Below are 230686 nucleotides of genomic sequence, written 5' to 3' on the forward strand. Positions count from 1 at the left end.
AGCCACCGTGGAACACGAGGTCGAACGGGTTGGCCTTGCCGATCTCGTCACCGACGGCCTTCTGGATGTCCGCGAGGATCGACGGGCGCAGCTTGACGGCACCCGGCTTGTACACGCCGTGCACGTTGCCGAAGGTCAGGGCCGTCAGGTAGCGGCCCTTCTCGCCGGCGCCGAGGGCGCGGACGGTCGCGAGGCCGTCCTCGGCCGTCGTGTAGAGCTTCTCGTTGATCTCCGCGACGTGGCCGTCCTCCTCGCCACCGACGACGCCGACCTCGATCTCGAGGATGGTGCGCGCGGCCTGCGAGAGCTCGAGCAGCTCGGCGGCGATGACGAGGTTCTCCTCCAGCGGGATGTCCGAGCCGTCGAACATGTGCGACTGGAACGTGGGGGCGAGGCCCTTCTTGACCTGCTCGGCCTCGAGCGCCAGGAGCGGGCGGACCCACGAGTCCAGGTTCTTCTTGACGCAGTGGTCGGTGTGGAGCGCGATGTTCACCGAGTAGTTCTTGGCAACCTCGGCTGCGTATGCGGCCAGGGCGAGCGAACCGGTGATGCGGTCCTTGATGGTCGAACCCGACGCGTACTCGGCGCCGCCCACGGAGACCTGGATGATGCCGTCCGACTCGGCCTCCGCGAAGCCCTGGATGGCGGCAGTGACGGTCGAGGACGACGTGATGTTGACCGCAGGGTAGGCGAACTTGCCAGCCTTCGCCCGGTCGATCATCTCGGCGTAGACCTCAGGGGTTGCGATGGGCATCGTTGATACTCCAAGCAGACAGTTGGGGATGTTCCCCGGCATCCTCCCACGCATGTGGCCTGACCGTCATGCGGACGGCCGCGCGCAACCGCTGCAACGTCGCTGCAGGGACTGCCCCGCCGTCTGGTCGTCGGTTCGTGGTCTGGTCGTCGGACAGATGCGACGACCAGACCACGAACCGACGACCAGACCGCCGAGGTCTTGGTCAGCGCGGGCCTTGGTCAGCGCGGGGGGTGGTGGTGGGACCAGGCGTACATCGCGATCGCGGCGGCCGCGCCCGCGTTCAGCGAGCGGGTCGAACCGTACTGCGTGATGTGCACGACGACGTCGCACGCAGCCTGCATCGCGGGCGTCAGGCCGGTCGACTCCTGGCCCAGCACCAGCACGCAGCGCGGCGGCAGCGCATACCCCTCGACGGGCCGCGAACCCGGCACGTTGTCGACCCCGACCAGCGGAAGGCCCTCGGCCTCGGCCCACGCCGCGAGCGCCGCGGCGTCGGAGTGATGGTGGACGTGCAGGTAGCGGTCGGTCACCATCGCGCCGCGGCGGTTCCACCGTCGTCGGCCGACGATGTGGACCCCGGCGACGTTGTACGCGTTGGCGGTGCGCACCACCGAGCCGATGTTGAAGTCGTGCGCCCAGTTCTCGATCGCGACGTGCAGCACACGGGCGGGGTCGCGGCGGGCGTCGAGCTCCGCGGCGATCGCCGCGACCGACCAGTACCGGAACTCGTCGACGACGTTGCGCCGGTCGCCGTGCTCCAGCAGCTCGGGGTCCCACTGCGGCCCGTCGGGCCACTCCCCGAGCCACGGCCCGACGCCGACGGACTCGTCGTGCCCGCGCGAGTCCGTCGCGGCGGCGGAGGCGGGCTCAGACAAGGTCGACCCGCAGCGCCTGCGCGGCCTCGCGGGCCCGGGCGCGCGCCTGCTCGACGTCGGCGCCGCGAGCCAGCGTCACCGCGACCCGGCGGCGGCCGTCCACGCGCGGCTTGCCGAAGAGCCGCACCTGCGCCGTCGGGACGGCGAGCGCGTCGTCCACGCCGTGGAACACGGGCACCCCGCTGCCGTCGGCGAGCACCGCGCACGACGCGGCGGCCTGGTCCGCCCCGCCCACGGGCGACGGCGACGCGACGGGAAGCCCGAGCACGGCGCGCGCGTGCAGCGCGAACTCGCTGACGTCCTGGCCGGCGAGCGTGACCAGCCCCGTGTCGTGCGGGCGCGGGGACACCTCGGAGAACAGCACGTCGTCCCCGACGACGAACAGCTCGACGCCGAACAGCCCCAGCCGTCGAGAGCCTCGGTGACGCGGCCCGCGACGTGCTGCGCCCGCGCCAGCGCCTGCTCGCTCAGGGGCGCGGGCTGCCACGACTCGCGGTAGTCGCCGTCGACCTGGACGTGGCCCACGGGCGGGCAGAACGTGGTGACGGTCGTGCCGGTGGCGCGCGAGCGCACCGTGAGCAGGGTGATCTCGGAGTCGAAGTCGACGAACCCTTCGACGATGACGCGCACCGCGGCGCCCTCGGCGGCCGTCGCGCGCCCGCCGGTCTGCGCGTAGGTCCAGGCCCGCTCGACGTCGCCGGGGGTGCGCAGCACGGACTGGCCCTTGCCGGAGGACGACATGACGGGCTTGACCACGCACGGCAGGCCGACGGCGTCGACGGCGGTGCGCAGGTCGTCGAGCGTGTCGACGAACCGGTAGGGCGAGGTCGGCAGCCCGAGCTCCTCGGCGGCCAGGCGCCGGATGCCCTCACGGTCCATGGTCAGGCGGGTGGCACGCGCCGTCGGGACGACGCGCACGCCGTCGGCCTCGACGTCGGCCAGGACGTGCGTCGCGATCGCCTCGATCTCGGGGACGACGACGTCGGGCCGCTCGGCGTCGAGCACCTCGCGCAGGGCGGCGGCGTCGAGCATGTCGACGACGTGGCTGCGGTGCGCGACCTGCATCGCGGGCGCGTCGGGGTAGCGGTCGACGGCGACGACCTCGGCGCCCAGGCGCTGGAGCTCGATCGCGACCTCCTTGCCGAGCTCGCCCGCGCCGAGCAGCAGCACGCGCGTGGCGTGCGGGGACAACGGGGTTCCGAGGGTGCCGGGTGAGGACTTCGTGGAGGCCGGGCCGGGTCGGGTGAAACTCGTGCTCATAGGCGCATCCTTGCGCACTACCCTCGTCAGCATGCTGACGACCGCCCTCGTTGATGCGCTGCCCGCGCTCGGGCCGAGCTGGATGGACCCCTCGACACTCATCAACGGGTTCCTCGCCGACTACGGGAGCTGGGCCGTCCTCGCGATCGCCTGCGTGATCTTCATCGAGACGGGGCTGCTGTTCCCCATCCTGCCCGGCGACTCGCTGCTGTTCATGGCCGGTGCGTTCACCGCGCAGCACGCCATGACGCTGCCGCTGCCGGTGGTGATGCTGGTGCTGTTCGGCGCGGCCATGCTGGGCAACTCGACCGGGTACACGCTCGGGCGCGTGTTCGGCGCGAAGCTGTTCGACCGGCCCGACTCGCGCATCTTCAAACGCCGCTACATCGACCAGACGCAGCGGTACTTCGACACCTACGGCGGGCGCACCATCACGATCGCCCAGTTCGTTCCCATCGTGCGCACCTACGCGCCGGTCGCCTCGGGCATCGGGCGGATGCCGTTCCGGCACTTCATCTCGTTCAACGCGCTGGGTGCCGCGCTGTGGGCGGCGGGGATCACGCTGGTCGGGTACCTGCTGGGCAACATCGCGTTCGTCAAGGACCACGTCGAGGCGCTGGTGCTGCTCATCGTGCTCGTGTCGGTGGTGCCGATGGTCGTCGAGGTGCTGCGCGAGCGCCGCAAGCAGCTGCGGGTCGCCGACTCGATGGCCGCGGGTGCAGCGCGGGCGGCGTCGGCGGATGCGGCGCGGGCGACTGGGACCGCCGGAGGCGAGCCGGCGAGCGCCTCGGCCACGAGGAACCCCTGACTGGCAGGTACCTTCGACGACGACGCCGTGCCGCGGCGCGCACGCTGATCTGCGAGATGCTGGAGGACTCCGATGACCCGTCCGATCGAGTCGTGGCTCACCGACATGGACGGCGTCCTGGTCCACGAGGGCCACGCCATCCCGGGAGCCCCCGAGTTCATCACCGCGCTGCGTGACGCCGGACGCCCGTTCCTGGTGCTCACCAACAACTCGATCTTCACCGCGCGCGACCTGCGGGCGCGCCTGGCGACGGGCGGGATCGACCTGCCCGAGGAGTCGATCTGGACGTCGGCGCTGGCCACCGCCCAGTTCCTGCACGACCAGGTGCCGGGCGGCTCGGCGTACGCCATCGGCGAGGCCGGGCTGACGACGGCGCTGTACGAGGTGGGGTACACGCTCACCGAGTCCGACCCCGACTACGTGGTGCTGGGCGAGACGCGCACCTACTCGTTCGAGGCCATCACCAAGGCGATCCGGCTCATCCAGGGCGGGGCCCGGTTCATCGCCACCAACCCGGACACCACGGGTCCGTCGCTCGACGGCCCGCTGCCGGCCACGGGCGCCGTCGCCGCGCTCATCACGGCCGCCACGGGACGCTCCCCGTACTACGTGGGAAAACCGAACCCGGTGTTGTTCCGCTCCGCGCTCAACCGCATCGGCGCGCACTCCGAGACGACGGCGATGGTCGGCGACCGGATGGACACCGACGTCGTGGGCGGTCTGGAGGCCGGGCTGGAGACGTTCCTCGTCCTGACGGGCTCGACCACCCCGGACGAGGTGGAGACCTACCCGTTCCGCCCGTCCAGGGTGGTCAACTCGATCGCGGACCTGATCGCGCTGGCCTGACGCGGGCGTACCGGACGGTACTCACCAGCCCCGCTTGCCGCCGCGCGAGCCCCAGCACCGCCGACGACAAAGGTTCAGCCCCACCGCCCCACACCACGCCCGTGAGGGCGCCGCGCACCCATCCACAACCCAGGGCGGGAACGCGGTCGGCGGTACGGGTTTGTACAGGAGATGAGTCAGAACCTGTACGAACCCGTACCGCCGATCGGGTGTGTCACGCGAGGCCGACGTCAGCCAGCGAGAACAGCGGGTGGTAGGGGACGCCCAGGGCTTCGATCTTCTCGCCCGCTCCCGTGGCGCGGTCGACGATCGTCGCGACCGCCACGACCTCCGCGCCCGCCGCGCGGCACGCCTCGATCGCCGTGATGGGGCTGCCGCCCGTCGTCGTCGTGTCCTCGACGACGACGACGCGGCGGCCCGCGACGTCCGGGCCCTCGATCTGCCGCTGCATGCCGTGCGCCTTGGCCTCCTTGCGGACCACGAACGCGTCGAGGTCCTGCCCGCGCGAGGCCGCCGCGTGCAAGAGCGCGTCCGCGATGGGGTCGGCGCCGAGCGTCAGGCCACCCACGGCGTCGATCTCCGCGGTGCCGAAGCCGAGCTCCTCCAGGTGGTCGAGCATGACGTGGCCCACCAGCGGGGCCGCACGGTGGTGCAGGGTGATGCGGCGCAGGTCCACGTAGTAGTCGGCCTCCTTGCCGGAGGACAGCGTCACCTTGCCGTGGACGATCGCGAGCTCCTTGATGAGCTCCAGGAGCTGCTCGCGGGGGTTCGGAGAGAAGTCAGCGTTGGTCACGAGCACCAGGGTAAGCGCGGGTCATGATGACCTCGTGAGCATCACCGACAACGCGGTGTACGTCGACGGTCTCCGGGTCGGCAACCCGCCCAGCCTCGAGCAGACCCTGGAGACCATGCAGGCCTGCGGCGGCATCGGCTGGATCGACCTCCTGAGTCCCTCGCCCGACGAGATCCGCGCCGTGGCCGACGAGCTGAACCTGCACGAGCTCGCCGTCGACGACGCCGTCAACGCCCACCAGCGCAGCAAGCTCGAACGGTACGACGACGTGCTGTTCCTCGTGATGCACCCGGCCCGCTACCTGGACGGGCCCGAGCAGGTCGAGTTCGGGGAGCTGCACGTGTTCGTGGGGCCCACGTTCGTCGTGTCGGTGCGCCGCTCGCAGCTCCCGCGCGTCAGCCCCGTGCGCCAGGCGCTCGAGGCGCGGCCCGACCGGTTGCGGCTGGGCCCGCTCGCGATCCTGCACGCGCTGCTCGACCACGTCGTCGACGAGTACGGGCCCGTGGTCGCCGGGCTGGAGAACGACATCGACGAGATCGAGGACCAGCTCTTCAGCCGCGAACCCGACGTCTCACGGCGCATCTACGAGCTGTCGCGCGAGGTCATCGCGCTCCAGCGGGCCACGCGGCCGCTCGTGCAGATCGTCCGCACGCTGGAGACCGGGCGGGTGTTCGAGGAGACGCCCGGCTCGGGTGCCACCCCGCGGACGGCGCCGTCGACGTCGAGCTGCAGCGCGCGCTGCGTGACGTGCTCGACCACGCCATCCGGTACGCGAGCCGCGCCGACGAGTTCCGCGCCCTGCTCGACAACGCCCTCACCGTCCACGCGACCCTCGTGGCGCAGGAGCAGAACGACGAGATGCGGCGCATGTCGCAGGCGTCGCTCCAGCAGGCCGAGGCGGCGAAGAAGATCTCGTCGTGGGCCGCGATCTTCTTCGCCCCCACGCTCATCGCCGGGATCTACGGCATGAACTTCCACCACATGCCCGAGCTGGGGTGGCTGTTCGGCTACCCGTTCGCGCTCGCGCTCATGGTGGGGGCGGCGTTCGCCCTGTACCGCGTGTTCAGGCGCGTCGACTGGCTGTAGGCGGGCGGCCTCAGCGGTACTTGCCCACGGCGCGCACCACACCGCGCGGGGCGACGCGCAGCAGCGCCGACGCCGCCTTGTAGCGCAGCGACGGCGTCGACAGCACGACGCCGCGGCGCACGTCCGCGAGCGCGTCCGCGACCACGCGCGGCGCGTCGAGCCACGCGATCTCGGGCACCCCCGACATGTCGGCGTGCGCCCGCGCGTGGAACTCGGTGTGGGTGAGCCCCGGGGAGAGCACCGTCGCGGTCACGCCCGTGCCGCGCAGCTCGGACGCCAGGCCCTCGGTGAAGGACCGCACCCACGCCTTCGCCGCCGCGTAGGTGCCGCTCGCGGTGAGCGCCGCGACCGACCCGACGTTGAGGATCGCGCCCCGCCCGCGGTGCGTCATCTGCCCTGCGGCGGCGTGCGACAGCACCAGCACCGCCCGCACCATGAGGTCGAGGGCCTGGACCTCGACGTCCAGGTCGCCGCCCACGAACCGCTGGCTCGTGCCGAACCCGGCGTTGTTGACCAGCAGGCCGACGGGCCGGCGCGTCTCGCCCTCCTCCTCGCCCGTGACGGCCAGGCGTGCGGCGACGCGCGCGACGTCGTCCGGCACGGTGAGGTCGGCGACGACGACCTCGACCTCGACGCCCGCAGCCGCCCGCACCTGCGCGGCCAGGCTCTCCAGGCGGGCCTCGTCGCGCGCGACGACCACCAGATGATGCCTGGCCGTGGCGAGCTGCCAGGCGAACTCCAGTCCGAGGCCGGCGGTGGCGCCGGTGACGAGCGCGGTTCCCATGGCCCCACCCTAGGTCGCGCGCGGGCCGTCGCGCGCCCACCTGACGGCAGCGCGACGCCGGGCGGTGCCGCACGGCGTCGCACGGCACCGCCCGGCGTCCACCCGGCGTCGTGCTCAGTCGGCCGGTTGCGGCTGCGGCGCCGGCTCCGCGGCCTCGGCGTCGGCGGCCAGGCGCGCCACCTCGGCCTCGAAGCGGCGCTCGCGGCGCCGCAGCCACAGTCCCGCGATCACGACGACGATGATCGCCCCGTAGGCGGCGGCGGCGAACGGGCGCGTCACCAGGTACGTCAGGTCGCCCTGGCTGATGGCGAGCGAACGGCGCAGCCGGTCCTCGGCCATCGGGCCGAGGATCATGCCGACGACCATGGGCGCCACGGGGTAGCCGAACCGCCGCATGGCGAACCCGACGATGCCGATGACCAGCAGCACCAGCACATCGACGGGCGCGAAGTTCAGCGCGTACGACCCGAGCGCACCGAACAGCAGGATGCCCGCGTACAGGTAGTGGCGCGGGATCTGCAGGATGCGTACCCACATGCCCACGAGCGGCAGGTTCAGCACCACGAGCATGACGTTGCCGATGTACAGGCTCGCGATGAGCGCCCACACCAGCGCCGACTGGTTCGTCAGCAGCAGCGGGCCCGGCTGGATCCCGTAGGACTGGAACGCCGCGATGATGATGGCGGCCGTCGCCGTCGTCGGCAGGCCGAGCGTCAGCAACGGGACGAGCACACCCGCCGCGGCCGCGTTGTTGGCGGCCTCGGGCCCGGCCACGCCCTCGATCGCGCCACGGCCGAACTGCGCCTTGCGCCGGCCGGCGAGCTTGCGCTCCGCGGCGTAGGACAGGAACGTCGCGACGTCGGCGCCGCCCGCGGGGATGGTGCCCACCGGGAAGCCGATGGCGGTACCGCGCAGCCACGGCTTCCACGACCGCCGCCAGTCCTCCCGGTTCATCCACGTGCGCCACCCCTTCGCGACCGGGATGACGCGCACCGGGCCGTGCCGCAGCCGCGAGGCGACGTAGAGCGCCTCCCCCACCGCGAACAGGCCCACGGCGATCACGACGACGTCGATGCCGTCGGCGAACTGCGGCACGCCGGCCGTGAACCGCTGCTGGCCGGTCAGCGTGTCGGTGCCGACCAGGCCGAGCAGCAGGCCGAGCCCGAGCGCGGCGATGCCACGTGCCGCGGACGAACCGAGCAGGGCGCCCACGGTGACGAACGCGACGACCATGAGGGCCAGGTAGTCGGGCTCGCCGAGCTGTACCGCCCACCGTGCCACGACGGGAGCGACGAACGTCAGCGCGGCCGTGGCGAGCGACCCGGCGAGGAACGAACCGATCGCGGCGGTCGCCAGCGCCGCGGCCCCGCGCCCGGCGAGGGCCATCTTGTGCCCCTCGAGCGCGGTGACGATCGAGGCGGACTCGCCGGGGGTGTTGAGCAGGATCGACGTCGTCGACCCCCCGTACATGCCGCCGTAGTAGATGCCGGCGAACACGATGATCGCCGCCGACGGTTCGAGCGAGTAGGTCAGCGGCAGCAGCAACGCGATCGTCATGGCCGGCCCGATGCCGGGCAGCACGCCGACCGCGGTGCCGACGAACACGCCGAACAGCGCGTACAGCAGGAACACCGGGTGCAGGACGGTCGAGAACCCGTCGAGCAGGGCCGAGATGTCACCCATGAAGGAAAGGCACCCCCCTCAGCAGCGGACCTGGCGGCAGGCTCAGCCCGAGCATCCCGCCGAACACGATCTGGATCACGAGGGCGAGCACGACGCCGCCCAGCACGGCCTTCCACCACGGCCGCGCCCCGAGAGCGACGGCAGACCCGGCGAACAGCAGCGCCGCGGACACCGGCCACCCGGCCGCGTTGATGGTGAGCACGTGCAGCACGAACACCCCGGCGAGGATCGCGACCGTGCGCCAGTCGGTCCGCACCGCGAGGTCGACGTCCTCGCCGCCCTCCTCCCGGCCCAGGTGCCCGCGCAGCACCTGCGCGAGCACGGCCACGCCCGAGACGAGCAGCACGCCGCCCACGATCGCGGGAAAGGCGCGCGGGCCGAGCGTGTTGACCGACCCCGGGACGGCGATCCTCCGCGACTCGAAGAGCACCAGCGCCCCGATGCCCACGACGACCACGGCGAACACGAGCTCGCCGAGCCGGCGCCCCCGCGGCACGCGCTGGGGCCCGGCCGACGTGGAGCCCCCGGAGGCGGGCGCAGCGCGGCCCGCCCCGAGGGTGCGTGAGGGCCGCTCATCCGACCAGCCCGATGTCGTGCAGCACGCCCTTGATCTCGGCGATGTTGCCCTGCAGGTAGGTGTCGAACGCGTCGCCCGCGAGGAACGCGTCGGACCAGCCCCGCTCCTCGAGCGTCTGCACCCAGGCGTCCGACTTCGTCAGGTCGGTGACCAGCGCGACCAGCCGCTCGCGCTGCGCGTCGTCGATCGAGCCGGGGGCCACGACGCCCCGCCAGTTGGTCAGCTCGACGTCGTACCCCGACTCGCTGAGGGTCGGCACGTCGGGCAGCAGCGCCTCCCGCTCGGCACCCGAGACGGCCAGCGCACGCAACGTGCCCGCCTTGACCTGCTCCGCGTACTCGCTGACGCCCGAGACGCCCGCGTCGACGTTGTGTCCCAGCAGCGCGGCGAGCGACTCGCCGCCGCCCGAGTAGGCGACGTAGTTGAGCGTGTCCCCGATGGCGTCGGGCGCCACCCCGGCCGCCTTGAGCAGCAGCGCGGCCAGGATGTGGTCGGTGCCGCCGGCGGAACCGCCCGTGATCGTGACCTCCTTGCCGTGGGTCCGCACGGCCTCGACCAGGTCGCCGATCGTCTCGTACGGCGAGTCGATCGGCACCGCGATGACCTCCTGCTCCTCGGTGAGGCGGGCGATCGGCGTGGTGTCCTCGATGCGCGCCTGCGACTGGTTGGTCTCGACGGCCCCGACCATGACCAGGCCCATGACCAGCAGCAGGTTCGGGTCGCTCGACGTCGCGATGTTCGCCAGGCCGACGGTGCCGCCCGCACCACCGACGTTCGTGACGGTCGCGCCGGGCACGAGCTTCTCGCCTTCCAGCACGGCCTGGATGGCACGACCCGTCTGGTCCCAGCCGCCGCCCGGGTCTGCGGGTACGACGATGCTGAGCCTCGAGGCCCCGCCGTCGCTCGACCCCCCCGACCTGCTCTGGTCGCCCGACGACAACGCCGAGCATCCGGCGAGCGTGGCTGCGGCGACGAACGCCGCGACGGTCCTTGCGTGGCGCATGGCTCCTCCGAAGGTCCCCGGCCGGGCACCGTTGCCTCGGCCGTACCGCGCACGCTAGGGACGGCCGCGCGACGTGCCACGCTTTCGTCCATAAGGGACGTTGCGGTCGTTTCGGTCCTGTTTCCCTCGCGGTGTGCCGTACGCCACACTGAGGACCATGGGCCGGGCAGTGTCGCTCCGTGTGCAGCTCCTCGTGCTGCAGGTGACGATCGTGCTCACCCTCGTCTGCACGACCGGCGTCGTCGCCTCCTGGGTCCAGGAACGCCAGCTCCGCGGCGCCTACCTCGACCGCATGACAGGGGTCGCGCAGTCCGTCGCCCGCCTGCCCGCCGTCGTCGAAGCGTTCGACGACGCCGACCCCGCCGCGACCATCCAGCCGATCGCCGAGCTCATCCGGCACGCCTCCGACGTCACCTACGTCGTCGTCGCCGACACCCACGGGACCCGCTACTCGCACCCCGACCCCCGGCGCATCGGCGAGACCGTCTCGACCGACCCCTCCCCCGCGCTCGCCGGGCAGGTGTGGACCGGGACGCAGACGGGCACGCTCGGCACGTCGTGGCGCGTCAAGGTCCCGATCTTCGGCGAGGCCGCCGACGACGCCACCCCCGCCCCCGTCATCGGCGTCGCCAGCGTCGGCATCCTCGAGTCCCAGCTTCACCACGACTGGCTCGCCGGCCTCGGGCACCTCTTCCTGGCGCTCGCAGCGGCCGCCGTCGTGGGCGTGCTCGCCGCGGTGTGGGTGACCCAGCTCGTGCGACGGCGGTTCCTGCGCCTCGAACCCGCCCAGGTGCAGGCGCTGGTGCGCGACCTGGACGGCGCACGCGACCTCACCGCGGCGCTGCGCGCGCAGTCGCACGAGTTCAGCAACACGCTGCACGTCATCTCGGGCCTGCTCGAGCTCGGCCGCGTCGACGACGCGGTGCGCTTCATCGCACGCGACGCGCACGACCAGGCCGAGCCCGCGCCGCCCGTGCCGCCCGGGGTGCGGGCGCCCGAGGTGGCCGCGCTGCTGCACGCCAAGGCCCGGGTCGCGGCCGCCCACGACATCCGGCTCGAGATCGACGACCGCTCGGCGCTGCCCGCACCCACGGGCGACGACGCGGACCGGCATGCCGACCTGCTGACGGTGCTCGGCAACCTCGTGGACAACGCCGCCGAGGCCGTCGGCCCCGGCGGGCACGTCCACGTCCACGTCGCCGAGGACGGCGTCACCGTCGACGACGACGGGCCGGGCATCCCGCGCGGCGCCCGCGCGGCGGTGCTCGAGGACGGCGTGAGCACCCGGCCGCCAGCACCCGGGCGGGCGCCCGGCGGCGTCGGGCTCGGGCTGGTACGCCGGGCCGCCGAACGCTGGGCCGGACGCGTACGGATCTCGACGTCCCCCTGGGCGGCGCACGCGTGCGCGTCACCCTGCCGCGCCCGGCCGCCGACGCGGCGCCCCCGGCAGGGACGAGAGGCCGTCCGTGACCGCCGGGCAGCCCCGGCCCGGCCCGCCACCGCTGCGCGTGCTGGTGGTCGAGGACGACCCCGCCGTCGCGGACCTGCACCGCGGGTACGTCGAGAGCCACCCGCGCTTCGTGGCCATCGCGACCGCGACCACGGGCGCCGAGGCGTTGCGGCTCGCGGCGGCCCTGCACCCCGACGTCGTGCTGCTCGACCTCCACCTGCCCGACGCCGACGGGCTTGACGTGCTGGCCCGGCTGCGGACCCTGCCCGGCCCGCCCGCCGACGTCGTCGCCGCGACCGCGGCACGCGAGGTCGAGGCGGTGCGCCGGGCGCGCGCCGGCGGCGTCGTGCACTACCTTGTCAAGCCCTTCACCGCGGCCGCGCTGCGCGAACGGCTCGACGCCACATGGGCCGCGCGCGAGACGTTGCGGCGCGCAGCACCCGAGCTCGGGCAGGACGACGTCGACCGGCTGCTCGCCGCTGCGAGCCGGCCCACCGCCCCGCCCAAAGGACTGTCGGCGCGGTCGCTGCGCAGCGTCGACGAGGTGCTGTGCGAGGCAGCGGACGACGGCCACCCGGGGCTGACGGCCTCACAGGTGGGCGCGGCCGTCGGCATGTCCCGCGTGAGCGCGCGGCGCTACCTGGAGCACCTGGTCGCCACGGGGCGGGCCGACGTGACGCCACGGTACGGGGGCAGGGGCGGCCCGAGAACGTGTACCGGGCGCGGTGAGGCGGCGGGGGCAGACGCGGCCAGGCGGGCAGCGTGAGGCGGGTCGAGGGACGAGCGCCCGACGCGCGGGACGCTACCCGCGCGCGAGCGTCGGGGTCGCCGCCTGGAGGCGGCGCGTGTACTCGTGCCGCGGGGCGTCCCACACCTGCGCGGTGGTGCCCTGCTCGACGATCTCGCCCGCGCGCATGACGGCGACGCGGTCGCACAGGTGGCGCACCACGGCCAGGTCGTGCGAGACCAGGACCAGCGTCAGCCCGCGCTCGTCCGCGAGCCGGGCGAGCAGGTCGAGCACCTGCGCCCGCACCGACACGTCGAGGGCGCTGACGGGCTCGTCGGCCACCAGCACCCGCGGACGGCACACGAGCGCCCGCGCGATCGAGATGCGCTGGCGCTGACCGCCGCTGAACTGGTGCGGGTAGCGATCGGCGGCGTCGGCGGGCAGGCCGACGGCGTCGAGCAGCTCACGCACCAGCGACCGGCGCCCCGCCCGCGTGGCCGCCTGCGGCAGCGAGCGCCGGTTGGCGGGGTTGAGGAGCGGCTCGGCCACGATGTCGGCGACCGTCATGCGCGGGTCGAGCGATCCCTGCGGGTCCTGGAACACGAGCTGCAGCTCGCTGCGTACGCGCGCGACGGCGCGCGACCCGGCGACGCCCCGGCGGCCGGCACCGGGCCCGGCGAGGGTGACGCCGGCGACCTCGACGGTGCCCGACGTCGGCGCGTCGAGCCCGGCGAGCAGCCGCAGGAGCGTCGTCTTGCCGGCGCCCGACTCGCCGACGATGCCGAAGCGCTCGCCGTCGGCGACCTCCAGGGACACGTCGCGCAGGGCGTCGACGGCGCCGCGCCGGCCGCGGCGGTAGCGCCGTGAGACGGCCTCGAGGCGGATGGCGGGGGCGGGCCGGGCGCGGGCGCGGGCGCGGCCTCGGGCTCGGGCTCGGCATTGGTCGCGTGCGCTGCGCGGCGGCGGGGCGTGAGGTCGGAGGCGTCGAGCAGGCGGCGCGTGTACTCGTGGCGCGGGCTGCGGAAGACGTCCTCGACCGTGCCCTGCTCGACGATCGTGCCGTCCTTCATGACGAGCACGCGCTCGCACACGCGCGAGACCACCGCCAGGTCGTGCGTGATGAACAGCAGCCCGGTGCCCCGCCGGGCCACGAGCTCGCCCATGAGGTCGAGAACCTGCGCCTGCACGGTGACGTCGAGCGCCGTCGTCGGCTCGTCGGCCACCAGCAGCGCGGGGTCGTTGGCGAGGGCCATCGCGATCATCACGCGCTGGCGCTGCCCGCCCGAGAGCTGGTGGGGGTAGGCGCGCGCAGCGGCCGCGGGGTCGGGCAGGCCGACCTCGGTGAGCAGCGCGACGGCACGGCGCCGGGCGGCGGCAGACCGCGCGCGGCCCACGCCGTCGTCGTGCAGCGTCACGACCTCCGCCACCTGGGCGCCGACGCGCACGAGCGGGTCGAGGGCCGTCATGGGCTCCTGGAAGATCATCGACACGAGCGAGCCGCGCAGCCGCGCGAGGCGCCGCTCGGGGCGGGCGAGCAGGTCGCGCTCGCCCGCGACGTCGACGGTGCCCGTCGCGGTGAGGTTGTCGGGCAGCAGGCCCAGCACCGAGAGCGCGGTCAAGGACTTGCCGCTGCCGGACTCGCCGATGAGGCCGACGCGCTCGCCCACGCCGACCGTCAGGCTCACGCCCTCGACCAGGGTCTGGTGGCGGGTGCGGACCGCGAGGTCCGCGACCCGCAGCGCGGTCATCGCAGCCCCTTGAGGCGCGGGTCGAGCACGTCGCGCAGGCCGTCGCCCAGCAGGTTGAAGCCCAGCACCGCGACGGCGATGGCGACGCCCGGCGCGATCGCCAGGTTGTCGTGCACCCCCAGGAACTGCTGCGACTCCTGGAGCATGCGCCCCCACGACGGCGTCGGGGGCGCGGTGCCGAGCCCGAGGAACGACAGCGCGGCCTCGGCGAGCACCGCGAGGCCGAAGTTGACCGAGCACTGCACCACGACGATCCCGGCGATGTTGGGCAGCACGTGCCGCCACGCGATCGCCCACGCCGGCCGGTTCGCGGCACGCGCCGCGAGCACGTAGTCGGTGCGCATGACCTGGAGGGTGCCCGATCGTGCGACGCGCGCGAACGCGGGGATCGCGCCGATGCCGAGGGCGACCATCGCCGTCGTCGTCCCGGACCCGAACGCGGCGCCCAGGACGATCGCGAGCAGCAGGCCGGGGAAGGCGAGCAGCACGTCCGAGGCACGCATGAGCAGCAGTCCGGGCACCCCCCGGCGCATGCCGGCCACGATGCCCACCGGCACGCCGACGACGGCCGCGATCCCGACGGCGACCACGCCGACGTACAGCGTGATGCGGGCGCCGGCCATGATCTGCGACAGCACGTCGCGGCCGAACCGGTCGGTGCCGAGCCAGTGCGCGGCGCTCGGGCCCTGGAGGCGGACGGCGGGCACGGCCCGCACCGGGTCGTACGGCGTCCACACGAGCGAGACGAGAGCGGTCACGACGACGACGGCCACCAGCGCGGCGCCGATGACGAGCTGCGGGTGGACGCCGGGACGGCGCGGCGGTCCGACGGCGGCGGTGTCGACGAGAGGGGTGCCGGGGGCAGGACGCTCATCGCGCCACCCGCAGCCGGGGGTCGAGCACCGTGTACAGCAGGTCGACGACGAAGTTGACCACCACGACGAGCGCCACGAGCACCACCACGATCGACTGGACGGCCTGCAGGTCCCGCTGCTGCACCGAGTCGACCAGCAGCGACCCGAGCCCCGGCACCACGAACACGCGCTCGACGACGACGGCACCCACGAGCATCGCCGCGAGCTGCACGCCCACGACCGTCACGACGGGCACGCCCGCGTTGCGCAGCCCGTGCCGCACGAGCGCCGACGTGCGCGTGTGGCCGGCGGCTCGCGCGGTGCGCAGGAAGTCCTCGCGCATGACCTCCAGCACGGCCGAGCGCACGTAGCGCGTCATGACGGCTGCCTGCACGGTGCCGAGCGACACCGCGGGGAGGATCGCGTGCCGCCAGAACCCGGCCGGATCGACCGCGGGCGGGGTCCATCCGCCGGCGGGCAGCCAGCCGACGTGCACCGCGACGAACGAGACGAGCAGCACGCCCACCAGGAAGTTCGGCACCGCCACACCCACCTGCGAGGCGCCCGCGATGACGGTGCCCCACGCCGAGCGGTGCGTCACGGCCGCGATCGTGCCGAGCGGGACCGCCACGAGCACCGCGAGCAGCATGCCCAGCCCCACGAGAATGAGGGTCACCTGGACGCGGTCGGCGATCAGCGTCGTCAGGTCGTGGCCCGTGACGAAGGACGTGCCGAAGTCCCCGCGCAGCAGGCCACCCATCCAGTCGCCGTACTGGGCCAGCAGCGGCCTGTCGGTGCCGTGCTCGGCACGCCACCGCGCGAGGGCCTCGGGGGTCGCGTTGACGCCGAGCGCGACGACGGCGGCGTCGCCGGGCAGCACGCGCAGCACGAGGAACACGAGGGCGCTGGCCAGCGCGAGCGTCGCGACGAACTGCCCCGCGAGCCAGCCGACCTGTCGCCTCACAGGGACCATCCTGCAACCGGGGCGGCGGTTCGCGCCCGCTTGGCGTGGGGAGCACCCGCGCGGCCCGGCGGGGTCAGGAGGTCCACGCCAGGGTGGTCAGGTCCATGGACTCCGTGACGGCGTTCGCCGCGATGCCCGTCAGCCCCTTGTCGGCGACGATGAGCGTCGGGGCCAGGTACAGCACGACGCCGCCCGCGTCGTCGACGATCTGGCGCGCCACCTGCTTCATGCCGGTGACGAACTCCTCGGGGGTGCCCGCGTCGGCTCGCGCGGCGATCGGGGCGATGACGGAGTCGTCGTAGCCGAGGTAGTAGTCGCGGTGGAAGACCGTCAGCATGTCGTTCGCCTCGGAGTGCTGGATGACCGACATCTGGAAGTCGTGGCGGGTGAACACCTTGTCGAGCCAGACGGCCGGGAACTCGAGCGTCGAGATGGTCGCGGTGACGCCCACCTCGGCGAGCTGGGACACGATGAGCTCGGCCGCCGTCGTCGCGTAGGCGAGGTTGGGCACGTCGAACGTGACGCGCAGGTTCTGCTGGCCCGCCTCGGCGAGCAGCGCGCGCGCCTTGTCCGGGTCGTAGGGGTGGACACCCGTGAGGTCCTCGTAGAACGGGTCCTGCGGTGTGACCATCGCGCCGACGAGCGTGCCGTACCCGGCCGAGGCGGTGTCCATGACGGCCTGGCGGTCGATGGCGTAGGCGAACGCCTGCCGCACGCGCACGTCGTCGAACGGGGCGGTGCGGTTGTTGAACGACAGCAGCACGTCACCCGTCGAGGTGCCCTCGACGACCTGGAAGGCGGCGTTGCCCGCGAGCTGGCGCACCTGGTCGCCCGTGGCCGAGTTGAACAGCATGTCGACGTCGCCCGCGCGCAGCGCGTTGACCGCGGCCGTCGTGTCGGTCAGGTAGCGGACCGTGACCGTCGTGAGGCGGGCCGGGCCGCCCCAGTAGTCGTCGCGGCCCGCCAGGACGATGCGGTCGCCCTGGCGCACCTGCGTGACCTCGTAGGGCCCCGTGCCGACCGCGGCCGTCTTGAGGTCGAAGTCGAGCGTCGCGGGGAAGATCGCGCCCACCGACGTGCCGAGGTTGAACAGCCACGCGTTCGACGGCTGCGACAGCGTCACGCGCACGGTCGCGTCGTCGACCTTCTCGGTGCTCGCGACGACGTCCATCTTGCCCTTGATCGCGTTGAGCCAGTCGGTGCGGACGCGGTCGAAGCTCGCCACGACGTCGTCGGCCGTGAACGGGCGGCCGTCGGAGAACGTCACGCCCTGGCGCAGGTGGAACGTGTACTGCGTGCGGTCGTCGGAGACGTCCCAGCTCGTCGCGAGCAGCGGCACGAGGCTGCCGTCCTGGTCGATCTTGACGAGCGTCTCGTAGACGTTGTTCATGAGGAGCTGCGGGATCGCGGCACCCGACGTCGTCGTGAAGTCGAGGTTGACCGGCTCCGCGCCGACGGCGATCGTGACGTCGGTGCGCGCCGCGCCCGGGCTCGCGCTCGGGTCCTGCGCGGTGCTGCCGGCCGTGCAGGCGGCGAGCGCGGCGACCATGAGAGCGGCGAGCGCGGCCCCGAAGGCATGGGGGCGGAGCCGGGCGCTGCGGCTGATGCTGCGCCGGGTTCCGCGCCGGGTTCCGTGCTGGGTTCCGTGCTGGACACGGTCAGGGGCGCTGGGGCTGGTGAGGCGCGAGGCGGGGCGTGCCATGGGGCTCCTTCGAGTGCGAGCGCTGGAACCGAGTATCACGCGCCCAGGTCAACGGCTGACGCTAGAGCGCCAGGAGCGGTGAGCGCAAGCGCCTGTCGCTGACCTGGGGAAACACCGCACCCATGACGCCCCCCGCTGCACCACCAGTCTGGGCCCGCGTCTCACAGCAGACGCGACTGCGTCTCACGCGCGGGGTGGCGCACCCGGTTGTCAGGTCGGCACTTAGTCGTCAGCTCGTGCGCCCGGGGCACGAGCTGACGACTAAGTGCCGACTCGGCAACCGGTCGCGGCGCCCGTGGCGGCCGCTCGGGCAGGTGTGTTGGCGGCGGCCTCTAGGGTGGCCGCGTGCGACTTGCCACCTGGAACGTGAACTCCGTCCGCGCCCGCGCCGACCGCGTCGTGGCCTTCCTCGAACGTTCGGGCACCGACGTGCTCGCGATCCAGGAGACCAAGTGCCGCGACGACCAGTTCCCCTACCTCGCGTTCGAGGCCGCCGGGTACGAGGTCGCGCACGTCGGGTTCTCGCAGTGGAACGGCGTCGCCGTGATCTCGCGCGTCGGGATCGACGACGTCGAGCTCGCCTTCGCGGGGCAGCCCGGGTTCGCCAAGGCCCCCGCGGTCGCCAGCGGCCCCGGCGTCGACGGCGGCGCGGGGCAGGCCCCCGCGGCCGAGGACGCCCCCGACCCGGTGCACGAGGCGCGCGCGCTCGGCGCGACGTGTGGCGGGGTGCGCGTGTGGTCGCTCTACGTGCCCAACGGGCGCGCGCTCGACGACCCGCACTACACGTACAAGCTGGCGTGGCTCGACGCGCTGCGCGCGCAGGCGACGCGCTGGCTCGGCGAGGACCCGGCCGCGCAGGTCGCGCTCGTCGGCGACTGGAACGTCGCCCCGCTCGACACCGACGTGTGGGACATGGCGCCGTTCGACGGCGCGACGCACGTCTCGGCGCCCGAGCGGGCCGCGTTCGCGGCGTTCGCGGACGCCGGCTACCGCGAGGTCTCGCGCGAGCACCTGCCGGCCGAGCACACCTACACGTTCTGGGACTACAAGCAGCTCGCGTTCCCGAAGAACAAGGGCATGCGGATCGACTTCGCGTGGGCGTCGCCCGCGCTCGCGGAGCGCGTGACGGGCGTGACGATCGACCGCGAGGAACGCAAGGGCAAGGGCGCCAGCGACCACGTCCCGGTCATCCTCGACCTCGACGGGGACTGACGCCCCTGCCCTGCGTCGCCGCTATGCCCGCGGGAAGAGCAGCACGGGCTTGATGGTCGCGCCCGACTCGGAGTCGGCGAAGGCACGGTTGATGTCGGCGAACTCGTACGTCGTGACGAGCTTGTCGAACGGGAACTTGCCGGCCTCGTACAGGCTGATCAGCCGGGGGATGAACTCGCGGGGGATCGAGTCTCCCTCCACGATCATCTTGATGGTGATGCCGCTGGTCAGCAGCGTGCCGATGTCGAAGGGCGCGTCCGTGCCGAGCGGCGCGGCCCCGACCAGCCCCCCGACACCCAGGAGGGCCAGCGATCTGGTCATCTGCGCGAACACCGCGGGGACGCCGGTCGTGTCGAGCGCGTAGCGCGCGCCGCCTCCGGTGATCTCCTTGATGCGCTCGACCGGGTCGGCCTCGGTGGAGTTGACGACGTGGGTGGCGCCGAGCTGGAGCGCGAGGTCCAGCCGGGACTGCACGATGTCCACCATGACGACGGTCGTCGCGCCGGCGGCGACCGCGGCGAGCATCGCCGCCATGCCGACGGCGCCGGTGCCGAAGATCGCGATCGAGTCGCCCGCGCCGGGGCGCAGCACGTTCAGGACGGATCCGGCGCCGGTCATGATCCCGCAGCCGAGCGGGCCGAGCAGTTCCAGCGGGACCGTGTCGCTCACGGTGACGGCGTTGCGGGCCTTGACGTTGACGTACTGCGAGAACGAGGACTGCCCGAAGAAGTTCGACGACACGGCCACGCCGTCGTCGGTGAACTGCGTCGAGCCGTCGGGCCGGGAGCCGCCGAAGTTGTAGGCGTAGAACTGCTCGCAGTACTGCGGGTGCCCGGCGATGCACTGCGTGCAGGCTCCGCACGACGCGGGAGCGAGCACCACCCTGTCCCCCGGCGAGAAGCCGGTCACGTCGGCGCCGACGGCCTCCACGACCCCCGACCCTTCGTGCCCCAGCACGGCGGGCAGCGGCGTCGGGTACCACTGGTCGCGGACGATCGCGTCGGTGTGGCACACACCGGAGGCGACCATCCGCACCCGCAGCTCGTCCGGGCGGCACTCGTCGAGCTCGAGCTCCGTGACGCTCAGGTCGGTCTTCGGAGCCGTCGCAACGGCAGCAAGAGTTCTCACAGCAGTCTCACCTTCCACCACGTCGGGGTGACCCATTCACGGCCGAGGGCGCGTCGTCGCCGACCGCAAGTCGTAGCCCGAAGCAACCCTCATCTCGCAGTGTGAGCGCCCTGCGGGCCGCGACCCGTCGCGCTGGCACGGGATGCGCGGCAGCGGCCGACGGCGTCGCGACCGCGCTGGTCCGTGCCCGGGCGCAGCCCGCGCGGGCCGGGTCAGACGACGAGCCGCAGCGCCGTCGGCGCGCGACCGACGCGGACCGTCTGGCCCCAGGTCAGGGTGAGCGCGTCGCTCTCGATGCCGTCGCCGAACGCGACCAGCCGGTCGGAGGCGACCGTCAGCGCGAGGTCGCTCCCGTCGAGCTCGCCCTCGGTCAGGCTGGCCCCCGTAGCGGGCGAGGGCCACGCCTCGCGCACGTACCAGACCAGCCGGCGCTCCGTCGGCGCGGGCAGTGCGAGCGGGCTGTGGCGTTCGCGGGCGACCGACCGGCACCAGCCCGTCGCGCCCGTCCCGGTCGCCACGAGCACGCCCGAGGACGCCTGCGCCTCGACCTGGTCGTGCGGCGTGCGCAGCTCGTACCGTGCGGTCTGGTGGCTCGGGTGCCCGACGAAGACCTCGTTGAGGGCGAGCAGCACCTGCCCGTCGTCGGCCGTCGCACGCACCATGGTGCGCTCGGTCACCTGGCCGACGGCGTGCAGCAGGTCGCCGAGGTCGCGCGGAGCGTGCGTGACGAGCACGCCGGCGTTGCGACCGGGCTCGGGGTCGATGCCGATCACCGGCTGCCCGTCGAGGTACTTGGCCACGTTGGCGACGAGGCCGTCCTGCCCGACCACGACGACGACGTCGTCGGGGGCGAACAGGAAGCGGGCGACGTCACTCCGCTCGACGCTCCCGCGGCGCCAGTCGACGGGGACGGCCGCGGCCGCTGCCGCGACCGCCTGCCGGGTGCGCTGGTCACGCTCTTCGAGCTCGGCGATGTCGCGCCCGCGGCCACGCAGGAAGAACGCGGCCTGGCCGCGGGTGCCGTGCGTCGCGATCAGCTCGTCGTACTCGGTGCGGCGGTGGACGACGACGACGCGAGGCGTCTGGCTCATGCCGCCGCCCCCGTTCCGAACCGGGCCAGCGCCTGGGTGACCAGGTCGGGGCTGAGCACCAGCGTGTCGATCTTCGGCAGGTTCGCGGCGAGCTCCCGGACGGCGAGCGCGAGCAGCACCGCCTCGGGCACGTCGCGGTAGGCGGCGACCCGTGCGGCCTCGGCCTCGCCCTGGGCCGCCCCGGCGAGGCGGGTTTCCTCGGCCCGCGCCTGGGCGGTCGTGACGGTCCGGTCGGCCGAGGCCTGCGCGACGATGGCGTCGGCGGCCGCGCTCTCCTCGGCCTCGCGGCGGGCGTTGGCGCCGCGCTGGCGCACGAGCTGTTCCTCGCGGCGTGCGAGCTCGATCTTCGTCTGCAGCTCGTTCTCGCCGATCGCCCGCTCGCGTTCGACGGCGACGGCGCGCCGTTCGAAGGTCGCCCGGTCGGCCTCCTGCTGGACGAGCTCGCGGGTCGGGGTCCGCAGCGCCTTCTCGACCTCGGGCTCGGGCCGCAGCGCGACCACGCGCACGCCGACGACGGTGAGGCCCGTCGCGGCCAGCCGTTCGTCGGAGCGCAGCCCTTCGGCGATGACGGCCCGGACGGGGCCGACGCCACCCGCGGTGGCTCCGGCGAGGTCGACGGCGGCCAGCAGGTCGATGGCGTACTGCTGGGCCGACTCGGTGAGCATGCCCGCCACCTGATCGAGCGGGGTGCTGCGCCACCTGCCCGACGTCGGGTCGATCGAGAAGTCGATGCGGCCGGCGGCGGTCGCGGGGTCGGTCACGCGGTAGGTCACGGTGGCCTGCACGGTGACGTCCTGGAAGTCGCTGGTGCGGGCGTGGAACAGCAGGGGCAGCTCGCGGTCGTCGACGGGCACCTCGTTCAGGACGGCGCTCAGCGGCCGGAACCAGAACGACGCCCCGACGCCGGAGCGGACCGTGCGGCCCTTGCTGATCAGCTCGACGTGCGTGGTGCTCGACCCGCGCAGGTGGCGGCGGATGGGGTAGCGCGTGATGTCGGCCATGGCCGGCTCCTCTCGTTGTTATCGTCAAACCGACAATAAGCCAGAACGGTCAATACCGTCAACCTGACGTTAAGCGGGTAGGCTCGCCCCATGCGGCGCGACAACCCCTACCCCCCGTCGCGGTCACGGTCGACCTCGTCGTCGTCACCGTGCGCGACGACCGGCTGCAAGCACTCACCATCCGGCGCGGCGAACCGCCCTTCGCGGGCCGGTGGGCGCTGCCCGGCGGGTTCCTGCGCCCCGACGAGGACCTGCCTGCGGCGGCGGCGCGCGAGCTGCTCGAGGAGACCGGGCTGCCCAGCGACCGGTTCCACCTCGAGCAGCTCGCCACCTACGGCGCCCCCGGCCGCGACCCCCGCATGCGAACCGTGACGGTCGCCTACATCGTGCTCGCAGCCGACCTGCCGTCCCCCACGGCCGGCACCGACGCCGCCGACGCACGCTGGCAGCCCGTCGACACGCTGCTCGCACGCGACGACACGCTCGCCTTCGACCACACGACCATCCTGCGCGACGGCGTCGAACGCGCCCGCGCCAAGCTCGAGTACACGCCCCTGGCCGCCGCGTTCTGCCCGAGCGGTTCACGATCAGCGAGCTGCGGCACGTGTACGAGGTGGTCTGGGGCACCACGCTCGACCCGCGCAACTTCCACCGCAAGGTCACCGGCACCGCGGGGTTCCTGCGCCCGACCGACCAGACCACCACCCGCGACGGCGGGCGCCCCGCCCGCCTCTACGAGGTCGGGACGGTGGCACACCTGCACCCGCCCCTGCTGCGGTGACCCGCGACGGCACCCCGCGCACGACCCTCGGCGGGCGGCCCGCGGCCTCGCAATCCCACCGTGCCCACAGCGCCCACAGCGCCCACAGCGCCCACAGCGCTCCGCGCCGGGTGCGTGCGGCGAGACGACCCTAGGGTGGCCGCCATGAGAGCAGCCCGCCTGCACGGCATCGGTGACCTGCGCGTCGGGCACGAGCCGCCGCCCTCCCCCGGCCCCGGAGAGGTGCTGGTGCGCGTCACCGCCGTCGGGCTGTGCGGCTCCGACCTGCACTGGTTCGCCGACGGCGGCATCGGCGACGCGACCCTCACCCGCCCCCTGGTGCTGGGGCACGAGCTCGGCGGCGTCATCGCCTCCGGGCCGCGCGCGGGCGAGCGCGTCGCCGTCGACCCAGCCGTGCCGTGCGGTCGCTGCGACCTGTGCGTCGAGGGCCACGGCAACCTGTGCCCGCAGGTGCGGTTCGCCGGCCACGGCGAGACCGACGGCGCGCTGCGCGAGCTCGTCGCCTGGCCCGAGGACCGGGTGCACGCCGTCCCGGACACGCTCGACGACGCCGACGTCGCCATGCTCGAACCGCTCGGCGTCGCCATCCACGCCGTCGACCTGTCGCACCCGCGCGTCGGCGGGACGGTCGTCGTCGTCGGCTGCGGGCCCATCGGGCTGTGCGCGCTCCAGGTCGCGCGGGCCGCCGGGGCGACGCGAGCCGTCGCCGTCGAACCGCTCGCGCACCGAAGGGCGGCCGCCGCCCGGTGGGCCGACGTCGTGCTCGACCCCGCCGCGGGCGGGTTCGCCGCCGCGCTGCACGACGCCGTCGGGCCCGGGGCGCACACCGTCATCGAGTGCGCCGGCAACGACGACGCCGTCGCGACCAGCGTCGCCGCCGCCCGGCCGGGTGCAACCGTCGTGCTCGCCGGCATCCCCGACGACGACCACACCGCGTTCCCCGCCGCGCACGCCCGCCGCAAGGGCCTCACGTTCCGCATGGCCCGGCGCATGAAGGAGGTCTACCCGCGCGCGATCGACCTGGTCACCAGCGGGCGGGTCGACGTGCGCTCCCTGGTCTCGCACACGTTCACGCTCGACGACGCCGCCCGCGCCTTCGAGGTCGCGGTGGCGCGCCAAGGGCTCAAGGTCGTGGTGGCGCCGTGAGCGGCGGCCCGCTCGTCGTCGCCGTCGACTGCTCGACGACGGCAGCCAAGGCGGTCGTCGCTGACGCGTCCGGGGCCGTCGTCGCGACGGGCGCCGCACCACTGACGACGGCGACACCCGCGCCCGGGTTCCACGAGCAGGACGCGACGGCATGGTTCGACGCGACGCTCGCCGCGGTCGGCTCCGCCGTCGGCGCCCTGACCGGCGCCGACCGGGCGCGCGTGACGGCGATGGCGATCACCCACCAGCGCGAGTCGTTCGTGCTGCTCGACGCCGACGGCGCACCGCTGCGGCCCGCGATCCTGTGGGTCGACTCACGCGCGTCGAAGCAGATCGCGCGGCTCGGGTCGCAACCCCTGCCCGGCGGTCGGTCGGTGCACGACGTCTCGGGCAAGCCGCCCGACACGACGCCCGCGATCTACAAGCTCGCCTGGCTCGCCGAGCACGAGCCCGGCGTCGTCGCCCGCGCCGCGTACCTCGCGGACGTGCAGGCGTACCTCGCGCTGCGGCTGACGGGCCGGCTGGCGACGAGCCACGCGTCGGCGGACACCCTCGGCCTGTTCGACCTGGAGCACCTGACCTGGTCCCCCGCGCTCCTGACGGCGGCCGGGCTCGATGCTGCCGGGCTCGATGCGGCCGGGCTCGATGCTGCTGCCGGGCGTCCCCGTGTGTCACGACGAGGCGTGTCACGGGGAGAGGCCGCGACCGCCACGTCCCAGGACGCCCGCCCGGGCGGCATCGGGCTGCCCACGCTCGTCGCGGGCGGCGAGGCCATCGGGGGCCTGCTTCCCGACGTCGCCGAGCGGCTCGGGCTCGAGCCGGGCGTGACACTCGTCGCCGGCATCGGCGACGGGCAGTCGGCCGGGATCGCGCTCGGCGTCGAGGAACCGGGCGTGGCCTACCTCAACCTGGGCACGTCCATGGTGTGCGGGGTCGCGGCCGGCACCTACCTGACCAGCCCCGCGTTCCGCACGCTCGCCGGGGTGCGACCCGGCACATACATCCTGGAGACGGTGCTCAACGCGGCCGCGTACGTCGCCGACTGGGCCGCCCGGTTCGCGGGCTCCGACGTGACCACGATGGAGACGGCCGCAGCAGCGGTCCCGCCCGGAGCCGAGGGGCTGCTCGTGCTGCCCTACTGGAACGCCGCGCAGACCCCGCACTGGGACCCGCTCGCGCGCGGCGCCGTCGTCGGGTGGCACGGGCGGCACACCCCGGCACACCTGTACCGGGCCGTGCTGGAGGGCGTCGCGTTCGAGCTGCGGCTCCAGCTCGGCCTGCTGGAGGCCGCCACGGGCACGTCGGCGCGCGAGCTGCGCGCCGTCGGCGGCGGGGCGCGGTCACCGCTGTGGGCACAGGTCGTCGCATCGGTCACCGGGCGTCGCGTCCGGGTGTGCGCGGACGGCGAGGTGAGCGCCGCGGGCGCGGCGATCCAGGCTCACGCCTGGATCGCCGGACCCGCCGACGCGGGGCCGAGCCCCGTGAACCGGTTCGTCGCCGCAGGGCACGACATCGTTCCCGAGCCGGGCGACGTCGCCGTGTACGACGGGCTCTACCCGGCGTACGCGACGCTCTACCCGGCCCTGCGGGAGACGTTCGCGCGACTGTCCGGGGCCTGACGCCGCTCAGCCCTCGCGGGTGCTCAGCGTCAGCCCCTCCACCTCCAGGTCGTCCGGCCGGTCGACCAGCACCGTGGCGCCGTCGTGCACCTCCCCGGCCAGGAGCAGCCGGGCCAGGCGGTCGCCGATCTCGCGCTGCACCAGGCGGCGCAGCGGGCGCGCCCCGTACGCGGGGTCGAACCCTTCGAGGGCCAGCCACTCGCGTGCGGCCGGCGTGACGTCGAGCTGGATGCGCCGGTCGGCGAGGCGGCCGGCGAAGGCGCGCACCTGCAGGTCGACGATCTTGCCCAGCTCGTCGAGCGACAGCGCGTCGAACACCACGACGTCGTCGAGCCGGTTGAGGAACTCGGGCTTGAACGACGCCCGGACGGTCGTCATCACGGCCTCGCGCTTGCCCTCGTCCGACAGCGTCGGGTCCACGAGGAACTGCGAGCCCAGGTTGCTCGTCAGCACGAGGATCACGTTGCGGAAGTCGACGGTGCGGCCCTGGCCGTCGGTCAGGCGGCCGTCGTCGAGCACCTGGAGCAGGATGTCGAAGACCTCGGGGTGGGCCTTCTCGACCTCGTCGAGCAGCACGACCGAGTACGGACGGCGGCGCACCGCCTCGGTGAGCTGACCTCCCTCCTCGTAGCCGACGTACCCGGGGGGCGCCCCGACCAGCCGGGCGACCGAGTGCTTCTCCCCGTACTCGGACATGTCGATGCGGACCATGGCGCGCTCGTCGTCGAACAGGAAGTCCGCGAGCGCCTTGGCCAGCTCGGTCTTGCCGACGCCGGTGGGCCCGAGGAACAGGAAGGACCCGGTGGGCCGGTCGGGGTCGGCGACCCCGGCGCGGGCGCGCCGGACGGCGTCGGACACGGCCTGCACGGCGGCGGCCTGCCCGATGAGCCGGGCCCCGATGACGGACTCCATGGACAGCAGCTTCTCGGTCTCCCCCTGAAGCAGCCGTCCGGCGGGGATCCCGGTCCACGCGGCCACGACCTCGGCCACCTCGTCGGCCCCGACCTTGTCGGCGATCATGGGCGCTTCCCGCTGGGGGTACGGGTTTGCCCCGGATCCGGCGTCGGTGGTGGACGAACCCGTACCGCCGTCGGGGGCGTGGCCGGACTCGGCGGACTCCGCCTCCACCAGCTCCTTCTCGACGGCCGGGATCTCGCCGTACTGGATGCGCGCGGCGCCCTCGAGGTCGCCGTCGCGCAGCTTGCGCTCGGCGTCGACGCGCAGCTCGTCGAGGCGGGCGCGCAGGTCGCCCACCCGGTTGTGGCCGGCCTTCTCGGCCTCCCAGCGGGCGGTGAGCCCGGCGAGGGCCTCGCGCTTGTCGGCGAGCTCGGCGCGCAGGCGGCCGAGACGCTCGACGGAGGCGGCGTCGGTCGACTCGCTCAGCACGACCTCCTCCATCTCCAGGCGCGTGACGGCGCGCTGCAGCTCGTCGATCTCGACGGGCGACGAGTCGAGCTCCATGCGCAGCCGCGAGGCGGCCTCGTCGACCAGGTCGATGGCCTTGTCGGGCAGCTGGCGGCCCGAGATGTAACGGTCGGACAGGGTTGCGGCCGCGACGAGCGCGGAGTCGGCGATGGTCACCTTGTGGTGGGCCTCGTACCGTTCCTTGAGCCCGCGCAGGATCGCGACCGTGTCCTCCACGGACGGCTCGCCCACGAAGACCTGCTGGAAGCGGCGCTCCAGGGCCGGGTCCTTCTCGATGTGCTCGCGGTACTCGTCGAGCGTCGTCGCTCCCACGAGGCGCAGCTCGCCGCGGGCCAGCATGGGCTTGAGCATGTTGCCCGCGTCCATGGCGCCCTCGCCGCCGGCGCCCGCGCCGACGACGGTGTGCAGCTCGTCGATGAACGTGACGACCTCGCCGTCGGAGGACTGGATCTCCTCCAGCACGGCCTTGAGCCGCTCCTCGAACTCGCCGCGGTACTTGGCACCCGCGACCATGCTGGCCAGGTCGAGCGCCACGAGCCGCTTGCCGCGCAGCGAGTCGGGCACGTCGCCCGCGACGATGCGCTGCGCGAGGCCTTCGACGACGGCCGTCTTCCCGACGCCGGGCTCGCCGATGAGCACGGGGTTGTTCTTGGTGCGCCGCGAGAGCACCTGGATGACGCGGCGGATCTCGGAGTCGCGCCCGATGACCGGGTCGAGCTTGCCGTCGCGGGCGCGCTGGGTGAGGTCGGTGCCGTACTGCTCCAGGGCCTTGTAGGTGCCCTCGGGGTTGGCGCTGGTCACGCGGGAAGAGCCGCGCACGGCGGGCAGCGCGGCCCGCAGCGCGTCGGGGGTCGCGCCGGCGGCGGTGAGCGCCTGCGCGGCGGGGCTCTGACCGGCGGCGATGCCGATCAGCAGGTGCTCTGTCGAGACGTACTCGTCGCCGAGCGCCTGCGCCTCCTTCTGGGCGGTCTCCAGCGCGACGGCGGTGGCGCGGCTCGCGCGCGGCTGCGCCGTCGTCGTGCCGCTGGCCTGGGGCAGCGCGACGAGCGCGGCGCGCACCTTGCGGCCGATCTCCTGCGTGTTCGCGCCGACGGCATCGAGCAGCCCGACGGCGACGCCGCCCTGCTGCGCGAGCAGCGACGCGAGCAGGTGAGCGGGTTCGAGCTGAGGGTTGCCGGCCGCGGACGCCGACTGGACGGCGTCGCCGAGGGCCTGCTGCGACATGGTCGTGAACTTGGTGTCCATACGTGCTCCGCGAGTGATCCGGGATGGGTGGCGGTTGCCTGCCGGGGCAACCATCGCAAAGTTGAGTCTATTCCGCTCAACTTTGAATGCCAACCGGGAACCCGCAGGCCAGGCCGACCTGGCAGCATGGACGCATGCACCGAGGCATGAGCGACGCACCCCGCTGGCAGCCCGACGTCCTGGGCGAGGAGTTCGAGCAGCGACCGCTCCCCTGCGCGACGGCGCGCAGGCCACGCTCGTGCGCCACACCCCGTCGGTCGACGGCGACGACGGCCCGCGCCCGGTCGCCGTGCTCTACGTCCACGGGTTCGTCGACTACTTCTTCCACCCGCACGTCGCACGCGCGCTCGCGGCCGCGGGCTACGCCTTCTACGCCGTCGACCTGCGCGGATACGGGCGGTCCCTGGCGGCGCACGCCGCCGCGGGCCACGACCCCAACCTGGTCCCGGACATCGCGCTGCACGCGCGCGACCTGGACGCCGCGGCCGGGGCCGTGCGCGCGGCCGGGCACACGACGCTCGTGGTCCTGGCCCACTCGATGGGCGGCCTGGTGACGTCGCTCTGGGCCGCGAGCCGGCCCGGACGCGTCGATGCCCTCGTGCTCAACAGCCCGTGGTTCGACCTCAACGAGAACTGGCTGCTGCGCGGGCCCGTGACGCGGCTGGTCGACGTCGTCGGACGCGTCGCGCCACGGCTCCCCCTCGGCGGGCTGGGCGAGCACTACGGGCGAGCGCTGCACGAGGCCTGGGGCTACGACCTCGCCTGGAAGCCGGTCGAGGGCTTCCCCGTGCGGGCCGGCTGGTTCCGGTCCGTGCGCGCGGCACAGCGGCGGCTCCGGCACGGACTCGACGTCGCGGTGCCGACGCTCGTGCTCGTCTCGGCACGGTCGGGGCCGCACCGGCACGCCCACGACGCGCTGCTGACCACCGACTCGGTGCTCGACGTCGCACACATCCGGCGCGGCGCACGGCACCTGGGGCGCGACGTGCAGCTCGTGACGGTCGAGGGCGGCGCGCACGACCTCGCACTGTCGCCGCCGCCCGCGCGCGAGGAGTACCTGCGGGCGGTCGTCGACTGGCTGGGAGCGCGCGTGCCCGCGTGAGGCACCGGCTCGCGCGGCGGCGTGGCGCGACACCTCACGCCGTCATGTCCGAATCCCGCTAGCCGCGACGAGCCGCGGCAGGTCACGATGGCCGCATGACCGCCACCGGGACCGACCTGTTCGCCGAGCGCTACCGCGCGATCGCCGCGCGCGACGCCCGGTTCGACGGGCAGTTCTTCACGGCCGTGCACACCACCCGGATCTACTGCAGGCCGTCGTGCCCGGCACGCACCCCGCGGCCCGAGAACGTCACGTTCTACCTCACGTCCGCCGCCGCCCACGAGGCCGGCTACCGCGCCTGCAAGCGCTGCCTGCCCGAGGCGGCACCCGGCACGCCCGCGTGGAACCTGCGCCGCGACCTCGCCGGGCGGGCCATGCGCCTGCTCGCGGACGGCGTCGTCGACCGCGAGGGCGTCGCCGGGCTCGCGGGGCGGCTCGGCTACAGCCCCCGGCACGTCCACCGGCTGCTCGTCGCCGAGCTCGGCGCCGGGCCGCTCGCGCTCGCCCGCGCGCAGCGGGCGCAGACGGCGCGGGCGCTGCTCGCCGGCACCGACCTGAGGCTCGCCGACGTCGCCTTCGCGGCCGGGTTCGGGTCGATCCGCCAGTTCAACGACACCGTGCAGGACGTCTTCGCCACGACGCCCGGAGCGCTGCGGGGGGCGGCCACGCGGGTCCGCGCAGGGCGGCGGGGCCAGGCGGCACACGACCGGGCGGCACACAACAGGGCGGCACACGACCGGGCGGCACACGACGAGGCGGCACACGACGAGGCGGCCCGCGCCCCGGTCCCCGCACCGAACCGCGGCCCCGCACGCGACCCAGGCCCCGCACGCGGCGAGGCTCCACGCGGTGCCGGTGCGGCCGAGAGCCTGCGCGGGGCCGACGGCGGCGACGGCCTGCGCGGCCCCGACGGCGCAGACGGCCTGCAGGGCGCCGACGGCCACGACCACGGCCCGGGCCATGCGCCGGCACGCCCGGCCGACGGCGAGCGTGCGCACCCCGCGCGAGTCCTGCCCCGCGCGGAAACCACCGTGCGCCTCGCGCTCCGCCTGCCCGTGCGCGCCCCGTTCGACGCGCCCGGCATCTTCGCCTTCCTCGCGGCGCGCGCCATGGACGGCGTCGAGTCCGCATCCCTCGACCCCTCAGCGCTGCGCTACGCCCGCACGCTGACCCTGCCGCACGGCCCCGCCGCGCTGGAGGTCACGGCCACCCCGACGGTGTCGCCGGAACCGGGCCCGCGGCGCGCCGGGTGCGCCGCGACGCGGCAGGCGTGGACCCTGCGGCTGCGCGTCGAGCTCACGTCCCTCGCCGACGTCGCCGCCGCCGTCGCGCGCGCACGGCGGCTGCTCGACCTCGACGCGGACCCGGTCGCCGTCGACACCGCCCTCGCCGTCGACGCCGCGCTCGCCCCGCTGGTCGCCGCGACGCCGGGCATCCGCGTCCCCGGGGCGGTCGACCCGCACGAGCTGGTGCTGCGCGCGATCGTCGGGCAGCAGATCTCCGTCGCGGCGGCGCGCACCCACCTGAGCCGGCTCGCGGCCCGTCTCGGCACGCCGTACGCCTCGGGGTTCGCCGGTCTCACGACGCTGTTCCCCTCGCCCGCGACGATCGCCGCGGGAGTCCCCGTCGCGGACCCCGGCAGCCCCGCGGCGTCCGACCCGGACCGGCCGCTGCGCCTGCCCGCGCGCGGCGTGTCCGCCGTCGTCGGCGCCGCACGCGCCCTCGCCGACGGCACCCTCGCGGTGGACGTCGGCGCGGACCCCGAGGCGTTGCGGGCTGCGCTCACCGCCCTGCCCGGCGTCGGCCCCTGGACGGCCGCGTACGTCGCGATGCGCGTGCTCGGCGACCCGGACGCGTGGCTCGACGGCGACGTCGCCCTGCTCGCCGGGGCCGCCGCGGCGGGCGTCGCGCCCCCTGCCGGCCTGCCCGCAGGGCGACGGCACCGCGACCTCGCCGCACGCGCCGCCGCCTGGGCGCCCTGGCGCTCGTACGCCGCCATGCACCTGTGGCGTGCCGCCACCACGCCGGACGCCGCCCCGGCGCCCAGACCCGAGAGGACCCCTCATGACCGCCCGCTCCGCCACCCTCGCCACGCCCGACGGACCCTTCACCGTCGTCGTCTGCGACGACGCCGTGCTCGCGTCCGGCTGGACCGACGACGTCGCGGCGCTCGTCGCGCTCGTCCACCCGTCGCTGCGGCCGCCGTCGGTCGTTCCCGACGCCGGCACGACGGTCGGCGCAGCGGTCGGCACAGCGGTCGGCGCAGCGGTCGGCACCACGGACGACGCTGCGGTCGGAACAGCGCACGCCACCACAGCCGACGCAACGGTCGGTACCACCGGCGGCGCAGCGGTCGGCACCACGGACGAGGCTGCGGTCGGAACAACGCACGCCACCACAGCCGACGCAACGGTCGGCACCACCGTCGGCACAGCGGTCGGCACCACGGACGACGCTGAGGTCGGAACAACGCACGCCACCACAGCCGACGCAACGGTCGGTACCACCGTCGGCCCAACGGTCGGCACCACCGTCGGCAGCACCGCCGCGAGCGCCGGCACCGACAGCCGACCCGCCCGCGACACGCTGGCCGACGCCGTCGCCGCCGTCGAGGCGTACTACGCGGGCGATCTCGCCGCGCCCGCGGCGGTCCCCGTGCGGCAGCGGTCGGGCGAGTTCCGGCAGCACGCGTGGGACGTGCTGCGCGGCGTCGAGCCGGGCGAGGTCGTCACGTACACGCAGTACGCGCAGCGGTCGGGCCGGCCGGCGGCCGTGCGCGCGGCGGCGGGGGCGTGCGCGATGAACGCGGCGGCGCTGTTCGTGCCGTGCCACCGCGTGCTGCGCACGGACGGGACCCTGGGCGGGTTCCGCTACGGGCCCGGGATCAAGAAGGCGCTGCTGGCGCGTGAGGCCGGGGCGGGCGTGTGAGGTCCGCGGGCGCGCCGGACGTGCGTCGGACGCGTATCGGCGCGTCGTGGAGTCCGATGCGCGTCGCGGGAGCCTGCCAGGAGCCGCAGCGGCCCGGCGCCCCGTCGAGGGTGCACCGGTTGCCGCGTGCGTCGCGGGCCCGGGTGCCGCTACCGCCCCGAGCCTGACAGGTCGTCCACGTCCAGGTCCTGCGAGCGCACCTTGCCGGTGCGGAACCCGGCGCGCCCCACCATGTGCGCGGCGACCGGGCTGGTCAGGAGCTGGAACACGACCACGAGGCCGAGCAGCGTCAGCGCCGCCCCGCTGCGCAGGCGCAGCGCGACACCGGCCAGGAGCAGGATCAGGCCCAGGACCTGCGGCTTGGTCACGGCGTGCATGCGTGCCAGCAGGTTCTCGAACCGCAGCACGCCCACCCCGGCGGAGAACGTCAGGAACGCCCCGAGCAGCAGGCAGACGGCCGCGACGACGTCGGCCACGCCCGTCCAGAACCCTGGCTCGACGTGCGTCATGGCTGTTCCTCCTCGGCGTTCTTCTTCAGCTCGGCGCTCTCGGCGCGCCGGCGTGCCGCGTCCCGGGCGTCGAGCGCGGCCTGCCGTGCGGCGTCCTCGGCGGCGACCTCCTCCGCGGTGCGGATGCGGCCTTCGCCCTCGGGCTCGACGGCGGCGAACCGGGCGATCGTCACCGACCCGACGAAGCCCACGAGCGAGAGCACCACGAGGATCGGGATCGACTCGGTGCGCCGCGACCACGCGGCCTCGACGGCGATGGCGCCGACGATCGTCGTCGTCAGCAGGTCGAAGGCGACGGTGCGGTCGAGCATCGACGGGCCTCGTTCGAGTCGCACGAGCGCGAGCACCGCCGCGGCGGCGATCATCGCCGTCGCGATCACCACGACGAGCATCATGGCTGCTCCTCCTCGGGCACGGTCGCGCCGGTGGCGGGCGCCGCCTCACGCTGCAGGAGGCCGGCGCGGGCGAGGGCCGGCCGGGAGGCGAAGGCGCGCAGCACGCGTTCCTCCAGGTGGAGGGTCTGCTGGCGTACGCCGTCCGCACCGCCCGCGGTGGCAAGGTCGAGCACGTGCAGGTAGAGCACGCAGCGCTCGGTGTCGGCCTCCACCACGAGCGACCCCGGGACCAGCGACGACAGCTCGGCCGTCATGGCGAAGAACACGTCGGGCGCCGGGCGCAGCGGCACGGCCACCACTCCCCCGCGCGGCGCCGGCCCGGGCCGCAGCGCCGTCCACGCGACCTGGAACGACGCGACCACGAGGTCGGTCGCGAACCGGAAGGCGAGCACCGCCGCCCGCCACGGGCGGATCGTCCCGCGCACGCCCACGGGCGGCAGCGGCAGCACCGCCACGACGACGGCGCCCAGCAGCACGCCCGCGACGAACGTCCCCCAGGTGATCGTGCCCCACAGCGCGACCCACAGGACGCCCAGCAGCAGCAGCGCGGGCCACTGTGCGGCGACGCGGCGCAGCCGCCGCCGACGTCCGGGTGGGGTGAGGTCCGGCATCAGTGCCCCACCTTCGCCGTCTTGGCCGTGGCGGTCGCGTCGTCGGACTCGCCCACGCCGCGGTCGCCCCCGCCGGGGAACACCGCGTCGATGTACGCGTGCCCGCCGGTCAACGCGTTCGCGGCCCGCTGCGCGTACCCGTAGACGGGCCCCGCGAAGACGGTCAGCGCGAGGCTGAACCCCACGAGGGCGGACGTCGCGGCGACCATGCCCCACGGGAGGCGGGCCTCGTCGCGCGCACCCGGCTCGGCGTCGTCGGGCGCCATCTGCCAGAACGCCTTGTTCCACGCCTTGACCAGCGCGTACAGGGTCAGCAGGGACGTCACGACGGACCCGACGACGAGCATCCACGCGAGCGGCGACCCGTCGCGCACACCCGCCTGGATGAGCCCGACCTTGCCCAGGAACCCCGACATGGGCGGGATGCCCGCGAGGTTCATCGCGGGCACGAAGAACAGCACCGCCAGCCCGGGCGCGACGCGTGCGAGCCCGCCCAGCCGGTCGAGCGACGTCGTCCCGCCCCGCCGCTCCACGAGCCCGACGACGAGGAACAGCGCCGTCTGGACGGTGATGTGGTGGACGACGTAGAACACCGCGGCGGCCGTGGACGCCGGCCCGGCGAGCGAGACGCCGAAGATCATGTAGCCGATGTGGCTGACGAGGGTGAACGACAGCAGTCGCTTGATGTCGTCCTGCGCGACGGCGCCCAGGATGCCCACGAGCATCGTCGCCAGCGCGAGCACCATGAGCACCTGGTCGACGCGTTCGGACCCGGCTCCGGCCGCCGGGAACAGCAGGGTCTGGGTGCGGATGATCGCGTAGACGCCCACCTTGGTGAGCAGGCCGGCGAACACCGCCGTCACGGGCGCGGGCGCGGTCGGGTAGGAGTCGGGCAGCCAGGCCGACAGCGGGAAGATGGCCGCCTTGATCCCGAACCCGAGCAGCAGCAGGAGCTGGATGCCCAGGCGCACCGCGGGGTCGACGTCGGGCAGGCGCTCGGCAAGCTGGGCGAGGTTGACGGTGCCCGTCGCCGAGTAGGCGAGGCCCACCGCCGTGAGGAACACGAGCGAGCTGACCAGCGCGACGACGACGTACACGCTGCCGACCCGGATGCGGTCGCCCGTGCCGCCGAGCGTCAGCAGCACGTACGACGCCGCGAGCAGTACCTCGAACCCGACGTACAGGTTGAACAGGTCACCCGCGAGGAACGCGTTGGCGACCCCGGCGGCGAGCACCAGGAACGTCGGGTGGTAGATGGCGACCGGCAGCAGGTCACGCCGGTCGGCCTCGTCGGGGTCGCCGTCGGTGCCCGCACCCACCACGCCGACGTCGTCGCCGCCGTCGGCGACGCCCTGCGCCATGGAGTACAGCAGCACGCACAGCAGGACGACGCCGCTGACCAGCAGCATGAGCGCGGCGAGCCGGTCGGCCACGAGGTCGATGCCCACGGGCACCGACCAGTCGCCGATGACGGCGACCACCGGCCCGCGGTCGGCGGCGGCGACGAGCGCTGCCGCGGTGGCGACGACGATGCCGAGCGCGACGACGGAGATGACGCGCTGGGCGCGCGGGCGCCGGTGCAGGGCGAGCGTGAGGCCAGCGGCGAAGAGCGGCACGAGCACCGGCAGCGGCAGGAGGCTGGCGACGGACCAGGTCATCGGGCGTCACCGTCCCGCGGGTCGTGCGGGGCGACGCCCGGGGCGTCGGCCGGGTCGGCGGGCGCGAAGCCCTCCTCGATGTCGTCGTGGATCTCGGCGGCCTCCTCGTCGAGCGTCTCGCCCGTCTCGGCGGCGTCGAAGTCCGCGTACGCGGCCTCGTTGCGTGCGGCGCGGCGGGCGATGCGCCGGTCCTCGTCGTCGTCCTGGACCTCGTCGTGGCCGTTGAGCTGCCACGAGCGGTAGGCCATCGCGAGCACGAACGCGGTCAGGGCGAGCGTGATGACGATCGACGTGAGAACCATCGCCTGCGCGAGCGGGTCGCTGAGCGCGATCGCCGGGTCGGCGTTGCCCACGATGGGTGCCGTGCCCGCGCGTCCGCCCGCGATGAGCAGCGCGAGGTTGGCGCCGTTGCCGACGAGCACGAACCCGAGCAGCACGCGCGTCAGCGACCTTTCGAGCAGCAGGTAGACGCCGACGGCGAACAGCACGCCCACGGCGAGCACCAGCGCGGCGGAGGGCACGTTGTCGAGGACGATCATGTGCTCACCGCCCCTCGAGCTCACGCTGGTGGTCGATCTCGGCGCCCAGCGACCGCAGGATGTCGAGCACGAGCCCGACGACGACGAGGAACACCCCGAGGTCGAAGAACAGCGACGTCACCAGGTGGACCTCGCCGAACAGCGGCAGGTGCAGGTCCACCAGGAAGCTCTCGAGCGCGTGCTGCCCGGCCAGCAGGGACACCAGCCCGACACCCGCGGACAGCACGAGGCCCGTGCCGAGCACGCGGCCGGGGTGGACGGGAGCGGCCTCGCCCAGCTCGTAGCGCCCGCCGGCCAGGTAGCGCACCGCGAGCGCCAGCCCCACGACGAGCCCGGCCGCGAACCCGCCGCCCGGGGCGTTGTGCCCGCGGAACAGCAGGAACAGGGCGAAAACGATCATCGCGTGGAAGACGACGCGCGTGACGACCTCGAACATGATGGAGCGCCGTTCGGGGGCGAGCGTGGGCCCGGCGACGATCCACGCGGTGCGCCGCGGCCGCGTCGCGACGCCCGGCTCGACGGCTGCCGCGGGGCGGGGGCGCGCGCCCGGCCCCTTGTCACGCACGCGTGGCACGCGCCCCGAGCGCTGCCGGAGGAACACGAGCGAGGCCACGCCGGTCGCCGCGACGAGCAGCACGGAGATCTCGCCCACGGTGTCCCATGCGCGCACGTCGACGAGCGTCACGTTGACGACGTTGCGCCCGCCGCCCCACATGACGGCCTCGTCGGGGAAGTCGACGGCGATGGGCAGGTGGGTGCGGGCGAGGGGTGCCGCGGTGACGAAGAGCATCATGACGAGCCCGACGCCGACGCCGATCGCCAGGCGCACCCAGCGGCTCGCGGCCAGCGGGCGGTCGGAGAAGTACGGGGGCAGGCGCCGCAGCACGAGCACCATGACGACGAGCGTGACGGTCTCGGTGAGCACCTGGGTGAGCGCGAGGTCGGGTGCGCCGTGCAGCAGGAACAGCACGGCGTTGCCGTACCCGGTGACCCCGACTAGGAACACGGCCTTGAGGCGGCGGCGGGCGCGGGCCGCGAGCACGGCTCCGGCGCCGATGACGAGCACGATGACGAGCTGCACGGCCCGGTCGAACGGCACGAGCGCCAGCGGCCCGATCTGGAACGCGCCGGCGCGCCCGGCCGCGTCGAGGGTGCCGGGCAGGGAGGCGCCGCGCAGGCCCCAGGCGAGCGCGAGCCCGGGCCCGGCGACGAGGACCAGCAGGATGACGCCGAGGTAGAACGGCAGCGAACCGCGCTGCGTGACGGCGGTGACGTCCGCGGCGAGGTCGTCGAGCCGCCGCATGGAGCGGCGGTAGACGAGGTCCGCGCCGAGCGGGGACCACAGCCGGTCCTGGAGGCGTTCGATGCGCGCGCGCTGCCAGAACGCGGCGGCCCCGAGCGCGAGCACGGCGAGCGTGACGGCGAGCGTCGGCGTGAAGCCCGCCCACAGCGTCAGGTGCCCGGTCTCGCCCTGCGGGTAGGTCGCGGCGTGCGGCGCGAGCAGGTGGTCGCCGACCTGCGGCAGCAGCGCGACGACGAGGCCCAGGACGGCGAGCACGAGCGGCGGCGCGACCAGCAGCACCGGGGGCCGCCGCACGACGCCCGACGCGGGCGCGGCCGTCGCGGTGCCCACGGTCACGGGGTGGGCCGCGCCCGCCGGCGTCGCCGCCGTCGCGGGCTTCGCCGCCGTCGCGGGCTTCGCGCCCGCGGGCGCGACGATCTCCATGACGGGCACGACGGTGGCCCGGCGCCCGAACGCGCCCCACGCGAACCGCAGCCCGTAGGCGACCGTGAGCACCGACCCCGCGGCGACGACGACGGTCAGCACCACGCCCATCGCGTCGTCGCCGTGCGCCCACGCCTCGAGCGCGGCCTCCTTGGCCACGTAGCCCGCGAACGGGGGCAGCCCGATCATCGACGCCGTCGCGAGCACGCCCGCGGCCGCCGTCAGCGGGAGCTGTCGCGCCAGGCCCGCCAGGCGCCGCAGGTCACGCGTGCCGGTCGCGGCGTCGACGACACCGACGACGAGGAACAGCGACGCCTTGAACATGGCGTGCGCGCCCAGCAGCGCAAGCCCCGCGAGCGCGGCCTCACGGGTGCCGTACCCCAGCAGCAGCACCAGCAGCCCGAGCTGGGAGACGGTGCCGAACGCGAGCACGAGCTTGAGGTCGTGCTGACGCAGCGCGCGGTAGCCGCCCAGCAGCAGCGTCGCCGATCCGAGCACGACGACGACCCACCGCCACGCGGCGAGGTGCGAGAACGCGGGCGCGAACCGCCCCACGAGGTACACGCCCGCCTTGACCATCGCGGCCGCGTGCAGGTACGCCGACACGGGTGTCGGGGCGGCCATGGCGGCCGGCAGCCAGAAGTGCGTCGGCACGAGCGCCGACTTGGTCGCGGCCCCGGCCAGCAGGCACAGCGCGGCGACGACGGCGGGTGTCCCCGTGGGCGGGTCGGCGAGCACCTGCGAGATCTGCCAGGTCCCGGTCGACACCCCCAGGACGACGATCCCCACGAGCATGGTCAGCCCGCCCGCCGTCGTGACGACGATGGCCTGCATGGCGGCGCGACGCGACGCCTTGCGCTCGGCGTGATGGCCGATGAGCAGGTAGGAGAAGACCGTCGTCAGCTCCCAGAACACGAACATCAGCAGCAGGTTGTCGGCGGTGACGAGGCCCGCCATCGCCCCGGCGAACGCGACCAGCACGGCCGCGAACTTCGTCATGCCGACGGCGCCGCGCGCGAAGTAGGCGGAGCAGTACAGCAGCACGAGCGCCCCGACCGCGCCCACCACGAGCAGCAGCAGCCACGAGAGCGTGTCGAGCCGGAAGTCGAGCGAGAGCCCCAGGGCCCGCACCCAGGCCACCCGCTCCACGGGCCCGTGCCCGCCGAGCACCGCGCCCGTCTGCGACAACGCGTACCCGGCGGCGGCCGCCGGCCCGGCGGCCAGCACCCAGAACGCACGGCGCCCGAGACGCGCGACCAGGACGGGCGCGGCCAGGGCCAGCAGCAGGTGGACGACGACGACGGTCAGCACGGGCGCCTACAGGTCGTCCGGGTCGACCAGGAAGTCCGACTCGTCGGCGATCTCGCCTCCCGCGGCCTCCCACAGTGCACGAGCCAGCCGAGCGACGAGCTCGGCCGAGCGCCTGCGCGCGACCAGATGACCGTGCGACGGCAGCTCACGGTTCGCGTCGACCAGGTCCGGCGGGTCCCAGTGGACGCGGTAGGCCACGCATCCCCGCGCACCCACGGCAGGTCACGCAGCAGCAAGGGCACGACGTCGTCGCCCGCGACCTCGACCGAGACGTAGCCGTCGACGCCGAGGTCGGCCACGACACCGAACCCGTCGAGCACCTGCGGCTGCTGGAGCGCGGCGATGTCGAACTCGTCGGCCGCGGCGTGCAGGTCGCGGCGCGCCTGCGGGTCGAGCTTCTCGCCCGGGTACAGCGGCAGGTCGGCGATCCCCGGCGGCGGCCCCTGGTAGGGCGCCCCCTCGGTGGCCAGCACCGCGCGCGGGTGGACGCCCTGGACCACGCGGTGGCACGCCTGCGGGTCGAGCCACACGTCCGAGTACAGCGTCAGGTCGACGGCGGCGCCGGGGTCGGGCGTCAGCACCACGCCCGTCCCGACCCGCGTGGCGGGCGCGCCCGGCCGGGCCACGTCCCACATGCCGCCGACGTCGACCCGCACCGACCCGCCGAGGCGGCGCGCCACCGCGACGAGCCACGTGACGACGCGTTCCTCCTCACGGTTGGGCAACCCCGCGGGGAAGGACCGTGCCAGGCCGTCCTTGTCGCCCCCCTCGGCAGGCGGCGCGTCGCCCCACCGCTCACGCGGGCACACGACGTCGAACACGAACGCGGTGCCGGGCGGCAGCCCGGCGTCGAAGCCCACGCCGACGGGCGCGTACGGCCCCGTCAGCACCGAGTGCCGGCTCACGCGCAGCACCCCCGGCTCCCCCTGCCCGGCCATGCGCCCCACCGGCACGTCGGCGCCCGGCATCTCGCGCGGCACCACGTCCCAGCGCGCGGCAGCGAACCGGGACAGGGCGAGCACCTCGATCTCGCCGACCTCCACGTCGGCGGGCAGCGCCAGCAGGTGCCGGGCCTCGTGGCCGCGCGTCACGGCGCGCGGCAGCACGGGGTATTCCGGCTGGTCCCCTGCGGTCTGACCCATTCGGCGCTGCTCCTTCCGGGAGGGAATGGGGGCACGACGCGTGCGCGCACCCCCGTGGCGCGACCGAGCGTATCGGTGCGCGGGCGCACCTCTCCCCGGGGTCTCGTCGCGGAGCCCCCCGCTCACACCGCCGTCCGGTGAAAGCTCTGCCACGAACGGCTGGCCGTCGGCCCCCGCTGGCCCTGGTAGCGCGAGCCGTACTGCGACGAGCCGTACGGGTGCTCGGCCGGGCTGGACAGGCGGAAGAAGCACGTCTGGCCGATCTTCATGCCCGGCCAGAGCATGATCGGCAGAGTCGCCACGTTGCTCAGCTCGAGCGTGACGTGACCGCTGAACCCCGGGTCGATGAACCCGGCCGTGCTGTGCGTCAGCAGCCCCAGCCGGCCCAGGCTGGACTTGCCCTCGAGCCGGGCCGCGACGTCGTCGGGCAGCGTGATCGACTCGAACGTCGACCCGAGCACGAACTCCCCCGGGTGCAGCACGAACGGCTCGTCCCCCGTGACCTCGACCAGGCGGGTCAGGTCCGGCTGCTCCTGCGACGGGTCGATGTACGGGTACTTGTGGTTGTCGAACAGGCGGAAGTAGCGGTCCAGGCGCACGTCGATGCTGGACGGCTGAAGCATGGCGGGCTCGTACGGATCGAGGACGACGCGCCCTTGGTCGAGCTCGGCCCTGATGTCACGATCGGAGAGCAGCACGGCCCCACCGTATCCGGCGCTCGCGGCCCGTGCCGTCGCACGGTCGCAGCGTGCGCCGCGCCACCTGCCGCCGGGCCGGTTCGGTGCCGCGGCCCGGTATGGGTATGATCGGGGCCGCACCCCGTCGGCGCGCGAGCGCTCGGAGGGGACTGCGCGGGTGTAGTTCAATGGTAGAACTTCAGCTTCCCAAGCTGACAGCGCGGGTTCGATTCCCGTCACCCGCTCCACCACGAGCAGGCGCCCCGGTCAGCGGGCGTGCCGCCACTGTCCGGTCACCACGTCGACCGACCCTCCCGTCGCCCGCGCCGGGCACCGCTTCATGTCGCGCTCGGCCTCGTGCGCGGCCGCAGCCGCACGTCGGGCAGCGTCGGCGCGCGCAGCGGACCGCCCGCGTAGCCCGCCACGTGCCCGAACCGCCGGTCGCCCGCGCCGGGCGTGTAGACGGTCGCGACGCCGTCGGCGGCGTCGCCCACCTGGGCCATCCAGTCCGCGCGGGCGCGGGCGACGTCGTCGTGCGTGCGGCCCACGAAGTTCCACCACATGACGATGTCCTCCTCGAAGGGGACGCCGCCGAGCAGCACCGCGCGTGCCGGGCCGCCCGGCCCGGCCTCGATCGTGAGCGAGTCCCCTCCGGGCGCGGCGTAGCCGAGCTGGTCGCGCGGCACGACGACGCCCTGGAATCGCACGTCACCGGCGTCGGCCAGGAGCGCGTGCTCGAACCTCTCGTCGGCCGCGACCTGGATGCGCGCTCCCGGGGCGAGGTCGACCTGGGCGCCGACGAGCGGCGTGTACGTGCGGGCCGGCGAGACGAGCGCCTGCCCGGCGACGGTCAGCGACCCCATGAAGACCTGCACGCGGCCGCCGTCGACGGCGACGGCGGGCAGGTCGGCATGGTGCTCGAAGTGCGGGTCGGTCCCCAGCGCGGCACCCGGCAGCGCGGTCCACAGCTGGACGCCGTGCAGCACGGGCGGGCGCCCGGCCGCGGGCGACTCCTCGGAGTGCGAGATGCCGACGCCGGCCGTCATGAGGTTGAGCTCGCCCGGGCGCACCGTCTCCAGCGAGCCGACCGAGTCGCGGTGCAGTATCTCGCCCTCGAACAGCCAGGTCACGGTCTGCAGGCCGGTGTGCGGGTGCGGCGGCACCTGCATGCCGGCCGAGCGCGTGACGTCGTCGGGCCCGTAGTGGTCGCAGAAGCACCACGCGCCGACCATCGAGCGGATCCGCTGGGGGATGGTGCGCCGCACGGTCATCGCGCGCGGGCCTCCCAGCGGCACGTCCCGCGCGGTGAGGAGCTGGACTCCGGCGTCGGCGCTCCCGGCCGAGCAGACCCGCTCGGCCGGACGGCTCTCGAGGTTGCTCACCCTCCGACCCTAGGGCCTGCGCAGCTCCCGCGGTGGGCCGGAGGGGAAGCCCTCGGCACGGGCGGCCCGTGAGCCAGACCCTGCGTGGTGCTGGCGCTGCCGGCTGCGACGACGGCCCCCGACCTCTCGCGTCAGGACCGGCGTCGCCGGATGCGCATGCCGACCAGCGTCAGCGCCCAGATGCCTACCACCACGGCGAGCAGCTTGTTGAGCTCGTGCGTGGTGGTGGCGGAGAGGAACCCGGCATTGACGAGCTCGATGACGACAGCCAGGACGAGAAGGCCGACGGGGCGGTTGCACCGAGTCGGCTGCGCGACGTTCATGACGCGTCCCGGTCGAAGCGGCGGCGCACCGGGCGCATGCGCAGCATGCCGGGGAACCGGGTGGTGGCGGGGGCGGCGACAGTCACAACGACTCCCATCTCCCGTGCGGCGTCAGTGCGCGCGGAACTCGACGATCTCAGGAACACCACTGCACGCCCACCCCTCGCCGGTGAAGGCCGGGCGATCTGTTCGGGCTGAGCGGCGAAAGCGTACCGCTCGAGGGTGTCGAACGCGGTCCCCGATGCGCACCATGCGAGAGCGACGCGTCTGGGGGCGCGGTCGGGGGGCTCCAGCGCCGCGCGCCGGGGGCTCGGAGGCCTCGGACTACACCGCGGACCCCTGGCTCGGGAGAAACCCTGAGCCAGGGGCGCCGCGCGTCGACGACACGGCCCCGGCGGCCCGCCGGGCCGGGGGTCTGTCCTCGCGAGGGACCCCCGGCCCGCTTCCACGGGCCTGCGGACGCGGGTGGTCTTCCGGCCCCGCTCGAGCACCTGCGTCGTCACCCGCAGCCCGCACCGCGGTACGGGGTGGCTCGTCGTTCTCCGGTCGACCGTGTCTCTGGGCGGCGGGCGGCGACCCGCTGCAGCGGGTCGCCGGTACGCCGTCGCGGAGACCAGTAGCCACGATTCAACCCCCCTCGCGGCGACCGTGCAAGGGATCCGGCGCGGTCGGCGGCGCTGAAGAATCACCCGCCCCGTCGTCCACAGAGAGTGCCGCGGAATCCCCACACCGTCCACAGCCCTGGGGACAAAAGATGTGGACGCCGGGTGAACGGCAGACGTCCTGCGAGCGTGAGTTTCGCGTCACCGGCCCGCCCCGCGCGGACGCGTCCGCGTCGAGACAGGCGCCGCGTGCCCGCTCTCCCCTGGCGGCGCCCGGCCCTGCCCGCGACGCACCGGACCGCTGCAACGCGTGCGCGAGCCGCGCGATCTCGCGGCTGGGGCGGGTCCTGGGCCCTGCTCCTCGCAGGGCGACGGCACGCAGACCCCACGGCCCGGTCGCGCCGGTCGCCCGGCCGGTTCCAGCCACGGTTCATGTCACGAACGAGGGGCTGAACCGTTTTCGCAGGTGAGGGCCTCTCACCCGTTCTGTCCACACAGGAGTGTGGACAGAAGCTGTGGAAAACTTCGGCTCGGGCTACGCACCGACGTCGTGCAGGTGATGCGCCACGTCGTGGAGGAAGTACTGCCCCAGCGTGCGGACGGTGAAGACCGACCCGTTGGAGCGGCGCCCCGGCCTGCCCAGGTCCCCCGGCCCGACGACGTCGAACCGGGTCGCGACCGACTCGCCCGCCTCCACCAGCTCGCGCGCGACGACACGCGGGTCCTGGTGGGCGTAGTCGGCGTCGAGCGCGGCGGCGTCCTGGTCCCAGTTGGCGAACAGGGGGTCGTCCGACGTGAGCATCGACGCCAGACGGCCGTCGAAGACGCGGAAGACGTCGCGCACGTGGGCGCCGTACTCGAGCGTGGACCACACGCCGGGCTCCGGGCGCACCCGCACGTCGGGGTGCGCGAGCGCCGCGACCCACCGCGGGAGCATCGCCCTGACCTGCGCGCCGACCGTGAGGGGATCGACGCTCGCGGCGTCGAAGCCGCACTCCGGGCACCTCCGCCCGAGCACCCAGGTCCAGTCCTTGGTGTCGGGGGTGACCCCGTCGTCGCGCATCCGCGCAGAGTACAGGAGGCGGTGTCCGGGTCCTGTGTACTGACAAGCTCGCCCTATGATGTCATCATGCCCAAGATCATCGGGAAGAGCCTGCACGAGCATCGCCAGATGACCCGGCAGCGACTCTTCACCGCACTGTCCGCACTCATGGCCGAGCGCGGGTTCGACACCATCACCCTCGCCGACATCGCCGCCGCCGCGGGAGTAGGCCGCACCGCGGTCTACAACCACTTCCCCGACAAGGAGGCGCTCCTCCTGGGCTTCATCACCCACGAGACCGAGGAGTACGCCCGCCGCCTCGAACGAGCGCTCGACGGCATCGACGACCCCGTCGAGCAGATGCGCACCTACATCCGCCAGCAGGCTCAGCTCTCGCGCATGTTCCACCTCGCACCCGGGCCCGACCTGCGCACCGTCCTGTCCCGGCCCACCCTGCAGCGGCTGCGCGAGCACGCCGAGATCGTCGAGATGATCCTGCGCCGCATCATCGCGGCCGGGATCACGTCGGGAGAGTTCCCCGAGCAGGACGTCGACCCGACGGTGCAGCTCGTCAACGCCTGCCTGTCGGGGCGACTGATCCCCGAGGAACCCGCCGCGCGCGACCGCGCCGTCCGGGCGACGGAGCAGTTCATCCTGCGCGCCGTCGGCGCCCGCGAGGTCGCCGCCTGACCCAGGTCGCCGGCCAGACGCTGACCGGTCGTGCCAACGCGGCCGGTCAGCTCGCCAGCTTGGAGCGCAGCTCCGACGGGGTCGCTCCCGTGGCGGACTGCACCGCGCGGCGCAGGGCCAGCGCGCTCCCGTAGCCGCACAGCTCCGCCACGTCCTCGAGCGTGACGTTCGCGTAGCGCGGGTCGTGCAGCCGCGACAGCGCGGAACGCAGCCGCTCGTGCGCGATCCACCCGCACACGGTGCGCTCCTCGCCCTCGAACAGCCGGTGCAGCGTGCGCGTCGAGACACCGAAGTGCTCGGCGATCACCGCCGGGGTGAGGTCGCGCTCGGCGTGATGCACGGCGATGTGCTGGATGACGCGCGAACGCTCCACCTGCTCGAGCAGCGCCGCCGAGCGGGTCTCCGGCCGGCATGTCGCGACGGCACCCACGAGCTGCTCGACGATGCGCACCGACTCCGCACGCACCTCCGGCACCACGCCGGGCTGGCACACCAGCTCACGCAGCGCCGACGCCGTCGCGCTCGGCAGCACCGTCTCGGGGCCCCACACCGTCAGCGGGGTGTCGTCGAACGTGCCACGCATCGCCGTGCGCTCCACGGCCACGTCCACCTCGACGAGCAGCGCGCCCGGCGACGAGACCTCCAGGGGCCGCCAGCCCACCGCGAGCGCCGCGGCGCGGGGCCCGAGCACCTCGATGGTGCCGGCCGTCTTGATGGTGACCTCGCCGTCGAGCACCACGACGAGCCGCACGGCACGCCACGGGTGACCGAAGTTGTCGCCCGGTACACGTGTCGTCATCGGCCCGAGCTGGACCAAGGAGACGAGGTACGCACCGAACCGTGCCGAACGTCGTCGCCCTGCTTGCACGGATGCCATGGCCGGACCTATCCCACCGTGACGATCGGCAGGCTGAGGACGACGGCGAGCAGCGATCCCACCAGGAGATCGCGCGCGACGACCCGTCCGATGGTCCAGCGGTACGTCGTCGCGTCCACGAATCCTCCCTGGTCTGTCGGCTGACCGGGGGCCTGGCCCGTGGCCCGGCACCCGATCTGAGGGGCGGTCGACGTCCGCGCGCACGGGGGATGTCGCGCGGACGTCGGCCCTTCGCGGCGTGACCGGCACGGACGACGAGGGGACGGTTGTCGCCCGGGCTTGGGGATCGCTCCCTGCCGCGGTTCTCCTACCTTTGTCGGCCCGTCCTCGCGCGAACGCAGATTGGCGCTGCCTGCGCGACCGCCTGGCACCGACTGTCATGCTGAGTCACGATGTGATTCATGACGCCGCATGGGACCCTGCACGGCCACGTGCGCGACGACGCAGTCAAACACCTGCTGACGGGGACGAGCGTCGATCTCCAGGGGCTTCCCGGCTCCGGCCGCAGCGTGCTGGCGCGTGCGATCGCGACCGAGCTGGAGGACGCCGGCTGGCAGGTGGTCCAGGCGCACGGCGTCCACGCGCTGCGCGACCGGCCCCTCGAGGCGCTCGCCGTCGCGGGGCTCATGGCCCGCCAGGGCAGCGGCCCGCAGGCCCCGGCGACGGCGGTGTCCGCCGCCGTCCAGGGCATCGCCGCGGCCACGCGCGGCGGGAGCACGCTGCTGGTGGTCGACGACGCCGACGACCTCGACGACCTCTCGGCCGGCGCGCTCACCGCAGCCCACGCGCAAGCCCCCTTCCCGCTGCTGACGACGTCGCGGCAGACGCCCCGCGCGCTGCGCGCCTCGACGCGTGCGTCGGCGACGATCCTGCCGGGCGTGACCCTCCAGGTCCCCCCGCTCGGGTACGTGGACACCCAGACGCTGCTCATCGAGGCGCTCGGCGGGCCCATCGAGTCCACGACCGTCAGCCGGGTGTTCTCCGGCTCGGGCGGCCTGCCGGCGCTGACGCTCGCGCTCGCCGAGAGCGCGCGGCTGCACGGCTCGCTGCGGCGGGTCGAGGGCCTGTGGGCGGCCGGGCCCGAGCTGTGGACGCCCGAGATGGTGCGCGCCGTCGACCCGCTGCTCCAGCACCTGAGCGCCGAGGGCCTCGACGGCCTGCACACCCTCGCGCTCGCGGGAACCATCGACGTCGCGATGGCTCGCCGCCTCATGCCGTGGGAGGTGCTCGAGGAGCTCGACGGGTACGCGTTGCTGCGGTTCGTGCCGCGCGACGACAAGATGCTGGTCAGCCTCTTCCCGCCGGCCATCGTCGAGTACTTCCGCAACCAGGGTGTCGGGGCGCGGCACCTGCGTGTCGACGAGGCCGTGACCAGCGCGTTCGGCGGGCTCGCGACCCAGCGGCCGCCGATCGTGCTCGCGCCGTGGCGGTTCGTGGGCCCCACCGACGCGGGCGGGCCGACGCGTGCCGCGCTCGGCGCGGCCGGCGAGGCCGACGTCATCGTCAACCGCCTCCTGCACGAGCACTGGCACCGCGAGCTGCTCGTGCGGCGCACCGAGTGGGAGGAGGCGCCGACGCCCCGCACGGCCGCGACGCTGCTGCGCACCATGCTCGTGACGGGCGCCGACGCCGAGTCGGTGCTCGCCGTGCGCGAGGCGACGCCACGCATCGGCGACCCGCGAGACCTCGTGGCCTTCGACGACTGGTACGCGCTGTTCCTCGGCGCCGTCGAGCACAACCTCGAGTGGGTGCACGCGGTGCTGGAGCAGGCGCGTGACGAGGCAGACGAGTGGGTCGACCTGGTCGACGGCATCGAGGCGTTCATCGTGCTGCTCGTCGACCACGCGCCCGACCCCGACCTGCTGCCGAGCGCCGAGGCGACCGCGGCCGCCCCCACCGACACGCGCGAGATCGTGGGCACCGTCCGCGCCGAGCTGCTGCTGGCGCGCGGCCGCTCCGCCGAGGCGCTCACCGTGATCGACGACCTTGCCCCGGTGACCTCGACGTTCGCGCTCGCACGGGTGACGTCCCGCCCGTGGGCGCTCATGCTCGAGGCGCGCCTGGACGAGGCCCTCGCCGAGGCGCAGGCCATGCTCACGGAGGCTCGCCGCGAGCACGACGTCGAGGGGATCGTGGGAGCCGCTTACGTCGCCGCGCAGGTGCTCACCATGCGCGGTCGTGTCGCGGAGCTGCGCAACCTGCTCGGCTCGGTGCTGTCGTCGGGGGTGCTGCCCGCGCTGGAGCGCCCGCAGCACGTCGCGCTGCTGTCGATGGCGGCCGGGCTCGCCGCCGACGAGGGGCGCGGCACGACGGCACGCACGCTGGCGCAGCAGGCCCTGGCGCTGCGCACAGGCCCCGGGCCGTTCCCGCTCGGTTCCCCGACGCTCGCGAGCGCCCGCCTCGACGGCGCCGACCTGCCGCCAGTGCAGGCGCGGACGCTGGCCGCCGAGCGCCTGTGGGCCGAGACCCAGACGCTGCTGGCCAGCGGCTACCTGGTGTCCGGGTACGTGTGCGGCATGCTCGCCGTCGTCGAGGAGCCGACGCCCGAGCGCGGGGCGGTGCTGGCGCGCGTCGCCGACGAGATGCCCGCGCCTCTGGTGCGGCAGTTCGACCGGTTCGTCCAGGCGTTGTGCGACGGCGACCCCGAGGTGCTCGTCGCGGTCGCCGACCGGCACGCGGACGCGGGCCTGGTGTGGACCGCGACGCGCGCCTACACCGCGGGGCTGTCGGCGCTGCGCGCGTCGGGATCGGCTGCCCGGGCCGCCGAGGTGCACGAGGAGGCGCGCCGGCGGCTCGAGGTGTGGGGCGCGGAAGCGGCGTCGGGCATGCGCTCGGCGGCCGAGGGCGCGGAGCTGACGGCACGCGAGGAGGAGATCGCCCGCCTGGCGGCGTCGGGCATGACCAACCAGGACATCGCGCGGCGCCTGCTGATCTCGGTGCGCACGGTGGAGAACCACCTGCACCGCGTGTTCCGCAAGCTGGGTGTGGACAACCGCACGGACATGTCCCGCGTCCTGACGGCCTGACCCCGGACGCGCCGCAGGCCCGCGAGCACGAGTGCTCGCGGGCCTGCGGTCACGCTGGAGGACGCGGGAGGACGCAGTGGGTCAGTTTGCCGCCCAGCCGGAGAGCGCCTCCTGGCGCAGGGCGGACGGCGTGCGGCCCGTGGCCGCCTGGACCGCCCGGCGCAGGGCGAGCGCCGAGCCGAAGCCCGTCAGCACGGCCAGCTCGTCGAGCGAGGTGCCGGCGTAGCGCGGGTCGCGCAGGCGCAGCAGCACCTGGTCGACGCGCTTGGCCTGGACGAGCTGCGAGACCGACATCTTCTCGCCCTCGAACAGGCGCTGGAGCGACCGCTTCGACATGCCGAGGTGCGCGGCCAGCGTCGTCGGGCCGAGCTGCGGGTCGGCGTAGTGCGTCGCGATGTAGCGCACGACGTGCATGCGCTGGCTGCGGCGGTTCCAGTCGCCACCCGAGGGGACGGCGAGCGTCGAGACCGTGCCCGAGTACAGCGACTCGAGCGAGTCGGTCACCTGGGCGCGCACGGCCGGGGTGAGCGTCTCCACGTCCTGGCGCAGCAGGTCGAGCGCGAACGCGGCGAGCGCGGACAGCAGCGCGGTCTCCGAGCCGCCGACGACGAACGGCGCCGTCTCGGGCAGGCCCACGAGGGCGTCGTGGTCGGCGGGCACGTCGACGACGACGACGCGCGCGGGCGTCGCGGCCGTGTAGGTCACCGGCGCCCAGCCGACGATGAGGGCACCGTCGCGCCGGCGCAGCGTGGCCTGCTCACCGTGGAGCGCGTCGCCCGTGCGGAGCACGATCTCGCCGTCGAGCACCACGACCATGCGCAGCGTCTTGACGTCGTGGCCGAAGTTGTCGGACGCGCCCTCGAAGCGCAGCGGGCCGTGCACCATGTAGGTGACGTCGAACGCACCGAAGCGCGCCGTGCGGGTCTGCACGTGGAAGGACTCGGGCCGCGCGGTCACCGCGACCAGTCCGGAGAGCTGAGCAAGCGCTTCCTCGCCCTTCCACTCGCGCACGCTCACGGCGGCGCCTGTCTCGGGCTCGAACGGGCACCCGGTCGTGGTACGTGCCGTGATGCGGGTGGGGCGGGCGGCGGGGGCGGCCATGGCCGTGCGACGGGTCATCGGGCGGGCCAGCGGGGCGGTCATCGTCATGGGGTCGTCCTCCTCGTGTCGACACGACCCTCCGTGCCGCGACGGGCACCCTGGCGCGCATCGTCGGCCACGTGAGTGGTCGCGGAGGCCGATGTGAGTACGTGTCGGACACGGTTCCGTGCATTTCGCGCCTGCCCCTGGGCCAAAGCGCCTTCCGGTGTCGTCACGTCAGCGCTGCCCGGACTCGCCGGAAGCCCCGACCGCCCACCGCAGGGCGCGCAGGAGGGAGTCGCGGGACGGGCACGTGCGGTCCGGGAGCCCGAAGGCGTAGACGATGTCGCCGAGCGTCATCCCGAGGGGCGAGGGGTCGGCGAGACCGGGCAGGTAGGTCGCCGGTCCCGACCGGAGCGTGGGCGTGACCTCGACCTCACGGACCTGCTCCCAGAGGTCCTGGGTCGGGTTGTCCAGCAGGGCGAAGAGCGCGGCGCGCAGAGCGCTCTCACCGTCGCCGTCCGCTCCGACGGCGGAGCGCGCGACGCAGACGGCGTCGAGGGTCTCGGCAATCTCGAGGAGGGTCGCGGGGCCGACTGCCACGACGCCTCCCCGTTGGCTGCGGTGCGTGTGGGTCATGCAGGCTCCAGGGTCCGCCCGGGCGTGCGCCGGGTACGGTCCACCGTCCGCCTGTGAGCGAGCGCACGCGCTGCCGAGGCGCTCATCGAACGTTGGCGTGGCGCTGGACTATCGCCCGTGACGGCGCGTCGCCCGTGGCGCGCTGGTACGGCGTCTCACGATGCGGACATCGTGGGTTCGCCGATCACCACGCGTCGGCCGGCAGATGGTGATGCTCGGCGGCCGGCGGCCGGTACGCCGTCGGCACAGGCGCCAGGTACGAGCGCGCAAACGTCAACGCCGCCTCGAGATCGCCGTGCCGCTCGTGCGCCGACCGGTCCCGGCGCGTCGAGATCTCGACCACCACGTCACCCCGCCACCCACGCCGCGCGAGCTCGACGAGCACGTCGGCACAGTCCATCGAGCCACGGCCCGGCACCAGGTGCTCGTCACGCGGGGCCCCCGTGCCGTCGGCAAGGTGCAGGTGCCGCAGCCGGTCCCCGAACGCCGCAACCAGCTCCAGCCCCGACTGGCGCGCCACCGCGGCGTGCGACAGGTCGAGCGTCACGCAGTCGTAGTCGTGCTCCGTCGCGTCCCAGCCCGGCAGATAGGCCACATAGTGCCGGTCGCTGCGACCCCGCGCCTTCCACGGGTACATGTTCTCGACCGCCAGCGTCACGCCCGACTCCGCCTGAAGCTCGCGCACCTGGTCCTGGAAACCGCGCGCGTAGCGGTACTGCCACCGGAACGGCGGGTGGACGACGACGGTGCCCGCGCCCAGCTCGAGCGCCATGTCGACGGTGCGCCGCAGCTTGGTCGCGGGGTCGCGGCCCCACACGCCCTGACTGACGAGCAGCGTCGGAGCATGCAGGCTGCGAACGCGCACGCCGTGGTGGGCGGCCAGGCGCGCCAGAACGGCCGGGTCCTGCGACGCCGGGTCCGACCACACCATGACCTCGACGCCGTCATACCCCAGCTCGGCAGCCGACTCGAACGCGTAGGCGGCCCGCCGCGGGTACACCGAGGCAGTCGAGAGGGTGACCGGGATCGCCGGGTCCATGGTGCGAACCATACGTGCCCGCGCCCGGTGACGACGGGCGGGCGGTACGGTCTGCTCGTCGCCACCCGGCACCGTCCGTTCGGGAGGACCATCCATGCTCGAACCGCTCACCGTCCGCTCCCCCGTCACCGGGAACGTTGTCGACGTCGCCGACGTCCCCGACCCGGTGTTCTCCGGCGCGCTCGTCGGCTGCGGCATCGCCGTCGTGCCCGACCCCGCGACGGGCGGGCGCGTCGTCGCCCCCGTCGACGGCACCGTGGCCAAGCTGCACCCGCACGCGTTCGTCGTCACCGCGGACGACGGCCCGGCGGTACTGGTCCACCTCGGGATCGACACCGTCGAGCTGCGCGGCGTCGGGTTCGTCACACACGTCACCGAAGGCGACCACGTCACGGCCGGACAGGTCGTCACGACGTGGGACCCCGAAACCGTCCGCGGCGGCGGCCGATCACCCGTGGTGCCCGTGATCGTGCTCGGCACGGCACCCGAGGCGCTCGCGGGACTGCCCCGCGTCGGTGCGCCCGTGACGACGTCCGACGTCCTGTTCACGATCCAGGGCACCGTCGAGCGCACCCCCGACCGCCCCCTGACCGGTTCATCGCCCGCGCCACGGCCAGCCGCGTAGGCTGCCGCCCATGGTGCGCGCGGTGGTGTTCGACGTCGGCGAGACACTCGTCGAGGAGACGCGCATCTGGACCGGCTGGGCCCGCAGGCTCGGCGTCCCGCCGCTCACGTTCCACGGCGTGCTGGGCGGCTGCGCGGCGCTCGACCTGCCCCACAGCGCCGCGTTCGAGATCGTCCGACCGGGCTGCGACCTGGAGGCCGAGGAGGCCGCCTGGGCCGCGGAGGACCCCGACGGGCTGCGCAACGGCTTCGATGCCGACGACCTGTACCCCGACGTCGTCCCCGCCCTCACCGCGCTGCGCGACGCCGGCCTGCGGCTCGTGATCGCGGGCAACCAGCCGCCGCGCGCGCTCACCGCACTGCGCGCGATGGACCTGCCGGTCCACGAGATCCGCAACTCCGCCGAGCTGGGCGTCGAGAAGCCCGACCCGGCGTTCTTCGCCGCCGTCGCCACCCTGGCCCAGGCCCCCGCACACGAGATCGCCTACGTCGGCGACCGCCTCGACAACGACGTGCTGCCCTCCGCCGCCGCGGGCATGGTCCCGGTGCTCATCCGGCGTGGCCCCTGGGGCTACCTGCACGCCCGCAGGCCCGAGGCGGCCCGCGCCCACGTGATCGACTCGCTGCTCGACCTGCCCGGCCTCCTCGCGCCCGACGACGCTCAGAACGCGTCGGCTCAGGGCGCTCCTGAGCGACACGGGGACGAACGCACAAGGCCGCCCACAGGCACCGCCGACGCGGGCGCGGCCTAGTCTGAGTGGCATGGCCGCACCGGTGCGCGTAGTCGACATCCACGTGGTCGCCGACTCGACCGGCGACACCGGGGCCCGTGTCGCCCGCGCGGTGCAGGCCCAGTACCCCACCCTCGAGGTCGTCGTCGTGCGCCACCCGCGCATCCACGACACCTCGGGGGTCGACGACGCGATCGCGCTGCTGCGTGAGTCGCCGGGCAACGCCGTCGTCTTCTGCACCATCGTCGACCTCGGCCTGCACGAGCGCATCGAGGCCGCGTGCCGCGAGCTGGGCGTCCCGTTCGCCGACCTCATGGCACCCGCGCTCGACGCCGTGTTCACCCGTGTCGGGCAGCACCCCTCACGCATCGTGCAACCCGTCGGGCTCGCGGCCGACTACTTCGAACGCATCCACGCCATGGAGTTCGCCGTCGCCAACGACGACGGCAACCTGTCCGACAGCCTCACCGAGGCCGAGATCGTCCTGGTGGGCGCCTCGCGCACCGGCAAGACGCCGTTGTCGATGTACCTCGGCTACCTCGGGTACCGGACGGCCAACGTGCCGCTCGTGACGGGCGTCGCCCCGCCGCCCGCGCTCTTCGAGGCCGCACCGTGGAAGGTCGTGGGGCTCACCATCGACCCCGAACGCCTGCTCGCGATCCGGCGCCGCCGCGTCGACCTCATGGGCGCGGGCGGCCTCCACGTGGCAGGGTCGGACGGCGGGCACCTCGGAGGCTACGCGGACCTCGGCCGCATCTACGACGAGCTCGACGAGGTCGCCCGCATCCAGCGGCGCCTCGGCTGCCCCGTGCTGGACACCACCTCCCTCGCACTGGAGGAGGCCGCCGGCCGGGTCATCGAGCTCGTCACCGCACGTCGTCGGGCGCACACCGCGTCCGTCGCCCCGTTCCCCAGCCAGCTCTCGGAAGGACCGGATCGATGACCACCTCGGCCACACCCACCGCCACCGGACACGACGCGGCACCGGACCGCCGCCACGTCTACGACTTCACCGAGGGCAACGCGCAGATGAAGTCCCTGCTCGGTGGCAAGGGCGCCGGGCTCGCGGAGATGACGCGCATCGGCGTCCCGGTGCCCGACGGCTTCACCGTCACCACGCAGGCGTGCGTCGCGGCGATGCAGGCAGGCGGCACCTGGCCGGACAACCTGTGGGCGCAGATCGAGGCGCACCTGGACGACCTCGAACGGCGCACGGGCCGCACGCTCGGCGGCTCCGAACGCCCCCTGCTGGTGTCGGTCCGCTCGGGCTCGGTGTTCTCGATGCCCGGCATGATGGACACCATCCTCAACCTCGGCATCAGCGACGACGCCGCCGCGGGCCTCGCCGCCGAGACCGGCAACGCGCGCTTCGCGTGGGACTCCTACCGCCGGTTCCTCCAGATGTACGGCGAGGTGGTCGAAGGCGTGCCCGCGCACGCGTTCGAGGACGAGCTGGCCGCGCTCAAGGGCCGCCGCGGCGTCACCCAGGACACCGACCTGACGGTCGAGGACCTTCAGGAGCTCGTCGCGACCTTCCGCCGCGTGGCGCGCGCCAACGGCGCCGACATCCCCACCGACCCGCGCGAGCAGCTGCGCCGCTCGGTCAACGCCGTCTTCGCCTCGTGGGACAACCCCCGCGCCCGGGTCTACCGCGGCCTCAACGCCATCCCCGACGACCTGGGCACGGCCGTCAACGTGCAGCAGATGGTGTTCGGCAACCGTGGCGAGTCCTCGGCCACCGGCGTCGCCTTCACCCGCAACCCGTCGACCGGCGCGAAGGAGCTCTACGGCGAGTTCCTCGTCAACGCCCAGGGCGAGGACGTCGTCGCCGGCATCCGCACCCCCCGCCCGCTGGCCGAGCTCGAGACCGTGCTCCCCGAGGCCTACCGCCAGTTCCTCGACACGATGACGCTCCTCGAGAGCCACTACGGGGACATGCAGGACATCGAGTTCACCATCGAGCAGAGCAAGCTCTACCTGCTGCAGACCCGCAACGGGAAGCGCACCGCCGCCGCCGCGCTCAAGGTCGCCCGCGACATGGTCGACGAGGGCGTCATCGACCGTGAGACGGCGCTGCGGCGCATCGAGCCCGAGCAGCTCGACCAGCTCCTGCACCCGGGCCTCGACCCGAAGCACACCGCCACCCCGGTGACGCGCGGCCTCAACGCCTCCCCGGGCGCCGCCGTCGGACGCCTCGTGTTCGACGCCGACACGGCCGCCGAGCGCGGCAAGGCCGGCGACGCCGTCGTGCTGGTGCGCTGGGAGACGACGCCCGACGACATCCACGGCGTCGTCGCCGCGCAGGGCGTGCTCACCGCCCACGGCGGCATGACGTCGCACGCGGCCGTCGTCGCGCGCGGCATGGGCAAGCCGTGCGTCGCCGGGGCCGGCGAGCTGCAGATCGACGTCGCGGCCAAGACCGTCACGATCGGCGGCACGGTGCTCACCGAGGACGACACCGTCACGCTCGACGGGTCCACCGGCAACGTGTACGTCGGCCCGATCGCCCTGGTGCCGCCGCAGATCACCGACGACTTCCGTGAGGTGCTCGGCTGGGCCGACGACGTGCGCCGCCTGGGCGTGCGCGCCAACGCCGACACCGGCCCCGACGCCGCCAAGGCGCGCGAGCTGGGCGCCGAGGGCATCGGCCTGTGCCGCACCGAGCACATGTTCATGGCGGCCGACCGGCTGCCCGTGGTGCAGCGCATGATCCTGGCCTCCGACGCCGACGCGCGCGGCGCAGCGCTCGCCGACCTGCTGCCCATGCAGCAGAGCGACTTCGACGAGATCTTCGAGGCCATGACCGGGCTGCCGGTCACCATCCGCCTCATCGACCCGCCGCTGCACGAGTTCCTGCCCGACCTCGTCGAGCAGTCGCTGCTGGTGCAGCGGCTTGAGATCGCCGGGGCCGGGGCACCGCCGTCGGACGAGCTGGTCGCGGCGCGCGACCTGCTCGCGCACGTCAAGCGGCTGCACGAGATGAACCCCATGCTCGGCACCCGAGGCGTGCGGCTGTCGCTGCTCTACCCGGAGATCTGCGTCATGCAGACGCGCGCGATCATCCGGGCCGCGATCGCCGTGCGGGCACGCGGGCTCGACCCGCGCGTGGAGATCATGGTGCCGCTCGTCGGGTTCGCCGAGGAGCTGCGGCGCATGCGCGAGGTCATCGTCGCCACGGCCGACGAGGAGCTCGCCGCCGCGGGCGTCGCGCTCGACTACACGGTCGGCACCATGATCGAGCTGCCGCGCGCGGCGCTCACGGCCGACAAGGTGGCCGAGCACGCCGACTTCTTCTCCTTCGGCACCAACGACCTCACGCAGACGGCCGTCGGCATCTCGCGCGACGACGCCGAGGGCTCGTTCCTCGCCTCCTACCTGGAGGCGGGCATCGTCCCGGCCAACCCGTTCGCGTCGATCGACGCCGACGGCGTGGCCGAGCTGGTGCGCATCGGCGTCACGAAGGGCCGCGAGACGAAGCCCGGCCTCAAGACGGGCGTGTGCGGCGAGCACGGCGGCGACCCGGCGAGCATCGCGATCTTCGACAAGATCGGCCTCGACTACGTCTCGTGCAGCCCCTACCGCGTCCCGCTGGCCCGCCTGGCCGCAGCCCGCACCACGCTGGACGGCTAACCCCGGGCTCGCTCGGCCGGGCGACCCCGCTCGGCTGGGCGACCCCCGTCCGGCTGGGCGACCGGCCCCTGCCCGTCCGGCAGGGCGACCGACCCGACCCCGTTCGGCCGAGCGACCGATCCCGGCCCGCTGGGCTGCCCACCACAGGCGCGTCCAGCCGGACGGACGCCAGCCCGCCGACCCCGACCCACCCGTACCCTCACCGACCACCACGAACCGCCCGAGCGAGACGGCACCCACCGCCGGTCTGGTCGTCGGTTTGGGGTCTGGTCGTCGGTCCGATCTGACGACCAGACCCCAAACCGACGACCAGACCGCTGGCCCCGCTGGCCCCGCTGGCCAACCGGTCAGCGGGCCCGCCGGTGCCGAGCGGGCGGCCAGGCGGCCGCCGGGCCGGGGTCGCCCGGCAGGGCGACCCGGCCCGGCAGGGCGACCCGGCCCGGCGGAGCGACCCCGGCCCGGCGGAGCGACCCCGGCCCGGCAGGGCGACCGACCGCACCCCGCCCGACCGGGCGACCGATCCGACCCCGTCCGGCCGAGCGACCGATCCCGGCCCGCTGGGCTGCCCCGCCACAGGCGCGTCCAGCCGGACGGACGCCAGCCCGCCGACCCCGACCCACCCGTACCCTCACCGACCACCACGAACCGCCCGAGCGAGACGGCACCCACCGCCGGTCTGGTCGTCGGTTTGGGGTCTGGTCGTCGGTTTGGGGTCTGGTCGTCGGTTTGGGGTCTGGTCGTCGGTTTGGGGTCTGGTCGTCGGTTTGGGGTCTGGTCGTCGGTCCGATCTGACGACCAGACCCCAAACCGACGACCAGACCGCTGGCCCCGCTGGCCCCGCTGGCCAACCGGTCAGCGGGCCCGCCGGTGCCGAGCGGGCGGCCAGGCGGCCGCCGGGCCGGGGTCGCCCGGCAGGGCGACCCGGCCCGGCAGGGCGACCCGGCCCGGCGGAGCGACCCCGGCCCGGCAGGGCGGCCGACCGCACCCCGCCCGACCGGGCGACCGATCCGACCCCGTTCGGCCGAGCGACCGATCCCGGCCCGCTGGGCTGCCCCGCCACGGGCGCGTCCAGCCGGGCGAACGCCAGCCCGCCGACCCCGACCCACCCGTACCCTCGCCCGCCACCACCAACCGCCCGAGCGAGACGGCGCCCACCGCCGGCCCCGCTGGCCAACCGGTCCGTGGGCCCGCCGGTGCCGGGCGGCAGGCGGTCGGGCGTCAGGGCGGCCGGGGCGGCCGGGGCGGCGGGTGGGTTCGGGTGTTAGCCGCGGAGGGGAGGGTGAGGGTGGTGGCGCCCTCGGGGGTGACGACGACGGGGACGCCCCAGTCCTGCTGGGCCAGGTGGCAGGCCGGGAACTCGCCCTCCGCGTCGCAGCTCGCCGCCTTGGCGGTGACGTGGAGAACGCCCTCCGGGATCGCCGGGTTGATCCGCAGGTCACGGACCAGGTCCGTCGCGTCGCCGGCCCCCGCCAGCAGCAGCTCCGGGGGTGTCGCGCTGACGTGCAGCGACGTCGACGGACCCCAGCGGTCGTCGAGCTTCTGGCCCGGTGCGGGCGTGAACGGGACGTCCAGGCGCAGCGACCCCGGCCCGACGGCGGTGGCCGGGCGCTGCGTGCGGCGCGCCCCGCCGTCGAGCACCTCGCCCGCGAGCGACGCCGGCAGGGCCACACGCGTCAGCCGGTGCGCAGCCGACTCGACCACCAGCAGCCGCACCGCGTCGCCGTCGACCTCGACGACGACGCCCGACGGTTCGGCAAGGCCCGTGGCGAGCGTGGTGACCTCGTCGGTGGCCGGGTCGACGCGGCGCAGCGCGCCGTTGTAGGTGTCGGCGACGACGACGGAACCGTCGGGCAGCACGGCCACGCCCAGCGGATGCTGGAGGAGCGCCTGCGCGGCGGCTCCGTCACGGTGCCCGAAGTCGAACAGCCCCTGGCCGACGGCGGTGGCGACCTCGACGTCACCCGGCGCGGCGTCCGGCCGCACCGTGACACGGCGCAGCGCCGACGTCTCGGAGTCGGCGACCCACAGCACGTCCGTCGTCGCGCCCGTGGCCGGGTCGGTCTCGCGGCGCACCGCCAGGCCGGAGGGCTGCGCGAACCACGACGCGAGCCCGGCGCCGTCCTCCAGGCCCTCGTTCATCGACCCCGCGATCTGCACGAGCGAGCCCTGTTCGCCGTCGAACGCCCACAGCGTGTGGTTGCCGGCCATGGCGACGACGAACGCGCCGAGATCCTGCACCCACGCGACGTCCCACGGGGACGAGAGCCGGACGTGCGTCGGCGCGTACGACGCTCCGGGCTCGTAGACTCCGGCGCCCCCGCCCGGCCCTCGTCGACGTTCTCCCGGCCCCCGACCATGAACTGCCGGCCCGTCCCGGCGACCGTGGTGACCGCGCCGTCGTCGAGCCGCACTCCGCGCAGCACGTGGTTCACGGTGTCGGCGACGAGCACGTCGTACCCGAGCGAGGGCCGCAGCTCCACGGGCACGAGGCACAGCCCGTTGGGCTCGGAGAACCGGGCGACCCCCGCAGGACCGTCGACCAGTCCGCGCTCGCCCGAGCCGATGCGCCGCACGAGCGTCTCGCCGTCGGGAGCCAGCTCGGCCAGCGAGTGGTGCCCGGCGTCGGCCACGAGCAGCGTCCCGCCTGGCAGGGTGATCGCCTTGGCCGGGAAGCGCAGCGTGCCCTCGCGCGGGGCGGGCGCGACGTACGGGCCCTCGCCGCGGCGCAGCGTGCCCTTCGCCTCGTGCTCCACCACGAGCTCGCGCACGAGGGCGGCCAGCGCCGACGCGTGCCCCTCGCCGGCCATCTGCGCGACGACGTACCCCTCGGGGTCGATGACGACGAGCGTCGGCCACGCCCGCGCCGTGTACGCACCCCAGGTGACCAGGTCGGGATCGTCGAGCACCGGGTGGGCGACCGCGTACCGCTCGACGGCGGCCGCGAGCGCCACCGGGTCGGCCTCGTGCTCGAACTTGGGCGAGTGCACGCCGACGATGACCAGGACGTCGCGGTGCTGCTCCTCGAGCTCGCGCAGCTCGTCGAGCACGTGCAGGCAGTTGATGCAGCAGAACGTCCAGAAGTCGAGGATCGTGATGCGGCCGCGCAGGTCGGCCAGAGTCAGGGTCTTGCCGCCGGTGTTGAGCCAGCCTCGGCCGATCAGCTCGGAGGCGCGGACACGCGGGGTACGGATGGCTGTCACACGCCCATTCTGGTGCGTCACGGCCTTCGTGGTACACGCCGTCTCGGCTCCGGGCTGGGGCGGGCTGCACCCGGCTCGCGGGGCCCGGCTCGCGGGGCCCGGCTCGCGGGGCCCGGCTCGAGGGGCGCCGTCGAGCGACCAGCGGGGCGGGGCCCCGCCTCAGCATCGGCTCGACGGGCCGGGCGCGTCGCTAGAGCGCCCGCACCGCCCCCACCACCCGCACCACCACGGGCACGCCCTCCATCGCGGGCGGCACGTCCTTGCGGGCGCGGATCGTCGCGACGTTGACCTGAAGCACCCAGTCCTCCGGCCCGCCGCGCTGCGCGATCCCGACTCCGGCGATGCCCTCGACGGCCGCCAGGGCGTCCCGCAGCGGTTGCTTCGCGGCGCGAGCCGCGTCGATCGTCGCCATCGTCACCTCCTGGGGAGTGCCCTCCCATTCTCCCCCACGACGGCGTGCCGCGTCAGCGATCCGTCCGGTTCTCGGTGTCCGGGTGGGATCCCGTGCGCCCGTCGCGGTCGAGGGCGTCGATCGCGGCCACGTCGGCGTCGTCGAGCGTGAACCCGAAGATGTCGGCGTTCTCGACGATCCGCTCGGGGGTCGCCGACTTGGGGAAGACGACGTCGCCGCGCTGCACGTGCCAGCGCAGCACCGCCTGGGCCGGGGTGACGCCGTGCCGGGCGGCGACGCCCGCGATGACGGGGTCGCCGAGCACCGTCCCTCGGCCGAGCGGCGACCACGCCTCGGTGACGATGCCGTGCGCGGCGCCGTAGGCCCGGACCTCGTCCTGCCGCAGGTAGGGGTGGACCTCCACCTGGTTGACGGCGGGCACCACCGTGCCGGTCTTCAGGATGCGGTCCAGGTGGGCGGGCTGGAAGTTGGAGACGCCGATGGCGCGCGCCCGCCCGGACGCGAGGATCTCCTCGAGCGCGGCCCACGCCTGCGGGTACAGCCCGAGGGCGGGCACGGGCCAGTGGATGAGGAACAGGTCGACGTAGTCGGTGCCGAGCGCGTCGAGCGAGCGGTCGAAGGCGGCGAGCGCGTCGTCGTGCGCGTGGAACGCGTTGTTGAGCTTGGTGGTGACGAACACCTCCGACCGGGGCAGGCCGCCGGCGCTGACGGCCTGGCCGACCTCGCGTTCGTTGCGGTACATCTGCGCGGTGTCGACGTGCCGGTACCCGGCGTCGAAGGCACGCAGCACGAGGTCGCGGGTCTGCGCGGGCGGCAGCTTGTAGGTGCCGAAGCCGAGCTGCGGGATCTCGACGCCGTTGTTCAGCCGGAGGGTGGGGATGGTCACGGGCACCATCGTCACCCCTCGTGGGGCGTGGGTCATCCGAGCGTGACGCCCAGCGCCTCCAGCACCGCGTCGATCGGGTTGACGTACGTCAGCCCAGAGCCGTCGGACCCGCCCGTCTCGGACCCGGCGAACAGCAGCCCGAGCGCGACGCCGTCCTCCCGGTAGACGAGCGACCCCGAGTCGCCGCCGCGCGAGAAGGGCCCCCGGCGTCCCCCTCGACCTCGATCTGCCCGTCGAAGCCGAGCACGCCGAGGTCGTCGCCGTACCCGACCAGGACGTCGTCGAGCTCGATGGCGCTGACCCGCCCGCGGGTGTGCGACGTCGTGCGGCCCACCTTGGCGACGCGCTCGCCGCCCACGGCGAGCGCCGTCGTCGTGACCGGCCCGACCGGGTAGGTCGCGTCGACGGGCACGTCGTCGTCGAGGCGGGCGAGCGCCGCGTCGACCTGGTGGTGCTCGCCGGGGGCGAGCGGTGACCAGCGGGCGAGCACCCCGATCCGGTCCCGCGGCGCGGCGCCGCCGTCCGCGGGTCCCGGCTGGACGACGACGTCGCCCGCCCCGGCCTGCGCGGACCCCGCGAGCACGTGCCAGTTCGACAGCACGTACCGCGCGTCCGGGGACGCGTCGGGAGCGTCGGCGACGAACGCGCCCACCGTGCCCGCCGTGACTGCGACGTGCCCCACGGAGACGCCTGGGCGCAGCGGCCGCACGCGCCCCGTCTCCCCCAGCGCGCGCGCCGTGGCCACGGGAGGGTTGATGGCCGCCAGGGCCCGGATGCGGCCCGTGCGCCGGACGTCGGCCTGGGCGCCGGCCTCGGCTGCGACCTTGCGGACGACGGCGCGTGCGGCCGGGACGCCGAGCCGGTAGCGGACCGCGACGGCGTACCCGCCGTCCTCCGGCCCGCCGCCGGGTGCGAGCCCGAGCGCGAGCGTCGGGGCGCGTACCGCGTCGGACGACGACGCACCACCCTCGACGGCGGAGACCGTCACCGCGCCGAACCTCTCCGCGAGCTCGAGCGCGAAACCGTGCAGCTGATCCTTGAGGCGGCGCGCCTCCGCCAGGTCCATCCACGTCATGCGCCGAGTGTGAGCCGCACCACCGACACCCTGGGGCGGGCGCGCCGTGACACCCCTCACGACACCGGCTTTCGCCGCGCCGCGCGCGCCCTTGTACCCTGCCCGCAAGCCGACGGGGCCGCAGGGGGCGCGCGGGCGAAGCAAGGGGAACCATGTCACGACCACCACACGGGACGGCGCCGTTGGCCGACCCGACGCCCGAGGAGCTCCAGGCGGCCCGCGTCTGGGCGCTCGAGCACGACCACGAGGCACTGCTCGCGCATCGCGTCGCACTGCTGACGCAGGCGTCGTGGGAGGTGCAGTCGGACGCGGAACGGCACCTGGTCGCACGGCACCGGGAGCACGCCCGGACACTCGTCCACTGAGCCTGTCCACGGGCCCGTCCAGCGGGCCCGTCCAGCGGGCCCGCTAGCGGGGCGCACCGGGTGCGCCCCGCGCTGCTCATGCCGCCGCGAGCAGCCTGGTCACGCGCACCGTGCGCGCCCGTGCCGTGGCGAGCACCGTGAGGCCGAGCCCCGCGACACCCCACACCACGAGCCCCACGAGGGCGGCACCCACCCCGCCGGCAGCCGGCACCACGAGGCCCACGAGGGCCTGGCGTGCGTCGCCGATCGCGAGCAGGTCGGCGATCGAGCTCAGCCACCCGGGCACCGTCGCGACCACACCCGTCGCGATGACGAGCACCGCCATGAGCAGGCTGACGCCGCGCGCCAGGTCGCCCAGCAGCAGGCTGAACCCCTGGTGCAGGGTCACGAACACCACCGAGGCGAGCACCCCGAGCGCGATCGCCCCGAACCAGCCGCCCACCGACAGGTGCTCGACGGCCGCGATCACCACGCCGACGACGGCACCCGTCACGGCGGCGACCGCCGCGGGCAGCGCGAGGTCGGAGACCGCGAGCCGCAGCGCGCCCCTGGTCGCACCCAGTGCACGCGCACGCGACGGACGCACCACCGTGGTCAGGCCGAGCGCACCGAGCCACAGCGCGACGACGGCGAACAGCGGCCCCGTCGACCCGGTGTCGAGCGCGTCGTCGCCGGGGGCCCGGACCGGGTCTGAGACCACGGACGCGAGCGTCGCGCGCTCGCCGTCGCTGTAGCTCGGCACCTGGTCGACCGCCTGGCCGAGCCCGTCGGCGAGGTCCCCGGCACCGGACGCGAGCAGGCCGGCGCCCGTGGCCAGGCCCTGGGCGCCGCTCGTGACGCCGTCGGCCCCGGACGCGAGCAGGCCGACCCCGGACGCGAGCCCGTCGGCCCCCGAGGCGACGCCCGACGCGCCCGTCGCGAGCTGGCGGGTGCCGCTCGCGAGGTCGCCCGCACCGGCGGCCACCTGGCTCACACCGCCCTGCAGCAACGTCGTCTTCGAGGCGAACTGCTGCGCGCCGTCCTGCAGCCCGTCCGCCCCGGTGGCGACCTGGGCGGCACCGGCCTGGAGCTGCCCGAGGCTCGTGCCGAGCTTCTGTGCGCCGGTCTGGAGCGCGCCCGCACCCTGGTCCGCGGCGGCGGTGAGGCCGTTCGACAGCGCGTAGAGGGTCGTCGACTGCGCCGGGTCGTCCTGGGGCGTGCCGGCGGCGGCCTTCAGGCCCGCGACCGCGCCGCTGAGCCCGGGCGTGGTGGTCCCGTCCCCGTCGAGCACGACGGGGATCGTCGCCATGGCGGTGAGGAGATCGGCGTGCGTGGCGCAGTCCGGGCCGGGCTGTGCGACGTCACACCCGTCCAACCGCAAGAACTCGGCCAGCGCCCGGTTCGTCGCGGTGGTCGCGGTCCGCAGGGCGTCGACGCCGCCGCCGATGTTCGTCGCGGCGCCCGCGAGACCCTGAGCCGCGCCCGACGCGCCCGCGGCCGCCGTCGTGAGCTGGCCCTTGAGGTCCCCCGCCCCGTCGGCGAGGTCGGTCGCGCCCTTCGTGGCGAGCCCGAGCCCGTCCGACACCTGGCCTGCGCCCGTGGCGATCCCTCCCGCGCCGTCGGCCAGGGTCGACGCGCCCGCGGCGAGCTGGGCCGCGCCCGACGCGGCCTGGGACGCCCCGGACGCGAGTGCCGTCGCGCCCCCCGACGCCGACCGAGCCCCGGTGGCGAGCTGCTGCGCACCGTCCGCGAGGTCACCGGCTCCGCTCGCCGCCGACGTCGCGCCGGCAGCGAGCTGCGAGGCGCCGTCCGCGAGCTGCGTGGCACCGTCTGCGGCCGACGTGGCGCCGTCCTGCAGCTGTGTGGCTCCGTCAGCCGCCTGCCCGAGCTGGTCGGACAGCGTGGTGAAGCCGACCAGCACGTTGTCCACGAACGTCTGCGTGAGCGACGAGCCCAGCACCGACGTCGCGGTCGAGGCGACGACGCGCGCGAGCACGGCGTCCGCGACGCGCCCGCCGGGCGGGGTCGCGACGTCGATGGTCGCCTGCCGTGCCTTGCTCGGGTCGTCCCCGCCGAACGACGTCGCGGCCGCCGAGAAGTCCTCCGGGATGGTCACGACGGCGGCGTAGGTGCCGTCGGCCAGCCCGGCGCGGGCCTGGGCCGCGTTCGTGAGCTGCCACTCGTAGCTCGCGTCCGAGGCGGGCGCGGCCTTGACGGTCTGCTCCGTCGACGGTGCGGCACCCGAGACGAGCCCTGCCGCGAGCTGGCGCCCGAGCGGCACGAGCTGCCCGTCCACCGTGACGGGCACGTCGTTGTTGACGATGGCGGCCTTGACGGTGTCGAACCGCTCGGCGGGGTTCCACAGTGCGGTCAGCAGCAGCCCGAGCACGAGGATCGGCAGCAGCGCGACCGCGGCCAGCCGCCAGACTCCGGCGCGGGTGCCGGTGCGGATCAGGGCGTTCACTTCGACACCTCCGAGTCGTCGTTCGCGGTGAGCGCGCCGACGGCGGCTCGGGCCGGGGCCGTCGCCCCGGCCGGCGTGTGCGCGGGTTCGGGCCCGCCGGGGGGTGGGCAGTCGCCGAGGTCCACGACCTGCGCGTCGGGCAGCAGGTCGGACGCGTCGGCGCCGGTCGTGCCCACGAGCACGGCGACGCCCGCCGAGCGCGCGGCCCCGAGCGCGTACGCCAGCGCCTCGCGCCCGCCCCTGTCTCCCAGGGCGTGCACGCGCAGCACGACGACGGCGCGCGGGGAGTCCTCGAGCGCGTCGACGACCGCGCCGGCGACCGCCAGCCCGTCCGGTGAGGGGCCGTGGGCGGAGCCGCCGTCGGCGGCCGAGGCGTCGAGCACCGCGACCCGCGACCGGACCGCGGCCGCCCGCTCGGGCAGCACGTAGCCGGCGACCTTGACCGCACCCGCGGACCCCTCCGAGGGGTGCAGCCGCAGCCGTCCGGCGAGGGCGAGCAGCACTGCGTCCGCGGACGCCGCGGCGTCGGCGCGCACGACGAGCGCCCCGCCGTCGGGCACCCGCACCGTGACCGGGCCGGCGAGCGGCTCGCCACCCGGGCCGTCGACCACGAGCCCGTGCGCGACGACGGCGTCGTTCGCGCCCGGCTCGGGCCAGTCGGCGAGCGCGAGCTCCTTGGCGACGCTCTCCCCCTCGACGTCGAAGTGCGGCAGCAGCCGGTCGAGCCACCGGGGGATGTACCAGGCGTGCTCGCCGAGCAGGGCCATGACGGCGGGCACCAGCACCATCCGCACGACGAAGGCGTCGACCGCCACGCCGACGGCCAGGCCGAGCGCGATCGGCTTGAGGTTCATGTCGCCCTCGGGGACGAACGCCGCGAAGACGGCGAACATGATGACGGCCGCGGCGGTGACGACGGGAGCCGACCCCTGGAAGCCCGAGAGCACCGCGCGGCGGGCCCGCGCCCGCGTCCCGCCCGCCGCGGAGCGGTCGCCGTGGACGAAGTCCTCGCGCATGCGCGACACGAGGAACACCTCGTAGTCCATGGCGAGCCCGAACAGCACGCCCATGAGGACGATCGGCATGAAGCTGATGACCGGGCCCGTGCGCGTGACCTGGAGCAGGTCGGCGAGGAACCCGTGCTGGAACACGAGCGTGACGACGCCGAACGCCGACCCCACGCTCAGCAGGTACCCGAGCGACGCCTTGACGGGCACCCACACCGACCGGAACACCATGGTCAGCAGCACCAGGCACAGCCCGACGACGACGAGCCCGAACGGCAGCAGGGCCTCGCCCAGCTTGGCCGAGACGTCGATGCCCACGGCGGTGAACCCGGTGACGGAGATGTCGACGCCGTACTCCTGCAGGAAGTGCGGGCGCAACCCGCGGATCTCGTGGACCAGGTCCTCGGTGGCGACCGACGTCGGGCCGCCCTCGGGGATGACCTGGACGATGCCGGTGTCGGCGGACTCGTTGGGGGTGGCGAGCGGCACGTCGGCGACGCCGGGCAGCGCGCGGATCTCGTCGGCCATCGCGTTCATGAGGCCGACCGGGTCGGTGCTCGTGACGATCGAGCCGGTGACGATGAGCGGGCCGTTGAAGCCCTCGCCGAACTCCTGCGAGACCAGGTCGTAGGTGATGCGCGCGTCGCTGTCACGGGGCAGCACCCCGGCGTCGGGCAGGGCCAGGCGCAGGCCGGTGGCCGGCCAGCTGAGCGCGGCGAGCGCGGCGACGACGAGCACGATCGTGACGACGGGCCACCGGGTGACGCCGCGCACCCACGTGGCGAAGAAGCCGCCCCGAGGGGCGGTCGCGGGGGCCGGACGGGAGGTCGCGTCGTCGTGGGCGGGGGCGGCGTCGGGCGTGGCGTCGGGCGCGGCCTTTGCGGCGGCGACGGTCGCGGTCCCCGTGCCCGCTGCCCCAGCAGCTGCCGCGGTGCGCTTCGCACGGCGACGGCCGCGCGGGGCGCGCGGCGCGGGTCGCAGCCGCTCGCCCGCGAACCCGAGCAGCGCGGGCAGCAGCGTGAGCGACACGAGCACGGCGACGCCCACGCCCCCGGCGGCGGCCACGCCCATGACGGTGAGGAACGGGATGCCCGCGACGGCGAGGCCCACCAGCGCGATCATCACGGTGAGCCCGGCGAAGACGACGGCGGAGCCCGCGGTCGCGGTCGCGCGCGCGACCGACTCCTCGACGGCGAGGCCGTCGCGTAGCTGGTCGCGGTGCCGCGAGACGATGAACAGCGCGTAGTCGATGCCGACGGCGAGGCCGAGCATGACGGCCAGCATCGGCGTCGTCGACCCGATGGTGGCGACCGACGTCGCGGCGAACAGCAGGCCCATGCTCACGCCGACGCCCACGAGGGCGTTGGCCAGCGGCAGTCCTGCGGCGACGAACGAGCCGAGCGTGAGCACCAGGACGACGAGCGCGACGACCAGGCCCAGCCCCTCGGTGACCGAGATCGACGGGAACTCGGTGGCGAAGAGCTGGCCGCCGAGCTCGGCGCGGGCGCCGTCGGGCAGCGCCGACCGCAGCTGCGTGGTCTCGTCCTGGAGCGCGTCCTTGGTCGAGTCGAGGATCGACCCGAGGTCGCCGTCGAGCTGCACCTGGAGGATCGTCGCGTTCCCGGCGTCGTTGACCGACGCGGCCATGGTCTCGTCGTACGGAGAGGTCACGGCGACGACCTGGTCGAGGTGGCCGAAGGCCGTGACGGCGGCCTCGACGGGCGCCCTCATGCTGGCGTCGGTGATCGCCCCGCCGTCGGGGGCGACCACGATGACCTGCGCGGACACCCCGCTGACCTGGGGGAACGTTGCGGCGAGGCGTTCGAGCGCCTGGTTGGCCTCGGTACCGGGGATCGTCACCTCGTTGTCGAGGCCCTGCATCACCAGGCCCGCGGTGCCGCCGACGACGGCGAGGACCACCACCCAGCCGATGACGACGAGGCGGCGGGCGCGCAGCGCCCATCGGCCGAGCTGGTAGAGGACGGAGGACATGCGTCTCCCAATCGAAGTGCGGAGCTGGCGCGGTTCGATACATGACTGTATCCGATACAGCGGTGTATCGGATACAGTCATGACGTGACCGACCTTCCGGCGATCTCACCCCGGCGCGAGCGCACGCGCGAACGACTGCTCGACGCCGCCGCCGAGGTCTTCGCGCGCGTCGGCTTCGGGGCAGCCTCGGTCGAGGCCATCGCCGACGCCGCCGGCTTCACCCGCGGGGCCTTCTACTCCAACTTCGAGAGCAAGGAAGCCCTGTTTCTCGCGCTCATCGAACGGCAGGGGCGCCGGCACGTCGCCGCGCTCGAGGCAGCGGTCGCCCGGCTCGACGCCGACGTCGTCCGCGCCCGCCACCTCAACAGCGACGCCATCCGCTCGGTGCTCGCCGCCGTCACCCAGGGGAAGGTGCCCGAGAGCGGCTGGTACCTCATGAACTCCGAGTTCGAGCTGCTGGCGATGCGCGCGCCCGGCATCGGGGCCGCGTGGATGGCCCAGCAGCGCGCGATGCGCGCCGAGCTCAGCGGCGTGCTCGACCGGCTCCTGGGCGGCCTCGGCCTACGGTTCACGACCGACCCTGCGATCGCCGTCGAACTGCTGCTCGGCGCGTGGGCCGCGAGCGCCCGCGACGCGTCGGTCGCGGGCGAGCCCGAGGTCGCGCCCGAGGCGTTGGAGGCCCTGGTCGACCTCCTGATCACGGAAGCGTGACCGCGGAGGCATGAGCACCGAGGCATGAGCACCGAGGAATGAGCGCCGAGGCATGACCACGTGGGCCTAACCACGTGGGCATGACCACGTGGGCCTGACGTCGGCGGTGCCCGGTCGCGAGCTGGCGCCGTCGCCCTGGGCGGGTCAGCCTGGGCCGGTCAGCCTGGGCCGGTCAGCCTGGGCCGGGTCGGTCCGGGCCGGGTGCGTCGGCCGGTGCGGTGAGCGCGGTCGGCTCGGCCGCCGCCCCCGGCGCCGCCGCGTCGGGCGCCCGGCCCGCCATCTTCGCGAGCATCGCGTTGTACTCCGCGAGCTCGGCGTCGCCGTCGCGGTCGGCCTGGCGGTCGCGTCGGCGGGCCTCACGCTCGTCGGAACGCGTCCACAGGACGGCCACCCCGATCGCGAGCCCCAGCGTCGGCAGCTCGCCGATGCCCCAGGCGATGCTGCCACCGGTCTGCTGGTCGACGATCGCCGAGTCACCCCAGGGCCGGCCCATGTTGCCGAACCAGTCCGCGGCCAGCAGCGACGTCTGCATCATGAGGGCCACGCCGAAGAACGCGTGGAACGCCATCGTCGCGAACAGCAGCAGGAGCCGCTGCGGGTAGGCGGGGCGGTTCGGCCCCGGGTCGATGCCGATGAGCGCGTTGGCGAACAGGTACCCCGCGAGCGTGAAGTGCACGACCATCCACACGTGCCCCACGTGCGAGCGCAGGGACCAGTCGAACAGCGGCGTGAAGTAGAAGACGATCATCCCCACGACGAACACCACGCCGGCCACGATCGGCTGCGACACGACCCGCCCCCACCGCGAGTGCACGAACCCGAGCACCCACTCGCGCGGCCCGCGCGACCCGTCACGCCGCCCGGGCACCGCGCGCATCAGGAGCGTGACGGGCGCCGCGAGCACCAGCAGCATCGGCACCAGCAGCGCGAGCACCATGTGCTGCACCATGTGGGCGCTGAACAGCACCTCGCCGTAGATCGTCGGCCCCCGTTGGTGTCCCAGGCGATGACGGCCATGCCCAGGCACCACGCGACGGTGCGGCCCACGGGCCAGCGGTCGCCGCGCCGGGCGAGCCGGCGCGTCCACACGACGTAGACGACGACGGCGGCCGCGCACGCGAACGCGGACAGCGGGTCGAGCCGCCACTCCGTGAACCAGCGTGCCCCCGTCAGCTCGGGCGGCAGCGGCGACCCGGTGAGCTGGTAGGCGGGGCTGGTGTCGACCGGGACGTCGTCGGGCACCGGGGGTGCGGACGCCGCCAGGCCGACGGCGACCCCCATGACGGCACCCATGACGATCAGCTCGACCGCGGCGAGCCGGGCGAAGGCCCACGCGCGCGCCGGGCCGAGCAGCGCCGGGCGGCGACGCGCTGGGCCGCGCGCCTGCGGCCCGCCGCTCCCGGCGTCGGGAGCGAGCAGGCCCAGGTCCCGCAGCACGCGGCGGCGATGAGCCCAGCCCAGTGCACCGAGACCCGCGAGAAGCACGGCCTTGACGACCAGCAGCAGGCCGTACCGGCTGCCGAGGTCGCCGAGGTTCCCGACCCGGATCCACGCGGACACCACACCGGAGAACCCGACCGCCACGAGGCACCACGAGGCCACGTGGGAGTACCGCGGCACCGCGGCCTCCCACCCGTCGGGTCCGCTCGGCTCCGCCCCGGGCTTGCCCCGCGATCCCGCGTGCGGCTCAGACGCCGCGCCCACGCTGGGCGTGCCCGCGGGACGTGTGCGCCCGGCGGCGAGCACGAGCACCCCGATCGCCCCGAGCCCGCCCACCCACAGGGCGGCCCCGACCAGGTGCAAGGTCATCGCACCCACGGCCAGCGAGTGGCTCGCAGCGCCGGCGGCGTGGCCCGTCGAGGCCTGGTAGGCGAACGCGGCGAGCGGCGCCACACACGTCCACAGGGCACCGACGGCGCTCGTCGAGGCGAGCGCCATCGCCGACGTCACCGCCGCCAGGATCACGATCGCCAGCCCCGTCCGGCCCAGCTCGATCTCGGTGAGGAACTGCCACAGCCCCTCCCCGAAGCCTGTGGCGTCGAGCCGCGTCGCCGAGATGTCCGCGTACTGCAGCACCAGCCCCGCGACGCCGGCCAGGGCCCAGACCGCGGCGGCGGCGCCCGCCGTCGTCAGCGCCGTACGCTGCCACCGGCCGGGCCCGACCAGGGCCGCCGCGGTGACCAGCGCGCCGAGCGTGAGCGCCGAGGCCAGCCCGGTCGTCACGTCGAGGACCGGCAGACCCCAGCGCACGACGGCGCCCACATCGGTGAACTCCGCGAGCGCTGCGAACGCTCCGGTGAACGCACCTGCGCCCAGGGCGGACGCCAGCGCGACGACGACGGCGGCCGGCCCGGCGACGACGAGCCACCGCGCGCGACGGTCGCGGTCAGCGGCAGGGACCTCGGCGGGGGCGGTTCGCACGGTCACCCGACCAGCCTAGGCGGGCGCGACTCGCGGACGTGACCGGGTCCCTCGTGACAGGTTCGCTGGCGGCAGGTTCGCTGGCGGCAGGTCCCCCGCGACGCGCGCGGCCGTGGCCGGCGCGTGCGACGCCGGTCCCCCGCGAACCGTCCGGCAGCGAACCGTCCGGCAGCGAGCGCCGTGGCTCGCGCGCGACCACCCCTCAGGCCCAGATCAGACCTCGGGCGGGTTCCTCCAGCACGCGTGCGACGTCGGCCAGGAAGCGGGCGCCGAGCTCGCCGTCGACGAGCCGGTGGTCGAAGCTCAGCGCGAGCTGGGTGACCCAGCGCGGCTTGATCTTGCCCTTATGGACCCACGGCTGCTGGCGGATCGCGCCGAACGCGAGGATCGCCGCCTCGCCGGGGTTGAGGATCGGGGTGCCGGTGTCGGTCCCGAAGACGCCCACGTTGGTGATCGTGATGGTGCCGTCGGACATGTCGGTGGGGGTGGTGCGGCCGGCGCGCGCCGTCGCCGTGAGGTCGGCGATCGCCTGCGCGAGGTGGGTCAGGTCGAGCCGGTGGGCGTCCTTGATGTTGGGCACGACGAGTCCGCGCGGGGTCGCGGCGGCGATGCCGAGGTTCACGTAGTGCTTGTAGACGATCTCGCGTGCGTCGTCGTCCCAGCTCGCGTTGATCTCGGGATGCCGGCCGACCGCCATCAGCACGGCCTTCGCCGTGATGAGCAGGGGCGTGACGCGCACGCCGGAGAACTCGCGGTCCTCCTTGAGCGCGGCGACGAGCTTCATCGTCTTGGTGACGTCGACCGTCTGGAACACGGTGACGTGCGGGGCCGTGAACGCGCTCGTGACCATCGCCTCGGCGGTGCGCTTGCGCACGCTCTTGACGGGCACGCGGGTGCGGCGTCCGTCGGGCGAGACGGAGCCGGAGGCGAGCCACGGCTGGTCGTCGTCGGGGTAGGTGGCGAGCGCCTGCGGCTTGGCCGCCTCGGCCTGCGCGACGACGTCTTCGCGGGTGACGATCCCGCCCGGCCCCGTGGGGTGGACCGAGGCGAGGTCGACGCCGAGGTCCTTGGCGAGCTTGCGCACGGGCGGCTTGGCGAGCACCCGGCCGAACGCCGTGCTCGCACCGGGCGCGGCCGGCACGGAGATCACCCCGGGGTCGGGCGCGACCGGCCGGCCGTTCTCGGTGTCGCGGCCAGTGTCGCGGCCCGAGTCGCGGCCCCAGTCGCTCCCCCGCTCGGACGCCGCCCCGCCGGAGGCGCGCGCGGTCACCTGCTCGTGAACCTGCGCCGGGCGAGCGTCACCGCGGGTCTCGACGGCGGAGGCGGCCGGCGCGACGGCGGCGGGCGTCGTCGTCGCAGGGGCGGCGGGTGCAGAGGCGGCGGGTGCGGAGGCGGCGGGTGCGGAGGCGGCGGGTGCAGGGGCGGCGGAGGTTGCCGGCGCGACGGCAGCCGGGGCTGCCGCGACGGCTGCCGGGGCGTTCGCCGCGGCGCGGCGACGGCGACGACCGGAGCCCGCTGCGCCGTCGGCCGTCCCGTAGCCGACGAGCACCGAGCCGGAGCCCTCCGCGGCAGGCGGCTGCGCCGCGCCCGGCGTCGCAGCGCCATCCGCGCCCGCGGACGGCGCCGAGCCGCCCGGGCCCGCAGCGGCCGTCGTGACCTCGATGATCGGCGTGCCGACGTCGACCGTGTCGCCCTCGGCGACCAGCAGCGCGGCGACCGTCCCCGCCCACGGCGAGGGCAGCTCGACGAGCGACTTGGCGGTCTCGATCTCGACGATCACCTGGTTGACGGCCACGACGTCGCCGGGCTTGACGCGCCACTCGACGATCTCGGCCTCGGTCAGTCCCTCACCGACGTCGGGCAGGGGGAAGCGCTGTGTGCTCACGGATGATCCTCTCTGCGGCCGCGGTCAGAAGGCGAGCGAGCGGTCGACGGCGTCGAGCACGCGGTCCACGCTCGGCAGGTAGTCGTGCTCCAGCTTGGCGACCGGGTAGGGCGCGTGGAACCCGCCGACCCGGATGACGGGCGCCTCCAGGTAGTGGAACGCCTCCTCGGTCACGCGGGCCGCGACCTCGGCGCCCACGCCGTGCACCGTGGGCGCCTCGTGCACCACGACGCACCGGCCCGTACGCCGCACGCTCGCGACGACGGCCGGGATGTCGAGCGGCGAGACGGCCCGCAGGTCGACCACCTCGGCCGAGGTGCCCTCCCCGGCGAGCGCGTCCGCGGCCTTGAGGGCCGTGGCGACCGTCGGCCCGTAGGCGACAAGCGTGACGTCCGTCCCCGGGCGTGCGACGCGCGCGGTGTCGAGGATCCCCGGTGCGGGGGGCGCGGACAGGTCGACCTCGCCCTTCGACCAGTAGCGGCCCTTGGGCTCCAGGAAGATCACCGGGTCGGGCGAGGCCACGGCCGCCCGGATCATGTCGTACGCGTCCTGCGGCGTCGACGGCGAGACCACACGCAGGCCGGCGGTGTGCGCGAACAGCACCTCGGGGCTCTCGGAGTGGTGCTCGACGGCGCCGATGCCGCCGCCGAACGGGATGCGGATCACCACGGGCACCTGCAGGCGACCCCGCGAGCGGTAGTGCATCTTCGACAGCTGCGTGGTGATCTGGTCGAACGCCGGGAACACGAACCCGTCGAACTGGATCTCGCAGACCGGCCGGTAGCCGCGCAGCGCCAGCCCGATCGCGGTGCCGACGATGCCCGACTCCGCGAGCGGGGTGTCGACCACGCGGTCCTCGCCGAACTCGGCCTGGAGCCCGTCGGTCACGCGGAACACGCCGCCGAGCCGGCCGACGTCCTCGCCCATGATCAGGGACTTGTCGTCGGCCGCGAGCGCCGCGCGCAGGCCGAGCGTGATCGCCTTGGCGAACGTGAGGGTCGTCGCGCCCGTGGGCGTCGTGGTCGGTGCCAGGAGCTGTGCGGTCATCGGGTCGCCTCCGTCGCGGTCTCGTGGTCGGCCGGCTCGTCGGCCTGCTCGTACTCGGCCAGCCAGGCGCGTTCGTCGGCGACCGTCGCATGGGGTGTGGCGTACACGTGCTCGAACATCGCGGCCGTGGGCGGGGCGCCCAGCGCGCGGACCTCGGTGCGCAGGCGCTCGCCGAGCGCCTCGGCCTCGGCCTCGACGCCGGCGGCCCACACCTCGTCCCACTCGCCCTCGGCGCGCAGCAGCGCGCCCAGCCGGTCGATCGGGTCGCGGCGGCGCCAGTACTCCTCCTCCTCGCGCTCGCGGTAGCGCGTGGGGTCGTCCGACGTCGTGTGCGCGCCCATCCGGTAGGTGAACGCCTCGACGAGCGTCGGGCCGCCGCCCGAGTGCGCCCGTTCGAGCGCTTCGAGCGTGACGGCGTAGCAGGCGAGCACGTCGTTGCCGTCGACGCGCACGCCGGGGATGCCGAACCCGAGGCCGCGCTCGGCGAGCGGCACGCGCGCCTGGCGCGTGGTCGGCTCCGAGATGGCCCACTGGTTGTTCTGCACGAGGAACACCTGCGGGGTGTTGTTGACGGCCGCGAACACGAGCGCCTCGTTGACGTCGCCCTGAGCGGTGGCCCCGTCCCCGAAGTAGACGACGACGGCGGTGTCGCGCGCCGGGTCGCCCGTCCCGACCAGGCCGTCACGCTGGACGCCCATCGCGTACCCGGTCGCGTGCAGCGCGTGCGAGCCGATGACCAGCGTGTACAGGTGCGTGTTGTGCTCGGTCGGGTCCCAGCCGCCGTGGTCCTGGCCGCGGAACAGGCGCAGCCGGTCGACCGGGTCGACGCCGCGCACGTGCAGCACCCCGTGCTCGCGGTAGCTGGGGAAGACGTAGTCCTGGGGAGCCATCGCGTGGGCCGAGCCGACCTGGGCGGCCTCCTGGCCCCGCGACTGGGCGAACAGGGCGAGCTCACCCTGGCGTTGCAGAGCGGTGGCCTCGTCGTCGAACCGCCGGGTCAGCAGCATGTCGCGGTACATGCCGCGCAGGTCGTCGCCCTTCACGTGGGCGACCCGCTCCCGGTATGACTCGTTCTCCGGTGTGGTGACCCGTGCGCCTTCGGGATCGAGAAGCTGCACCAGCCCCGTCTCGCCCGTGCTCCTGCTGCTCACGCCGACTCCCTCCGAACCTACGGTTACGTAGCCTACGCAAGCGTAGGTTGGCGGGAGCCGACAGCGGTGTGCCACCGAAGGCCAATGTCGTCGGCATGTGTTTGGAGGTTCCCCACAAGAACGGGCGCAGCGCGGGCGTGTCGCGCGAATGCCTCACGGCCAGGACGGGCGTACGCCGTCGAATGCGGGCGGAGGCAGCGTCCGCTTCACCCCAGGTCGCCGCCCCGCACCCGCTGGCGTCAGCGGTCCGCGAGCCAGCCCTGCGCGACGGCGAGGAAGGCGTCGTTCGCCTCGCGCTCGCCGATGCTCACACGCAGGCCGTCCCCGGCGAACGGCCGCACGAGCACCCCGGCCGCACGCGCCTGCTTGGCGCGCTCCGAGGTCGCCTCGCCCAGCGGGAACCACACGAAGTTGGCCTGGGACTCGGGCAGGTCCCAGCCCTGGGCGCGCAACGCCGCGACCACGCGCTCGCGCTCGGCGACGAGCGCGTCGACCCGCGCGAGGAGCTCGGCCTGCGCCTGGGGCCGCAGCGACGCGAGCGCCGCCTGCTGGGCGACGTGCGAGACCCCGAACGGCGTCGACACCGCGCGGATGCCGTCGGCGATCCGCGCGGGCGCCACGGCGTAGCCCACGCGCAACCCGGCGAGCCCGTACGCCTTGGACAGCGTGCGCAGCAGCACGACGTTGCCGTGCCGGCGCAGCACGTCGACCGCCCCCGCACCCCGCGCGTCCGCCGCCGCACCGGGCGCCTGCGGGTCGCGCACGAACTCCAGGTACGCCTCGTCGACGACGACGAGCACGTCCGAGGGCACGGCCGCGAGCAGCGCGTCGAGCTCGTCGGCATGAACTGCCGGTCCCGTCGGGTTGTTGGGCGTGCACACCAGCAGCACGCGCGTGCGCGGCGTCACGGCCGCCGCCATCGCGGGCAGGTCGAGCCGGCCGTCGCGCGCCAGCGGCACCATGACCGACCGGCCACCCGCGACGGACACCGCGATCGGGTAGGCCTCGAAGGAACGCCACGGGTAGACGACCTCGTCGCCCGCGTCGACCACCGCGGCGAGGATGTGCGCGAGCACCGCCACGGAACCGTTGCCGACCACGACCTGCTCGGGCAGCACCCCCACATGGGCCGCGAGCGCCTCGACGAGCTCGCTCGCGTACATGTCGGGGTACCGGTTCGCGTCGGCCGCGGCCTCGGCGATGGCCGCCACCACGGACGGGAGCGGCCCGTACGGGTTCTCGTTGGACGACAGCTTCCACAGCCGCTCGCCGGCCGCGGGCCGGGCACCGGGGACGTACGGAGGCAGCGCCTCCACGGCGGCCCTCAGCGGAACGTGCTCCCGAGCGTCACGCGAAGGGTCGGAAGGGCGGTTCACGGCTGTCTCCACGGCGTCCAGCATGCCACGATGACGTGCATGAACTTCGTCGTGCGCGTCCTGGTGACCGCCCTCGCCCTGTGGGTGACGAGCCTCGTCATCCCCGCTCATGTCGACATCATCGACGATGGGACGCGGGGCGGGACGGTCCTCGCCGTGCTCGTCGTCGCGCTCGTCTTCAACCTGGTCCACCTCGTCGTCAAGCCCGTCGTCAAGGTGCTCTCCGTACCGCTGTACATCCTGACCCTCGGGCTGTTCACGCTGGTGGTCAACGCCTTCATGCTGTGGCTGACGACGTGGATCACCGACAAGAGCTGGTTCGGGGACCAGCCGTGGGGCCTCGACATCAACGGCGGCTTCTGGTGGTACGTGCTGGCTGCGCTGATCATCGCGATCCTCCAGGTGGTCATCGGGGCGTTCGCCCCGAAGCGTCGCTCCTGACGCACCCCGCCCCTCCCCCGGGTCCCCGGAAGGCAGGTGCGCCGGCGTCCGGCCGGTCACGGCTGCCCCGCCCACGCGCGGCGCGCCGTGTAGAACCGGGTCTGCGCGGAGGCTCCCCGCAGCAGCGGCTCGATCCTGCCGAGGACGTCGGCCACCTGGGCGTGGCCGGTCTCGCGCGCGAGACCGAGCGTCCGCAGGTGGGTCCCCAGCCCGTGGGCCGACGGGATGGTGCCCGCCGCGGCGCGGTCCACGGGCGACGACGACGCCCCGAGCCGCCGCGTGACGGTGACCCGGTCCGCCGTACGCGGGTTCTCGAGCCCCGAGCGCCCGTCGGTGGCCGACACCAGCTCCTCGTCGTTCTCCAGGTGCAGCACGGGCACACCGCGCGGGGCGGTGAAGCTCGCGGTCGGCGACCCCGCGGTGACGACGGCTCCCAGGCGGTGTCGCCGCAGGAACGCCGGCGACGACGCGAGGGACATGGCCGCGATCCCGCCGAGGCTGTGCCCCACGAGCACGACGGGCTCCTCGGGCTGCGCGCCCGCCTCGTCGAGCGCGTCCGAGACCGCGGTGGTCACGTCGGCGGCTCGGTGTGCCATGAGGTCGACGTCGGTGACGCCGTCGAACGGGTGCACCAGGCTCACGACGTCCTGCGTCCCCGGGACGAGGACCGTCCAGGACACGGTGCCGTCGTCGTGCACCACACGCTCGACGGCCAGCGTCCCAGCGGGCGCACGCACCGGGGCGCGGCCTGGGAACACGCCGTTGCCCGTCAGGTCGGCGACGCGGGCGAGCGCCTCGTCGACGCTGCCCGTGGGGGTGCCCCGCCACGCCTGCGCCCCGGGCGTCACCTCGCCGACCGAGACGCGCGAGGTCGGCAGCAGGTCGTGAACCATCGTGCTGAGCACCCGGGCACCGCCCGTGACGGACACGTCGCCGCGCGACTCCGCGGGCCGTGCCGCCGCGACGCCGACGCCGAGACCCGTGATCACCTCGTCGCCCCAGAGCGCCCCCACCGCGGTCAGCGCCCTGACGGCGGCGTTCTCCTTGTCGTGCGAGCCCGCGCTGTCACGCGCGCCAGGCTCGTCGCGTGCGCCAGGCTCGTCGCGTGCACCCGTCTCGTCGCGTGCGCCCGCCTCGTCGTCGTGCGCGCCCGCGGCCAGCCGGGCAGCACCCGCGGTGCCCACCACGACCGCCCCGAGCGTCCGGCGCAGCTGCGGCGACGACGCGTAGAGGTAGGCGGCCGATGCGGTGCCGACGCCGACGAGCGCACCGACCGCGCGCTCGGCGAACGACTCGCCCTCCTCGTAGAGCCCGGCGGCCCGCAGCAGGCGCTCGGCGAGGTGGGCGCACTCGTCGGCGTCCCCGCGCAGGCGGGCGGCCACGGAGCGTGCGTCGTCGGCCAGGGCACGCCGGGCGGCGGCGTCGCCCGGCGTGCACACGGCGCCGGCAGCGGCCTCGTGCCCGGCACCGGCACCCGCACCGATTCCAGTCCCGTGGGCGCCGATCCCCGCCGGGGCGAGGCCGAGCCCGGCCCGCCACGCCGCGCGGTCGAGCTCCTGCACGGCCAGGCCCGTGCGGGACACCGCGGTGAGCAACGCCTCGCCCGCGGCGCGGCTGCGCGCGGCTGCCGCACGCACCTCCTGGACGTCAGCCCTCGCGAGCCCGCGCCCACCCGCGACGCGGATCGTGTCGGCGGCCGGCACCAGCTCCGCACCCGAGCCCGTCGGGCCGGTTGCCGCCACGGCCCCCGGCAGGCGCGCTCCGGCCGCGCTCATCCCCGCACCGCCAACCTCGCGACCGCCGACCTCAGGTCGTCGACCGCACGTGCGTCGCGGCGAGTCGCCGCGACGACCTGCGCGAGCCGGTCGCGGAAGACCTCCGCGGCCGGGGACGCCCATGCCAGCGCAGCGGCTCGGCCGAGCCCGTCGAGCGCGTCCGCGAGCGCGGCCCGCGCGGCCTCGAGCTCGACGGCCGCGCCGTCCACGCCGGGTCCCCCACCGGCCCGCGCGGCCGGCCCGGCCGTCAGGCCGACGCCGAACCCGAAGGCCGGCCCCACGCCACCCTGGTCGGCGACACCGCCTCGCGACCTGCCCGCCATTCCGGTCCCCTTCCCCTCGGCGCAGCGGACCGCTCCCGCGACCACCGTGCATCCCGTCGCCTCCACCGGTGCTCGGTGCGCCGGCCCCGCGGACTCTAGGCAGCGCCCGCCCCCGCCGTCGGGCGCGAACGGCCCGCTGTGCATAACCCGGCGGCAGGCCCCCGCGGGCATCCGGCCCGCCCGTTGTGTGACGGTGACGCGGCGCGCCGGAACCGCGCGCCGCCGCGACCCGGTGACGCCCGGCGGCCGTGGGAGAATCGCCCCGTGACCTCCCCCGTGCTGCCCGCCGCGCCGACCTCCGCCCGCGTCGACCTCGCCGACGTCACCCCGCCCATCGCGCTGGGCCCCCTCGACGGGCGCTACCGCGCGGCCGTGGCGCCGCTGGTGAACCATCTCAGCGAGGCAGCGCTCAACCGGGCGCGCATCCACGTCGAGGTCGAGTGGCTCGTCACGCTGTGCAACGGGGTGCCGGGCGTGGCGACGCCCGTCGTCCCGGGCGCTCCCGCGCTGTCGGACACCGAGGTGGCCTACCTGCGGCAGATCCCCGCGACCTTCGGTGCCGCCGAGATCGAGGAGCTCGCCGCCATCGAGCGCGAGACGGTCCACGACGTCAAGGCGGTCGAGTACTTCATCAAGCGCCGCATCGCGGCGGCGCCCGCGGCGCTCGGCACCACGAACCTGCCGGCGGCCAGCGAGCTCGTCCACTTCGCGTGCACGTCGGAGGACATCAACAACCTCTCGTACGCGCTCATGGTCGCGGGAGCGATCCGCGACGTGTGGCTGCCCGCCGCGACCGCGCTGACCGACCAGGTCGCCGACATGGCCCGCGAGCTCGCGGACGTGCCCATGCTCAGCCGCACGCACGGCCAGCCCGCCACCCCGACGACGCTCGGCAAGGAGCTCGCCGTCCTGACCCACCGCCTGCGCCGCCAGCTGCGCCGCGTCGGCGCCGCCGAGTACCTGGGCAAGCTCAACGGCGCCACGGGCACGTACGGCGCCCACGTGGTCGCCGTCCCCGGCGTCGACTGGCCCGCGGTGAGCAGGCACGTCGTCGAGAGCCTGGGCCTGACCTGGAACCCGCTGACCACGCAGATCGAGTCGCACGACTGGCAGGCCGAGGTCTACGCCGACGTCGCCCGCTTCAACCGCATCCTGCACAACCTCGCGACCGACGTGTGGACGTACATCTCGATGGGGTTCTTCACGCAGATCCCCGTCGCCGGGGCCACCGGCTCGTCCACCATGCCGCACAAGGTGAACCCGATCCGGTTCGAGAACGCCGAGGCCAACCTCGAGATCTCGTGCTCGCTGCTCGACACGCTCGGCGCGACCCTGGTCACGAGCCGCCTGCAGCGCGACCTCACCGACTCCACGACGCAGCGCAACATCGGCCCGGCGTTCGGCCACTCGCTGCTCGCGATCGACAACGTCCAACGCGGCCTCAAGGCCCTGCACGCCAACGCTGCTCTCATGGCCGAGGACCTCGACCAGAACTGGGAGGTGCTCGGCGAGCCGATCCAGTCCGCCATGCGCGCCGCCTCCGTCGCGGGCGTGCCGGGCATGGAGAACCCGTACGAGCGCCTCAAGGATCTGACGCGCGGCCAGCGTGTCGACGCCGTGCGCCTGCGCGAGTTCGTCGGCACGCTCGGCCTTCCCGACGACGTCGCCGCGCGCCTCCAGGCGCTCACCCCGGCGTCATACACCGGGCTCGCGGCGCGGCTGGTGGCCGACCACCTGGCCTGACCGCGGACAGGCGGGACGGAACGGCTGCGGGAAGTCAGCCGCCGTCGCCGTCGCCGTCTGCGCTGCGCTCGCCGTCCTCGCCGTCCCGGTAGGCGACGCGCGTGCCCGGGCGGTGCACGAGCACCTGCGCGACCGCCGCGCGGTGCCACGACGCGGGGTAGCCCGCTTCGGGGCCGCCGGCCGACGAGACGTCGGCGTCGGTGCGCCACGTCACGAGCCGAGGCTCGCTCATGGCGGAGAGCGCTCCGTCGAGCCGCTGGACGAGCTCGTCATGGCATGTCTGGAGGCGTTCGATCTCGGCGCAGACGCCGCGTGGCACGCGCCGCACGCCGGCCTCCCAGCGGTGCAGCGACCGCTCGTTGACGTCGAGGTGGTCCGCCAGCCAGCGGGTGGTGAGCCCGAGGCGTTCGCGGGTGCAGCGCAGGGCGGCCCCCGTCATGGGGTCGGGTGCCGGGGTTCGAACGTCGGTCATCGTGACTCCTGCTGCTGAGGTCCTCCATCCCACCGTATCGCCAGGTGTGTCTCGTCTGGGAGTCCGCGGTGATCGTTCTGACAGGGTCACACTTCGGTGTCCCGAGCAACGTTTCGCGCCAGCGCTGGGTCTCGCCAGGACCGCCGCCCCCCTCCGGCTCTAGACTCGCCGCCATGGCACGCAGGGATGCGGCACAAGCCCCCCGTGGAGCCATCAAGGTCCTGAACAACAACGTTGTCGTCGCCGTCGACCCCCAGGGCGGCGAGCGCGTGCTCATGGGGCGCGGCCTTGCGTTCGGCCTGCGACCGGGCGGCGACATCGACCCCGCGAAGGTCGAGAAGACATTCATCCTCGCGCAGGGCGAGCAGGGGGAACGTGAGCGCCAGATCCTGGCCTCCGCCCCGTACGCCGTGGTCGAGGCGGTGAGCGCCGCCGTCGACGACGCCGAGCGGTTCCTCGGGCGCCGCCTCGGGCGCCGGCTCGTGCTCGCCGTCATCGACCACGTCCAGTTCGCGCTCGAACGGCTCAAGGACGCCGTCCGGATACCGACGGCAATGCCCGAGATCCGGGTGCTCTACCCCAAGGAGTCGGCCGCCGCCGCGCGCATGACGGACTCGATCGGAGCCGCACTCGGCGTCGTGCTGCCCGAGGAGGAGACCGTCTTCCTCACGATGCACCTGCTCAACGTGACGCGCGGGATGCCCGACGGCGCGACGACGCTCCTGTTCCGCCGCGTACGCCACGTCGTCGCCACGGTCGAGACCGAGCTCGGCGTCACGCTCGACCCGGACAGTGCCGACTACGCACGGTTCGTCATCCACGTGCAGTTCCTGCTCCAGCGGCTCGTGAACGACGCGATGCTGCGCAACTCCGACGTCTCGTTCCTCGAGTTCACCAAGCACACCTACCCGCGTTCCTACGCGATCGCACGGCAGGTCAAGACGTACGTCGTGGGCGCGACGGGCACCGAGCTCACCGACGAGGAGCTCATGTACGTCACCGTCCACGTCGAGCGTCTGGCCCAGCAAGTTTCAGGTGGCGGTCAGGACACACGGTGCTAGAGTCTTCTGCGCGAGGTACTCCTCGTAGACATCTCTGGATTGTTACCGCGTCGGCGGGCAAAACCTGAGCTCACATCACCGGTCCTGGTGGTGAACGGGCTCGGGTTTTTTTGTTGCCCTCGTTGTGTCGCCCACCGCGTGGTCGCAGAGTCGAAGTTCGACAGGCCGCAACGTAGCGGCGGAAGGTGGGCAGTCCGATGGACTATCCCAAGACAGCAGCCGACGTCCTGCGGGGCGTCGGCGGAAAAGACAACGTGCAGTCCCTCGTGCACTGCGCGACGCGGCTGCGGTTCGTCCTCAAGGACGACGCCAAGGCCGACCCCACGGCCGTGCGGCAGGCTCCCGGGGTCATCACGACGGCGACCGCCGGCGGCCAGTTCCAGGTGGTGATCGGCAACGAGGTCCCCGAGGTGTACCAGGCGCTGGAGCCGCTGCTCGGCACCGGCAGCTCCGCCGCGACCGGAGGCGGTCAGCGCACGAACCTGCTCTCCCGGTTCATCGCCATGATCTCCGGGATCTTCCAGCCCGTGCTGTGGATCATCGCCGCCTCGGGTCTCATCAAGGCGTGCCTCGCGCTCGCGCTCAACTACGCGTGGATCAGCCCCGCGGGCGTCAACTACTCCGTGCTGTCCGGCATCGCGGACGCCGCGTTCTACTTCCTGCCCGTGCTGCTGGCGATCACCGCGGCCCGGTACTTCAAGGCGAACGAGTTCACCGCCGTCGTGATCGCCGCCGCCCTCCTCCACCCGACGATCGTGGGGCTCTTCCCCGGCATCGGCGCCCCCTCCACGACCGAGAGCTTCGCGGGCATCCCGATGACGCTCATGGTCGCCTACTCCGGCAGCGTCATCCCGATCATCGTCGCCGTCTGGGTGCAGTCCCACCTCGAACGACCCCTGTACGCGCGCATCTGGGCGCCCGTGCGCCGGTTCGTCACCCCGATGGTCGTGCTGCTGATCATCGTCCCGCTCATCCTCATCGCCGTCGGACCGCTCGGGACGTACGTGAGCCTCGGCCTGTCGTCCGCGATCGACAGCGTGTTCGGTGCCGTGCCGTTCGTGGGCGGTGCGCTCATGGGCGGCCTGTGGCAGGTGCTCGTGATCTTCGGCCTCCACTGGGGCCTGGTCCCGGTGTTCATCAACGAGGTCGGCGCCAACGGCGTGACGATCCTGGCCGCCCCGGTGTTCGCCGCCGTCTTCGGCCAGTCCGCCGCGGTGCTCGCGGTGTGGCTCCGCACGCGCAGCGCCGCCCGCCGTCAGCTCGCCGCCCCCGCGACCCTGTCCGGGTTCGTCGCCGGCATCACCGAGCCCGCGATCTACGGCGTCAACCTGCCGCTCAAGCGGCCGTTCGTGTTCGGCGTGATCGGCGGCGCCGTCGGCGGCGCCATCATCGCCTCGGGCGGCACGTCGTCCAACAACCCCGCGCCGCCGTCGGGCCTGAGCTTCTGGCCCTCGCTCGCACCCCAGGGCGGGATCGCATGGATCGTCATCGGCGCGCTGGCCTCGATCGCCATCGCGTTCGCCCTCACCGTCGTGTTCTTCAAAGAGCCCGCCGACGGCGCCACGACCGCAGCCGCCGACGCACCGGGCGAGCACGCCGACGGCACCGACGTGCGCAGCCCCCTCGACGGGACCGCGGTGCCCCTGAGCGAGTCACCCGACGCGGCGTTCTCGAGCGGTCTGCTCGGGCACGGCATGACGATCAAGCCGCGTTCCGGCGCCGTGTTCGCGCCGTTCGACGGGACCGTGGTGACCCTGTTCCCGACCATGCACGCCATCGGGCTGCGCAGCACCGCCGGTGTCGAGCTGCTCATCCACGTCGGGATCGACACCGTCAAGCTCGGCGGGCAGCACTTCACCGCGCGCGTCGAGAGCGGCCAGCAGGTCAGCGCCGGCGACCTGCTGCTGCAGTTCGACCCGGAGGCGATCACGGCCGCGGGGTACGACCTGTCGACACCCGTCGTCGTGACGAACGGCGCCGCGCATGCCGTCGTCGACACCGTCGCGCCGGGCCCGATCGCCCACGGCGACCCGCTGTTCCGCACGGTCGCCCCCGGGCAGGCCGAACCTGAGAGCACCGCCGCGGCCGCCAGCGCCGCCCCGGCGGCCCGGTGACCCGGTGACCCGGTGACCCGGTGACCCACGGTCGTGCGGCGGCGAGAGCCGCCGCACGACCCCAGCCCCACGACCCCAGCCCCCACGACCGCGCGCACCATCGGAGGACGACATGACCGGTACGACCTTCCCCCCGGATTTCCTGTGGGGCGGCGCGACCGCCGCCAACCAGATCGAGGGCGCGTACGCCGAGGGCGGCAAGGGTCTGTCCGTCCAGGACGTGCTGCCGCATGGGCTCACCGGCCCGCGCACCCCGTCCCCCACCCCCGACAACCTCAAGCTCGAGGCGATCGATTTCTACCACCGGTACGCGCAGGACATCGCGCTGTTCGCCGAGCTCGGCTTCACGGTGTTCCGCTTCTCCATCGCGTGGAGCCGCATCTTCCCCGCCGGCGACGAGGCAGAGCCCAACGAAGAGGGGCTGGCCTTCTACGACCGCGTGCTCGACGAGTTGGAGAAGCACGGCATCGAACCGCTCGTGACGATCTCCCACTACGAGACGCCGCTGCACCTGGCCGAGGCGTACGACGGCTGGACCAACCGCAGGCTCATCGGGTTCTACGAACGCTACGCGCGCGTGCTGTTCGAGCGGTACGGCTCACGGGTGCGCTACTGGCTCACCTTCAACGAGATCAACTCCCTCGTCCACGCCCCGTTCATGAGCGGCGCCATCAACACCCCGGCCGACCGGCTCACCGACCAGCAGCTCTACCAGGCCATGCACCACGAGCTGGTCGCCAGCGCCTCCGCCACCCGGATCGCACGCGAGCTCATGCCTGACGCGCGCATCGGCTGCATGGTCCTCGCCATGCCGACCTACCCGCTGACCCCAGCGCCCGCCGACGTGCTCGCCGTCATGAAGGCCGACCACGCCAACCTCGTGTTCGGCGACGTCCAGGTGCGCGGCGCCTACCCCGGTTACTTCCTGCGCACCCTGCGCGAACGCGGCATCGAGCTCGACATCACCGACGACGACCGCGCCACGCTGGCGCACACCGTCGACTTCGTGTCCTTCAGCTACTACATGAGCGCCTGTGAAAGCGCCTCCCCCGACCGGGCCCCCGGCGCGGGCAACATCATGGGCGGCCTGCCCAACCCGACGCTCGAGCAGAGCCAGTGGGGGTGGCAGATCGACCCCGTCGGCCTGCGTATCGTCCTCAACCAGTTCTGGGACCGCTGGGGGAAGCCCCTGTTCGTCGTCGAGAACGGCCTCGGCGCCCGAGACGAGCTCGTCGTCGTCGACGGCGTCCCCACCGTGCTCGACGACGACCGCATCGCCTACCTCAACGACCACCTCGTGCAGGTGCGTGAGGCGATCGCCGACGGCGTCGACGTGCTCGGATACACCAGCTGGGGGTGCATCGACCTCGTCAGCGCCAGCACCGCGCAGCTCAGCAAGCGGTACGGGTTCATCTACGTCGACCGTGACGACGACGGAAGCGGCACCTTGCAGCGGCACCGCAAGAAGTCGTTCGGCTGGTACGCCGAGGTGATCCGGACGAACGGGGCGAGCCTGCGCTGAGGCGCGGGGTCCAGCCGGTCGAGCCCTGCGCTGTGGGTGCTGGCCTGGATCGCGGGGCCCTCGGGCCCCGTCGAGGCGCAACGCCGCAGGTCACACATCCGTCGGTCCGCTGCGCGCGGCTGTGCCGGAGCCCGGAGGCCGCTCGGCGGCCGGCATCTCATCCCACGAACTCCAGGTGCCATGGCTCGCCTGCCACTCTTCCGGTAGCCCAGCCGAACTGCCGTGCATTGGCTACCAACCAGTGGTACTTCTCCCCGTCAGGGCCGAAGTCCTCGTGACCGTACCGGTAGTCCGGCACGTCGATCGCGATGCCGCACCCGTGGTTCGACGTTCCCGGCTTTGCCGCCCAGTCGCCCTGCTGCGCCTTCGCGTCGACCTGGTCCTCATAGGACCGGTAGGCGTCGTCGAGCGGCAGGCTCATCCCGAACGCCCCGGAGAACGCCTCGTTCAGCCGCTCAAGGCCCGCGAACGCCGACGGCGCGAGCAGCATCGGGTGGGCCGGCTCGATCCACGTAACCGTCGGAGCCCACGGCACCTGTACGAGGGCAGACGCCGGAATGCGCCCGTTCCCGTACTTGGCGCACAGTTCCCGCCCTGAGACGGGGGCCGAGCCGGCGGCCGCCGCCGACCCGGTGGCCGAACCGCCCGGCGTCGCCCCCGCGGACGACCCGCCGGCGGTCGCCGACGCCCTGTCGGCGGCCGCACGAGCAGCCTCGTCCGCCGCGGCCTTCGCGGACACCGCCTCGCTCACGACGTGAGCCGCTGCGTCGAGGGCGGCCTGAGCGGCCGCGAACTCCTTCGCGGCCGCGCCGAGCGCGTCGGCCGAGCTCGCGTCCACTGCGTGGTCGCGGTTCTGCCGTGCGGCGTCGAGCGCGTCCTTCAACGCCCGCCGGACCGAGTCGTCGCCCACCTTGCCCTCGGACTCGGTCAGCGTCTTGTCGGCCGCCTCGATCGAGGCGTCGAGAGCCAGCTTCGCCGCAGACGCCGCCTTGGTCGCCTCGTCGAGCAGGTACCCCGCGTGCGACGCGCGCACCGCATCGATCGCAGCCCGAAGCGCGGCCTCCGCGCCCTTCGCATGAGCCACCTCGGCGTTCGCGGCGCGGAGCGCAGCGCGCGCCGCTGTCAGCGACGCGCCATGCACGACTCCTTTGGCGTCCGCCTTCTCCTTCTCAGCGGCCTCGATCGCGCCCGCGAGCCCATCGCGAACGCCGTCGTCAGCGACCGCGCCCTCGCTCGACGTGAAGAGGGACTTCGCCGTGGTGATCTCGTCGGCGAGGCGAGCGACCAACGCGCGCTCAGCCGCCTGCGCCTGCGCCGTCTGGGCCGTCACCTCATCGAGCTGGCGAGAGATGCCCCGCCGATGGGTCACGACGGCGCAGGCGCCGACGACAAGAACGACGACAACGACAGATGCAATGGTGACTCGTGTCAAACGAGCCATTCCCGCACGACGACGGCGCGCGCCCATTATGGGTCCTTTCAGACTGATTGCTCCCAGCAATCGTCAGCCATTGTGGATAATAGTGGGTCTTCTGCTCCGCGCCGAACGGTCGACCAAATCGGCCGCGATTGCACCCCGACATGGCACGATCCGCACTGACCTGCACACCCGACGGGACCGCCAGCCGATTCCCGGCGATCGCCGCGTCCGCGCGGACGGCGTCGTACCCGATGCGACGTCGTCGGCGCACTCGACGCACGAAGGGACGTCACCGATCTCTTCGAAGAAGAGCCGCTCGCGCTCCTGGGGAGCCGACGCCGCGTTCGCGCGGCCCGTTCCGCCCGCGTGTCTCGACCCGCGTGCGCGCCCACACAGAGGAGGTCTGTCTGGGTGAGGTTCGACATGGCGTCGTCGGTGCACGATGTCTCGTTGCCGCGCGGGTCAGACCTTCGCTGAGCAGATTGGCGAGAAGGTCGCCCACGTCATGTGGTGGCGGCGTGTGCCGCAGACCCGGCTCGCGCCCTCATTGGGAATCACTCAGCCGACGCTGTCGATGAAGCGCCGCGGTCAGATCGCCTGGAGCGCTGCGGTCGATCTGCTGGGAAGTGAAGACCTCACGGCGCGAGCCGAGGCCGCTCGGCTCAGATCGCTGACAGACGCTCCTATAGTTGTCAACTCGCCGGAAGGGCCGCTCTCGGTGTTGGTCGGAGCAGGTGGAAGACCTCGCGGATGACGTACCGCTTGAGGCAGCGGATGATCTCGCGCTTGGTCTTGCCCTCGGCGGTGCGGCGGGCGACGTAGTCGATCGTGGGTTGGTGGAACCTCATGCGGACGATCACGGTGCGGTAGATCGCGGCGTTGAGCTGTCGGTGGCCGCCGTGGTTGATGCGGTGCCTTCCAGACGTCGTCCCGGAGCCTGTGGGCACGGGCGCGATCCCGGCGAGCTTCGCGAGCGCGGCTTCGGACTTGATGCGTTCGGGGTTGTCGCCGGCCACGACGAGGATCTCGGCGGCGGTGTCCACGCCGATCCCGAACGACTCGAGCAACTGCGGTGCGGTGCGGTTGACGAGGTCGCCGATCTGCTTGGTCAGCTCCGCCGCCTCGGTGGCGTCCAGGGCGAGGTCGGTGCGCAGGGACCTCGCCAGCTGCCAGCCGACGACCCGGCGGGAGAACACATCGATGACGAATGCGGCGTAGACCCAACCGGAGAACGTGCGGCAGTAGGTGATGTCGCAGACCCACAGCCGGTTCGGCGCAGGGGCGGTGAAGTTCCGCTCGACCAGGTCCGGGCGGGTGTCCGGACCGGTGCCCCGGATCGTGGTGCGTGGCCCTTTGGCCCGGGTGATGCCTCGCAACCCGGCGACGCGCATGAGCCGCTCGACCGTGCAGCGGGCCACTCGGTGCCCCTGCCTGCGCATCTCGGCGTGGACTTTGCGGGCACCGTAGACCCCGAAGTTCGCCGTGTGGACCTGCTCGATCACCTTTGTCGTGGCCCGGTCACTGACCGAGCGAGCCGATGGCCGGCGCGCCTTGGCCGCGTAGTACGTGCTCGGAGCGACCTGCAGCTGCTCACAGATCGGCTCGACTCCGAAATCGTCCTTGTGCTCGTCGATGTAGGTGACGATCACCGCTGTGGGCGGTCGAGCTCCGCCGCGAAGAAAGCCGACGCACTACGCAAGATCGCGTTCGCGCGCCGCAACTCCCGGTTCTCCCGCTCCAGCTCGACCAGCCTCTGTGCATCCGTCGTCGTCGTGCCCGGCCGGTCACCGGCATCGATCTCAGCCTGGGTCACCCAGCCCCGTAGCGTCTCGGGGTTGATCCCGAGCTGCTCACCGATGCGCCGACACGCGGCGTGCCTAGTGGCCGGGTCATGCTTCGCCTCGATCACCAGCCGAACCGCGCGCTCACGCAGCTCATCGGGGTACTTCCTCGGTGCCACCCTGACTCTCATCCTTCCGTGGAATGAGAGCCTCCATCAGACCCGGGGCGAGACACTCCCGTGCGGCGTGTTCCCGAAGTCAGCGCGACAGCCCGGTGGGGACCGCTCGCGCGGGTGGGGCCGTGACGTGCTGGGGCCGCTGTGGGACGCGCTCGGGAGGGGATCAGTGCAGGGTGCGCGCGACCGGGTTCGGCGGTAAGCGCCTCAGAAACCTGCGCGGACTGCGAGCGGCTATCACCAGCCGGACAGCGGGAAGTGGCGCGGGGGTCACGCCCCACCCCGAACGCGCCGCGTGCGCTCGCCCATGCCGTAGCCGTCGAAGTCGCCTTGTCTGACAGCGATGCCCGCTGCCCGCGCCGTGCTCGCCGCCCGCACGCGCAACGCCGCCCGCCGTGTACCGGCCCGGAAGCCGCACCCACACCCGATCACGTCAGGCCGATGCCGTCAGCCCGCACGGGGGAACCTCACGCCTCGCCGCCGCCGACCTCGCCGCCGCCCCGCTGCCTGCCGCCTCTACGGGAACGCTAGAGGAACGCGCCGAACCGGGGCCTTACGGGAACGACAACAGCCAGGCCGCAAAACCGCTGCTGACCTGGCTGTTCATCTTGTGCGCTCGAAGGGATTCGAACCCCCAACCTTCTGATCCGTAGTCAGATGCTCTATCCGTTGAGCTACGAGCGCGTGGCCGTCGCCCCGGAGCGCTGCTCCGGCTGACCGGCCGTCGAGAACACTACAACGACTCGGCGGTGATCCCCAAACCGTGGCCGTCGTTCGTGATCCACCCCACGACTCGACGGCGGCGCCCGCGCGGTCGCCCGGGCAACAGAAAAGGCCCCGGGCTCACGGCGGCCGGGACCTTCCTGGCGGAGACGGAGGGATTTGAACCCTCGAACGGATTGCTCCGTTACCACCTTAGCAGGGTGGCGCACTAGACCTGACTATGCGACGTCTCCATTGCGGTCGCTGAGAGCACCGCGACGGCCAGGGTACCCGGCCCACGCTCCAGCGCCAAAGCCTCTGTCACCTGCGTGCCCCTGCTGTCATCATGATCGCCCCGGTGACGAGCACGAGTCCGGCCGCCTCGGGCAGGGTCGGTACCTGCCTCAGCACCACTGCTCCGACGGCGACGGCCGTCGCCGGCAGCAGCGCCGTCAGCACCGCGAATGTCGCCGTGCCGGTGCGCCGCAGCACCACCTGGTCGAGCACGTACGGCACCACCGACGAGCACACCGCCACCACCAGCAGCAGCCCCAGCACTCCGGGTCGTGCCACGACCGTGGGCGCGGTGTGCGCGAAGACGGGCGCGAAGGCGATCGCGCCGGCCACCATGCCGACGGCGAGCGAGTCGATGCCCGCTCCCGCGCCGGCGACGCGCTTGCCGAGCACGATGTACCCGGCCCAGCACGCGGCGGCGGCTGCGATCGCGAGGAGCCCGGAGACGGCGTCGTCGTGCGCGAGGCCCGAGTCGAGCGTGACGCCGGCGAGCAGCACGACGCCCGTGGCGGCGACGATGATCGCGGCGCGTTCGCGCCACCCGCGGCCGGTGACGGCCCCGACGGCGACGGGGCCGCAGAACTCGATCGCGACGGCGACGCCGAGCGGCAGGTGGTCGATCGCGATGTAGAACGCGATGTTCATTGCGGCGAGCACGACGCCGAACGCCGCCGCCGCGGCGAGCGCGCGCCGCGTCCACCGGCGGCGCCACGGCCGCCGCCAGGCGGTCAGGACGACGGCGGCCAGCACGATGCGCCACCATCCGACGGCGGGCGCGGCGATGCGGTCGAACAGGCCGACGGCGACGGCAGCGCCGGCGTAGAGGGTGAGCCCTGAGACGAGGAACAGCGCGGGGCGGGCACCCGCTCGCCGAGCCGGTGTGACGCGGTCGGGCGGCTCACAGGCTTTCGAGGTGGCGCAGGATCGCGCCTTCGCGCAGCGCCCACGGGCAGATCTCGACCTCGTCGACCTTGAGCGCGCGCATCGCCTCCTCGGCGACGACGGCGCCCGCGACGATCTGCCGGGCGCGGCGCGGGCCGATGCCGGGCAGCACGGTGCGGTCGGTCGAGGACAGCCGTGCGAGGCGCGGCATCCAGTCCTCCAGGTGCGCGAGGCGCATCCGATACCGTTCTCCGGCCCGAGCACCTCTCGGGACATGCCGGCCAGCCGGGCCAGGGAGCGGAAGGTCTTCGAGGTCGCGACGACGTGGTCGCCGCTGAGCATGCGGCCGGCGCCGAGGGCGTTGCCGAGCGTGTGGCGCACGTGCTCGCGCAGGAGGGCGACGTCGGCGGGGGCGGGCGGGTCGGCCTCCCACAGGAACTCGCGGGTCATGCGTCCGGCTCCGAGCGGGACGGACAGGGCGACGTCGGGCTCCTCGTCGGTGCCGGCGGCGATCTCCAGCGACCCTCCCCCGATGTCGAGCAGCAGCAGCCGGCCGGCGCCCCAGCCGTACCAGCGACGCGCGGCGAGGAACGTCAGCCGCGCCTCGTCCACGCCGGCGAGCACCTCGATCGGGACGCCCAGGCGGTCGGTGAGCATGGCGAGCACGTCCGCACCGTTCGTGGCCTCGCGCACGGCCGACGTCGCGATGGCGAGCGTCTGCTCGGCGCCCTGCTCACGCCCGACGGCGGCGGCGCGCGTCACGGCGGCGTCGAGCGCTGCGACGCCCTCGTCGGAGATGGAGCCGTCCGGCTGGAGGTAGCGCATGAGACGCACCTCCATCGACTCGGACGCGGCGGGCACGGGGCGTGCTCCGCGTGCGGCGTCGAGCACCGCCATGTGGACGGTGTTGGACCCGATGTCGATGATTCCCAGGCGCACAGCGCAACGCTAGCCCCTCGGTGGTGCGCGTCGCCGTTCATCTGCGCGACACTGCGTCACCGCCCGCGACGGACCGTGCCAGGTTTCGCTACGCTGCGGAACCGATTGCTCGTCCAACTTCAGGAGCTGCACATGTCAATGGTCGACGCCGTCAAGTCGGTCTTCAGCAAGTACGCCACGTTCAACGGCCGCGCTCGCCGCGCCGAGTACTGGTGGTTCGCACTCGCGATGGCGATCGTCTCGGCCGTCCTGAGCGCGGTGCTGATGCCGATCGCCCTCTCGTCGGTCGACGTCGCCACGGGTGAGATCGGGGCCGGGTACTACGCCGCTCTGATCCCGCTCTGGGTCGTCAGCCTCGCCGTGCTGCTGCCGGGCCTCGCCGTCACGGTGCGCCGCCTGCACGACACCGGCCGCCCGGGCGGGTGGATCTTCATCGCTCTGGTTCCGTTCGTCGGCGGCATCCTCCTGATCGTGTTCACGGCGACCGCGGGCACCGTCGGTCCCAACCAGTTCGGACCGGACCCCAAGGCCGTGCAGGCCTGATCGGGTGCTCACGACGACGGCGGCCGTGCCCAGGTGGCACGGCCGCCGTCGTCGTGACCGGGGCCGTCAGCCCTTGACGCTGCCCGCCAGCAGGCCGCGCACGAAGTAGCGCTGGAGGGCGAGGAAGACCACGAGCGGCACGATCATCGAGATGAACGCGCCCGCGGACAGCAGCTGCCACTGCCCGCCGCGGGATCCCGCCAGCTCGGCGACCGCCACGGTGAGCGGGCGACTGCCCGCTCGGGTGAACGTGAGGCCGACCAGCAGGTCGTTCCACACCCACAGGAACTGGAAGATGCCGAAGGACGCGATCGCGGGCACGAGCAGCGGCATGAGCACGCGGAAGAACACCTGCACGTGCCCGGCACCGTCGACGCGGGCCGCCTCGACCAGCGACGGCGGGATCTCCTTCATGAAGTTGTGCAGCAGGAAGATCGCCAGCGGCAGCGCGAAGATCGAGTGCGAGATCCACACCGTCCAGAACGAACCGTTGATGCCGATCTTGACGTAGTCGCGCAGCAGCGGCACCAGGGCCACCTGGAGCGGCACCACCTGGAGCGTGAACACCGCGACGAACAGGAAGCTGCGGCCCTTGAACGGGATCCACGCGAACGCGTAGGCGGCCAGCAGCGCCAGCGTGATCGGGATGACCACCGCGGGCAGCGTGATGACGAACGAGTTGACGAAGAACTCGCCCAGGCTCGCGTTCCCGTGGATGGCCTGGTCGTAGTTCTCCAGGGTGAACGCGGCCTGGCCGCCCAACAGGTCCGGGACGACCGTCCACCAGCCCGACCGGCGGATGTCCAGCGAGGGCCGGAACGAGGTCACGAGCAGGCCCAGCGACGGCAGCGTCCACAGGATCGCCAGGATGATCGCGATGCCGGACGCCCAGGGCGAGCTCAGCCTCCCCTTGGTGGCGATGGCGCGCCGTTCGAGGCGTGAGAGCCGGTCCTTGCGCGCAGCGGGCTCGTCGTCGTCGCGTCGGCCGGCCGCCGGGACGCCGTCGATCGGGGGCGGGAAGGTGGGCGTGTTCGAGCCGCTCATCGGATCTCCTCCGTCTTGCGGAGCTGGCGGACGTTGTACGCGATGATCGGGATCACCAGGATGAACAGCACGACGGCGAACGCCGAGGCCAGACCCTGGTTGTTCTGCCGGAATGCCTGCGTGAAGAACTCGTTGGCGACGACGCCGGTGCCGAACTGCCCGCCCGTCATGGTGCGCACGATGTCGAAGACCTTGAGTGCGGTGATCGCGATGGTGGTGAGCACGACGATGAGGGCCGGCCGGATCGACGGCACCGTGATGTAGCGGAACATGCCGACGCCGCTGAGCCCGTCGAGGCGGGCCGCCTCGATGATGTCGTCCGGGATCGCCTTGATCGCCGCGGACAGCACCGTCATCGCGAAGCCCGTCTGGATCCAGATCATGACGACGATGAGGAACGCGGTGTTCGACGGCTGGTTGAGCAGGAACTGCTGCGGCTCCAGGCCGATCCACACCAGCACCTGGTTGAGCAGGCCCGTCTGCTGGATGTTCGGCTGGTTGGGGCGGAACTCGTACACGAACCGCCAGATGATCGACGCGCCGACCATCGAGATCGCCATCGGGATGAAGATCAGCACCTTGGCCGCTCGTTCGAACCGGCTGCGGTCGATGATCACGGCGTAGACCAGACCGATGAACGTGGCGAGCACGGGCACCGCGATGACCCAGATCGCGGTATTGACCAGTACCTGCTGGAACTGGCCGGTGGTGAACATCTGCTTGTAGTTGTCGAACCGGACGAACGTGTCACCTGTGCGGTCGAAGAACGAGCTCCACAGCGTGATGAGCGCCGAACGCACCAGGCCGTAGGCGAGCAGCAGCAGCGGCACGCCGGCGAACGCGAGGGCGACCACCCAGTTGGGCACGCGTTTCGGCCGGTCGACGAGGTACAGGATCAGGCCCATGACCACCACGAAGAGCGCGATGGCGATGAACATGTCGGCGATCTTCTCGCCGGGAGTCGTGGGGTTGAGCAGCCATCCCATGGTCGGACCTCCTTCGGTGGACACACGGATATGCCAAGGCCGGGGACCCGGGGTCCCCGGCCTCACTGCAAGGGTCAGGACGACGGCCAGCTCGCCTCGATCGCGTCGACGACGTCCTGCGTCGACTGACCGGTGAACCAGTTGACCATGCCCGTCCAGAAGGTGCCGGCTCCGACAGGCCCCGGCATCAGGTCGGACGCGTCGAACCGGGCGACAGCCTTGGGGTCGGCGAGGATCTTCGCCGACTCCTGGTCGAGCTCGCTCTTGAGCAGCTCGGGCTTGAGACCCGTGTTGGCGCTGACCCAGCCGCCGTCGGGGGTGGCCACGGCCTTGGAGTTGGCCCAGTCGGCGCTCGCGAGGAACGTCTGGAAGGCCTGGACCTCCGGGCGGTCGGCGAAGGCGGCGACGAACTCGCCACCCACGGCGACCGGCTTGATGTCGGTCTGGTCGGTCGGCAGGTAGAACGCGAACACGTCGCCGTCCTCGCCCACCGTGGTGCCGGACGGCCAGTTGGCCGCGTAGAAGTTCGCGGCCCGGTGCAGCTCGCACGTCCCGTCGAGCAGGCCGAACCCGGCGTCGGTCCACGGCGTGGAGGCGATCGAGTCGATGCCGCCCAGGCCGGCGTTGACGTAGTCGGGGTTCTTGAGGATCTTGCCGGCCTCGTCGAACGCCGCGACGACCTGCGGGTCGTTGAACGGGATCTCGTGCTTCCACCACTGGTCGTAGACGTCGGGCCCCGCGGTGCGGAGCATCATGTCCTCGATCCAGTCGGTGCCCGGCCATCCGGTCGCGTCACCGGACTCGACGCCCGCGCACCAGACGGGCCCGCCCGCGGTCTCCTGCATCTGCGCCGTCAGCGCGAGCAGGTCGCTCCAGGTCTCCGGGACCGTGTAGCCCTTGTCCTTGAAGTCCTGCGGCGAGTACCAGACGAACGACTTGACGTTCGCGCCGAGCGGTGCGGCGTAGAACGTGCCGTCGACGGTGCCGTAGCTCTTCCACGACTCGCTGAAGTACTGGTCGACGTTCGCCTCGGTCTGCGCGGGGGCAGGCTTGATGAGGTCGGGGTAGTCGTTGACCACGGTGTTCAGGAGCCCGGGCTGCGGGAGGTAGGCCAGGTCGGGCGGGGTGCCCGCCTTGAGCCGTACCAGGAGCTGGGCCTCGAACTCTCGCGAGCCCTCGTAGTCGATGGTGATGCCGGTGCACTTCTCGAACGCCTCGTAGGAACGCTGCTGAGCGTCGCCCTCGACGTCGGTGATCGACGCGTACACGGAGACCGTCTTGCCTGACAGGTCGCCGAACTCGTCGTACGCGGAGCAGTCGATCGGGTAGGCGGATGCGTCACCGTCGGCGCCCTCCCCACCCCCGTTTCCGCCTCCGTCACCGCCACATGCGGCGAGACCGAGCGCGAGGACCGCGAGGCCCGCGCCGGTCGCGAGCGTCCGCCGGCGATGGCGGAGGCTCTGTGCGTTTCGTGTCATTGTTTCTGTCCTTCCGACTCAGTTGTCATGACGAACAGGGCGGTCCCGGTGCCACGCTCACCGCTCTCCCGAGAACCACCTGACCGCTCCCCGCATGGTCGCGCAACCGGACCGCGGCGTAAACCCGGCATTTCACCTATCGAGCAGTTCCTTCTGTCCGTTTCGTGACCCCTGTGTCGCTGGAGTCCTTGCCGCGGCGGCTCGGGCGGCGCGTGCTGCACGAACGCTCGGCGCCGATCAGCGGGCTTCGGGTCTCGCCGTAGGATCACACCCTGCAGACTGGACCCGTGCGCTGGTGGAGGAAGAGGACCCCGATGATCGAGCTGAGGACCCCGCAGGAGATCGAGCAGATGCGACCCGCGGGGCGCTTCGTGGCCGACGTCCTGCTGGCCTGCAGGGATGCCGCCAAGCCGGGCGTGAACCTGCTCGAGCTCGACGCGCTCGCGCACCGCATGATCAAGGACCGCGGGGCCGAGTCCTGCTACATCGACTACCACCCGTCGTTCGGCGCGATGCCGTTCGGCAAGGTCATCTGCACGTCGGTCAACGACGCCGTGCTGCACGGGCTGCCGCACGACTACGTGCTCCAGGACGGCGACCTGCTCTCGGTCGACTTTGCCGCGTCGGTGGACGGCTGGGTCTCGGACTCGGCACTGTCGCTCGTCGTCGGCCGGGCGACCGCAGATGATCGACGCACCGCGGACCTCGCCCTCATCCGGACGACGGAGGAAGCCCTCGACGCGGGCATCGCAGCCGCGACCGTGGGCCACAAGATCGGCGACATCTCGGCCGCGATCGCACAGGTCGCACACGCCGCGGGCTACACCATCAACACCGACTTCGGCGGCCACGGCGTCGGCCGCACCATGCACGGCGACCCGCACGTGCCCAACGACGGGCGCCCCGGGCGGGGCTTCCCGCTCAAGCCGGGCCTGGTCATCGCGATCGAGCCGTGGTTCCTGGAGACGACCGACGAGATCTACACCGACCCCGACGGCTGGACGCTGCGTTCGGTCGACGGCAGCCGCGGCGCGCACAGCGAGCACACGATCGCGATCACCGAGGACGGCCCGGTCATCCTCACCGCCCGCGACTAGCGGACTGCCGTCCCTGGACGTCGTCGCCGACGTCCCGCTCCGGGAGACGCCTGTCAAAGAGACTTGACAGTCCCCACTCGCGGGCCAGGGTCAGGTGTCAAGGACACTTGACACCTGACCCTGGGGGACCGATGCGCGCCACGCCCGAGCCGACCGACGCCGCACTCGACGAGGACGCACCCCCGCCGGGCACCCCACCGCGCCGCTGGGCGCTCGCCACGCTGCTCGCGGCCCCGGCAGTCGCGGCGTACGGGGCGCTCGTCGCCGTCGTCGGACGCGGGCTGTTCCTCGACGACGCCCAGGCGGCGGCCCTGCACGAGAAGATCCCCGAGATCGGGCCCACGACGCTCCTGTGGATCCTCGCGGCGACGGCGGCACTCCCCGGCACGACCGTCGTCGCGCGCGAGGTGCTCGAGGGACGCGCCGCGCGCCGCGACGGCCGCGAGCCAGACCGCACGGCCACGGAACGGGCGCGCGCCTGGCCGGTCGTGTGGGCCGGCAGCCCGGTCGCCGCGATCGCCTGCGCGGCGGTGATCGCCGGCCTCACCCAGGTGTTCGCAGGCGGCGAGCACGGGCAGGCGGCGGCCACCTTCGCCGTCCTGGCCGGATCGTGGCTGACGCTCTTCGTCGCGATCGGGTGGATCCTCCTCGTGGTCCGCACGCCCGACGAGGAGAGCGCACCGTCGCTGGAGGGCGTCGAGGAGACATGGATGCGCGACGCCGCCACCCGGGCGTTCTGTGAGACGTTCGCCGTCGGGGGCGCCGGCACGCTGGTGCTGGCCGTCCTCGGCGACCCCGTCGATGCCTCGCTCGCGCTCGCCGGGCTGCTCGTCTTCGCGCAGGGCGACTTCGCCGTCCGGCTGTGGCTCCTGCGGCGCCGCGAGGAACGCGCCTGATGGACAACGACGTGGCCGCCCGGCGCCTCGCGCGCGGCTGGTCGCAGACGGAGCTGGGCAAGCGCCTCGGCGTCTCCCGGCAGACCGTCATCTCGATCGAGCGCGGCCGGTTCGACCCGTCGCTGCCGCTCGCGTTCCGCATCGCGCGCACGTTCGACGCACGCATCGAGGACGTCTTCACGCCCCCGAGCGAGGGCCTACCCGAGCAGCGTGCGCAACGTGAGCGCCGCGCCGTCCTGCTCGACGGCGAGCGTCCGCTCGTCCGCCTCCGCGGCCACCGCCTCCTCCGCGTTGCCCATCGCGACACCGCGCGCCGCCCAGCGCAGCATCTCGACGTCGTTGTACCCGTCGCCGATCGCCATCGTGCGTGACGACGGGACGCCCAGCGACGCGCGGACCTTCTCCAGGCCGGCCGCCTTCGTCACCCCGAGCGGGGCGATGTCCATCCACGAGGACCAGCCGACCGCGTACGTGACGTCGGAGAGACCCAGATCCGCGACCGACGTGTGGAACTCCACCGTGGGGGTCTCGGGGGCGCGCACGACCACGCGCGTCACCTCCTCGTCCCACAGGTCCTCCAGGTCGACGACGCGGTGCTCGCCGTCGAGCTCGCCGTCGGGGAACAGCTCGGTCAGGCGGAACCCGACGCCGACGTCCTCGACCGCGAACCGCGCGCCCGGCATCTGCCGGGCCAGGCGGCGCAGCGCAGGCTCGGGATCGAACGTCACCATGTCCTCGACGACCCAGCCGCCCGGCGCCTGACGGTCGGCGCGCACGGTCACGGCGCCGTTCGAGCAGACCATGTACCCGGACGTGATCCCCAGCTGCGTGGCCACGGGCGTCATCGCGACGAGCGAACGGCCCGACGCCAGCACCACGTGGTGGCCCGCCTCCGCGACGTCGCGCACGGCGTCACGCACCGCGGGCGACAACGTCTGGTCGAAGTGCAGCAGCGTGCCGTCGATGTCGAGCGCGACGAGCCACGGTTCCACCGCGCCGCGCCCGCTCACGTGACCGGCTCGAGCACCTCGAGGCCACCCAGGTAGGGGCGCAGGCCCTCGGGTACCACCACCGAGCCGTCCGGCCGCTGGTGGTTCTCCAGGATCGCGACGATCCAGCGCGTGGTGCCCAGCGTGCCGTTGAGCGTGGCGACGTTGCGCGTCGTGCCGTCCTCGGTGCGCTCGCGCACCCCCAGGCGGCGGGCCTGGAACGTGGTGCAGTTGCTCGTCGAGGTGAGCTCCAGCCAGCGGTTCTGCGTGGGCAGCCACGCCTCGCAGTCGAACTTGCGGGCCGCGCTCGTGCCCAGGTCGCCGGCCGCGGTGTCGATCACCCGGTAGGGCAGGTCGACCTTGGCGAGCATGGCCTCCTCCCAGCCGAGCAGCCGCTGGTGCTCCGCGGCGGCGTCCTCCGGGCGGCAGTAGCTGAACATCTCGACCTTGTGGAACTGGTGCACGCGGATGATGCCGCGCGTGTCCCGGCCCGCCGAGCCCGCCTCGCGGCGGTAGCAGGCGCTCCACCCGGCGTACCGCGCGGGACCGGCCGACAGGTCGATGATCTCGTCCGCGTGGTAGCCGGCCAGCGCCACCTCCGAGGTGCCGACCAGGTACAGGTCGTCCTTCTCCAGGCGGTAGATCTCGTCGGCGTGCGCGCCCAGGAACCCGGTGCCGCGCATCGTCTCGGGCTTGACCAGCGTCGGCGTGATCACCGGCGTGAACCCTGCGGCCACGGCCTGGTCCATGGCGGCGTTGAGCAGCGCGAGCTCCAGCCGCGCCCCGATGCCGGTCAGAAAGTAGAACCGGGCGCCCGAGACCTTGGCGCCGCGCTGCGTGTCGATCGCCCGCAGGCCCTCGCCCAGCGCGAGGTGGTCGGCCGGCTCGAAGCCCTCCCCGGCGAAGTCGCGCGGCGTGCCCACGTGCTTGACGACGACGTAGTCCTCCTCGCCGCCCGCGGGCGCACCCTCGACGACGTTCGCGATGCGGTACAGGACGCCGTCGAGCTCGGCCGCGGCGTCGTCGGCGTCCTTCGAGCGCGCCTTGACCTCCTCGGCGAGCTGCCGCGTGCGGGCCAGCAGCGCCTGCTTCTCGTCGCCCTGCGCCCGTGCGACCTTCTTGCCCATCGCCTTCTGCTCGGCGCGCAGGCTCTCGAAGTCCGCCAGGGACGAGCGGCGGCGCGCGTCGGCGTCGAGCGCCAGATCGACGAGAGCGGGGTCGTCGCCGCGGGCCAGCTGGCTCGCGCGGACGACGTCGGGGTTGTCGCGCAGCAGACGGAGGTCGATCACGGACGAAGCCTAACGGGGAGGCGCGGCGCGGGTGTCGCCCGGAGACCGCCAGCGAGTCGTTCCGCGCCTCCGGCGTCTACGGTGCTTTCCATGAGCTGGGAGCTGTGGCTGACGATCGCCGCCGTGGTGATCGCGCTCGCCGCGCTCACGCTCGTGCTGGTGCTGTGGTCGCGCGCGCACCCCCGCACGGCCCACGGCGTCGTCCCGGTGGCTCACGCCACCGCGCGCGAGGCGGGGCAGCGCGTGGCCGTCGTCGTCAACCCGTCGAAGGAGGGCGCCGCCGACCTGGTCGCCACGGTGCGGCGCGTGTGCGCGCAGGCCGCGCTGCCCGAGCCGTCGTTCTACGAGACGACCGTCGAGCAGACGGGTGCCGCGCAGGCGCGGCAGGCGGTCGCTGCGGGCGCCGACGTCGTCGTCGCCGCCGGCGGGGACGGCACCGTGCGCGCGGTCGCGAGCGCCATGGTCGGCACCAGCGTGCCCATGGCGCTGCTGCCCGTGGGGACCGGCAACCTGCTGGCCCGCAACCTCGACGTGCCCCTCGCCTCCGTCGATGAGGCCATGGCCGTGGTGCTCGGCGGACGCGACCGTCACATCGACGTCGGGTGGGCGCGCGTCGCCGAGACCGAGACGGGCCTCGACGGCGAGCCGCGCGCCGACGCCGCCACCCCGGGCGACACCCAGCTCTTCCTCGTCATCGCCGGGCTGGGCTTCGACGCCGCCATGGTCGCCGACGCCGACGACACCCTCAAGCGCCGGGTCGGGTGGATCGCCTACTTCCTCGCCGGGGTGCGGCACCTGCACGGGCGGCGCATGCGCGTGCAGGTCTCGCTCGACGGCGGCGAGCCCGTCACCGCACGGCTGCGCTCGATCATGGTGGGCAACTGCGGCCGCCTTCCCGGCGGCGTCACGCTCCTGCCCGACGCCAAGCTCGACGACGGCGTGCTCGACATCGCCGCGATCGACACGCGCGGCGGCCTGGCCGGCTGGGCGCAGCTCCTGGGCGAGGTCGTCATGCAGGGCGCGGGGCTGCACAACGACCTGCCGGGCAAGATCGGGCGCATCGACCACGCCCGAGCGACCCGCACGAGCATCCGCGTCGAGGGCGGCGAGCACGCCCAGGTCGACGGCGACCCGATGGGCCGGGTGATCGAGCTGGAGGCGTGGGTCGATCCGGGCGCGCTGCTCGTCCGGGCGGGTTGAGCCGCGTCTCCTAGGGTGGGGCGTGTGATTCCTCGTGCCCGAGCCGCCCTGGCCGCCCTGCTGGTCGCGTTGCTGGGCACCGTGACGCTGCTCGGCCTCCCGTCGGCCGCCGCTGCGCCCGCCGCTGCGCCCGCTGCTGCGCCAGCGGTCCGGACCTCCGTGGCGCTCGACCACGACGACACCCCTGACGCCGTGACCGAGCCCGTCGTGCTCGTCGGCGTCGCAGGGCTCCAGTGGACCGACGTCGACGCCGACCGCACCCCCCACCTGTGGCGCCTGGTGTCGCAGGGCTCCGTCGGGTCGATGGCCGTGCGCACCCTGACACCGACCTGCCCGCGCGACGCCTGGCTGACCATCTCGGCAGGCAGCCGCTTCGTCTCCCCACGGCTCGCGGACGTCGAGCCCGCCGTCGACGGCGACGCCGCGTCCGACGTGTGCCGCGGCGTGCCCGCGCCCACGCGGCTGAGCGACTCCGCCGACGGCGTGCCCAGCCCGGCCGTCCTGGAGAACTGGCCCGACGTGCTGCTCACCGACGAGCGCGGCTCGTACGGGACGCCGGGAGCACTCGCCACCGCGCTCGCGGCCGCCGGCACCTGCTCGACGGCGATCGGACCCGGCGCGGCGCTCGCGCTCGCCGACGACACCGGCCGGCTCGACCGGTACGCCCCGTCGCTCACCACGCTCCACCCCGCCGAGCTCACCGCCTGCCCGGTGACCGTGATCGACGCGGGCGTGCTGCCCGACCGCGCGACCGCGCGCACCACGGCCGTGCGTGACTTCGACAAGGCCCTCGGCTCCGTCGTCGCGGCCCTGCCCCGCGGGACGCGCGTCGTCGTCTCCGGCATCGCCGACACGCCGCTCGGTGCGTCCACGCTCCAGGTCGTCGTGGACTGGCAGGCGCCCGGCGGCGAGGCCACGTGGATCGACTCGCGCTCCTCACGCTGGCAGGGCATCGCCGTGCTCGACGACCTCGCCGCCACGCTCGGCGGTCCCGCCACGGGCGACGGCAGCGTCCTCGAGGCCGGGGCACCGCGGCGCATGGCGACGTCACGCACCGTCGACAACCGGCGCTACCTCACGGTGCTGACCGACACCGTCGAGCACGTCTCCCCCGTGCTGCTGGGCGGCCTGGGCGTCGCCACCGCGGGCGCGCTGCTCGTCGTCGGGCTGCGGCGCCGCCGGGCGCACACCCGCGTCGGCGTGCCCCGGCTCGGCGCCGCCGTCCTGCTCGTCGCCGCCGCAGCGCCCGCCGGTGCCACGCTCGCCACGATCTCGCGCTGGTGGGTGTGGCCCGTGCCCACCACGGCCCTCGCCATCGCCGTCACCGCCGCAACCCTCGCCGTCGCGCTCGCCGCCTGGTACGCGCGGCGTCTCCTGCCGCACACGCCGATCCGCCTGGCGACCGCGGTCGCGGGGCTCACCTGGCTCATCCTGACCGTCGACGGCGTCACCGGCACGACGCTCCAGCAGGGCTCGCTGCTCGGGCCGTCGCCCGCGCTCGGCGCACGGTTCTTCGGGTTCGGCAACACCGTCTTCGCCGTCTACGCCGTGTCCGGGCTCGTGCTCGCATGGGGGCTGGCCGCACCGCTCGCGGCCGCCGGGCGGCGCCGCGCGGCCCTGAGCGTGGTCGCCGCGCTCGGCGTGCTGACCGTCGTCGTCAACGTGCTGCCACGCTTCGGCGCCGACGCGGGCGGGCTCGTCGCGCTCGTGCCCGCGTTCGCCGTGCTGCTGTACGGGTTCACCGACCGTCGGGTCAGCCCGCCACGAGCGACCCTCGTCGTGCTCGCCGTGACGGTCGTGGCCGTCGTCGGCATCTCGCTCGCGGTCTGGCTCGCCCCAGGCCACGGATCGCACCTGGGGGCGTTCGTGCAGCGCCTGTTCGACGGCGACGCGCTCGCCGTCGTGCGCTCCAAGGCGGCCGGCGCCTGGGCGACCGTCGCGACGGTGCCCGGCGTTCTCGCCGTGCTGGGCTGCGCGGGCGCCGCGTGGGTGACGATGCGTCCCGAGCGCGCCCGCCTCGCCGGGCTCGCCGCGGTCTACCGCGCGCTGCCAGGGGTACGTACCCTCGTCACCGCGCTGTGGGTGGTCGCCCTCGTGGGCTCGGTCGCCAACGACTCGGGCATCGCGGTCGCCGTCGTCGTGCTGCTCACCGCGGCGCCGGCGCTCGGGGCGGCACTGCTCGGCGAACCTGGCGAACACCACGGCGAACCGGCCGGCGACGGCGAGGCGCGCCCGACCGACGCGACGCCGGCGGTGCTCCTGATCCGCCCGCCCGCCCGGCTCGTCGCCGTCGCGTGCGGGATGCTCGGCGTGCTGCTCCTGGGCACCGTCGTCGCGCCCGCCTCCGGCTCGGTGACCCGCGCGGGCGACGTCATGCGCGGCGGCACCGAGGTGATGCGCAACAGCACGTCGATCGTCGTCGTCGGCACCGCGGGTATCGGCTGGGCCGACGTCTCACCGACGACGACGCCCGCGCTGTGGTCGCTCGTGCGCGACGGCGCCGACACGGGCGGCGTGACACCCGCCGTCGTCGACACCTCACGCCAGTGCGAGGGCGCCGGATGGCTGGGCCTGTCCGCGGGCCGGACCGTCGTCACCGGCGAGCGCCGCGACGGTGCGTTCGCGTGCGAGCCGTGGTCGGTCACGACGAGTGCGGACGCCCCCGGCACGGCACACGTCGACGGGTGGGACGGCCTCGCGGCCGCGCAGGCGCGCTCTCCGTTCCGGCCCCGGCTCGGCACGCTGGGCGACGCGCTCGGCTCTGCGGGCGTGTGCGCCACCGCCGTCGGCCCCGGGGCCGCGCTCGCGCTCGCGGGCCACGACGGCACCGTGCCGCACTACCTGCCGCTCGAGAACCTGACGGCCGACGCGTTCACCTGCCCACTGACCCTGATCGACGCCGGCGCCGCACCGACCGACCACCCCGACCGGGCGGCTGCGCTCGCCGCCGTCGACACGGCCGTCCGGCACGCCGTCTCCAGGGCCCCCGACGGCGCAACCGTCCTGGTCGTCGACGTCGGCAACCCCGACGTGAGGGCGCCCGCGCTCGGCGTCGGGATCGTGGAGGGCGGCAGCCCCGCCGCGGCCCGCTATCTGTCCAGCGCCGCGACGCGCTGGCAGGGCGTCGTGCGCCTGCTCGACCTCCCGGTGTCGATCGCCGCCGCGCTCGACCTGCCCCAGCCGGCCGACTTCTCCGGCACCCCGGTGCTCGCCGCGGGGACGCGCCCGACGGGTGCCACGCAGACCACCCACCAGCTGTCGCTCATCACCACGCGCGACCGCGCGCTGCGCCGCGTGACCGGGACGACGACGGCGATCCCGTTGTGGATCGGGCTCGCCGCGTTCGGGGTCGCGGTGCTGGTGCTGCCCCTGCTGCGACGGCGGGCCGCGGGCGAGACGGGCGCGCCTGCGGGCGGCGCTCCTCTGATCGACCCGCCCGCGGGCGGCGCTCCCGCAGCCGGGGCTCCCGCAGCCGGGGCCCCCGCAGCCGAGACCCCGGCAGCGGGCGCTCCCGCGCCGGACACACCCGCGGCTGCACCACCCCGGGCAGCCGGGCACGCGCGCACAGCGGCCGACCGGCCTGCACGCCGCGAGCACACCCTGCGACGCGCGCTCGACGCCGTGCTGCTCGTGCTGGCGTCCATCCCGGCCGGGCAGTTCCTCATGGGTGCCTGGGGCTGGTGGCTCCCGTCGGCGACGCAGGGCCGGCTGTGGGCGGCGCTCGCGGCGAGCACACTCATGGTCGCGGCGGTCGCCGCGCTCGCCCCACGCCGCCCCGCGTGGGCGGCGCCGACGGTGATCGCCACCCTCACGTTCCTGCTGCTCACGCTCGACGCGGTGCTCGGCACGCCGCTGCACCGCGGAAGCCCGCTCGGGCCGTCCCCGACGCTCGGCGGGCGGTTCTTCGGTTTCGGCAACCCCACGTACTCGGTGTACGTGGGCGCCGGGCTGGTCGCGGCCGCCGGGCTGGCCACGCTCGCGGGGGCCCGGTGGGGCCGCCGCTGGGGTGGCGTCGTCGTCGGAGTCGTCGGCGTGATCGCGATGGTCATCAGCCTGTGGCCCGATTTCGGTGCCGACGTGGGTGGCGGGCTGGTGGTGCTGCCCACCTTCGCGGTGCTCGCCCTTGCCGTCTCGGGCGCGCGCATCACCTGGGTCCGGCTGCTGGCCGTGGCCGTCGCGGGCGTCGCCCTGGTGGCGGGCATCGGGGTGCTCGACTGGATGCGCCCGGCCGACGAGCGCACGCACCTGGGGACGTTCGTGCAGTCCGTCATCGACGGCTCCGCGCTCGAGACGGTGTGGCGCAAGGCCGGGTTCGCGCTGCGGACGGTGACGCGCGGGCCGGAGGCGTGGATCACGCTGGCGCTGCTGGTCGCGGTCGTCGTCGTCCTGCTCGGCTGGTGGCGCGCGCGCTGGCTCGACCGTGCCCGGGCCGACTGGCCCGCGCTCGTGCCGATGCTCGCCGCGATGCTCGTGGGAGCCGTCGCGGGTGCGGTCGTCAACGACTACGGGGTGCGGATCGTGACGATCATGATGTTCGCCGTGGTGCCGCTCGTCGGGTTGCTGGTGACGCGGGGCGACCCGGACGAGCCGACGGGCTGACACGGCCGGGGACGGGCCGGGAGGCCCGGCGGCCGTCAGGCGCGCGAGCCCGCGCCCGACCGCACCCCGCGCACGGCGTCGAACGCGCCCCGCATCCGGCGTGCGTTGACCGCGACCATCACGTCGCGGTACTGGGCCGCGCGGTGCATCTGACCCTTGAAGTCGTTCGACGACGGGCGGTGCTTGAGGTCGCACGGCACCTCGACGGCGACGTACCCCTGGCGCAGCAGGTCGATCGTCATGCCGGTCTCGACGCCCCACCCGCGGGCGAGCGGGGTCGCGGCCTCGAACGCTTCACGCGTCAGGCAGCGCATGCCGCTCAGCGGCTGCGTCGGCGTCCATCCGGTCAGGGCGTGGATCGCTCGGCGTGCGGCGCCGACGACGATGCCGCGCCCGCCCGCTCCCGGCTGGGGCGGCAGGAGGGCGATCGCCAGGTCGGCGACGCCCTCGCGCACCGGGGTCACCAGCGGCGCGGTGTTGACCGCCGTCTCCCCCAGGTCGCCGTCGACGAACAGCAGCAGCCGTTCGGGGCGCCCGGAGGCGTCGCGCATCGCCACGACGGCGGCGCCCGTCTCCATCGCCGCGGCCTTGCCCCGGTTGTGCGAGTGCCGCACGACGACGGCGCCCGCCGCGCGCGCGGCGTGCTGGGTGTCGTCCTCCGAGCCGTCGTCGACGACGAGCACGAGGTCGACGTGCGGGATGGCGCGCGCCGAGCGCACGGTGGCGGCGATGCGCTCCTGCTCGTCCTTCGCCGGGATGACGACGGCGACGCGCTGCAGGTCGCGGGCGCGGCTGCCACCGTCGGGGCGAGCCGTCTTGGCGACGGGGAGCTCAGCGCGTCCGGTCGCCTCGGACTGGCCGTCGGCGGCGTTGGTCACGATGTCAGGGTCGGTGCGTCCCCGCACGTGGTCGGCGTTCACACGTCCTGCCTGCAGCGTCGATGGGTGGGCCTTCCCCGGGAGGGGGCCCATGCCGGGTTGAGTAGTGCGAAGGTTGCGTAGTGCAAAGGTTGAGTAGTGCAAAGGATTACCCGCAGAATGCTACTCCCACGGTAGCGGTCTTCTTGCCGCCGCGGCGTACTTGCAGGTAAGGGCCTTGTGTCAGCGCAGGGTGACCTGACGGGAAACGATGCCCGCGCGGGCGCGCCGCTCGTTCGCGTCAAGAGAGTCGGTGACGGCCACGGCCGCGTCGAAACGCGCCGCGAGCTGTGCGGCCGGTGCCTCGACGGCGGCCGCCTCGGTGCCGGCCGGCAGCTCCCAGACGGGCACCACGAGACCCGCGGCGCGGAACATGCCCAGGAACCGGCCCTCGCCGCCGTCGTCGAGCAGCAGCGCCGACTCGCGGCGCGCGTGCAGGCGGGCGAGCGCGTCGACGACGACGTCCTCGTCCTCCGTGCGCGCCCAACGCAGGAACTCGCGGCTCATGCGGCACCAGTAGGCGTGCTCGACCGACGTGAGCCGGACGGTGGGGATGGTGGCCTCGGCGGCCTCGGCCAGCGACGCGTCGACCTCGGCGGTGCGCTCGGCCGTCGCGTCGACCCAGAACTCGTAGTCGTCGTGGACGGTGACCTCGAACGGCACGCTCAGGTCGAGGACGTCCTGCAGGCGCGGGCCGTCGGACGGCTTCGCGACGACGGCGGTGCCGGGCTCGGCGTCGAGCGCCTCGAGCAGGGCCGCCGCGAGGTCGCGCGACAGGTCGCCCGAGCTGAGCGCCCCCTGGAGTGCGAGCAGCACGGTGCCGTCCGGCCGGTGCATGGCCGCGTACCCGCCCGGCAGCATCGTCACGACGACGACGTCGCGCGCACCGTGCTCCGCCGTCGTGCGCGCGGTCGCGGTCGCGGCGGGCACGATCTCGCGGAACGCGACCCAGTCGGGCTCACCGGGAAGCCCCTCGAAGGGACGCAGCACGAAGTCAGGGGCGGAACTCTTGGCCATGAGGGGGAGCCTACCGTCGGCCTACCGTCGGGCTACCGTCTGGCGGGGTCACGACGCCGTCGAGGACTCACCGGCCCCGGGCACGTGGCAGTCCCCAGGGTGGTAGCCCGCGCCGGCCAGCACCGACATCGTGGCGTCGTCGGGGTAGGCGATGATGTCCGCCGTCGCGCTGCGCCGCACGGGCACGTCGGCGACGTGCGCCCCGGACAGCCGGGTGAGCCCGGCCAGCTCCGGCAGCGAGGTGCCCGAGTCCACGGCGAGACCGCCGGTCGCAGCCCAGGCGAGGCGCTGCACACCCCACGGTGTCGCGACAGCCGACCTGGCCCGCACGGCGAGCGCGCTCATCACCGAACCCGCCATGTCCGCCCGGTGCGCCGCCCCGGCGTCGTCGCTGTCGGCCACCCACGCCCCGTCGATCCTCTGCTCACCGTGGCGCGATCGGACCAGGGCGAGCGCGTCGTCACCCCCGAGCCGGACGGTGCCCGCCGCGGGGATGTCGATCCCCGTGCCGTGGTCGCGGTACGGGTACGGGACCGTGACCTCGACACCGCCCACCGCCTCGACCATCGCCACGAAGGACTCCATGCGGACGATGACGAGGTGGTCGGTGCGGATGCCCAGATCGCCGCACAGCGCCGTGGTGAACGCGCCCGGCGCCTCGAACAAGGTCACCGAGAGCCGGTCGGCGTGCCACCCCCGGCAGGGGTGACGTACAGGTCACGCGGCAGCGAGAGCGCGTGCGTGCCGTCGCGGGTCTCGTGGACGACGAGGACGGCGTCGGCGTGGTCACCGTCCCAGCTGTCGCCGAGGGCGATCTCGCGTCCGCCCGAGGGCCGGTAGGCGCGGTTGTCGGAGCCGACGATCACCCAGGTCGTGCCGGGGTCGTCACCGGCCAGCGCGGGCAGGTCGACCCGCTCGACGCGGCAGACCAGGAGTGCGGCGTCGCCCAGGGCCAGCAGCGTGAGCACCAGGAGGCCGACGAGGCCGCCACGCCAGGCCCGCCCCCACAGGGACCGCGCCGGACGGGCGGCGGCGTCGCCGTCGTGGCGCACCGCCGCGTCGTCCGCGGCCGGCTTCTCGGCCTTGCTGGGCACGGCGGCCCCTACGCCGGGTGCGAGGAGACGAGGTGCGCCGCGACGACCACGTTCTCGGTCGCGGACCCGTTCCGTGCGGCGGCGCCGGGCGCGTGGTTGCAGGTGACCAGGAGCAGCTTGCCCGGCTCCTGGTCGACGGCGAGCGGAAGGGAGGTGTAGTCGCCCTTGTCCACCGTGACCACCTGGTCGACCTCGTAGGTCAGCCGCCCGTGCGGGTTGGAGACCTCGACGGACGCACCGGCCTGCAGCTCGTAGAGCCGCGTGAAGATGCCGCTTCCGTCGTCTGTCGCATGGCCGAACAGGTACACGTTGGCCTGGCTCTGCGTTCCGGGGGCGTCACCGAAGGCGACACCCCCGACGCCGCCCTGCATCCAGTAGACGTCGCCCATGGTCGGCGGGTCGATGCACGTGATCCGTCCGTCGGCGTAGCAGCCCGTACCCGTGAGCGCGTTCCTGCCCTGCTCTGCGTCGGCCACCGTGTACGGCTGCACCACGGCGTCCAGCCCGAGCACCGGGACCGACACGTGCGTGGGGGCCGCGGCGATCACGGTGCCGGGAGGCGGTGCGTATGTGGCATCCGGCACCGGCGCGGGCGAGCGGCTCGGCGCCGCCGTCGGCACCGCGACCGGAGTTCCATGCCCCGCGGAACGGACGACGACGACGCCCGCCAGCGCGACGACGACCACCACCAGAGCGACGACCACCAGCACGCCGACCGGGCGGCGGGCCTGAGGAGGCCGCGCCGCCCGGAGGCGTTCACCAGGTTGACCCACGTGCGCCGTCCGGTTCAGCCGAGCGCGGCCGACGGCAGCTGAGCGCCGGCCGTCCTGCCTGCGGCCGCGCCGGCGGTACCGGCCGCGGCTGCGCTGCCTGCCTCGACCTGGAGGTTGAGCGTGACCGTCCTGCCCGAGGTCAACCCGGTCAGCACCACGGTGTGGGCGCCGACCTCGAACCCCTGGGGAATGCGGGCCTGGAACGACACCGCGCCGTCCGCACCCGCCGGGAACGTCCCCAGCTCGACGGGCTCCGAGTGCAGGGTCGCCTTGACGCCCTCGCCCGGGACGAACCCGCGACCCGCGACGGAGAGCACGCCACCGGCGACGGCCGTGGCGGTCTGAGCACCGTTGACCGTGCCCGTGGGCGCCTCGCCCACCCGCACCTCGACGGCCGGGTAGATCACGCTCACCCCACCGTTGTAGCCGTGGCACTCCACGGCGATCGTGTACGTCCCTGCGGGCATCGGCAGCGGTACCTCGGTCGATCGCTCACTCGGTGTGACGCCGCTGGTGTCGAACCGCACCGATGTGCGCAGCGTCTGGTCGACGTCGGTGAGCGCGAACCAGGACCACCACGGGGCGTAGTGCTCGCCGTCGGCCTCGGTCCAGTGCGCGAACGTGGTCGACGTGACGCTGACGCCCCACCACTCGTAGTCGCTGTTGCTCCCGCACCCGTCGGCGCCCGGTGCGGTCACCGTGACCGACTGACCCATGACGATGTCCGTCGAAGACAATGTGACGGGAACATCCGTCTGGAAAATCGCGGGGCCCTCGTCCGCGTCGGCGCTCGACGCCCCTACCGCTCCGCCGACCGCCAGGCACCCGACGGTCCCTGCCGCTGCCAGCACTCTGGTTACTCGGTTCATCGCATCGGCTCCTCTTTTCGCTCTTGCGGCGCAAAAAGGCTGCCGTACCCCAACATCTCACCGGCGAGAAAGGGGCAGCAGCGCGCCGTCCACCATTGCTGGCGGAACGCTAGCGAGAGGTGGAGCGTATAACCCCTCCAGTGGGGACCTCCCGTCCCTTCAGTTCTCCAGAGTGAGCCCTTCAGAGGCTCGCGCCGCTGCTACCTGCGGTTTTGATCTCCCCTGCGCGTCTTTCATGAAACGCCGGAGGCAAGCCGTCGCTCATTGCGCGCCACGGGCGATCGCTGTGCGCGACACGGCCCGGGGCCAGGTCGCCGGCACGGATCGCAACGGCGCCGCCCGGAGCACTGTTCCTCCCGCGTGGCGTTCGGTTCCCCGCACCGGGGGCACCCATTTCGGGTGATGCGACTCGGGAATGCGCCCCGACACGCCACGGGGCGGTCGGCGCAGTGGTCCCTTAGGCAATACTGCCCCCCATGAGCGACCACGCTTCCACCGATCAGAAATCGGCGCTCGCGTCGTTCGGCGCCGATCTGCGAGAACTGAGAACCGCGGCCGGCAACCCCACCTATGAGGCGATGGCGCGCAAGGCGGGGCTCTCCTTGTCGCTGCTGTCGACGGTGGACAAGGGCCGCGCCGCACCCTCGCGCAACGCGCTGCGCGGCTACCTCGTCGCGCTCGGCCGCCCCGATACCGAGGTCGAGGCGTGGCTCGCGCGCCGCGAGCAGCTCCATGCGGCCGCGCAGGACGCGTCCTCGGCCGGCAGCGAGCAGGACGTCGACGGCGGCCAGGTCGTCGACGGCGACGACGTCTCGCACCCGGCAGCGGTCCCGTCCGCGCGACCCCGCAGCCGGCTCGCAGCCACGGCCCTCCTGCTGTGCGTCGTCACACTCGTGAGCGGGTTCGCCGTCGGGCGCTCCACCGCGGTCGCCCGCTCCTGGTGGCCCGGCCCCACCACCCCCGCGTCGACCGCCCAGGACAAGGCTCCGCGCGTCCCGGTCTCGGGGACGACCCCTATGTCGCCGGGTGCCTCGACGACGCGATCGCGGTGGCCGCGACCTCCCAGGCCGACGGGACCGTCCTCCAGCTCATGTGGTCCCAGGCGTGCTCGGCGAACTGGGGGCGCATCACGCTGCCGCAGGAGACCGACCTGACCACCGCCTCCGTCACGGCGACCGTCGCCACCACCGAGGACGCGGGGCGCGCCCAGAAGTCCGTCGCCACCGGCCAGCAGACCGTCTACACGCCGATCCTGGTCGTCGAGGTCACCGACCAGGCTTGTGCCGCCGGGCAGTGGACCGTCGACGGCGTGACCACCACCGCGGACCAGCCCGCGTGCGCGTGACGGCACGCCGGTTCCTGAGCCCGACCCCGAGCACGACCCTGAGCACGACCCTGAGCACACCGGCACGGCGCCCGCAGCGCCCGCAGCGCCGTGCCGGCGCCGGGAACGGGTCCTTCAGATTCTCCAGGCCGGGTTTTCAGGGCATCGTGGCCTTCTGACCTCCCTTTTCACCCGCTCGGCCAGGCCGTGGGCCGAAGAACCCGCCGGCCGCCGGTCGATCGCGCAACGCCCGGCCCGGTCAACCCGCGCCAGGGGCGCCGCGAGCGCGACGCCCCGCCCATGGCCCGCCACGGCCCCCGGCAGGGCCGCCGTCACATGGAATGCCTGGCCACGCGGCACGGCCGCGCGTCGCGTGCGCGCGCTGCGACGTGAGCGGATGTCCGGTGCCGTTGTGCCGACGTCTGCACTTGCCTACGGTCACGAGATGGAAGGTCGTTCTCCGGGCGAGGCCCTGGTCTCCGACTACGAGGCGGGCGTCGCCGTCGAGCCCGTCGAGCCGCTGCGCGACGTCGCCGAGGCGGGGCCGCCGTGGCTCGCGGCGACACTGCCTGCGCTCGACCTGGCGGCGGGGTCGGTGCGAGCACTCCGACGGGCCGCCGTCCGGGCGGGCGCCCGGGGGCCGCTGGCCGAGGCCCCGCTCGACCTGTCACGCGTCGCAGCGGCGTTCTCCTCCGACCGCCTGCTGCGTCTTGACGGGCGCGTGGTCGCGAGGTTCGCGCCGCTGTCGGGGTTCTACCGCACCGCGGACGGCTGGGTCCGCACCCACGCCAACTACCCGCACCACGAGCACCGGCTGCTCGCAGCGCTGCACCTGCACGGCGTCGGCGGCGGTCCGGGGTCGCTCACCCCCGCCCTGCACGGCGTCGGACCCGCGGACATCGCGCAGGCGCTGCGGGCACTCACCGCGCAACAGGTCGAGGATGCGGCGACGGCGGCCCGCGCCGTCGCCGCACGCGTCCGCACCGAGGAGGAGTGGCGGTCCTCCCCCCAGGGCGTGGCCGCCGCGGAGGGACCGCTGGTTCGCCTCACGCCCCGCGACGACGGCGCCGAGGTCCGCGCGGCGGGCGCCTCGCCGCACGGGACGCCACGGCTACCGCTCGCCGGTGTGCGGGTGCTCGACCTGACCCGGGTGATCGCCGGCCCCGTCGGCACGCGGACGCTGGCGCTGCTGGGCGCCGACGTGCTGCGGATCGACCCGCCGGTGCCCGCCGAGGTCCGCTGGCAGCACCTCGACACCGGGCAGGGCAAGCGCACCGCCCTGCTCGACCTGCACGACGCCGGCGACCACGCCCAGGCGCAGGCCCTTCTCGACGAGGCCGACGTGCTCGTGACCGGGTACCGGCCGGGCGCGATCGAGGCGTTCGGGCTGCGGCCCCCGCCCGGCCTCGTGCACGCCCGGGTGAGCGCGTGGGGCGAGACCGGCCCGTGGTCGGCGCGACGCGGCTTCGACTCGATCGTCCAGGCGGCGACGGGGATCGCCCTCATCGAGGCACAGCACGACGCGGACGGCCACGCGGGCTGGCCCTCCACGCTGCCCGCCCAGGCGCTCGACCACGCGTCCGGCTACCTGCTCGCGGCAGGCGTGCTCGACGCGCTCACCGCCCGCAGGGCCGACGGCCGCGGCCGTGACGTCGTCGCCTCCCTGGCACGCACCGCGACCTGGCTGCTCGACGCGCCCGGCCGCGACCCGGGCCACCCGCCCGCCGCGCCGGTCACGGCCGTGGAGACCGTCACGCACGGCCGCGGGCCCGAGGTCACGACGGCGCGCCCGGCGCTGCCCGGCTTCGACGACTACCCCGCGCCCGCCCACCCTTGGGGGACGGATCACGCCCGCTGGTAAGGCGCCCGGCTGGTGAGGCGCCTATTCCGGTCTCGCCTCCGGTCTCAGCCCTCCGCTGCGGCCCTCGTCGACGCCGAGGCAGCGGCGGCCTGCGCGCCGTCGACGACGGCGCGCTCGGCGGTACGGGCGCGCGCGACGGCAGCGGCGCGCACCGCGACGATGCGCGCGTGCAGCGAGGCGTGGACGCGCCGGCGCACGTCGCGTGCGATCTGCTCGACGTCGTCCTCGTCGGGCTCGGCGGGGTTGCCGCGCAGGTCGACCTCGCCACGGGCCGCGAGCTCGCCGCGCAGGCGGGCCACGGCGGCGTCGATCTCGGCCTGCACGCGCTGCTCGGCGTCGTCGAGCAGCGCGACCACGGCGGCGTCGGCCTCGCGGCCCACCTGGTGCTCGTCGAACTCGCGCGCGGCCCCGGCGACGAGCCCGCGCGCCTGCTCGACGACGGCCCGTGCCGTCACGGGCGCGTGGGCCTTGAGCGCCTGGAGGTCGTACAGGAGCACGCCCTCGACGTCGGCGACGGCGGGGTCGACGTCGCGGTGCAGCGCGAGGTCGAGCACGACGAGCGGGCGGGGCGCCCCGTGCCCTCCGTGCCCGCCGGGTGCGGCGTCGCCGGCACGTGCGGCGGCGCGCTCGGCGGCACGCACGCGTGCCCGCGCGACGGCAGCGGCGCTGAGCACGAACGACAGCGACGCCTCGGGCGCCCCCTCGGGGTCGCGCCCGGCGTCGGGCGTTCCCGAGCGCTGCTCCGGGTGCGTCCCTGACAGGTCGCGGACGGCACCCTGGACCCGGGCGCCCGCGCCCGACACGGAGACCACCAGGTCGGCCTCGGCGAGCGCCTCGACGAGCGCCTCCTCGTCGTCGGGCAGCGCGACGACGCCGTGCCCGTCGGCGAACACCTGCGCGCGGCCGGACTGCGAGTAGACGCGCACGTCGTCCGACCCGTGGCTGCGCAGCGCGGCGACCGTCGCGCCTGCGTAGGACCCGGTGCCGATGAGCACCGTGCGTACGGCCCGCCACTCGGGCAGCGAGCCCTCGGCGAGGTCGAGCGCGAGCTTGACGATGGACCGTCCCGTGGAGCCGAGCGCCGTGGAGGCGCCCACGCGCTTGGACGTGCGCGACGCCGTCTGGAACAGCAGCTCGAGCGTCTTGGACGTCGTGTGCTGTTCGCGCGCGACCTCGAGCGCGCGCTTGACCTGCCCGGCGACCTCGCGTTCACCGATGACCATCGAGTCGAGGCCCGACGCGACGGAGAACAGGTGCTCGGGCACCTGCGATCCGGCACGCACCGTGAACGAGTCCGTCGCCGTCTGCACGCTCACGCCGGACGCGGCGGCGACGAGCTCGGCGACGTGCTCGGTCGCGTGCCGCACGACCGGTCCGTTCATGGGTGCCTCGACGTCGAGGTAGACCTCGAAGCGGTTGCACGTCGAGATGACGACGGCGCCCCGGACGGGTTCGCACGCCCCCACCGCTTTGCGGCCCACCGAGGACGAGCCGGACGACAGACGCTCCAGTGCGTCGAGGTCCAGTTCACGATGGCTGGCAGTCAGGGAGAGCAGTACCACAATCCCCGGACTTTATGCTCCTGCGGTCCCCAGGGCAGAATCCTGCCTCGTGACCTCAGCCACTCCGGCCCTCGAGCCGTCCGGTGCCCCGACCCTGCCGTCGCCCGCACCGCTGCCGGCCGACCATCCCCTCACCGACGGCCGCACCGGGGCGTCGCCGCTGGTCAGAGCCCTGCGGGGCGACCGTCCGGAGCGGCTTCCCGTGTGGTTCATGCGGCAGGCGGGGCGCTCGCTGCCCGAGTACCGCGAGGCGCGCAAGGGCCACGCGATGCTCGACTCGTGTCTCGACCCAGCCCTGGTGACCGAGATCACACTTCAGCCCGTGCGCCGCCACGGCGTCGACGCCGGCATCTTCTTCTCCGACATCGTGGTGCCGCTGCGCCTGGCCGGTGTCGGCGTCGACATCCAGCCCGGCGTCGGGCCCGTGATGGACCAGGCGTACCGCACGCCCGACGACGTCGCGCGGCTCGTCGACAAGACCCTCGACGCCGGTGCGCTCGACCCGATCCGCGAGGCCGTGCAGCGCACCGTCGCCGAGCTGGGCACCACGCCGCTCATCGGGTTCGGCGGCGCGCCGTTCACGCTCGCCGCCTACCTGGTCGAGGGCCGTCCCTCGCGCGACCACCTCGCCGCGCGCACCCTCATGCACGCCGACCCGCAGACCTGGGACCGGCTCGTCACCTGGACGGCCGACCTGACCGGCGAGTTCCTGCGCGCCCAGGTGCTCGCCGGGGCGTCGGCCGCGCAGCTGTTCGACTCGTGGGCCGGGTCGCTCTCGCTCGCCGACTACCGGGCGCGCGTCGCGCCGTCGTCGACCCGGGCGCTCGCACACGTCGCCGGCCTCGGCGTCCCCGCCATCCACTTCGGCACCGGCACCGGGCACCTGCTGGGAGCCATGCGCGACGTCCTGACCGACGCGGGCGTCACCGACCGCGCCATCGGGGTCGACTACCGCACGCCGCTCGACGAGGCTCTGGCCATGGTGGGTCACGGCGTCAGCATCCAGGGCAACATCGACCCCGCACTGCTCGCAGCACCGTGGGAGGTGCTCGAAGCGCACGTGCGCGACGTCGTCGCACGGGGCGCGACCGGCGGGGACGCCGCGCCCGGCCACGTGGTCAACCTCGGCCACGGCGTGCCGCCGGACACCGACCCCACGGTGCTGACGCGCGTCGTCGACCTGGTGCACGCGCTGTGAGCGCCGCGGTCCCCTCGCCCGGGGCACAGGGCGGCGAGCAGGCGGACGAGCGCGTCGACGTCGTCGTCGTCGGCGGCGGCATCGGCGGTCTCACCGCGGCCCGGACGCTCGCGCGGCGCGGGCTGCGCGTCGTCGTGCTCGAGGCCGACGCGCTGCCCGGCGGGCCGGTGCGCGGCGGGACCTTTCCGACGTTGCCGCAGGTGCCGGTCGACGTCGGCGTCGAGTCGTACGCGGCGCGCGGCACGGCCGTCACCGAGCTCGCCGAGCAGCTCGGTCTCGACGTCGTGACGCCCGCCGCCGCGCAGGCCTGGGGCTACGCCGCCGGGCGCACGTTCCCGCTGCCCAAGGCCGGCATCCTCGGCATCCCGTCCGTGCCGTGGGCCGCGGACGTCCGGCAGGCCATCGGGTGGCCCGGCGTGCTGCGCGCCTCGCTCGACCGCGTGCTGCCCGCGCGCTTCGCCGACACGTCGTCGCTCGGGACACTCGTGCGCTCCCGGCTCGGCACGCGCGTCGCCGACCGGCTCGTCACGCTCGTCGCCGCGGGCGTGCACTCCGCGACGCTCGACACGCTCGACGTCGACGCCGTCGCGCCCGGGCTGCTCGACGCGTTCCGCCGCGAGGGCTCGCTCTCGCGCGCCGTCGCCTCGCAACGTCGCGACGCCCCCGCCGGGTCCGCGGTGCGCGGGATCGACGGCGGCATCCACGCGATCATCGAGGCGATCGTGGGCGAGCTCAACGCCGCAGCCGAGGGATGGGCCGAGGGCTGGGCCGACGGCGCCACCGGGCCGCGGGACGGACTCGCCGGGGAGGCGCTCGCCGGCGCCGGCGTGCGCGTCGGGCACCGCGTCACCGGCATCACCCGCGACGGCGACACCTGGCGCGTGACGTCCACGACCCGCGGGCACGACGTCACCCTCGCCACCCCGCGGCTCGTGGCCGCCACGCCCGCCGTCGCACCCCTGCTGGCCGGCGTCGTCGGTGCCGAGGCGCCCACCCCGGCACCCGGGGCGCCCATCGCGCTCGTCGCGCTCCTGCTCGACGCGCCCGAGCTCGACGCCACCCCGCGTGGCACGGGCATGCTCATCGCCCCCGACGCCGCCGGCACCCCCGGCGCGGTGGCAGGCGTCGCCGCGAAGGCGTTCACGCACGCGACCGCCAAGTGGCCATGGCTCGCCGACCGGATCCGGGTGGCCGCCGGGCCGGGCGTCCACGTGGTTCGGCTCAGCTACGGACGCCTGGGCGACGGCACCGTCGACCCCGACGTCGATCGCGCGACGCACGACGCGTCCACGCTGCTCGGCGTGCCCCTCGACGGGCGGGTGCGCGACCACCTCGTGCAGCGCTGGGACGGCTCCCTGCCGCCCCCCACGCCCGCGTACCGGGCGGCGCTCGGCGGGTTCTGCGACGCCGTCGGCACGACGGACGGGCTCGCCGTCGTCGGCGGGTGGATCGCGGGCACGGGGCTCGCGTCGATCGTGACGCACGCGCAGTCGGCGGTCGCCGAGCTGTGACGCACGAGGCAGCGGAGGGATTCCGTCCGGCCCGCGCGGCGCGCGACACTGGGCGGGTGATCCCCCACCCCGACGTCGCTCCCCTCCGGCTCGGCACGCGCGGCAGCGCCCTGGCGACGACCCAGTCGGGCATGGTCGCCCGGCGGCTGGAGGAGCTGACCGGCAGGCCCGTCGAGCTGGTCCGCATCCGCACCGAGGGCGACGTGCGCACGGGCTCGCTCGCGAGCCTCGGCGGCACGGGCGTGTTCGTCGCCGCGCTGCGCGAGGCGCTGCTCGACGGACGCTGCGACGTCGCCGTCCACAGCCTCAAAGACCTGCCCACGGCCCTGGTCGAGGGCCTGACGATCGTCACGCCCGAACGCGAGGACCCGCGCGACGCCCTGTGCGCGCGCGCCGGGCACACGCTGGGGTCCCTGCCGCGCGGCGCGCGCGTCGGCACCGGCTCGCCGCGCCGGGCCGCGCAGCTGCGGGCGGCACGCCCCGACCTCGACGTCGTCGACATCCGGGGCAACGTCGACACCCGCCTGCGCCGCGCTCTCGGCCCCGACGCCGACCTCGACGCCGTCGTGCTCGCCTGCTCGGGCCTGGTGCGGCTGGGCCGCACCGACGCCGTGACCGACGCGCTCGAACCGTCCGTCGTCACGCCCGCCCCGGGGCAGGGGGCGCTCGCCGTCGAGGCGCGCACCGCCGACGTCGGCCCCGGCGGACCGCTCGCCGACGCGTTCGCGGCGCTCGACCACCGGGCCACCCGGCTGGCCGTCCTCGCCGAGCGCGCCCTGCTGGCCCGGCTCGAGGCGGGGTGCGCGGCCCCCGTCGGAGCGCTCGCGCACGTCGAGGAGGGGCAGCTCGTGCTCGGTGCCGTCGTCGCACGCACCGACGGCACCGAGAAGCTCCAGCACCGGGCCGCGACACCGCTCGACGCCATGACGGAAGGGCGCGACGACGACGACGACGCACGCGAGCTCGGGGTGCGCGTCGCCGAGGCGCTGCTGGCCGACGGCGCCGACCGGCTCGCGCCCCTGGCGTCCACGGCCGCGCGACCAGCGTCGGCGACCACCGACCCCGCGCTCGCCGACCCGACCGAGGCGGGGGCGCCCGGGCAGGACTCCGACCGCTCGTGACGCCCGACGCTCGGCAGCCCGACGCGGCACAGGCCGACCCGGCACAGGCCGACGCGGCACAGGCCGACGCGCCGCAGGCTGACGCGGCACAGGCTGACGCGCCGCAGGCTGACGCGGCACAGGCCGACGCGCCGCAGGCCGACCCGGCGCAGCCCGACCCGGCACAGCCCGACGCGGCACAGCCCGACGCGCCGCAGGCTCACGCGCCACAGGCCGACGCGCCGTCGGCCGCCGCACCTCCGGCCGACGCCGTGGTGCCGGGGGCATCCCGGCCGCTCGACGGTCGCACCGTGCTGATCGCGCGCACGCCGGAACGTGCGACCGGGCTCGCGGGGCACTGCGCGACCTCGGGGCACGGGTGCTGGTCGCGCCGCTCACGGCGACCACCGGCCCGGCGTCGTCGGCCGAGCTCGACGCGGCCGTGCGGTCGCTCGACAGGTACGCGTGGGTGGCCGTGACGAGCGTCAACGGCGTCGAGGCACTGGCCGCGGCGGCCACGCGCGCGGGGGTCGACCTGGCCCGGGCGCGCACCCGCTGGGCGAGCGTCGGCCCGGCGACCGCGCGGAGCCTGCACGCCGCGGGCCTCGCCGTCGACGTCGAAGCCACCGGGACCGCCGCCGACCTGGCCCGGGCGCTGCCCGCCGCGGATCGCCCGGAGGCCCCCGCGGCCCCCGGCACGGACTCGGGCACGAACTCGGGCACGGACTCGGGCGTTGCCGCCCGCGTGCTCCTGCCGCTCGGGGACCTCGCGGGCGACGCGCTCGCCGGGGGGCTCGCCGCTCGCGGATGGCACGTCGACTCGGTCGTCGCCTACCGGACCGTGCCCGTCGCCCTGCCCGGCGACGTCGTGGCGGACGCCCGCGCGCACCGCGTCGACGTCGCCGTGGTCGCCGCGGGCTCGGCCGCGCGGCAGCTCGCCGCCCAGCTCGGCGACGACGCTCCGGCCGTCGTCACCATCGGGGAGCCCTCCGCCCGGGCGGCGCGCGCCGCGGCGCTCAGCGTCGTCGCCGTGGCCGCTCACCCGACCGACGCCGCCCTGGTGGACGCGCTGGTGGACGCGCTCGTGGACGCGCCCGCCGGCGCGGTACCGAGCGCCTCGGGCCCCGTCGGCCCGCGGGAGCGTATCGGCGCGTCCCGACCCCTCCAGCCCACGTCGGCGCCACCGGTCGAGCCGGCGCCGAGCGCGCTCCCGGTCGCACGCGACGCGTCCACCCGTTCTCCCGCCCCGGCGCGTGCGCGCCGGGGTGCAGTCCCGCTCGAAGCAGAGGAGTCGTCACGATGACTACGGCAGGGATCGTCTACCGACCGCGGCGCTTGCGCGCGACGGCCCGCATGCGGCGGCTCGTCGCCGAGAACCGGCTGCACGCCGCGGATCTGGTGCTCCCGCTGTTCGTCAAGGAGGGCATCACGGCGCCCGTCCCGATCACCTCCATGCCCGGCCAGGTGCAGCACACCGAGGCGACCCTGCGCGACGCCGTCGCCGCCGCCGCCCGCGCCGGGCTGGGCGGCGTCATGCTGTTCGGCATCCCCGCGGTGCGCGACGCCGTCGGCTCGCAGGCCGAGGCGCCCGACGGCGTCCTCCAGCGCGGCATCGCGATCGCGCGCGCCGCCGTGGCCGACGTCGAGCGGGAGACGGGCCGCCCCGGCCCCGTCGTCATGGCCGACACGTGCCTCGACGAGTTCACCGACCACGGGCACTGCGGCGTGCTGACGCCCACCGGCGAGGTCGACAACGACGCCACGCTCGAGCGCTACGCCGTCATGGCCGTGGCGCAGGCCCGCGCAGGCGCCGACGTCGTCAGCCCCAGCGGCATGATGGACGGCCAGGTCGCCGTCATCCGTGACGCGCTCGACGACGCCGGGTTCACCGGGGTGTCGATCCTCGCCTACTCGGCCAAGTACGCCAGCCCCTTCTACGGCCCGTTCCGCGAGGCTGTGGACAGCGCGCTGCAGGGCGACCGCCGCACCTACCAGATGGACGCCGCCAACGGCCGCGAGGGGCTGCGCGAGGCGGACCTCGACCTGGCCGAGGGCGCCGACATGGTCATGGTCAAGCCGGCGGGCTCCTACCTCGACGTGCTGCGCGGCGTCGCCGACCGGTCGGACGTGCCCGTCGCGGCGTACCAGGTCAGCGGCGAGTACGCGATGATCGAGGCGGCCGCCGCCAACGGCTGGATCGACCGGAAGGCGTCCGTGCTGGAGAGCGTGCTGGGCATCAAGCGCGCCGGGGCCGACGTCGTCCTCACCTACTGGGCCCTGGAGATCGCGGAGTGGATCGCATGAGCACGGCACCGACCCTGGACAACCACGCGGCGTTCCTGCGTGCGCAGGCCGCCATCCCCGGTGGCGTCAACTCGCCGGTGCGGGCCTACGGCTCGGTGGGCGGCGACCCGCGCTTCCTCGCACGCGCGGCGGGGCCGTTCGTGTACGACGTCGCGGGGCGCGAGTACGTCGACCTGGTGTGCTCGTGGGGGCCGGCGCTGCTGGGGCACGCGCACCCGCAGGTCGTCGCCGCGGTGCAGGACGCCGCCGCGCGCGGGCTGTCCTTCGGGGCGCCCACGGTCGCGGAGGTCGAGCTCGCCGAGGAGATCCGCCGCCGCGTGCCCGCCGCCGAGCGCGTGCGCCTCGTGTCGACCGGCACCGAGGCGACCATGACGGCGATCCGCCTGGCTCGGGGCGTCACGGGCCGCCCGCTGGTGGTGAAGTTCGCGGGCAACTACCACGGGCACGTCGACGCGCTGCTGGCCGAGGCCGGCTCGGGCGTCGCGACGTTGGCCATGCCCGGCACGGCGGGCGTCACCGCGGCGGCCGCGGCCGAGACCCTCGTGCTGCCGTACAACGACCTCGACGCCGTGGCGAGCGCGTTCGCCGAGCGCGGTGCGCAGATCGCGGCCGTCATCGTCGAGGCGTCGCCCGCCAACATGGGCGTCGTCCCGCCGCAGCAGGGGTTCAACGCCGGGCTGCGGCGGATCACGCGCGAGCACGGTGCGCTGCTGATCCTCGACGAGGTGCTCACCGGGTTCCGCGTCGGCCCCTCCGGCTGGTGGGGCCTGCAGCAGGTGGCGGGCGAGAGCTACACCCCGGACCTGTTCACGTTCGGCAAGGTGGTGGGCGGCGGCATGCCCGTCGCCGCGATCGGCGGACCCGCCGCGATCATGTCGCACCTCGCCCCCGAGGGCCCCGTCTACCAGGCGGGCACGTTGTCGGGGAACCCTGTCGCGGTCGCGTCGGGCCTGACGACGCTGCGCCTGGCCGACGACGCCGTGTACGCCCGCGTCGACGCGGCCGCCGCGACGCTGTCGGCCGCCGTCGCCGAGGCCCTCGACGCGGCGGGCGTCGAGCACCGGGTGCAGCGTGCCGGGTCCCTGTTCAGCGTGTTCTTCGGCCTGGGCGCGGCGGCGGAGGGCGTGCGCGACTACGCGCAGGCGCAGGCGCAGGAGGCCTTCCGCTACAAGGCGTTCTTCCACGCGATGCTCGACGCCGGGGTCAACCTGCCGCCGTCGGTGTTCGAGGCGTGGTTCGTGAGCGCGGCGCACGACGACGCCGCGCTGGGGCGCGTGGTCGACGCGCTGCCGGGCGCGGCCCGGGCGGCAGCGACGGCGGGCTGAGCGAGCCGCCCCGGCGTCACGCACGGTCGCGACGGGCACCCCCAGCACCCACGGTGCTGGGGGTGTCCGCGTCCGCGGGCAGCGAGCACGGCACGCCTCGGCACGGCGGTGACGTCGGCCACCCTCCCCACGCAGTACCCCTAGGGGGTATAGTCGAGGGTATGAGCGAGCACACCCCCACGAAGGCACGCGCGGCTTCGCCGCCGACAAGGACGCCTACCTCAAGCGCATGCGCCGCATCGAGGGCCAGGTGCGTGGCATCGCTCGCATGATCGACGAGGACGTGTACTGCATCGACATCCTCACGCAGGTGTCCGCGGTCACCAAGGCGCTCCAGGCCGTGAGCCTCGCGCTCGTCGAGGATCACCTCGGCCACTGCGTCGTCGACGCCGCCCGCAAGTCGCCCGACGACGGCGCACAGAAGGTGCGCGAGGCCGCCGAGGCCATCGGGCGCCTCGTGCGCAGCTAGCCACGCCCGACCCCCTCCCGCCCCACCACCCAAGGAGCACCATGACCACCCTCACCACGCTCGCCGTGACCGGCATGACCTGCCAGCACTGCGTCGCAGCCGTCACCCGCGAGCTGAAGAACGTCGACGGCGTCGGCAACGTGACCGTCGAGCTGCGCACCGGCGACACCTCGGCGATCTCCGTCCACTCGGCGTCCCCCCTCGACGAGACGGCGCTGCGCGAGGCCATCGACGAGGCCGGCTACGACGTCGTCGGCGTCGACGTGCTCGAAGACGCGCTGGCCGCGCAGATGACCGGGCGGGCCGGCCAGTACCGCGCGACGGGGACGCGCGCCACGGAGACCACCAGCGCAGAGGCGACGGGCACGGAGACCACCGAAGCGGCCAGCACTGCCGTGGCCAGCACTGCCGAGGCCAGCACTGCGCACGCCGGGCACGGTCACGCGCACGGCGCGGGCGGCTGCGGCTGCGGCGGCGCGTGCGGCTGCGGCGGCAAGGGCCGCCAGGGCCTTGGCATCGGCCTGCCGATCGTCCCCCTGGGCTGAGCCACAGCCACCCTCCCCACGCGTCCCTGACGCCCCGAACCCACGGAAGCGGACCATGAGCTCCGACACCCTCACCCCCGCCACCCCCCGGCGGGAGGTCGACCTCGCCGTCACCGGCATGACGTGCGCGTCGTGCGTGGCGCGAGTCGAGCGCAAGCTGCAGAAGATCCCCGGCGTCGCCGCCACGGTCAACCTGCCGCTCGAGAGCGCCCACGTGGTGCTCACCACCGACGTCGACGACGCCGCGCTGGTCGCGGCCGTCGAGGCCGCGGGCTACGGCGCCCAGGTGACGGGATCGCGGGCCGCGGGAGCGGCGACCCGCGACGCGGGGACCGGCGGCACGGTGACCCGCGACGCGGGGACCGGCGGCACGGTGACCCGTGAGGCGGTGACCCGTGAGGCGGTGACCCGTGAGGCGATCACCGGAGAGGCTCCTGCCGGCGCCGGCCACTCCACGCGCGGGGCGGACGCCCACGCCGGTTCCGCGGCGCACCACGGCCTGCCCGCCGCGGTGCGCCCGCGCGGCCACCGCGGGTACGAAGGCGACATCGACCTGCACGGACGCGACCTGCTGCGGCGCCTCGTCGTCGCGGCGGTGCTCTCGGTGCCCGTCGTCGCCGTCTCGATGGTCATGTCGTGGCACTTCCCCGGCTGGGCCTGGGTGGTCGGCGTGCTCGCGATGCCGGTGGCCACCTGGGCGGGCTGGCCGTTCCACCGGGCCGCCTTCCGGGCCGCGCGGCACGGGGCCGCGACCATGGACACGCTCGTGTCGATCGGCGTGATCGCCGCCGTGATCTGGTCGTGGGTCGAGGTCGTGCGCGGGCGCGAGCACGGCGTCTACTTCGAGGTCGCCGCCGTCGTCGTCACGTTCCTGCTCGCGGGGCGCTTCGCCGAGCACCGATCGCGCCGCCGCGCCGGCGACGCGCTGCGTACGCTGCTCGAGCTCGGCGCCAAGGACGCCGAGCGCGTCGCGCTCGCGGCCGACGGCACGCCCCTGCGCCGCGCCGACGGCGCCTGGGACGCCGCCAGCGTGCCGATCGAGGACCTGCGCGTCGGCGAGGTCTTCGTGGTGCGGCCCGGCGCCACCGTCGCGACCGACGGCGAGGTCCTCGACGGCGCCTCGGCCGTCGACACCTCGCTCGTCACCGGCGAGCCCGTCCCCGTGGACGTCACGGTGGGCGACGCCGTCGTGGGCGGCACCGTCAACACCTCGGGCCACCTGCTGGTGCGGGCCACCCGCGTCGGCGCCGAGACCACGCTCGCGCGCATCGGCCGCCTCGTCGCCCAGGCGCAGACCGGCAAGGCCCCCATCGCACGGCTCGGCGACCGCATCTCGGCCGTGTTCGTGCCCATCGTCATCGGGCTGTCGTTGCTGACGCTCGCCGGGTGGCTGCTCGCGACCGGCGACGTCGACCACGCGTTCACGGCCGCCGTCGCGGTGCTGATCATCGCGTGCCCGTGCGCGCTCGGCCTGGCGACCCCGACGGCGATCCTCGTGGGCACCGGCCGGGGGGCCCAGCTCGGCGTGCTCATCAAGGGCCCGGAGATCCTGGAGCGCACCCGCACCATCGACACGGTGGTGCTCGACAAGACGGGCACCGTGACACAGGGCCGCATGGTGCTGGAGCGCGTGACGCCGTCGGCAGGCGTGGACGCCACCGAGGCCCTGCGGTACGCGGCAGCGGTCGAGGCGCTCAGCGAGCACCCCATCGCGCAGGCGATCGCCGCCGCGGCAACCCACCCCGGGCAGCCGCCCGAGCCGGGCGGGCACACGCCCGGTCTCGCGCTCGAGGTCACGCAGTTCCAGGCCGTGCCCGGAGGCGGTGTCGAAGGGCTCGTGCGCGTCGCCCACGCGGGTCTCTCCCCGATCGGCACGGGCAACGCCCGCCGCGTCGTCGTCGGCCGCACCACGTGGCTCGCCGGTCAGGGCATCACCGTGCCCGACGACGTCGCCACCGCCGTCGAGCGCGCCGAGACCGGGGGCGCGACCACCGTCGTCGTCGCCTGGAACGGTGCCGCACGTGCGGTGCTCGAGCTGCGCGACCCGCCCAAGCCCACCTCCGCACAGGCCGTGCGTGAGCTGCGCGACCTCGGGCTGCGGCCCGTGCTGCTCACCGGCGACGGCGAAGGCGCGGCCCGCGCGGCCGCCCTGGCCGTCGGCATCGACCCCGCCGACGTCGTCGCCCGCGTGCTGCCCGAGGAGAAGGCGGCCGCGGTGGCCCGCCTCCAGGGCGAGGGCCGCGTCGTGGCCATGGTCGGGGACGGCATCAACGACGCCGCGGCGCTCGCCACCGCCGACCTCGGCCTCGCGATGGGCACCGGCACCGACGTGGCGATCGAGGCCGGCGACATCACGCTGGTGCGCGGCGACCTGCGCGCCGCCGCGTCGGCCGTGCGGCTCTCCCGGAAGACGTTGCGCGTCATCAAGCAGAACCTGTTCTGGGCGTTCGCCTACAACGTGGCGGCCATCCCGCTCGCGGCGGCCGGCGTGCTCAACCCGATGATCGCGGGCGGCGCGATGGCGGCCAGCTCGGTGCTCGTGGTCGCCAACAGCCTGCGGCTGCGCCGGGCACGGTGAGGCGGCAGGCGAGGCGGCAGACGAGGCGGCAGGCGAGGCGGCACGGCGGGGCGGCGCGCGCCGTGCCGCCGACGCCCCGCCGGCGCCCAGCACCCGCGCCTACGCTGGGAACGTGACCTCGACCGACGCAGCCCGTCGACGCATCGTCTGGGAGATCTGGATCCTGCTCGGGCTCAGCCTCGGGCGCGCCGCCGTCTACGCCGTCGTCAACATCGTCGCCCGGCTCACCGAGGGCACGCCGCTGGCCGACCAGACCGCCACGCTCAACCCCTCGCAGTCGCCACGCCCCTACCTCGACCTCACCTACCAGCTCCTGACGATCGGGTTCGCGCTGGTGCCCGTCGCGCTCGCGGTCTACCTGCTGGCCGTGCGGCCCGGAGCGCGGCCCGTCACGCGGGCCGTCGGCCTCGACTGGCACGTGCGGGGCCGCGGGTTCGACCCCGATGTCGCCACCGGCCGGCGACGACGCGACGTGGGCTGGGGCGTGGCGCTCGCCGCCGCGATCGGCGTGCCGGGGCTCGCGTTCTACCTGATCGGGCGGCTCGCGGGGATCACGGTGTCCGTGCAGGCCAGCGCGCTCGACACGCACTGGTGGACGGTGCCGGTGCTGGTGCTCGCGGCGTTCGAGAACGGCGCCCTCGAAGAGGTCATCGTGGTCGCCTACCTGTTCGAGCGCACCCGCGACCTCGGCTGGTCGCCGACCGCACGCCTCGACTGGCGGTTCCTCGCCGCGAGCGCGCTGCTGCGCGGCAGCTATCACCTGTACCAGGGGTTCGGGCCGTTCCTCGGCAACGTCGTCATGGGCGTCGTCTTCGCGTGGTGGTACCGCTCGCGCTGGGGACGACGGCGGGTGCTGCCGCTGGTGATCGCGCACACGCTGCTCGACGTCGTCGCGTTCGTCGGGTACGCGCTGCTGCCGCCGGGCTGGCGGGAGGCGCTCGGCCTGACGTGAGCGCGGCGACACCGCCGGGCACGCACGCCCGTTCCCGACCCGGCCGGGTCGATCGGTGCGCGGCCGGGTCGGGAAGGGCAGCGGCCCGGGGTCAGCGGGACGTGCGACGAGCGGCCTGCGCGCCGGGGTCCGGGACCGGGAGCGACGCCAGCAGGCGGCGGGTGTAGTCCTCCTGGGGCGACTCCAGCACTTGAGCCCCCGTGCCCTCCTCGACGAGCTGCCCGTGGTACAGCACGGCGATGCGGTCGGCGAGCAGGTCCACCACCGCAAGGTCGTGCGACACGAACAGGCACGCGAACCCGAGGTCACGCTGGAGCCGCGCGAACAGGTCCAGCACCCGGGCCTGCACCGACACGTCGAGCGCCGAGGTCGGCTCGTCCGCGATGAGCAGCTCCGGGTCGAGCGCCAGAGCGCGGGCGAGCGACGCTCGCTGCCGCTGCCCGCCGGAGAGCTCATGGGGGAACCGTTCCCCGTAGGAGCGAGGGAGCTGGACGGCCTCCAGGAGCTCGTCGACTCGTGCACGCGCCGCCGAGGGCGACGCCGTGCGCCCGTGCACGACGAGCGGCTCTGCCACGCACTCCGCGATCGTCAGCAACGGGTTGAACGACGTCGCCGGATCCTGGAACACGAACCCGATCCGGGGGCGGATCGCCGCGAGGTCCCGCCCCCGCGCGCCGCGAAGCTCGGTGCCCAGCACGGCGAGCGACCCGCCCGAGACGGGCTGGAGCCCTGCGATGGCGCGCGCGATCGTCGTCTTGCCCGAGCCTGACTCGCCCACCAGACCCAGCACCTCGCCCGGGCGGATCTGCAAGGACACCTGGTCGACGGCGGTGAACGCCGGCTGCCGGAAGCGTCCGGGGTAGGTGATGACCAGGTCGGAGGCCACGACGACCGGTTCGGCGGTCTCCCAGCCGGGTGGCCGGGCTGCGGCGCGCGCCTGCGCACGCACCCTGCCCTCCCCGATCCGCGGCACCGCACCCAGGAGCGCCTTCGTGTAGGCGTCCTGCGGGGAGGCGAAGAGATCCCGCACGGGCGCCTGCTCGACGACCTTGCCCTGGTACATCACGGCCACACGGTCGGCGAGGTCGGCGACCACGCCCATGTTGTGCGTGATGAGCACGATGGCCGTGCCGGTCTCGTCACGCAGCCTCCGCAGCAGGTCGAGGATCTCGGCCTGGACGGTGACGTCGAGCGCCGTCGTCGGCTCGTCCGCGACGATGAGCCCCGGGCCCAGGGACAGCGCCATGGCGATGACGATGCGCTGCTTCTGCCCGCCCGAGAACTGGTGCGGGTAGTGGTCGACACGCTGCTCCGGCTCGGGGATGCCCACCTGCCGCAGCGCCTCGATCGCGCGGCTGCGAGCCTGCGCCCGCGACAGCCGCCCATGGGCGCGCAGCCCTTCGATGATCTGCCAGCCCACCGTGTAGACGGGGTTGAGCGCCGTCGAGGGCTCCTGGAACACCATCGCGACGTCACGCCCTCGCACCTCACGCAGTCGCGCGCGCGAGACGGCGACGACGTCGGTCACCCTGTCGCCCGCGGTGCCGTCCGCGCCGCGCGTCGAGAGGATGACGGCGCCGCGCACCGTCGCGGTCTCCGGCAGGAGGCCGAGGATGGTCTTGGCCGTGACCGTCTTGCCGGACCCGGACTCGCCGACGATGGCCAGGACCTCACCGGGGCTGACGTCGAGCGTGACGCCGTCGACGGCCCGGACGGGCCCGGCGTCCGTCGCGAACGAGACGGCGAGGTCGTCGATCCGCACGACCGGGGTGGTGGCGGTCATCGGGCATCCTCCGAGTTCTCGGCAGCGGCCGTGACCCGCACCCGTGAGCGCAGCCGCGGGTCTGCCAGGTCGTTGAGCGACTCGCCCATGAGCGTCATCCCCAGGGCGACGACGACGATCGCGACACCGGGGAACAGTGCCGTCCACCAGATGCCGGAGGTCACGTCGGCGATCGACCGCTGCAGGTCGTAGCCCCACTCGGCAGCGGCGGTCGGCTCGATGCCGAACCCGAGGAAGCCCAGGCCTGCGAGCGTCAGGATCGACTCGGACGCGTTGAGCGTGACGATGAGGGGCAGCGTGCGCACGGAGTTGCGCAGCACGTGACGCGTCATGATGCGGCGGTGGCTCGCCCCGATGACGCGAGCCGCGTCGACGAAGGCCTCGCCCTTGACGCGCAGCACCTCGCCACGCACGACGCGCAGGTACTGCGGCACGAACACCACGGTGATCGACAGCGCGGTCGCGCCGATACCGCCCCACAGCCGCGACTGTCCCTGGGAGATGACGATCGCGCCCAGGATGGCCAGCAGCAGCGAGGGGAACGCGTAGATCGCGTCCGCGACGAGCACGAACACACGGTCGAGCCAGCCACCGAAGTACCCGGACACCAGCCCGAGGAGCACGCCCAGCACGATCGACGCGAGGATCGACACGACGACGACGAGCAGCGCCGTCCGCGCGCCGAAGACGACGCGTGACAGCACGTCGTAGCCGCCCACCGTCGTGCCGAGCAGGTGCGCCGACGAGGGCGCCTGCTGCGCACCGAACGGCTCCCCCGCATCGCGGAGCTGGCTCGGCCCGTAGGGGCGAGCAAGGGCGCCAACGCCGCGACCAGCACGAACAGGCTCGTCAGGACGAGACCGGTCACGAGCATGCCGCGCTGGAGGCCGACGCTCTGACGCAGCTGATGGACCACGGGCAGGGTGCGCAGCCACGACCCGCGCCCCCCGGGGTGTTCCGGCGTCGCACCGGCGGTGCCGACGGGTCCTGCGGAGATGACCTCGGCCATGTCAGTACCTCACCCTCGGGTCGACGAGAGCCGCGATGACGTCGACCAGGAAGTTGGTGACGGCCACGACGACGGCCATGAGCGCGACGATGCCCTGCACGGCGACGAAGTCCCGCGCCTTGAGGTACTCGGCGAGCTGGAAGCCCAGGCCGCGCCACTCGAACGTCGTCTCGGTGAGCACGGCCCCGACCAGCAGCATCGCGACCTGCAACCCCACCACGGTGATGACGGGTATGAGCGCCGGCCGCCACGCGTGCGCGGTGACGAGGCGTCGTTCGCGGACGCCGCGCGAGCGTGCCGCGTCGACGTACTCGCGCCCGAGGGTGCCGATCATGTTGGTGCGCACCAGGCGCAGGAAGACGCCCGCCGTGAGCAGGCCCAGGGCCGTCGCCGGCAGCGCCGCGTGCAGCAGCACGTCGCCGACCACCTGGGGGTCGCCCGTACGCACCGCGTCGACCAGCATGAAGCCTGACGCCGCGTCGGCCTTGCGCATCGCGATCTCCCCGCTCGTCGACACGCGCCCCGAGACGGGGAACCAGCCGAGCCCGACGGCAAAGACGAGCTTGAGCAGCAGCCCCGCGAAGAACACGGGTGTGGCGTACGCGAAGATCGCCAGCACGCGCAGCACGGCGTCGGGCCAGCGGTCACGGAAGTACGCCGAGACCATGCCGAGCGGGATGCCCAGCAGCAGCGCCACGAGGACCGCGTACACGGTCAGCTCGAGCGTCGCGGTGCCGTAGGTCGTCAGCACCTCGGTCACGGGCCGGTGGTCCGAGAGCGTGGTGCCGAAGTCGCCTCGCACGATGCCCGCGAGGTACTCGCCGTACTGCACGAGGACGGGCCGGTCGTAGCCGGCCGTGTGGATCCGCTCGGCGAGCTGCGTGGGCGTGAGACGGCCGCCGAGAGCGGCCGTGATGGGGTCACCGGTGGCGCGCATGAGCACGAACACGGTGGTGACCAGGATGAACACTGTCGGGATGATCAGCAGGAAGCGCACCAGGACGTACCGTCCCAGTGCGCCTCCTGAGGTGGAGCGACGCGTCACGAGAGGTACGTCAGCCCTTCGCGAGTGCGCCGTAACGGAACTTGAAGGACGCGTCGAGCGTCTTGTCGGCGCCCGTGACCTCGGCCCGTACGACGGCGGTCTGCGCACCCTGCAGGTACGGCACCGTCGACAGGTCCTGCGCGACGGCGTCCTGGATCTGCCCGATGAGCTCGGCCCGCTTGGCCGGGTCCGTCTCCACGCCCTGGTCGTGGATGAGACCGTCGACCGTCGGGTTGACGTAGTGGTTGCTCAGGAAGTTCTCCTCGAGGAAGAACGGCGTCAGGTAGTTGTCGGCGTCCGAGTAGTCCGGGAACCAGCCGAGCTGGTAGGCCGGGTAGACGTCCGTGGTGCGGTCCTTCGAGTACTGCACCCATTCGGTGGTCTGCAGGTCGACCTGGAACAGGCCGTCCGCCTCGAGCTGGTCCTTGATCTGCGCGTACTCGTCACCCGACGACGGCCCGTAGTGGTCGTTCGAGTACTGCAGGCTGAGCGTGACCGGCGTGGTGACCCCGGCGGCGTCGAGGACGGCCTTGGCCTTCTCGGCGGACGGGCCGCCCTCGCCGTCGCCGTACAGGCCCTTGAGGGCCTCGTTCGCGCCGGTCAGGCCCTCGGGGACGTACGAGTACAGCGGGGTGTAGGTGCCCTTGTACACCTGGTCGGAGATCGACTGGCGGTCGATGAGGTTCGCGACGGCCTGACGCACCGCGAGCGCCTTGGCGGGGTCGGCCTCGGCCGTCTTGGCGCCGAACGGCTGGGTGTCGAAGTTGAACGTGATGTAGCGGATCTCGCCGCCGGGCCCGTGCTCGACCTTGACGGCCTTGTTGTTCTCGAGGCTCGCGACGTCGGTCGCGGACAGCGAGCGGTAGGCGACGTCGATGGCGCCCTGCTCGATCTCGAGCTTGAGGTTCGAGGAGTCGGCGTAGTACTTGACGTTGACCTCGGACGTCGCAGGCTTGCCGAGCAGGCCCTGGTATCCGTCGAAGGCCTCGTAGCTGATGAGCTCGTTGACCGCGTAGCTGGTGATCTTGTACGGGCCGGCGAACGCGTCGCCCTGGACGATCGTGTCGTCGGCCGTCACGGCGTCGGGCGAGAAGACCTCCTCGTCGACGATCGGGCCGACGGGCGACGACAGCACCTGCGGGAACGTCTGGTCGTTCTCGGACTTGAGGTGGAAGACCACCGTGGTGTCGTCGGGGGCCTCGGTCGAGTCGAGGTTCCACAGCAGCGAGGACGGGCCGTCGTCGGCCGCGATGGCGACCTGCCGGTCGAACGTGAACTTCACGTCCGACGACGTCAGGTCGTGGCCGTTGGCGAATGTCAAGCCCGGCTTGAGCGTGACCGTGTACTCGGTGGGCGAGGTGAACTCGGCCGACGCGGCGATGTCGGGCTCGACGTCGGGGCTGCCATAGGGCGTGTTCAGCAGGAAGGGATACACCTGGTTCATGACGGCGAAAGAGCCGTTGTCGTAGGACCCGGCCGGGTCGAGCGACGTGATCTTGTCGGTCGTGCCGATGGTGAGCGAACCGCCGTCGGCCGCGCCTCCCGCTCCGTCGTCCTTCGCGCCCCCGCAGGCGGCGAGGATCAGCGCGGCTGCGGCGGCGCCCGCCCCGGCTGCCACCAGCCGTCGATGGGAGGCCTGGAATGAGGTCATGGTGGAGTTCCCCTCTCGAATGCCACAAATGAGCGTGGTGCGGTGGTTCTAGCACATCCGTAAGGAAATGTGACCCCCCCGTGCACCATTTGTGATGTCACCGTGACTGTCGCTCCAGGACGCCAACCCGTCTCTGCCCGAGAGCCCCGGTCATAGACTGCAACCCATGCCCGAGACGGTTCCCCCGAGCGCGGACGCGAGCCCCTCGGGCCCGCAGACCGCCGCGTTGCGGGCGGTGCTGTTCGACGACGCGACGCCGCCGGACGCCGACCTCGTCCGCGTCGTCGACACGCCAGAGCGTCGCGTGCGCCACCCGTCCGACGTCCTGGGCATGATCGCCTCGTCCCTCGGGATCGCCCTCGTGCTGGTCCTGTCGGTGGTCGCGCACGGCACCACGGAGGGCGTCACGCAGGACGTGCGCGGGTTCGCGACGCTCCTCGCCCGGATCCTCATCGTCCCGGTCAACGTGCTCGAAGGCCTCGTGACGATCATCCTGCCGGTCGCCGTGCTCGTCGAGCTCGGCGTGCGCCGGCTGGGGCGGCAGGTCCTGGAGTCGATCGCGGCGGCCGCGCTCGGCATGGTCCTGGGCGTGACCGCGCTGCTGCTCGTCCACCATCTCGGCACGCCCGAGTTCGTCCGCGGCCTGTCGGTGTACGACGGCAGGGCGTGGCACCTGACCATCCCCGCCTACGTGTCCGCCGTGGCGGCGCTGCTGACGGTCGCGGGCCCGCGCACCCGCCGTCGGACGGTGCGGTGGTCGTGGAACGCGCTGTACGTCGCGCTGCTGGTCGTGCTCATCACCTCGCAGGTGTCGCTGCCGGGCGTGCTCCTGTCGCTGCTGCTGGGGCGGCTCGCGGGCCAGGCCGTGCAGTACATGTCCGGCGTGCGCTCCGAACGCGCCTACGGCCAGTCGCTGGTCCTGGCGGTGCGCCGCGCCGGGTTCCGCCCGACGGCGCTGGTGCGGGTGCGCGACCTCGGCGCGGCGTCGGGCGTCGACGACCTCACGCGCCTGGACGACGCCGCCGCCGTCAGCCGCTCCTCCGACCCCGCGGCGCTCGCCCTGGCCCGCTCGGGCGACAACCGCGTCTACGCGATGCTGGGCGACGACGGCGCACGCTACGACGTCGTCGTGCTCGACGGCGACCGGCAGGTCGTCGGCATGCTGACCCGGATGTGGCGGGCGCTGCGCATGCGCGGGCTGGAAGGCCGCGCCGCGATCTCGCTCAAGGCGGTCGCCGAGCGCACCGCGCTGCTGTCGTACGCGGCGGCGGGCGCGGGCGTGCGCACATCGCGCCTGCTCGGCATCGGCATGGCCGACGACTCCGCCGCGCTGGTGCTGGAGCACGCGCGCGGCGCCGTCTCGCTGCGCGACCTGGACGACGACGAGCTCGAGGGCGAACGCGGCGACGCGGTGCTCGACGCCGCCTGGGACCAGCTCCAGCGCGCGCACGCGGCCGGCTTGACCCACCACCAGCTCACGTCCGACGTGCTGCTCGTCCAGCGCGACGCCGACGGGTCGACGCACGTGTGGATCGCCGGCTGGGAGCAGGGCGAGATCGCGTCCACCACGCTCTCGCGCCGGCTCGACCTGACCCAGCTCCTCGCACTGCTCGCGCTGCGCGTGGGCCCGAGCCGCGCGGTCGCCTCGGCCGTGCGGGCGCTGCCCCCGACGGACATCAGCGCCATCGGGCCCCTGCTGCAGACGATCGCGCTGCCCACCGACACACGCCTCGCGGTGCGGCACGCCAAGGGGCTGATGGACGAGCTGCGCACCGCGCTCGTGGAGCGGCTGCCCGAGACCGACGTCCAGCCCACACGCCTTGCCCGGTTCGGCGCCCGCACCGTCATCACGCTCGCGCTGACCATCGTGGCGGTCTCCGTCGTCGTCACGACGATCAACTTCCAGCAGATCCGTGACGCCGTCGTCGAGGCCAACCCCTGGTGGGTCGCGGCCTCGTTCACGTTCGCCGGCATCACATGGTTCGGCGCGGCCCTGACGCTCGTGGCGTTCACGCCCGGACGCATCCCCGTCATGCGCGCGACGCTCGCCCAGATGGCCGGCTCGTTCGTCGCGCTCGCCACGCCCGCGGGCATCGGGCCCGCCGCGCTCAACATGCGCTTCCTGTCGCGCCGTGGCGTGTCCACGCCCATGGCGGTGGCGACGGTCGCGCTCATGCAGTTCTCGCAGATCGTCGTGACCGTGCTGCTGCTCGTCGTGCTCTCGCTCACGACAGGCTCGGGCGGCCTCGTCGACCTGCCGTCGACGACGATCCTCATCGCCGTGGGGATCACGGCCACCGTCGTGGTGGCGCTCATGCTCGTGCCTGGCATCAGGCGGTGGGCGTGGGAGAAGTCGCGGCCCACGCTCGAACAGCTCTGGCCGCGGCTGTCGCAGATGCTCGGCCAGCCCACCCGGCTCCTGCTCGGCCTGGGCGGCAACGTCATCATGACGATGGGGTACGTGCTCGCGTTCGACTTCGCGCTCGAGGCGTTCGGGCACTCGCTGCGCCTCGTCGACGTCGCCGTCATCTACCTCGTGGGCAACACGCTCGGGGCGCTCGTCCCCACGCCCGGCGGCGTCGGTGGCGTCGAGGGCGCGCTCATCGCGGGCCTGACCGCCGCGGGCGTCACGGGCGGGATCGCGTTCTCGGTGACGCTGCTGTTCCGCGTCGTGTCGTACTGGATCCGCGTGCCGATCGGCTGGGTCGCGATGCGCTACCTGGAGTCGAAGGACGAGCTGTAGCGACGGCGTCGGCCGTCCGCGCCACGTCCCCCGGATGCGCGAAGACCTGCGGGGCGGGGAGGTTGCACCTCCCGCCCCGCAGGTCTTCACAGCTCGGACCGTCACGCCCGGCCGCGCCCCTCACGGGACGCACCGGCCGACGCGGCGCCACGAGCGGGTGGCTCACTCGCCGGCGACGGCCTTCTTGAGCACCGAGCCCGCCGAGACCTTCACGCCGAACCCGGCGGGGATCTGGATCTCCTCGCCCGTGCGCGGGTTGCGGCCCGTGCGGGCGGCACGCTCGACGCGCTCGACCGCGAGGAGACCCGTGATCTTCACGGCCTCGCCCTTGCTGAGCGACTCGACCAGCACCTCCTGGAACGCGTTCAGGGCGTCCTCGGCCTGGGCCTTGGTGAGCTCAGACTTGGCAGCGATCGCCGAGACGAGCTCGGACTTGTTGAGCGACATGCGGTTCCCTTCCTCAGTCCACGCCGTGCGGCGGTTGCCGGCAGGCGTAAGTCGTGGCCCCACGCGGCACACGGCCGGGAGGCTGTGAACACAGTAGGGAACAACGGCGGAATTCCGCGAATTCTCGCCGTTGTGTCTCGTTTTCGATGCCGCGTCCTGTCCAGGGCGGTGGCGCCGTACGTCACCCGCCGCGCCACGGACCCCCGCGTCGTCCCGGTACGCCCCGCGCGGGACGCCGCGTCGTGGCAGCCACGGCCTGGGCGCGGCCGCCGGCACGACGGCGGCGGCCGGCGTCGTCGGCGGCCGCCCCGCGTGCGGCGGCGCGCACGCTCCCGAGGACGGGCCGATCATCGCCGGTGCCGCGAAGACTGCCTCTCTGACCAGCGGGAACACGCGGCCAGGGCGCGACCCGCGGCGCGCGGCCCGAGCCCGGAAGCGTTCCTGGCCGCTCGCAGGCGTCGTCTGGGCGGGCCGCCACGGGCACCCGGAACGCCCTTCCGGCGGCGCGGCGACGCCTGGCTGCGCGACGGGCCGGACCGCCGACGAGCCACCGCCCCGACGTCCGCGCCGAGAGTGCAGCAGCGCTCCACGGAACCGCGGGGGCCGTCGAGACACCAGTTCCGCCTGCGGCTGAAATGCGTCCCCGACGTCGCACATCGCCGCGTGCACGGGCGACGGCGGGTGACGTACCGCCCGGGGCGGCGGGAAGGGACGGCGCGCCGGCGCCGCGGGGGCACCGGCGTACCACCGGTCCGCAGGGCGCCGCGCGGGTCGCTCCCGTGCCGGTGGCGTGGCACCGGCCGGACGCGCGTCAGCGGGTGCGGCGCCGGCGTGCACCGACGACGGAGGCTGCGCCCGTGGCGACGACGGCCGCTCCGACGACACCCCACACCCAGGCGCGAGACCCGCCCGCGGAACCTGCGTCACCCGGGCCGGCCGCGGCGTCGGCGGGCTCGGTCTGCCCACCGGTCGGGCCGGTGGCCGACCCTGCGGAGGCGTCCGCGTCGGGGTCCGCGGTCGCGTCCGACGGCTGCTCGGTCGCGTCGGCGGCCGCGGGCGGGTCCGCGGCCGCCGGGCCCCCCTCGGACGCCCCGGACGTCGCGACGGTGAACGCGAACGTGCCCTCGATCGGGTGCCCGTCCGCCGAGACGACTCGCCAGGCCACGTGGTACGCACCGCCTGGGGCGTCCGGCGGCAGGGCCGACACGACGGTGGTGCCCTCGACCTGCGCGGGCTGCGCGGCGACGTCGGCGCCGCCCGCCGTCACCACGACCTGCGCGCCCGTGCCCAGCACCTCGTCGTTGAAGGTCAACGTGATCGCCGCGGGCACGGCGTCGAGCGCGGCGCCGTCCGCGGGGTCGGACGACACCAGCCTGTCGTGCGCCCCCGCAGGGGCCGCGAACCCGATCACGGCCGCGACGGCCGCGATCACGGTCAGCGTCACGAGCGACAACGCGGCGGGCAGCGTACGACGGCGGGGAGCAGCGACGACCATGGCCTCCACCCTAGAGCCGCGCCGCCCACGCTCGAAAAGCTCGCCGGACGCCCCGCACGTCGGCCCGAGCGAAGGCGGCCCGAGCGCTGCCGCACCCACTCACTGTGCGCGCGCCCGAGGCCCGCCGACGGCCGGCCTGCCCGCCGCCCGCGATGCCGGCACGCCCGCCACGCGCTCCAGCCGTCCGGGCGCGCCGCGGAGCGCACCAGGACGGCAGCCCCCTGCGGCGTCCGGCAGACTCGGGGCATGTCCAGCAGCGAGTTCTGGTCCGCCTACGCCCACGGGTTCGCACGCGTGGCAGCGGTGACCGTCCCCGTCCGCGTGGCCGACCCGGCCACCAACGCCGCCCACGTCGTCGAGCAGGCGCGCGCGTGCCACGACGACGGCGTGGCCGTCGCCGTCTTCCCGGAGCTGTGCCTGTCGGGGTACGCGATCGACGACCTCCTCCTCCAGGACCCCCTCCTGGAGGCGGTGCAGGACGCGCTGGCGACCGTCGTGGAGGCGTCCGCCGACCTGCTGCCGGTGCTGGTCGTGGGGGCGCCGCTCGAGGCGGGCGGGCGGGTGCTCAACTGCGCCGTCGTCGTCCACCGCGGGCGCGTGCTCGGCGTCGCGACCAAGTCGTACCTGCCCACCTACCGGGAGTTCTACGAGCGGCGCTGGTTCGCGCCCGGCGACGACCGGCGCGGGCAGACGCTGCGACTGCTCGGCGAGGACGTGCCCCTCGGGCCGGACCTGATCTTCGCGGCGTCCGACGTCGCGGGGCTGAGGCTGCACGTCGAGGTGTGCGAGGACATGTGGGTGCCCGTGCCGCCGTCGGCGGAGGCGGCGCTCGCAGGCGCTACCGTGCTGGCGAACCTGTCGGCCTCGCCCATCACGGTGGCGCGCGCCGAGGACCGCCGGCTGCTGGTGCGCTCGGCCAGCGCGCGCTGCTCGGCCGCCTACGTGTACGCGGCGGCGTCGCAGGGCGAGTCCTCGACGGACCTGAGCTGGGACGGCCAGACGATGGTCTACGAGTGCGGCGACCTGCTGGGCGAGAGCGAACGGTTCCCCGACGGGCCGCGCCGCACCGTCGTCGACGTCGACCTGGACCGGCTGCGGCAGGAACGGCTGCGGCAGGGCACGTTCGACGACAACCGGCGCGCGCTCGCCGCGCGCACCGACGACTTCCGCACCGTCGAGTTCACGCTGCGCCCGCCGTCGGGCGACATCGGGCTGCGGCGCAAGGTCGACCGCTTCCCGTTCGTGCCCGACGACGCCGAGCGGCTCGCGCTCGACTGCTACGAGGCCTACAACATCCAGGTCACGGCGCTGGAGCAGCGGCTCACCTCGATCGGGACGCCCACCATCGTCATCGGCGTCTCGGGCGGGCTCGACTCGACGCACGCGCTCATCGTCGCGGCCCGGGCGATGGACCGGCTGGGGCGGCCGCGGTCGGACATCCTCGCGTACACGTTGCCGGGCTTCGCGACCGGCACGGCCACCAAGGAGCGCGCGTGGCGGCTGGGCCGCTCGCTCGGGTGAGCTTCGAGGAGATCGACATCCGGCCTGCGGCCGAGCAGATGCTGCGCGACCTCGGCCACCCCTACGGGCGCGGCGAAGCCGTGTACGACGTGACCTTCGAGAACGTACAAGCCGGCCTGCGCACCGACTACCTGTTCCGTCTGGCCAACCACAAGGGCGGCATCGTGCTGGGGACGGGCGACCTGTCGGAGCTCGCCCTCGGGTGGGCGACGTACGGCGTCGGCGACCAGATGTCGCACTACGTGGTCAACTCCGGGGTGCCCAAGACGCTCATCCAGCACCTCATCCGGTGGGTCATCGCGTCCGGGCAGTTCACGTCCGAGACGAACGACGTGCTCGCGGAGATCCTCGACCAGGAGATCTCCCCCGAGCTCGTGCCCGCCGGCGCCGACGGCGCGCTCCAGTCCACGCAGGCCAAGATCGGGCCCTACGAGCTCCAGGACTTCACGCTGTACTGGACGCTGCGCTACGGGCTGCGCCCCTCGAAGATCGCCTTCCTCCAGTGGCACGCGTGGCACCGCGCGACCGCCGGCGAGTGGCCCCCCGGGTTCCCTCACGACGAGCGCTCGGAGTACGACCTGGCCACGATCCGCCGGTGGATGGACCTGTTCTTCCGCCGGTTCTTCGCCAACCAGTTCAAGCGGTCGGCTATCCCGAACGGGCCGAAGGTCTCGGCCGGGGGCACGCTGTCGCCACGCGGCGACTGGCGGATGCCGAGCGACGCGACGGCGGCGGCCTGGCTCGCGGACCTGGCGAAGGTTCCGCAGGAGTGATCGCGGACCCCCGTGGGGGAGGGTGCACGTGCTCGTCGACCCTGACGAACTCGCGATCGAGCTGAGGAAGCGGTTCACCACCTGGACCACCGGCCGAGCGCTTCGGCTGCGCGAGATCGAGCCACTCGGCGATGCGGTGCGCGTGATCTTCGACGGCCGGCCCGGCGATCAGGGAGGACCGTATGGCGCCCTTGTCGCCGTCCCTCGGGACGACAGCGACCCGCGATGGTCGGACTGGCCCGAGTTCAGCAAGGACGAGTGGATCGACCACGCGGCGTTCGGCGTCATCGCCGAGGCGTACTGGACGGGCGCCGTCGCCGCGACGGTGGACGGCATCACGTGGCTCCGCCTCGATCAGGGTCCGGTGCGGTAGCCGCCTGCGCGGCTGCCGCTCACGGCCTGGCCCCTCGAGACGCTATGACCCCGTGAGGAACGCGTGCATCAGCGGTCCGCTCGTCGTCGAGCCCCGGTCCCCGACCTCGACGAAGACGGCGACGGCCAGGTCACCCGCGATCGCGATCATCCAGGTGTGCTGCTGCGTGCCGTCGCCGAACTGGGCGGTGCCCGTCTTGGCACCGACGATGCCGGGGACGTCCTGAAGCACGGTGGCGCTTCCGCTCTTGACCACGCCGCCCATCAGATCGCGCAGCGTGGCGGCCTCGTCGGCCGTGAGCTTCGACGGGGGAACCTCCTGGGCGTCGGGCGCCGTGGCCGGGCGCACCAGCACGGGGTCGACACGCTTGCCGGCCGCGACGCTCGCGGCGACGCGCGCCATCGCGAACGGCGACGCCTCGACCCTGTCCTGTCCGATCAGGGTCGCGGCATGCTGGGCTGGTGTCGCGTCGCTAGGCACGTTCCCCGCGAAGACGGGAGCTCCCACGGGCGTCTCGACGCCCAGGCCCAGGTCGGCGGCCGCCGAGACCAGGTCGTCCTGCGCGACGACGTCGTGCTGGCTGATCATCGCGGTGTTGCACGACTGGGCGATCGCGGTGCGCAGCGGGATGTCGCCGACGGCGCTCTCGGGGTACCCGGGCACGTTCTGGAACTCGCGGCCGTTGACGGTGATCGTCGGCGTGCACGGCAGTGTCGTGTCGGGCGTGATGCCCTCGCGCCCGAAGGCGAGGGCGTCCACGACCTTGAAGGTCGAGCCGGGCGCGTACTTGCCGAGCATCGCGGTGTCGAGTCCGTTGCTGCCGGGCCCCGACGCCGCCGCGAGCACGTCGCCCGTCGACGGCCGGATCGCGACGATCGCGCTGGCGGGAACGACGTCGGCGAGGACCTGCTCGGCACGCTCCTGGAGCCCGACGTCGAACGTCGTCCCCAGTGGCGTACCGTTCACGGCCTCCTTCTTGTACAGCTCTCGCGCCTCGCTCGCGTCGGCGTCGGGCTTCGCCGCCGTGACGACGACGCCGGGCGTCCCCGCAAGCTGCGCGTCGTACTGCTTCTGCAGCCCCGAGAGCCCCGTGACGTCGCCGGGCTTCACGCGGCCCTTCGAGTTCTCGACGATCTCCGCGGTCGCCTCGCCCGAGCGCCCCAGGATCGCGCGAGCGAACGTCGACGTCGGGGCGAGGGCAGCGGAGTCCGCGATGACCCCGACACCGGGGATCGCGCGCGCGCCCTCGACGTCGATGCCCGAGCCGTCCTTGCGCACCGTCAGGAGCTCGACGAACGCCTTGGGCCCGGCGGACTGCACACGCTGGGCGTAAGCGTCGGCGTCGACGGCCACACCGCCGTCGCTGACGAGCGCGGCGAGCGCGCGCGCCGACGCGTCCCACGCGCTCGCGTCGACGTGCGTCTTGTCGATCCCGAGCCGGTAGACGTCACGCGTCGTCACGAGCGGTTCACCCGTGCCGTCGAGGATGTCGGCGCGCTGTGCCTGCACCGTGCTCACGGTCAGGCGCTCCCCCGGCTGCAGGTCGGGGACGAGGATCGACGGCGACCACGCCGTCGTCCAGGTGGGCTGGTCGCCCGACCCGTCGGGCGGGTCGGTGAGCGTGAGCTCCGCGCTGGTCAGGTAGGTCCATTCCGACGCACCCCCGAAGGGCCACGACCACTTCAGGGTCGCCGTCGCGCTGCGCCCGGCGTCCTCGCCGTCCTGGGCGGTCGCGACCTTCACCAGCGAGACGTCTGGCTGCTCGGTCCCGGAAGCCTCGAGCAGCGGGGCAAGGATCTCGGTGAGCTGGGTTTGCAGGTCGCCAGAAGTGTCCTGCGCGAGCGCCAGGCCGTCGAGCGACCCCGACTTGAGACCGCCGACGAGCGCCTTGGCGGTCTCGTCGGGAGCCGGGCCGTCGGACCCGGTACACGCGGCGAGCGGCACGGTCAGCGCTGCGGTCAGCAGGAGTGCGCCGAGGCGCCGGGACAGGGTGGTGCGGGGTGGGATACGCACCCGGGCAGGCTAGCCGAACCCGCCGACGCCCGGGACCGCGCATCGCCGGGCCGGTCGGCGCCCGCCTGCGGACGCCCCCGTCCCGTCAGCGGACGGGCGCCGCCTTGACGACTTCCTCCCACGCCTCGCGGGCCAGCGGCGCCGCGTCGTCGTCGGTGCGGCCCGCCCAGCCGCGCGCCTCGTCGATCGTCTCCGTCAGCAGCGTCCGCAGCCGTGCGTCGACGTCGGGAACGAACGCCTCGCTGATGCCCTGCACCGCCGTCGAGACGACCGACGGCGTCGCGTCACGCACGAACCGCTTGGGCCGCAGGTGCGTGCCCGCGCAGAACGCCCGCGCCCACTCGGCCGTGCGCGGCACGGCCGCGAGCGCCTCGGTGCTCGCGGTGTCGACGGTGCCTTCGGGGCGTCCGTCGAGGACGTCGAGCATGCGCTCGCAGCCGATGATCGCGACGGCGAGCGTCTGCTGCCGGTCGGCCGGTGACACGGGCAGCGCGGTGCGGGCGGCGCGCAGCGCGATCCGTACGTCCCAGCGCGGGTCGTCGCTGGTCAGGCCGATGACCGACGGGATGAGCGGTGCGAGCTGGGGCCTTGCCTGGTCGGAGGTGAGGTCGTTGACCGCGCGCGCGAGCATCGCGAGCAGCGGGTGCGTGCACCGCGGATGGTCGGTCCACCGTTCGCCCGCGAGGAACGAGGCGAGCTCCATGAAGCACGCGCCCTTTCTCGGGTTGCGGTGCTTGCCTCTCCCCAGCATCGGAAGGGCGTCGAAGGACGACGTCGCGCTCAGCTTTCCTACCACCGTTCCACCCCCGCATCGGGTCCGGGCCCGTGTGGACCCGAGGTGTCCCCCAGGGCGTCCCCACCCCGGCCGACTTCCAGTGTGCGCGCGGTGTGACGTAGATCGCAATCGTGGATCACATCCTCCTCGGGGTCCACGCCGAGAAGGCGGTCCGGAAAACCTTCCCCTCGTGTCGGACGGGGTGGCACGATCGACCCGTGCGCCGTTCCACGACAGTGCCGCTCATCGCCCGGGGCCCCGAGGTTGCGACGTTCCGTCGCGCCCTGGCGGCCGCCGGCGGCGGGCGTCCCGGGATGCTCCTGGTGGGCGGCGACGCCGGCGTGGGCAAGACGCGGCTCGTCTCGCACCTGGCCGAGGTCGCCGAGGACGGCGGCGCGAGCGTCGTGGTCGCGCACTGCGTGGACCTCGGCGACGTCGGGATCCCCTACCTGCCGTTCTCCGAGGCGCTGTCCCTGCTGCGCGACGCCGGTGGCCCCGTCGACACCGTGATCCGCGAGCGCCCCGCGCTCGCACGCCTGCTCGACCCGGCGTCGGCCGCCGTCGGCACCGACGACGCCGCCGAACGTCTCCAGCTCTTCGACGGCATCGCGTGCAGCCTCGCGGCGTCGGGCGCTCCCGGTGCGCCGCTCGTCCTGATGATCGAGGACCTGCACTGGGCCGAGCCCTCGACCCGAGACGTGCTGCGCTTCCTCGTCGCGCGGCTGCGCGCGGAGAACCTGCTCGTCGTGGGCACCTACCGTGCCGACGACCTCGACCGCCGGCACCCGCTGCGGCCGGTGCTCGCCGAGCTGTCGCGGTCCACGGCCGTCGAGCGCATCGACCTCGCACCGTTCACGACGGACGAGCTGCGGGAGTTCACGACGGCGCTCGCGGAGGCGCCGCTGCCCGAGCCCGAGTTCCAGCGGGTGCTGGGCAGGTCGGAGGGCAACGCGTTCTTCGCCGAGGAGCTGCTGCGCTCGGACGCGCTGTCTGACCGCCTGCCGTGGTCGCTGGCGGACGTGCTGCACGCGCGCCTCCAGCGCCTGGAGCCCGCGGTGCAGGAGGTCGCGCGCGTCGCGTCCGTCGCGGGCCGCACGGTCCGCGAGGACCTGCTGCGCGCCGCGGCCGCGCGCACGCGGATCCTGGCCGACCCCGCCGTGCTCGACGCGGCCCTGCGCGACGCCGTCGCGCTGCAGGTGCTGGAGGTCGAGGGCGAGCACCTGGCGTTCCGCCACGCCCTGCTGGCCGAGGCCCTGTACGGCGACCTGCTGCCCGGCGAGCACGAGGCACTGCACCGCGCCTACCTCGCCGCCCTGACCGACGTGCCCACCCTCGGGGTACCGGCTCAGCGCGCCCACCACGCGCTGCACGGGCACGACCTGGCGACGGCGCTCACCGCGTCGCACGCGGCCGCCGACCGCGCCGCGCTGCTGCTGGCACCCGACGAGGAGCTGCGGCACCGCGAGCAGGTGCTCTCGTTGTGGGACCTGGTGCCCGACGCCGCCGAGCTCGTCGGGCAGGACGTCGAGGCCGTCGTGCTCGCCGCGTCGGACGCCGCGAGCCGGGCCGGGCTCTTCCCGCGTGCCGAGCAGCTCGCGCGCCGCGCGGTCGCCGCGCTCGACGGCGACCCGCACCGGCAGGCGACCGCCCGCGACCTGCTCGCCCGCCACCTGCTGGACCTGGAGTGCATCGACGGAGCCCTCGAGCAGGCCGAGCAGGCTGTCGCGCAGCTCACCGCCGAGCGCGACGCGGGCGTCGGCGCCACGGCCGACCTGGCCGTGGCGCTGGCCCGCCTCGCGCGCGTGCTGCTGAGCCTGGACCGCGACGACGAGGCCGCGAGCGCCGCGACGCAGGCCGTGACCGTCGCCCGAGCCGTGGCGGCGCCGGGCGCCGAGGCCGACGCGTTGACGACGCTCGCGATCCTCGACGTCGACGACCCGGCCGCGGCCGCGGAGCTGCTCGCCACCGCCCGTCGTCGCGCCACCGAGGCGGGCGACCTGCTGGTCGAGCTGCGCACGACCCTCAACCTCGCGATGACGTACTTCTACGCGGGCGACCCTGCGCTCGCCGCGACGGTGCTCGACGAGGGCGTGCAGCGCGCCGAGGCGACCGGCCTGGGCTGGTCCGCGGCGGGCATCCAGCTCCACGTGATCGGCGAGCTGGTGCGGTACGTGCGGGGTGACCTCGCCGCCCGCCCGGCGCCGGAGGGCATCGCCGCGCAGGCGGTCCCGTTCCTCACGTCGGTCCAGCAGTACGCGGCCGTCGCGCGCGGCGACGCCGACGTCATCGAGCGGGGCGAGGCGTTGCGCGGGGCGTGGGAGCGTGACGGGCAGATCGCGCTGTACGCCGGCGGCACGCAGGTCGACGCGCTCACATGGGCCGGGCGGCACGAGGAGGCGGTGGCGCTCGCGATCGAGCTCGCCGAGTTCCTGGGCAAGGTGTGGTCGGAGTTCTTCCTGGGCCGCATCTGGATCAGCGCGCTCGCGCTCGCCGCCCTGGCCGACGCCGCCGAGCTCGCGACCCCCGGGGCGAGCCTCCAGGCCGTGGCCGCGGCCCGCGCCGAGCTGCTTTCCACCGGGGACACGCTCGCCGCCGTCGCGCGCACGACGGCCGTGCGGGGCCGGCCACGCGGCGGGCAGCTCGGCCCGGAGGGCCGTGCGTGGCTGCTGCGCGCCGAGGCCGAGCACGCCCGGCTGCGGGCCGCGGCGTCGGGGGTCCCGGCGGACCCGGCCCTGTGGGAGGCTGCGCTGCACGAGTTCGGCTTCGGGTACCGGTACGAGGTCGCGCGCACCCGGTGGCGGTGGGCGCAGGCGTTGCACGCCGCCGGGGACGTCGCAGGCGCGGCCGCCCAGAGCGCGACGGTGCTCGCCGAGGCCGAGGCCCTGGGGGCGGCGCCGCTGGTCACGGCGCTGCGGGAGTGGGCGCGGCGCGCGCATCTGCCGCTGCCGGGCACGCCGCGCCGCACCGCGCCGGCGGCGTCGCTCACCGACCGCGAGGAGGAGGTGCTGGCGCTCGTCGCCGAGGGGCTGTCCAACCGGCAGATCGGCGAGCGGCTGTTCATCAGCACCAAGACGGTCAGCGTGCACGTGTCGAACCTGCTGGCCAAGCTCGGCGTCTCGGGGCGCGCCGAGGCCGTCGACGTCGCACACCGGCGCGGGCTGCTCGAGGTGTGAGATCGCTCCCAGAGCGCGCCCGCTGAGCCGCCAGGCGTGGTCCGGGCTCGACGCAGGTGGATCGGCGCGACGATCTGCACCATCCTTGGCCCATGGCCCCGGACGTGCAGGCTGCAAGGCAACCCCGCCTCGGCCTCACGCGCGCCGACGACGAGTTCGATCGCATCGCGCGCCTCGTGTGCCGGCAGCTCGACGTCTCGATCGCGACCGTGGCCCTCCTGGCCCCCGACGGCGTCGTCCTGCCCGGGGCGCTCGGCATGCCCGAGCCGTACCAGACCACGCGGCGCCTCCCGCTCGACGCCTCCCTGACCCGCAAGGTCGTCGAGTCGGGCAACCCGATCGTGCTCCAGGACGTCGCCGCCGACCCGGTGGCCGCCGAGATCTGCGCGATCTTCGGCGCGCGGACCGGGGCCGCCGTCGCCCTGCCCGTCCACGCCGCCGACGACCGGCCCGTCGGGGCGCTCGTCGCCATCGACACCACCCCGCGCGTCTGGACCGGCGCCGACCTGGCCACGCTCGCCGACCTCGCGGCGTCGTGCAGCGGCGAGATCCGGCTGCGCACCGAGCGGGAGCGCGCCCGGCAGGCCGAGCGCACCGCGCGCCGCGAGCAGCGCCGCTCCCAGCTTCTGCTGAGCCTGTCCGAGGCCTTCGCGGACACCACGACGGCGGCGCAGGTCGAGATGGCGATCCGTGGCGTCGTCGACCGTGGCATGGGCGCAGCCTCCAGCTACCTCGCGCTCGTCGATCCCGACCGGCGCGGCATCACGTTCGTCTCCTCGGGACCGGACGTCGCCCCCGCGTCACCCCAGGGGCGGTCGGCGGTGCGCGCCCGCATCGAGGACGACCTGCCGGTGTGCGAGGTCGCCCGCACGGGCGTGCCGCAGTTCTTCTCGGGCGGACGCGAGCTCGTCGCGCGCTACCCGCGCCTGGCGGGGCACCTCGACCACGACGGCGCCTGCTCGCTGATGCCCGTGCACGCCGACGGCCGCGTCGCCGCCGTCGTCTGCACGCGCTGGGAGGCCGAACGCGCGCTCGACAAGGACACGGCGTCGCTTGAGGCGACGCTCGCGCCGTACATCGCGCACGCGCTCGACCGCATCGCCCTGCTCGAGGCGCGCCGTCAGGTCTCGACGACGCTGCAGGCCGCGCTGCTCACCGCACCGCCTGCCGTCCCGAACCTCGACATCGCCACGACGTACGAGCCGGCCACCCGGACCGACCAGGTCGGCGGCGACTGGTACGACGTCGTCGCCGTGGACGACGACACCACGCTCGTCATGATCGGCGACGTCACGGGACACGACATGCGCGCGGCCGCGCAGATGGGGCAGCTGAGGTCGATGCTGCGCGCGCTCGCGTGGAGCCACGACGAGACGCCGTCGGTGCTGCTGACCCTGCTCGACCGCGCCAACCACCAGCTCGGCCCACGTGCGGGCGCGACCGCCGTCGTGGTGCGCCTGGAGCGGCTGCCCGTCGTCGGCGAGCACGGGAGCAAACCCGGGACGTACGCGGTGACGTGGTCGAACGCGGGCCACCCGCCGCCGCTCGTGCTGCGCCAGGACGGCTCGGTCGAGGTGCTGCGGACGCGCGCCGACCTGCTGCTGGGCGTGATCCCGTCCACCGAGCGCGCCGACCACACGACGACGCTGCGACCCGGCGAGACGCTGCTGCTGTACACCGACGGGCTGGTCGAGCGCCGCCGGGAGTCGATGGCCGACCGCATCGCGCTGCTCGCGGACACGTTCGCGCGCACCGCCGCGGCCGCGACGGCCACCCTGCCGGCCGCGCTCGTGCGGGCGCTCGTTCCGGCCCCGCAGCGCGACGACGTCGCGGTGCTCGCGGTGCGGGCGCGCGAGGCGGCCGTCGCGCCACCCGAGGAGGAGGAGCCCGACGCCGAGGGCGAGGCCGGGGCGGGGGCCGCCCTGGTGCGTGCGGAGCGGCGCGTGGCCGACTCGCTCGCCGACCTGGGGCCCGCCCGCCGGTGGATCGACGACATCCTGGAGACGTCGGGCGTCGCGACCCGCGAGCGCCGCACGGCGATGCTGCTGTCGAGCGAGCTGCTCACCAACGCGCTCGAGCACGGCGGCGGGCCGGTCACGGCGACCGTCGTCATCGACCTCGACACCACGCGGGTGCGGGTCGGCGTGCGGGACGCGTCGCCGGCGCGGCCGCTCCTGCGCAACCCGCAGCCGCACGAGCTCTCGGGCCGCGGCGTGCTGTTCCTCGACCGGCTCGCGTCGCGGTGGGGTGTCGTCGACCACGACGGGACGGAGGTCGTCGGGCGGCACGGGCAGGACGTGGCGGGCAAGACGGTGTGGTTCGAGCTCAACGGGTCGTCCTGAGCCGGGCGCACTCCGCCGCGTCCTGAGCAGGGCATCCGGCACGGTTGCCTGGGTCTGCCTGGGTCTGCCTTGGTCTGCCTTGGTCGGCCTTGGCCGGCCCGAGTGTCGGACCGTCGGCGTAGCGTGTGATCCATGACACAGGTTGCCGAGACGGCCCTCGCGGCCGAGCTCGACCGCTACCGGTCGGAGCTCACGGGGTACTGCTACCGCCTGCTCGGAGGCGTGTCCGACGCCGACGACGCCGTGCAGGAGACGATGCTGCGCGCCTGGCGCGCGTACGGCCGGTTCGAGGGCCGATCGTCGCTGCGCTCCTGGCTGTACCGCATCGCCACCAACGTCTGCTTCGACCACCTGGGCTCGGCCGCGCACCGCCGCGAGCGCCCCATGGGCCTGGGCGCCGCGCAGCCGCCCGAGCTCGAACGGTTCGGCGCGACGCTCCCCGAGGAACGCTGGGTCGAGCCCGTGCCCGACGACGCCGTGCTGCCGCGCGCGGGCGACCCGGCACAGGTCGCGGTCGGGCACGAGTCGATCCGGCTGGCGTTCGTGGCCGCGCTGCAGCACCTGCCGCCCCGGCAGCGGGCCGTGCTGGTGCTGCGCGAGGTGCTGCGCTGGTCGGCCGCCGAGACCGCCGACCTGCTCGACATGACGGTCGCGGCGGTCAACTCGGCGCTCCAGCGTGCGCGCGCGACGCTCGACGAGAAGTCCCCCACGCCCGAGTCGACCCGGCACACCCCCGGCGAGGCCTGGCGCGACGCCATGCTCGTGCGCTACCTCGACGCCTTCGAGCGGTACGACATGGAGGCTCTGGTCGCGCTGCTGCGCGAGGACGCGCTGCTCAACATGCCGCCGTACACGATGTGGGTCCGCGGGAGCGAGAACGTGGTGGCGTGGATGCTGGGGCCGGGTGCGGAGTGCCGCGGGTCGCGGTGCGTGCCCGTGCGCGCCAACGGGTCGCCCGCGTTCGGGCAGTACCGGCCGGACCGTGAGCGCGGCGGGTACTTCGCATGGGGCCTGGTGGTGCTGGAGGCCGACGACGCCGGGCAGGTCACGGGAATCACGACGTTCCTCGACGTCGGTGCCTGGTTCCCGAGGTTCGGGTTGCCGTTGCGGCTCGACGACGCACGGCCCGGGGCCGAGCGGCTCGCGGGCCGCGCGCCCGGGACCCGGTGAAGGCCCCGCGCGAGCGGCGCGTGCCGCATGGGAGCCTGGCCTCGTGAGCCTGCTCCTCCTCGACACCGCGTCGCTGTACTTCCGCGCCTTCTACGGCGTGCCCGACTCCCTGCGCTCCCCGCGCGGCGAACCGGTCAACGCGGTGCGCGGCCTGCTCGACACGATCGCGTACCTGGTCACCGAGCATCGTCCGACCCGCCTCGTCGCGTGCTGGGACGACGACTGGCGGCCCGCGTGGCGCGTCGCGGCCATCCCCAGCTACAAGGCGCACCGCGTGGCGCGCCCGGGCGGCGGGCCCGGCGGCACCGACGTCGAGGAGGTCCCGGAGGGACTGGTGCCGCAGGTGCCCGTCATCGCCGCGGTGCTCGACGCCTTCGGCATCGCACGCGTCGGGGCGCCCGGCTACGAGGCCGACGACGTCATCGGCACGCTGGTGACCCGGGAGATCGCGCGCGGCCCCGCGGCCGAGCCGGTCAGCATCATGACCGGCGACCGCGACCTGTTCCAGCTCGTCGACGACGACGCCCGGGTCCGTGTGCTCTACCCCGCGCGCGGGGTGCGCGACCCCGACGTCGTCGACCAGGCGCGGCTCGCCGACAAGTACGGGGTGCCGAGCGGTGACGCGTACGCCGACATGGCCGTCCTCCGCGGCGACCCGTCCGACGGGCTGCCGGGCGTGCCCGGCATCGGTGAGAAGACGGCGGCCGGCCTCCTGGCGAGGTTCGGCACGCTCGCGGGTGTGCTCGCGGCCCGCGACTCGGGCTTCGGGCTCACGGCGACGCAGCAGCGACGCCTCACCGAGGCGGCGCCGTACCTCGACGTCGCTCCCGCCGTCGTGCGCGTCGCCCGCGACGCCCCGCTGCCCACGTTCGACGACGCACTCCCCCGGACCCCCGGTCCCCGGACGCCCTGGCGGACCTCACGGCCCGCTGGGGCCTGCGGTCCAGCACAACGCGCGTCCTGAACGCGCTCACGACCGCGACACCGGCGGGCTGAGCCGAGCACGCGGCCTGGCCCTGAGCCGGTCACCGCGCCGGTCACCGCGCCCGTCCCCGAGCCCGTCCCCGAGCCCGTCCCCGCAACGGAACGCTCCACGACGCAGAGAGACCGTGCCCTCGTCGGGCACGGTCTCTCTGGACGAACAGCTCACGCAGCCTGCCGGCTCGTGCCGGCGACTCCCGGCGCGGGGGGTGGCAGGCGGTGCCGGTCAGCCGGTGTTCTGGAGGCCGGCCGAGACTCCGTTGACCGTCAGCAGCAGAAGGTGCTGCCAGCGCTCGCGGCGGGCGACGGCGTCGGTCGACGGCTCCGAGGCTCCGTCGGTGCGCAGCGCACGCAGCGCGCGGACCTGCAGCAGCGACAGCGCGTCGACGTACGGCGACCGGAGCTGCACGGCCCGGCCGAGCACGCGGCGGCGGGCCAGCGGCCACGAGTTGCCGGTGATCTTCAGCACCCATTCGCGCGTCAGGCGCAGCTCGTCGAGCACCTGCTGCGCGAGGTCGTCCCGGTCGCCCAGGGCGAGGTACTTGGTGGCGATGCGCTCGTCGGTCTTGGCGATCGACATCTCGACGTTCTCGAGCAGCGTGTTGAACAGCGGCCACTCGTCGTAGGCGGCGCGCAGCTCGTCCAGCCCGTCGGGGCGGGACGCGGCGTAGGCGGCCAGGGCCGTGCCCAGGCCGTACCAGCCGGCCAGGTTGATGCGCGCCTGCGACCAGGAGAACACCCACGGGATGGCGCGCAGGTCGTCGAGCGAGTTGACCGACAGCCCACGCTTGGCGGGCCGCGATCCGATCGCCAGCAGCCCGATCTCCTCCAGCGGCGTCACCTGGGCGAACCACTGCGGGAACCCGTCGGCGCGCACCAGGTGGTGGAACCGCTCGCGCGAGCTGACGTCGAGCGCCGCGGCCAGCCCGGCGAACCGGGCCGTCGCCTCGGCGTTGCGCTTCTCGACCGACGGCGCCGACGCCAGCAGCGTCGCCGCGGCGACCTGCTCGATGTGCCGGGTCGCGATCACGGGGTCGCCGTAGCGGGCCAGGATGACCTCGCCCTGCTCGGTGAGCTTGAACCGGCCGTCGACCGAGTGCGGCGGCTGCGCGAGCACGGCCCGGTTGGCGGGGCCGCCGCCGCGGCCCAGCGCGCCGCCACGGCCGTGGAAGAGCGTGAGCTCGATGTGGTGCCGGTCGGCCCACTCGGCGATGCGCGACTGCGCGCTGTGCAGCGCGAGGGTCGCGGCGACCGGGCCGACGTCCTTCGAGGAGTCGGAGTAGCCGAGCATGACCTCGACCCGGCGCCCGTTGGCGGCCAGGCGCGCCTGTACCTGCGGCAGCTCGAGCATCGCCTCGAGGATCTCCACGGACCCCTCGAGGTCGGCGAACGTCTCGAACAGCGGGATCGCGTCGATCACGGGCCGCTCGTCGGCGTCGGGGAACGCGTGCTCGGCGAGCCGGTAGACGGCGGCGAGGTGCTCGGGCGCCTGCGTGAACGAGACGATGTAGCGGCGTGCGGCGCGCTCGCCGTACCGGTTCTGCACCGCGGCCAGCGCCCGGAAGGTGTCGAGCACCTCGCGCGTGCGGTCGCTCAGGTCAGGGCTGTTGGCGCCCTTCTCCTCGATCTCCGCGAGCGCGGCGGCGTGCACCTGCGAGTGCTGGCGCACCTCGAGCTCGGCGAGGTGGAACCCGAACGTGTTGACCTGCCAGATGAGCTTCTGGAGGCTGCCGTAGGCGAGGCGAGGCGCCCCGGCCTTCACGAGCGAGTCCTGCACGACGCCGAGGTCCGCCTCGAGCTTCTCGACCGACGGGTAGGCGAGGTCGGCGTCACGGCGGCGCGTGGCCGCGATGCGAGCCGCGATCATGAGCAGCACTGCGCGGTGGGGCTCGCCGGGCGACTCCTCGTCGGCCTTGACCGCGGCCTCCGCGGAGAGCTGGCGCAGGCGGTTCCACAGCGAGAGCAGCGCGTCCGACGGCGGGGTGTCGCCCGCGGCGACCGTCAGCTTGCGCGCGGTGACGAACGCCTCGGCCTCGAGCGCCGCGAGCGCGTGCTCGGACGCGAGCGCGGCCGCCTGCCGGGTGATGTCGGCCGTGACGTTCGGGTTGCCGTCGCGGTCGCCGCCGATCCAGGTGCCGAGCCGCACGAACGGCCGGACGGCCGGGGTCGCGCGCCCGGCGTCGTCGCCCAGGATCCAGTCGTCCACGCGGCGGTACACCTCGGGGAACGTCTGGAAGAGCGTCGCGTCGAACACGCCGACGGCGGACTTGACCTCGTCGATCACGGTCGGCTTGGCGGCCCGCAGCGGCTGGGTGCGCCACAGCACGTCGATCTCCGCGAGCAGGCGGCGGTCGATCTCGGCGAGCGCGGTGCCACGCGGGTGCAGCGTGTCGCGCTCGGCCAGCAGGCCGGAGATGCGACGCACTGCACGGGACACCGCACGGCGACGAGCCTCGGTCGGGTGCGCGGTGAGGACGGGGCGGAACTCGATCTCCTGGAGCCGGCGCAGCGCCTCGTCCCGGCCGACCTCGTCGGCAAGCTGCGTGAACGCCTGCGGGATCGACTCCTCGATCACGGCGGCCGAGCCGGGCTCCTCCTGCTCCCGCTGGCGCAGCACGCGCACGCGGTGGTACTCCTCGGCGAGGTTCGCCAGGTGGAAGTAGCAGGTGAAGGCACGGGCGACGTGATCGGCGCGGTCCAGGGAGAACGAGTCGACGAGGTCGGCCGCGGCGGCCAGCGCGTCGGCGTCGTTCCCGTAGGCCCGGATGGTCAGCTCGCGCAGGTGCTCGACGTCGTCGAGCAGGTCCTGCCCGCCCGCCTCCGTGAGGATCGTGCCGAGCAGGCCGCCCAGCAGCCGGATGTCATCGCGTAGCGGGTCGGGCATCTCGTAGCGCGCGACGACGCGCTCGGTAGCTTGCGGTTTGATCTCGCTCACGCCGACGAGACTATGCCGAACCGTCCAGATCGCAGGCATGCGTCCGCTCGGTGGTCCTCGGCTGGCGGGCGCGGCGGCGCCGGGCGGCGCCCTCGGCCGCCGGACGGCGGGCGTGCAGCGGCTGGTCAGGTGCTCGTGGGGCGCGCGGCGACGGCGTGCGCCCCCGAACCGGACCGGCAGCGCAGCGCCCGCAAGGCCGCGCCATCGCGCCTCACAGCCGGGCCGACGCGAGGGCCGCGTCCTGCCCCGCGGCCGTGATCTCGATGCGGTCCAGCGCCTCGATCGACAGCGCCGACGACGCCCCCAGCCCCTCCGCCGCCGACTCCGACGTCGTCCAGGTGGCGGCCACGCTCCGGCTCCCCGCACGGTCCACCAGCACGAGCTGGTAGGTCACGGCGCCGGACCCGTAGCCGTCGGGCGTCGGCAGCCCGTCGGTGAGCGCGTACCAGCAACGCCAGTCGAACCGGGTCCCCCACGGGGTCGCGGTCACCGACAGGTCGGCGTGCATGCTGCCGTCGCCCACCGGGACGAGCTGGACGGTCCGCCGGGAGAGCACCGACGACGTCGGGGCCGGCTCGCCGTCACCGGGACCGCTCACGCGCGGCGCGCCCGCGAGCGACCCCGCCGCGACGCCCGCGAGGACGAGCGCGCAGGCCGCCGCGGCGGTCAGCGCTCCGTGCCGACGCCGCGCCCGGCGCGCGGCCGCGGCCACCCGTGCGAGCGGGACCACGTCGGCACCCGTGCGCTCGGGCTCGACCGCACCGTCCGCGTCGCCCGTCCGTGCCGCAGCCGCGTCTGCAGGACTCGCACCGACCGGACCCACGGTGCCCGTGCCCGAAGCGACTGTGCCCGAAGCGGCTGTGCCCGAAGCGCCCGTGCCCGAAGCGGCTGTGCCCGCAGCAGCCGTGCCCGCAGCAGCCGTGCCCGCAGCGGCCACGCCGGGCTCGGCCGCGTCCTCCGCCGACCCGCCGTCAGCAGAGAAGCCGCCCGCAGAACCGCCACGCAGCGACCCGCCGTCACCCCGCCCGCCGCCTGCGGCGTCGTCGTCGGGCATCCGCACGCCGGCGTCCACGGCGCTCAGCATGCCCAGCAGCGGCGGCAGCTCCCCGAGCTCCGCGACCGCCCGCGCGCACGCGGCGCACCGGCGCAGGTGGTCCTCGTACTCGTCGCGCTCGGCCGGGCTGAGCGCGCCCAGGACATAGGCCCCGTCCCACGTCGCATACGCGTCCGTCGTCACGGCGCGACCCCCTTCTCCTGGAGCGCGAGCCGCAGCGCGCGCATCGCATAGTGCATCCGGGACTTGACCGTCCCGGGCGGGATGCCGAGCTCGGACGCGAGCTCGGCCACCGACCGCCCGCCGTAGTACGCGCCCACGACGACGGCTCGGTGGTCCGCGGAGAGCTCGGCGAGCGCGTCCGCGACGAGCCACGCGTCGAGCACGGCCTGCGTGCGGTCGGGCTCGGGCCGTTCGGGGACGGCGTCCGTGGGGCGCTCCCGGTTGCTGCGAGCGCTGCGCCGCTCGTCGACGACGAGATTGCGCGCGACCGTGAACAGCCACGCACGCACCGAGTCCTCTGACCGCGCGAGCACCTCGGGGTGCCGCCACGCGCGCAGCAGGGTCTCCTGCACGACGTCGCACGTCTGCTCGGTGTCGGACGTCAGGTGCCACACGTACCGGTGCAGCGCCGGTGCGTGCGTGCCGTGGACGGCGGAGAGAAGCTCGTCGTGAGCGGGCATGTGTCAGCCGGCGCGAGCCAGGAGCAGGGAGAACTCGATCGCACCCGAGTCCTCGACGGAGACGAAACCGAGCGACGGCGACGACACGCCGAAGTCCTCGAACGTGATCGGCACGCTGCCCACCACCTGGACCTCGCCGTCGTCCGCCTGGGCGAGGTCCGCCATGACGCTGACGGGACGGGTCACGCCGTGGACGGTCAGGTCCCCGGTGAGCTCGACGCGCGTCGCGCCCGCGCTCAGGGTGGCCGGCTCGGTGAGCTCGAACGTCGCCGTCGGGAACTCGTCGGTGCTCAGCGCGGTGTCGCGGAAGAACGCGTCGCGCTGCGGCTCGTCCGTCTCGATCGACGCCATGTCGACCGTGACCGTGGCCGCGGAGAGCGTGCCCGCGTCGAGCGTGACCTCGGCCTGCACCTGCTCGGTCCGGCCGGTCACGGTGACGGTCTCGTCGGTCAGCACCTCGTCGACGCGGTAGCCCGCGTACGAACCGTCCTGCGCGACCCAGAGACCATCGAGCGTCCCCGGGTCGGCGACCGGAGCCGAGGCGTCGACGTCGAGCGTCGGCGCGGCGTCGGCCTTGCCCGCGGCCCAGGAGGCATACAGCCCCGGCCCCCAGACGAAGGCGGCGATCCCGACGGCGACGACGGCACCGACCACAGCGAGCCACACCTTTGTTCGCGTACGCACAGTTCCCCTCTCCCGGGAGCGCCCCGCGCACCCCCGCGTGAGTGACGACGAACGACGGCCTCCTTCGGTTCAAGTGCTCACCGGGGGCGCTGCTTCCCGGGCCCGTCTCCGACGGCGTGTTGAACCGGAGCAGGCCCGGCCGCGTCGTCGTGGGCGACAGATCGCCGACGAGAAGGACGGACCATGCGACACCACGCACGCCTCGCCACGGCCGCCACACTCCTCTTCGCCCTGGCCGGCTGCTCGAGCAGCGGCACCGAAGGCCCGGCGGAGAACCCTGCCGAGCGTCCTGCCGAGAGTCCGGCGGGCGGCACCGCAGGCAGCCTGGAGGACGACACCGCGCAGGACCAGGGCACGGGGCAGGCGGGCACGGGGCAGGCGGGCACGGGACAGGGGGGCACTGGGCAGGCGGGCACTGGGCTGGCCACGGCGACCACGAGCCTCGGCGAGGTGATCGTCGACGCTCAGGGCATGACGGTGTACACCTTCGCTTCCGACGAGCCCGGCTCGGGCGAGAGCGCCTGCACCGACGAGTGCGCCGCACGGTGGCCGGCCGTCCACGCGGACAGCGCCGCGCCGACGGCGGACGGGGTCACCGGCGAGCTCGGCACCATCACCGGCACCGACGGCGAGCTCCAGGTCACGATCGACGGGCGCCCGCTGTACACCTTCGCCGACGACAAAGCCCCCGGGGATGCCACCGGCCAGGGGGTCAAGGGCGTCTGGTGGGCGGTCGCGCCCGACGGGACGGACGTGACGGGGGCGCCGATGTCGCCGAGCACGGGGTCCTGAGAGCGCTGTCTGCGCCTGGCGTCGTTGCCGGGGTGCCCGGGTGCCCGGGTGCCGGGGCGTTGGGGTGCCGGACTGCCTGAGTGGCGGGCCACCAGCCGGTTCCGGCGCGGGCTCCACAGGCGGGCGCCTCGCCCGCTCCCCCGGCTCCGCCCACCCTGGCGCTCAGGCCTGAGGGCCGTCAGCGGCCCTCAGGCCCTCGCTGCGCGCCCGCCTCATCCGCCGTCGTCGGCGCCGCCGCCTTCGCCGTCCCCGTCCGCCGTCCCCGTCGATGTCGATGTAGCCGTCGCCGTCAGCACGATGTCGATGAGCACGCTGCACCGGACGTTCGCCTCACGGCACGCCTCGGCCGACGCGGTGGCGAGCAGCACGGCGGCCTGGTCGCTCCATTCGACGATGTCGATCTCGAACGAGGTCTGGTGGCTCCGGGCGACGCCAAACCCGGGGAGGACCGGCGTCGGCTCCTGGGCCGGGAAGGTGCCTTCGAGCAGGCTCACGCGCGTCGCGAGGCGACCCAGCAGGAACGGCAGGTACGCGACGAGGCGCGACCGCGCGCGCACGGCGTCCTGGGCGTCGCCCGAGTCGATCGTCACGCGCACGGTCGCGGCAGGGCCCGGCGACGGCGCCTGGAACGCGCGCCCGACGGCGTACACCGCGTCCCCCGCGTCGCCTGTCAGGTGGACCGGGGCCAGCACCTGGACCCCGGTGAGCGCGAGCGCACCCGTCCTCCGTGCCGGGGTCAGGGCCGAGGCGAGAAGCTGCGGCAACGGGAGCGGCGTGCGCCACAGGCGGCTGGCGTCGACGTACGTCTGGAACCAGGCGACGTTCGTCTCCCGGGCCGACTCGGTCCACTCCTCGGACGCCGCGCTCATCGCCCACGGCGCGGGCGACCGCCCGGCGGAGTCGTAGACGCTGTTCCACCCCCACGAGGCCGCCGCGTGCACGAGCGCGCTGTACGGGTCCGCCTCCACCTCGGCGAGGTCGACGCCGCGCAGGTGCGCGTACCGCTCGAACGTCCCGAAGAGGGAAAGGACGATCCTCGCGTCCCGCACCCGCACCACCTCCGTCCCGCCCGGACGACGGGGCGCCCGCATGCCGGAGTCCCGTCGCGCCGAGGCACCTCTGCTGCCGACACCGACAAGGGAGCACCGGGTGCCGTGCCGCAGGCAACGCAAACGAACACCCGCGCGAGGAACCGTTCACTCGGAGCCCGCCGGCACCGGGTGGCGCCTGACGGCCGCCGGTGCTCGGGCACCGCCGGCGTGTGCCGCGAGCACCTACCAGGCCGCGCCGCAAGTGCACCCCCGCCGCCACCCCACCGCGCGTCCACCCTCCGCGCGCCCACACCGCCGCGACGTGCGCCGGCCGCCGTCCGGGGGCACCGCGCGGCGGCGTCCGCTGACGCCGCCGCCTACCCTGGGCGCCATGAGCATCCGCATCGGCGCGCACGTCGAGGCCGGCGACGCCGTCGCGCAGGCGCAGGCCATCGGGGCGCAGGTCGCGCAGGTCTTCCTCGGCGACCCGCAGTCGTGGAAGATCACCGGCCCCGGCTACCCGGGAGGCGCCGAGGCGCTGCGGGACGACGCCGCCGCCGCGGGCATCGACCTGTACGTCCACGCCCCGTACGGCATCAACGTCGCGTCGACCAACAACCGCATCCGCATCCCGAGCCGCAAGCTGCTCCAGGCGACGCTCGACGGCGCCGCCGCGATCGGCGCGAAGGGCGTCGTCGTCCACGGCGGGCACGTGACCGCCCAGGACTCGCCCGACATCGGGTTCGGCAACTGGCGCAAGGCCATCGACGCACTCGACACGGACGTCCCGGTGCTCATCGAGAACACCGCGGGGGGCGACCACGCGATGGCACGCCACCTGGAACGCATCGAGCGGCTCTGGGCGGCGGTCCAGTCGTCGGTCAACGCGAGCGTCGTCGGCTTCACTCTCGACACGTGCCACGCGTGGGCGGGTGGCCTCGACCTCTCGACCGCGGTCGCCGACGTGCGCGCGATCACGGGCCGCATCGACCTGGTCCACGCCAACGACTCCCGCGACGCCGCCGGGTCGGGCGCCGACAGGCACACCCACTTCGGAGAGGGTGCGATCCCGCCCGACCTGCTGACGGCGGTGATCGCCGCGGCGGGCGCGCCCGTCGTCTGCGAGACCCACGGCGACATGGGCCCCGACATCGCGTGGCTGCGCGCCCGGCTCCCCTGAGGGCCGCCCCCGAGGGGGGACCGGCAACTGGTCGCCGGAGCGCGGGCCGCCCGGGCCAGAGAGGCGGCTACGCGCCGCCCTTCTTCATCTCGACCATGATCTGCTCCGCGTCGAGCGCAGACAGCGCGCGCTCGAGCTGACGCGAGTCGTGGGCGCCCGAGGCGCGGGCCTCGAGCAGTGCGACCCGCTGCGCCTCGATGATCCGCAGGCGCAGCTGCCGGTACTGCCGCACCCTGTCGGCGGACTCCTGCGCGTCGACGTCGTCGGACGCCTGCCCGCGCACGACGTCGGCGCGCACACGGGTGACGACGTCCGCGTCGAAGGGGGTGCCGTCCGAGCGCTCGAGCTCGCCGCCGTCGAGCAGCTCACGCGCTGCGGACTCGACGACACGTCGCAGCGACAGAACCTCCTCGACCGAGACGCCGCCCTGGCCCGCCAGGTCCAGCCGCCGCACGACCCACGGCAGCGTGCCGCCCTGGAGCAGCAACGTCCCCGCCGCGACACCGAACGCGACCAGCACGACGAACGACCGCTCCGGGAAGTCCGCCGGCAGCGACTGCGCGGCAGCCAGCGTGACGACCCCACGCATCCCGGCCCACACGAGCAGCCCTCCCTCGCGCGGCCCCAGCGGTTTGGCCGTCAGGTAGTCGATGTCGGCGACGCGCCGCACCAGCCCGCTCTGCAGCCGCTTGACCCTGGCGACGGGCACCTCGCGCGGCCCGGTGCTGTTGCGGCCGCCCGAGAAGCTGAACGGTGCCCCGCCGCCGAACGGTGCCCCGCCGCCGATCGGGCCGACTCCGCGCGCGCCCTGCCCGAGCGGGTTGACGCGCAGACGCCCGCGCAGGTCGTCGTCCGCGCCCGGCTCGCGCGCGCCAGGGTCGTCGTCGGGCGATCCGCCGGACGGCACGCCCTCGGAGGGGCGGCCCGGGGAGAGCGCCTCACCCGATGCCAGCTCACCCGATGCCAGCTCACCCGGCACCAGCTCGCCCGGCACCAGCTCGCCCGGCACCAGCTCGCCCGGCACCAGCTCGCCCGGCACCGCCTCGTCGGAGGGCAAGCCTTCCGTGGGCCGGCCGCCGGCAACCACCACGCCGATCGGCAGGCCCTCGAACGCCCGCGGCCCGAACGTGAGGACCCCGTCAGGCTCAGCGTCCGCGAGGCGCGTCTCCAGACGTTCCTGCACGGTGGCGAGCACGCCGCGCGAGGCCGCCGCGCGGCGAGCACGGCGTGCGAGCGAGGCCAGCAGCGGCGCGACGTACGCGGCCCGCACGGCGAGCACGACGACGGTCGCGAGCCCGGCGATCCCGGCACCCAGCCACAGCGACCCGCCCACGTCGAGCACGTCCTCGACCGTCTTCGACAGTTCGAGACCCATGAGCAGGAACACGCCGCCCTCGAGCAGCAGCTCGACGGTCGCCCAGTTCGAGTACTCGAACTGGCGGTCCCGCGGGCCGAGGTGCCGCGCGGAGCCGTAGCCGGTGACCAGTCCGGCCGTCACGACGGCAACCAGCCCCGACGCCTCGACGTGCTCGGCCGGCAGGTAGGCGGCGAACGGCACGGCGAACGAGATCGCCGTCGACAGCGCCGCGCTCCCGACCAGGCGCCGCGCCTGCAGCGCGAGCATCCCGACGACGCCGCCGCACAGCACCGCGCCCGCGACCGCCCAGGCGAAGTCGCCGACGATCTCGCCGAACGACACGGACACCGCGGTCGCCGCGACCGCCGAGCGCAGCAGCACGAGCGCCGAGGCGTCGTTGAGCAAACCCTCCCCCTCGAGCACGGTGACGACGCGCGCGGGTGCCCCGAGCTTCTTGACGATCGACGTCGCCACGGCGTCCGTGGGCGACACGATGGCGCCCAGCGCGATCCCGCCGGCAAGGCCGAGCTCGGGCAGGATCGCGGAGAAGACGAACCCGAGCAGCACCGAGGTCACCACGACCAGGACGACCGACAGGCCCCCGATGGTCGCCAGGTCGCGCCGGAAGTCCATCGTCGGCAGCGAGACGGCCGTCGAGTAGAGCAGCGGCGGCAGCACCCCGGCAAGGATGACCTCGGGCGGGACCACGATCGCGGGCACCGTCGGCAGTGCGCTGATCCCCACCCCCAGCAGGACGAGGATGAGCGGTGCGGAGACTCCCGTCCGCGGCGCCAGGGCGGTCACCGCGATGACGGCGACGGCGGCGAGCAGGCCCACGAGCAGAGGATCCATGGGCGACATCATCTTCGCTCGGGCACCTGTTTCGCACCTCCCCTCCTACAATCCGCGACTCTTCCTGGATTCCGGGTCACAGCGCGGTGTCGTAGGACGGAGTCACAGCACGGTGTCACGAGGCGGTGTCACAGCACCGTGTCGTAAGGCGGTGTCACAGCATGATGTCGCCCGGCCCCGTCAGCACGGTCCACGCCGGGGGGACTCCCACCGCGGCCGGCACCGCACCGCGCACGTCGGCGTCCGGGAGCGGGCCGAGGTCGAGGCCCGTCAGCGCCGCCACCTGCGCGACCGACACCTGGAAGGTGCGGAACGGGCCGAGCGGCGGCGCGTCGTCGGCCGCGAGCGCCTGCGCCCTCGCTCGAGCAAGTTCGGCGTCGTCGAGCAGCGGCGTCTGGTCGAGCACGAACGCCGTCGCGGCCAGCACGGCGTCCTGCCGGATCGGGCCGCCGTCGGGCGCGGGATGCCAGCGCGCGACGGTCCACGCCGCGACCTTCCAGAACCGGCGCGGGATGCCGACGCCGCGGTACACGGGGTCGTCGGGCGCGAGGACGGGGCCGGTGAGCACGACCACGCGGCGCTCGTGCGCCTGCGCGTACGTCAGCACATGGTCCTCGAGGCCGTTCCACAGCTCCTTCGACTGGTTGAACCGGCCCACCTGCGGCACCGCGTTCGCGTACACGAACGTGGCCTCACCGGCCTCTTTCGCCTCGGCCGTGGTGCCCCACATGGGGTCGCGGCGCCGCACCAGATGACCCCGGTCGAGCTCGTTGCGGTGGTAGAGCTCGGGTCCCGCCTGTTCGCTCTCGGGTGCGCGCCGGTCGAACCTCCAGCTTCCCGTGCGGGGCAGCGGCCGCAGCCGCCCGCCGTCGATCCCGACGGCGGTCGCGGCGGCCAGCCGACGTGCGGGATCCAGCAGCACCGTGAAGTGGAGGTGGTCGAGCCGTCGTAGGGGGCGTCCGTCACGGGGGCGCGGGAGGGGGACGGCGATGCCGAGGAACGCGGTGTCGTAACCGGTCACGCGCCCACCTCACCACGCCCGACGCCGCGCGGCGCGCGGGAGCGGCGCGTCAGGCCACGCGCACCAGCTTGTCCTCCACCACGCACAGCAGCCGCCCCGCCACCGCCAGGCAGGTGCTCTGCGGCGCGACGATCTTCGCGGCCGCCGCGCCGTCGAGGTGCCACACGACGGCGCCGGTGCGCAGGTCGTACGCCGTCCACACCGGGAGCGTGCCGTCACCGGCGTCGGAAGGGGTCACGATCACGGCGACCTTGCCGTCGGTCCACGCACCGCGCGCGAACGCCCACGGGCCGCCGCCGTAGGCGACGGCCTCGTCGATCGGCGCGGTCCAGCGCGTGACACCCGTGGCCAGGTCGACGCCGCGCACCTCGGCACCGGAGGGCGAGCTGGCGACCAGCACGATGACACCGGCACCGCGCACGAGCGCTCCCTGGCTGCGCGGTCTCTCGTCGACCTGCCACCGCTGCGTGCCGTCGGCACGGACGGCGGCGAGGTGCGTCCCGTCGTGCGTGACGACGACGCCCTCCGGGTCCGGCTCGGGCCCGCGCAGGTCGAGGCCACCCGTCCCGTCGGTCGCCCACGGGTCGAGCGGCCCTCCCGTGAGCCGCACGACCTCCCGCCCCTGGGTGTCGACGACGACAGTGGGACCGGTCCACCCGTCACCCCATCCACCGGAATCGCCACCGTCGACGATGCCCAGGCCCCCGTCGACCAGGCCTGTCGCGACGACCGGAAGGTCCGTCCCGGCTCCGGTCGCGTTCTGCCGCACGACGTCGCCCGATGCCGAGAGCACGGCCTCGAGCCCGCACAGATGGAGGACGACGCCGTCGGTGCTCGCGGCCACGGCGACCATGTCGGCGTCGAAGACCGGCGTGCCCGCCTCGTCCCAGCTCGCGCACCCCCACCACGACGACGCGTCGTCGACCAGGCCGGGGTGGAGGGTCTGCTCCCAGACCTGCTCGCCGGTGACGGCATCCTCGGCCGAGACCTTCACCTCCGGTGGTTGGACGGGCTGCGAGATCCGCCACCCGCGAGCCCTGTCCTCCTCCAGCGCGACGCCGTCGGGCGGGTCGGCGGTCCGCGTGACGCGCAGCAGCATGCCCGCGGGCCCGGTCAGGATCGTCGTTCGGTCGTCGAGGCCTGCGGGCGTGCGGGTCGTGACGTGCCCGCCGGCCTCGATGACGGTGACCGTCGTCTCGGACCCGGCGCCCTGCACGCACATCAGCGACGACCCTTGCCCCATGTAGCCACTGGCCCGGTTCAACGCCAGGGACCCGGTGTCGCACATCGCGGCGCCGGGAAGCGTCACCTTCCAGCGCTCGTCGCCCGTGTCGACATCGACGCCCCGCAGCACGGTGGAGGTCTCGGCACGCGGTTCGCCAGCCGGTTCGCCAGCCGGTTCGCCAGCCTGCCCGTCGGCGGGGTCCTCGGCCGGGTCTTCGGCCGGGTCGTCGGCCGGGTCCTCAGCCGGGTCCTCGGTGACGGTCTGCGCGAGCACGATGACGCCGTCGAGCGCCCCGATCGGCCAGAGGCCGGAGTCCCAGCTGTTGCTGCTGCCGCCCGAGATCGTCCACCACTCGCGGATCGGGTGCGAAAGGTCGAGGACCCCGCCGGGCGCGGCACGCACGCGCGCGTCGGCGGCCCGGTCGCGCAGCACCGCAGCGACCCCGCCACCCGCGAGCACGAGCACGAGCACGACGACGCCCGCGACGAGCTGCACCGGAGGGCGGCCGCGCAGCCACACGGCGGCGCGGCGCACGGCCCGGGTGAGCAGGGACGGCGGGATGAGGTCGCGGTGTCCGTCAGATTCGGCACTCGGCTCACCGGCACGAGGTCCCGCCACACCCGCTGTCGTCGCGGGCCCCGCCAGGGTGCCGTCTCCGGCGGTGCGGGTGTCCGCTGGCGCCGACGTGTCGAGCGGGCCGTCGGCGTCGTCGTCGGGCACGAGTTCGAAGGTGAACCCTCCCCGACCATCACGGCGAGCCATTTTCTGAGCCTATCTGCCGGGTGAGACGCATCGCGGGGGCAGCACCACGCGCGAGGCACGTGTGGCGGGAGATGCCCGCCGCACGTGCCTCGCGCACCGTGCCTGCGCGGACGTGCCGGCGTAGACGTGCCGGCGCGGACGTGCCGGTCGTGACGAGACGTCCGCGCCGATCCTGACGTCAGCAGCAGCGCGCGCCCGGGTTCCGGTCCTGCTCCGCGTACCGGGCGCGCCAGTACTCGCTGACGGACGGGACCCGGGATCCGGGGTGGCGGCGACGCAGGTGGGCGACGTACCGCGCGTAGTCGCTCTCGCCGAGCACGCCGGTGACGTACCAGGCCACCCCCCGCCAGCCCCGCCTCAGGAGACCCACGCCGCCCACCTCCGGTGCGGGGCCCGGCGCGTCGGCACGCAGCGCGCGGTGCGCGGCGCGCACCTCACCGCACACCTCACCGCACACCTCACCGTGCAGCTCACCGTGCAGCTCACCGTGCACCTCACCGGGCAGCTCACCGTGCACCTGCCGACGCCCCGACCGTCCCGTGCTCCGCCTCGTAGGCCGCCCACTGGGCCGCGACCTCGCGCTCGACGTCGGTCATGACCAGCGACTTGGGTGCGAACCGGTACGAGGGCGAGTCGGGCTCCTCCGTGGTGGGCAGCCCGCCCGCACGGACGGCCCGGATGCCGACCCAGATCGCGACGAGCGCGACCACGATCACCAGCACCGCGAACACGATCGACAACGTGCCCTGCACGGCCGTGTTGCGGATGACGGCGTCCATCGCCTCGGGCGTGGCCGCCGTGCCGAACGACGTCTCGCCCGCGGCACGCGCCTGCCGGAACGCGCTGTTCTGCGCCCAGTAGCCCAGCGAGGGCACGTCGCTGAAGATCTTCTGCCACGACGCCGTCATCGTCACCGTGAGGTCCCACACGAGCGGAAGCGCGGGGATCCACGCCCACCGCAGGTGGCCCTTCTTGATGACGACGACGGTCACCACCGACAGTGCCATGGCCGCGAGGAGCTGGTTGGCGATGCCGAACAGCGGGAACAGCGTGTTGATGCCGCCCAGCGGGTCGGTCACGCCCATGAGCAGGATCGCTCCCCACAGCCCGCAGACGACGATCGACGCGATCCACGCCCCGACCCGCCACGACGGGTCGCGGAACCGCTTGAGGCCGCCGCCCAGGTTGCCCAGGGTGTCGGTCAGCATGAAGCGCGCGACCCGCGTGCCGGCGTCCACGGTGGTGAGGATGAACAGCGCCTCGAACATGATCGCGAAGTGGTACCAGAACGCCTTGAGCGCTGCCCCGCCGAGGAACGAGTGCAGGATCTCGGCCATGCCGAAGGCGAGCGTGGGCGCGCCGCCGGTGCGGGAGATGATCGACTCCTCGCCGACGCTGTCGGCCGCCACCTGGATGGCCTCGGGCGTGATGGGCGTGCCGCCCGTGATGGGCAGGCTGTTGACGTACTCGGCCGCCGACGCCGGTTCGCCGCCCGTGAGGTTGGCTCCCGCGTTGAGCGTGAAGTACAGGTGCTGGTCGATCGAGACGGCGGTGACCAGCGCCATGATCGCGACGAACGACTCGGTGAGCATGCCGCCGTACCCGATGAGGCGAAGCTGGCTCTCCTTCTCGACCAGCTTGGGCGAGGTGCCCGAGGAGATCAGGGCATGGAAGCCGGAGAGCGCACCGCACGCGATGGTGATGAACAGGAACGGGAACAGCGACCCGGCGAACGCCGGCCCGGTGCCGGTGCGGGCAAACTCCGAGACGGCGGGTGCCTGGACCGCGGGCTGGGCGACGAGCACCCCGACGGCGAGCAGCACGATGGTGCCGACCTTCATGAACGTCGACAGGTAGTCGCGTGGCGCGAGCAGCAACCACACGGGCAGCACCGAGGCGAGGAACCCGTAGCCCACGATGAGCCACGCGATCGTCGTCTTGTCGAGCGTGAAGAGGTTGGCGCCCCAGGTCGTGTCGGCAACCCAGCCGCCGACGACGATGGCCGCGACGAGCAGCACGACGCCGATGACCGACACCTCGGCGACCCGCCCGGGCCGCAGGTAGCGCAGGTACACGCCCATGAACAGCGCGATGGGGATGGTCATGCCGACCGAGAACACGCCCCAGGGCGACTCGGCCAGGGCGTTGACGACGACCAGGGCGAGCACGGCGATGATGATGATCATGATGACGAAGACGCCGACCAGGCCGGCGACACCGCCGACGCTGCCCAGCTCGTCACGGATCATCTGGCCCAGCGAACGACCCCTGCGCCGCGTGGACAGCCACAGCACGAGGTAGTCCTGCACCGCGCCCGCGAGCACGCCGCCGATGATGATCCACAGCGTGCCGGGCAGGTAGCCCATCTGCGCGGCGAGCACGGGCCCCACGAGCGGCCCGGCGCCGGCGATCGCGGCGAAGTGGTGGCCGAAGAGGACGCGACGGTCGGTGGGCGCGAAGTCGTGCCCGTTCTCGTGCTGCTCGGCCGGGGTCGCGCGGTCGTCGCGGGGCCGCACGACCTTGTACTCGATGAGCCGCGCGTAGAACCGGTAGGCGATGACATAGGTGCCGACGGCGGCGAGGACGAAGTAGGCGGCGTTGACGTCCTCCCCGCGCAGGATGGCGATGAGCGCCCACGCCACGGCGGCGACCACGGCGATGACGGCGAAGAGGACTCTCTTGCCGGGGGTCATGGGGCGCCGGTCGACGACGGCGACCGGTGGCCGGTCCGGATCGGTTCGGACCAGTTCGACAAGCTCGGGCGAGCGCACGTGGGGCCTCCTTGCCACAGGTGGTGCCGCGACTCCGGGCGTCGGTGCACGGGGTCGTCGGGCACACACTAGTAGCACCGATTACGTTTTCGCAGCACTTCTCCGCCGGGGAAGCAAACGTTGGATTTCTTGCGCCGCTGGGCTCGAACGGACCCGAACGGACGCGCCCAGGCCGGAACACGAGGAGCATGCGCGAACGGCCCCGCCGCCTCCTGTGGAGGCAGCGGGGCCGTTCGTCCTTCCGAGCGCTGTCAGCCGCGCAGAACCATCAGTTCCGCACGGTCACTTCTGCCAGCCGATGTTCTCGGCGTGCCAGTTGAGGTCCTTGAAGCCCGAGGTCCCGCCCTGGCTGCTCACGCTGAAGTTCGCCAGGCCGGCCTTCGCGGCGACCATCTGCGGGCCGTTGTACAGCGGGAACGTGCCGTACAGCTTGAGCGCGGCCTTCTCGGCCTTGTTGAGCTGCGCGATCGCCTTCGACGTGTCTTCGATCAGGCCGGCCTTCTTGAACTCGGTGTCGTTCGCGGGCGTACCGATGTACGTGAAGTTCGAGTCCGAGTCGGAGCAGTAGAGCTGGCAGCCCGAGGTCGAGTAGCCGTAGGGGTCGGAGGCCGACCAGCCCATGATGAGCATCTCGTACTTTCCGCCGATGACGACGTCGGAGAACTTCGACGGGTCCTGGTTGTCGAGCTGGACGTCGATCCCCGCAGCCTTGCCCATTGCCTGGACGGCGTTGGCGATGGCGGCCTGGGTCGGCGAGTCGCCGAAGAAGGTGTACTTGATCGACAGGGCCTTGCCGTCCTTCTCGTAGATGCCCGTCGACGAGTTCTTCGCGTAGCCCGCGGCCTCGAGCGTCTTGCCCGCGGTCTCGGCCGAGAACGTGGCGTCGGCCGGCATGTTGTCCTCGTATCCTTCCTGGAACGGGAACATGATCTCCGACCCCAGCGGGTCCTCGTGCCAGTTCAGGCCCTGGAACTTGATCTCCGCGAGCTTCGTCCGGTCGATCGACTGCGTCAGTGCCTCGCGCACCGCCTGGTCCTTGAGCGCGTCGGCCTTGGTGTTGAGGGTCACGACGGCCGACGACAGCGCGTAGTTCACGCGCACGGTGGTGTTGTCCATGCCCTGCGCGACCTTGAGACGGTCGGCCGAGGTGACGTCGGTGACGTCGATCTCGCCGTTCTGGAAGGCGTTGATCGAGGCCGACGGGTCCATGACCTTGAACTGAATCTTGTCGAGCAGCGGCTTGTCGCCCCACCACTTGTCGTTGGGCACGAAGGTGGCCTGCGTGTCATCGAAGGAGTCGACCTTGAACGGGCCGGCAGCCCACTCGTTGTGCGGGTTGTTGACCCAGCCCTGCGTGTACGTGTCGACGTCGACGGCCTTCGGGTTCTCCAGGTTGCCGAAGAGAACCTGGTACGGGTAGAAGGGCTCCGAGAACGTGACGACGGCCTGCTTCGCGTCCTTGCCCTGCTCGACCGACTTGACCTGGTCGTACCCGGTCGTCGACGGCGGGTTGTAGCCCTCGGTCTGGCCCGACTGCGTCTTCCAGGTCGCTTCGAACGCCGTCCAGTCGATCGGCGTGCCGTCGTTCCAGGTGGCCTTCGGGTTGACGTCGTAGGTGACGACCAGCGGGTCCTCGGACGTGACCTCGACCTTGGTCAGGTAGTCCGGGTTCGGCGTCGGGTTGCCCGACACGTCGTAGTCCCAGAGCTGGGGCTGGTAGAGCTGCCACATGTGAGCCATGTAGAGGGTGTTGCCGTCGGTCGAGAACGAGTTCCAGTTCGGGCCGATCTCCGACGTGTCGAGCGTCAGCGTGCCGCCCTGCTGAAGCGCATCGCGGTCCTGGGTGTTGTCGTAGGCGACTCCGGCCTCAGGCATCGGGTAGTTCGAGCCCATCGTCTTGGCGTCGAAGCCGGCGGCGGGCTGCTTCGCCGTCGCGTCGTGCTCGCCCGAGTCGGCGTTGTTGCCACCGGAGCTGCACGCCGAGAGCGCGAGCGCCAGGGCGGTGACGACGACGGCTGCGCGAGCCGACGTCTTCCGCATGCTCTTCATTCAGTTCTCCTTGGGTTCCGGTCCGGGTGAGGACAGCGGGAAGTGACAGGCGGCGGCGTGGTCCGCGCCTGTCAGCTCAGGAAGCTCGGTGTCGCACCGGCGCTGGTCCGCGGCGGGCAGGATCGCCCGCACCGGGCAGCGACCGGCGAACCGGCATCCCGTGATCTCCTGCGCGGGGCTGGGCTGGTCGCCCGCGAGCACGATGCGCGTTCTGCTGCGCTCGAGCTGCGGGTCGGGCAGTGGTACCGCCGACAGGAGGGCCTGGGTGTACGGGTGACGCGGGGCGGTGAAGACCGTCTCCGTGTCGCCCTGCTCCACGACCTGGCCCAGGTACATGACCGCGACGCGCGCGGAGATGTGCCGGATCACCGACAGGTCGTGGGCGACGAAGAGGAAGGCGACGCCGAGCTGCGCCTGGAGGTCTTCGAGCAGGTTGATGACGCCGGCCTGGATCGAGACGTCGAGCGCCGAGACGGGCTCGTCGAGCACGACGAGGCGCGGGCTGACGGCGAGCGCCCGCGCGATGGCGATGCGCTGACGCTGACCCCCGGAGAACTGCGACGGGAACCTGTCGACGTGGTCGGGGTTGAGGCCCACAAGCCTCATCAGCTCGCCGATGCGCTCGTTGATGCGCGTCTTGGACCAGCCGTGCACCGTCAGCGGCTCGGCGAGCACGTCGTAGACGGGCAGGCGCGGGTCGAGCGAGCTCATCGGGTCCTGGAACACGATCTGCAGCTCGCGGCGCAGCGCTGCCCGCTCGGCGCGGGGCAGGCCGTCGAGGTTCTTGCCGAGGACGGCGATGGTGCCGCCCTGCGGCGCCTGGAGCTTCATGATCTCCAGCAGCGTCGTCGTCTTGCCCGACCCGGACTCGCCGACCAGTGCGAGCGTCTCGCCCTCGCGCACGTCGAACGTGACGCCGTCGACGGCCTTGACCGTGCCGACGCGGCGGCGCATGAGCCCGCCCTTCGTGAGCGGGAAGTGCTTTTGCAGGCCGCTGACCTGCAGCACCGGGGCGCGCTCCTCGCGCGGCACGCCGGCGAGCACCGACTCGGCGGCTTCGTCCACGTGGTAGACGTCCTCGAACGTCAGGTCCCGCTCGGCGATCTCGTCGGCGCGGACGCACGCCGCGAGCTGGTCGTCGCGGCCGGTGACGGGCGCGAGCGGCGGCTCGGCGGTGCGGCAGCGGTCCTCGGCGAGCGGGCAGCGGGGCGCGAACGGGCACCCCACGGGCAGGTCGACGAGGGACGGCGGGGTGCCCTGGATGGGCACGAGGCGGCGGTTCTCGCCGCGGTCGGGGCGCGGGACCGCTCCCAGCAGGCCCATGGTGTACGGCATCGCGGGGCGCGCGTAGAGCTCGTCGACCGGTGCCTTCTCGACGGGCCTGCCCGCGTACATCACCAGGACGTCGTCGGCGACGCCGGCCACCACGCCGAGGTCGTGCGTGATCATGACGACCGCGGCACCCGTCTCGCGCTGCGCCGTCTTGAGGACGTCGAGCACCTGGGCCTGGATGGTGACGTCGAGGGCCGTCGTCGGCTCGTCCGCGATGATGACGTCGGGGTTGTTGGCGATGGCGATCGCGATCATGACGCGCTGGCGCATGCCGCCCGAGAACTGGTGCGGGAACGACTTGAGGCGCTCGGCCGGGTTGGGGATGCCGACCAGGTCGAGCAGCTCGATCGAGCGCTCGCGCACCTGCCTGCGCGTGAGGTCCTGGTGCAGGTCGAGCGCCTCGGCGAGCTGGTCGCCGATCGAGAACACCGGGGTCAGGGCCGAGAGCGGGTCCTGGAAGATCATCGCGAGGTCGTCGCCGCGGTACTTCGACAGCTCGAGCTCGCTGAGCCCGAGCAGCTCGCGGCCCTTGAGCCGGATCGAGCCCTCGACGCGCGCGTTGCGGTCGAGCAGGCCCATCACGGCCAGGGACGTCACGGACTTGCCGGAGCCCGACTCGCCCACGATGCCGAGCGTGCGCCCCGGCAGCAGGTCGAAGCTGACGCCACGCACCGCACGCACCGTGCCGGCCTCGGAGGCGAAGCTGACGTGCAGGTCCCGCACCGACAGCACGGGCTCGCGTGCGACGCCGAGCGGGTCGTGCACGTCCTGGGTCGCGGTCGTGATCACGCCTTGCCTCCCGAGCGCGAGTAGGGGTCGATGGCGTCGCGCAGGCCGTCACCGATGAGCTGCATCGAGAAGGTCAGGGCGACCAGGAAGATCGACGGCGCCAGCAGCACCCACGGCGAGGTGAGCACCACGGACTGCCCGGCCTGCAGGATCGTGCCCAGCGAGGTGTCGGGCGCCTTGACGCCCAGGCCGAGGAACGACAGCGCCGTCTCGGAGTTCACCGCGCCGACGACGCCGAGCACCGTCTGGATGATGAGCACCGACCCCAGGTTGGGGATGAGGTGCCGCCTGATGATCGTGAACGAGCGCACGCCCATGTAGCGGGCGGCATGCACGTAGTCGAGCTCACGCAGCGACAGCGTGAGGGTGCGCAGCACACGGGCGTAGCCGACCCAGCCGAACGCGGTGAGCGCCAGGGTCAGCACCAGCCATCCGCCCTTGCCGGACGCCGACCGCGTGATCATCGCGATGAGCAGGAACGACGGGATGACGAGCAGCATGTCGAGGATCCACATGCCGATGCGCTCGACGACGCCCTCGAAGAACGCGACGGTCGTGCCGATGACCGCCGCCACGAGCGTGATCGCCAGGGACGACAGGATGCCGATGAGCAGCGACCTGCCCAGGCCGCGCGCGACGAGCGCGAAGACGTCGGAGCCGCCCGTCGTCGTGCCGAACCAGTGCTCGGCGCTGGGCGCCTGGGCGAGCGCGAGGAAGTCGGGCTCGTCGTAGGCCCACTGCCCGATCATGGGACCGAAGATCGCGAAGAGGACCAGCAGGCCCAGCAGGACGAGGCCCGCCACCGCGGACCTGCGTCGCGCGAACCGCCGCACGATGAGGGTGGCCCGCCCGGTGCGCCGCAGTCCCGGCTGGTCGCCGCCCTGCTCGTCCGCGACGACCTCGGCCGCGGTGGCCGCCGTGACGGTGAGCTCGGTGTTCGCCATGGCCGTCCTCCTCAGCTGATCCGGACGCGGGGGTCGAGCCACGACACGGCGACGTCGGCGGCCAGCGCGCCGACGAGCGTGCACGCGCCACCGAACGCGGCGATGGCGACCGACGCGTTGATGTCGTTCTGGATGATCGAGGTGATGAAGTACCGGCCCAGCCCGTTGATCGCGAACACCGACTCGGTGATGACCGCGCCCGTGAAGACGCCCGCGATCGAGAAGGCGACGTTGACCGTCGTCGGGATGAGCGAGGTGCGCAGCGCGTGCTTGCGGATCGCGACGTTGAGCGGCAGGCCCTTGGCGCGGGCCGTGCGCACGTAGTCGGCGTTCATCGTGTCGAGCAGGTAGGTGCGCTGGGTCAGGTGGTACGTGACGCCGGTGATCACCGTGAGCACGATGGTGGGCAGGATGAGGTGCTGCCCCAGGTCGCTGAGCTTGAGCAACCAGTTGTGGCCGTCATAACTATGCAGCCCGGTGACGTAGAACAACCGGAAGCCGAGCGCCTGGTTGAGGTAGATCGCGCCGATGACGACGAACAGCGCGAGCACCGCCGTCGGGACCACCAGGAAGAACGTCGAGACGCCGCCCAGCACACGGTCCTGCCACTTGTACTGCCGGATCGCCGTGTACACGCCGACGCTGACGCCGATGACGATGCCGAGCACCGTGGCCAGGGTGACGAGCTGGACCGAGGCGCCGATGCGGGAGCTGATCGCGCCGGCCACCGGCTCCTGCGAGGGGCTCAGGCCCCAGTTCCAGTGCAGGACGATGTTGGTGAGCCAGTTCCAGTACCGCTCGAAGATGGGCGTCTGGTCGTTGATGTTGGCCGCCGTCAGCGAGGCGTTGATCGACGCCTCCGGTGGCCGGGGGTTGCGCGCCAGGTAGTTGGAGCGCGGGTCCATGAAGAACGATGCCAAGAAGTAGGTGAACGACGTCGCCAGGAACAGCATGACGATGTAGTTCACGACCCGGCGCAGGAGGAAGCGCGCCATCAAGGCCTCCGGCCTTCCCGGTAGTCCCCGCTGTCGCGGCCCTGATCACACGAGCACATGTCCACCCTCTGAGCAGTTTGCGCTGCGGCCTTGCGGGCCGCTTAACCGTCTGTTAACAACGCGCCCCCATCGGCCCGAGAAACGTAGTCCGGGCGGACTGGTGCTCCGCGCCACGGCTGGCATTCCCGGATCCTCCCGATGACGCACGCGCACGCAGTTCCACGGCATCGAGGCAGCATCGACGCAGGTCAGAGCGACGCTGCCAGTAAAAATTACGATTTGGTCACAATGTCTGATCGTTTGCACCCTTCTAGACTCCGGGCATGACCCCCCGCCCCGGCACCGAGCGACCTGGCGGGCGCGAGTCGCTGCTCGGCGTCGCGCTCGCCGTGCTCGGGGGCGTCGGCGTGGCCGTGCAGAGCCGGCTCAACGGCACGCTCGCCGAGCATCTCGGCTCCGGGTTCGCCGCCGCCGTCGTGTCCTTCGGGTCCGGGCTGGTGGTGCTCGCGCTCGCACTCGCGCTGTGGCCGCGCTCGCGCGCGGCGCTGCGGCGCGTCGCGTCGGCGCTGCGAGCCTCGGGGCGCACGCACGACGACGCTCCCCACGCCGCGACACCGCGCCTGCGCTGGTGGGAGTGCGTCGGCGGGGCGGCGGGCGGGTTCTTCGTCGCCACGCAGGGCCTGACCGTGGGCCGGCTCGGGGTCGCCGTGTTCATCGTCGCGATCGTCGCCGGGCAGTCCGTGAGCTCGCTCGTCGTCGACCGGCTCGGCCTCGCCCCGGGCGGGGTGCGGCCCATCACCGTGGGACGAGCGCTGGGGCCGGCGCTCACCGTCGTCGCGGTGCTCGTGTCCGTCGGAGACCGGCTCGGGTCGGCGTCCACGCTCGCGCTCGCCGCGCTGCCCGTGCTCGCGGGCGCGGGATCGGCGTGGCAGCAGGCGGTCAACGGCCGCGTGCGCGCCGTCGCGAGCGACGCCCCCGGCGGGTTCGGCCCGGGCGTCGCCACCGCGACGTTCCTCAACTTCCTCGTCGGGACCACCGTGCTGGTCGTCGCCCTCGCGGTGTCCCTCATCGTCTCGGGCGTGCCGTCGGGCCGCTTCCCGGCGGAGCCGTGGCTGTACGCCGGCGGCGTCGTCGGCATCGGGTTCATCGGGATCTCGGCCGCCGTCGTCCACCGCATCGGCGTGCTCCTGCTGAGCCTGGGCATGATCGCCGGGCAGATCGTCGGCGCGGTCGCGATCGACGCCGTCACACCCGGGGCGCGGCCCCCCGGGCTCTCCACCTACGCGGGAGCCGGGCTGACGCTCGTCGCGGTCGCGCTGCCTGCACTGGCCCAGCGCCGACGCGGCGGGGCCGTGCGGCCCCGCCGACGCGTCACGCAGCGGCGATGACACCAGACTGGGGAAATGACACCTCGCCACCATCCGAAGGACGCCCTGCGCGACTACCTGCAGCGAGCACGCGACGCGATCGTGTGGAAGACCGAGGGCCTCTCCGAACGCGACCTGCGCCTGCCCCGCACCGCGACGGGCACCAACCTGCTCGGGCTCGTCAAGCACTGCATCGCCGTCGAGGTCGGCTACCTCGGGTACACGTTCGACCGCCCGTGGCCCGACCTCGCCGAGATCCCGTGGCTTCGCTCGTGGATCGACCCCACCGTCGCTGACGTCGCCGAGGAAGACCTCTACGCGACACCCGACGAGTCCGCCACCGCGCTCGTCGACCTCTACCGCCGCGCCTGGGCCCACGGCGACGCCACGATCGACGCGCTCGACCTCGACTCCCCCGGCCGCGTGCCGTGGTGGCCCGACGAACGCGCCGACGTCGACCTCCACCTCGTCCTCGTCCACCTGCTCGCCGAGCTGCACCGGCACGCGGGCCACGCCGACATCGTGCGCGAAGGCATCGACGGCGCCGCGGGCGTGGGCCGGACGCACAGCAACCTGTGGACGCCCGTCGAGGAGCGTGCGACGTACGTCGCACGCCTGCGCGCGATCGCCGAGCGGTTCCCTGCGGGCTGATCCCCCAGGGCGTCAGGCCCGTCGCGTCACCCTGTTTCTCACCCTGGTTCTCACCCGGTTCCTCACCCGGCTCCGCACCTTCTTCCGCGTGTGGTTCCGCGTGTGGTTCCTCACCCACGCGTCACCCGCACTTCACCCGCGCGGCGCGACGCGCCCGGGGGCATACGGTCAGGGCATCCGGCACCCAACGCCCCACCCCGTCGGGAGGTTCCGTCATGATCGAGCGCGTCAACCCCGCCTCGCTGTACCAGAGCCCGGTGTTCTCCCAGGGCACCATCGCGCCCGCGGGCCGCACGCTCTACGTCGGCGGCCAGAACGGCGTCGACGCCGACGGCGTCATGGCATCGGGCGTGGTCGCCCAGGTCACGCAGGCGATCGCCAACGTCCAGGCGGTGCTCGAGGCCGCCGGCACCACGCCCGACGACGTCGCCAAGCTCACCATCTACCTCGACCAGACCGTCGACCCGCGAGAGGCATACGCGGCGTCGGTCGAGGCGTGGGGAGCCCGCCGGACCGCCGTGACGGCGATGCTGGTCGCAGGGCTCGCGGTGCCGGGCGCGCTCGTGGAGATCGAGGCCATCGCATCGCTGCCGGAGCAGCCCGCGCGCTGAAGGCCCGCGAGGGTTCGACCCGCCGTCCCTGCGATCGGCGACAATGGCCGGGTGCAGTGCCACCACTACGACGCCGGACGCTGCCGCTCGTGCACGCTGCTCGAGGTGGCCTACCCGACGCAGGTCGCTGACAAGGAGCGGCACGTGCGAGACCTGCTCACACCGCTGCCCGGCGCCCGCGACCTGGCCTGGCTGCCACCCGTGACCAGCACCGAGCACGGGTTCCGCAACAAGGCCAAGATGGTGGTCACCGGCAGCATCGAGGCGCCCGTGATCGGGATCCTCGGTGCGCTGCCCTCGGAAGAGCCCAGGGGCGTCGACCTCACCGACTGCCCCCTCTACCCACCCGCGCTCCAGGCGGCGTTCGGCCCCCTCGCCGAGCTCGTCACCCGCGCGCGGCTCCAGCCCTACGACCTGACGCCGTCACGCACCCGCGTCACCCCGCGCGACGCCGCCCGGCGCGGCGAGCTCAAGCACCTCCTCGTCACCGTGTCGCCCGCCGGCGAGCTGATGGTGCGCCTGGTGCTGCGCTCGCAAGAGCCCGTCGCGCGCCTGCGCAAGCACCTGCCGTGGCTCCAGGCCGCCCTGCCGCGGCTCGCGGTGCTGAGCGTCAACCTCCAGCCCGAGCACAAGGCGGTGCTGGAGGGACCCGACGAGATCGTCCTGACCGAACGAGGCACTCTGCCCATCACGCTGCCCATCACGCTGCCCATCACGCCGGCCGTCACGCTGCCCATCACACCGCCCGCCGGCCACGACGTCGGCCAGCCCGTCGGCGCCAGGCCCGCGGTCCGTCAGGAGACGAGCGCCCCGGCGTGACCAGCCGGGACGCTCACGAGCTCACGTTGCACCTGCGCCCGCAGTCGTTCTTCCAGACGAACACGACGGTGGCCGGGGCGCTGTACCGGCAAGCACGGGAGTGGGTCGACGACATCGGGCCGACCAGCCTGTGGGACCTGTACTGCGGCGTCGGCGGGTTCGCCCTGACGTGCGCGGCACCCGGGCGGGCCGTCACCGGGATCGAGCTGTCGGCGGAGGCCGTAGCGAGCGCCGAGTCGACCCGCGGCGAGATCGCGGCGGCGTCGGACGCGGGAACGGCAGCCATGGCGAGCGTCCGGTTCGCAGCAGGCGACGCGACGGCGTTCGCGCTCGCCGCCGATCCCGCGGAGGTTCCCGACCTCGTCATCGTCAACCCGCCGCGGCGCGGCATCGGCCCCGAGCTCGCAGGATGGCTCGAGACGTCGTCGGCGCGGTGGGTGCTCTATTCGAGCTGCAACGCGGTGACGCTGGCACGCGACCTGGCACACATGCCCTCGCTGCGTCCGAAGCGCGCCCGGCTGCTCGACATGTTCCCGCAGACCCGGCACTACGAGGTGCTCACGCTGCTGGAGCGCCCGTAACGGTGCGGGATCGGCGCCCCGGGAGAGCCCGGCCGCACGTCCGTCGAGTCCCGGCCGTCCCGGCGAGCGGCGCCCTGGCGCATCGACGTCGAGGAGACGCCGAGCGGACGCCGAGCGGACGCCGGGTGGACGCCGAGGGCGCGCCCCGACCACGGCCTAGCTAGCCTGCGGCCAGTCCAGCGGCCAGTCCCGCGCCGACGCCTGGTCCCGCACCCGGGTCGAAGCCCTCGTCAGGAGCCACTCCTGGGTCCGCGGCGTCGGCCGGCCGCCACTGTGCGAGCGCGACGGTCGTGCCCGCCGAGAGGGGCGTCCGCAGGTGGAGGGTGAGCACCTGCTCCACGCACGCCGCATTCCTCAGCAGCCATGCGCCCGGCGCCAGACCGGGTGCCCACGGCGGCGCAGGGAACGCACTCCCCCGTGAGCGCCGAAGGTCAGCAGCGACTCGGAGTCGACGTCCGCGTCGACCTGCGTGAGCGTGCGCGGGCGACCCACGCCGGCCTCGGACACCGTCACCGTGTAGAACGCGCCAGCGCCGGTCCCGGGCGAACCGCAGGCCGCGGGTGGCAGCACGACGGTCAGCGACGTCACCCGCTCGGGCGCGGAGGACCCCGACCCGTCGGGGCCGTCCTCGCCGTCCGGTCCCGTCGACGGCGGAGGCCCGGACGGGCCCCCCGACGGCTCCTGCGACGGCTCCTGCGACGGCGCTGTGCCCGTCGTGCCGTCGTCGTCTCCCGGCGCCGTCCCGGTCCCTGCTCCGGCCCCTGCTTCGGCCCCTGTTCCCGGCGTCGGGGGCCGGCTCGCGGGGTTGCTCGGTCCCGAGCTCGGCCCAGAACCGCCCGGCGGCGGTGCCGCCGCCGAGAAGCCGTCTGGAGCGGTGGTCGCTCCCTCGGCGAGGTGGTCGCCAGGCTCCGCGCCCTGGCCATCCGACGTCGTCCTGTCACCGGCACCGCGAGGTGACGGCGCGGGAGCGCCCGGAGCGTCGCTCGGTGCCTGTCCCGCCGGTCCGGACGGCGCATCTTCCGCGCCCTCGGCGCCCGCACCGTTTCCCCCAGACAGTCCCACGGCGGGTTCCGCCGTCCGTCCCGTGGCCTGCTCCGCGGCCGGAGCCGCGCCCGGACCGGCGACCAGCGGAGAGGTCGCACGGTCACCGCCAAGGGCCAGCGCAAGCGCCACCGCACCGGCGGCCACGGCCCCGACCGCCGCTCCTCCGGCCACGAGCCCGGCCGTCGGCACACCGTGGAACGTCGTGCGCGCCCCGCCCCGCGACGCCTCGCGCAGCACGTCACGGTGCCGGTCGTGCCGCCGGTCGTGACGCCGGTCGTGACGCCGGTCGGGCCGTCGGTCCTGCCGTAGGTCAGACCGTCGGTCGTGCCGCAGGTCCTGCCGCCTCGGCATGTCTCCCGCACCGCCCGCACCCCCGCACCGCCCGCAGCGAGCAGCGCGGACGGTCCGCCCGCCGACGCCGCCCCGCCGGCCCGGCGACGATCGGGCCCGCCGCGGTGAGGCCGGCACCACCGGCGAGCAGCGCGGCGGCCGCGTCACGCACCGCCCAGCCGGACTGCCGCACGTCCACGAAGGCACGCATGCACTCCTGGCACCCGAAGAGGTGCTCCTCGAGCACGCGTCTCCGCCCTGACGGCACCCGGTGACGCACGTACTCGGCGAGCGAAGCCCGCGTGGCCGCGCAAGCCCCTGACGCGTGCGCGGCCGCGCGAGCGTGCACGTCCGCGAAGCTCGACCTCAGCGCACGTTCCGCCCCGCGAAGCCGCCGCTGAGCCTCATCAGGCGCGACTCCGAGGCTGTCGGCGATCGTGCTGTCGTCGGCCACCTCGACGTGTCGCAGCCAGAGCACGAGCTGATCGTCGTGCCCGAGCCCGGCGAGCGCGGCCCGCACCACATCCGGGTCCGCGGTGCCGTCCTCTCCCGGCGCCCTGCCGTGCGCGAGGGCACGCATCGCCGCAAGTGCTTCCCCGATCGTGTACGCGCCGTCGCGACTGATCGTCACGATGCCCTCACCTTCGTCGGCCTGATCTGCTGCTCGCCTGGTTCTGCTGGTTCCGTCAGTTCTGGTTCTGGCTGTTCTGGTTCTGGTTCGGCTCTGGTTCTGGTTCGGCTTCTGGCTCGGCCAGCCCGGCGCTCAGCATCCGGCCGGCTGGACGCCACGCACCGCATGCCTCACGCATGCCTCGCGCGGGCAGCGCTCGCCGCCGGCTCGGCCGGATCGGCCTCGGCCCCCACTCCAGCCTGCGCAGTCCCCACCAATGCGAAGCCCAGCCCACGCGGAACACGTCCCACGCGAAGCCCAGCCCACGCGAAGCGCGTCCCCTCGGCCCGGCGTGCTCCGCCCGACGTGCGCGGCCCTCCCCACGGCCCCGCAGCGCCCCGGCTCAGCGGTCGTCTTCCCACGTCGTCCGACGACGGACGATCCGCCCGCTGGCACCACGCGCACCACGCGCACCGCCACGCACCACCATGCATCACCATGGCCCCCGCCATCGGGCGCCCTGGGCCGTCCATGATGCCATCCGGTGTCGGCGCCGGTCCACCATCCCCTCAGAGCGGGGCGACCACCCGGTTGCTCTCCGCCGCGACACGCGAAGACACGAGGGAGAACAGGTCCTTGGGGTCGGCCGGCTCGGCGATGATGTCGAGCCACTGGACCAGGTCGTCGGGCGCGACGCCGTCCCCCACCAGCTCGTCGCGCACGAACCGCAGCATCGTGAGGTCCTCGACGCCGAACCCGACCGAGTCGAAGATCGTCAGCTCGTCCGCACCACGACGGCCCGGTGCCTCGCCGCGCACGACCCGCCACAGCTCGGTCACCGGGAAGTCCGCGGGCAGCGCCTGGATCTCGCCCTCGACGCGCGTCTGCGGCTCGTGCTCCACGAACACACGCGCACGCGCCACGGTGGCCGCCTCGAGCTCCGTCTTGCCCGGGCAGTCGCCGCCGATGGCGTTGACGTGCTGGCCCGCGACGACGTCGGCGTCGCGCAGCACGACGGCGTTGCGCTTGTCGGCGGTGCACGTCGTGACGACGTCGGCACCGCGCGCCGCAGCGCCGGCGTCCCCGCACACCGTGACCTCGAAGCCCAGGGCGGCCGCGTTGCGGGCGAGCTTCGCGCTGGCCGCGGTGTCGACGTCGAACACGCGCAGCGTGGTGACGCCGAGCTCGGCGCGCATGCCCAGCGCCTGGAACTCCGCCTGCGCGCCGCAGCCGACGAGGGCAAGCGTGCGTGAGCCGCGCGGCGCGAGGTACCGGGCAGCGAGCGCCGACGTCGCGGCGGTCCGCAGCGCGGTCATGAGGGTCATCTCCGCGACGAACGACGGGTAGCCGTTGTGGACGTCGGCCAGGACGCCCATCGCCGTGACCGTCTGGTAGCCGCGCGACGGGTTGAGGGGATGTCCGTTGACGAGCTTGAACCCGAAGGTCGTGGCGTCCGCGGCCGGCATGAGCTCGATGACCCCGTCGCGCGAGTGCGAGGCCAGGCGCGGGCGCGTCTCCAGCTCGGGCCAGCGGCGGAAGTCACGCTCGAGGGCGTCGGTGAGGTCGGCGATGACCCGTTCCGGGCCACGTCGCGCGATCCAGCGGGCGGTCGCGGGGACGTCGAGGTAGGGGACGCGGGTCATCGGGCACCGTCCTCACGGATGGTCGGGCAGGGCAGGGTCGGACGTTCTCGGGACAGGCGCGCTCGGCGCGGGCTGGGTCAGCGCGAACTGGGTCGACGCGGACCGGGTCGGGCCGGGCCTGCCGTCAGACGGGCGGATCACCAGAGTGCAGCACTTGACGCCTCCGCCGCCCTTGGCGAGCTCGTCGATCTCGATGCCGACCGGCTCGAATCCGCGCTCGCGCAGCCGGGCGTGCATGCCGGTCGCACGGGCGTCGAGGTAGACGTGCAGTCCGTCGGACACGGCGTTGAGGCCGAGCACGGCCGCATCGCCGGGGTCGGCGACGATCGCGTCGGGGAACAGGTCGCGCAACATCTCACGTGACTCCGGCGAGAACGCCTCAGGCAGGTAGGCGACCAGCGGTCCGGGCGCGGCGCCGTCGCCACCGCCGGGCACAGCACCGCCGGGCACAGCACCGCCGGGCGCGGCGCCGTCGCCACCGCCGGGCACAGCACCGCCGGGCACAGCACCGCCGGGCGCGGCGCCGTCGCCACCGCCGGGCACAGCGCCGCCGGGCACAGCGCCGTCGGGCATAGCGCCGCCGGGCACAGCGCCGCCGGGCACAGCGCCGCCGGCAGGGACAAGGAGGTCGGCGGGGACGACACCGCCAGCAGGAACAGCGGCGGGGACGTCGAGCACGGCGAGCGCCGTGTCGAGGTGGTAGTAGCGCGGGTCGACGAGGTCGAGCGAGACCACTCGGATGCCGTCACGGGCGAGGCCGAGCCGCGCGTCAAGCTCACGGTGCGCCGCGCGCGAGGTGCGAAAGCCCGTGCCTGCGAGCAGGTAGCGCCCGGCGAGCAGGAGGTCGCCCTCGCCCTCGTTGACCTCCGCGGCCTGCCCGAGACAGACGCCGCCGGGCCCCAGCAGGCCGGCACGCGCGGCCGCCGCGAACCACCGCCCGTACGCGGGCCCCTCGGCCCGCCGTTCGCGATGCAGGAACCGGGGTGCGAGCGCGACGCCGTTCACGACGACGCCGCCGTTGGCCGCGTAGACCATGTCCGGCAGTCCGGGCTCGGGCTCGATGAGGTGCACCGTGTGCCCGTGCTCCAGGTACGTCTCACGCAGGCGCTCCCACTGCGCGACGGCACGGGTCGTGTCGACGGGGACCGAGACGTCCATCCATGGGTTGATCTGGTAGACGACATCGAAGTACTCGGGCCTGCACATGAGGAACGTGCGCGGCGACGCGACCCGCTCTGCACCGCGCCGGCGCTCGCGGCCGGGCGCAGTGTCGGCCAGGGGGCCGACCACGCTGCCAGCGGTGGCGCCCGCAGTGGTGGCGCGCGCAGTGGTGGCGGTCATGGTTCGAATGTACGGGCCGCATCTTGCGCAACGAACCTCTGTTCGTTGCGCGATCCATGGTTCTTTCTTGCGTGATCGGGCCCTGCGTTGAATGATCCGCTCGTATCCTTGCCCCGTGGACGATCTCAACCGCCAGATCATCGGTCACCTGCTGCGCGACGGCCGTGCGACGTTCCAGGAGATCGGGTCCGCCATCGGGCTGTCGGCACCCGCCGTCAAACGCCGGGTCGACCTCATGCGGTCGCGCGGCGAGATCTCGGGGTTCACCGCCGTCGTCGACCCGCATGCGCTGGGCTGGGCGATCGAGGCGTACGTCGAGATCTTCTGCCGAGGCAACGTCTCGCCCGCCGAGCTGCAGCGCGATCTGGGCGGCATCCCCGAGATCGTCGAGGTCGCGACGGTCACGGGCGACGCCGACGCGATCGTGCACGTCATGGCCGCGTCGATGGCGGGCATCGAGGGATCGGTCGAGCGGATCCGGTCGAGCGGCCGGGTCGAGCGGACGCGCACCTCCGTGGTGATGTCGCGCGTGATCGACCGGCCGGGCATCGCTTCACCGGGCATCGCGTCACCGGGCATCGCATCCACAGGCATCGCATCACCGGAGCACGCCTCGCCGCGCTGAGGCTCGCGCGAGGCCCCCGGGACTCGACAGGCAGGCTGAACAGTTCTACTGTTCATCTTGATGCCTGACACAACTATCCTCCGTGGTGCGGAGCCAGTCCCCGACGCCACGGAGCCGCATCCGCCCACGCCTCTCGACGCCGCCGTCGTCGCGCGCGACCTTCGTGTCGCCTTCGCGCGGCTTCGCCGTCGACTGCGAGCCGTCGCGCTGACCGACGCCCTGAGCCCGTCTCAGGCCGCCGTCGTCACCCGCCTCGGCAAGGGTGAAGCGGCCTCTGCGAGCGCCCTCGCAGCACTCGAGAACGTGCGACCGCAGTCCATGGCGGCCACCGTCGGTGCACTCGAGGACCGCGGGCTCGTCGCTCGCGAGGCCGACCCCGACGACGGCCGCCGCCAACTCCTTCGCCTGACTCCCGCAGGCCGCGAGGCGTTCGACGGCGACGTCGCCGCCCGCGCGGAGTGGCTCACCGACGCGCTGCGCACACGACTCGACGCCGCCGAGCTGCGCACCCTCGCCCACGCCGTGGCACTGGTCGAACGGATCACGGCATGAGCCGCGGCATGACGACCACGCAGGCGGCCGACGTGACCGTCACCCCGCCGCGCACCGCACCCCAGCCCGTCGAGCCCTTCCCCCGGCGGCTCGTGGTGCCCATGGTGCTGGGCTCGGTGCTCAACCCGCTCAACACGTCGCTGCTGGCGGTCGCACTCATCCCGATCGGGGTCGCGTTCGGCGCGCCCCCGTCCGACACGGCATGGCTCGTCAGCGCGCTCTACCTCGCGTGCGCCGTCGGGCAACCGGTCACGGGCCGGCTCGTGGACACCTACGGGCCACGGCGGCTGTACCTCGTCGGCGCCGTCCTGGTGGGGCTGGGAGGACTGCTCGGCGCGGTCGCCCCGCACCTGGGCGTCCTCGTCGCGGCGCGGGTGCTGATCGGTCTCGGCACCTGCGCCGGCTACCCCGCGTCGATGGCGCTCATCAAGCGCGAGTCGGCACGCACCGGCCGTTCGTCGCCCGCCTCCCTGCTGGCGGCGCTGTCGTTCGCCAACCAGGTGATCGCCGTCGTCGGGCCGACGCTCGGCGGGTTCCTCGTCAGCGGCGCCGGGTGGCGTGCGGTGTTCACCGTCAACCTGCCGTTCGCCGTCGCGTGCCTCGTGCTCGGGCTGGTCTCCCTGCCGCGCGAGCCCCGGCCGGTGCCCGGCACCCCCCGCGAGCGGCGCCGCATCGACCTTGCGGGCATCGGGCTGTTCTCGGCGGCGCTCGTCTCGCTCATGCTCTTCCTCATGGCACCCGCGACCGGGCGGCTGTGGCTGCTCGGGGCGACGGTGGCGGCCGGGGTCGGCTTCACGCTGCGCGAGCTTCGCGCGCACGATCCGTTCCTCGACGTGCGCGTGCTCGGCCAGAACCGGCCGCTGCTGGTCACGTATGCGCGGCAGCTGCTGACCGGCGTCGTCATGTACAGCGTGGTGTACGGACTGCCGCTCTGGCTCGAACACGGGCGCGGGCTCACGCCGTCACAGACGGGGCTGGTACTGCTGCCCATGTTCGCCACCGCGATGGTCGGCACCGTCGTCACCCGCAGGCAGCGCGGCGTCCTGGGACGCCTGCTGCTGGGGTCGGCGCTGCAGGTCGCGGCCTGCGTCGCGCTGCTCGCGGTCCACAGCGGCACGCCCGTCGTCGTGCTGCTGGTGATCATGGCGGCGTTCGGGCTGCCGCAGGCCCTCAACGGCCTCGCCAACCAGAACGCGCTGTACGACCAGGCCACGCCCGAGCAGATCGGTGCCGCCTCGGGGCTCTTCCGCACGTTCATGTACCTGGGCGCGCTCACCTCGTCGGCGGCGACCGCGGCGGCGTTCCGGACGGCCGCCGACACACCCGGCCTGCACGCGCTCGCGCTCTTCGCGGCGGCGTGCGCGGCGCTGCTGCTGGCCACCGTCGTCGCGGAGATCGCGCTCCGCCCCCGGATCGGCCGCCCACCGGCCCCGTCGGCGGTTCCTGGCCCGCACGCGCGGTGATCACCTCCTGACAGCGCAGCACGTCAGCGGGCGTGTCGAGTCTCAGCCGGTAGGTGCGCTGGCCAGGATTCGACACGTCGGAAGAAGCACACCGGAAGAAGCACACCGGAAGAAGCACACCGGAAAAGCACGTCGGAAAGACCGGCGGAAACACCGTCGCAAGACAGAGGAGAGCTACCGTGCCCGTCACGACCCTGGACCCCCGAACGGCGCTCGTCGTCGTCGACCTACAGGCCGGCATCGTCGGATCGCCGACCGAGCCCTTCGCGGCCAGCGACGTCGTCGCACGCTCGGCGCAGCTCGCCGACGCGTTCCGCGCGCACGGCCTGCCCGTGGTGCTCGTGCACGTGACCGCGCGGGCCGACGGCGCCGACGCCGTCCACGGCCGCAGCGACGCCACCGCGGCCGGCGCACCCCAGCCCGCCCGCACCGCGGGCTGGGACGTCATCGTCGACGCGCTCGGCGGCCCCACCGGCAAGGACGGAGACATCGTCGTCACCAAGCGCAACTGGGGCGCCTTCTACGGCACCGACCTCGACGTGCAGCTCCGGCGCCGCGGCATCACCCAGGTGGTCATCACCGGCATCGCGACGTCGATCGGCGTCGAGTCGACCGCCCGGCAGGCTCACGAGCACGGCTATCACGTCACGATCGCGACCGACGCCGTCACGGACCGGACCGCGATCGACCACGAGCACGCCGTCACGCGCATCTTCCCCGGCTGGCCGAGACGGGGACGACCGAGGAGATCCTGGGCCTGCTCGGGTCCTGACCGGCCGCTCGCCCGGCCCGCGGGGCGCACGGGCAAGCGGCCGGCACCGGCTGCACCCGTGCGTCAGTACGCGACCCCGATCTGCTCGCGGTGGTGCCGCGCCTGCTCGATCTCGTCCACCACCGCGAGCGCGAAGTCGGCGCCCGAGATGTGCGAGCCGCCGTCGGCGTCAGCCAGGGCGACCTCGCCGCCCACGCGGTAGTGCCCCGCGCCTCGCCGGGGTTGTGGCCACCGAACGTCGCCGCAGGGCTCACGAAGACCCAGTCGAACGCGTCGTCCGTGCCGTGCAGCACCGGCAGGAGGGCCGCGACCTCGCGCGCCTCGGCCACGTACTCGGCGGGCACCCGGTCGGTCTCCGCGACCCTCGGGCCACCCTCCGTCAACCGCAGCGAGCTCCACCCGCCGACGACGAGGAATCGCGCCCCGGAGGCCCGCGCAAGCTCGATGACGTGCCCGTACGCCGCAGCGAGCCGGCCGGCCATGTCGCCGCGCGGCGACAGCGCACCGACGACGACGTCGGCTCCCGTGACCGCGTCGGCGGCTGCCTCACGTATCGGCCTCCCGGACGCGCCCTCGGCGAGCGCGTCGCCCTGCACGTACGTCACTCCGGCAGCAGGCTCGGCGGGCGCCGACCTGCTCAGCACCGTGACGTCGTGCCCCCGGCGGGCGGCCTCGGCGACGATGGCGGCGCCGGCGTACCCGGTGCCTCCGATGACGGTGACCTTCATGTCTGACCTCGTTCCCGTGAGTGGTGTTCTGGTCGTTCACGTGGATGTAGTCATCGCAACCCCTGGTCCGGCCGGTCTCTTCCCAGACGCCGCTGGTTGTGACGGTGCCGGTGCTTGTGACGGTGCCGGTGCTTATGACGGTGCCGGTGCTTGTGAAGGTGCTTGTGAAGGTTCCAGCGGGTCGGACGCCGCATCGTGCTCCGTGCGCCCACCGGCGCGCCCAGCGGGCGCGCACAGCGGCGGCAGGGCGAGGATGAGGAAAAGGCCAGTGCGAGCCCTGGAGGACACCATGCCCGGCAAGCCGGTGAAGGCACGGCGCTGCGGTCAGCGCAGCAGCCTGAAGAATCTCGTCACCCTGGCGACGGTCGCTCTGGCAGCGGCCGCCGTCGTCAAGGAGCTGCGGACGCCCGCGGACCAGCGGACGTGGAACGGCAAGGTCGCAGCGGTGGTGCCCTACGACTTCCGGGTGCCCACGGTCGAGCGAGCCAAGGAGCGCCTGTGGAACCCCGAGGCGGCGAGCTTCGTGGGCCCGAGGGTGTTCGGCGTCGGGTGGACGGTCAATGTCGGCAAGGTCGTCGCCACCGTCCGCGAGCGCCTGGGCGCGTGAACCCACGCGCGGCGGCGAGCGCCCTCGACGTGCGGCGGAAGGCCGGTCCGCCCAGTCCCCCGGTCCATGGGGGCCGGCTGGGGGACCGGTGGGAGGATCGGGTACGTGAGCGCCTCCCCGGTCCCCCGCCCCGCAGACGCCGACGGCACCAGTGCGGAGAACGTCGGCACAGGACACGTCGGCACAGGACACGCCGGCACAGGACACGCCGGCACAGGACACGCCGGGACTGGTCCGCCCGGTCTCGACTTCACCGGTCCCCACCCCACCGGTGGCGACCCTGCCGGTGGCGACCCCGACGTGCGGCTCGTCGTCGCCGACATGGACGGCACGCTGCTCGACGTCGACGGCACCGTCCCCGCGGGCTTCTGGCCGCTGCTGGAGCGCATGCGCGAGCGGGGCATCGTGTTCGCGCCGGCGAGCGGCCGGCAGTACGCGACGCTCGCGCGCACGTTCGCCGGGCACCTCGACGGCATGCCGGTCATCGCGGAGAACGGCACGTTCGTGGTGCGCGACGGCGCGGAGGTCAGCTCGGTGACGCTTGCCCCGCACGTCGCGACGAGCGTCGTGCGCGCGGTGCGGCAGGTCGCCGACACCGGTCGGGACGTCGGCGTCGTCGTGTGCGGCAAGCGATCGGCGTACGTGGACCGGGTCGATGCCGCGTTCTGGGACCAGGCGGGCCGGTACTACGCGGCGCTCGACGCGGTCGCCGACCTGGAGCCCGTCGCCGACCTGGAGTCGGTCGACGACGAGATCCTCAAGGTGGCGGTGTTCGACTTCGACGGCGTCGAGGCCGCCGTGGCCCCGGCGCTCGCGCCGATCGCGGCGACCGAGCAGGTCGTCGTCTCGGGCCACCACTGGGTGGACGTGATGTGCGCGGGCGTCTCCAAGGGCGGGGCGGTCGAGAGGCTCCAGGGCGACCTCGGCGTCACACGCGAGCAGACCGTCGCTTTCGGTGACTACCTCAACGACCTGGAGATGCTGGACGCGGCGGCGTGGTCGTTCGCGATGGCGGACGCCCACCCGCAGGTGCTGGCTCGTGCGCGGTACGTGGCGCCGTCGGCGGCGGAGCACGGCGTGGTGCGGGTGCTGGAGCGCCTGCTCGCGCGCTGAGCCCATCGCGCGGGGCCAGCGTGCGGGGCCAGCGTGCGGGGCCAGCGTGCGGGGCCAGCGTGCGGGGCCAGCGTGCGAGACCACCGCGCGAGGCCAGCGTGCGAGACCACCGCGCGAGGCCAGCGTGCGAGACCACCGCGCGAGGCCAGGGTGCGAGCCCATCGCGGAGGTCTGATATGGCTGACACGACCGATATGTCAGCCTTCGGGGTGCCTGTCGGATGAGCCTCCCCTAGCCTCGAAGCGAGGGGTTGGTCATGGGGATGACATTGCGACGCGCTCTCGCGGCGGTCTGCACCGTCGCTCTGGTCGTCGTGGCCTTCTCGCTTCCCGTGGGTCCCGCAGACGCCGCCCAGACCGTACCGTTCGCGCCCAAGTTCACGGCGAACGCGAACGGCGCCATCCTCACCATCGGCAACAACCTGCTGACCTGTGCGGCGTCGGCGCCGGGCTGCGCCACCGCACGGGCGGGCGCCGTCGCCGACAACAACCACTTCACGATGGTGAATCTGGACGCCGACGACGTCGCCGCCACGGCCCGCTCGTCGTCGTCCTCGCTGGACCTGCCCGAGGGCGCCTCGGTGCTGTGGGCGGGCCTGTACTGGGGTGCGCGGCTGGAGGCGGGCACCGGGGGGCAGGGTGCCAGCGAGGCCGCGGCGAACCAGATGTCGTTGCGCGCACCGGGCGACGCCGCCTACCGCACGGTGGCGGCGTCGACGGCGCCACACGACCAGTTCGGCCCCAACGGTTCGAGCCGCGACGCCTACCAGAGGTTCGCCGACGTGACCTCGATCGTGCAGGCGGCCGGCAACGGCGAGTACTGGGGCGCGGACGTCGCGGCGGCGACGGGTCAGGACCGCTACGCGGGCTGGGCCCTGACCGTCGTCTACACGGCCCCCGGGATGCCGCTGCGCAACCTGTCGGTGTTCGACGGCTTCGACGTCATCGCGCGCGGGCACCCGCAGACCATCGCGGTGTCCGGGTTCCAGGCACCGCAGGCGGGTGCCGTGGACGCCCAGCTCTCGATGGTCGCCTACGAGGGCGACCTGTCACAGACCGGTGACGTCGCGCGGCTCAACACCACGCAGCTCGGCACCGCCGTCTCGCTCGGGTCGAACTTCTTCGACTCCATCAACTCGCGCGACTCCGCGTCGGTGACCACGCGCACCCCCGCCGACCGCAACATGCTCGGGTTCGACATCAAGAACCTCGGCGCGTCGGGCGCGATCCCCAACGGGGCCACGAGCGCCCGGTTCACGTTCTCCAGCAACGGCGACACGTACTACCCGGGTGTCCTGGGCCTGGCGATCAACCTGTACGCACCGGACTTCACGGCGTCGTCCAAGACGGTCGTCAACCTGGACGGCAACAGCACGGCCCGTCCAGGCGACACGCTCCAGTACACGCTCAGGTACATCAACACCGGCCAGGACCCGGCGGTGGGCGTCGTCTCCGAGGACCCGCTGCCGCCGGGCACCACGTTCGTGCCCGGGTCGCTGGCCCTGGTCGACCCGGTCACGGGGGCGACGACTGCGCTGACCGACGCCGCGGGCGACGACCGTGGTGAGGTTGCGGGCCGCACGGTGCGCGTCCGGCTCGGCGGCGGCGCGGACGCCGCCACCGGCGGCACCATGGCGTGCACGGGTGCGGGCTGCGCCACCGACGGCACGTCCCGCGCCGCGTACACGTTCCAGGTCACGCTCGACGACGCCGCGGGCGGCACCACGGTCACCAACGTCGCCGACCTCGCCTACCGCACGGCGACGACCGGCATCGCGGCGTCCTACACGGCCAACCCGGCGAGCGTCGACGTCATCACGCGGGCCGACGTGTCGGTCACCAAGGAGCTCAGCCCTGACCCGGCCGCCGTCGGCGCCCTGATCGACGGCACCCTGACCGTGCGTAACGACGGGCCCAACACCGCGCGGAACGTCGTCGTGCGCGACCCCGTCCCCGACGGCTGGACGACCGCCTCGATCGACGCCCCGGACGGGGTGACCTGCACCGACGGCGCGGAGATCGTCTGCGCGCTGGGCGACGTGCCGGTCGGGGCCTCCGTCGTCGTGCACGTGCACGGCTCCGTGACACCGGGCTCCCGGCAGACCTCGCTGACCAACGTCGCGTACGTGACCACCGAGTCCGACGACCCCGACCCGACCGACAACGTGTCGAGCGACACGATCGCCCTGGCCCGGACGGCCGACCTGGCGATCACCAAGACGGCGAGCCCGGCCTCGGCACCCGCCGGCTCAGCCGTCGACTACACGCTGACGGTGCGCAACGACGGCGCCTCCGACGCGCAGGACGTCGTCGTGACCGACACGGTGGACGACGCGGGCCTGCTCGCGCTGACCTCCGTCACGGGCACCACGGGCGGTGCGACGTGCGCCGCGCCCCGGGCCGGCAGCCTGCGCTGCACGGTCGCGACGCTCGCCCCGGGCGCGACCGCGACCGTCACCGTGCAGGGCGTGCTGGACTCCGCCCTGCCCGCAGGCACCACGGTCGGCAACGCCGCCACCGTCACCGCGGGCACGGCCGACCCTGACCCGAGCAACAACCGCGTGACGGCCCAGGTGACGACGACGGCCCCGACGGCCGACGTGCGGGTCACGAAGACCGGACCGCCGACCGTCGTCGCAGGTCAGACCGTCCAGTGGACGGTCACGGCCACGAACTTCGGGCCCTCCGACGCCACCGGCGTCACCCTGGCCGACGACGCCCCGCCCGGCGTCACCGTCACCGGCGCGACGACGTCACGCGGCACCTGCACCACTGGGCCGTCTGGGCCGCCAGGGCCCCCAGGGCCGGCGGGCACGACCGTGACCTGTGACGTGGGCACCCTGGTCGCCGCCGGAGCCGCCGACGGCGGCCCCCAGCCGGGTGCCGCCGTGACGGTCACCGTCACGGGCACCGTCGCACCCGACGCGACCGGCCCGCTCGTCAATGCGGCCACCGTCACCACGACGAGCACCGACCCCGTCCCGGGCAACGACACCGCGACGGCCAGCACCGCCGTCACGACGGCGTTCGACCTCACCGTGGAGAAGAGCGCCAACCGCACCTCGCTGCCGGCGGCCACCCCGACCGACGTCGACTACGTCGTCACCGTCCGCAACCACGGGCCGTCCGCGGCGCACGACATCACGGTGCGCGACCTGCTGCCGCTCGCGCTGACCTACGGCTCGTGGGCGACCGACGCCGGCACGTGCGACGCCACGCACGCCGGGACCCCGCAGTCCGGGGACCCTGACCACGGCCTGCTCACCTGCACGCTCCCCGGCCCGCTCCAGCCCGGTGCCGCCGCCGAGATCAGGGTGCACACGGTCGCCGAGACAGCCCTGGAGGGTGGGCCGCCCGTCGTCGAGACGGTGACGGTCGCCGCTCCCGGCGAGGAGCCCACCAGCAACAACACCGCTTCGTGGACGCTTGCCGGAGCACCGTACAACGACCTGCAGCTCACCAAGGACGCCCCCGAGACGGTGACCGCGGGCGGGACCGGCCGCTACACGCTCACGGTCTGGAACCACGTCCCCAACCCTGGCGAGGAGCAGACGGTCGCACTCGCGCCCACGCTGACCGACACCCTGCCCCCGGGCGTGACGTTCGCCGGCGCGAGCATCGCCGGAACCGCGCTCTCCTGCGCGACGTCGGGCGACCCGGCCACCGGGCAGGACGTGAGCTGCGCGATGCCCGCCAACCTCGCGCCCGACGAGCACGTCGCCGTCCGGCTCGACGTCGCCTTCGCCGCCGACCTCGCCCCCGGCACGGCCCTCGTCAACACCGCCACCGTGGTCAACCAGCCCGGCAACCCGGACCCGGCACCCGAGAACAACACCTCCCACGGCACGTCCACCGTCGTCACCCTCGCCGACCCGAGCGTCACGGGACTGGCCGTCACCCCGCGCGACCCCGCCCGCACCGGTGCGGGCACCACCTGGGACCTGACGTTCACCGTCGCGAACGGCGGGCCGTCCGTCGCGCGCGACGTGACGTTCCGCGTCGCCGTCGACCCCGACGTCCTGGCCAGCGCGTCGTCCCTGCCCGACGCCCTGCCCGACGACTGCGTGCTCTCCAACGGAGAGCTGGTCTGCCTCCTCGACGGCGCCGACCTGGCCCCCGGCGCCTCCCAGGACTTCACGTTCACGTTCTCGCTCGCCGGGTACGTCGCCGCGGGCCTCTACGACGGCACCGTCCACGTCGCGAGCTCGACACCCGACGCGGACGCGACCAACAACGACGCCACCACGACGTTCCAGGTGACCGGGCCGCGCACCAGCGTGAACGTCACCAAGACGACCGTCGACGCGATCAGCACCGCGGACGGGCACGACGCGTTCGTGGCAGGCAGCGCCTTCACCTACCAGATCACGGTCACGGTGCCGCGCGACGCCGGCGTGGCCGACGCGCAGGACGTCCGCCTCGAGGACCAGCTGCCGCCGGGGTTCCTCGCCACCCTCGTGAGCACCACGCGCGGCGTCTGCACGCTCGGCGGCATCGCGCGCGTGACCTGCCGGCTCGGCACGCTCGCCGCCCCGCCAGGGTCGTCCGAACCGGCCGTCGTCACGGTTCACGGGTTCGTCGACGTCAGCACCGAGGGCGAGCAGTTCGTCAACACGGCCACGGTCACCTCGTCCACCCCGGGCCAGGACGGCACCCCGACGTCGGTGCAGGCCACCGCCGCCGCCGACGTCGTCGAGCAGGCCGACCTGCACCTGTACAAGACCGCCGACGCAGCGCCGGGCGATGACGGCATGCCCGTGTTCTACGCGGGCGGCACCGTCGGCTACACGCTCACCGCCGTCAACGCGGGACCCTCCGACGTCGAGCACGCCGCGATCGACGACACGCTCCCGCCCGGGCTCACGCTCGACCCCACCGCCTCGGGCGACCCGTCGAGCACGAGCGCGGCATGCACCGTCACGGGTGGAACGCCCGCCACGGGACAGCAGGTGCACTGCACGGTGGGGGCCCTCGGCGTCGGCGAGTCGGCGTCGCTGCGCATCGTCGCGACGACGGCGCCCGACGACGGTGAGCCCAGTGATGTGCCCGGTGGCGACCCCTACGGGCGTGTCGTCACCAACACCGCCACCGTGACCTCGCAGGCGACCGACCCCGACCCGGACAACGACAGCGCGAGCACCGACGCCCGGATCGAACGGCTCGCCGACCCCGCGCTCACGTCCGCCGTGAGCACCACGACACCCGCCGCGGGCGGCCAGATCACCTACACCGCCTTCACGATCAACAACGGCCCGTCCTCGGCCTGGGACGTCACCGGCACGACCACGTTCCCGCCGGGCTTCGTCCCGGTGAGCATCGACGTGCCGTTCAACACCTGCACGTGGAACCAGCCGCCACCGGCCGACCCGGCGAGCGTCCCGTGGGAGCCCTTCTCCTACGTGCTGGACTGCGTGCCGATCGACCCGTCGTCGCCGTTCCCGCCCGGCCAGACCACGACGTCCGTCGTCGTCATGCACATCCCCGGCGACACGCCGTCCGGCACCTACGCCGGACAGTCCGTGGTGCGCACCACCACCCCCGAGGCGACGACCGACAACAACGACACCGCACAGGCCGTCGTCGTGTCCCACGTGTCCGACACGCAGATCATCAAGACGCTCGTCGACCCCTCCCCGATGCTCGCCGGCAGACCCGTGACCTGGCGGCTGACCGTCACCAACGCCGGGCCGTCGACCGCCGACGACGTCACGATCTCGGACACCGTGCCCGACGGGATGCGCTACGTCTCCGCGCAGATCGAAGGCGGCGCGGCCTGCCCGCCACCCGAGAGCCACGACACCGGCGTCGGCGACACCGACACCGTCCTGCGCTGCCCCGTCGGCACGCTCGCCGTCGGGCAGCAGGCATCAGCGCTGGTCACCTTCGAGATCGACGCCGACCGGGCCGGGCAGGACCTGTGCAACGCCGCGCTCGTCGGCTCCGGGTCGCTCGACCCGTACGCCACCGACAACCAGGACGAGGCCTGCGGCACGGCCGAACCACCGCCGTCGGCCGACGTCGCCCTCACGCTCACACCACCCGACCAGACACTCCGCAGCGGCGACCACGCCACGCTGACGATGACCGTGCGCAACAACGGGCCCGGCCACGCGACCGGCGTCACCGCGACCCTCGACCTCCCCGACGGCTTCACCGCCGCCTCCGGCGTCGCCGTCTCGTGGCCCGACGGGCGGCCGCGACCGCCTGCCGGGGCGGCGGCACCCGGCACGGGCGGCACGGGCGGCACGCTGACCTTCGACATCGGCGACCTCGCACCCGGCGAGCAGGTCGAATACCGGATCGACGGCACGATCGGCGGGACGCCCGGCGCTGCGGACACCGCGGTCACCGTGATCACCATCGCGGGCACGACCGCGCACCGTGAACCCGACCCCGTGCCGTCCAACGACTCCGACGACGCGGTGGTGCGCATCGCGAACCAGACCACGGCACCGCCCACGCCGATGGTCCTGGAACCGCCGCCCGGCAGCGGGCTGTCTCAAGGTCTCGGGCTGCCGCAAGGTCCCGCACCGGCGCTCAGGCCGATGCCGGCCGCAGGGCCCCCGCGGGCCGCGAGGCTGCCGCGCACCGGAGCAGCGGTCCTGGGCCTGACGACCGTCGCGCTGGCACTCGCGGGAGCGGGCACCGCACTGCTCGCCGGCCGCCGTCGCGACACCGAACGAGGACGCCCGGGGGCCACGCACGCCGCCGCGCACCGCTGAAGCGACACCGCTGAAGCGACCTTGCTGGACCGACCTTGCTGAACCGACACTGCTGGACCGACCTTGCTGGACCGACACTGCTGGACCGACCATGCTGAACCGACACTGCTGGAGCGACATCACGCCCCGCCTCAGCGGCCGGAGCCGCCAGGACGGGGCGTGACACGCATCCGGGGTGGGCACGTCGTGCGCAGCCACCCCGGATGCGGCGGGTTCAGATGCCGCGGATCAGCCGCGGATCAGGTCGAACCGGTCGGCGTTCATGACCTTGACCCACGCGGCGGCGAAGTCGCGCACGAACTTCTCCTTGGCGTCGTCGCTCGCGTAGACCTCGGCGAGCGCACGCAGCTCGGAGTTGGAGCCGAAGACCAGGTCGGCGCGCGTGCCGACCCACTTCTTCTCGCCCGTCACCCGGTCGGCGCCCTGGTAGGCGTGCTTGCCCGGGTCGAGCGCCGTCCACGCGGTGCCCATGTCGAGCACGTTGACAAACCACGCGTTGTCGAGCACGCCCGGCGTGTCGGTGAACACGCCGTAGTCCGAGCCGTCGTAGTTGGTGCCGAGCACGCGCAGGCCGCCGATGAGCACCGTCAGTTCGGGCGCCGAGAGGCCCAGCAGGTTCGCGCGGTCGATGAGCGAGTACTCCGCGGGCAGCGGCGACTTGCCCGAGTAGTTGCGGAACCCGTCCGCGAACGGCTCGAGCCACGCGAACTGGTCGAGGTCCGTCTGCTCCTGCGTCGCGTCGACACGACCCTGCGTGAACGGCACCTCGATCGTCACCCCCGCGGCCGCCGCGGCCTGCTCGATGCCCACACCACCGGCAAGCACGATGACGTCCGCGACGGACGCACCGGCGTCGGCGGCCAGGCGCTCGAGCACCGGCAGCACCTGGGCGAGCTGCGTCGGGTTGTTGACGTCCCACGAACGCTGCGGCTCCAGGCGCAGGCGACCGCCGTTGGCACCGCCGCGCTTGTCGGAGGCACGGTACGACGACGCCGCCGCCCACGCCGTCGAGACGAGCTGCGAGACCGTGAGGCCCGAGCCGGCGATCGCGGCCTTGAGGTCCGCGACCTGGGCGTCCGTCAGGTCCGCGAGGGTGCGGGCGGGCAGCGGGTCCTGCCAGATGAAGTCCTCGGCCGGGACCTCGGCGCCGCGGTAGCGCGCCTTCGGGCCCATGTCGCGGTGCGTGAGCTTGAACCAGGCACGAGCGAACGCGTCGGTGAGCGCGGCCTGGTCGTCCTTGAACTTGCGCGAGATCGGCTCGAACTCCGGGTCGAAGCGCAGCGCGAGGTCGCTCGTCAGCATGCGCGGCTCACGGCGGCCGTCGGAGTGGGCGAGCGGCACGAGATCGGCGCCGCCGTCGTTGACCGGACGCCACTGCTTGGCACCCGCGGGCGACTCCATGAGCTCCCACTCGTAGGCGAACAGGATGTGGAAGAACTCGTTGTCCCAGCGCGTCGGGTGGTAGGTCCAGGTGACCTCCAGGCCCGAGGTGATCGTGTCGTCGCCGACACCCGTGCCGAAGTTGTTCTTCCAGCCCAGACCCTGCATCTCCAGGTCGGCGGCCTCGGGCTCGGGCTCGAGGTTCGAGTCGGGCGCCGCGCCGTGGGTCTTGCCGAAGGTGTGGCCGCCCGCGATGAGCGCGACCGTCTCCTCCAGGTCCATGCCCATACGGGCGAACGTCTCCTTGATGTCCACCGCGGACGCCAGCGGGTCCGGGTTGCCGTTCGGGCCCTCGGGGTTGACGTAGATGAGGCCCATCTGGACGGCGGCCAGCGGCTCCTCCAGGTCACGCTCACCGGTGTAGCGCTTGTCCTCGAGCCAGACGGTCTCGGGGCCCCAGTACACGTCCTGGTCGGCCTCCCACACGTCGGCGCGGCCACCGCCGAAGCCCAGCACCGGCACACCCATGTCCTCCAGGGCGACGTTGCCCGCAAGGATCATGAGGTCGGCCCACGAGAGGTTCTGGCCGTACTTCTTCTTCACCGGCCACAGGACGCGGCGCGCCTTGTCGAGGCTCACGTTGTCCGGCCACGAGTTGAGCGGGGCGAACCGCTGCTGGCCCTCGCCGCCACCGCCGCGCCCGTCGTGCGAACGGTAGGTGCCGGCCGAGTGCCAGGCCATGCGGATGATCAGCGGGCCGTAGTTGCCGAAGTCGGCCGGCCACCACGGCTGCGAGTCGTGCAACGCGGCCTGGATGTCGGCCTTGACGGCGGCCAGGTCCAGCGACTCGAAGGCTGCGGCATAGTCGAAGTCCGCACCGAGCGGGTTCCCGACTGCAGGGTTCTTCGCCAGCATCTTGAGGTTGAGCTGGTTGGGCCACCAGCCCCGGTTACCGCCACCCTGCGTGGGGTGTGCGGCGCGGTCGCCGTGGATGACGGGGCACTGGCCCTCGGTGTTCTCCGACATGGGAGTCCTTCCGGTGGTGCGGGTGTGATCGGTCGTTGCTAGGCGTGCTGTCGTTGCAGATTCGTGGCTGTCTGGTGCGTTGCCGAACTGCGGCCGAACTGCGGCCGGGCGGCGGCAGGTGCGGCGTGGTCGGCTGGGTCTGTGGTCGGCTGGGTCTGTGGCTGGCCCGATCGGCGGCTGGCCCGATCGGTGGTCGGTCAGATCGGTGGTCCGTCAGATCGGTGGTCATTCAGATCGTGGTGGCGGGATCGGCGTCGGTCCCGGGGTGCTGCCGGTGGTGGCGTGAAGGATCAGGTGTCTGACCGGGCTTCGGCGACTGCGACAGCCCTGCGGCAGAGGTCGGTCTCCGAGAGCAGTGTCTACGGACTGTGTCGAGGTCTCGTCAGGCGGTCATGGGCTGGCGACCTTCAGTTTGGTGGCTTCGGTGTTGACGGCGTCGGTGTTGACGGCGTCGGTGTCGACGGCGTCGGTGTTGACGGCCTCAGGGCTGGCGGCCGCGCCGGCGCCGTCGGCGGACTCCGCAGGAGCAGACGTGGAGGCGCACTGCGGGCACACGCCCCAGTACACGACCTCGGCCTCGTCGATCTGGAACCCGTGGTCCTCCGACGGCGTCAAACAGATCGTCTCCCCTATCGCGCAGTCGACGTCGACGACCGCACCGCACGACCGACACACCAGGTGGTGGTGGTTGTCCCCGGTGCGCGTCTCGTAGCGGGCGACCGAGCCTGCCGGCTGGATGCGGCGCAGGATGCCGAGGTCGCTCAGCGTGCGCAGCGAGTCATAGACCGTCTGGTGCGAGACGTCGGGTATCGCCTCACGCACGGCAGCGATCACCGACTCGGTGTCCGGGTGGGCGAGTCGGTCGACGGCCGAGATGACGGCAAGGCGGGGCTTGGTGATGCGCAACGCGGCATCGCGCAGCATGACCCGGGCACCTTCCTCGCTGATCATGGCCCCACAGTGGCCCACTTTCTGGAATGAGTCAACTTTGTCCTGCCTCAGATGCCAAGCCTGTCGCGTGCTGGCACGACATGTCGCACCGTGTCGCTCTATGTCGCCTCATGGTCCTTTGCGGCGGCGGTCGCAGGGCCCGCACAGGGCCGTGCGGGGCTTGACGCGGGGTCGTACGCCGGGCGCTTTGCGCCGCACGCAGGGGCCGCATGCGCAGTGCCGTACGCAGGGCGCGTTGCGCCGTCTGAAGGGCCGTATGCGCAGTGCCGCCCGCATCCCGGTGCCGCCTCCTGGCCGCCTCTCGCGCTCGCCCCTCCGCCGCCCCTGCGCCTCCCCTGCGCCTCCCCCGATGGCCCGAGCCGCCGCCCATGGCCACACGACCGCCGCACGCGGTCGGCACGAGGTCGGCGCGACGCCAGACCGCGGCCAGGTCGCAGCCAGGTCGCGGCGGGTCGCGGCCGGGTCGCGGCCGGGTCGCAGCCGGACTGCGGCTCGTCGACGTCCTGCTCGCGGGCCCGTCCGCATCCTTCATCGCCGGCTCACCTCAGCGCGCCACGCTCGCGCTGTCCACAGATTCGCACTCCGACCTGGTCATTCGTACATGTGTTCGATAAACTCGTGCATGGTTCACGGCGAGCGCTGACACGGCAGATGACACGGCAGACGCTGAGCGCGCGTCCGTGCCACGCGAACTGGCCGAGCGCACCGGGGTGCGCGTGATCGAGGAGGTGCCCGTGACGGAGACGACGTCTCGTGACATCGCGCGCATGCTCCCCGACGACGCCGCCGGGCGCCTCGCCGAGGGCGTCGCGCTGCTGAGCGCGAGTGTCGAGGTGCTCACCGGTCTCGCCGCGTCGGGCGACCTGCACGACATTTCCGCCACCATCCTCGCGCGGGCCGAGCGCCAGGTCAGAGCGTTGGAGCACCGCCTGAGCGCTGTCCGGCTGTCGATTCTCCCGGTCGTGGAAGACGACGGCGCCTGGGCGCTCGACGGGTCCCGTTCCTTCCCGGCATGGCTCGCCCGGCACGACGACGTACCCCGCGGCGTCGCGAATCGCGAGTCCCGGCAGGCCCGTGCGTTGCGCGACGATCTGCCCGCGACCCTCGCTGCTGCCCTGGCGGGAACAGTCGGCTGTGACCAGGTGACCGCGATGGTCGCGGCCTGTACGACGACGGCTCGGGCCGCCGCGCTCGCCACGCCGGTGACCGGGCTCCCGACCCGCCTCGACGACGCCCCCGTGGCACCGCCTCCGACAGGTGAGGAGTTCCTTCTCGCTCAGGCCGCGCTGCACCCGATCAGCGGGTTCCAGCGGCTGGTCCGGCACTTCGCGCACGTGGCCGACCCCGATGCCGACGATCGCGGCTACCGTGGCGCCGTCGAACGCGAGTACCTCGAGCTGAGCCTGACGCTGGGCGGCTACCACGTCAGCGGGTTCCTCACCGAGGTGCATGGCGCTGCGCTGCGGACGGCCCTCGACGCCGTCGCCGGAGCACCCGCCGCAGACGACGAGCGCACGCCCACGCAGCGGCGGGCGCAGGCTCTGGCCGACCTCGCGCGGCTGGCGCTCGACAACGGCATGGTCGGCACGGGCGCGGCGGTGCGCCCGCACCTGAACGTCACGGTCTCGTGGACCGAGCTCCAGCGTCAGCTGGGCGTCGACGGCGATGCGCGCCGGGCCGGCAGGTCCAGCGCGGCCACAGGACCTGCCGGGTCTGCGCGGAGCGCAGGAGCACCACGAGCACCACGAGCACCACGAGCACCAGGAGCACCAGGAGCACCAGGAGGGGCGGGACCCGACTGCCGCGGCTGGACCGAGAGTGTCGACCCCGGGCCTGTCGGCGGCAGCACCCGTGATGACGACTTGTCGCGGCTGCTCGCACTGGACCGCACCCCGGCAGTCCTCGAGGGATCAACCGGTCCGCTGCCAGCCACGGTGCTGCGCGCGATTGCCTGCGACAGCGAGATCACACGAATCGTCTTCGGTCCCGACGGCCAGGTCCTCAACGTCGGCCGCGCTCAACGCACCATCACCGGTCAGCTCCGGCGCGCGGTCATCGCGCGCGACCGGCACTGCACCTATCCCGGCTGCGACCAGCCACCCTCGCGTTGCGACGTCCACCATGCCGAGCGCCACTGGGCGGCTCATCACGGCGAGACCTCGACGGCGAACGCCGCCCTTCTGTGCTGGCACCACCATTCCCTCGTCGACACGACGAGCATCACGATGCGCTGGCGCGCGCCCGCATCGGGCTCGACAGCCGGGTGGGAGTTCACCGACCGGCACGGCCGTCGCATCGAGCACCGCCCGTGGCGGTCCGGCGAGGGACGGCGCACATGACGCAGGGCCTGGAGTGGGAGGAGGACCGCCTCACACGGCTCTCGCGCGCCCAACGATCACCTGTGGGCCTTCGACACCATCGCCCCGGGCCACACCGCGCCAGAACCCGCACCCGGCAGGGACGATGGTGCTGCACGTGTCCGCGCCCACGGGGGAGCCCACCATGCCGCAGCCGGTCACCCATGCCACACCGCCCCCAGCACCGCACCGGGCTGGCGGGTCCGCTTCGTTGCGGACGCTTGTCGAGAACGGTGACTTCGCCGCCGCCCAGGACTGGCTGGTCACCCACCAGGTCTGGGAGGTGGTCGACGCCATCGACCGGATGGGCGCCGTCGACGCCGTCGCCGCGTTCCGGCTCCTTCCGTCGGACCGTGCGTTCGACGTCTTCGAGGACCTCGAGCCGAGCCGCCAGCAGGCGGTTCTCGAGGTGATGCGCGGCGCCGAGTTCAGCGCGTTCGTCGACTCGCTGGACCCGGACGACCGCGCCCGCATGCTCGGCGAGCTGCCCGCCAAGGTCGCCCGACGCGTTCTTGAGGGCCTCAGCCCGTCCGAGCGCACGATGACGGCGACACTGCTCGGCTACCCCGAGGACTCCGCGGGCAGGTACATGACGCCGCAGGTCGTGGTGCTCCATGAGCGCCTCACCGTCGCGGCCGCGCTCGCGCGGGTCCGCGAGCGCGGCGCGGACGCCGAGACCGTCTACACGCTTCCCGTCGTCGACGCCGAGCGCCGCCTCACCGGCGTCGTCGAGCTGCGTGAGCTGCTGCTGACCGACGACGCCGCCACGGTCGCCGACCTGGTCGTCACGCACCCCCCGCGCGTGCGGGCGACCGAGCCGGCCGAGGCCGCGGCGCGCCTCATGGCCGACTCCAACGTGCGTGACCTGCCGGTGGTCGACGCCGAGGACCGCCTGCTGGGGCTGCTCACCTTCGACGACGCCGACGAGGTCATCGAGGAGGCAGAGACCGAGGATGCGGCACGTCAGGGCGGTGCCCGCCGCTGGGAGGGCCACTACATGGCCGTCTCGGTGCTCCAGCTCGCCGGCACACGAGCCGTGTGGCTGGTGCTGCTGCTCGCCGTCTCGCTGCTGACGGTCACGGTCGCCTACGGGTTCGAGGAGGCGCTCGAAGAGGTGGCGGCGCTCGCCCTGTTCATCCCCCTGCTCATCGGGACGGGTGGCAAGGTCGGCACGCAGGCGTCGTCGGCGTGTGTTCGTGCGCTCGCGATCGGCGAGGTCAGGCCGTCCGACATCGCGCGTGTGACGCTGCGCGAGGCCGGGACGGGCCTGCTGCTCGGAACCGGCCTCGGAGTTCTCGCGATCGGCGCGGGCCTGTTCTTCGCCGGGCTCGACGTCGCGATCGTCGTCGGCGTGTCGCTGCTGCTGATCTGCCTGCTCGGCGCACTGGTCGGCGGTATCAGCCCGCTCGTGGCCCGACGTCTGGGGATCGACCCCGCGCTCGTGTCCGCGCCGGTCGTGACGACTGTCGTCGACGTGCTGGGGCTGCTGATCTACTTCGTCGTCGCGAGCCTCCTGCTGGGAATCTGACCCGAGGCACCTCGCCCCGCTCCTGGTTTCCGGCTGGGGTCAGAAGACCTGCCGCAGGTTCGCTCGTGTCAGGTCGACGAGCTCGTCTCCGCGTCCCGACAGCAGCGTGCGCAGCGTGTAGAGCGCGAAGCCCTTGGCCTGGTCGAGCTTGACCGACGGCGGGATGGTGAGTTCCTGACGCTCGGTCACGACGTCCACGAGCGCAGGCCCGTCGTAGGCGAACGCCTCCGCGAGGGCCCCCTTGAGGTCGGCCGACCGTTCCACCCGGAACGCCTTGAGCCCGGCGGCCTCGGCGATCGCGGCGAGCGACGGGTTCTTCAGGCCCGTGGTGTGGGTGACGAACCCGGCGGACTTCATCTCCAGCTCGACGAAGTTGAGCGACGAGTTGTTGAAGACGACGACCTTCACGGGCAGCTCGTTCTGCGTGAGCGTGAGCAGCTCGCCGAGCAGCATGGCGACCCCGCCGTCGCCCGAGAGCGTGACCACCTGGCGGCCGGTCGCGGCGGCCGCGCCGACGGCCTGCGGCACGGCGTTGGCCATCGAGCCGTGGATGAACGAGCCCAGCATCGAGCGCTTCCCGTTCATCGTCAGGTAGCGAGCAGCCCAGATGACGGGCGAGCCGACGTCGGGGATGAAGACGGCGTCGTCGGCTGCCAGCTCGTCGATGAGCCGCGCGACGTACTGCGGGTGCAGCGGCAGGTCGCCCTTGCGCGGGGTTGCGAGGTCGTCGAGCTTGGTGCGCGTCTTCGCATAGTGGGCGAGGGAGTCGTCGAGGTGCGCGCGATCGCGCGCCCGGTCGCGCGCCCGGTCCGGTTTCTGTCCCCGCGCGCTGCCGGCCTCGTCGAGCAGCGGCAGCAGCGCGTCGATCGTCTCGCCGACGTCGCCGACGAGGCCGAGCGTCAGCGGCACCCGTCGGCCGAGGTGCTCGCCGCGCAGGTCGATCTGGATGACCTTGGCCTTCTCGGGCAGGAACGCCCGGTAGGGGAAGTCGGTGCCGAGCATGAGCAGCGTGTCGGCGTCCTCCATGGCCCGGTACCCGGACGAGAACCCGAGCAGGCCCGTCATGCCGACGTCGTACGGGTTGTCATGCTCGACGAACTCCTTGGAGCGCAGCGTGTGGACGACGGGCGCGGCGAGCCTCTCCGCGAGCGCGACCACCTGGTCGTGCGCGTGCTGCGCACCGGCCCCGGCGAGGATCGTGACCCGCCCGGCGTCCGTGAGCAGCGCGGCGGCCTCTGCGAGCTCGGCCTGCGACGGCAGGATGCGCGGCGTCGTCGCCCGGATCGGGGTGACCGTCGTGTCCTCGGCCTCGGCGAGCGCGATGTCCCCGGGAATGACGACGACGGCGACGCCCCGCTTCTCGATCGCCGTCTGGATGGCGGTGCGCAGGATGCGCGGCATCTGCGTCGGCGACGAGACGTACTCCGAGTACACGGAGGCCTCCCGGAACAGCTCCTGCGGGTGCGTCTCCTGGAAGTAGCCGCTACCGATCTCGGCGGTCGGGATGTGCGCGGCGATCGCCAGCACGGGCACACGCGAACGCTGGGCGTCGAACAGACCGTTGATGAGGTGCAGGTTGCCGGGCCCGGCGCTGCCGACGGCGACGGCGATCTCGCCGGTGAGGGCGGCCTCGGCGCCGGCCGCGAACGCTGCCGCCTCCTCGTGGCGCACGTGCACCCAGTCGATGCCGGAACCGCGCAGCGCATCGGTGAAGCCGTTGAGGGAGTCGCCCGGGATGCCGTAGACGCGCTTCACGCCGGCTGCGACGAGGGTGTCGACCATGTTCTTGGCGACGGTGGTCATGATGTCCTTCTGTTCGGTAGACGGGTACTCAAAGACGACGGGTGCTCAAACACGACGGGCGCTCAAACACGACGGGCGCTCAAACACGACGGGCGCTCAGGGAACCGGGAGATCGTGGAAGACGGGCGCCTGTAGAAGACCGGCGTTCGTGGAAGACGGGTTCCCAGGGAATGCGGGGCGCTCAAGGAACATGAGGTGCTCCGGGACGGTCACCGCAGGGCCGCGCCACTGCCGACCGCCACCGGGGGAGCCAGCCGCGGACGGCGCCTACGTCGCCGTCCTGGATGCGGCGATGCCGGGCCAGACGAGGTCGCAGACCTGTTGCGCGAGTCCGGCGTCGAGCGGCGCGTGGCCCCAGACAAGCCGGTGGTAGACGGGGGCGAACAACGCGTCGACGACGAGGTCGGCGTCGACGTCCGCGCGCAGGTCGCCCTGTTCGATCCCCCTGCGGACGTGGTGGACGGCACTCTCTCGGCGCGGATCCATCCACTGGGCGAGCAGCGCGCGGCCCAGGCGCTCGTCGCTCGCTGCGGCGGCGAGGAGCTGGCGCAGCAGCGCCCCGGCGGGCGTGTCCCGCAACAACCGGACCAGTGCGTCGACCTGCAGGGTCAGCGCGTCGCGGACGGCCAGTCCGTCATCGAACTCGATGGACTCGTGGAAGCGCTCGAGCAGCGCCTCCGCGAGCACCGCGGCCGAAGACGGCCACCACTTGTAGATCGTGGTGCGCGACACGCCTGCACGGGAGGCGACCGCGTCGATGGTGGGGACGCACGCCGTGCCGAGTGCGAGGTCGGCCGCGGCATCGAGGACCGCCACGCGGGCGGCTTCCGAGCGGGGCCGTCCCGCGCGGGGCTGTTGCGCGGGGGTTGCTGCGAGCGGGGCTGTCGCGGGCCGGGTCGGCCAGAACTCGTGCCCGGCCGGTGCTCACTCGCCGCGGACGCGCCAGCCGCCGAGCCGTCAGCACCCGACTCAGTCACCGCAGGCGATGTCACCGCAGGCGATGTCACTACAGGCGGCGTCGTCACCGACGACGTCACCTCTTTCGCATTACTGGACACGCTGTTCACTATACTCCGCCCCGGTGGGGCCGAAGCCGGCGCGCACGTGGCGTGCGCGACACCACTCACGCGGCGGCGCCAGCCTGCTCGACCCGTCCGGGGCCCACCACCCGAACCCCACTCGGACACGCGAGCCGCTTTGCCGGCCCGACCGCTTGGCCGATCCACCCGATCCACCCGGTCCACCCGGTCCACCCGATCCACCCGATCCACCCGATCCACCCGAGGAGTCTGGTTGCGGGGTCCGGTTGCGGGGCTGGATTGGCCCAGGACCGCCTTCACTCCGGGGATAGCACTGCAGTGAGAAAGGAGTGCGGGATCACGACTCTGCGGCCGCAGCACTGGTGGCGCCCCGGCCCCGCGGTCGTGCGAATGCCGCGCGCACGACACACGCTATAATCGTCTGATCACCCCGCCTTGTCGCTTGTTCCGCAACGTGAAACCGTCCACTCGGGTTGATAGCGCCGCAATCGCGGAGAGCACCCCGATGCGCAGTGAGGATGGTCCGCACACATGAACAGAGTGATCACCTCGGCGGTGGTGGCGGTGGCCGCGGCGGCAGTGGTCATGTCCGTTGCCGGATGCACCGGGGAAGCCGCCAAGGACGCCGAGCTGGCGACCGGATACGCCAATCTGACGACTGCGCTGACGAAGGTCGGCGACCAGTTCGACGACACTCCCACCCGGGAAGAGTTCAACGCGGCCGCCAAGGAGTTGGGGGTCGACGTCACCATGGAGCGCTCCACGGAACAGGGTGGATGCCTGACAAGCAATGGCTTCACCGTCAACTCCACTCCTGCCGGAATGTTCTTCAGCAGGTCTGGGTGCGTGACGTCGAACAATGAATCGGATGTGGTCCTCAGTCCGACCGGCAGCGTCATCAAAGGCGCGGCAATACGCGCACAGGTCCGGGAGCTTATCCAGGGTGCCTCATCGTCACCAACACCCTGAAGTAGTACTGCCGTAGCACCGACGTAGAACTGAGGCAGGCGTCGGCTCTGGGTCGGCTCAGGGTGACCCGCGACCATGGCCCGTCAGCGGGCGACACGTGTTTGCCTTCCGCCAGGGACCCGCGCAATGTGGGGAACGTGGGCGTGAGGCCGCATGGTCCGCCCTGCCGGGTTCGTGTCCCGAGCCTGGTGCGGTCCCTCAGCAACGTTGGTGCACCATGAAGCCCTTTCTGCTGCTCGCGACCCGCGAGCAGGACGACGCCGCCGACGGTGAGTACGGTGCCGTGCTCCGCTACGGGGGCCTTGCGACCGACCGCGTGCATCGCGTCCGCCTCGAACAGGCGCCCATGCCGCGCGTCGACCTCGCCGACTACTCGGGTGTCATCGTGGGCGGCGGCCCGTTCAACGCCTCAGACCCGGCGGAGTCCAAGTCCGCCGTCCAGAGGCGGGTCGAGCGCGAGTTCGCGGTGCTGCTCGACGAGGTCGTCGACCGCGACTTCCCCTTCCTGGGCCTGTGCTACGGCGTCGGCACCCTCGGAACGCACGAGGGCGCCGTCGTCGACCGCACGTACGGCGAGATCATCGGCCCCGTCACGATCGAACTCACACCCGACGGCGCCGCCGACCCGCTGCTGGCCGGGCTCCCGCCACGCTTCGATGCACTCGTCGGGCACAAGGAGGCCGTCCGCGACCTGCCCCCGCACGCCGTGCGGCTCGCGTCGTCGTCGGGCTGCCCCGTGCAGATGTTCCGCGTCCGCAGCAACCTGTACGCGACGCAGTTCCACCCGGAGCTCGACGTCGAGGGACTCCGGGAACGCATCACGATCTACCGCGACCACGGGTACTTCGCGCCCGAGGAGTACCAGGAGACGCTGGACCGGGCGTCGTCGCGCACGATCATGCACCCCCACCGCATCCTGCGGGCCTTCGTCGAGCGCTACGCCGGAGACTGACCCGGCAACCGACGGCGGCAGCGAGGCGTCCGTGGGTAGCGGGCCTGGTTCCACGGCTCGCCGCGCCGCGCCCCGATCCCGGGCGGACGCCTGTCGGCCAGACCGAGATCAAGGACCGTGCACCCGTGGGCATCCTCCGTGCGCGTAGATCCAAGCCGTGGCACCGGCTCCTTCCCGATACTGACCGCGTGCCGACCCCGTGCCGACCGCCCCGCGCTCGGCCGCCCGACACCACGCAGCGCAGTCCAGCCCACAGCCCACAGCCCGCCTGGAAGGGACCCCTCATGACCACCATCACGTCCGGCCTGCTCGATCGTGTGAGCGTCGTCGGCGGGCGCGCGATCCCGGACGCCGCCACCGGCGAGGTCCTGGGCTTCACGGCAGAGCACACCGTCGAGGACCTTGAGACGGCGGTGGACCGCGCCCGAGCCGCCCAGCCGGGGTGGGCGGCGCTGCCCGCCGCTCGGCGTGGCGAACTGCTGCACGACGCCGCCAACCGCATCGGCGCCCACGCCGAAGAGCTCGCGGCGCTCGTCTCACGCGAGCAGGGCAAGCCGCTCAACGGCCTCGGCGCGCGCATGGAGGTCGGCGCATGCCAGGGCTGGCTTCACGCCAACGCGGACCTCGAGGTTCCGGTCGAGGTGCTGGTCGACGACGACGAGAACTACTCGGAGCTGATCTACCGCCCGGCCGGCGTCGTCGGGGCGATCGGGCCGTGGAACTGGCCCCTCATGATCACGATCTGGCAGATCGCGCCCGCGCTCAAGATGGGCAACACCGTCGTCGTCAAGCCCAGCGAGTACACGCCGCTGGCGGTGCAGGCGATGATCGCGCTGATCAACGACGTGCTGCCGGCCGACGTGCTGCATGTGGTCTCAGGCGGCCGTGACGTCGGCGCGGCGATGGCCGAGCACCCAGGCTTCGACAAGCTCATGTTCACGGGGTCGACGCGGACGGGCCAGGCGATCGTGCGTGCGTCGGCCGGGCACCTGCCGCGCCTGACGCTGGAGCTGGGCGGCAACGACGCCGGCATCGTGCTGCCGGGCACCGACCTGGAAAAGCACGCCGACAACCTGTTCTGGGCGCATTCATCAACACCGGTCAGACGTGCGCGGCGCTGAAGCGGCTCTATGTGCATGAGTCGCAGTACGAGGACGTCGTGCGGCTGCTCGCCGCCAAGGCCGAGAGCTCACCGATGGGTCCCGGGATCGACGAGGCAAGCCTGCTGGGCCCCTTGCAGAACCCCGCGCAGTTCGCCATCGTCAAGCGGCTCGTCGACGACGCCCGCGATCGCGGGGCCCGCATCGTCACCGGCGGCGAGCCGGCACCCGAGCTCGGCGCGAACTTCTACCGCGCGACGATCGTCGCCGACGCGACCGACGGCATGCCGCTGGTCGACGAGGAGCAGTTCGGTCCAGCCCTGCCGATCATCAAGTACGGCGACGTCGAGGACGCTATCCGTGCGGCCAACGCCCTCGATGCCGCGCTCGGCGCAAGCGTGTGGTCCGACGACCCGGCGGCGGCACGTGAGGTCGCGCTGCGCCTCCAGGCGGGAACCGTCTGGATCAACAAGCACGGCGGCATTCACCCGCTGGTGCCGTTCGGCGGGATCAAGGGCTCGGGCTACGGCCTGGAGTTCGGCGTGGAGGGCCTCAAGTCGGTCGCGGTGCCGACGGTCGTCACCAGCCGCTGACGGCGCAGCCATTCGCCGGCCGATCGGCCGGCACCCGGCCTTCGCAGAGCACGTCCCCGCGGCACGGACGGGCAGGACGGGCAGGACGTGCACCTCGGCGGGCCGTCACCGCTGGTTCGCTTCGAGGACCACGCTCCGAGGCCCACGCTCCGAGGGTCCCGTGGAGCGACAAGGCGGTGGCGCGCCTGCTCGCACGCACACGCGGTGAACCTCCCCTGCACGTTTGGCGATCGCGCTGTTCGCCTGGGTTCGACACCACTGAGGCTGTCCCCATCTGGCCGCAACCCACCCCCGCCAGGACCGGATCCTTCCGCATCGCAGTCACGCGCGCCGCGGGCACGTTGGCGACGTCCTGCGTTACCTGGTTCGCGCTTGACATCGCCGCTACCCATCCCGCGCGCCGTCACTACGCGGAATGTCGTCCGAACTACTGGGTTCGCCTAGCGGAAGACGTATGCGACGGGCTTCTCACGGGCCGCAGGCAATTCTCGCGAAACCGACGCCTAGCCTGAAGTCCGAATAAAGATGGTTACAAGTGACTCGAAACCCGAGCTTTCCAAGAATCGCTCTCGGCGCCGGCCCACACCTCTCGTGCCGGTCGCAATCGTTCTCACGCTGGTCGGCGGGGCGCTAGGCGTTGCTGACGCAACCGCCGAACCGCGCGCTGCCGGGTCGCACTTGGTCACCGAGTCGTTCACCGGCGCGGTGGTCGCGGATCCCAAGTTCATCGGCCTGGGCAGCGCATGTCTCACGGGCGCGGAAGCCAATTCCAGCGCTCCTGACGGGGCGTCAAACCTGAGCGACTGCGACGACTACCAGGTCGGCCCTGTGCCGTCACAGGGTTCTGGCGCGAGCCTCGCCGGATGGCTGCAGTTGACCGATGCCAGCGGGGGCAACATGAACAACGACAACAACGGCGCCGGAGCCTCGGCCTCCCGCGCTGGAGGGGTGCTGTTCAACCAGGCGCTGCCGGCCTCCGCCGGATTGCACGTGGAGTTCGATCAGGCTCAGTACGGCGGATTCGTCAACTCAACCCAAGGCGCACCCGAGGAGGAGCACCGCAACTGGGGTGCCGACGGCATCAGCTTCTTCCTGACCAACGGCAACTTCACGCTCAGCCAGACCGGAGCGCCCGGCGGCTCCCTCGGGTACAGCCAGTCCCAGAGCCGGCCGGGCGTGGCCGGCGCATTCCTCGGGATCGGTCTAGATGCGTGGGGCAACTTCTCTCGCAACTACACCGGGCAGGGAGCCGGGTGTGAAGACAGAGACCTAAGTCCGGGCAATGCCGGCCGCCTGCAAGACTCGATCGCAGTGCGTGGTGCCGGCTGGCGTGACGGCAACGATGAATGGACCCAGGGCTACTGTCTGCTCGAGGCGAAGCAACTCACCTCGCCAGACCTGACACTGCGCGAGCCGTGGAACTCCGCGCTGGGAGGTTCGCCGGATCCCGTCGTCCGCGACGCCTTTGCTGAGCAGGCGCAACGACGCATCGTGATCGAAATCTCACCGACGAACGCCGACGGTTCGGCGACCGCGACCGTCGGGTTCTGGGTCGGCGAGAGCATGATCCCCGTCCTCACTGCGAATGTGGAGAATGTGCCGGCAACGTACAAGTTCGGCTTCGCCTCGTCCACAGGCAACGCGGGCGACGTCCATCTTCTGCGCAACCTGGAGATCAGCACGATCAACGAGCTGACGGGTTTGACACTGGTGAAGCAGGAGGACCTGGCGAGTCCGTTGTATTCCGCGGAGGGATATAAAGCGGGCGACCAGATCCCCTACGTCTTCACCGTCACCAATACCGGACAAGAGCCGATCCAAGATCTCGAACTGGTGGACGACCGCGCCGATGGCATCGTGTGCGAGAGCCTCACCCTCGGCCCCGCAGGCAAAGCCAACTCCTCGGTCACTTGCACCGGAACACACACGGTCACCCCCGAGGAAGCCACAAATTCCACTGAGTTCACGAACACCGCACGGGCCAAGGGAATCGCTGATCCCTCTGGTGACATCGAGTCGAATGACGACTCGGTCACCGTCCCGCTGATTGCTCCGTCACCTAAACTGGAACTGAAGAAGAACGCCCGCCTGAACGACGCGAACGGCAACGGCCTCGGCGACGTCGGTGAGACCGTCACCTACACCTTCGAGGTCACCAACAGAGGGAACGTCACCCTGGCACCCGTCACGATCACCGACGAGATGCTGGGCCTGACCGGGCAGGAATGCGTTTCCACACTCGCCCCCGGCGTGACAGCATCGTGCGCCACGTCAGGCACCTACACGATCACCCAGGACGACCTCGGCAAGAACCTGAAGAACACGGCAATCGCAACAGGCACCCCGATAACAGACGCCCCGGGCGCAAACGCGAGCCCCGCGCAGGACGAGGCGTCCACGACAACCAGCACGAGTCCTCCAGCACCAGCACCTGCACTGGACCTGAAGAAGCACGCCTCCCTGAACGACGCGAACGGCAACGGCCTCGGCGACGTCGGTGAGACCGTCACCTACACCTTCGAGGTCACCAACACCGGGAACGTCACCCTGGCACCCGTCACGATCACCGACGAGATGCTGGGCCTGACCGGGCAGGAATGCGTTTCCACACTCGCCCCCGGCGTGACAGCATCGTGCGCCACGTCAGGCACCTACACGATCACCCAGGACGACCTCGGCAAGAACCTGAAGAACACGGCAATCGCAACCGGCACCCCGATAACAGACGCCCCGGGCGCAAACGCGAGCCCCGCGCAGGACGAGGCGTCCACGACAACCAGCACGAGTCCTCCAGCACCTGCACTGGACCTGAAGAAGCACGCCTCCCTGAACGACGCGAACGGCAACGGCCTCGGCGACGTCGGTGAGACCGTCACCTACACCTTCGAGGTCACCAACACCGGGAACGTCACCCTGGCACCCGTCACGATCACCGACGAGATGCTGGGCCTGACCGGGCAGGAATGCGTTTCCACACTCGCCCCCGGCGACACGGCACCGTGCGCCACGTCAGGCACCTACACGATCACCCAGGACGACCTCGGCAAGAACCTGGTGAACACGGCAATCGCAACCGGCACCCCGGGAACAGACACCCCGGAAACAGGCACCCCGGGCGCAAACGCGAGCCCCGCGCAGGACGAGGCGTCTACGACAACCAGCACGAGTCCTCCAGCACCTGCACTGGACCTGAAGAAGCACGCCTCCCTGAACGACGCGAACGGCAACGGCCTCGGCGACGTCGGTGAGACCGTCACCTACACCTTCGAGGTCACCAACACCGGGAACGTCACCCTGGCACCCGTCACGATCACCGACGAGATGCTGGGCCTGACCGGGCAGGAATGCGTTTCCACACTCGCCCCCGGCGACACGGCACCGTGCGCCACGTCAGGCACCTACACGATCACCCAGGACGACCTCGGCAAGAACCTGGTGAACACGGCGATCGCAGCAGGCACCCCGGAGGCAGGCACCCCGGGCGCAAACGCTGGCCCCGCCGTCGACTCAGACACCGTCGAGACTCCTGTGCGTGCGCCGGCCCCGCCGACTGGCTCTCCTGACGACGGCATCGGCCCCGTGGTGCACACCGGGGGAATGGCTGCTGACCGGAGCAGCTCCAGCCCGACCTCGCTCGCCCTGCTCGCCGCAGGCGTGACATTGGCTCTTGCGGGTGTGACCATCGCGCGTCATCGCCGCGGATTGCCGAAACGCCGCGCTGACGAGTTCACCCACATCGACCGCGGGTCGCGGCGGTGAAACGGTGGCCGCAGGGCTGCCGTCGGCGGTAACCGCCCGGCGTCGCCGAGCCTCTGACGAGCTCCTCGCTCGTCAGGGGCTCGGCGTGCTGGCCGGTAACACGTTCGCGGACAAGCTCGTTGCCCAGCTCAAGGTCGACATCGGCGTCGCCCGTTCCCCTCTGCGCCCGTTCGCGAGGACGAAACCCGAGCCCCCGCTTTCTGCGGTCTTCGGTTCCACTGCCGACACCCTCCGCTTCACGCAGAAGTCCTTCCTCCACGACACCCACGAGCACAGGTGCTCCGGGGCCGGGTGGCACACCCCCGCCAGCGATCACCCCGCCAGCGATCACCCCGCCAGCGATCAGCATGGCGTCGCGATCCGGACCGACAGCCACTCACGAGAGGCCCTGACAGAGACTCTCCGACGACACCTCTCGCAACCATCTTGGCTGATCTCAAGTGACCACTTGGGTCCCCTGGTGTCATCCACGACGCCTTTCGCGCGTCCCTTAGTGCGAAGGGGAACAAGGCGGGCCGAGATCAGTGTCGGCGTCCGTTCGTCCCCCTCAGCCCCGCCGCGAAAGCAGCGTCCGCACGATACCGACACCGACACCGATGCCGTTGCGAGCGGACCCGGGCGTGGCAGCAGGTGTGGCAACGGGTGCGACACGGATGTGACGACGGCAGGTGGTGGACAGTGCTTGCGGTGACCGACAGAGGGCTCGCCATGGTCGACTCACTGTCGTGCGACGTCTGCGAAGCCTCCTTGGGTGCGGGCTGTGACTCAAGCCTGCACCTGGGGTGGGCCGCCCATGAGGTGGGGTGCGACTACTGCGGAGCCACCCGGGGGCAGATCTGCGACCACTCCTGCGTGCTGAGGATCGTCCCCGCCTCCGTGCTGCGTGACACTCCGATGCTGCGAAACCATTCGCTCGACCGCCTGGTGGCCCTCTCCGAGAGCTACACGTGCCGGATCTGCCGACGGCTCCACTGCTGCGAGTACTGCGACGCGAGCAAGCACGCCGCCTGGTGTGCCGCGTTCACCGACTGCGCGCAGTGCGGCGCACCCGTCGGCGAGGACTGCCTGGTCGATTGCACGCTGAGCGAGCTCGTGGGCAGCGTCGCTCACGTCGTGCAGGCCGGCTGACGGATGGACGAGCAGACACGCGGTACGGCACCGGACTGGGCACCGGACTGGGCACCGGTCAGGGGGGCCGCCGAGCAGCATGCTCCGTCGCGCGGCGGGGCACCTACGCTGACCGACGCGGCCCCGGCGACGGCGCCGCCCCGGGCCGAACGCCGTCGGCGGCGGCGCTCGGAGCGGCGGCGCACGGGGTCGGGGTGGATCGTCGCGCTCCTGGTGCTGGGCGGAGGGCTGGGCGGCGTGGGCGCGGCCGGCCTGCTCGACAGCATGGACACGCACAGGCAGCAGGCGGACCTTCCGCGTGACCTGGCCGGGAGCCCGGTGCGCCTCGAAGAGGGCACCGAGCCTTCGGAGGAGCAGGTGCGACAGATGCAGGCGGTTGCTGACGACGGCGCACGTTTCGAGGTCCCGCAAGTGGGCCTCGACGTGCCGCTCGGCGCGCTCTCCGAGGTGGACGGACAGATCGTGCCGCCCGGGTTCCAGTCTGCCTATCGCGTGCGCAACCGCGGCGTCCCTGTTGAGGAGGCCGAGAACGGCACCGTCTTCGTCGTGATGCACTCGCTGCGCGGGCGCGGTCAGGCCCCCGGCGACTATCTGGCGGACCGGGAGACTGGCAGCTCACGCGTCGCGCCTGGAGACACCGTCCGGGTCGAGGACCGCGTCTACGCGGTGACGAGCTCGAGGCTGATCGACAAGGCGGACCTGCCCGCCGCCGACGAGGTCTGGACCGCTGAGCCAGGTCGGCTGGTCATCGTCACCTGCATGCAGCGCCCCGACGGCGCCGCCTCGCTGCAGAACCTGGTCATCTTCGCCTCGCTGGCGGCCTGAGCCTTCCGTGTGTCGTGCGCGCCACACGCGCACGACCTCGTCGGCGGCCCGACCTTTACACGCGCCCTGAACACAGGCCCGCTGACGCGCCCTGGTGACGCATCCCGGTGACGCATCCCGGGGACGCAGCCCGGTGACGCAGGCTTGAGGCGAGGTTCTGAGGCTCGGACCTGGGACCCCGCGAGTCCCAAACCCGGGCACCACCCCGGGCGCCGACCCTACTGCCGACCCGACTGCCGACCCGGGCGCCTGCGCGCTTTCGGCCTGCCATCGGCGCGCGGCGGGGCCGGCCATCGCTCAGGGCAACTGTGCTTTATCTGGACGTTTCTTGTGCAAGACTGGGGTACGCATAGCGAGATTCCTGACCACCCGCAATGTGGCGTGGCTCACATTGAGATGGTGTCATTCGAGCCTGCCCGCGGCCATCACATCGGTGCGTCGGGCTGTCCGGCGCGCATGGCCGACGCACCGAAGCCAGGGAGACAACATGACGCAGCGCACGCTACGACGGGGGGTCGCGGTTGCCGCCGCGACGATGCTAGGGACGGTGATGCCCGTCGCGGCGGGCATCACCCTCGCGAGTCCCGCCGCGGCGAGCAGCGCGCCGGTGGCCGCCGACGCCGGGTCGGCGCACGGGGCCCCGGGCCTCGCCGGGTCAAGCGCCGCCACGACCGGCGACACCACGACCAGCGTGGAGTTCACGCTCGAGATCAGCGACACGATCGAGGCGGGAACCGACTTCGACTGCTACCTGCTGTCGGGTCTCCCGGCGGCCTGGTCGGTGTTCGAGGGCGAGAAGGAGCTGACGCCGGCGTCGCCGACACCCCTCATCTTCGAGATCACCAAGGACGCGGCCATCTCAGGGTCGGTCCGCGTCGTGGCGCCCGCCGGCTTCACGGGTGAGCCGCCTGAGGTGACTGTCTCGCGGTCCGCCGGATCCGAGACGCTCCTCGCGGAGTTCACCCACGAGAGCGCCCCGGAGGACGCCGTGGGGAACGCGTCCGGGAACGCCTCCGGGAACGCCTCCGGGAACGCATCGAGCAGCGTCCGCGGCAACGGGGCCTCGGCGCCGAGCGGGTCCGACAGGTCCATGCACGCCTCTCTCAGCTTCGCGAAGTCGATCCGATTCGGGGCTCGGCTGGCGTCTCGTTCGAGAAGTCTGTCCGGTTCGGCAGCCGTGGAAGCGTCACGGCCCAGTCCGGCTGCCAAGAGCCCGGGGCCGCCGCTGGCGACGCATCCGTGGAGTTGTCCGGCTCGGCTGCCTCAGAAGGCACCTCGGACTGGACGGCATCGACTGAGGTCGCCTGGACGACGGTCACCGGGCTCAAGCCGAACACCACCTATCTGGTCGAGGGCGACGTCGCGGTCCAGGCAAGCGCCTCCCACACGGGCTCGACGGCGGCGCGCGTCGCGTACTACCTCGGAGCCGGCGGTGAGGTCGGCCAGAACGCTCTTGTCGGCACGAGCGATGAGGTGACCGCGGAGGGCGGTTGCGGCGGCGCAGAAGACGGCGGGCGCTCCGAGGCGCTGTTCACCACGGCCGAGGCCCAGACCGATGCCGCGATCGCCGTCAACGCCGTGATCCAAGGCGACGAGTCGGTGAAGGTCAACCACATCTCGATGCGGGAGATGCGCACGGTCCGGTGCGGCCTGACCAACTCGAACAGCAAGTGGCCGTCGGGCAAGGGCGGCGGCGAGCACGGCAGCGGCGGCAAGGGCAGCGGCGAGCACGGCAGCGGCGGCAAGGGCGGCGGCGAGCACGGCAGCAGCGAGCAGCAGCGAGCACGGCAGCAGCGAGCACGGCAGCAGCGAGCACGGCAGCAGCGAGCACGGCAGCAGCGAGCACGGCAGCAGCGAAGCGAGCACGGCAGCAGCGAGCACGGCAGCAGCGAGCACGGCAGCAGCGAGCACGGCAGCAGCGAGCACGGCAGCAGCGAGCACGGCAGCAGCGAGGGCACGGAGAACTCCGAGGAGACGACCAGCACCCCCGAGGACACGACCAACCGTGGCCCGGGCTCCGGTGAGGTCACGATCACGGTGGGTGGAGGACAGACCCCGTCGGCTCCGGACCCGGGTGCCAGGGACTCGGCGAAGGTCGAGATCACCACACCTGGCGCCAAGACGCCGCCGGCATCGACGCCTGGCGGCACCGGGGCCAAGGTCAACGCGGGAGGCACCTCGATCGACCGGAAGCCCGGTTCGTCGCTTCTCCCGTTCGCGGCCGTGGCCGGAGGCGTCGCGGCAGCAGGCGCAGGGCTGATGCTCGTGCGCCGTCGCCAGAACTGAGCGGACACCGCGCCGCTCCTTGAGCAGCTGCGGGACTCGGCACCCGGGTGGGGGTGCCGGGTCCCGCAGCGTCGTCGTTCAGCGAGCAGAAACCAGCAGAAGCCAGCAGAAACCACCGAGCACGACCGACCGCACGTCGTACGCCGCAGAACCCCGTCCATCCGGGCCGCCCCATGAGGCCCCCACTTGAGGCACCACAGCACGGCAACGCAGCACGAGGAGACCGGTGAACAGCACGAGTCTGGACCTCAGTGACGCCGAACTGATCGCCGCCGTCCGCCGCGGCGATCCCGACGGCGAGGCGTTCCGTACGCTCTTCGATCGGCACTGGCGCGTGGTACGCGCCGTCGCGCGACTTTACGGCGCAGGCTCCGACTGTGACGACGCAGCCCAGGAGGCCATGTTGAGGGTCTTCGAGGCGATCGAGCTCGGGGGCGGCCCGGATGTTGCCTTCCGCGCATACGCCTTGACCACGGTTCGCAACGTCGCCGTCTCGTGGTCACGCAGGGCGAGGGCCGCTCCGGCGGGCGACGCGACCGACGTCGAGTCCGTCGCCCTCGAGCGGCGCTTCGAGCGTGGCGTGGACGACGCCGTTGCCGACCGCTCGCTGCTCGCCGACGCGTTCAGCACGGTGCCCGCCCGGTACCAGGAGGTGCTCTGGTACACCGTTGTCGAGGGCCGCACACCCCAGGAACTGGCCGCGCACTACGGGCTGGCGCCCAACGGCGTGGCCGTGCTTGCGGCTCGGGCACGGGAGAGCCTGCGCCGAGCCTGGCTGACGGTCCACCTGGGCGCGCCCGACGTCCCGGACGGGTGCCGTGCCGTGATGGGCGTGATGGTCCGCCGCCAGCGCGGCGACTCCCTGACCCCCGGCGTCCGGGCTCGCCTGGAGCGGCACCTGGAGTCGTGTCAGCGCTGCCGGGAGGCGGCTCTGGCCGTGCAGCACCTGGCTCGCAGGCTCCCCGCGGCCGTCGGCCCTCTCGCTGCGGTGTGGGCTCTTCTGCTCCCAGGGTCCGCGATCACAGCGGCCCACTGGTGCTGGCCGATGCTGATGGTGAAGGCCAAAGCGGTCGTCGCGGCGATCGTCGCGATGCTCGCCGGGCTCGGCGTCGCGATGGGGTTCTGGACGGCGCATCGCGGCACCGCGCTGCGCCTCTTCCCCGAGGAGCAGGTCGCAGCCACCCCGGCCGCCGTCTCCCTCCCCCTCCGCCGCGCCCCGCGCCCAGAAATGCCGCTGGCGTTCCTCTGCTCTCCCCGGTACCGTCCCCGGCACCGCCTCCCACTGCACCGCATCCCCTTGCACCGCCTCCCCCGGCTGCCGCTCGCGCCGTGCCCGCGGCGGCTGCGACGTCGGCCGCTGGTCGGCCCTCCGAGCCCACCCCGCCGGTGCTGCGCGGGCCGCTACCGGCACGACGGTCGGCCCCCGCACTGGGCTGGCTCGACGACGGCGGGAGTGACGTCGTCCCAGTCGCTGGAGCACCCGACCGGTTCGTCGGCGCGACGCGTGACGGACAGTTCGCCTCACCGCTGCGAATCCCGCCCGAGGGCGAGCAGCGCGCGATCTGGCCCGACCTGAACGCGGGTCGTCACACGCTTTCGCTCTGGTACGTCGAACCGGAGGCCGGACGCGCAGGAGCGGTCCGGTCGGCTGAGCTTGTCGTGTCCTGAGCTTGTCGTGTCCTGAGCTTGTCGTGTCCTGGGCACGTCGACTCCCAGATGTTCGCCGGGCCGTGCCATGGGCGATACACCGCGATCCTCCACGTTGTCGGCCAGGTCGGCGGGTGGCGTCCCGTTTAGGGCGGCCCGGGCTCGAGCGGCGGGGGCCGGGCGTTCTGTTCCGCGACCAGTCGACAACGCAATCCGAGATATATAGAGTTAGTTGCGTGAGCGGCTACCTTCGTCTGACTCCCGCGATGCGCGACACCCTCGGGCGCTCCTTGATGCGCAGGGCGGCCTGTGGGGTCTGCGCATCTCGTCGTTGACGCGGAGGCCGACGGGCACGATCTATCCGCTGCTCGACAGGCTTGAACGGGAGGGGTTCGTCGTGTCGAGATGGGACCTGGGCTCTGCTCGTCCTGGACCTCCGCGCCGGATGTATGAGCTGACGGCCTCAGGGACACGGTGGGCGCGAATGAAGCTGGGCCGGGAGTCCGAGGTCGCGAGTGGCAATGGGGAGGTTTGAGTGGACAAGGTTGAGCGTCGTGTCGAGCGGGCGATCCGGATAACGCCGCGGGCAGATCGGGATCGCTACGCGGACGAATGGCGCACCGATCTCGCGGACGCGCCGCATTATGGGCTGGCACAACGTGACGTTGCCAAGGGTGCGGTCGCAATGGCGGTGCGGCTGCGGATTCGTCAGGTCGAACACGCCTTCACCGGCGGTAAGGGTGCGCTCGTTGCCGCGGCGTGCTGGGTCGGGCTAGCCCTGCTCGGGGTAGCTGGGCTGTTGTTCGGCCAACTGCCCCTGCTGGCCTTCGCCGCCGCGGTGGCGGTCCTTGCGACTGCGTTCGCTCACGCCGGTGCCCCATCGCACTGGAGCCACTGGCTGATGGTCGCCTCCACCGTGGTCGGCACTTGTAGTGCCATGTTCGTCTGGTGGGTCGCGGGGATCAGAATTCAGGACGAACCAGTCGAGCCGATGCCTTCCGAGCCCGCTATCGCAGCGTGGGACGGCGCTGCGCTGATCCTCTTGCTGGTCAGCATCGTCGGGTTCCTCACCGCGACCGCCATCGCGGTGTCTCGCGAACGCAGGCGCAGGCCCTGAACTTACCTGGTGGAGCGGCGGGGGCAGCTCGCCCCACCAGGCAGCGGTGGTCAGGAGGACATCAGTCGAACCACTTGGCTCCCCCCGGATTGCAGGATGAGTTGACGGTCTGCACGTAGCTGACGTCGGGGCGCCATTCGTCCAGGTTCCAGGTCGACTTACCTGGTGACCGGAGCGCTACAATCTGTTGGTGGCAGATGTACTGGTCGCGCATTCCATCTAGGTTCGTGTTCAACCCACTGTTCTTGTACTTCGAGTACAGCTCGTCCCAGCCGGAAACACCCGCCAGGTAGCTGCCCGCATTGGCGCGCGACCACCCGGTGGGTGTCACCTTGAGAGTCCTTCCCTCCGCATACTTCGTCCACGAGGCGCTGCTGATCAGAGAGAACCCAAGATACGGGTCAGCAACTACCGGGTATGCGACATCGGAGCCCATGTGGTCGACGTACTGGACGAGGGCGCCGTCTTGAATCTCGTAGTGGGTGGGCACGTCCATCCCGTTTGCGTCCTTGGCCCACGGAGACGAGAACCCACCCACCACGTGATCCTCGGCGTCGAGAAACAGAACGCCGCTCGGCTCGCCCGCCTCGTGCATGAGTGCACCTTCGGCGTTGTCGACTGGGATGTCGCTCATCATCACCAGGCGCAACCCGGGCGACAGGGTCACGTCGTGCACGAACCGCGTCGGGGCCGACGCATCCGAGATCACGGTGTGGATGCGCATCCCGTCCTCCGTGGGCTGAACCGTTGCGTCCGTGGACCCCTGCCCGGCGTAGACGACGCTGCCATCCGACGCAAGGGCTCCACGCACGGATTCATCCGCCACCACGCCCACGCTCACAGATACCGGCCCTGACTCCGTCTGCGCCGTTGCATTCACCTCGCCGTCAGTCGTCCTAGGAATCGCGACCTGGACGTCCGTGCCCTCGCTCGCGTACGACCCGCCCGGCTTAGCCACTGCGCTGGCTTCGTCCCCGGCGACATCAGGCGGTGTCGCGGCGGCCACAACCTCCGCGATACCGTCCGATGTCGCCGGGAGCTCGTCCGCGTGGGCGGTACCGACGCCGGACAGTGCCAGGGCACTGACCAGAACTGCTGTTGTTAGCGAAACGTTGCGGGTTCGCATGTATGCCTCCATATGCAATCCGGGTGTGACGCACGATGCGTCGGACACGTTCGAGTCGTTGTAGTCCTCGACCATGAGCGTGAATCCCTGTGCGTCGCCGACGCCGATCACGGCAGGCGCTGTGGTCAGCGACAGCCCGTCTGCGCCTTCGGCGGCGACCGCCGACCCGGCGAACATCGTCACCGAGGCCGAGGCGGGAGGCAGAGCACCACCGCGGAGACAACCGCGGTTCGACTCTGCCGCGTTCCACGCCCTGTGGCTTTCCGTCTCGACTTCATGGCGTCTCTCCCCGGCTCGGTGCATCTCTCCCCGGCTCGGTCCATGTCGCCGACTTCTCGCCGATCAGTAGCCACGACTCCCCCACGACTCCCGGCGACTCCCGGCGACTCCCGGCGACGCCGCCTCGCGTGGGCGCACGGTGACAACGCATTTGAGGCGACCGCGATGACACGGGGATCATGTGACTCCAGTCACAGGTACCTGAAGTGCGTGGGACCAGCAGAAGGGACGTCGCTGAGATGTCGCTGAGATGCCGCTGAGACGCCGCTGAGACGTGCTGAGCGACGGCGCCGAGGAACGACACCACGAAGGAATGTTCGCGAGCGCGTGTCGCTACGCGCATCACGAACCGATCAATAACGAACGTTCGAAAGGCTGGATCGCAGGCACGATTGATGGCAGCGTGGGCGACCGGACCGGAAGCACGAGATGTCGGCCACGGCCAGATATCGGAGACAAGGAGGCAATCCGGTTCCCGCTTCGGCTCGCGCAACCAAGGCAGCCGGTCCAGCGGCCCAGTGGTGAACACACAGAGGCCATCCATGGCCACGAAACCCCCTCCGCACCCTGTGAGGAGACGCAGATGACGAACCGCACGCGCACGAACGCTCAAGGCCACCCCCGCCGCCACGCCCGGGCGGGGCACCGACGTTCGATGGCCCTGATCGCACTCGCAGCCGGCGAGGCCCTGGTGCTCGGTGGCCCCGCAGCACTCGCGACGGCGGCTGCAACCGGAGAGCTCACACCCCGCGAGGCCCACCAGCTCGCCGCCACCGCAGACGGTGGCCCGGCTGCCGGAGGGTCTCGGAGCGCCCGCGCCGTGCACACATCCGCACCGCGCTCAGCGCACCCGACAGCGCCCGAATCCGAACCCGGCCCGGGTGACACCTCGAGCGACGCGTCCGCCGACACCTCGGCTGGCACCCCAGTTGGCACCCCAGCAGGCACTCCAGCAGGCACCGATCACGTCGACGGAGACTCTCCCGTCGCCGCCGGCCCCGGCAACACGGGTCCCGGCAACACGAGTCCCGGCAACACGGATACCGAGAGCGGAAGCGCGAAGACCCGGCACCCGCGGCCGGGTGACGAGTCCGAGACAACGCCGGCATCCGATTCCGGGGCTCCCGCAGGTGCGCCCGACACCACGCCCCGCGCGACGGACCCAGGTAGCGCCGCCCTCACTCCACTGGAGAAGGAGGTGCTCGACCTGACGAACGCCCGGCGAGCCCAGGCGGGCTGTCCGGCCGTCACGGTCGACCCGCGCCTCACGGCGGCCATGCGCCTGCACACTCAGGACATGGCAGCCAACGGCTACTTCGACCACCAGAGCCTGGACGGCAGGAGCTTCGCCGACCGGGTCCGCGCCCAGGGGTACGACAGCCCGGGCGGCGAGATCCTGTACCTCGGCCCTGGACCGGCGGCAAACGCCGTCGACGGATGGATGCGGTCCGACGGGCACCGGCGCATCATGCTCGACTGCTCCCTCGTCGAGGTGGGCGTCGGCGTGACGGACGGCGTGTGGGGCGAGGTCTTCGGGCGCGGCGACGGCTGACGCCGCGCCGAACGCCCCGGGCGAACGAGCTGTCCCAGGGGCTCGAACGCCGAACCCTCCGCCGACACTGCATGCTCGGCCGCGCTGCCGATAGCATCGTCCGGTGGCGATGATTCACGAAGCCGGTGAAGTCGGTGGGATCAGCCGCGTCGGCAGGGACGACGCGGCGGACAGGAACGACGGGCCCCGCGGGAACGACGGGCCCATCGGGAACAACGGGCCCAGCGGGCCCGACGGAACCGACGGAACCGACGGAACCGACAGGAACAGGCATGCCGACAGCCTCGCGATGGAGGCCGCGGCATGCCTGTTCCGCGGGTTCTCGGAGCCGACGCGGATGTCGATCGTCCGGCATCTCGCGCTGGGCGAGCACCGCGTGGTCGACCTGACCCGCCACCTGGGGCTGGCGCAGTCGACCGTCTCCCAGCACCTCGCCTGCCTGCGGGACTGCGGGCTGGTCGAGTCGCGCGCCGTCGGCCGGGCATCGGTCTTCTCGCTCGCGCACCGGGACTCGACGCTCGCCCTGTTCGCGGCGGCCGAACGACTGCTCGCCCTCACGGGCGACGCCGTCGCGCTGTGCCCGTCGTACGGGTCCGCGTCACACCGCACCGCCGACAACGCCGCGCACGCGGAGGCAGATGCCCCGGGGGACGCCCACCGCAGCCCCGAACACGAGACCGCTGGCCGGGAATCTGGCGGCTCGCGCGACACGGCCCCTGGCGCGGTCCGCCGTGCGGTTCACACCAAGGCCGCGCCGTGACCCACGACCACGGCCACGCAGTCCCGGGCGCAGGAACCGACCAACGACGTCGCCTCGCGGTCGCGTTCGCGATCACCGCCGCAATCCTGGTCGCGCAAGCCGTCGGCGCCCTGATCACGGGCTCGCTCGCCCTCCTGGTCGACACCGCGCACGTGCTCACCGACGTCGCGGGGCTCGGCATGGCACTTGCCGCCGCGTCACTCTCGCTGCGTCCACCGACGCCGCGGCGCACGTGGGGGCTGCTGCGCGTCGAGGTGCTCGCGGCGGGCGCGCAGGCGGGGGTGCTGCTCGTCGTCGGGATCTATGTGCTCGCCGAGGGCGCGGGCCGGCTGTTCGACCCACCCGAGGTGCCGTCGCGCGAACTGATCGTGTTCGGCGCCGTCGGCCTGGTCGGCAACATCGCCTCGCTGCTCGTGCTCCGGGCGGGGCGCGCGGCGTCGTACAACACGCGCGCCGCGTTCCTCGAGGTCGTCAACGACGCGCTGGGGTCGGTCGGGGTGATCGTCGCGGCCGTCGTCATCGCGACGACCGGCTGGCAGCGCGCCGACGCCGTCGCGGGCCTGCTCATCGGGATCCTCATCCTGCCGCGCGCGGGGCGGTTGCTCGTGGAGACGGGCAACGTGCTGCTCGAGTCGACCCCGCCCGGCCTCGACCTGAGCGAGGTGCGCGCACGCCTGCTCGCGATGAACCACGTCGAGGGCGTGCACGATCTGCACGCCTCGCTTGTCGCGACCGGCCTTCCGGTGCTGTCGGCCCACGTCGTCGTGTCGCCGGAGTGCTTCCGCGACGGGCACGCCCCGCAGATCCTCGACCGGCTCCAGGACTGCGTCGCGACCGAGTTCGGCGTCGCCGTCGAGCACTCCACGTTCCAGCTCGAGCCCGCAGGCCACGCCGGGCACGAACCGCCTTCGCACACCTGACCACAGCACACCCGAGCCCCGGCACGCCCGCCCCCGGCCCCGAACCCCTCACGCGCGGGGTCCCGGGCCCGGCACACAACACCGGCACACGACACCGGCACACAAGATCAACACGGAGACCCGATGACCGCCGCAGCCGTGCCCGACGCCCGCCGCACCACACTGCACCGGCGCGTGCGCTGGATCGTCGCGGCGACCATCGCGTACAACGTCGTCGAGGCTGCGGTCGCGCTCGGCGCCGGGCACGTCGCGTCGTCGACGGCGCTCGTGGGGTTCGGCCTGGACTCGGTCATCGAGGTCGCGTCGGCCGCCGCCGTCGCCTGGCAGTTCACGCGGCGCGACCCAGAGCGCTGGGAGCGCGCCACGGTCAAGGTCATCGCGATCGTGTTCTTCGCGCTGGCCGCGTACATCACCGTCGAGGCGGTGCTGCACCTCACCGGCCACGGCGACGACGTCGCACACTCCCCGCTCGGTATCGGCATCGCCGTCGCCTCGCTGGTCGTCATGCCGGGGCTCGCCTGGATCGAGCACCGCACCGGACGCGAGCTCGGTTCCCGGTCGGTCATGGCCGACGCGAAGCAGCTCCTCCTGTGCGTCTACCTGTCGGCGACGGTGCTGGTCGGGTTGCTCGCGAACAGCGTCTTCGGGTGGCAGTGGGCCGACTCGCTGGCGGCCCTCGTCGTCGCCGGGCTCGCGGCACGCGAGGGCATCGAAGCGTGGGGCGGGGAGGTGGAGTCAGCCGTCGGCGTGCTGAACGACCTCGAAGACGGGCCCGAAGACGGGCCCGGGGACGGACCCGTGGACGGATTCGAGGAGGGGCACGTGTTCGCTCCGCACGACGACGGATCGAACCGCTGACGACGCCCGCGCGTCGCGCCCTCCGCCGCGCCACCGTGCGCGCCTGTCGTCCCGACGCTCGGGAGACCTCCGCCGAGGCAGCGAGGAGATCGTGCGCCTGACGAATGCCGCGCCGGGTCGCGCGGCTACGACCTGCCCAGCCCTGGTGATACCTGCCGGGTATCAGGCGCTTCGGCGGGCTCGTGCTCGGCGGGGCGCGCGTCCGTGCTCGCACGCCAGGCCCGGAAGCTGCCGCCGAGCGTGGGCACCGCCACCTCCAGGGCGATCCGCCGGAAGGCCGCGATCTCGGGGGCGGTCCGGTAGGCGACGGACGCCAGGCCCACGCGGGCGTCCGGCACACCGTCGAGCGGGCGATACACCACCTCGGGCCGTGGGTACATCCCCGCCACCGACGCGCCGACGATGGCGATGCCCCGGCGCGCGGCGACGTGCTCGAGCTTCTCCTCCATCGAGCGTGTCGTCACCCCCGGCCGGCTCGTGGGCAGGAAGTCGCCGGCCCAGCCGGGCACGAGATCCGGGGAGTCCAGCAGCGGCTCGTCCTGGAGTTCCCGCACGTCGATCCGCTCGTGATCGGCGTACGGGTGGTCGTGCCGCAGCGCGACCACCCGGGGCTCCTCGGCCAGCGGTGTCACCACGAGTCCGGCCTCGTCGAGCGGGTAGCGCACGAACGCGACGTCGGCCGTGCCCTCGTGCAGCACCGTGACCTGGTCGATGAACGAGGTGCGCACGACGTCGGCGTCCCAGCCCGGGTGGGTGTCGCAGAACCGGGACACCATGGCCGTGACCATCAGCCCCGGCATGAACCCGATCGTGAGCAGCCTCCGGTCCTCGCGCGCCCGGGAGGCACGGCGCTCGAGGGCGTCGGCGGCTCGCAGCAGCGGCAGCGCGTCCTCAAGCACCTGCTCACCGGCCGGGGTCAGCGTGGTGCCCAGGTGGGACCTGTCGAGCAGGCGGACGCCGAGCTCCTGCTCCAGCGCGCGCAACTGCCGCGTGAGCACGGGCTGAGCTACGAAGAGCTGGTCCGCCGCCGCGCGCATCGAGGCGGTCTGGGCCACGGCGACGAAGTAGCGCAGCTTCCGCAGGTCGACGTCCATGCTGCTCCCTCACGCATCGGGGTCACGATCCGGCACCCGCGGACCGGGTCTCAGTGGTCTCCTCCCCAGGAACTCGTTGCCGACGGGCTCGTTGCAGACGGGCTCGTCGCCGCCGGGCTCACTGCGGCCGGCACGTTCGCCGTCGTGAGGACCATCATGATCCTGGCGGCGGGCGTCGCGCCCGGGCACCGCGACCGGCCGACGGCGCGGCCCGCCGTCGGCGCCTCGCACCAGGCCCCGTGCAGGGGCCCGCGCGGGGGCCCGCGCAGGGGCCCGCGCAGGGCGCACGCGAGGCTCGCACCGGGGCCGCGCCGGGCATGCACCCGGCATGCACCCGGCATGCACCCGGCATGCACCCGGCTTGCACCCGGCATGCACCGGCTCTGGCTCGGCTTGCGCCGGACCTCGCGGCCGCCCGGCGCTTCCACAGCGCTGCCGCAGCGCGAGCGCGGCCACCAGCACGGCCACGAGCACGCGACCAGCACGGCCCGCCCGTACGCCACCAGCACGCCACGCACCGGAGGCGTCCGGGCCGTCTCGGCCCCGGACGCCTCCGCCGCGTCGTGCCCTCAGACGAGCACCGTTCCCCCGTCGACGACGCTGACCACGCCGGTCGCGTAGTCCTGCTCGATGAGGTGGACGTACTCCCGGGCGACGTCCTCGGGCTCCCCGACGCGGCCGAGCGGCAGCGACTTGCCCGTGACCTCGTACATGAGTTCGCGGTCGGCCTCGGGCATCCCGGCCCACAGGGGGCTGCGCACCACGCCGGGGGCCACGGCGTTGACCCTCAGCGGGGCGAGTTCCACGGCCAGCGACCTGACGGCCGCGACGACCGCCCCGGAGACGGCCGCGCCGAGGAACCAGCCCGGGCCGCCCTTGAACGCTGCGGTGCCGGCGGTCAGCGTGATCGTGCCACCCTCGCGCAGGTACGGAACGGCCTGGCGCACGACGTCGAGCATGTGGACGAGCCGCAGCCCGAGGAACCGGGCCCCCGCCTCGGCCGTGTAGCCGTCGAGCGTGGTCGCCGCGAAGTTCTCCCCCGCGGTGTAGACGAGGTGGTCGAACGGGCCGACGGCGTCGAGGAACGCAGCGACCGCGACGGGGTCGGATGCGTCGACGGCGTGCCCAGTAGCCGTGGGTGGCAGTTCGCGCAGGGCGGCGTCGACGCCGGCAGGGTTGCGTGACGCGACCACGACGGCCGCACCCTTCGCGGCGACGGCCTGCGCTGTGGCGAGGCCGAGCCCGCTGGTCCCGCCGATCACGACGACCTTGTGAGACGTGCTCAATGACATGGGATGCTCCTCGGAACCTGGCGCAGCCGGGGGTCGGCTGCGCTGATCACCATCCCTCCGGGCGCCCGGGCCGGCTACTACCTTCGAGGTCGGCGCGATACCCGGCAGGTATCACCCCAGGCCGACGGGTCGTGGCCGGGCGCCGAGAGGAGCCTAGCGTTGCGGGAACCTCGACACCCCGGCGGCCTCGCGCTGCACGCCGCACGCCCACGCCGGGTCGGCCCGTACGGGGCCGGCCTGGCGTGGGCGGTCGGTCAGTGGCCGTGCGGACCCGGCGCGGCGCTGCCGGTGTACTCGCCGAGGTCGGACACGAGCTGTGTCAGCGTCGCGTCGCTGTCGTAGCGCCGCTGGTGCAGCGCGGCGATCTTGGCGCCCATCGCGGGGTCGTCGTCGTCGGTGATGTCGAACGACGCGAACGTGTCGACGAGCGGCAGGCCGACTCGGTCGGTGTTCCGGTGTGCGGGGTGGATGAGGTATTCCCAGTAGCCGTCGAGGTCGTCGATCACGAAGGTCGCGCCCCACTCGTACTCCCCGCCGTGGTCGCGGCCGACGACGAAGGAGCGGACGGAGGGGATGACGCGGCCCTGGGTGCGCAGGCTCTCGAGCGCCTCCTCGAGCTGTTCGGCGGTGACGCCGGGCTTGATGGTGAAGCGGTTGCCGTGGACGATCATGGTCGTTTCCTTTCGGTGGTGGTTTTCAGCGGCCGCGGTGCGGCCGGAGGAGGAACGGCGCGACGACGGCCGCGCCGGCGGTGGTGAGGAGTCCCGCGGCGGTGAAGGCGCCGTCGGGCCCGAGGGCGACCACGAGCGGCGCGGTCGCCAGCGGTGACACGAACTGCCCGAGGAAGATGCCGGTCACGAGCCCGGCGAGCACCCGGCCGCGACGTCCGCCCGGGGCGAGCTCGCCGAGGCGCAGGTTGAGGTTCGGCACGGTGAGCCCGACGCCGACCCCGCCGACGAGGAGCCCTGCGACGACCAGCCCGAGCCCGTCGGCCAGGCCGATCAGCGACCAGCCCGCTCCCAGCAGGACGAGCGCGGCCAGGGTGATGGCCGTGGGCGACAGGCGCCGACGCAGCGCGGGGAAGGCGAGCGAGCCGGCCAGGCTCGTCAGCGTCGACCCGGCGATCGCGACGCCCACGACGGCCGGCCCGAAGCCCGGCCCGCCGCCCAGTCCGCCCAGCAGGAACGGAAGCTGCGTCGGAGCCATGTAGAACACGCCGGTCGCCGCGAGGGCGAGCAGGTACAGCCCCGTCACGCGGGCGGCGGTGCGTGGCCCCGGCGCGCCGGACGACGTCGGGCCTCCCGCCGGTCGCGCAGCGAGGGCAGGGGCCCACCGCGACCGCGGGACCGCGACGAGGGCCAGGACGGCGATCGGCGCCGCAGCGGTGTAGAGCCAGAACGGGGCACGCCACCCGACGTCGGCGAGCAGCCCGGCGAGCGGCAGGAGCACCACCCCGCCGAGGCTGGCCGCCGCCTGCTGATAGCCGAGGTAGGTGGCCCGCCGCGGGCCGGCGAACCAGTCCGTGAGGAGGGTGCTGACCGCCGTCGTGACCGCGCCGACGCCGAGGCCGAGCACCGCCCGGGAGGCGAGCAGCGAGCCCAGGTCCGGCACCACGAGCCCGGCCGACCCGGCCACCGCATACACCGCGAGCCCGCTGAGCAGGACAGGGCGGCGTCCGATCCGGTCGGCGAGCGCGCCCGCGAGAGGTGCGCCGACGGCGATGGCCAGCGACGTGATGGTCAGCGCGAGCCGGGCGAGGGTCTCGTCCCCGAGCCCTGCGGCCATCGCCGGAAGGCTCGGGGCGATGAGGGCCGGGGCCATGATCGTCAGTCCGGCGGCCGCGAGGACCGCCATCCGGGCGGCACGTCCGGGACCCCGTGCCGGGCGGGCGTCCGCGTCGCGGGACGCGGTCGGCGCGGGGTGTGCCGGGGACTCTTCCACGGCTGGCGTCACGGCCGGCGTCACGGCCGGCGTCACGGCCGGCGTCACGGTCAGGTCCATGGTCAGTCCCACAGGCTCAGTGCGAGCGCGAACGTGAGGACGGGGACGAGCAGCCAGGGCTCGGCCAGCACGAAGAGGGCGGTCAGGCCGAGCGACGTCCACGCCAGGACCTTGGCGGCCCGGCGGCGGCGCGTCTTGGCCGCGCGCTTGGCCACCTTCGCCTCGGCCTTGGCCCGCAGGCGCTCGAGCCACGCGGCGAGGGAGGCGTCGAGAGCCGCGCGCAGGTTCTCGGCGTCGGCCTGGACGGGGGCGCCCTCCCACGACTCGGCGGTGCGGACGACGGTCGCATCGCCGTCGGCCGTGAACGTCCACTCGTGGATGCCGGTGATGCCTTGCGCCGGACCGCCCCAGAGGATGCGCCGCGGGGCGTCGACCGCGTAGACGGTCGAGGTGACCGCGAGGCCGTGCGTGGTCCACCCGAAGGTCGCACCGGGGACGAGCGGCCCGTCGGCGCGCGCCGACTCGACGTCGGCGTTCCAGGAAGGCCAGCCGTCGACGTCGGCGTGCAGTCGCCAGACCAGGTCGATCGGCGCCTGGACGCGGATCTCGCGGCGGACGACGACCGTGGCGGACTCGTCGATGGTGGTGGGGAGGGTGGGAGTGGCGTCTTGTGTGTTCATGATGGGTCCGATCGGATAGAGAGTGAACAGTCACTCACTTGCGTGGGCATGAGTGTGACGACAGGCCGCGTCGGCAGGAGTCGTCGGCAGGAGTCGTCGGAAGGGGTCGCCGACATGGGGTCGCAGGCGGAATCGCGGGAGGTACAGGCGGTGCGGCTTGTGCCGCGAACCCGTCAGCCGGGGTGGCGGATGCCCTCCGTGAGGAGGCGTGCCCAGGCTTCGGGGACGTCGTCGATCTGCGCGGTGACGATGAGGTGGCACAGCTGGCCGTACGCGACGAAACGTTGCACGGCCTCGTCCGAGGCGCGCGACCGGCTCTTGGCGAAGTCCACGACCTGCCGCAACCCGGCACGCAGCGCCTCGCCGATCTCGGGGAGCTCGGCGACCGACTGTGCGTGCACCTGGAGCATG

At 73.4% G+C, this 230686-nt stretch carries 172 protein-coding genes, 3 tRNA genes, 15 pseudogenes and 1 other annotated feature (2 of these 191 running past the window's edge); of the genes and pseudogenes, 82 read left to right on the plus strand and 108 right to left on the minus strand.

Translation table 11 applies throughout. From position 1 onward, the window contains the following. The 4 genes and pseudogenes from fbaA to purT form a co-directional block, all read right to left on the minus strand. Positions 1–754, minus strand: partial view of a class II fructose-bisphosphate aldolase gene (gene fbaA, locus ET495_RS11825; protein WP_129204975.1) — the 5' portion only. The gene continues 269 nt to the left of window position 1, outside the view; only the first 754 of its 1023 coding nucleotides appear in the window; the start codon lies at positions 752–754; the stop codon falls past the left edge of the window. 221 nt (positions 755–975) lie between these two features. Continuing rightward, a complete protein-coding gene (locus ET495_RS11830; protein WP_129204976.1) occupies positions 976–1632 on the minus strand; it encodes a TrmH family RNA methyltransferase in 657 nt (218 codons plus the stop codon). Next, entirely contained in the window at positions 1625–1996 is a 372-nt protein-coding gene (locus tag ET495_RS19420) for an ATP-grasp domain-containing protein (protein WP_425471234.1), read from the minus strand. Before ET495_RS19420 ends, ET495_RS11830 begins: the two co-directional genes overlap by 8 nt. Continuing rightward, positions 1979–2994: pseudogene (gene purT, locus ET495_RS11835) on the minus strand (formate-dependent phosphoribosylglycinamide formyltransferase); the annotation flags it as partial. The gene ET495_RS19420 and the pseudogene purT, both read right to left, overlap by 18 nt. Here purT and ET495_RS11840 point away from each other — a divergent pair. Both ET495_RS11840 and ET495_RS11845 read left to right on the plus strand, forming a co-directional pair. Then, positions 2924–3700, plus strand: coding sequence for a VTT domain-containing protein (locus ET495_RS11840; protein WP_129204977.1), 777 nt, complete (start codon positions 2924–2926; stop codon positions 3698–3700). The pseudogene purT and the gene ET495_RS11840 overlap by 71 nt on opposite strands. A gap of 72 nt (positions 3701–3772) precedes the next feature. Then, on the plus strand, positions 3773–4546 hold the full coding sequence (locus ET495_RS11845) for an HAD-IIA family hydrolase (protein ID WP_129204978.1): 774 nt from the start codon (positions 3773–3775) through the stop codon (positions 4544–4546). 214 nt (positions 4547–4760) lie between these two features. Here the strand turns inward: ET495_RS11845 and pyrE are convergent, their stop codons facing one another. Then, positions 4761–5339, minus strand: a complete 579-nt coding sequence (pyrE, locus tag ET495_RS11850) for an orotate phosphoribosyltransferase (RefSeq protein WP_129204979.1) — start codon at positions 5337–5339, stop codon at positions 4761–4763. A gap of 34 nt (positions 5340–5373) precedes the next feature. Here pyrE and ET495_RS11855 point away from each other — a divergent pair. Next, a pseudogene (locus ET495_RS11855) lies at positions 5374–6425 on the plus strand (magnesium and cobalt transport protein CorA). 10 nt (positions 6426–6435) lie between these two features. Here ET495_RS11855 and ET495_RS11860 read toward each other — a convergent pair. The 4 genes from ET495_RS11860 to ET495_RS11875 form a co-directional block, all read right to left on the minus strand. After that, positions 6436–7209, minus strand: coding sequence for an SDR family NAD(P)-dependent oxidoreductase (locus ET495_RS11860; RefSeq protein WP_129204980.1), 774 nt, complete (start codon positions 7207–7209; stop codon positions 6436–6438). A 114-nt stretch (positions 7210–7323) separates the two neighbouring features. Further along, the gene (locus ET495_RS11865) at positions 7324–8892 is read right to left on the minus strand and encodes a tripartite tricarboxylate transporter permease (protein ID WP_129204981.1); all 1569 of its coding nucleotides are present in this window, start codon (positions 8890–8892) and stop codon (positions 7324–7326) included. Further along, positions 8885–9388: a tripartite tricarboxylate transporter TctB family protein gene (locus tag ET495_RS11870; protein WP_129204982.1), complete on the minus strand. Its 504-nt coding sequence runs from the start codon at positions 9386–9388 to the stop codon at positions 8885–8887. Before ET495_RS11870 ends, ET495_RS11865 begins: the two co-directional genes overlap by 8 nt. A 76-nt stretch (positions 9389–9464) precedes the next feature. Next, positions 9465–10472 carry a Bug family tripartite tricarboxylate transporter substrate binding protein gene (locus tag ET495_RS11875; RefSeq protein WP_129204983.1) on the minus strand — a complete coding sequence of 336 codons (1008 nt, stop codon included), beginning with the start codon at positions 10470–10472 and terminating at the stop codon, positions 9465–9467. A gap of 292 nt (positions 10473–10764) precedes the next feature. Between ET495_RS11875 and ET495_RS11880 the strand changes: the two are divergent. Both ET495_RS11880 and ET495_RS11885 read left to right on the plus strand, forming a co-directional pair. Further along, a pseudogene (locus ET495_RS11880) lies at positions 10765–11799 on the plus strand (sensor histidine kinase); the annotation flags it as partial. 187 nt (positions 11800–11986) lie between these two features. Further along, positions 11987–12688: a response regulator gene (locus tag ET495_RS11885; RefSeq protein WP_245993046.1), complete on the plus strand. Its 702-nt coding sequence runs from the start codon at positions 11987–11989 to the stop codon at positions 12686–12688. Positions 12689–12724: 36 nt separating this feature from the next. On the opposite strand, the gene ET495_RS19425 is transcribed toward ET495_RS11885, so the two are convergent. From ET495_RS19425 to ET495_RS11905, 5 genes and pseudogenes are all read right to left on the minus strand, one after another. Then, positions 12725–13738 (minus strand): ABC transporter ATP-binding protein, encoded by a 1014-nt coding sequence (locus ET495_RS19425; protein ID WP_342770165.1) that lies wholly within the window; start codon positions 13736–13738, stop codon positions 12725–12727. A gap of 173 nt (positions 13739–13911) precedes the next feature. After that, a pseudogene (locus tag ET495_RS19430) lies at positions 13912–14397 on the minus strand (ATP-binding cassette domain-containing protein); the annotation flags it as partial. Further along, entirely contained in the window at positions 14394–15170 is a 777-nt protein-coding gene (locus ET495_RS11895) for an ABC transporter permease (RefSeq protein ID WP_425471133.1), read from the minus strand. The pseudogene ET495_RS19430 and the gene ET495_RS11895, both read right to left, overlap by 4 nt. A gap of 97 nt (positions 15171–15267) precedes the next feature. Beyond that, complete coding sequence (locus ET495_RS11900) at positions 15268–16215, minus strand: ABC transporter permease (RefSeq protein ID WP_245993047.1); 948 nt, start codon at positions 16213–16215, stop codon at positions 15268–15270. Positions 16216–16288: 73 nt separating this feature from the next. Continuing rightward, positions 16289–17917: an ABC transporter substrate-binding protein gene (locus tag ET495_RS11905; RefSeq protein ID WP_245993048.1), complete on the minus strand. Its 1629-nt coding sequence runs from the start codon at positions 17915–17917 to the stop codon at positions 16289–16291. Between the two features lie 345 nt (positions 17918–18262). On the opposite strand from ET495_RS11905, the gene ET495_RS11910 reads away from it, so the two are divergent. Continuing rightward, positions 18263–19129 (plus strand): exodeoxyribonuclease III, encoded by an 867-nt coding sequence (locus tag ET495_RS11910; RefSeq protein WP_129204986.1) that lies wholly within the window; start codon positions 18263–18265, stop codon positions 19127–19129. Positions 19130–19150: 21 nt separating this feature from the next. Here ET495_RS11910 and ET495_RS11915 read toward each other — a convergent pair whose 3' ends face one another. The 3 genes from ET495_RS11915 to ET495_RS11925 all read right to left on the minus strand — a co-directional run bounded on the left by ET495_RS11915 (position 19151) and on the right by ET495_RS11925 (position 22349). Next, positions 19151–20257: an NAD(P)-dependent alcohol dehydrogenase gene (locus ET495_RS11915; RefSeq protein ID WP_211340838.1), complete on the minus strand. Its 1107-nt coding sequence runs from the start codon at positions 20255–20257 to the stop codon at positions 19151–19153. A gap of 212 nt (positions 20258–20469) precedes the next feature. After that, on the minus strand, positions 20470–21348 hold the full coding sequence (locus ET495_RS11920) for an NAD(+)/NADH kinase (RefSeq protein ID WP_129204988.1): 879 nt from the start codon (positions 21346–21348) through the stop codon (positions 20470–20472). Further along, complete coding sequence (locus ET495_RS11925; RefSeq protein WP_129204989.1) at positions 21345–22349, minus strand: SPFH domain-containing protein; 1005 nt, start codon at positions 22347–22349, stop codon at positions 21345–21347. Before ET495_RS11925 ends, ET495_RS11920 begins: the two co-directional genes overlap by 4 nt. A gap of 149 nt (positions 22350–22498) precedes the next feature. Between ET495_RS11925 and ET495_RS19435 the strand changes: the two are divergent. The 4 genes and pseudogenes from ET495_RS19435 to ET495_RS11940 form a co-directional block, all read left to right on the plus strand. After that, positions 22499–22774: pseudogene (locus ET495_RS19435) on the plus strand (NUDIX domain-containing protein); the annotation flags it as partial. Between the two features lie 179 nt (positions 22775–22953). Further along, positions 22954–23130 (plus strand): NrtR DNA-binding winged helix domain-containing protein, encoded by a 177-nt coding sequence (locus tag ET495_RS19440; protein ID WP_342770099.1) that lies wholly within the window; start codon positions 22954–22956, stop codon positions 23128–23130. A 144-nt stretch (positions 23131–23274) separates the two neighbouring features. Beyond that, complete coding sequence (locus tag ET495_RS11935; RefSeq protein WP_129204990.1) at positions 23275–24276, plus strand: zinc-binding dehydrogenase; 1002 nt, start codon at positions 23275–23277, stop codon at positions 24274–24276. Continuing rightward, on the plus strand, positions 24273–25895 hold the full coding sequence (locus ET495_RS11940) for a xylulokinase (RefSeq protein ID WP_129204991.1): 1623 nt from the start codon (positions 24273–24275) through the stop codon (positions 25893–25895). Before ET495_RS11935 ends, ET495_RS11940 begins: the two co-directional genes overlap by 4 nt. A gap of 6 nt (positions 25896–25901) precedes the next feature. Here ET495_RS11940 and clpB read toward each other — a convergent pair whose 3' ends face one another. Then, positions 25902–28565: an ATP-dependent chaperone ClpB gene (gene clpB / locus ET495_RS11945; RefSeq protein WP_129204992.1), complete on the minus strand. Its 2664-nt coding sequence runs from the start codon at positions 28563–28565 to the stop codon at positions 25902–25904. Positions 28566–28803: 238 nt separating this feature from the next. Between clpB and ET495_RS11950 the strand changes: the two genes are divergently transcribed. The 3 genes and pseudogenes from ET495_RS11950 to ET495_RS11965 all read left to right on the plus strand — a co-directional run. Further along, entirely contained in the window at positions 28804–29667 is an 864-nt protein-coding gene (locus tag ET495_RS11950; protein ID WP_245993049.1) for an alpha/beta hydrolase, read from the plus strand. A gap of 95 nt (positions 29668–29762) precedes the next feature. After that, positions 29763–32126, plus strand: a complete 2364-nt coding sequence (locus ET495_RS18810; RefSeq protein ID WP_245993050.1) for a DNA-3-methyladenine glycosylase 2 family protein — start codon at positions 29763–29765, stop codon at positions 32124–32126. A gap of 127 nt (positions 32127–32253) precedes the next feature. Next, positions 32254–32595: pseudogene (locus tag ET495_RS11965) on the plus strand (methylated-DNA--[protein]-cysteine S-methyltransferase); the annotation flags it as partial. A gap of 149 nt (positions 32596–32744) precedes the next feature. Here ET495_RS11965 and mnhG read toward each other — a convergent pair. The 8 genes from mnhG to dcd all read right to left on the minus strand — a co-directional run bounded on the left by mnhG (position 32745) and on the right by dcd (position 41184). Next, on the minus strand, positions 32745–33104 hold the full coding sequence (mnhG, locus tag ET495_RS11970; RefSeq protein WP_129204993.1) for a monovalent cation/H(+) antiporter subunit G: 360 nt from the start codon (positions 33102–33104) through the stop codon (positions 32745–32747). Continuing rightward, positions 33101–33499, minus strand: coding sequence for an MrpF/PhaF family protein (locus tag ET495_RS11975; RefSeq protein WP_129204994.1), 399 nt, complete (start codon positions 33497–33499; stop codon positions 33101–33103). The genes mnhG and ET495_RS11975 overlap by 4 nt, the downstream gene beginning before the upstream one ends. Next, positions 33496–34110: a Na+/H+ antiporter subunit E gene (locus ET495_RS11980; RefSeq protein WP_129204995.1), complete on the minus strand. Its 615-nt coding sequence runs from the start codon at positions 34108–34110 to the stop codon at positions 33496–33498. Before ET495_RS11980 ends, ET495_RS11975 begins: the two co-directional genes overlap by 4 nt. Continuing rightward, positions 34110–35768, minus strand: a complete 1659-nt coding sequence (locus ET495_RS11985) for a Na+/H+ antiporter subunit D (protein WP_129204996.1) — start codon at positions 35766–35768, stop codon at positions 34110–34112. The genes ET495_RS11980 and ET495_RS11985 overlap by 1 nt, the downstream gene beginning before the upstream one ends. Beyond that, the gene (locus ET495_RS11990) at positions 35765–36307 is read right to left on the minus strand and encodes a Na(+)/H(+) antiporter subunit C (RefSeq protein WP_129204997.1); all 543 of its coding nucleotides are present in this window, start codon (positions 36305–36307) and stop codon (positions 35765–35767) included. Before ET495_RS11990 ends, ET495_RS11985 begins: the two co-directional genes overlap by 4 nt. Positions 36308–36311: 4 nt before the next feature. Next, on the minus strand, positions 36312–39344 hold the full coding sequence (locus tag ET495_RS11995) for a Na+/H+ antiporter subunit A (protein WP_129204998.1): 3033 nt from the start codon (positions 39342–39344) through the stop codon (positions 36312–36314). Further along, positions 39338–40486: a hypothetical protein gene (locus tag ET495_RS12000; protein WP_342770100.1), complete on the minus strand. Its 1149-nt coding sequence runs from the start codon at positions 40484–40486 to the stop codon at positions 39338–39340. Before ET495_RS12000 ends, ET495_RS11995 begins: the two co-directional genes overlap by 7 nt. 122 nt (positions 40487–40608) lie before the next feature. Then, on the minus strand, positions 40609–41184 hold the full coding sequence (gene dcd / locus ET495_RS12005; RefSeq protein WP_162616465.1) for a dCTP deaminase: 576 nt from the start codon (positions 41182–41184) through the stop codon (positions 40609–40611). A gap of 153 nt (positions 41185–41337) precedes the next feature. On the opposite strand from dcd, the gene ET495_RS12010 reads away from it, so the two are divergent. Next, positions 41338–41411 (plus strand) — tRNA-Gly (locus ET495_RS12010). Between the two features lie 90 nt (positions 41412–41501). Here ET495_RS12010 and ET495_RS12015 read toward each other — a convergent pair. The 3 genes from ET495_RS12015 to ET495_RS12025 all read right to left on the minus strand — a co-directional run bounded on the left by ET495_RS12015 (position 41502) and on the right by ET495_RS12025 (position 44533). Next, positions 41502–42545 (minus strand): pirin family protein, encoded by a 1044-nt coding sequence (locus ET495_RS12015; RefSeq protein WP_129204999.1) that lies wholly within the window; start codon positions 42543–42545, stop codon positions 41502–41504. 131 nt (positions 42546–42676) lie between these two features. Next, on the minus strand, positions 42677–42868 hold the full coding sequence (locus ET495_RS12020) for a hypothetical protein (protein WP_129205000.1): 192 nt from the start codon (positions 42866–42868) through the stop codon (positions 42677–42679). A 1137-nt stretch (positions 42869–44005) separates the two neighbouring features. Next, the gene (locus tag ET495_RS12025) at positions 44006–44533 is read right to left on the minus strand and encodes a DinB family protein (protein WP_129205001.1); all 528 of its coding nucleotides are present in this window, start codon (positions 44531–44533) and stop codon (positions 44006–44008) included. 66 nt (positions 44534–44599) lie between these two features. On the opposite strand from ET495_RS12025, the gene ET495_RS12030 reads away from it, so the two are divergent. Further along, positions 44600–45202 (plus strand): TetR/AcrR family transcriptional regulator, encoded by a 603-nt coding sequence (locus ET495_RS12030; protein WP_129205002.1) that lies wholly within the window; start codon positions 44600–44602, stop codon positions 45200–45202. A 46-nt stretch (positions 45203–45248) separates the two neighbouring features. Here the strand turns inward: ET495_RS12030 and ET495_RS19190 are convergent, their stop codons facing one another. Then, a complete protein-coding gene (locus ET495_RS19190) occupies positions 45249–46079 on the minus strand; it encodes a helix-turn-helix transcriptional regulator (protein WP_162616466.1) in 831 nt (276 codons plus the stop codon). Between the two features lie 401 nt (positions 46080–46480). Between ET495_RS19190 and ET495_RS12040 the strand changes: the two genes are divergently transcribed. Further along, positions 46481–49105, plus strand: coding sequence for a LuxR family transcriptional regulator (locus ET495_RS12040; RefSeq protein ID WP_129205004.1), 2625 nt, complete (start codon positions 46481–46483; stop codon positions 49103–49105). Positions 49106–49186: 81 nt separating this feature from the next. Here ET495_RS12040 and ET495_RS12045 read toward each other — a convergent pair whose 3' ends face one another. From ET495_RS12045 to ET495_RS12055, 3 genes are all read right to left on the minus strand, one after another. Beyond that, on the minus strand, positions 49187–50254 hold the full coding sequence (locus tag ET495_RS12045; RefSeq protein ID WP_129205005.1) for a helix-turn-helix domain-containing protein: 1068 nt from the start codon (positions 50252–50254) through the stop codon (positions 49187–49189). Between the two features lie 168 nt (positions 50255–50422). Next, positions 50423–50788 (minus strand): hypothetical protein, encoded by a 366-nt coding sequence (locus tag ET495_RS12050; protein WP_129205006.1) that lies wholly within the window; start codon positions 50786–50788, stop codon positions 50423–50425. Between the two features lie 220 nt (positions 50789–51008). Beyond that, complete coding sequence (locus ET495_RS12055) at positions 51009–51863, minus strand: sugar phosphate isomerase/epimerase family protein (protein ID WP_245993051.1); 855 nt, start codon at positions 51861–51863, stop codon at positions 51009–51011. 94 nt (positions 51864–51957) lie between these two features. On the opposite strand from ET495_RS12055, the gene ET495_RS12060 reads away from it, so the two are divergent. From ET495_RS12060 to ppdK, 4 genes are read left to right on the plus strand one after another with little or no spacing between them, the layout of a single operon-like run. Continuing rightward, positions 51958–52488 carry a PTS sugar transporter subunit IIA gene (locus ET495_RS12060; protein WP_129205008.1) on the plus strand — a complete coding sequence of 177 codons (531 nt, stop codon included), beginning with the start codon at positions 51958–51960 and terminating at the stop codon, positions 52486–52488. Between the two features lie 10 nt (positions 52489–52498). Beyond that, complete coding sequence (locus ET495_RS12065) at positions 52499–53239, plus strand: HAD family hydrolase (RefSeq protein ID WP_129205009.1); 741 nt, start codon at positions 52499–52501, stop codon at positions 53237–53239. 10 nt (positions 53240–53249) lie between these two features. Further along, entirely contained in the window at positions 53250–54161 is a 912-nt protein-coding gene (locus ET495_RS12070) for a pyruvate, water dikinase regulatory protein (RefSeq protein WP_129205010.1), read from the plus strand. Further along, positions 54158–56848 carry a pyruvate, phosphate dikinase gene (gene ppdK / locus ET495_RS12075; protein WP_129205011.1) on the plus strand — a complete coding sequence of 897 codons (2691 nt, stop codon included), beginning with the start codon at positions 54158–54160 and terminating at the stop codon, positions 56846–56848. Before ET495_RS12070 ends, ppdK begins: the two co-directional genes overlap by 4 nt. Positions 56849–58066: 1218 nt before the next feature. On the opposite strand, the pseudogene ET495_RS19725 reads toward ppdK, so the two are convergent. The 4 genes and pseudogenes from ET495_RS19725 to ET495_RS12095 all read right to left on the minus strand — a co-directional run bounded on the left by ET495_RS19725 (position 58067) and on the right by ET495_RS12095 (position 62421). After that, positions 58067–60069, minus strand: a pseudogene (locus ET495_RS19725) (NHL domain-containing thioredoxin family protein). A gap of 169 nt (positions 60070–60238) precedes the next feature. Next, entirely contained in the window at positions 60239–60460 is a 222-nt protein-coding gene (locus ET495_RS12085) for a hypothetical protein (RefSeq protein ID WP_170220583.1), read from the minus strand. Between the two features lie 52 nt (positions 60461–60512). Beyond that, positions 60513–61355 (minus strand): aldo/keto reductase, encoded by an 843-nt coding sequence (locus ET495_RS12090; RefSeq protein WP_211340979.1) that lies wholly within the window; start codon positions 61353–61355, stop codon positions 60513–60515. A gap of 79 nt (positions 61356–61434) precedes the next feature. Continuing rightward, the gene (locus tag ET495_RS12095; RefSeq protein ID WP_245993052.1) at positions 61435–62421 is read right to left on the minus strand and encodes a hypothetical protein; all 987 of its coding nucleotides are present in this window, start codon (positions 62419–62421) and stop codon (positions 61435–61437) included. Between the two features lie 152 nt (positions 62422–62573). Here ET495_RS12095 and ET495_RS12100 point away from each other — a divergent pair, with 152 nt between their 5' ends. Beyond that, on the plus strand, positions 62574–62786 hold the full coding sequence (locus tag ET495_RS12100; protein ID WP_129205013.1) for a hypothetical protein: 213 nt from the start codon (positions 62574–62576) through the stop codon (positions 62784–62786). Positions 62787–62862: 76 nt separating this feature from the next. On the opposite strand, the gene ET495_RS19195 is transcribed toward ET495_RS12100, so the two are convergent. After that, positions 62863–65229: a YhgE/Pip domain-containing protein gene (locus ET495_RS19195; RefSeq protein WP_129205014.1), complete on the minus strand. Its 2367-nt coding sequence runs from the start codon at positions 65227–65229 to the stop codon at positions 62863–62865. Then, positions 65226–68228 carry an MMPL family transporter gene (locus ET495_RS12110; protein ID WP_129205015.1) on the minus strand — a complete coding sequence of 1001 codons (3003 nt, stop codon included), beginning with the start codon at positions 68226–68228 and terminating at the stop codon, positions 65226–65228. The genes ET495_RS19195 and ET495_RS12110 overlap by 4 nt, the downstream gene beginning before the upstream one ends. An 84-nt stretch (positions 68229–68312) precedes the next feature. Between ET495_RS12110 and ET495_RS12115 the strand changes: the two genes are divergently transcribed. Then, complete coding sequence (locus ET495_RS12115; protein ID WP_162616467.1) at positions 68313–68939, plus strand: TetR/AcrR family transcriptional regulator; 627 nt, start codon at positions 68313–68315, stop codon at positions 68937–68939. A 172-nt stretch (positions 68940–69111) separates the two neighbouring features. On the opposite strand, the gene ET495_RS19730 is transcribed toward ET495_RS12115, so the two are convergent. The 6 genes from ET495_RS19730 to hisC all read right to left on the minus strand — a co-directional run bounded on the left by ET495_RS19730 (position 69112) and on the right by hisC (position 76843). Beyond that, on the minus strand, positions 69112–69876 hold the full coding sequence (locus ET495_RS19730; protein WP_281276125.1) for a cytochrome c oxidase assembly protein: 765 nt from the start codon (positions 69874–69876) through the stop codon (positions 69112–69114). Then, positions 69816–71366, minus strand: coding sequence for a copper resistance D family protein (locus ET495_RS19735; RefSeq protein WP_281276126.1), 1551 nt, complete (start codon positions 71364–71366; stop codon positions 69816–69818). The genes ET495_RS19730 and ET495_RS19735 overlap by 61 nt, the downstream gene beginning before the upstream one ends. A gap of 196 nt (positions 71367–71562) precedes the next feature. Further along, positions 71563–73245: a dihydrolipoamide acetyltransferase family protein gene (locus ET495_RS12125; protein ID WP_129205017.1), complete on the minus strand. Its 1683-nt coding sequence runs from the start codon at positions 73243–73245 to the stop codon at positions 71563–71565. Between the two features lie 24 nt (positions 73246–73269). Further along, on the minus strand, positions 73270–74292 hold the full coding sequence (locus ET495_RS12130) for an alpha-ketoacid dehydrogenase subunit beta (RefSeq protein ID WP_129205018.1): 1023 nt from the start codon (positions 74290–74292) through the stop codon (positions 73270–73272). Continuing rightward, positions 74289–75443 carry a pyruvate dehydrogenase (acetyl-transferring) E1 component subunit alpha gene (gene pdhA, locus ET495_RS12135; protein ID WP_129205019.1) on the minus strand — a complete coding sequence of 385 codons (1155 nt, stop codon included), beginning with the start codon at positions 75441–75443 and terminating at the stop codon, positions 74289–74291. Before pdhA ends, ET495_RS12130 begins: the two co-directional genes overlap by 4 nt. A gap of 239 nt (positions 75444–75682) precedes the next feature. Then, positions 75683–76843, minus strand: a complete 1161-nt coding sequence (gene hisC / locus ET495_RS12140) for a histidinol-phosphate transaminase (protein WP_129205020.1) — start codon at positions 76841–76843, stop codon at positions 75683–75685. Between the two features lie 15 nt (positions 76844–76858). Between hisC and ET495_RS12145 the strand changes: the two genes are divergently transcribed. Then, positions 76859–77260, plus strand: coding sequence for a phage holin family protein (locus tag ET495_RS12145; protein ID WP_211340839.1), 402 nt, complete (start codon positions 76859–76861; stop codon positions 77258–77260). 56 nt (positions 77261–77316) lie between these two features. Here the strand turns inward: ET495_RS12145 and ET495_RS12150 are convergent, their stop codons facing one another. Together ET495_RS12150 and ET495_RS12155 are read right to left on the minus strand one after the other, a co-directional pair. Further along, on the minus strand, positions 77317–79035 hold the full coding sequence (locus ET495_RS12150; RefSeq protein ID WP_129205022.1) for a lipase family protein: 1719 nt from the start codon (positions 79033–79035) through the stop codon (positions 77317–77319). Then, on the minus strand, positions 79032–79358 hold the full coding sequence (locus ET495_RS12155; RefSeq protein ID WP_129205023.1) for a hypothetical protein: 327 nt from the start codon (positions 79356–79358) through the stop codon (positions 79032–79034). The genes ET495_RS12150 and ET495_RS12155 overlap by 4 nt, the downstream gene beginning before the upstream one ends. A 264-nt stretch (positions 79359–79622) precedes the next feature. Here ET495_RS12155 and purB point away from each other — a divergent pair, with 264 nt between their 5' ends. Continuing rightward, on the plus strand, positions 79623–81101 hold the full coding sequence (gene purB, locus ET495_RS12160; protein WP_245993053.1) for an adenylosuccinate lyase: 1479 nt from the start codon (positions 79623–79625) through the stop codon (positions 81099–81101). Positions 81102–81135: 34 nt separating this feature from the next. Here purB and ET495_RS12165 read toward each other — a convergent pair whose 3' ends face one another. After that, positions 81136–81573, minus strand: a complete 438-nt coding sequence (locus ET495_RS12165; RefSeq protein ID WP_129205024.1) for a helix-turn-helix domain-containing protein — start codon at positions 81571–81573, stop codon at positions 81136–81138. A gap of 173 nt (positions 81574–81746) precedes the next feature. Here ET495_RS12165 and ET495_RS12170 point away from each other — a divergent pair, with 173 nt between their 5' ends. The 3 genes from ET495_RS12170 (at position 81747) to ET495_RS12180 (ending at position 86270) form a co-directional block, all read left to right on the plus strand. Next, positions 81747–82634, plus strand: coding sequence for a PRD domain-containing protein (locus ET495_RS12170; protein WP_129205025.1), 888 nt, complete (start codon positions 81747–81749; stop codon positions 82632–82634). A 197-nt stretch (positions 82635–82831) separates the two neighbouring features. Beyond that, a complete protein-coding gene (locus ET495_RS12175; RefSeq protein WP_129205026.1) occupies positions 82832–84748 on the plus strand; it encodes a beta-glucoside-specific PTS transporter subunit IIABC in 1917 nt (638 codons plus the stop codon). Positions 84749–84860: 112 nt separating this feature from the next. Further along, entirely contained in the window at positions 84861–86270 is a 1410-nt protein-coding gene (locus tag ET495_RS12180) for a glycoside hydrolase family 1 protein (RefSeq protein WP_129205027.1), read from the plus strand. Between the two features lie 157 nt (positions 86271–86427). Here ET495_RS12180 and ET495_RS12185 read toward each other — a convergent pair whose 3' ends face one another. The 8 genes and pseudogenes from ET495_RS12185 to ET495_RS19465 form a co-directional block, all read right to left on the minus strand. After that, a complete protein-coding gene (locus ET495_RS12185) occupies positions 86428–87738 on the minus strand; it encodes a M15 family metallopeptidase (RefSeq protein ID WP_129205028.1) in 1311 nt (436 codons plus the stop codon). A 644-nt stretch (positions 87739–88382) separates the two neighbouring features. Then, the gene (locus ET495_RS12190; RefSeq protein WP_129205029.1) at positions 88383–89339 is read right to left on the minus strand and encodes an IS3 family transposase; all 957 of its coding nucleotides are present in this window, start codon (positions 89337–89339) and stop codon (positions 88383–88385) included. Beyond that, positions 89262–89375: a sequence feature (AL1L pseudoknot), on the minus strand. (Overlaps the previous gene by 78 nt.) After that, positions 89336–89650, minus strand: coding sequence for a transposase (locus ET495_RS12195; protein WP_162616468.1), 315 nt, complete (start codon positions 89648–89650; stop codon positions 89336–89338). (Overlaps the previous feature by 40 nt.) The genes ET495_RS12190 and ET495_RS12195 overlap by 4 nt, the downstream gene beginning before the upstream one ends. Before the next feature lie 608 nt (positions 89651–90258). Then, positions 90259–90331, minus strand: a tRNA-Arg gene (locus ET495_RS12200). 180 nt (positions 90332–90511) lie between these two features. Further along, positions 90512–90603, minus strand: a tRNA-Ser gene (locus tag ET495_RS12205). 67 nt (positions 90604–90670) lie between these two features. Next, complete coding sequence (locus ET495_RS12210; protein WP_342770166.1) at positions 90671–91288, minus strand: EamA family transporter; 618 nt, start codon at positions 91286–91288, stop codon at positions 90671–90673. Between the two features lie 253 nt (positions 91289–91541). Further along, a complete protein-coding gene (locus ET495_RS19460) occupies positions 91542–91763 on the minus strand; it encodes a Ppx/GppA phosphatase family protein (protein ID WP_342770167.1) in 222 nt (73 codons plus the stop codon). Between the two features lie 95 nt (positions 91764–91858). After that, positions 91859–92422 (minus strand): annotated as a pseudogene (locus tag ET495_RS19465) (Ppx/GppA phosphatase family protein); the annotation flags it as partial. Positions 92423–92596: 174 nt separating this feature from the next. On the opposite strand from ET495_RS19465, the gene ET495_RS12220 reads away from it, so the two are divergent. Then, complete coding sequence (locus tag ET495_RS12220) at positions 92597–93007, plus strand: DUF805 domain-containing protein (protein WP_129205032.1); 411 nt, start codon at positions 92597–92599, stop codon at positions 93005–93007. Positions 93008–93073: 66 nt separating this feature from the next. Here ET495_RS12220 and ET495_RS12225 read toward each other — a convergent pair whose 3' ends face one another. The 3 genes from ET495_RS12225 to ET495_RS12235 all read right to left on the minus strand — a co-directional run bounded on the left by ET495_RS12225 (position 93074) and on the right by ET495_RS12235 (position 96515). Further along, positions 93074–94051 carry a carbohydrate ABC transporter permease gene (locus tag ET495_RS12225; RefSeq protein ID WP_129205033.1) on the minus strand — a complete coding sequence of 326 codons (978 nt, stop codon included), beginning with the start codon at positions 94049–94051 and terminating at the stop codon, positions 93074–93076. Then, positions 94048–95037 (minus strand): carbohydrate ABC transporter permease, encoded by a 990-nt coding sequence (locus tag ET495_RS12230; RefSeq protein WP_129205034.1) that lies wholly within the window; start codon positions 95035–95037, stop codon positions 94048–94050. Before ET495_RS12230 ends, ET495_RS12225 begins: the two co-directional genes overlap by 4 nt. Before the next feature lie 74 nt (positions 95038–95111). Next, positions 95112–96515, minus strand: coding sequence for an ABC transporter substrate-binding protein (locus ET495_RS12235; RefSeq protein ID WP_129205035.1), 1404 nt, complete (start codon positions 96513–96515; stop codon positions 95112–95114). A 314-nt stretch (positions 96516–96829) separates the two neighbouring features. Here ET495_RS12235 and map point away from each other — a divergent pair, with 314 nt between their 5' ends. The 3 genes and pseudogenes from map to ET495_RS12250 all read left to right on the plus strand — a co-directional run. After that, positions 96830–97612 (plus strand): type I methionyl aminopeptidase, encoded by a 783-nt coding sequence (gene map / locus ET495_RS12240; protein WP_129205036.1) that lies wholly within the window; start codon positions 96830–96832, stop codon positions 97610–97612. A 131-nt stretch (positions 97613–97743) separates the two neighbouring features. Beyond that, entirely contained in the window at positions 97744–98508 is a 765-nt protein-coding gene (locus ET495_RS12245) for a hypothetical protein (protein WP_129205037.1), read from the plus strand. Next, positions 98508–98696, plus strand: a pseudogene (locus ET495_RS12250) (helix-turn-helix transcriptional regulator); the annotation flags it as partial. The gene ET495_RS12245 and the pseudogene ET495_RS12250, both read left to right, overlap by 1 nt. A gap of 9 nt (positions 98697–98705) precedes the next feature. On the opposite strand, the gene ET495_RS12255 reads toward ET495_RS12250, so the two are convergent. Both ET495_RS12255 and serS read right to left on the minus strand, forming a co-directional pair. Then, complete coding sequence (locus tag ET495_RS12255; protein ID WP_245993054.1) at positions 98706–99518, minus strand: HAD hydrolase family protein; 813 nt, start codon at positions 99516–99518, stop codon at positions 98706–98708. Beyond that, complete coding sequence (gene serS, locus ET495_RS12260; RefSeq protein WP_129205038.1) at positions 99515–100786, minus strand: serine--tRNA ligase; 1272 nt, start codon at positions 100784–100786, stop codon at positions 99515–99517. The genes ET495_RS12255 and serS overlap by 4 nt, the downstream gene beginning before the upstream one ends. Positions 100787–100876: 90 nt before the next feature. On the opposite strand from serS, the gene ET495_RS12265 reads away from it, so the two are divergent. Together ET495_RS12265 and ET495_RS17740 are read left to right on the plus strand one after the other, a co-directional pair. Next, positions 100877–101986, plus strand: a complete 1110-nt coding sequence (locus tag ET495_RS12265) for a diacylglycerol/lipid kinase family protein (protein ID WP_129205039.1) — start codon at positions 100877–100879, stop codon at positions 101984–101986. A gap of 24 nt (positions 101987–102010) precedes the next feature. Continuing rightward, positions 102011–106585 carry a hypothetical protein gene (locus tag ET495_RS17740; RefSeq protein WP_162616469.1) on the plus strand — a complete coding sequence of 1525 codons (4575 nt, stop codon included), beginning with the start codon at positions 102011–102013 and terminating at the stop codon, positions 106583–106585. Positions 106586–106620: 35 nt separating this feature from the next. Here ET495_RS17740 and ET495_RS12275 read toward each other — a convergent pair whose 3' ends face one another. From ET495_RS12275 to ET495_RS12300, 6 genes are all read right to left on the minus strand, one after another. Next, on the minus strand, positions 106621–107505 hold the full coding sequence (locus ET495_RS12275; protein ID WP_129205040.1) for a glycosyltransferase: 885 nt from the start codon (positions 107503–107505) through the stop codon (positions 106621–106623). A 180-nt stretch (positions 107506–107685) separates the two neighbouring features. Further along, positions 107686–108519: a DUF5926 family protein gene (locus ET495_RS12280; RefSeq protein WP_129205041.1), complete on the minus strand. Its 834-nt coding sequence runs from the start codon at positions 108517–108519 to the stop codon at positions 107686–107688. 48 nt (positions 108520–108567) lie between these two features. Next, entirely contained in the window at positions 108568–109191 is a 624-nt protein-coding gene (locus tag ET495_RS12285; RefSeq protein ID WP_129205042.1) for an LCP family protein, read from the minus strand. Next, positions 109188–109613 carry a hypothetical protein gene (locus ET495_RS12290; protein ID WP_129205043.1) on the minus strand — a complete coding sequence of 142 codons (426 nt, stop codon included), beginning with the start codon at positions 109611–109613 and terminating at the stop codon, positions 109188–109190. Before ET495_RS12290 ends, ET495_RS12285 begins: the two co-directional genes overlap by 4 nt. Positions 109614–109621: 8 nt before the next feature. Beyond that, entirely contained in the window at positions 109622–110317 is a 696-nt protein-coding gene (locus ET495_RS12295) for a sortase (protein ID WP_129205044.1), read from the minus strand. A gap of 83 nt (positions 110318–110400) precedes the next feature. Then, entirely contained in the window at positions 110401–111102 is a 702-nt protein-coding gene (locus ET495_RS12300; protein ID WP_129205045.1) for a hypothetical protein, read from the minus strand. Between the two features lie 629 nt (positions 111103–111731). Between ET495_RS12300 and ET495_RS12305 the strand changes: the two genes are divergently transcribed. The 3 genes from ET495_RS12305 to ET495_RS12315 all read left to right on the plus strand — a co-directional run bounded on the left by ET495_RS12305 (position 111732) and on the right by ET495_RS12315 (position 114440). Further along, positions 111732–112409: a helix-turn-helix domain-containing protein gene (locus ET495_RS12305; protein ID WP_129205046.1), complete on the plus strand. Its 678-nt coding sequence runs from the start codon at positions 111732–111734 to the stop codon at positions 112407–112409. Beyond that, positions 112304–112600: a DUF2690 domain-containing protein gene (locus tag ET495_RS17940; protein ID WP_245993055.1), complete on the plus strand. Its 297-nt coding sequence runs from the start codon at positions 112304–112306 to the stop codon at positions 112598–112600. The genes ET495_RS12305 and ET495_RS17940 overlap by 106 nt, the downstream gene beginning before the upstream one ends. Positions 112601–113024: 424 nt before the next feature. After that, positions 113025–114440 (plus strand): CoA transferase, encoded by a 1416-nt coding sequence (locus ET495_RS12315; protein ID WP_129205047.1) that lies wholly within the window; start codon positions 113025–113027, stop codon positions 114438–114440. Positions 114441–114484: 44 nt separating this feature from the next. On the opposite strand, the gene ET495_RS12320 is transcribed toward ET495_RS12315, so the two are convergent. After that, the gene (locus ET495_RS12320) at positions 114485–116002 is read right to left on the minus strand and encodes a glutamyl-tRNA reductase (protein WP_129205048.1); all 1518 of its coding nucleotides are present in this window, start codon (positions 116000–116002) and stop codon (positions 114485–114487) included. Between the two features lie 49 nt (positions 116003–116051). Between ET495_RS12320 and hemE the strand changes: the two genes are divergently transcribed. The 10 genes from hemE to ET495_RS12370 all read left to right on the plus strand — a co-directional run bounded on the left by hemE (position 116052) and on the right by ET495_RS12370 (position 127984). Then, entirely contained in the window at positions 116052–117200 is a 1149-nt protein-coding gene (gene hemE, locus ET495_RS12325) for a uroporphyrinogen decarboxylase (protein WP_129205049.1), read from the plus strand. Further along, positions 117197–118711, plus strand: coding sequence for a protoporphyrinogen/coproporphyrinogen oxidase (locus ET495_RS12330; protein WP_129205050.1), 1515 nt, complete (start codon positions 117197–117199; stop codon positions 118709–118711). The genes hemE and ET495_RS12330 overlap by 4 nt, the downstream gene beginning before the upstream one ends. 131 nt (positions 118712–118842) lie before the next feature. Then, the gene (gene hemC, locus ET495_RS12335; RefSeq protein ID WP_245993460.1) at positions 118843–119832 is read left to right on the plus strand and encodes a hydroxymethylbilane synthase; all 990 of its coding nucleotides are present in this window, start codon (positions 118843–118845) and stop codon (positions 119830–119832) included. A gap of 358 nt (positions 119833–120190) precedes the next feature. Further along, positions 120191–121114, plus strand: coding sequence for a uroporphyrinogen-III synthase (locus tag ET495_RS12340; protein WP_162616471.1), 924 nt, complete (start codon positions 120191–120193; stop codon positions 121112–121114). Further along, a complete protein-coding gene (gene hemB, locus ET495_RS12345; protein ID WP_129205052.1) occupies positions 121111–122115 on the plus strand; it encodes a porphobilinogen synthase in 1005 nt (334 codons plus the stop codon). The genes ET495_RS12340 and hemB overlap by 4 nt, the downstream gene beginning before the upstream one ends. After that, positions 122112–123440 carry a glutamate-1-semialdehyde 2,1-aminomutase gene (hemL, locus tag ET495_RS12350; protein ID WP_129205053.1) on the plus strand — a complete coding sequence of 443 codons (1329 nt, stop codon included), beginning with the start codon at positions 122112–122114 and terminating at the stop codon, positions 123438–123440. Before hemB ends, hemL begins: the two co-directional genes overlap by 4 nt. A 229-nt stretch (positions 123441–123669) precedes the next feature. Next, positions 123670–123909 (plus strand): metal-sensitive transcriptional regulator, encoded by a 240-nt coding sequence (locus ET495_RS12355; RefSeq protein ID WP_129205054.1) that lies wholly within the window; start codon positions 123670–123672, stop codon positions 123907–123909. Positions 123910–123950: 41 nt separating this feature from the next. Next, entirely contained in the window at positions 123951–124454 is a 504-nt protein-coding gene (locus tag ET495_RS12360; protein ID WP_129205055.1) for a heavy-metal-associated domain-containing protein, read from the plus strand. Between the two features lie 55 nt (positions 124455–124509). Continuing rightward, the gene (locus tag ET495_RS12365; RefSeq protein ID WP_129205056.1) at positions 124510–127032 is read left to right on the plus strand and encodes a heavy metal translocating P-type ATPase; all 2523 of its coding nucleotides are present in this window, start codon (positions 124510–124512) and stop codon (positions 127030–127032) included. A 112-nt stretch (positions 127033–127144) separates the two neighbouring features. Further along, the gene (locus ET495_RS12370) at positions 127145–127984 is read left to right on the plus strand and encodes a CPBP family intramembrane glutamic endopeptidase (protein ID WP_129205057.1); all 840 of its coding nucleotides are present in this window, start codon (positions 127145–127147) and stop codon (positions 127982–127984) included. Between the two features lie 91 nt (positions 127985–128075). Here the strand turns inward: ET495_RS12370 and ET495_RS19210 are convergent, their stop codons facing one another. The 4 genes and pseudogenes from ET495_RS19210 to ET495_RS12390 form a co-directional block, all read right to left on the minus strand. Further along, positions 128076–129767, minus strand: coding sequence for a dipeptide ABC transporter ATP-binding protein (locus ET495_RS19210; protein ID WP_129205058.1), 1692 nt, complete (start codon positions 129765–129767; stop codon positions 128076–128078). Next, a pseudogene (locus tag ET495_RS12380) lies at positions 129764–130641 on the minus strand (ABC transporter permease). The gene ET495_RS19210 and the pseudogene ET495_RS12380 overlap by 4 nt, the downstream one beginning before the upstream one ends. Positions 130642–130777: 136 nt before the next feature. Then, entirely contained in the window at positions 130778–131821 is a 1044-nt protein-coding gene (locus ET495_RS12385; RefSeq protein WP_129205059.1) for an ABC transporter permease, read from the minus strand. 10 nt (positions 131822–131831) lie between these two features. Beyond that, positions 131832–133472 carry an ABC transporter substrate-binding protein gene (locus ET495_RS12390; RefSeq protein WP_129205060.1) on the minus strand — a complete coding sequence of 547 codons (1641 nt, stop codon included), beginning with the start codon at positions 133470–133472 and terminating at the stop codon, positions 131832–131834. Between the two features lie 166 nt (positions 133473–133638). Here ET495_RS12390 and ET495_RS12395 point away from each other — a divergent pair, with 166 nt between their 5' ends. After that, entirely contained in the window at positions 133639–136215 is a 2577-nt protein-coding gene (locus ET495_RS12395; RefSeq protein WP_129205061.1) for a lysylphosphatidylglycerol synthase transmembrane domain-containing protein, read from the plus strand. 162 nt (positions 136216–136377) lie between these two features. On the opposite strand, the gene ET495_RS12400 is transcribed toward ET495_RS12395, so the two are convergent. Continuing rightward, positions 136378–136662, minus strand: coding sequence for an HU family DNA-binding protein (locus ET495_RS12400; protein WP_129205062.1), 285 nt, complete (start codon positions 136660–136662; stop codon positions 136378–136380). Between the two features lie 811 nt (positions 136663–137473). Continuing rightward, on the minus strand, positions 137474–138157 hold the full coding sequence (locus ET495_RS12405; RefSeq protein WP_129205063.1) for a copper resistance CopC family protein: 684 nt from the start codon (positions 138155–138157) through the stop codon (positions 137474–137476). Between the two features lie 246 nt (positions 138158–138403). Here ET495_RS12405 and ET495_RS12410 point away from each other — a divergent pair. Both ET495_RS12410 and ET495_RS12415 read left to right on the plus strand, forming a co-directional pair. Then, positions 138404–140451: pseudogene (locus ET495_RS12410) on the plus strand (NAD(+) synthase). A gap of 22 nt (positions 140452–140473) precedes the next feature. Continuing rightward, positions 140474–140824: a hypothetical protein gene (locus ET495_RS12415; protein WP_129205064.1), complete on the plus strand. Its 351-nt coding sequence runs from the start codon at positions 140474–140476 to the stop codon at positions 140822–140824. A 42-nt stretch (positions 140825–140866) separates the two neighbouring features. Here the strand turns inward: ET495_RS12415 and ET495_RS12420 are convergent, their stop codons facing one another. Continuing rightward, positions 140867–142837 (minus strand): penicillin-binding transpeptidase domain-containing protein, encoded by a 1971-nt coding sequence (locus ET495_RS12420; protein WP_245993056.1) that lies wholly within the window; start codon positions 142835–142837, stop codon positions 140867–140869. Positions 142838–142922: 85 nt separating this feature from the next. After that, positions 142923–143540 carry a hypothetical protein gene (locus tag ET495_RS12425; protein WP_245993057.1) on the minus strand — a complete coding sequence of 206 codons (618 nt, stop codon included), beginning with the start codon at positions 143538–143540 and terminating at the stop codon, positions 142923–142925. Positions 143541–143830: 290 nt separating this feature from the next. Between ET495_RS12425 and ET495_RS19215 the strand changes: the two genes are divergently transcribed. The 4 genes and pseudogenes from ET495_RS19215 (at position 143831) to ET495_RS12445 (ending at position 151293) form a co-directional block, all read left to right on the plus strand. Beyond that, positions 143831–146785: an ATP-binding protein gene (locus tag ET495_RS19215; RefSeq protein ID WP_281276127.1), complete on the plus strand. Its 2955-nt coding sequence runs from the start codon at positions 143831–143833 to the stop codon at positions 146783–146785. A gap of 92 nt (positions 146786–146877) precedes the next feature. Continuing rightward, positions 146878–149127: a SpoIIE family protein phosphatase gene (locus tag ET495_RS12435; RefSeq protein WP_129205066.1), complete on the plus strand. Its 2250-nt coding sequence runs from the start codon at positions 146878–146880 to the stop codon at positions 149125–149127. A gap of 132 nt (positions 149128–149259) precedes the next feature. Next, on the plus strand, positions 149260–150297 hold the full coding sequence (locus ET495_RS12440) for a sigma-70 family RNA polymerase sigma factor (protein WP_129205067.1): 1038 nt from the start codon (positions 149260–149262) through the stop codon (positions 150295–150297). Positions 150298–150340: 43 nt separating this feature from the next. Next, positions 150341–151293, plus strand: a pseudogene (locus ET495_RS12445) (5'-3' exonuclease). 211 nt (positions 151294–151504) lie between these two features. Here the strand turns inward: ET495_RS12445 and ET495_RS12450 are convergent. From ET495_RS12450 to ET495_RS12470, 4 genes are all read right to left on the minus strand, one after another. Further along, positions 151505–154252, minus strand: a complete 2748-nt coding sequence (locus tag ET495_RS12450; RefSeq protein ID WP_129205068.1) for a phosphoenolpyruvate carboxylase — start codon at positions 154250–154252, stop codon at positions 151505–151507. Between the two features lie 172 nt (positions 154253–154424). Further along, positions 154425–155450 (minus strand): zf-HC2 domain-containing protein, encoded by a 1026-nt coding sequence (locus ET495_RS19220; protein WP_129205070.1) that lies wholly within the window; start codon positions 155448–155450, stop codon positions 154425–154427. Continuing rightward, on the minus strand, positions 155447–155950 hold the full coding sequence (locus ET495_RS12465; RefSeq protein ID WP_129205071.1) for a sigma-70 family RNA polymerase sigma factor: 504 nt from the start codon (positions 155948–155950) through the stop codon (positions 155447–155449). The genes ET495_RS19220 and ET495_RS12465 overlap by 4 nt, the downstream gene beginning before the upstream one ends. Before the next feature lie 3 nt (positions 155951–155953). Continuing rightward, positions 155954–156616 carry a YceI family protein gene (locus ET495_RS12470; RefSeq protein ID WP_245993058.1) on the minus strand — a complete coding sequence of 221 codons (663 nt, stop codon included), beginning with the start codon at positions 156614–156616 and terminating at the stop codon, positions 155954–155956. A gap of 201 nt (positions 156617–156817) precedes the next feature. On the opposite strand from ET495_RS12470, the gene ET495_RS12475 reads away from it, so the two are divergent. Beyond that, positions 156818–157426 carry a COG4315 family predicted lipoprotein gene (locus tag ET495_RS12475; protein ID WP_129205073.1) on the plus strand — a complete coding sequence of 203 codons (609 nt, stop codon included), beginning with the start codon at positions 156818–156820 and terminating at the stop codon, positions 157424–157426. Positions 157427–157638: 212 nt separating this feature from the next. On the opposite strand, the gene ET495_RS12480 is transcribed toward ET495_RS12475, so the two are convergent. Then, positions 157639–158475, minus strand: coding sequence for a hypothetical protein (locus ET495_RS12480; RefSeq protein WP_129205074.1), 837 nt, complete (start codon positions 158473–158475; stop codon positions 157639–157641). A gap of 373 nt (positions 158476–158848) precedes the next feature. Here ET495_RS12480 and ET495_RS12485 point away from each other — a divergent pair, with 373 nt between their 5' ends. After that, the gene (locus ET495_RS12485) at positions 158849–159637 is read left to right on the plus strand and encodes a deoxyribonuclease IV (protein ID WP_129205075.1); all 789 of its coding nucleotides are present in this window, start codon (positions 158849–158851) and stop codon (positions 159635–159637) included. Positions 159638–159704: 67 nt separating this feature from the next. Here ET495_RS12485 and ET495_RS18850 read toward each other — a convergent pair whose 3' ends face one another. From ET495_RS18850 to ET495_RS12535, 9 genes are all read right to left on the minus strand, one after another. Further along, positions 159705–161846 (minus strand): cation:proton antiporter domain-containing protein, encoded by a 2142-nt coding sequence (locus ET495_RS18850; protein WP_245993059.1) that lies wholly within the window; start codon positions 161844–161846, stop codon positions 159705–159707. A 154-nt stretch (positions 161847–162000) separates the two neighbouring features. Further along, the gene (locus ET495_RS12500) at positions 162001–162867 is read right to left on the minus strand and encodes a DNA/RNA non-specific endonuclease (protein WP_129205076.1); all 867 of its coding nucleotides are present in this window, start codon (positions 162865–162867) and stop codon (positions 162001–162003) included. A gap of 49 nt (positions 162868–162916) precedes the next feature. Continuing rightward, positions 162917–164854: a PQQ-binding-like beta-propeller repeat protein gene (locus ET495_RS12505; RefSeq protein ID WP_129205077.1), complete on the minus strand. Its 1938-nt coding sequence runs from the start codon at positions 164852–164854 to the stop codon at positions 162917–162919. 178 nt (positions 164855–165032) lie between these two features. Continuing rightward, positions 165033–165371, minus strand: a complete 339-nt coding sequence (locus ET495_RS18855; protein WP_245993060.1) for a YbdD/YjiX family protein — start codon at positions 165369–165371, stop codon at positions 165033–165035. Next, positions 165361–167625, minus strand: coding sequence for a carbon starvation CstA family protein (locus tag ET495_RS12515; protein WP_129205078.1), 2265 nt, complete (start codon positions 167623–167625; stop codon positions 165361–165363). The genes ET495_RS18855 and ET495_RS12515 overlap by 11 nt, the downstream gene beginning before the upstream one ends. 282 nt (positions 167626–167907) lie before the next feature. Next, positions 167908–169674: an ABC transporter family substrate-binding protein gene (locus tag ET495_RS12520; RefSeq protein ID WP_129205079.1), complete on the minus strand. Its 1767-nt coding sequence runs from the start codon at positions 169672–169674 to the stop codon at positions 167908–167910. Then, complete coding sequence (locus ET495_RS12525; protein WP_245993061.1) at positions 169675–171795, minus strand: ABC transporter ATP-binding protein; 2121 nt, start codon at positions 171793–171795, stop codon at positions 169675–169677. Continuing rightward, entirely contained in the window at positions 171792–172739 is a 948-nt protein-coding gene (locus ET495_RS12530; RefSeq protein WP_129205080.1) for an ABC transporter permease, read from the minus strand. The genes ET495_RS12525 and ET495_RS12530 overlap by 4 nt, the downstream gene beginning before the upstream one ends. An 11-nt stretch (positions 172740–172750) precedes the next feature. After that, positions 172751–173734, minus strand: coding sequence for an ABC transporter permease (locus tag ET495_RS12535; RefSeq protein ID WP_129205081.1), 984 nt, complete (start codon positions 173732–173734; stop codon positions 172751–172753). A gap of 323 nt (positions 173735–174057) precedes the next feature. Between ET495_RS12535 and ET495_RS12540 the strand changes: the two genes are divergently transcribed. The 4 genes and pseudogenes from ET495_RS12540 to ET495_RS19740 all read left to right on the plus strand — a co-directional run bounded on the left by ET495_RS12540 (position 174058) and on the right by ET495_RS19740 (position 177763). Further along, positions 174058–175122 (plus strand): DMT family transporter, encoded by a 1065-nt coding sequence (locus tag ET495_RS12540; RefSeq protein WP_129205082.1) that lies wholly within the window; start codon positions 174058–174060, stop codon positions 175120–175122. 15 nt (positions 175123–175137) lie between these two features. Then, on the plus strand, positions 175138–175752 hold the full coding sequence (locus ET495_RS12545; RefSeq protein WP_129205083.1) for a DinB family protein: 615 nt from the start codon (positions 175138–175140) through the stop codon (positions 175750–175752). 215 nt (positions 175753–175967) lie between these two features. Further along, a complete protein-coding gene (locus ET495_RS12550; protein ID WP_129205084.1) occupies positions 175968–176363 on the plus strand; it encodes a RidA family protein in 396 nt (131 codons plus the stop codon). 51 nt (positions 176364–176414) lie between these two features. Then, positions 176415–177763, plus strand: a pseudogene (locus tag ET495_RS19740) (methyltransferase domain-containing protein). A 160-nt stretch (positions 177764–177923) separates the two neighbouring features. On the opposite strand, the gene ET495_RS12565 reads toward ET495_RS19740, so the two are convergent. From ET495_RS12565 to ET495_RS18215, 5 genes are all read right to left on the minus strand, one after another. Beyond that, positions 177924–178103 (minus strand): hypothetical protein, encoded by a 180-nt coding sequence (locus tag ET495_RS12565; protein WP_129205085.1) that lies wholly within the window; start codon positions 178101–178103, stop codon positions 177924–177926. Positions 178104–178117: 14 nt separating this feature from the next. Beyond that, on the minus strand, positions 178118–178351 hold the full coding sequence (locus ET495_RS12570; RefSeq protein WP_129205086.1) for a hypothetical protein: 234 nt from the start codon (positions 178349–178351) through the stop codon (positions 178118–178120). Positions 178352–179117: 766 nt separating this feature from the next. Next, positions 179118–179768, minus strand: coding sequence for a zf-HC2 domain-containing protein (locus ET495_RS12575; RefSeq protein WP_129205087.1), 651 nt, complete (start codon positions 179766–179768; stop codon positions 179118–179120). 548 nt (positions 179769–180316) lie between these two features. Then, a complete protein-coding gene (locus tag ET495_RS12580) occupies positions 180317–181390 on the minus strand; it encodes an ornithine cyclodeaminase (protein WP_129205088.1) in 1074 nt (357 codons plus the stop codon). A gap of 12 nt (positions 181391–181402) precedes the next feature. Beyond that, on the minus strand, positions 181403–182731 hold the full coding sequence (locus tag ET495_RS18215) for a dimethylarginine dimethylaminohydrolase family protein (RefSeq protein WP_211340840.1): 1329 nt from the start codon (positions 182729–182731) through the stop codon (positions 181403–181405). Between the two features lie 115 nt (positions 182732–182846). Here ET495_RS18215 and ET495_RS12590 point away from each other — a divergent pair, with 115 nt between their 5' ends. From ET495_RS12590 to ET495_RS18860, 4 genes are all read left to right on the plus strand, one after another. Beyond that, the gene (locus tag ET495_RS12590; RefSeq protein WP_129205089.1) at positions 182847–183356 is read left to right on the plus strand and encodes an Lrp/AsnC family transcriptional regulator; all 510 of its coding nucleotides are present in this window, start codon (positions 182847–182849) and stop codon (positions 183354–183356) included. Positions 183357–183416: 60 nt separating this feature from the next. Beyond that, entirely contained in the window at positions 183417–183908 is a 492-nt protein-coding gene (locus ET495_RS12595; RefSeq protein WP_129205090.1) for a MarR family winged helix-turn-helix transcriptional regulator, read from the plus strand. Next, positions 183905–185371 carry an MFS transporter gene (locus tag ET495_RS12600; protein WP_211340841.1) on the plus strand — a complete coding sequence of 489 codons (1467 nt, stop codon included), beginning with the start codon at positions 183905–183907 and terminating at the stop codon, positions 185369–185371. The genes ET495_RS12595 and ET495_RS12600 overlap by 4 nt, the downstream gene beginning before the upstream one ends. A gap of 179 nt (positions 185372–185550) precedes the next feature. Then, a complete protein-coding gene (locus ET495_RS18860; RefSeq protein WP_245993063.1) occupies positions 185551–186345 on the plus strand; it encodes an isochorismatase family protein in 795 nt (264 codons plus the stop codon). Between the two features lie 94 nt (positions 186346–186439). On the opposite strand, the pseudogene ET495_RS12610 reads toward ET495_RS18860, so the two are convergent. Further along, a pseudogene (locus tag ET495_RS12610) lies at positions 186440–186871 on the minus strand (NAD(P)H-binding protein); the annotation flags it as partial. Positions 186872–187160: 289 nt separating this feature from the next. On the opposite strand from ET495_RS12610, the gene ET495_RS12615 reads away from it, so the two are divergent. The 3 genes from ET495_RS12615 to ET495_RS12625 all read left to right on the plus strand — a co-directional run bounded on the left by ET495_RS12615 (position 187161) and on the right by ET495_RS12625 (position 195312). Next, the gene (locus ET495_RS12615) at positions 187161–187478 is read left to right on the plus strand and encodes a DUF5808 domain-containing protein (protein WP_129205091.1); all 318 of its coding nucleotides are present in this window, start codon (positions 187161–187163) and stop codon (positions 187476–187478) included. Positions 187479–187799: 321 nt separating this feature from the next. Next, positions 187800–188591 (plus strand): Cof-type HAD-IIB family hydrolase, encoded by a 792-nt coding sequence (locus tag ET495_RS12620; RefSeq protein WP_129206026.1) that lies wholly within the window; start codon positions 187800–187802, stop codon positions 188589–188591. A 262-nt stretch (positions 188592–188853) separates the two neighbouring features. Next, complete coding sequence (locus ET495_RS12625; RefSeq protein ID WP_162616472.1) at positions 188854–195312, plus strand: DUF11 domain-containing protein; 6459 nt, start codon at positions 188854–188856, stop codon at positions 195310–195312. Positions 195313–195540: 228 nt separating this feature from the next. On the opposite strand, the gene katG is transcribed toward ET495_RS12625, so the two are convergent. Further along, positions 195541–197718, minus strand: a complete 2178-nt coding sequence (katG, locus tag ET495_RS12630; RefSeq protein WP_129205093.1) for a catalase/peroxidase HPI — start codon at positions 197716–197718, stop codon at positions 195541–195543. Between the two features lie 390 nt (positions 197719–198108). Continuing rightward, on the minus strand, positions 198109–198669 hold the full coding sequence (locus ET495_RS12635) for a Fur family transcriptional regulator (RefSeq protein ID WP_211340842.1): 561 nt from the start codon (positions 198667–198669) through the stop codon (positions 198109–198111). A 680-nt stretch (positions 198670–199349) separates the two neighbouring features. On the opposite strand from ET495_RS12635, the gene ET495_RS12640 reads away from it, so the two are divergent. Beyond that, the gene (locus ET495_RS12640; RefSeq protein WP_245993064.1) at positions 199350–201008 is read left to right on the plus strand and encodes an HNH endonuclease signature motif containing protein; all 1659 of its coding nucleotides are present in this window, start codon (positions 199350–199352) and stop codon (positions 201006–201008) included. Between the two features lie 136 nt (positions 201009–201144). Then, positions 201145–202554 carry a magnesium transporter gene (mgtE, locus tag ET495_RS12645; RefSeq protein ID WP_245993065.1) on the plus strand — a complete coding sequence of 470 codons (1410 nt, stop codon included), beginning with the start codon at positions 201145–201147 and terminating at the stop codon, positions 202552–202554. A 39-nt stretch (positions 202555–202593) separates the two neighbouring features. Here mgtE and poxB read toward each other — a convergent pair whose 3' ends face one another. Next, complete coding sequence (gene poxB / locus ET495_RS12650; protein WP_129205094.1) at positions 202594–204357, minus strand: ubiquinone-dependent pyruvate dehydrogenase; 1764 nt, start codon at positions 204355–204357, stop codon at positions 202594–202596. Positions 204358–204624: 267 nt separating this feature from the next. Beyond that, positions 204625–205173, minus strand: coding sequence for a TetR/AcrR family transcriptional regulator (locus ET495_RS12655; protein WP_129205095.1), 549 nt, complete (start codon positions 205171–205173; stop codon positions 204625–204627). Positions 205174–205928: 755 nt separating this feature from the next. Between ET495_RS12655 and ET495_RS12660 the strand changes: the two genes are divergently transcribed. The 6 genes and pseudogenes from ET495_RS12660 (at position 205929) to ET495_RS12685 (ending at position 214723) form a co-directional block, all read left to right on the plus strand. Then, positions 205929–206366: a hypothetical protein gene (locus ET495_RS12660; protein WP_129205096.1), complete on the plus strand. Its 438-nt coding sequence runs from the start codon at positions 205929–205931 to the stop codon at positions 206364–206366. Between the two features lie 217 nt (positions 206367–206583). Next, on the plus strand, positions 206584–207318 hold the full coding sequence (locus ET495_RS12665) for a glutamine amidotransferase (protein WP_129205097.1): 735 nt from the start codon (positions 206584–206586) through the stop codon (positions 207316–207318). A 284-nt stretch (positions 207319–207602) separates the two neighbouring features. Next, positions 207603–209011: pseudogene (locus ET495_RS12670) on the plus strand (aldehyde dehydrogenase family protein). A 591-nt stretch (positions 209012–209602) separates the two neighbouring features. After that, the gene (locus ET495_RS12675; RefSeq protein ID WP_162616473.1) at positions 209603–212770 is read left to right on the plus strand and encodes a DUF7507 domain-containing protein; all 3168 of its coding nucleotides are present in this window, start codon (positions 209603–209605) and stop codon (positions 212768–212770) included. A gap of 852 nt (positions 212771–213622) precedes the next feature. Then, positions 213623–213898: a hypothetical protein gene (locus tag ET495_RS12680; RefSeq protein ID WP_129205099.1), complete on the plus strand. Its 276-nt coding sequence runs from the start codon at positions 213623–213625 to the stop codon at positions 213896–213898. A gap of 237 nt (positions 213899–214135) precedes the next feature. Further along, positions 214136–214723, plus strand: coding sequence for a class F sortase (locus ET495_RS12685; protein ID WP_129205100.1), 588 nt, complete (start codon positions 214136–214138; stop codon positions 214721–214723). A gap of 747 nt (positions 214724–215470) precedes the next feature. On the opposite strand, the gene ET495_RS12690 is transcribed toward ET495_RS12685, so the two are convergent. After that, positions 215471–215815, minus strand: a complete 345-nt coding sequence (locus tag ET495_RS12690; RefSeq protein ID WP_129205101.1) for a hypothetical protein — start codon at positions 215813–215815, stop codon at positions 215471–215473. A gap of 147 nt (positions 215816–215962) precedes the next feature. On the opposite strand from ET495_RS12690, the gene ET495_RS18220 reads away from it, so the two are divergent. From ET495_RS18220 to ET495_RS12710, 4 genes are all read left to right on the plus strand, one after another. Beyond that, a complete protein-coding gene (locus ET495_RS18220) occupies positions 215963–217009 on the plus strand; it encodes a hypothetical protein (RefSeq protein WP_162616474.1) in 1047 nt (348 codons plus the stop codon). A gap of 226 nt (positions 217010–217235) precedes the next feature. Beyond that, positions 217236–218585, plus strand: coding sequence for an RNA polymerase sigma factor (locus ET495_RS12700; protein ID WP_129205102.1), 1350 nt, complete (start codon positions 217236–217238; stop codon positions 218583–218585). Positions 218586–218987: 402 nt separating this feature from the next. Further along, entirely contained in the window at positions 218988–219191 is a 204-nt protein-coding gene (locus tag ET495_RS19745; RefSeq protein WP_211340844.1) for a PadR family transcriptional regulator, read from the plus strand. Next, on the plus strand, positions 219192–219773 hold the full coding sequence (locus tag ET495_RS12710) for a hypothetical protein (protein WP_129205103.1): 582 nt from the start codon (positions 219192–219194) through the stop codon (positions 219771–219773). 61 nt (positions 219774–219834) lie between these two features. Here the strand turns inward: ET495_RS12710 and ET495_RS12715 are convergent, their stop codons facing one another. After that, positions 219835–221076, minus strand: a complete 1242-nt coding sequence (locus ET495_RS12715; RefSeq protein WP_245993465.1) for a DUF2599 domain-containing protein — start codon at positions 221074–221076, stop codon at positions 219835–219837. Between the two features lie 1300 nt (positions 221077–222376). On the opposite strand from ET495_RS12715, the gene ET495_RS17765 reads away from it, so the two are divergent. The 4 genes from ET495_RS17765 to ET495_RS12740 all read left to right on the plus strand — a co-directional run bounded on the left by ET495_RS17765 (position 222377) and on the right by ET495_RS12740 (position 225268). Beyond that, a complete protein-coding gene (locus ET495_RS17765; protein ID WP_162616476.1) occupies positions 222377–222730 on the plus strand; it encodes a CAP domain-containing protein in 354 nt (117 codons plus the stop codon). 289 nt (positions 222731–223019) lie between these two features. Continuing rightward, the gene (locus ET495_RS19750; RefSeq protein WP_129205107.1) at positions 223020–223490 is read left to right on the plus strand and encodes an ArsR/SmtB family transcription factor; all 471 of its coding nucleotides are present in this window, start codon (positions 223020–223022) and stop codon (positions 223488–223490) included. Next, complete coding sequence (locus tag ET495_RS12735; protein ID WP_129205108.1) at positions 223487–224410, plus strand: cation diffusion facilitator family transporter; 924 nt, start codon at positions 223487–223489, stop codon at positions 224408–224410. The genes ET495_RS19750 and ET495_RS12735 overlap by 4 nt, the downstream gene beginning before the upstream one ends. A 123-nt stretch (positions 224411–224533) precedes the next feature. Beyond that, complete coding sequence (locus tag ET495_RS12740) at positions 224534–225268, plus strand: cation diffusion facilitator family transporter (protein ID WP_129205109.1); 735 nt, start codon at positions 224534–224536, stop codon at positions 225266–225268. A gap of 125 nt (positions 225269–225393) precedes the next feature. Here ET495_RS12740 and ET495_RS12745 read toward each other — a convergent pair whose 3' ends face one another. From ET495_RS12745 to ET495_RS12770, 6 genes are all read right to left on the minus strand, one after another. Beyond that, the gene (locus ET495_RS12745; protein ID WP_129205110.1) at positions 225394–226362 is read right to left on the minus strand and encodes a LysR family transcriptional regulator; all 969 of its coding nucleotides are present in this window, start codon (positions 226360–226362) and stop codon (positions 225394–225396) included. Between the two features lie 569 nt (positions 226363–226931). Further along, positions 226932–227654, minus strand: coding sequence for an SDR family oxidoreductase (locus tag ET495_RS12750; protein WP_129205111.1), 723 nt, complete (start codon positions 227652–227654; stop codon positions 226932–226934). Positions 227655–227908: 254 nt separating this feature from the next. After that, positions 227909–228325 carry a Dabb family protein gene (locus ET495_RS12755; RefSeq protein ID WP_129205112.1) on the minus strand — a complete coding sequence of 139 codons (417 nt, stop codon included), beginning with the start codon at positions 228323–228325 and terminating at the stop codon, positions 227909–227911. A 25-nt stretch (positions 228326–228350) separates the two neighbouring features. Beyond that, the gene (locus tag ET495_RS12760) at positions 228351–229655 is read right to left on the minus strand and encodes an MFS transporter (RefSeq protein ID WP_129205113.1); all 1305 of its coding nucleotides are present in this window, start codon (positions 229653–229655) and stop codon (positions 228351–228353) included. 2 nt (positions 229656–229657) lie between these two features. Beyond that, positions 229658–230275 carry an SRPBCC family protein gene (locus tag ET495_RS12765; RefSeq protein ID WP_129205114.1) on the minus strand — a complete coding sequence of 206 codons (618 nt, stop codon included), beginning with the start codon at positions 230273–230275 and terminating at the stop codon, positions 229658–229660. A gap of 173 nt (positions 230276–230448) precedes the next feature. Continuing rightward, a protein-coding gene (locus ET495_RS12770) for a hypothetical protein (protein ID WP_245993066.1) crosses the window boundary here: on the minus strand, positions 230449–230686 show its 3' portion. 149 nt of this gene lie beyond the right edge of the window; the window shows 238 of its 387 coding nt (coding positions 150–387); the start codon falls outside the window, past its right edge; the stop codon is at positions 230449–230451.

This window comes from Xylanimonas allomyrinae (assembly GCF_004135345.1).
Lineage (GTDB): Bacteria > Actinomycetota > Actinomycetes > Actinomycetales > Cellulomonadaceae > Xylanimonas > Xylanimonas allomyrinae.

Excerpts from the sequence above, each read along its gene's own strand:
- hemL (WP_129205053.1), top strand. The coding sequence starts at position 122,112 with ATGAGCACGGCACCGACCCTGGACAACCACGCGGCGTTCCTGCGTGCG.
- ET495_RS12130 (WP_129205018.1), bottom strand. The coding sequence starts at position 74,292 with ATGACCGCACAGCTCCTGGCACCGACCACGACGCCCACGGGCGCGACG.
- ET495_RS12545 (WP_129205083.1), top strand. The coding sequence starts at position 175,138 with ATGACACCTCGCCACCATCCGAAGGACGCCCTGCGCGACTACCTGCAG.
- ET495_RS12435 (WP_129205066.1), top strand. The coding sequence starts at position 146,878 with ATGGCCCCGGACGTGCAGGCTGCAAGGCAACCCCGCCTCGGCCTCACG.
- ET495_RS11975 (WP_129204994.1), bottom strand. The coding sequence starts at position 33,499 with ATGATGCTCGTCGTGGTGATCGCGACGGCGATGATCGCCGCCGCGGCG.
- ET495_RS12450 (WP_129205068.1), bottom strand. The coding sequence starts at position 154,252 with ATGCCTGCGATCTGGACGGTTCGGCATAGTCTCGTCGGCGTGAGCGAG.
- ET495_RS12150 (WP_129205022.1), bottom strand. The coding sequence starts at position 79,035 with ATGAGCGCGGCCGGAGCGCGCCTGCCGGGGGCCGTGGCGGCAACCGGC.
- ET495_RS12145 (WP_211340839.1), top strand. The coding sequence starts at position 76,859 with ATGAACTTCGTCGTGCGCGTCCTGGTGACCGCCCTCGCCCTGTGGGTG.
- ppdK (WP_129205011.1), top strand. The coding sequence starts at position 54,158 with ATGACCACCTCGGCCACACCCACCGCCACCGGACACGACGCGGCACCG.
- katG (WP_129205093.1), bottom strand. The coding sequence starts at position 197,718 with ATGTCGGAGAACACCGAGGGCCAGTGCCCCGTCATCCACGGCGACCGC.
- ET495_RS12620 (WP_129206026.1), top strand. The coding sequence starts at position 187,800 with ATGGACGGCACGCTGCTCGACGTCGACGGCACCGTCCCCGCGGGCTTC.
- ET495_RS18810 (WP_245993050.1), top strand. The coding sequence starts at position 29,763 with ATGACCGCCACCGGGACCGACCTGTTCGCCGAGCGCTACCGCGCGATC.
- ET495_RS12055 (WP_245993051.1), bottom strand. The coding sequence starts at position 51,863 with ATGGACCCGGCGATCCCGGTCACCCTCTCGACTGCCTCGGTGTACCCG.
- ET495_RS12280 (WP_129205041.1), bottom strand. The coding sequence starts at position 108,519 with ATGGCCAAGAGTTCCGCCCCTGACTTCGTGCTGCGTCCCTTCGAGGGG.
- ET495_RS18850 (WP_245993059.1), bottom strand. The coding sequence starts at position 161,846 with ATGGATCCTCTGCTCGTGGGCCTGCTCGCCGCCGTCGCCGTCATCGCG.
- ET495_RS19210 (WP_129205058.1), bottom strand. The coding sequence starts at position 129,767 with ATGACCGCCACCACCCCGGTCGTGCGGATCGACGACCTCGCCGTCTCG.
- ET495_RS12235 (WP_129205035.1), bottom strand. The coding sequence starts at position 96,515 with ATGACACGAAACGCACAGAGCCTCCGCCATCGCCGGCGGACGCTCGCG.
- ET495_RS12745 (WP_129205110.1), bottom strand. The coding sequence starts at position 226,362 with ATGGACGTCGACCTGCGGAAGCTGCGCTACTTCGTCGCCGTGGCCCAG.
- ET495_RS11860 (WP_129204980.1), bottom strand. The coding sequence starts at position 7,209 with ATGGGAACCGCGCTCGTCACCGGCGCCACCGCCGGCCTCGGACTGGAG.
- ET495_RS11840 (WP_129204977.1), top strand. The coding sequence starts at position 2,924 with ATGCTGACGACCGCCCTCGTTGATGCGCTGCCCGCGCTCGGGCCGAGC.
- ET495_RS12165 (WP_129205024.1), bottom strand. The coding sequence starts at position 81,573 with ATGACCGACGTTCGAACCCCGGCACCCGACCCCATGACGGGGGCCGCC.
- ET495_RS12505 (WP_129205077.1), bottom strand. The coding sequence starts at position 164,854 with ATGGCTCGCCGTGATGGTCGGGGAGGGTTCACCTTCGAACTCGTGCCC.
- ET495_RS12315 (WP_129205047.1), top strand. The coding sequence starts at position 113,025 with ATGGAAGGTCGTTCTCCGGGCGAGGCCCTGGTCTCCGACTACGAGGCG.
- ET495_RS12530 (WP_129205080.1), bottom strand. The coding sequence starts at position 172,739 with ATGGCGAACACCGAGCTCACCGTCACGGCGGCCACCGCGGCCGAGGTC.
- ET495_RS12520 (WP_129205079.1), bottom strand. The coding sequence starts at position 169,674 with ATGAAGAGCATGCGGAAGACGTCGGCTCGCGCAGCCGTCGTCGTCACC.
- mnhG (WP_129204993.1), bottom strand. The coding sequence starts at position 33,104 with ATGACGCACGTCGAGCCAGGGTTCTGGACGGGCGTGGCCGACGTCGTC.
- ET495_RS12740 (WP_129205109.1), top strand. The coding sequence starts at position 224,534 with ATGACCGCCGCAGCCGTGCCCGACGCCCGCCGCACCACACTGCACCGG.
- ET495_RS12395 (WP_129205061.1), top strand. The coding sequence starts at position 133,639 with ATGCCCGAGACGGTTCCCCCGAGCGCGGACGCGAGCCCCTCGGGCCCG.
- ET495_RS12175 (WP_129205026.1), top strand. The coding sequence starts at position 82,832 with ATGGACTATCCCAAGACAGCAGCCGACGTCCTGCGGGGCGTCGGCGGA.
- ET495_RS12750 (WP_129205111.1), bottom strand. The coding sequence starts at position 227,654 with ATGTCATTGAGCACGTCTCACAAGGTCGTCGTGATCGGCGGGACCAGC.
- hemB (WP_129205052.1), top strand. The coding sequence starts at position 121,111 with ATGACTACGGCAGGGATCGTCTACCGACCGCGGCGCTTGCGCGCGACG.
- ET495_RS12300 (WP_129205045.1), bottom strand. The coding sequence starts at position 111,102 with ATGGGTCAGTCGGTCACGGTGACCGCACCGGGCGCCGACGGGTGCGGG.
- ET495_RS12040 (WP_129205004.1), top strand. The coding sequence starts at position 46,481 with ATGACGCCGCATGGGACCCTGCACGGCCACGTGCGCGACGACGCAGTC.
- ET495_RS12425 (WP_245993057.1), bottom strand. The coding sequence starts at position 143,540 with ATGGAGCTCGCCTCGTTCCTCGCGGGCGAACGGTGGACCGACCATCCG.
- ET495_RS11845 (WP_129204978.1), top strand. The coding sequence starts at position 3,773 with ATGACCCGTCCGATCGAGTCGTGGCTCACCGACATGGACGGCGTCCTG.
- ET495_RS12660 (WP_129205096.1), top strand. The coding sequence starts at position 205,929 with ATGAACAGAGTGATCACCTCGGCGGTGGTGGCGGTGGCCGCGGCGGCA.
- clpB (WP_129204992.1), bottom strand. The coding sequence starts at position 28,565 with ATGGACACCAAGTTCACGACCATGTCGCAGCAGGCCCTCGGCGACGCC.
- ET495_RS19750 (WP_129205107.1), top strand. The coding sequence starts at position 223,020 with ATGGAGGCCGCGGCATGCCTGTTCCGCGGGTTCTCGGAGCCGACGCGG.
- ET495_RS12365 (WP_129205056.1), top strand. The coding sequence starts at position 124,510 with ATGAGCTCCGACACCCTCACCCCCGCCACCCCCCGGCGGGAGGTCGAC.
- ET495_RS11985 (WP_129204996.1), bottom strand. The coding sequence starts at position 35,768 with ATGACCTGGTCCGTCGCCAGCCTCCTGCCGCTGCCGGTGCTCGTGCCG.
- ET495_RS11865 (WP_129204981.1), bottom strand. The coding sequence starts at position 8,892 with ATGGGTGACATCTCGGCCCTGCTCGACGGGTTCTCGACCGTCCTGCAC.
- ET495_RS12210 (WP_342770166.1), bottom strand. The coding sequence starts at position 91,288 with ATGAACATCGCGTTCTACATCGCGATCGACCACCTGCCGCTCGGCGTC.
- ET495_RS12485 (WP_129205075.1), top strand. The coding sequence starts at position 158,849 with ATGAGCATCCGCATCGGCGCGCACGTCGAGGCCGGCGACGCCGTCGCG.
- ET495_RS12765 (WP_129205114.1), bottom strand. The coding sequence starts at position 230,275 with ATGAACACACAAGACGCCACTCCCACCCTCCCCACCACCATCGACGAG.
- ET495_RS12065 (WP_129205009.1), top strand. The coding sequence starts at position 52,499 with ATGGTGCGCGCGGTGGTGTTCGACGTCGGCGAGACACTCGTCGAGGAG.
- ET495_RS12355 (WP_129205054.1), top strand. The coding sequence starts at position 123,670 with ATGCGCCGCATCGAGGGCCAGGTGCGTGGCATCGCTCGCATGATCGAC.
- ET495_RS12580 (WP_129205088.1), bottom strand. The coding sequence starts at position 181,390 with ATGACCCGCGTCCCCTACCTCGACGTCCCCGCGACCGCCCGCTGGATC.
- ET495_RS12600 (WP_211340841.1), top strand. The coding sequence starts at position 183,905 with ATGAGCCGCGGCATGACGACCACGCAGGCGGCCGACGTGACCGTCACC.
- ET495_RS18215 (WP_211340840.1), bottom strand. The coding sequence starts at position 182,731 with ATGACCGCCACCACTGCGCGCGCCACCACTGCGGGCGCCACCGCTGGC.
- ET495_RS12400 (WP_129205062.1), bottom strand. The coding sequence starts at position 136,662 with ATGTCGCTCAACAAGTCCGAGCTCGTCTCGGCGATCGCTGCCAAGTCT.
- ET495_RS12230 (WP_129205034.1), bottom strand. The coding sequence starts at position 95,037 with ATGGGATGGCTGCTCAACCCCACGACTCCCGGCGAGAAGATCGCCGAC.
- ET495_RS11925 (WP_129204989.1), bottom strand. The coding sequence starts at position 22,349 with ATGGCCGACATCACGCGCTACCCCATCCGCCGCCACCTGCGCGGGTCG.
- ET495_RS19730 (WP_281276125.1), bottom strand. The coding sequence starts at position 69,876 with ATGGTGCTCGCGCTGCTGGTGCCGATGCTGCTGGTGCTCGCGGCGCCC.
- ET495_RS12465 (WP_129205071.1), bottom strand. The coding sequence starts at position 155,950 with ATGCCCGCTCACGACGAGCTTCTCTCCGCCGTCCACGGCACGCACGCA.
- ET495_RS12595 (WP_129205090.1), top strand. The coding sequence starts at position 183,417 with ATGCCTGACACAACTATCCTCCGTGGTGCGGAGCCAGTCCCCGACGCC.
- ET495_RS12715 (WP_245993465.1), bottom strand. The coding sequence starts at position 221,076 with ATGTTCGCCGGGTCGGCGGTCGCCGCCGAAGGCGCAGACGGGCTGTCG.
- ET495_RS12095 (WP_245993052.1), bottom strand. The coding sequence starts at position 62,421 with ATGACGTGGATGGACCTGGCGGAGGCGCGCCGCCTCAAGGATCAGCTG.
- ET495_RS12245 (WP_129205037.1), top strand. The coding sequence starts at position 97,744 with ATGCGCGCCACGCCCGAGCCGACCGACGCCGCACTCGACGAGGACGCA.
- ET495_RS11905 (WP_245993048.1), bottom strand. The coding sequence starts at position 17,917 with ATGGCACGCCCCGCCTCGCGCCTCACCAGCCCCAGCGCCCCTGACCGT.
- ET495_RS12180 (WP_129205027.1), top strand. The coding sequence starts at position 84,861 with ATGACCGGTACGACCTTCCCCCCGGATTTCCTGTGGGGCGGCGCGACC.
- ET495_RS12360 (WP_129205055.1), top strand. The coding sequence starts at position 123,951 with ATGACCACCCTCACCACGCTCGCCGTGACCGGCATGACCTGCCAGCAC.
- ET495_RS12550 (WP_129205084.1), top strand. The coding sequence starts at position 175,968 with ATGATCGAGCGCGTCAACCCCGCCTCGCTGTACCAGAGCCCGGTGTTC.
- ET495_RS12185 (WP_129205028.1), bottom strand. The coding sequence starts at position 87,738 with ATGGGCGCGCGCCGTCGTCGTGCGGGAATGGCTCGTTTGACACGAGTC.
- ET495_RS12305 (WP_129205046.1), top strand. The coding sequence starts at position 111,732 with ATGAGCGACCACGCTTCCACCGATCAGAAATCGGCGCTCGCGTCGTTC.
- ET495_RS12070 (WP_129205010.1), top strand. The coding sequence starts at position 53,250 with ATGGCCGCACCGGTGCGCGTAGTCGACATCCACGTGGTCGCCGACTCG.
- ET495_RS19460 (WP_342770167.1), bottom strand. The coding sequence starts at position 91,763 with ATGCGCCTCGCGCACCTGGAGGACTGGATGCCGCGCCTCGCACGGCTG.
- hemC (WP_245993460.1), top strand. The coding sequence starts at position 118,843 with ATGGTCGCCCGGCGGCTGGAGGAGCTGACCGGCAGGCCCGTCGAGCTG.
- poxB (WP_129205094.1), bottom strand. The coding sequence starts at position 204,357 with ATGACCACCGTCGCCAAGAACATGGTCGACACCCTCGTCGCAGCCGGC.
- ET495_RS12625 (WP_162616472.1), top strand. The coding sequence starts at position 188,854 with ATGACATTGCGACGCGCTCTCGCGGCGGTCTGCACCGTCGCTCTGGTC.
- ET495_RS12440 (WP_129205067.1), top strand. The coding sequence starts at position 149,260 with ATGACACAGGTTGCCGAGACGGCCCTCGCGGCCGAGCTCGACCGCTAC.
- ET495_RS12020 (WP_129205000.1), bottom strand. The coding sequence starts at position 42,868 with ATGAACGTCGCGCAGCCGACTCGGTGCAACCGCCCCGTCGGCCTTCTC.
- ET495_RS12615 (WP_129205091.1), top strand. The coding sequence starts at position 187,161 with ATGCCCGGCAAGCCGGTGAAGGCACGGCGCTGCGGTCAGCGCAGCAGC.
- ET495_RS12225 (WP_129205033.1), bottom strand. The coding sequence starts at position 94,051 with ATGAGCGGCTCGAACACGCCCACCTTCCCGCCCCCGATCGACGGCGTC.
- ET495_RS12085 (WP_170220583.1), bottom strand. The coding sequence starts at position 60,460 with ATGGCGACGATCGACGCGGCTCGCGCCGCGAAGCAACCGCTGCGGGAC.
- ET495_RS12100 (WP_129205013.1), top strand. The coding sequence starts at position 62,574 with ATGTCACGACCACCACACGGGACGGCGCCGTTGGCCGACCCGACGCCC.
- ET495_RS12220 (WP_129205032.1), top strand. The coding sequence starts at position 92,597 with ATGTCAATGGTCGACGCCGTCAAGTCGGTCTTCAGCAAGTACGCCACG.
- ET495_RS12155 (WP_129205023.1), bottom strand. The coding sequence starts at position 79,358 with ATGGCGGGCAGGTCGCGAGGCGGTGTCGCCGACCAGGGTGGCGTGGGG.
- ET495_RS12110 (WP_129205015.1), bottom strand. The coding sequence starts at position 68,228 with ATGTCCTCCGTCCTCTACCAGCTCGGCCGATGGGCGCTGCGCGCCCGC.
- ET495_RS12090 (WP_211340979.1), bottom strand. The coding sequence starts at position 61,355 with ATGGTGCCCGTGACCATCCCCACCCTCCGGCTGAACAACGGCGTCGAG.
- ET495_RS12535 (WP_129205081.1), bottom strand. The coding sequence starts at position 173,734 with ATGGCGCGCTTCCTCCTGCGCCGGGTCGTGAACTACATCGTCATGCTG.
- ET495_RS11935 (WP_129204990.1), top strand. The coding sequence starts at position 23,275 with ATGAGAGCAGCCCGCCTGCACGGCATCGGTGACCTGCGCGTCGGGCAC.
- ET495_RS12000 (WP_342770100.1), bottom strand. The coding sequence starts at position 40,486 with ATGGGTCAGACCGCAGGGGACCAGCCGGAATACCCCGTGCTGCCGCGC.
- ET495_RS11980 (WP_129204995.1), bottom strand. The coding sequence starts at position 34,110 with ATGCCGGACCTCACCCCACCCGGACGTCGGCGGCGGCTGCGCCGCGTC.
- ET495_RS12390 (WP_129205060.1), bottom strand. The coding sequence starts at position 133,472 with ATGACCTCATTCCAGGCCTCCCATCGACGGCTGGTGGCAGCCGGGGCG.
- ET495_RS12030 (WP_129205002.1), top strand. The coding sequence starts at position 44,600 with ATGCCCAAGATCATCGGGAAGAGCCTGCACGAGCATCGCCAGATGACC.
- ET495_RS12690 (WP_129205101.1), bottom strand. The coding sequence starts at position 215,815 with ATGGACCTGTCGGACCCGCTCGGCGCCGAGGCCCCGTTGCCGCGGACG.
- map (WP_129205036.1), top strand. The coding sequence starts at position 96,830 with ATGATCGAGCTGAGGACCCCGCAGGAGATCGAGCAGATGCGACCCGCG.
- ET495_RS12665 (WP_129205097.1), top strand. The coding sequence starts at position 206,584 with ATGAAGCCCTTTCTGCTGCTCGCGACCCGCGAGCAGGACGACGCCGCC.
- ET495_RS12265 (WP_129205039.1), top strand. The coding sequence starts at position 100,877 with ATGAGCTGGGAGCTGTGGCTGACGATCGCCGCCGTGGTGATCGCGCTC.
- ET495_RS12635 (WP_211340842.1), bottom strand. The coding sequence starts at position 198,669 with ATGATCAGCGAGGAAGGTGCCCGGGTCATGCTGCGCGATGCCGCGTTG.
- ET495_RS11990 (WP_129204997.1), bottom strand. The coding sequence starts at position 36,307 with ATGATCGTCCTCGACAACGTGCCCTCCGCCGCGCTGGTGCTCGCCGTG.
- ET495_RS19190 (WP_162616466.1), bottom strand. The coding sequence starts at position 46,079 with ATGGCATCCGTGCAAGCAGGGCGACGACGTTCGGCACGGTTCGGTGCG.
- ET495_RS12540 (WP_129205082.1), top strand. The coding sequence starts at position 174,058 with ATGACCCCCCGCCCCGGCACCGAGCGACCTGGCGGGCGCGAGTCGCTG.
- ET495_RS12405 (WP_129205063.1), bottom strand. The coding sequence starts at position 138,157 with ATGGTCGTCGCTGCTCCCCGCCGTCGTACGCTGCCCGCCGCGTTGTCG.
- ET495_RS12760 (WP_129205113.1), bottom strand. The coding sequence starts at position 229,655 with ATGGACCTGACCGTGACGCCGGCCGTGACGCCGGCCGTGACGCCGGCC.
- ET495_RS11875 (WP_129204983.1), bottom strand. The coding sequence starts at position 10,472 with ATGCGCCACGCAAGGACCGTCGCGGCGTTCGTCGCCGCAGCCACGCTC.
- hisC (WP_129205020.1), bottom strand. The coding sequence starts at position 76,843 with ATGCTGGACGCCGTGGAGACAGCCGTGAACCGCCCTTCCGACCCTTCG.
- ET495_RS12170 (WP_129205025.1), top strand. The coding sequence starts at position 81,747 with ATGGCACGCAGGGATGCGGCACAAGCCCCCCGTGGAGCCATCAAGGTC.
- ET495_RS12045 (WP_129205005.1), bottom strand. The coding sequence starts at position 50,254 with ATGACGATGACCGCCCCGCTGGCCCGCCCGATGACCCGTCGCACGGCC.
- ET495_RS12755 (WP_129205112.1), bottom strand. The coding sequence starts at position 228,325 with ATGATCGTCCACGGCAACCGCTTCACCATCAAGCCCGGCGTCACCGCC.
- ET495_RS12025 (WP_129205001.1), bottom strand. The coding sequence starts at position 44,533 with ATGCGCGACGACGGGGTCACCCCCGACACCAAGGACTGGACCTGGGTG.
- ET495_RS12475 (WP_129205073.1), top strand. The coding sequence starts at position 156,818 with ATGCGACACCACGCACGCCTCGCCACGGCCGCCACACTCCTCTTCGCC.
- ET495_RS11920 (WP_129204988.1), bottom strand. The coding sequence starts at position 21,348 with ATGAGCCAGACGCCTCGCGTCGTCGTCGTCCACCGCCGCACCGAGTAC.
- ET495_RS12060 (WP_129205008.1), top strand. The coding sequence starts at position 51,958 with ATGCTCGAACCGCTCACCGTCCGCTCCCCCGTCACCGGGAACGTTGTC.